This is a genomic window from Mycobacterium adipatum, from assembly GCF_001644575.1.
Classification (GTDB): Bacteria; Actinomycetota; Actinomycetes; order Mycobacteriales; family Mycobacteriaceae; genus Mycobacterium; species Mycobacterium adipatum.
Window position 1 is genome coordinate 5,251,597 of record NZ_CP015596.1, and the last position, 230,686, is coordinate 5,482,282.

211 protein-coding genes and 4 tRNA genes (2 of these 215 running past the window's edge) are annotated in these 230,686 nt (G+C 66.4%); 73 read left to right on the plus strand and 142 right to left on the minus strand.

What is annotated here, in order from left to right; all coding sequences use genetic code 11:
- Positions 1-193, plus strand: partial view of a response regulator gene (locus A7U43_RS24980; protein WP_068000319.1) — the 3' portion only. The gene continues 470 nt to the left of window position 1, outside the view; only the last 193 of its 663 coding nucleotides appear in the window; the start codon falls outside the window, past its left edge; it ends in the stop codon at positions 191-193.
- A complete protein-coding gene (locus A7U43_RS24985; RefSeq protein WP_068000322.1) occupies positions 190-1,401 on the plus strand; it encodes a GAF domain-containing sensor histidine kinase in 1,212 nt (403 codons plus the stop codon). The genes A7U43_RS24980 and A7U43_RS24985 overlap by 4 nt, the downstream gene beginning before the upstream one ends.
- A 21-nt stretch (positions 1,402-1,422) precedes the next feature.
- Here the strand turns inward: A7U43_RS24985 and A7U43_RS24990 are convergent, their stop codons facing one another.
- From A7U43_RS24990 to A7U43_RS25000, 3 genes are read right to left on the minus strand one after another with little or no spacing between them, the layout of a single operon-like run.
- Entirely contained in the window at positions 1,423-1,926 is a 504-nt protein-coding gene (locus A7U43_RS24990; protein ID WP_068000326.1) for a MarR family transcriptional regulator, read from the minus strand.
- Positions 1,927-1,984: 58 nt separating this feature from the next.
- Entirely contained in the window at positions 1,985-2,701 is a 717-nt protein-coding gene (locus A7U43_RS24995) for a zf-HC2 domain-containing protein (protein ID WP_068000328.1), read from the minus strand.
- Complete coding sequence (locus tag A7U43_RS25000) at positions 2,698-3,234, minus strand: sigma-70 family RNA polymerase sigma factor (protein WP_068000330.1); 537 nt, start codon at positions 3,232-3,234, stop codon at positions 2,698-2,700. The genes A7U43_RS24995 and A7U43_RS25000 overlap by 4 nt, the downstream gene beginning before the upstream one ends.
- 395 nt (positions 3,235-3,629) lie before the next feature.
- Between A7U43_RS25000 and A7U43_RS25005 the strand changes: the two genes are divergently transcribed.
- Positions 3,630-5,219: a GMC family oxidoreductase gene (locus A7U43_RS25005; RefSeq protein ID WP_068003735.1), complete on the plus strand. Its 1,590-nt coding sequence runs from the start codon at positions 3,630-3,632 to the stop codon at positions 5,217-5,219.
- Positions 5,220-5,229: 10 nt separating this feature from the next.
- A complete protein-coding gene (locus tag A7U43_RS25010; RefSeq protein ID WP_068003736.1) occupies positions 5,230-5,895 on the plus strand; it encodes a GntR family transcriptional regulator in 666 nt (221 codons plus the stop codon).
- 9 nt (positions 5,896-5,904) lie between these two features.
- Here the strand turns inward: A7U43_RS25010 and map are convergent, their stop codons facing one another.
- Genes map through secY form a run of 3 tightly spaced genes read right to left on the minus strand, consistent with a single transcriptional unit; the run spans position 5,905 to position 8,617 of the window.
- Complete coding sequence (map, locus tag A7U43_RS25015; RefSeq protein WP_068000332.1) at positions 5,905-6,699, minus strand: type I methionyl aminopeptidase; 795 nt, start codon at positions 6,697-6,699, stop codon at positions 5,905-5,907.
- 26 nt (positions 6,700-6,725) lie between these two features.
- Positions 6,726-7,271, minus strand: coding sequence for an adenylate kinase (locus A7U43_RS25020; protein WP_068000334.1), 546 nt, complete (start codon positions 7,269-7,271; stop codon positions 6,726-6,728).
- Between the two features lie 17 nt (positions 7,272-7,288).
- Positions 7,289-8,617, minus strand: a complete 1,329-nt coding sequence (secY, locus tag A7U43_RS25025; RefSeq protein ID WP_068000338.1) for a preprotein translocase subunit SecY — start codon at positions 8,615-8,617, stop codon at positions 7,289-7,291.
- 263 nt (positions 8,618-8,880) lie between these two features.
- Between secY and A7U43_RS25030 the strand changes: the two genes are divergently transcribed.
- Both A7U43_RS25030 and A7U43_RS25035 read left to right on the plus strand, forming a co-directional pair.
- Positions 8,881-9,795 (plus strand): class I SAM-dependent methyltransferase, encoded by a 915-nt coding sequence (locus A7U43_RS25030; RefSeq protein WP_068000341.1) that lies wholly within the window; start codon positions 8,881-8,883, stop codon positions 9,793-9,795.
- 107 nt (positions 9,796-9,902) lie between these two features.
- The gene (locus tag A7U43_RS25035) at positions 9,903-10,814 is read left to right on the plus strand and encodes a class I SAM-dependent methyltransferase (RefSeq protein ID WP_068000344.1); all 912 of its coding nucleotides are present in this window, start codon (positions 9,903-9,905) and stop codon (positions 10,812-10,814) included.
- Between the two features lie 7 nt (positions 10,815-10,821).
- On the opposite strand, the gene A7U43_RS25040 is transcribed toward A7U43_RS25035, so the two are convergent.
- The 26 genes from A7U43_RS25040 to A7U43_RS25165 form a co-directional block, all read right to left on the minus strand.
- Positions 10,822-12,186, minus strand: coding sequence for an MFS transporter (locus A7U43_RS25040; protein ID WP_068000347.1), 1,365 nt, complete (start codon positions 12,184-12,186; stop codon positions 10,822-10,824).
- A 118-nt stretch (positions 12,187-12,304) separates the two neighbouring features.
- On the minus strand, positions 12,305-12,661 hold the full coding sequence (locus A7U43_RS25045) for an STAS domain-containing protein (RefSeq protein ID WP_068000349.1): 357 nt from the start codon (positions 12,659-12,661) through the stop codon (positions 12,305-12,307).
- Positions 12,662-12,692: 31 nt separating this feature from the next.
- Complete coding sequence (locus A7U43_RS25050; protein WP_068000352.1) at positions 12,693-13,772, minus strand: glycosyltransferase; 1,080 nt, start codon at positions 13,770-13,772, stop codon at positions 12,693-12,695.
- Complete coding sequence (locus A7U43_RS25055) at positions 13,769-14,476, minus strand: glycosyltransferase family 2 protein (protein ID WP_068000355.1); 708 nt, start codon at positions 14,474-14,476, stop codon at positions 13,769-13,771. The genes A7U43_RS25050 and A7U43_RS25055 overlap by 4 nt, the downstream gene beginning before the upstream one ends.
- A complete protein-coding gene (locus A7U43_RS25060) occupies positions 14,473-15,834 on the minus strand; it encodes a bifunctional PIG-L family deacetylase/class I SAM-dependent methyltransferase (protein WP_068000356.1) in 1,362 nt (453 codons plus the stop codon). The genes A7U43_RS25055 and A7U43_RS25060 overlap by 4 nt, the downstream gene beginning before the upstream one ends.
- Positions 15,827-16,843 (minus strand): acyl-CoA dehydrogenase family protein, encoded by a 1,017-nt coding sequence (locus A7U43_RS25065; protein ID WP_082902308.1) that lies wholly within the window; start codon positions 16,841-16,843, stop codon positions 15,827-15,829. The genes A7U43_RS25060 and A7U43_RS25065 overlap by 8 nt, the downstream gene beginning before the upstream one ends.
- A 63-nt stretch (positions 16,844-16,906) precedes the next feature.
- Entirely contained in the window at positions 16,907-17,545 is a 639-nt protein-coding gene (locus tag A7U43_RS25070; protein ID WP_068000361.1) for a helix-turn-helix transcriptional regulator, read from the minus strand.
- Between the two features lie 84 nt (positions 17,546-17,629).
- Complete coding sequence (gene sppA / locus A7U43_RS25075; RefSeq protein WP_068000364.1) at positions 17,630-19,399, minus strand: signal peptide peptidase SppA; 1,770 nt, start codon at positions 19,397-19,399, stop codon at positions 17,630-17,632.
- Positions 19,400-19,595: 196 nt separating this feature from the next.
- Complete coding sequence (gene rplO, locus A7U43_RS25080) at positions 19,596-20,039, minus strand: 50S ribosomal protein L15 (RefSeq protein ID WP_068000366.1); 444 nt, start codon at positions 20,037-20,039, stop codon at positions 19,596-19,598.
- Between the two features lie 5 nt (positions 20,040-20,044).
- A complete protein-coding gene (gene rpmD, locus A7U43_RS25085) occupies positions 20,045-20,224 on the minus strand; it encodes a 50S ribosomal protein L30 (RefSeq protein ID WP_057167049.1) in 180 nt (59 codons plus the stop codon).
- Positions 20,225-20,226: 2 nt separating this feature from the next.
- On the minus strand, positions 20,227-20,892 hold the full coding sequence (gene rpsE / locus A7U43_RS25090) for a 30S ribosomal protein S5 (RefSeq protein ID WP_082902476.1): 666 nt from the start codon (positions 20,890-20,892) through the stop codon (positions 20,227-20,229).
- 25 nt (positions 20,893-20,917) lie between these two features.
- Positions 20,918-21,334, minus strand: coding sequence for a 50S ribosomal protein L18 (gene rplR, locus A7U43_RS25095; RefSeq protein WP_068000373.1), 417 nt, complete (start codon positions 21,332-21,334; stop codon positions 20,918-20,920).
- A gap of 2 nt (positions 21,335-21,336) precedes the next feature.
- Positions 21,337-21,876 (minus strand): 50S ribosomal protein L6, encoded by a 540-nt coding sequence (gene rplF, locus A7U43_RS25100; protein WP_068000376.1) that lies wholly within the window; start codon positions 21,874-21,876, stop codon positions 21,337-21,339.
- A 13-nt stretch (positions 21,877-21,889) separates the two neighbouring features.
- Positions 21,890-22,288 carry a 30S ribosomal protein S8 gene (rpsH, locus tag A7U43_RS25105; protein ID WP_068000379.1) on the minus strand — a complete coding sequence of 133 codons (399 nt, stop codon included), beginning with the start codon at positions 22,286-22,288 and terminating at the stop codon, positions 21,890-21,892.
- 88 nt (positions 22,289-22,376) lie between these two features.
- On the minus strand, positions 22,377-22,562 hold the full coding sequence (locus A7U43_RS25110) for a type Z 30S ribosomal protein S14 (protein WP_020109913.1): 186 nt from the start codon (positions 22,560-22,562) through the stop codon (positions 22,377-22,379).
- Between the two features lie 3 nt (positions 22,563-22,565).
- Positions 22,566-23,138: a 50S ribosomal protein L5 gene (gene rplE, locus A7U43_RS25115; RefSeq protein ID WP_068000382.1), complete on the minus strand. Its 573-nt coding sequence runs from the start codon at positions 23,136-23,138 to the stop codon at positions 22,566-22,568.
- A gap of 2 nt (positions 23,139-23,140) precedes the next feature.
- Positions 23,141-23,458, minus strand: coding sequence for a 50S ribosomal protein L24 (gene rplX, locus A7U43_RS25120; RefSeq protein WP_068000385.1), 318 nt, complete (start codon positions 23,456-23,458; stop codon positions 23,141-23,143).
- The gene (gene rplN, locus A7U43_RS25125; RefSeq protein WP_068000387.1) at positions 23,459-23,827 is read right to left on the minus strand and encodes a 50S ribosomal protein L14; all 369 of its coding nucleotides are present in this window, start codon (positions 23,825-23,827) and stop codon (positions 23,459-23,461) included. It lies immediately after the preceding gene.
- A 183-nt stretch (positions 23,828-24,010) separates the two neighbouring features.
- Entirely contained in the window at positions 24,011-24,436 is a 426-nt protein-coding gene (locus tag A7U43_RS25130) for a RidA family protein (protein WP_068003739.1), read from the minus strand.
- Positions 24,426-26,030, minus strand: coding sequence for a gamma-glutamyltransferase family protein (locus A7U43_RS25135; protein WP_068000389.1), 1,605 nt, complete (start codon positions 26,028-26,030; stop codon positions 24,426-24,428). Before A7U43_RS25135 ends, A7U43_RS25130 begins: the two co-directional genes overlap by 11 nt.
- Positions 26,030-26,386, minus strand: a complete 357-nt coding sequence (locus A7U43_RS25140) for a Rieske (2Fe-2S) protein (RefSeq protein ID WP_068000392.1) — start codon at positions 26,384-26,386, stop codon at positions 26,030-26,032. The genes A7U43_RS25135 and A7U43_RS25140 overlap by 1 nt, the downstream gene beginning before the upstream one ends.
- Before the next feature lie 37 nt (positions 26,387-26,423).
- A complete protein-coding gene (locus A7U43_RS25145; RefSeq protein WP_068000395.1) occupies positions 26,424-27,869 on the minus strand; it encodes an aldehyde dehydrogenase family protein in 1,446 nt (481 codons plus the stop codon).
- On the minus strand, positions 27,866-29,110 hold the full coding sequence (locus A7U43_RS25150; RefSeq protein WP_068000398.1) for an NAD(P)/FAD-dependent oxidoreductase: 1,245 nt from the start codon (positions 29,108-29,110) through the stop codon (positions 27,866-27,868). The genes A7U43_RS25145 and A7U43_RS25150 overlap by 4 nt, the downstream gene beginning before the upstream one ends.
- The gene (locus tag A7U43_RS25155) at positions 29,107-29,454 is read right to left on the minus strand and encodes a Rieske (2Fe-2S) protein (RefSeq protein WP_068000402.1); all 348 of its coding nucleotides are present in this window, start codon (positions 29,452-29,454) and stop codon (positions 29,107-29,109) included. The genes A7U43_RS25150 and A7U43_RS25155 overlap by 4 nt, the downstream gene beginning before the upstream one ends.
- Positions 29,455-29,518: 64 nt before the next feature.
- Entirely contained in the window at positions 29,519-30,238 is a 720-nt protein-coding gene (locus tag A7U43_RS25160) for a TenA family transcriptional regulator (protein ID WP_068000404.1), read from the minus strand.
- Between the two features lie 197 nt (positions 30,239-30,435).
- Positions 30,436-30,888, minus strand: coding sequence for a GlcG/HbpS family heme-binding protein (locus A7U43_RS25165; protein ID WP_068000407.1), 453 nt, complete (start codon positions 30,886-30,888; stop codon positions 30,436-30,438).
- A gap of 242 nt (positions 30,889-31,130) precedes the next feature.
- Here A7U43_RS25165 and A7U43_RS25170 point away from each other — a divergent pair, with 242 nt between their 5' ends.
- A complete protein-coding gene (locus A7U43_RS25170) occupies positions 31,131-32,801 on the plus strand; it encodes a PucR family transcriptional regulator (protein ID WP_068000410.1) in 1,671 nt (556 codons plus the stop codon).
- Positions 32,802-32,805: 4 nt separating this feature from the next.
- Here the strand turns inward: A7U43_RS25170 and A7U43_RS25175 are convergent, their stop codons facing one another.
- A complete protein-coding gene (locus A7U43_RS25175; RefSeq protein ID WP_068000412.1) occupies positions 32,806-34,200 on the minus strand; it encodes an MFS transporter in 1,395 nt (464 codons plus the stop codon).
- A gap of 374 nt (positions 34,201-34,574) precedes the next feature.
- Here A7U43_RS25175 and A7U43_RS25180 point away from each other — a divergent pair, with 374 nt between their 5' ends.
- Both A7U43_RS25180 and A7U43_RS25185 read left to right on the plus strand, forming a co-directional pair.
- Complete coding sequence (locus tag A7U43_RS25180) at positions 34,575-36,131, plus strand: hypothetical protein (protein WP_068000415.1); 1,557 nt, start codon at positions 34,575-34,577, stop codon at positions 36,129-36,131.
- On the plus strand, positions 36,131-36,829 hold the full coding sequence (locus A7U43_RS25185; protein WP_068000418.1) for a YoaK family protein: 699 nt from the start codon (positions 36,131-36,133) through the stop codon (positions 36,827-36,829). The genes A7U43_RS25180 and A7U43_RS25185 overlap by 1 nt, the downstream gene beginning before the upstream one ends.
- 22 nt (positions 36,830-36,851) lie before the next feature.
- Here A7U43_RS25185 and A7U43_RS25190 read toward each other — a convergent pair whose 3' ends face one another.
- The 17 genes from A7U43_RS25190 to rpsJ all read right to left on the minus strand — a co-directional run bounded on the left by A7U43_RS25190 (position 36,852) and on the right by rpsJ (position 52,426).
- On the minus strand, positions 36,852-37,490 hold the full coding sequence (locus A7U43_RS25190; protein ID WP_231963459.1) for a hypothetical protein: 639 nt from the start codon (positions 37,488-37,490) through the stop codon (positions 36,852-36,854).
- 92 nt (positions 37,491-37,582) lie between these two features.
- Positions 37,583-39,934: an arylsulfatase gene (locus tag A7U43_RS25195; protein WP_068000423.1), complete on the minus strand. Its 2,352-nt coding sequence runs from the start codon at positions 39,932-39,934 to the stop codon at positions 37,583-37,585.
- 101 nt (positions 39,935-40,035) lie between these two features.
- Positions 40,036-41,715 (minus strand): ArnT family glycosyltransferase, encoded by a 1,680-nt coding sequence (locus A7U43_RS25200; protein ID WP_068000426.1) that lies wholly within the window; start codon positions 41,713-41,715, stop codon positions 40,036-40,038.
- Positions 41,712-43,205, minus strand: a complete 1,494-nt coding sequence (locus tag A7U43_RS25205) for a glycosyltransferase (protein WP_231963460.1) — start codon at positions 43,203-43,205, stop codon at positions 41,712-41,714. The genes A7U43_RS25200 and A7U43_RS25205 overlap by 4 nt, the downstream gene beginning before the upstream one ends.
- Entirely contained in the window at positions 43,202-45,145 is a 1,944-nt protein-coding gene (locus tag A7U43_RS25210; protein WP_231963461.1) for a cellulose biosynthesis cyclic di-GMP-binding regulatory protein BcsB, read from the minus strand. The genes A7U43_RS25205 and A7U43_RS25210 overlap by 4 nt, the downstream gene beginning before the upstream one ends.
- Before the next feature lie 47 nt (positions 45,146-45,192).
- Positions 45,193-46,701, minus strand: coding sequence for a hypothetical protein (locus A7U43_RS25215; protein ID WP_068000428.1), 1,509 nt, complete (start codon positions 46,699-46,701; stop codon positions 45,193-45,195).
- A 371-nt stretch (positions 46,702-47,072) separates the two neighbouring features.
- Positions 47,073-47,369, minus strand: coding sequence for a 30S ribosomal protein S17 (gene rpsQ / locus A7U43_RS25220; RefSeq protein WP_068000431.1), 297 nt, complete (start codon positions 47,367-47,369; stop codon positions 47,073-47,075).
- Positions 47,370-47,371: 2 nt separating this feature from the next.
- On the minus strand, positions 47,372-47,605 hold the full coding sequence (gene rpmC, locus A7U43_RS25225; protein WP_057167024.1) for a 50S ribosomal protein L29: 234 nt from the start codon (positions 47,603-47,605) through the stop codon (positions 47,372-47,374).
- Positions 47,605-48,021 (minus strand): 50S ribosomal protein L16, encoded by a 417-nt coding sequence (rplP, locus tag A7U43_RS25230; protein ID WP_057167023.1) that lies wholly within the window; start codon positions 48,019-48,021, stop codon positions 47,605-47,607. The genes rpmC and rplP overlap by 1 nt, the downstream gene beginning before the upstream one ends.
- Position 48,022: 1 nt before the next feature.
- Positions 48,023-48,856 (minus strand): 30S ribosomal protein S3, encoded by an 834-nt coding sequence (gene rpsC / locus A7U43_RS25235; RefSeq protein ID WP_068000432.1) that lies wholly within the window; start codon positions 48,854-48,856, stop codon positions 48,023-48,025.
- A complete protein-coding gene (gene rplV / locus A7U43_RS25240) occupies positions 48,856-49,317 on the minus strand; it encodes a 50S ribosomal protein L22 (RefSeq protein WP_068000435.1) in 462 nt (153 codons plus the stop codon). Before rplV ends, rpsC begins: the two co-directional genes overlap by 1 nt.
- Positions 49,317-49,598 carry a 30S ribosomal protein S19 gene (gene rpsS, locus A7U43_RS25245; protein WP_025738376.1) on the minus strand — a complete coding sequence of 94 codons (282 nt, stop codon included), beginning with the start codon at positions 49,596-49,598 and terminating at the stop codon, positions 49,317-49,319. Before rpsS ends, rplV begins: the two co-directional genes overlap by 1 nt.
- Positions 49,599-49,610: 12 nt before the next feature.
- Positions 49,611-50,450, minus strand: coding sequence for a 50S ribosomal protein L2 (gene rplB, locus A7U43_RS25250; protein WP_068000438.1), 840 nt, complete (start codon positions 50,448-50,450; stop codon positions 49,611-49,613).
- Positions 50,451-50,480: 30 nt separating this feature from the next.
- Positions 50,481-50,783, minus strand: a complete 303-nt coding sequence (gene rplW / locus A7U43_RS25255) for a 50S ribosomal protein L23 (protein WP_068000441.1) — start codon at positions 50,781-50,783, stop codon at positions 50,481-50,483.
- On the minus strand, positions 50,783-51,430 hold the full coding sequence (gene rplD / locus A7U43_RS25260; protein ID WP_068000443.1) for a 50S ribosomal protein L4: 648 nt from the start codon (positions 51,428-51,430) through the stop codon (positions 50,783-50,785). Before rplD ends, rplW begins: the two co-directional genes overlap by 1 nt.
- Positions 51,430-52,107: a 50S ribosomal protein L3 gene (gene rplC, locus A7U43_RS25265; RefSeq protein WP_068000446.1), complete on the minus strand. Its 678-nt coding sequence runs from the start codon at positions 52,105-52,107 to the stop codon at positions 51,430-51,432. Before rplC ends, rplD begins: the two co-directional genes overlap by 1 nt.
- A 13-nt stretch (positions 52,108-52,120) precedes the next feature.
- Positions 52,121-52,426: a 30S ribosomal protein S10 gene (rpsJ, locus tag A7U43_RS25270; RefSeq protein ID WP_003883485.1), complete on the minus strand. Its 306-nt coding sequence runs from the start codon at positions 52,424-52,426 to the stop codon at positions 52,121-52,123.
- A gap of 459 nt (positions 52,427-52,885) precedes the next feature.
- Between rpsJ and A7U43_RS25275 the strand changes: the two genes are divergently transcribed.
- Entirely contained in the window at positions 52,886-53,362 is a 477-nt protein-coding gene (locus tag A7U43_RS25275; RefSeq protein ID WP_068003748.1) for a hotdog fold domain-containing protein, read from the plus strand.
- Here A7U43_RS25275 and A7U43_RS25280 read toward each other — a convergent pair.
- Positions 53,352-54,944, minus strand: a complete 1,593-nt coding sequence (locus A7U43_RS25280; RefSeq protein ID WP_082902309.1) for a carboxylesterase/lipase family protein — start codon at positions 54,942-54,944, stop codon at positions 53,352-53,354. The two genes, A7U43_RS25275 and A7U43_RS25280, sit on opposite strands and share 11 nt — an antisense overlap.
- 103 nt (positions 54,945-55,047) lie before the next feature.
- On the opposite strand from A7U43_RS25280, the gene A7U43_RS25285 reads away from it, so the two are divergent.
- Complete coding sequence (locus A7U43_RS25285) at positions 55,048-56,313, plus strand: cytochrome P450 (protein WP_068000452.1); 1,266 nt, start codon at positions 55,048-55,050, stop codon at positions 56,311-56,313.
- On the opposite strand, the gene A7U43_RS25290 is transcribed toward A7U43_RS25285, so the two are convergent.
- Positions 56,310-56,924 carry a TetR/AcrR family transcriptional regulator gene (locus A7U43_RS25290; protein ID WP_068000456.1) on the minus strand — a complete coding sequence of 205 codons (615 nt, stop codon included), beginning with the start codon at positions 56,922-56,924 and terminating at the stop codon, positions 56,310-56,312. The genes A7U43_RS25285 and A7U43_RS25290 overlap by 4 nt on opposite strands.
- A 92-nt stretch (positions 56,925-57,016) precedes the next feature.
- On the opposite strand from A7U43_RS25290, the gene A7U43_RS25295 reads away from it, so the two are divergent.
- Entirely contained in the window at positions 57,017-58,609 is a 1,593-nt protein-coding gene (locus A7U43_RS25295; RefSeq protein ID WP_068000459.1) for an MFS transporter, read from the plus strand.
- Here A7U43_RS25295 and mftG read toward each other — a convergent pair.
- From mftG to mftA, 7 genes are all read right to left on the minus strand, one after another.
- Entirely contained in the window at positions 58,606-59,979 is a 1,374-nt protein-coding gene (mftG, locus tag A7U43_RS25300; protein WP_068000462.1) for a mycofactocin dehydrogenase MftG, read from the minus strand. The two genes, A7U43_RS25295 and mftG, sit on opposite strands and share 4 nt — an antisense overlap.
- A gap of 11 nt (positions 59,980-59,990) precedes the next feature.
- On the minus strand, positions 59,991-61,403 hold the full coding sequence (mftF, locus tag A7U43_RS25305) for a mycofactocin biosynthesis glycosyltransferase MftF (protein WP_068000465.1): 1,413 nt from the start codon (positions 61,401-61,403) through the stop codon (positions 59,991-59,993).
- Positions 61,400-62,155, minus strand: a complete 756-nt coding sequence (gene mftE / locus A7U43_RS25310; protein ID WP_068000468.1) for a mycofactocin biosynthesis peptidyl-dipeptidase MftE — start codon at positions 62,153-62,155, stop codon at positions 61,400-61,402. The genes mftF and mftE overlap by 4 nt, the downstream gene beginning before the upstream one ends.
- 120 nt (positions 62,156-62,275) lie before the next feature.
- The gene (mftD, locus tag A7U43_RS25315) at positions 62,276-63,460 is read right to left on the minus strand and encodes a pre-mycofactocin synthase MftD (RefSeq protein WP_068000471.1); all 1,185 of its coding nucleotides are present in this window, start codon (positions 63,458-63,460) and stop codon (positions 62,276-62,278) included.
- A gap of 5 nt (positions 63,461-63,465) precedes the next feature.
- Positions 63,466-64,716 carry a mycofactocin radical SAM maturase gene (mftC, locus tag A7U43_RS25320; protein ID WP_418287660.1) on the minus strand — a complete coding sequence of 417 codons (1,251 nt, stop codon included), beginning with the start codon at positions 64,714-64,716 and terminating at the stop codon, positions 63,466-63,468.
- Entirely contained in the window at positions 64,713-65,033 is a 321-nt protein-coding gene (gene mftB / locus A7U43_RS25325) for a mycofactocin biosynthesis chaperone MftB (RefSeq protein ID WP_197499916.1), read from the minus strand. Before mftB ends, mftC begins: the two co-directional genes overlap by 4 nt.
- Complete coding sequence (gene mftA / locus A7U43_RS29310; protein ID WP_082902310.1) at positions 65,018-65,113, minus strand: mycofactocin precursor MftA; 96 nt, start codon at positions 65,111-65,113, stop codon at positions 65,018-65,020. Before mftA ends, mftB begins: the two co-directional genes overlap by 16 nt.
- 103 nt (positions 65,114-65,216) lie before the next feature.
- On the opposite strand from mftA, the gene mftR reads away from it, so the two are divergent.
- The 3 genes from mftR to A7U43_RS25345 are packed head-to-tail and all read left to right on the plus strand — an operon-like array spanning position 65,217 to position 67,661.
- Positions 65,217-65,807: a mycofactocin system transcriptional regulator gene (mftR, locus tag A7U43_RS25335; RefSeq protein ID WP_068000482.1), complete on the plus strand. Its 591-nt coding sequence runs from the start codon at positions 65,217-65,219 to the stop codon at positions 65,805-65,807.
- Between the two features lie 46 nt (positions 65,808-65,853).
- Entirely contained in the window at positions 65,854-66,378 is a 525-nt protein-coding gene (locus A7U43_RS25340) for an RNA polymerase sigma factor (protein ID WP_068000485.1), read from the plus strand.
- The gene (locus tag A7U43_RS25345; protein ID WP_231963462.1) at positions 66,375-67,661 is read left to right on the plus strand and encodes a VOC family protein; all 1,287 of its coding nucleotides are present in this window, start codon (positions 66,375-66,377) and stop codon (positions 67,659-67,661) included. Before A7U43_RS25340 ends, A7U43_RS25345 begins: the two co-directional genes overlap by 4 nt.
- A gap of 48 nt (positions 67,662-67,709) precedes the next feature.
- Here A7U43_RS25345 and A7U43_RS25350 read toward each other — a convergent pair whose 3' ends face one another.
- Positions 67,710-68,897, minus strand: coding sequence for an NAD(P)/FAD-dependent oxidoreductase (locus A7U43_RS25350; protein WP_068000488.1), 1,188 nt, complete (start codon positions 68,895-68,897; stop codon positions 67,710-67,712).
- 56 nt (positions 68,898-68,953) lie between these two features.
- The gene (locus A7U43_RS25355) at positions 68,954-69,391 is read right to left on the minus strand and encodes an Lrp/AsnC family transcriptional regulator (RefSeq protein ID WP_068003761.1); all 438 of its coding nucleotides are present in this window, start codon (positions 69,389-69,391) and stop codon (positions 68,954-68,956) included.
- A 122-nt stretch (positions 69,392-69,513) separates the two neighbouring features.
- On the opposite strand from A7U43_RS25355, the gene ddaH reads away from it, so the two are divergent.
- Positions 69,514-70,374, plus strand: a complete 861-nt coding sequence (gene ddaH / locus A7U43_RS25360) for a dimethylargininase (protein WP_068003764.1) — start codon at positions 69,514-69,516, stop codon at positions 70,372-70,374.
- A gap of 52 nt (positions 70,375-70,426) precedes the next feature.
- Complete coding sequence (rocD, locus tag A7U43_RS25365) at positions 70,427-71,647, plus strand: ornithine--oxo-acid transaminase (protein WP_068000490.1); 1,221 nt, start codon at positions 70,427-70,429, stop codon at positions 71,645-71,647.
- Here the strand turns inward: rocD and A7U43_RS25370 are convergent.
- The 4 genes from A7U43_RS25370 to A7U43_RS25385 form a co-directional block, all read right to left on the minus strand.
- A complete protein-coding gene (locus A7U43_RS25370) occupies positions 71,644-72,498 on the minus strand; it encodes a mycofactocin-coupled SDR family oxidoreductase (protein WP_068000493.1) in 855 nt (284 codons plus the stop codon). The two genes, rocD and A7U43_RS25370, sit on opposite strands and share 4 nt — an antisense overlap.
- 85 nt (positions 72,499-72,583) lie before the next feature.
- A complete protein-coding gene (gene arcA / locus A7U43_RS25375) occupies positions 72,584-73,834 on the minus strand; it encodes an arginine deiminase (RefSeq protein WP_068000495.1) in 1,251 nt (416 codons plus the stop codon).
- Positions 73,835-73,849: 15 nt separating this feature from the next.
- Positions 73,850-75,244, minus strand: coding sequence for a basic amino acid/polyamine antiporter (locus A7U43_RS25380; protein WP_231963732.1), 1,395 nt, complete (start codon positions 75,242-75,244; stop codon positions 73,850-73,852).
- Between the two features lie 143 nt (positions 75,245-75,387).
- Positions 75,388-76,233 (minus strand): SHOCT domain-containing protein, encoded by an 846-nt coding sequence (locus A7U43_RS25385; protein ID WP_068000501.1) that lies wholly within the window; start codon positions 76,231-76,233, stop codon positions 75,388-75,390.
- Between the two features lie 113 nt (positions 76,234-76,346).
- Here A7U43_RS25385 and A7U43_RS25390 point away from each other — a divergent pair, with 113 nt between their 5' ends.
- Positions 76,347-78,620: a sensor histidine kinase gene (locus A7U43_RS25390; RefSeq protein WP_068000503.1), complete on the plus strand. Its 2,274-nt coding sequence runs from the start codon at positions 76,347-76,349 to the stop codon at positions 78,618-78,620.
- A gap of 159 nt (positions 78,621-78,779) precedes the next feature.
- Positions 78,780-79,448: a LuxR C-terminal-related transcriptional regulator gene (locus A7U43_RS25395; protein ID WP_231963463.1), complete on the plus strand. Its 669-nt coding sequence runs from the start codon at positions 78,780-78,782 to the stop codon at positions 79,446-79,448.
- 148 nt (positions 79,449-79,596) lie between these two features.
- On the opposite strand, the gene tuf is transcribed toward A7U43_RS25395, so the two are convergent.
- The 7 genes from tuf to A7U43_RS25430 all read right to left on the minus strand — a co-directional run bounded on the left by tuf (position 79,597) and on the right by A7U43_RS25430 (position 85,970).
- A complete protein-coding gene (gene tuf / locus A7U43_RS25400; protein ID WP_068000509.1) occupies positions 79,597-80,787 on the minus strand; it encodes an elongation factor Tu in 1,191 nt (396 codons plus the stop codon).
- A gap of 85 nt (positions 80,788-80,872) precedes the next feature.
- Entirely contained in the window at positions 80,873-82,924 is a 2,052-nt protein-coding gene (fusA, locus tag A7U43_RS25405) for an elongation factor G (RefSeq protein WP_231963733.1), read from the minus strand.
- Positions 82,925-83,039: 115 nt separating this feature from the next.
- Positions 83,040-83,510, minus strand: coding sequence for a 30S ribosomal protein S7 (rpsG, locus tag A7U43_RS25410; RefSeq protein WP_018601866.1), 471 nt, complete (start codon positions 83,508-83,510; stop codon positions 83,040-83,042).
- Complete coding sequence (gene rpsL, locus A7U43_RS25415) at positions 83,510-83,884, minus strand: 30S ribosomal protein S12 (protein ID WP_057166991.1); 375 nt, start codon at positions 83,882-83,884, stop codon at positions 83,510-83,512. The genes rpsG and rpsL overlap by 1 nt, the downstream gene beginning before the upstream one ends.
- 355 nt (positions 83,885-84,239) lie before the next feature.
- Positions 84,240-84,806, minus strand: a complete 567-nt coding sequence (locus A7U43_RS25420; RefSeq protein WP_068000515.1) for a TetR/AcrR family transcriptional regulator — start codon at positions 84,804-84,806, stop codon at positions 84,240-84,242.
- A 53-nt stretch (positions 84,807-84,859) separates the two neighbouring features.
- Complete coding sequence (locus tag A7U43_RS25425; RefSeq protein WP_156526024.1) at positions 84,860-85,384, minus strand: DUF3558 domain-containing protein; 525 nt, start codon at positions 85,382-85,384, stop codon at positions 84,860-84,862.
- 13 nt (positions 85,385-85,397) lie between these two features.
- Entirely contained in the window at positions 85,398-85,970 is a 573-nt protein-coding gene (locus A7U43_RS25430; protein WP_068000517.1) for a DUF3558 family protein, read from the minus strand.
- Between the two features lie 107 nt (positions 85,971-86,077).
- Here A7U43_RS25430 and A7U43_RS25435 point away from each other — a divergent pair, with 107 nt between their 5' ends.
- The 3 genes from A7U43_RS25435 to A7U43_RS25445 are packed head-to-tail and all read left to right on the plus strand — an operon-like array spanning position 86,078 to position 87,560.
- A complete protein-coding gene (locus A7U43_RS25435; protein WP_231963734.1) occupies positions 86,078-86,458 on the plus strand; it encodes a DUF3060 domain-containing protein in 381 nt (126 codons plus the stop codon).
- A gap of 43 nt (positions 86,459-86,501) precedes the next feature.
- A complete protein-coding gene (locus tag A7U43_RS25440; RefSeq protein WP_068003768.1) occupies positions 86,502-87,134 on the plus strand; it encodes a M15 family metallopeptidase in 633 nt (210 codons plus the stop codon).
- 33 nt (positions 87,135-87,167) lie between these two features.
- Positions 87,168-87,560 (plus strand): DUF3060 domain-containing protein, encoded by a 393-nt coding sequence (locus tag A7U43_RS25445; protein WP_068000524.1) that lies wholly within the window; start codon positions 87,168-87,170, stop codon positions 87,558-87,560.
- On the opposite strand, the gene A7U43_RS25450 is transcribed toward A7U43_RS25445, so the two are convergent.
- Genes A7U43_RS25450 through A7U43_RS25465 form a run of 4 tightly spaced genes read right to left on the minus strand, consistent with a single transcriptional unit; the run spans position 87,557 to position 91,648 of the window.
- Complete coding sequence (locus A7U43_RS25450) at positions 87,557-88,270, minus strand: crotonase/enoyl-CoA hydratase family protein (RefSeq protein WP_231963735.1); 714 nt, start codon at positions 88,268-88,270, stop codon at positions 87,557-87,559. The two genes, A7U43_RS25445 and A7U43_RS25450, sit on opposite strands and share 4 nt — an antisense overlap.
- A 50-nt stretch (positions 88,271-88,320) precedes the next feature.
- Positions 88,321-89,034: a PaaX family transcriptional regulator C-terminal domain-containing protein gene (locus A7U43_RS25455; RefSeq protein ID WP_068000527.1), complete on the minus strand. Its 714-nt coding sequence runs from the start codon at positions 89,032-89,034 to the stop codon at positions 88,321-88,323.
- 3 nt (positions 89,035-89,037) lie between these two features.
- Entirely contained in the window at positions 89,038-89,994 is a 957-nt protein-coding gene (locus A7U43_RS25460; protein WP_068000531.1) for a crotonase/enoyl-CoA hydratase family protein, read from the minus strand.
- Positions 89,995-90,028: 34 nt separating this feature from the next.
- A complete protein-coding gene (locus A7U43_RS25465) occupies positions 90,029-91,648 on the minus strand; it encodes an acyl-CoA dehydrogenase family protein (protein WP_068000534.1) in 1,620 nt (539 codons plus the stop codon).
- A 62-nt stretch (positions 91,649-91,710) separates the two neighbouring features.
- On the opposite strand from A7U43_RS25465, the gene A7U43_RS25470 reads away from it, so the two are divergent.
- A complete protein-coding gene (locus A7U43_RS25470) occupies positions 91,711-92,046 on the plus strand; it encodes a cupin domain-containing protein (protein ID WP_068000535.1) in 336 nt (111 codons plus the stop codon).
- A gap of 8 nt (positions 92,047-92,054) precedes the next feature.
- Here the strand turns inward: A7U43_RS25470 and A7U43_RS25475 are convergent, their stop codons facing one another.
- The gene (locus A7U43_RS25475; RefSeq protein ID WP_068000536.1) at positions 92,055-93,110 is read right to left on the minus strand and encodes a phosphatase PAP2 family protein; all 1,056 of its coding nucleotides are present in this window, start codon (positions 93,108-93,110) and stop codon (positions 92,055-92,057) included.
- 60 nt (positions 93,111-93,170) lie between these two features.
- Positions 93,171-93,920, minus strand: a complete 750-nt coding sequence (locus A7U43_RS25480) for a deoxyribonuclease IV (protein WP_068000539.1) — start codon at positions 93,918-93,920, stop codon at positions 93,171-93,173.
- A gap of 77 nt (positions 93,921-93,997) precedes the next feature.
- Between A7U43_RS25480 and A7U43_RS29885 the strand changes: the two genes are divergently transcribed.
- Together A7U43_RS29885 and A7U43_RS25485 are read left to right on the plus strand one after the other, a co-directional pair.
- The gene (locus tag A7U43_RS29885) at positions 93,998-94,153 is read left to right on the plus strand and encodes a hypothetical protein (protein ID WP_156526025.1); all 156 of its coding nucleotides are present in this window, start codon (positions 93,998-94,000) and stop codon (positions 94,151-94,153) included.
- 235 nt (positions 94,154-94,388) lie between these two features.
- Positions 94,389-94,970 (plus strand): maleylpyruvate isomerase family mycothiol-dependent enzyme, encoded by a 582-nt coding sequence (locus A7U43_RS25485; RefSeq protein WP_068000542.1) that lies wholly within the window; start codon positions 94,389-94,391, stop codon positions 94,968-94,970.
- A 42-nt stretch (positions 94,971-95,012) separates the two neighbouring features.
- On the opposite strand, the gene A7U43_RS25490 is transcribed toward A7U43_RS25485, so the two are convergent.
- From A7U43_RS25490 to rplJ, 5 genes are all read right to left on the minus strand, one after another.
- Positions 95,013-98,966 carry a DNA-directed RNA polymerase subunit beta' gene (locus A7U43_RS25490; protein WP_068000543.1) on the minus strand — a complete coding sequence of 1,318 codons (3,954 nt, stop codon included), beginning with the start codon at positions 98,964-98,966 and terminating at the stop codon, positions 95,013-95,015.
- A 37-nt stretch (positions 98,967-99,003) separates the two neighbouring features.
- Positions 99,004-102,498, minus strand: a complete 3,495-nt coding sequence (gene rpoB / locus A7U43_RS25495; RefSeq protein ID WP_156526026.1) for a DNA-directed RNA polymerase subunit beta — start codon at positions 102,496-102,498, stop codon at positions 99,004-99,006.
- Between the two features lie 408 nt (positions 102,499-102,906).
- Positions 102,907-103,977 carry an ABC transporter ATP-binding protein gene (locus A7U43_RS25500; protein ID WP_068000549.1) on the minus strand — a complete coding sequence of 357 codons (1,071 nt, stop codon included), beginning with the start codon at positions 103,975-103,977 and terminating at the stop codon, positions 102,907-102,909.
- Between the two features lie 167 nt (positions 103,978-104,144).
- Positions 104,145-104,534, minus strand: coding sequence for a 50S ribosomal protein L7/L12 (gene rplL, locus A7U43_RS25505; RefSeq protein ID WP_068000552.1), 390 nt, complete (start codon positions 104,532-104,534; stop codon positions 104,145-104,147).
- A 39-nt stretch (positions 104,535-104,573) separates the two neighbouring features.
- Entirely contained in the window at positions 104,574-105,104 is a 531-nt protein-coding gene (gene rplJ / locus A7U43_RS25510; RefSeq protein WP_068000555.1) for a 50S ribosomal protein L10, read from the minus strand.
- Between the two features lie 315 nt (positions 105,105-105,419).
- Here rplJ and A7U43_RS25515 point away from each other — a divergent pair, with 315 nt between their 5' ends.
- A complete protein-coding gene (locus A7U43_RS25515; protein ID WP_068000558.1) occupies positions 105,420-106,766 on the plus strand; it encodes an NAD-dependent succinate-semialdehyde dehydrogenase in 1,347 nt (448 codons plus the stop codon).
- 1 nt (position 106,767) lies between these two features.
- On the opposite strand, the gene A7U43_RS25520 is transcribed toward A7U43_RS25515, so the two are convergent.
- From A7U43_RS25520 to A7U43_RS25535, 4 genes are all read right to left on the minus strand, one after another.
- On the minus strand, positions 106,768-107,649 hold the full coding sequence (locus A7U43_RS25520; RefSeq protein ID WP_068000561.1) for an ROK family protein: 882 nt from the start codon (positions 107,647-107,649) through the stop codon (positions 106,768-106,770).
- A gap of 2 nt (positions 107,650-107,651) precedes the next feature.
- Positions 107,652-108,218 (minus strand): DUF7158 domain-containing protein, encoded by a 567-nt coding sequence (locus A7U43_RS25525; protein ID WP_068000564.1) that lies wholly within the window; start codon positions 108,216-108,218, stop codon positions 107,652-107,654.
- Complete coding sequence (locus A7U43_RS25530; RefSeq protein ID WP_068000568.1) at positions 108,215-112,333, minus strand: glycoside hydrolase family 38 N-terminal domain-containing protein; 4,119 nt, start codon at positions 112,331-112,333, stop codon at positions 108,215-108,217. The genes A7U43_RS25525 and A7U43_RS25530 overlap by 4 nt, the downstream gene beginning before the upstream one ends.
- Before the next feature lie 98 nt (positions 112,334-112,431).
- Positions 112,432-113,388: a helix-turn-helix transcriptional regulator gene (locus A7U43_RS25535; protein ID WP_068000571.1), complete on the minus strand. Its 957-nt coding sequence runs from the start codon at positions 113,386-113,388 to the stop codon at positions 112,432-112,434.
- A 61-nt stretch (positions 113,389-113,449) separates the two neighbouring features.
- On the opposite strand from A7U43_RS25535, the gene A7U43_RS25540 reads away from it, so the two are divergent.
- Positions 113,450-113,980, plus strand: coding sequence for a DinB family protein (locus A7U43_RS25540; protein WP_068000575.1), 531 nt, complete (start codon positions 113,450-113,452; stop codon positions 113,978-113,980).
- A 1-nt stretch (position 113,981) separates the two neighbouring features.
- The gene (locus A7U43_RS25545; RefSeq protein WP_068000579.1) at positions 113,982-114,584 is read left to right on the plus strand and encodes a DinB family protein; all 603 of its coding nucleotides are present in this window, start codon (positions 113,982-113,984) and stop codon (positions 114,582-114,584) included.
- 69 nt (positions 114,585-114,653) lie between these two features.
- On the opposite strand, the gene A7U43_RS25550 is transcribed toward A7U43_RS25545, so the two are convergent.
- Together A7U43_RS25550 and A7U43_RS25555 are read right to left on the minus strand one after the other, a co-directional pair.
- Complete coding sequence (locus A7U43_RS25550; RefSeq protein ID WP_068000582.1) at positions 114,654-115,502, minus strand: hypothetical protein; 849 nt, start codon at positions 115,500-115,502, stop codon at positions 114,654-114,656.
- A gap of 119 nt (positions 115,503-115,621) precedes the next feature.
- Positions 115,622-116,215 (minus strand): TetR/AcrR family transcriptional regulator, encoded by a 594-nt coding sequence (locus A7U43_RS25555; protein ID WP_068000585.1) that lies wholly within the window; start codon positions 116,213-116,215, stop codon positions 115,622-115,624.
- 77 nt (positions 116,216-116,292) lie between these two features.
- Between A7U43_RS25555 and A7U43_RS25560 the strand changes: the two genes are divergently transcribed.
- Genes A7U43_RS25560 through A7U43_RS25570 form a run of 3 tightly spaced genes read left to right on the plus strand, consistent with a single transcriptional unit; the run spans position 116,293 to position 119,583 of the window.
- Entirely contained in the window at positions 116,293-117,282 is a 990-nt protein-coding gene (locus A7U43_RS25560) for an oxygenase MpaB family protein (protein ID WP_068000589.1), read from the plus strand.
- A gap of 55 nt (positions 117,283-117,337) precedes the next feature.
- Entirely contained in the window at positions 117,338-118,690 is a 1,353-nt protein-coding gene (locus A7U43_RS25565) for an ABC1 kinase family protein (protein WP_068000592.1), read from the plus strand.
- On the plus strand, positions 118,687-119,583 hold the full coding sequence (locus A7U43_RS25570; protein ID WP_068000595.1) for an alpha/beta fold hydrolase: 897 nt from the start codon (positions 118,687-118,689) through the stop codon (positions 119,581-119,583). The genes A7U43_RS25565 and A7U43_RS25570 overlap by 4 nt, the downstream gene beginning before the upstream one ends.
- A 5-nt stretch (positions 119,584-119,588) precedes the next feature.
- Here the strand turns inward: A7U43_RS25570 and A7U43_RS25575 are convergent, their stop codons facing one another.
- The 3 genes from A7U43_RS25575 to A7U43_RS25585 are packed head-to-tail and all read right to left on the minus strand — an operon-like array spanning position 119,589 to position 122,073.
- On the minus strand, positions 119,589-120,053 hold the full coding sequence (locus A7U43_RS25575) for a MarR family winged helix-turn-helix transcriptional regulator (protein WP_197499917.1): 465 nt from the start codon (positions 120,051-120,053) through the stop codon (positions 119,589-119,591).
- Positions 120,050-121,702 carry a SulP family inorganic anion transporter gene (locus A7U43_RS25580; RefSeq protein ID WP_231963465.1) on the minus strand — a complete coding sequence of 551 codons (1,653 nt, stop codon included), beginning with the start codon at positions 121,700-121,702 and terminating at the stop codon, positions 120,050-120,052. Before A7U43_RS25580 ends, A7U43_RS25575 begins: the two co-directional genes overlap by 4 nt.
- Positions 121,699-122,073: an ArsR/SmtB family transcription factor gene (locus A7U43_RS25585; protein WP_068000598.1), complete on the minus strand. Its 375-nt coding sequence runs from the start codon at positions 122,071-122,073 to the stop codon at positions 121,699-121,701. Before A7U43_RS25585 ends, A7U43_RS25580 begins: the two co-directional genes overlap by 4 nt.
- A 76-nt stretch (positions 122,074-122,149) precedes the next feature.
- On the opposite strand from A7U43_RS25585, the gene A7U43_RS25590 reads away from it, so the two are divergent.
- The 14 genes from A7U43_RS25590 to A7U43_RS25655 all read left to right on the plus strand — a co-directional run bounded on the left by A7U43_RS25590 (position 122,150) and on the right by A7U43_RS25655 (position 138,055).
- Positions 122,150-122,569 carry a DUF5313 domain-containing protein gene (locus A7U43_RS25590; RefSeq protein WP_068000600.1) on the plus strand — a complete coding sequence of 140 codons (420 nt, stop codon included), beginning with the start codon at positions 122,150-122,152 and terminating at the stop codon, positions 122,567-122,569.
- A gap of 90 nt (positions 122,570-122,659) precedes the next feature.
- Positions 122,660-123,532 carry a cyclopropane mycolic acid synthase family methyltransferase gene (locus tag A7U43_RS25595; RefSeq protein WP_068000602.1) on the plus strand — a complete coding sequence of 291 codons (873 nt, stop codon included), beginning with the start codon at positions 122,660-122,662 and terminating at the stop codon, positions 123,530-123,532.
- Positions 123,533-123,709: 177 nt separating this feature from the next.
- Positions 123,710-124,594, plus strand: a complete 885-nt coding sequence (locus A7U43_RS25600; RefSeq protein ID WP_068000605.1) for a cyclopropane mycolic acid synthase family methyltransferase — start codon at positions 123,710-123,712, stop codon at positions 124,592-124,594.
- Between the two features lie 48 nt (positions 124,595-124,642).
- Positions 124,643-125,563, plus strand: coding sequence for an endonuclease/exonuclease/phosphatase family protein (locus A7U43_RS25605; RefSeq protein WP_082902311.1), 921 nt, complete (start codon positions 124,643-124,645; stop codon positions 125,561-125,563).
- Positions 125,564-125,968: 405 nt separating this feature from the next.
- Positions 125,969-126,424, plus strand: coding sequence for a hypothetical protein (locus A7U43_RS25610; RefSeq protein WP_068000610.1), 456 nt, complete (start codon positions 125,969-125,971; stop codon positions 126,422-126,424).
- 566 nt (positions 126,425-126,990) lie between these two features.
- On the plus strand, positions 126,991-127,470 hold the full coding sequence (locus A7U43_RS25615) for a hypothetical protein (protein WP_082902312.1): 480 nt from the start codon (positions 126,991-126,993) through the stop codon (positions 127,468-127,470).
- Between the two features lie 84 nt (positions 127,471-127,554).
- Positions 127,555-129,375 carry a DUF4012 domain-containing protein gene (locus A7U43_RS25620; protein WP_418287662.1) on the plus strand — a complete coding sequence of 607 codons (1,821 nt, stop codon included), beginning with the start codon at positions 127,555-127,557 and terminating at the stop codon, positions 129,373-129,375.
- Between the two features lie 75 nt (positions 129,376-129,450).
- Positions 129,451-130,845: a tyrosine-protein kinase domain-containing protein gene (locus A7U43_RS25625; RefSeq protein WP_068000613.1), complete on the plus strand. Its 1,395-nt coding sequence runs from the start codon at positions 129,451-129,453 to the stop codon at positions 130,843-130,845.
- Between the two features lie 130 nt (positions 130,846-130,975).
- Positions 130,976-132,433, plus strand: a complete 1,458-nt coding sequence (gene rfaE2, locus A7U43_RS25630) for a D-glycero-beta-D-manno-heptose 1-phosphate adenylyltransferase (RefSeq protein WP_068000615.1) — start codon at positions 130,976-130,978, stop codon at positions 132,431-132,433.
- Positions 132,434-132,475: 42 nt separating this feature from the next.
- Positions 132,476-133,435 carry an ADP-glyceromanno-heptose 6-epimerase gene (rfaD, locus tag A7U43_RS25635; RefSeq protein WP_231963736.1) on the plus strand — a complete coding sequence of 320 codons (960 nt, stop codon included), beginning with the start codon at positions 132,476-132,478 and terminating at the stop codon, positions 133,433-133,435.
- A 24-nt stretch (positions 133,436-133,459) separates the two neighbouring features.
- Complete coding sequence (locus A7U43_RS25640; protein ID WP_068003782.1) at positions 133,460-134,665, plus strand: AGE family epimerase/isomerase; 1,206 nt, start codon at positions 133,460-133,462, stop codon at positions 134,663-134,665.
- On the plus strand, positions 134,658-135,179 hold the full coding sequence (locus tag A7U43_RS25645; protein ID WP_068000621.1) for a D-glycero-alpha-D-manno-heptose-1,7-bisphosphate 7-phosphatase: 522 nt from the start codon (positions 134,658-134,660) through the stop codon (positions 135,177-135,179). The genes A7U43_RS25640 and A7U43_RS25645 overlap by 8 nt, the downstream gene beginning before the upstream one ends.
- A 9-nt stretch (positions 135,180-135,188) precedes the next feature.
- Positions 135,189-136,214 carry a glycosyltransferase family 9 protein gene (locus A7U43_RS25650; RefSeq protein WP_197499918.1) on the plus strand — a complete coding sequence of 342 codons (1,026 nt, stop codon included), beginning with the start codon at positions 135,189-135,191 and terminating at the stop codon, positions 136,212-136,214.
- A gap of 620 nt (positions 136,215-136,834) precedes the next feature.
- The gene (locus A7U43_RS25655) at positions 136,835-138,055 is read left to right on the plus strand and encodes an oligosaccharide flippase family protein (protein WP_231963737.1); all 1,221 of its coding nucleotides are present in this window, start codon (positions 136,835-136,837) and stop codon (positions 138,053-138,055) included.
- Between the two features lie 261 nt (positions 138,056-138,316).
- Here A7U43_RS25655 and A7U43_RS25660 read toward each other — a convergent pair whose 3' ends face one another.
- Complete coding sequence (locus A7U43_RS25660) at positions 138,317-139,693, minus strand: O-antigen ligase family protein (protein WP_068000629.1); 1,377 nt, start codon at positions 139,691-139,693, stop codon at positions 138,317-138,319.
- Positions 139,694-140,505: 812 nt separating this feature from the next.
- On the opposite strand from A7U43_RS25660, the gene A7U43_RS25665 reads away from it, so the two are divergent.
- From A7U43_RS25665 to A7U43_RS29320, 3 genes are all read left to right on the plus strand, one after another.
- A complete protein-coding gene (locus tag A7U43_RS25665; RefSeq protein ID WP_082902315.1) occupies positions 140,506-141,348 on the plus strand; it encodes a class I SAM-dependent methyltransferase in 843 nt (280 codons plus the stop codon).
- Between the two features lie 668 nt (positions 141,349-142,016).
- Positions 142,017-142,487 (plus strand): glycosyltransferase, encoded by a 471-nt coding sequence (locus tag A7U43_RS30435; RefSeq protein ID WP_231963466.1) that lies wholly within the window; start codon positions 142,017-142,019, stop codon positions 142,485-142,487.
- Positions 142,484-143,608: a glycosyltransferase family 4 protein gene (locus A7U43_RS29320; protein ID WP_197499919.1), complete on the plus strand. Its 1,125-nt coding sequence runs from the start codon at positions 142,484-142,486 to the stop codon at positions 143,606-143,608. The genes A7U43_RS30435 and A7U43_RS29320 overlap by 4 nt, the downstream gene beginning before the upstream one ends.
- A 102-nt stretch (positions 143,609-143,710) precedes the next feature.
- On the opposite strand, the gene A7U43_RS25675 is transcribed toward A7U43_RS29320, so the two are convergent.
- The 3 genes from A7U43_RS25675 to A7U43_RS25685 form a co-directional block, all read right to left on the minus strand.
- A complete protein-coding gene (locus A7U43_RS25675; RefSeq protein ID WP_156526027.1) occupies positions 143,711-144,862 on the minus strand; it encodes a glycosyltransferase family 9 protein in 1,152 nt (383 codons plus the stop codon).
- A gap of 120 nt (positions 144,863-144,982) precedes the next feature.
- Positions 144,983-145,732 carry an FkbM family methyltransferase gene (locus A7U43_RS29890; protein ID WP_068000643.1) on the minus strand — a complete coding sequence of 250 codons (750 nt, stop codon included), beginning with the start codon at positions 145,730-145,732 and terminating at the stop codon, positions 144,983-144,985.
- 74 nt (positions 145,733-145,806) lie between these two features.
- Positions 145,807-147,030: a sugar transferase gene (locus tag A7U43_RS25685; RefSeq protein ID WP_231963467.1), complete on the minus strand. Its 1,224-nt coding sequence runs from the start codon at positions 147,028-147,030 to the stop codon at positions 145,807-145,809.
- A 1,135-nt stretch (positions 147,031-148,165) separates the two neighbouring features.
- Here A7U43_RS25685 and A7U43_RS25690 point away from each other — a divergent pair.
- The gene (locus tag A7U43_RS25690; protein WP_335582827.1) at positions 148,166-148,756 is read left to right on the plus strand and encodes an arsenate reductase/protein-tyrosine-phosphatase family protein; all 591 of its coding nucleotides are present in this window, start codon (positions 148,166-148,168) and stop codon (positions 148,754-148,756) included.
- A gap of 65 nt (positions 148,757-148,821) precedes the next feature.
- On the plus strand, positions 148,822-149,769 hold the full coding sequence (locus tag A7U43_RS25695; RefSeq protein ID WP_231963468.1) for an endonuclease/exonuclease/phosphatase family protein: 948 nt from the start codon (positions 148,822-148,824) through the stop codon (positions 149,767-149,769).
- 5 nt (positions 149,770-149,774) lie between these two features.
- Here the strand turns inward: A7U43_RS25695 and A7U43_RS25700 are convergent, their stop codons facing one another.
- The 15 genes from A7U43_RS25700 to A7U43_RS25770 form a co-directional block, all read right to left on the minus strand.
- Positions 149,775-151,289, minus strand: a complete 1,515-nt coding sequence (locus A7U43_RS25700) for a hypothetical protein (protein ID WP_231963469.1) — start codon at positions 151,287-151,289, stop codon at positions 149,775-149,777.
- 148 nt (positions 151,290-151,437) lie between these two features.
- On the minus strand, positions 151,438-152,154 hold the full coding sequence (gene rplA / locus A7U43_RS25705) for a 50S ribosomal protein L1 (protein WP_068000649.1): 717 nt from the start codon (positions 152,152-152,154) through the stop codon (positions 151,438-151,440).
- A gap of 69 nt (positions 152,155-152,223) precedes the next feature.
- Positions 152,224-152,652 carry a 50S ribosomal protein L11 gene (gene rplK / locus A7U43_RS25710; RefSeq protein ID WP_068000652.1) on the minus strand — a complete coding sequence of 143 codons (429 nt, stop codon included), beginning with the start codon at positions 152,650-152,652 and terminating at the stop codon, positions 152,224-152,226.
- A gap of 52 nt (positions 152,653-152,704) precedes the next feature.
- Positions 152,705-153,469, minus strand: a complete 765-nt coding sequence (gene nusG, locus A7U43_RS25715) for a transcription termination/antitermination protein NusG (protein WP_068000654.1) — start codon at positions 153,467-153,469, stop codon at positions 152,705-152,707.
- Positions 153,470-153,499: 30 nt separating this feature from the next.
- A complete protein-coding gene (gene secE, locus A7U43_RS25720; RefSeq protein ID WP_068000657.1) occupies positions 153,500-153,952 on the minus strand; it encodes a preprotein translocase subunit SecE in 453 nt (150 codons plus the stop codon).
- A gap of 68 nt (positions 153,953-154,020) precedes the next feature.
- Positions 154,021-154,093, minus strand: a tRNA-Trp gene (locus tag A7U43_RS25725).
- A 134-nt stretch (positions 154,094-154,227) separates the two neighbouring features.
- Positions 154,228-154,737, minus strand: a complete 510-nt coding sequence (gene hadC / locus A7U43_RS25730) for a (3R)-hydroxyacyl-ACP dehydratase subunit HadC (RefSeq protein ID WP_068000659.1) — start codon at positions 154,735-154,737, stop codon at positions 154,228-154,230.
- 1 nt (position 154,738) lies between these two features.
- Positions 154,739-155,167, minus strand: coding sequence for a (3R)-hydroxyacyl-ACP dehydratase subunit HadB (gene hadB, locus A7U43_RS25735; RefSeq protein WP_068000662.1), 429 nt, complete (start codon positions 155,165-155,167; stop codon positions 154,739-154,741).
- Positions 155,154-155,630 carry a (3R)-hydroxyacyl-ACP dehydratase subunit HadA gene (gene hadA / locus A7U43_RS25740; protein WP_068000665.1) on the minus strand — a complete coding sequence of 159 codons (477 nt, stop codon included), beginning with the start codon at positions 155,628-155,630 and terminating at the stop codon, positions 155,154-155,156. Before hadA ends, hadB begins: the two co-directional genes overlap by 14 nt.
- Before the next feature lie 10 nt (positions 155,631-155,640).
- Complete coding sequence (rpmG, locus tag A7U43_RS25745; RefSeq protein ID WP_023985310.1) at positions 155,641-155,808, minus strand: 50S ribosomal protein L33; 168 nt, start codon at positions 155,806-155,808, stop codon at positions 155,641-155,643.
- 27 nt (positions 155,809-155,835) lie between these two features.
- A tRNA-Met gene (locus A7U43_RS25750) sits at positions 155,836-155,909 on the minus strand.
- Between the two features lie 37 nt (positions 155,910-155,946).
- A tRNA-Thr gene (locus A7U43_RS25755) sits at positions 155,947-156,019 on the minus strand.
- Positions 156,020-156,271: 252 nt separating this feature from the next.
- Positions 156,272-157,114 carry a hypothetical protein gene (locus A7U43_RS25760; protein WP_068000668.1) on the minus strand — a complete coding sequence of 281 codons (843 nt, stop codon included), beginning with the start codon at positions 157,112-157,114 and terminating at the stop codon, positions 156,272-156,274.
- Between the two features lie 193 nt (positions 157,115-157,307).
- Positions 157,308-158,444: a globin domain-containing protein gene (locus A7U43_RS25765; protein WP_068000671.1), complete on the minus strand. Its 1,137-nt coding sequence runs from the start codon at positions 158,442-158,444 to the stop codon at positions 157,308-157,310.
- Entirely contained in the window at positions 158,441-158,890 is a 450-nt protein-coding gene (locus A7U43_RS25770; protein ID WP_068000674.1) for an RrF2 family transcriptional regulator, read from the minus strand. The genes A7U43_RS25765 and A7U43_RS25770 overlap by 4 nt, the downstream gene beginning before the upstream one ends.
- A gap of 129 nt (positions 158,891-159,019) precedes the next feature.
- On the opposite strand from A7U43_RS25770, the gene A7U43_RS25775 reads away from it, so the two are divergent.
- The 10 genes from A7U43_RS25775 (at position 159,020) to recD (ending at position 190,049) form a co-directional block, all read left to right on the plus strand.
- The gene (locus tag A7U43_RS25775; RefSeq protein ID WP_068000676.1) at positions 159,020-159,739 is read left to right on the plus strand and encodes an MBL fold metallo-hydrolase; all 720 of its coding nucleotides are present in this window, start codon (positions 159,020-159,022) and stop codon (positions 159,737-159,739) included.
- Positions 159,740-159,839: 100 nt separating this feature from the next.
- Positions 159,840-160,934 (plus strand): DUF4352 domain-containing protein, encoded by a 1,095-nt coding sequence (locus A7U43_RS25780; protein ID WP_068000679.1) that lies wholly within the window; start codon positions 159,840-159,842, stop codon positions 160,932-160,934.
- Between the two features lie 198 nt (positions 160,935-161,132).
- Entirely contained in the window at positions 161,133-161,999 is an 867-nt protein-coding gene (locus tag A7U43_RS25785) for a phospholipase effector Tle1 domain-containing protein (RefSeq protein WP_068000682.1), read from the plus strand.
- Positions 162,000-162,081: 82 nt separating this feature from the next.
- Positions 162,082-162,897 (plus strand): hypothetical protein, encoded by an 816-nt coding sequence (locus A7U43_RS25790; RefSeq protein WP_068000686.1) that lies wholly within the window; start codon positions 162,082-162,084, stop codon positions 162,895-162,897.
- Between the two features lie 31 nt (positions 162,898-162,928).
- Positions 162,929-163,642, plus strand: coding sequence for a crotonase/enoyl-CoA hydratase family protein (locus A7U43_RS25795; protein WP_068000689.1), 714 nt, complete (start codon positions 162,929-162,931; stop codon positions 163,640-163,642).
- 191 nt (positions 163,643-163,833) lie between these two features.
- Positions 163,834-164,589, plus strand: coding sequence for a DUF8017 domain-containing protein (locus A7U43_RS25800; RefSeq protein WP_156526030.1), 756 nt, complete (start codon positions 163,834-163,836; stop codon positions 164,587-164,589).
- Positions 164,590-164,849: 260 nt separating this feature from the next.
- Complete coding sequence (locus A7U43_RS29900) at positions 164,850-181,928, plus strand: tandem-95 repeat protein (protein ID WP_156526031.1); 17,079 nt, start codon at positions 164,850-164,852, stop codon at positions 181,926-181,928.
- An 87-nt stretch (positions 181,929-182,015) separates the two neighbouring features.
- A complete protein-coding gene (gene recC / locus A7U43_RS25815; protein ID WP_068003790.1) occupies positions 182,016-185,192 on the plus strand; it encodes an exodeoxyribonuclease V subunit gamma in 3,177 nt (1,058 codons plus the stop codon).
- Positions 185,189-188,452 (plus strand): exodeoxyribonuclease V subunit beta, encoded by a 3,264-nt coding sequence (gene recB, locus A7U43_RS25820; RefSeq protein ID WP_068000701.1) that lies wholly within the window; start codon positions 185,189-185,191, stop codon positions 188,450-188,452. The genes recC and recB overlap by 4 nt, the downstream gene beginning before the upstream one ends.
- Positions 188,445-190,049: an exodeoxyribonuclease V subunit alpha gene (gene recD / locus A7U43_RS25825; protein ID WP_068000704.1), complete on the plus strand. Its 1,605-nt coding sequence runs from the start codon at positions 188,445-188,447 to the stop codon at positions 190,047-190,049. Before recB ends, recD begins: the two co-directional genes overlap by 8 nt.
- On the opposite strand, the gene A7U43_RS30140 is transcribed toward recD, so the two are convergent.
- The 10 genes from A7U43_RS30140 to A7U43_RS25875 all read right to left on the minus strand — a co-directional run bounded on the left by A7U43_RS30140 (position 190,046) and on the right by A7U43_RS25875 (position 200,165).
- On the minus strand, positions 190,046-190,195 hold the full coding sequence (locus A7U43_RS30140; RefSeq protein ID WP_168141810.1) for a hypothetical protein: 150 nt from the start codon (positions 190,193-190,195) through the stop codon (positions 190,046-190,048). The genes recD and A7U43_RS30140 overlap by 4 nt on opposite strands.
- 271 nt (positions 190,196-190,466) lie before the next feature.
- A complete protein-coding gene (locus A7U43_RS25835; protein WP_068000710.1) occupies positions 190,467-190,877 on the minus strand; it encodes a MerR family transcriptional regulator in 411 nt (136 codons plus the stop codon).
- Positions 190,874-192,412 carry a SulP family inorganic anion transporter gene (locus A7U43_RS25840; RefSeq protein WP_068000713.1) on the minus strand — a complete coding sequence of 513 codons (1,539 nt, stop codon included), beginning with the start codon at positions 192,410-192,412 and terminating at the stop codon, positions 190,874-190,876. Before A7U43_RS25840 ends, A7U43_RS25835 begins: the two co-directional genes overlap by 4 nt.
- Before the next feature lie 161 nt (positions 192,413-192,573).
- Positions 192,574-193,458 carry a formylglycine-generating enzyme family protein gene (locus tag A7U43_RS25845; protein WP_068000716.1) on the minus strand — a complete coding sequence of 295 codons (885 nt, stop codon included), beginning with the start codon at positions 193,456-193,458 and terminating at the stop codon, positions 192,574-192,576.
- Positions 193,459-193,493: 35 nt separating this feature from the next.
- On the minus strand, positions 193,494-194,972 hold the full coding sequence (locus A7U43_RS25850; protein ID WP_068000719.1) for a glycoside hydrolase family 130 protein: 1,479 nt from the start codon (positions 194,970-194,972) through the stop codon (positions 193,494-193,496).
- A complete protein-coding gene (locus A7U43_RS25855; protein ID WP_068000722.1) occupies positions 194,969-195,985 on the minus strand; it encodes a glycosyltransferase in 1,017 nt (338 codons plus the stop codon). The genes A7U43_RS25850 and A7U43_RS25855 overlap by 4 nt, the downstream gene beginning before the upstream one ends.
- Entirely contained in the window at positions 195,973-197,160 is a 1,188-nt protein-coding gene (locus A7U43_RS25860; protein ID WP_068003793.1) for a glycosyltransferase, read from the minus strand. The genes A7U43_RS25855 and A7U43_RS25860 overlap by 13 nt, the downstream gene beginning before the upstream one ends.
- A 189-nt stretch (positions 197,161-197,349) precedes the next feature.
- Complete coding sequence (locus tag A7U43_RS25865) at positions 197,350-198,096, minus strand: GAF and ANTAR domain-containing protein (RefSeq protein ID WP_068000725.1); 747 nt, start codon at positions 198,094-198,096, stop codon at positions 197,350-197,352.
- A 51-nt stretch (positions 198,097-198,147) separates the two neighbouring features.
- Complete coding sequence (locus A7U43_RS25870; protein WP_068000728.1) at positions 198,148-198,876, minus strand: GAF and ANTAR domain-containing protein; 729 nt, start codon at positions 198,874-198,876, stop codon at positions 198,148-198,150.
- A gap of 200 nt (positions 198,877-199,076) precedes the next feature.
- Positions 199,077-200,165 (minus strand): fatty acid desaturase family protein, encoded by a 1,089-nt coding sequence (locus A7U43_RS25875; RefSeq protein ID WP_068000730.1) that lies wholly within the window; start codon positions 200,163-200,165, stop codon positions 199,077-199,079.
- Between the two features lie 122 nt (positions 200,166-200,287).
- Here A7U43_RS25875 and A7U43_RS25880 point away from each other — a divergent pair, with 122 nt between their 5' ends.
- Positions 200,288-201,175: an NYN domain-containing protein gene (locus A7U43_RS25880; protein WP_068003796.1), complete on the plus strand. Its 888-nt coding sequence runs from the start codon at positions 200,288-200,290 to the stop codon at positions 201,173-201,175.
- 222 nt (positions 201,176-201,397) lie between these two features.
- A complete protein-coding gene (locus A7U43_RS30565) occupies positions 201,398-201,529 on the plus strand; it encodes a hypothetical protein (protein ID WP_257747762.1) in 132 nt (43 codons plus the stop codon).
- A 12-nt stretch (positions 201,530-201,541) separates the two neighbouring features.
- Here the strand turns inward: A7U43_RS30565 and stpK7 are convergent, their stop codons facing one another.
- Positions 201,542-203,296 carry a serine/threonine protein kinase StpK7 gene (gene stpK7 / locus A7U43_RS25885; RefSeq protein WP_068000733.1) on the minus strand — a complete coding sequence of 585 codons (1,755 nt, stop codon included), beginning with the start codon at positions 203,294-203,296 and terminating at the stop codon, positions 201,542-201,544.
- Positions 203,297-203,382: 86 nt separating this feature from the next.
- Positions 203,383-204,807, minus strand: a complete 1,425-nt coding sequence (locus tag A7U43_RS25890; RefSeq protein WP_068000737.1) for a DUF4407 domain-containing protein — start codon at positions 204,805-204,807, stop codon at positions 203,383-203,385.
- Positions 204,808-204,945: 138 nt separating this feature from the next.
- Between A7U43_RS25890 and A7U43_RS25895 the strand changes: the two genes are divergently transcribed.
- The 4 genes from A7U43_RS25895 (at position 204,946) to A7U43_RS25910 (ending at position 209,361) form a co-directional block, all read left to right on the plus strand.
- Positions 204,946-207,309 (plus strand): lysylphosphatidylglycerol synthase transmembrane domain-containing protein, encoded by a 2,364-nt coding sequence (locus A7U43_RS25895; protein WP_068000742.1) that lies wholly within the window; start codon positions 204,946-204,948, stop codon positions 207,307-207,309.
- 70 nt (positions 207,310-207,379) lie between these two features.
- Complete coding sequence (locus A7U43_RS25900; protein WP_068000745.1) at positions 207,380-207,853, plus strand: TspO/MBR family protein; 474 nt, start codon at positions 207,380-207,382, stop codon at positions 207,851-207,853.
- 30 nt (positions 207,854-207,883) lie between these two features.
- The gene (locus tag A7U43_RS25905; protein WP_068000747.1) at positions 207,884-208,969 is read left to right on the plus strand and encodes a GGDEF domain-containing protein; all 1,086 of its coding nucleotides are present in this window, start codon (positions 207,884-207,886) and stop codon (positions 208,967-208,969) included.
- Between the two features lie 71 nt (positions 208,970-209,040).
- Positions 209,041-209,361 carry a hypothetical protein gene (locus tag A7U43_RS25910; RefSeq protein WP_156526032.1) on the plus strand — a complete coding sequence of 107 codons (321 nt, stop codon included), beginning with the start codon at positions 209,041-209,043 and terminating at the stop codon, positions 209,359-209,361.
- A gap of 67 nt (positions 209,362-209,428) precedes the next feature.
- On the opposite strand, the gene A7U43_RS25915 is transcribed toward A7U43_RS25910, so the two are convergent.
- Positions 209,429-209,794 carry a hypothetical protein gene (locus A7U43_RS25915; protein ID WP_068000750.1) on the minus strand — a complete coding sequence of 122 codons (366 nt, stop codon included), beginning with the start codon at positions 209,792-209,794 and terminating at the stop codon, positions 209,429-209,431.
- 308 nt (positions 209,795-210,102) lie between these two features.
- On the opposite strand from A7U43_RS25915, the gene A7U43_RS25920 reads away from it, so the two are divergent.
- Both A7U43_RS25920 and A7U43_RS25925 read left to right on the plus strand, forming a co-directional pair.
- Positions 210,103-210,492 carry a DUF6319 family protein gene (locus A7U43_RS25920; protein WP_068003801.1) on the plus strand — a complete coding sequence of 130 codons (390 nt, stop codon included), beginning with the start codon at positions 210,103-210,105 and terminating at the stop codon, positions 210,490-210,492.
- 161 nt (positions 210,493-210,653) lie between these two features.
- Positions 210,654-211,421 carry a cutinase family protein gene (locus A7U43_RS25925; RefSeq protein ID WP_068000753.1) on the plus strand — a complete coding sequence of 256 codons (768 nt, stop codon included), beginning with the start codon at positions 210,654-210,656 and terminating at the stop codon, positions 211,419-211,421.
- A 64-nt stretch (positions 211,422-211,485) separates the two neighbouring features.
- On the opposite strand, the gene A7U43_RS25930 is transcribed toward A7U43_RS25925, so the two are convergent.
- From A7U43_RS25930 to A7U43_RS29400, 12 genes are all read right to left on the minus strand, one after another.
- Complete coding sequence (locus tag A7U43_RS25930; RefSeq protein ID WP_068000756.1) at positions 211,486-212,856, minus strand: PE-PPE domain-containing protein; 1,371 nt, start codon at positions 212,854-212,856, stop codon at positions 211,486-211,488.
- A gap of 786 nt (positions 212,857-213,642) precedes the next feature.
- Entirely contained in the window at positions 213,643-214,608 is a 966-nt protein-coding gene (locus tag A7U43_RS25935; protein WP_197499920.1) for a VapC50 family PIN domain-containing toxin, read from the minus strand.
- Positions 214,609-214,650: 42 nt separating this feature from the next.
- Entirely contained in the window at positions 214,651-215,109 is a 459-nt protein-coding gene (locus A7U43_RS25940; RefSeq protein ID WP_068000762.1) for a helix-turn-helix domain-containing protein, read from the minus strand.
- Between the two features lie 711 nt (positions 215,110-215,820).
- Positions 215,821-216,609, minus strand: a complete 789-nt coding sequence (locus A7U43_RS25945) for a hypothetical protein (RefSeq protein WP_068000764.1) — start codon at positions 216,607-216,609, stop codon at positions 215,821-215,823.
- A 380-nt stretch (positions 216,610-216,989) separates the two neighbouring features.
- Complete coding sequence (locus tag A7U43_RS25950) at positions 216,990-217,841, minus strand: phage major capsid protein (protein WP_068000767.1); 852 nt, start codon at positions 217,839-217,841, stop codon at positions 216,990-216,992.
- Positions 217,842-218,009: 168 nt separating this feature from the next.
- The gene (locus tag A7U43_RS25955) at positions 218,010-218,480 is read right to left on the minus strand and encodes a hypothetical protein (protein WP_068000770.1); all 471 of its coding nucleotides are present in this window, start codon (positions 218,478-218,480) and stop codon (positions 218,010-218,012) included.
- Positions 218,473-218,889, minus strand: coding sequence for a hypothetical protein (locus A7U43_RS25960; protein ID WP_068000773.1), 417 nt, complete (start codon positions 218,887-218,889; stop codon positions 218,473-218,475). The genes A7U43_RS25955 and A7U43_RS25960 overlap by 8 nt, the downstream gene beginning before the upstream one ends.
- The gene (locus A7U43_RS25965) at positions 218,886-220,658 is read right to left on the minus strand and encodes a hypothetical protein (RefSeq protein WP_231963470.1); all 1,773 of its coding nucleotides are present in this window, start codon (positions 220,656-220,658) and stop codon (positions 218,886-218,888) included. The genes A7U43_RS25960 and A7U43_RS25965 overlap by 4 nt, the downstream gene beginning before the upstream one ends.
- On the minus strand, positions 220,655-221,362 hold the full coding sequence (locus A7U43_RS25970) for a bifunctional DNA primase/polymerase (protein ID WP_156526033.1): 708 nt from the start codon (positions 221,360-221,362) through the stop codon (positions 220,655-220,657). Before A7U43_RS25970 ends, A7U43_RS25965 begins: the two co-directional genes overlap by 4 nt.
- 56 nt (positions 221,363-221,418) lie before the next feature.
- Positions 221,419-221,901: a hypothetical protein gene (locus tag A7U43_RS25975; protein WP_156526034.1), complete on the minus strand. Its 483-nt coding sequence runs from the start codon at positions 221,899-221,901 to the stop codon at positions 221,419-221,421.
- A gap of 215 nt (positions 221,902-222,116) precedes the next feature.
- The gene (locus tag A7U43_RS25980) at positions 222,117-222,362 is read right to left on the minus strand and encodes a hypothetical protein (protein ID WP_231963471.1); all 246 of its coding nucleotides are present in this window, start codon (positions 222,360-222,362) and stop codon (positions 222,117-222,119) included.
- A 220-nt stretch (positions 222,363-222,582) separates the two neighbouring features.
- On the minus strand, positions 222,583-222,780 hold the full coding sequence (locus tag A7U43_RS29400; RefSeq protein WP_082902484.1) for a helix-turn-helix transcriptional regulator: 198 nt from the start codon (positions 222,778-222,780) through the stop codon (positions 222,583-222,585).
- A 90-nt stretch (positions 222,781-222,870) separates the two neighbouring features.
- On the opposite strand from A7U43_RS29400, the gene A7U43_RS25985 reads away from it, so the two are divergent.
- Both A7U43_RS25985 and A7U43_RS25990 read left to right on the plus strand, forming a co-directional pair.
- On the plus strand, positions 222,871-223,497 hold the full coding sequence (locus A7U43_RS25985; protein ID WP_068000785.1) for a helix-turn-helix domain-containing protein: 627 nt from the start codon (positions 222,871-222,873) through the stop codon (positions 223,495-223,497).
- Positions 223,481-224,716: a site-specific integrase gene (locus tag A7U43_RS25990; RefSeq protein ID WP_082902320.1), complete on the plus strand. Its 1,236-nt coding sequence runs from the start codon at positions 223,481-223,483 to the stop codon at positions 224,714-224,716. Before A7U43_RS25985 ends, A7U43_RS25990 begins: the two co-directional genes overlap by 17 nt.
- A gap of 6 nt (positions 224,717-224,722) precedes the next feature.
- Here A7U43_RS25990 and A7U43_RS25995 read toward each other — a convergent pair.
- Positions 224,723-224,805: transfer RNA gene (locus A7U43_RS25995), tRNA-Tyr, on the minus strand.
- Between the two features lie 76 nt (positions 224,806-224,881).
- Here A7U43_RS25995 and A7U43_RS26000 point away from each other — a divergent pair.
- Together A7U43_RS26000 and A7U43_RS26005 are read left to right on the plus strand one after the other, a co-directional pair.
- Positions 224,882-225,373 carry a YajQ family cyclic di-GMP-binding protein gene (locus A7U43_RS26000; RefSeq protein ID WP_068000792.1) on the plus strand — a complete coding sequence of 164 codons (492 nt, stop codon included), beginning with the start codon at positions 224,882-224,884 and terminating at the stop codon, positions 225,371-225,373.
- A gap of 65 nt (positions 225,374-225,438) precedes the next feature.
- Positions 225,439-226,464 (plus strand): NAD(P)H-dependent glycerol-3-phosphate dehydrogenase, encoded by a 1,026-nt coding sequence (locus tag A7U43_RS26005; RefSeq protein ID WP_068000795.1) that lies wholly within the window; start codon positions 225,439-225,441, stop codon positions 226,462-226,464.
- Positions 226,465-226,483: 19 nt separating this feature from the next.
- On the opposite strand, the gene A7U43_RS26010 is transcribed toward A7U43_RS26005, so the two are convergent.
- The 3 genes from A7U43_RS26010 to grcC1 all read right to left on the minus strand — a co-directional run bounded on the left by A7U43_RS26010 (position 226,484) and on the right by grcC1 (position 229,039).
- Entirely contained in the window at positions 226,484-227,020 is a 537-nt protein-coding gene (locus A7U43_RS26010; RefSeq protein ID WP_068000798.1) for a hypothetical protein, read from the minus strand.
- Positions 227,021-227,088: 68 nt separating this feature from the next.
- Positions 227,089-227,970, minus strand: a complete 882-nt coding sequence (gene htpX, locus A7U43_RS26015; RefSeq protein ID WP_068000800.1) for a zinc metalloprotease HtpX — start codon at positions 227,968-227,970, stop codon at positions 227,089-227,091.
- A gap of 61 nt (positions 227,971-228,031) precedes the next feature.
- A complete protein-coding gene (gene grcC1 / locus A7U43_RS26020; protein ID WP_068000804.1) occupies positions 228,032-229,039 on the minus strand; it encodes a nonaprenyl/(2E,6E)-farnesyl/geranylgeranyl diphosphat synthase in 1,008 nt (335 codons plus the stop codon).
- Between the two features lie 56 nt (positions 229,040-229,095).
- Between grcC1 and menJ the strand changes: the two genes are divergently transcribed.
- A complete protein-coding gene (menJ, locus tag A7U43_RS26025; RefSeq protein ID WP_068003806.1) occupies positions 229,096-230,310 on the plus strand; it encodes a menaquinone reductase in 1,215 nt (404 codons plus the stop codon).
- A gap of 7 nt (positions 230,311-230,317) precedes the next feature.
- Here menJ and ppnP read toward each other — a convergent pair whose 3' ends face one another.
- Both ppnP and A7U43_RS26035 read right to left on the minus strand, forming a co-directional pair.
- A complete protein-coding gene (gene ppnP / locus A7U43_RS26030) occupies positions 230,318-230,599 on the minus strand; it encodes a pyrimidine/purine nucleoside phosphorylase (RefSeq protein WP_068000806.1) in 282 nt (93 codons plus the stop codon).
- 65 nt (positions 230,600-230,664) lie between these two features.
- On the minus strand, positions 230,665-230,686 hold the 3' portion of the coding sequence (locus tag A7U43_RS26035; protein WP_068000809.1) for a CobW family GTP-binding protein. 926 nt of this gene lie beyond the right edge of the window; 22 of the gene's 948 nt are visible here — the last part of the coding sequence; the start codon falls outside the window, past its right edge; it ends in the stop codon at positions 230,665-230,667.

The following is a 230,686-nucleotide window of genomic DNA, read 5'->3' on the forward strand; positions in this document are numbered from 1 at the left end:
GGGGCTCACCCAGCGCGAGAGCGAGATCCTGTCCTACGTCGTCAACGGGCTGTCCAACCGCGGGATCGCCACCAAGCTGGTGATCGGCGACGAGACCGTCAAAACCCACCTGAGCTCCATCTACCGCAAGCTCGGCGTCAGCGACCGCACCGGTGCGGTGGCCACCGCGCTGCGGGAGGGGATCTACCGATGACCCCCGCCGAGAAGCCCCCGACCCGCCATAACGTCCTGACCGCCGATCGCGAGCTCGCGCTGCTACGCGAGCTGATCCAGGCGACCTCCAGCGGGCCGGGCGTGGAACCGCTGGCCGCGGCCGCCACCCGGATGATCACCGATGCCACCGCCACCGACGTGTGCTTCGTGCACGTTCTCGACGACACCGAACGCTCGCTGACGCTCACCGGAGCGACCCCACCGTTCGACAGCGAGGTCGGCAAGATCCGGCTGCCGCTGGGCAGCGGGATCTCCGGCTGGGTGGCCAGTAACCGGCAGCCGGTGGTGATCAGCCACGACAAGGAGTCCGACCCCCGCTACCTGCCGTTCGAGTCGCTGCGCGGCTCGGATTTCACCTCGATGGTGTCGGTGCCGATGGAGACCGACCCGGGCGGGCTGGTCGGGGTGCTCAACGTGCACACCGTGCACCGGCGCGAATTCACCGGCCGTGACGTCGAGCTGCTGCTGGTGATCGGGCGGTTGATCGCCGGTGCGCTGCACCAGGCGCGGCTGCACCGCCAGCTGGTGGCCCGTGAACGGGCGCACGAGAATTTCGTCGAGCAGGTCATCGAGGCGCAGGAGCTCGAACGGCGCCGGCTGGCCGGCGATATCCATGACGGCATCTCCCAGCGCCTCGTCACCCTGTCCTACTGGTTGGACGCGGCGACCCGGGCGGTCGCCGACGACCCGCCCGCCGCCGGGGACCAGCTCGCCAAGGCCCGCGAGCTGGTGGATCTGACACTGCAGGAGGCGCGCGCCGCGATCAGTGGGCTTCGCCCGCCCGTGCTCGACGATCTCGGCCTGGCGGGCGGCCTTGCCAGCCTGGCCCGTTCGATACCCGCACCCGCCATCGAGGTCGACCTCGCCCAGGACCGGCTACCCGATCACATCGAGCTGGCGCTGTACCGGATCGCCCAGGAGTGCCTGCAGAACGTGGTCAAACACGCCCAGGCCACGCACGCACGACTGACCTACGGTGTGCGAGACGCGACTGCGCGGCTGGAAATCACCGACGACGGTGTGGGATTCGATACCTTCGAGCACCCGCTGGGCGGCGACGAGATGGGCGGCTACGGGTTGCTGTCGATGGCCGAGCGGGCCGAGATCGTCGGCGGCAGGCTGCACATCCGGTCCCGGCCGGACACCGGAACCACGGTCACCGCCACCATCCCGCTGCCGTCGAACTAGCCGCTCCGACGGCGCGGCCGGTCAGAAATCACCGGCATGGTGGCGCAGGGTCTCGATCGAGGCCGCCAGCGATTTCGACTCTTCGGCGGAGATGCCGATATCGGCGAAGACGTCCCTGTTGAGTGTCTCGGTCGCGTCCTCGACGGTGGAGCGCCCCAGTTCGGTGAGCCGCACCAGGGTGGTGCGGCCGTCGGTGGGGTGCGGCACCCGCTCGACCAAACCGTCGCTCTCCAACCGCCGGATGGCATGCGTGACGCTGGTGACGTGCACCTGAAGTCGGTCCGAGGCCTTCGTGATGGGCAGTTCGCCGTTGCGGCTGAACGCCAGCAGGCGCAACAGCTCGAACCGGGAGAAACTCAGGTCATAGGGCCGCAGCGCGGTTTCCACCCGGGCCAGCAGGATCTGGTGCGCCCGCATCACCGAGGTCACGGCCACCATGCCGTCGGCGACCGCACCCCAGCCGGCGCGCTCCCAGTTCGCGCGCGCCAGGGTGATGGGGTCGCGTTTGCCGGCAGGTGTGGGCATGACCTTTCTTACCGCACCGGCTGTCCGTTTCGGTCATCGCAGCGCCGATGGCGCACCCTCACAGCTGCTTCTCCAGCAGCACCTTCCCGTCGTCGGCGGAAACCAGTTGCACGGCCGCGATTTCATTCGGCGCCATCGCGACGTTGCCGCTCGGTAGCGCGGTGGCACCGGACAGGCCCAGCCAGGTGGCCACCTGAGTGCGGGAGCCGTCGCGCCCGATGACCACCATGCCGAGATTCTGTGCGGCGGCGTCGCGTTGGCCCCAGTCTCCGTAGCTGCAGGCCATGTCGATGCGGGTGCCCCAGCTGTAACCGGACATCGCGATGCTGGCGTTGATCGGCGTCTCGTTGACCTTGCGCATCTCCGTCATGGCGACGGCCGGCGGCGAACCCTGTTGCAGACCCAGGGTTTCCGGACGCATGGCCACGACGAGTCCACACACCAGCAGCGCGGCGGCCACCCCGATCGCGGTGGTCGTCACCCACCGGGACCGGCGGCGCCGGGCGCGCACCGTGTCGAGGACCCGCCCACGCAGTTCGGGGCGCAGCGGTGGGTCCGACGGTGCATTGTCGAGCGCTTCCACCTCGCCGAGGTCGACCATCGCCAGCAACGCCGGCATCCCGGTCAACTCGGCGACGCCACCGCGGCAGCGCGCGCAGGTCTGCAGGTGTGCCTCGAATTCCCGTCGCTCCGCCGGTGACAACGCGCCCAGCACATAGCCGGCGTCCCAGGTGATGAAGGGGTCGCCCGTGGTCGACGGTTCGGTATCGGTCATCGGGTCACCCCCATTTCCTGCAGGTTGAGTTTCAGCGCCCGCATCGCGTAGTGCAGCCGCGACTTCACGGTGCCTTCGGCGATGCCGAGGTCGGCGGCGATCTGTGCGGTGCTCCAGCCCTGGTAGTAGGCCCGTCGGATCACCGCGCGGTGGTCCTCGGAGAGTTCGCTCAGCGCGGTGCTGATGAGAAGTCGGTCCAACGCGGTATCCACTTCGTCGGGGCCGGCAGCGGCGGTGCCTGCGGTGGCAGCGTCGGCGACCTTCTCCAGATCGGGGGTTCCCGCCTCCTTGCGGAACCGTGCACTCCGCCGCTCGTCGATCACCAGGTTACGCGCCACGGTGTACAGCCAGGCGCGAGCCGGGCGATCGGGATCCGCGCTCACCTCGGGATGGCGCCAGGCCCGCAACAGCGTCTCCTGCACCACATCTTCGGCGCGGGCGGCATCGCCGGTGAGCCGCAGGGCGTAGCGCCACAGCGCCTCTGCGTGCTCGTCGTACAGCATCCGCATCATCGCGGCCTCCGGATCGTCCACTCCCAACCTCCGTCTCTGACACGACGTGGGTGGCCGCCGAGTTCAACCTATCGCCGGTACCTGGGAGATTGCTCACAGTCGACACCGCTTGACCCTCCCCCTACGGGAGGCCCGACGCTGAACGCAACCGGCTCCCACCGCTGGATTCCACCAGTAATATGCAATATATTGCCGTTACCCCACTACTCGGAGACGATCGATGAACATCCGCACCGCTCTCATCACCTTGACCGAAGCGTCTTCTGCGGCCGCCCTGAGCGCCGGTTGCGCCGGCGCAGCAGCGGAGCCACCCAGGTCATCGCGGCAGCCAATCCGCTGCGCGGCCTCGCCGGCCATTCCTACGGCCGTTCGGTGATCAGCGAAGCCGCGGATGCCACCCGAAGCTGATGCGAAACATGGTGAACCGCAGCATCGATGACCCGGCACGAGAGTACGACTACATCGTCGTCGGGGCGGGTTCGGCAGGTTGCGTGGTGGCCAGCAGGCTCACCGAAGATCCGGACATCGACGTGCTGCTCCTGGAAGCGGGCCCGGCCGACTCCCATCCCGAGATCGCCGAGCCGCCGGCGTGGCCCGCGCTGTGGGGCAGCGCTGTCGATCACGGGTATCGCACTGTGGCACAGCCAGGCACCGGCGGGATCTCCCACAACTGGCCGCGCGGACGAACCCTCGGTGGCAGCAGCGCCATCAACGCCATGGTCTATCTGCGCGGACATCCGAACGATTTCGACCGCTGGGCCGACCGTGGTTGCACAGGATGGGATTACGAATCTGTCCTGCCGTATTTCCAGCGCATGGAATCGGCCCCGGGGCGCGACCCCCGCTACCGCGGTTCGACGGGGCCGATGTTGCCCGCCCCAGCGGCGCCCGAGGTGGCCAATCCCCTCTCGCAGGTGTTCCTCGACAGCGCCGCAGAAGCGGGCTTCGCGCTGACCGACGATTTCAACGGCGCCCATCCCGAAGGTGCCGGCTGGCATGATCTTTCGATATCCGGTGGTGTCCGACAGAGCGCCGCCGCGGCCTACCTGCACCCGGTGCGAGCCGGCCGCCCGAACCTGCACGTGGCCACCGAAGCGCGGGCACATCAACTGCTCTTCGACGGAAACCACTGTATCGGTGTGGAATTCGACCGTGCTGGCCAGCTCGTGAAAGTGCGGGCCCGCGCCGAGGTGGTGCTCAGTGCCGGCACGGTGGATACCCCTCGCCTGCTGCTGCTGTCCGGCATCGGCCCGGCCGGTGACCTCGCCACCGCAGAAGTCCCGGTGCGCCACGACCTGCCCGGTGTGGGTCGCAACCTGCACGACCATCCGCTCTGCGGCCTCGTCCACGAAGCGCTGCAACCGATCCCGGCGGGGCGCACCAATTTGGCGGAGACGTCGATGTTGTGGCGCAGCGACGAAGCGCTTGCCGGCCCGGATATGCAACTGATGTTCATTCACGTGCCCTTCCACCCACCACACCTGTCGGCGCCCGCGAACAGCTTCACGATCGGGTTCACCACGGTCCCCGAGGCGCGCGGCACCGTTCGGCTGGCCGGACCGGATCCGACGATGGCCCCGGTGATCGACCCGAACTACCTCGGCGTGGAGTCCGACAGGAAGCGGATGCTGCACGGGCTGACGGTGGCGCGCGAGATTGCGGCCGGCCGGGCGTTCGCGCCGTGGCGGGGCCGCGAAGTGCTGCCCGGTCCCGACGCCACCGACGACGCGGCGCTGCGCGCGTTCATCGCCCGCGCCACCGGTACGTACTACCACCCGGTCGGCAGCGCCGCGATGGGTACCGGCCCCGAGACCGTCGTCGACCCGGAACTCCGCGTACACGGACTCACCGGCCTGCGGGTGGCCGACGCCTCGGTCATGCCCAGCATCGTGTCGGTCAACACCAATGCGGCGACCATCATGATCGGCGAGAAGGCCGCCGATCTGATCCGCCACCGTAGTGCGACCGAGCGTGCACGAGCAGGTGCGCACCGGCACGCAAACTAAGATCCTGGGCATGCCGGTACCGGGTGAACAGGGCAGACACAAAAGGTCGCTGCTGCGCGAGCAGGCCTACCTGTCGCTGCGGGACGCCATCGTCAACGGCACGTTGGCGCCCGGGGAGAAACTCCGCGACCCGGAGCTGGAGAAATGGCTGGGCATCAGCCGGACACCGATCCGAGAGGCGATGGCGCGCCTGGAGACGGCCGGACTGGTGCACACCATGCCCGGACGGTCGACGGTCGTGTCGACCATAGACCGCAAGGCCGTCCTCGACGCGCAGGCCGTTGCCGCCGCCATGCACGCCCTCGCGGTGCGCATCGCGGTGCCGCTGATGGGCGAGGGCGAGTTCGCCGCCATGACGGAAGCCAACACGGAGTTCGCCGACGCGCTCACCGCGGGCGACCCCGCGGCGGCGCTACGGGCCGACGATCGGTTTCACCAGGTCGCCGTCGAGGCGAGTGCGAACCAGGTGATTCCGGTGGCGCTGGAATCGGTGACCCCGGTGCTCCGACGGCTCGAGTTCCTGCGCTTCTCGTCGCTGTCCGGACGTGAGTCGATCGAACAACACGACCGGATCATCGAACTCTGCCGGCGCGGAGACGCCGATGCGGCAGCGGCGGCCACACAGCAGAACTGGGAGACGCTCACCCTCCTGGCCGCCGACCAGGAGACGCTCTGACCCGGCGGGTCAGAGCGTCAGGATCCGCGGCCCGTCGGCGGTGACGGCCACGGTGTGCTCCCAATGCGCCGCGCGGGAGCCGTCGGTGGTGACCACGGTCCAGTCATCGGCGAGCACCTTGGTGTTCGCGGTCCCCAGGGTCAGCATCGGCTCGATCGCCAATACCGAGCCGATCTCCAGGTAGGGCCCCCGTCCCGGTGACCCCTCGTTCGGCAGGAACGGGTCCATGTGCATCTCGCGGCCGATGCCGTGCCCGCCGTAGCCCGCCACGATGCCGTACTTGCGGTCATCGCGGGACTCGGCGGCACGGGTGCCGACCTCGATCGCGTGGGAGACGTCGGTCAGCCGGTTGCCCGGCACCATCGCGGCGATCCCCGCCTCCATGGACGCCCGGGTGGCCTCGGAGAGCAGTTCGTCGGCCGGGATCAAGGCGCCGACCCCGAAGGTGATGGCGGAGTCACCGTGCCAGTCGTCGAGGATCGCACCGCAGTCGATGGATACCAGGTCACCGGCGACGAGCACCTCGGCGTCGGACGGGATGCCGTGCACGACGCGGTCGTTGACCGACGCACAGACGGTCGCCGGGAAGCCGTGGTAACCGAGAAAGGACGGGACGCCGCCGCCGTCGCGGATCACGGCTTCGGCGATCCGGTCGAGTTCACCGGTGGAGACACCCGGGGCGGCGGCCTGCCGGACGGCCTTCAACGCGGCGGCCACCAGCGCACCGGCGGCCGCCATGGCGTCGAGCTCACCGGGACTGCGCTGGGGGACGACCTTACGACGCAGGCCCGGCACGCTGATCACGAATGGCCGATCATGACGGGTCCCGACTACTGGCCGAGCGCCTGCAACGCCCGGGCGAACACCTCGTCCAGGGTGCCGACGGCTTCCACGGTCTTCAGTTCGCCGGCGTAGTAGTCCAGTAGCGGCGCGGTCTCGGCGTTGTACACCGCCATCCGGTTACGGATGACCTCTTCGGTATCGTCCGCGCGGCCGCGGCCCTTGAGCCGCTCGAGCAACTCGTCCTCGGACACCCGGAACTCCAGCACCGCGTCGAGCTTCAGGCCGCGCTTGGCCAGCATCTCCTTGAGCGCCTCGGCCTGCTCCACTGAGCGCGGATATCCGTCCAGGATGAAGCCGGAGGCCGCATCGTCATGGTCGATACGGTCGTCGACGAGCGCGTTGGTCAGGGTTGCGGGCACCAGGTCGCCGGCGTCCAGGTACTTCTTGGCTTCCACACCGAGCGGGGTGCCGGCGCCGATGTTGTGGCGGAACAGGTCACCGGTCGAGATCTGCGGGATGCCGAGCTGGGCGGCGAGCTTCTCCGCCTGGGTTCCTTTTCCGGCACCGGGAGGTCCGAGCAATACGATTCTCAATTTCGGCGAACCCTCTCTCACTTCAAGAAACCTTCGTAGTTGCGCTGCATCAGCTGGCTCTCGATCTGCTTCACGGTATCCAACCCCACGCCGATCATGATCAGCACCGCGACGCCGCCGAAGGGCAGGTTCTGCAGGGTAGCGCCACCGCTGCCGGCCTGCAGCACCACGTTCGGGAGCACCGCGATCACGCCCAGGTAGATCGAGCCCGGCAGGGTGATGCGGCTCAGCACGAAGCGCAGGTAATCCGCGGTCGGCTTGCCCGGGCGGATACCGGGGATGAACCCGCCGAACTTCTTCATCTCGTCGGCCCGTTCCTCCGGGTTGAACGTGATGGAGACGTAGAAATACGTGAAGAAGATGATCAGGCCGAAGTAGAAGGCGATGTGGACCGGGTCCGTCGGGTTGGACAGATGGTTGGCCACGAACGAACTCCACCAGCCGGTGCCCGGATTGTCGCGACCGCTGTCGATGAGCTGGGTGACCAGCTGCGGGATGTAGATCAGCGAGGACGCGAAGATCACCGGGATGACGCCGGCCTGGTTGACCTTCAGCGGGAGGTAGGTCGAGGTACCGCCGTACATGCGCCGGCCCACCATGCGCTTGGCGTATTGCACCGGGATGCGGCGCTGCCCCTGCTCGACGAACACCACGCCGACCAGCACGGCCAGCGCTCCGACGCAGACAAAGGTGAACACCATGCCGCCACGGGCATCCAGGATCGCCTTACCCTCGGCGGGGATGCGGGCCGCGATACCAGCGAAGATCAGCAGCGACATGCCGTTGCCGATTCCGCGCTCGGTGACCAGCTCGCCCATCCACATGACCAGGGCGGCGCCCGCGGTCATCACCAACACGATGACGATCAGGCCGAAGATCGACGAGTCGTCGATGATGTCCAGGCTGCAGCCCTGCATCAGGCCACCGTTGGCGGCCAGCGCCACGATGCTGGTGGCCTGCAGGATCGCCAGGGCGATCGACAGGTAACGGGTGTACTGGGTCATCTTGGCCTGCCCGGCCTGACCCTCCTTCTTCAGCTGCTCGAAGCGTGGGATGACCACGGTGAGCAGCTGCACGATGATGCTGGCCGTGATGTAGGGCATCACGCCGACCGCGAACACCGACAGCTGCAGCAGCGCGCCACCGGAGAACAGGTTGATCAGGGAGTAGATCTGCGCCGAGTCACCGCCGCTGACCTGCTCGATGCACTGCTGCACGTTCGGGTAGTTGACACCCGGCGACGGGATGGTCGCGCCGACGCGGTACAGAATGACCAACCCGAGGGTGAACAGGATCTTGCGCCTGAGGTCGGCAGTCCGCAGCGACGAGATGAAAGCCGAAAGCACTCTTCCTCCTGCGCAGCCGACTTCAATCGCGCGGCGTGCAAATGGGGCTGGGTTGATCCAGCGTTTGGTTAAGTCTCGCGCAATCTACCTGCAGGTTCACTGCCTGCAGAGTCGCGCGTCAAACAGTCTACGAGAGTAACAGCTCCAACCCGCACCGCCCTTGTCCGCAGCACCCAGTCGTTGACGCGGTCAAGGGCGAATCGAAGCGTACAGTCGAGGGTGTTCATTACATCAGCTAATTAAATTGTGCAGAGGAGACCACCATGGCCCGTACCGACGGAGACACCTGGGACCTGGCGTCCAGCGTGGGCGCCACCGCGACGATGGTGGCGGCGGCCCGCGCGATGGCGTCGGCGGCGCCCGAACCCGTGATCAACGACCCGTTCGCCGCTCCCCTGGTCCGGGCGGTGGGCGTGGACTTCTTCACCAAACTCGTCGACGGCACACTCACCGCGGCCGACCTCGGCGACGACCCACAGATGAACATCGCGCACTTCGCCAACGGAATGGCTGCGCGCACCCGCTTCTTCGACGACTTCTTCGTAGAAGCCGTGGCATCGGGTGTGCGGCAGGCCGTCATCCTGGCCGCCGGACTGGACTCCCGCGCCTACCGCCTCCAGTGGCCCGCCGGCACCGTGGTGTTCGAGATCGACCAAGCCGAGGTGATCGAGTTCAAGTCCCGGACGCTGACCGACCTGGGCGCGCAGCCCACCACGGACCGCCGCGCCGTCGCGGCCGATCTACGCGACGACTGGGTGAGCGCCCTGCGCGCGGCGGGCTTCGACCCGGCGGCGCCGACGGCATGGATCGCCGAAGGCCTGTTCGGCTACCTGCCGTCCGAGGCGCAGGATCGGCTACTCGACCAGATCACCACGAACAGCGCAGCCGGCAGCCGCGTCGCCGCCGAGGCCGTCCCCGGCACCGGCGACATCGACCAGGAAGCCCTCACCCAGCGGATGAAGACCGTGACCGACCGGTGGTCCTCGCACGGATTCGACCTGGACTTCAGTGAGCTCGTCTACCTCGGGGAGCGCACCGACGCCGGCACGCATCTGACCGAGCTCGGCTGGCAAACCTCCTCCATCCCGACCAATGATCTGCTGGAGAAGTACGGCCTGCCCCGGCTGGCAGACACCCAGCCCGTCGCGCAGGCCGAATACATCACCGCGGTGAAGTGAGGGCACGGTCCGGCCGCGACCGCAATGCTGGAAGACTCAAAAAATATCTGGCCGCGACGCGTGGGCCAACGAACCCACGGGAAGGTGAACCGAGATGAGGACGCCGCATGGCACGTTCTGAGGGTGACAGCTGGGACCTGGCCTCCAGTGTGGGCGCGACGGCCACCATGGTCGCGGTGGGGCGCGCCATCGCCAGCGCCGACGAGCACGGCTTGATCGACGACCCGTGGGCCGCACCCCTGGTCCGCGCGGTCGGCATCGAGGCGTTCACCATGATGGTCGACGGGAAGATCGACATCGCCGAGGTGGCCCCGGAGGCCGCCGCGCAGGTCAAGTCCAATATCGACGAGATGGCGGTCCGGACACGGTTCTTCGACGACTACTTCATCGCCGCCGGGGAATCCGGCATCCGCCAGGCGGTCATCCTGGCCGCCGGCCTGGACTCCCGCGCCTACCGGCTGCCGTGGGCCGACGGCACCGTGGTCTACGAGGTGGACCAGCCCGACGTGGTCGAGTTCAAGACCCGCACACTGGCCGATCTGGGCGCCTCCCCCACCGCCGAACGCCGGACCGTGCCCATCGACCTGCGCGAGGACTGGCCGACGGCGATGCGGGCGGCGGGCCTGGACCCGAACCGGCCCACGGCGTGGTGCGCCGAGGGGTTGCTGATCTATCTGCCGCCCGAGGCGCAGGACCGGCTGTTCGACAACATCCACGCCCTCAGCGCACCGGGCAGCACAGTCGCCACCGAATTCGTGCCCGGTCTCCGGGATTTCGATCCCGAGCAGGCGCGCGCATCGACGGACGCCTTCACCCGGCTCGGGCTCGACATGGACATGCCGTCGTTGATCTATCACGGTGAACGACAGTCCGCGGCGGACTATCTCGCGGGCAAGGGCTGGCAGATGACGGGCGTGCCGCGTACCGAATTGTTCGCCAGGTACGGCCTGCCCAGACCCGAATTCGGTGACCGGGACGTACTCGGCGAGATCGTCTATCTCAGCGGCACCTTGCCCTGATCAACGGCTAGGAATCTGCGTAGTCCAACTGACGGGGCGCCGCCGCGGTGCCCGGGGTCTCGGTTCCGGTGATCGGACACCGCGCGGTCTCCGGAATCCCGGCCAGCGCCACCGCTCCGATCGCACACGCGGCCATCATGTAATACGCAGGGACCAGGTTGCTTCCGGTGACACCGACCAGCCAATCGTTGACCGCCGGGGCGGTGCCCCCGAAGATCGAGGTGGACACGTTGTAGGCGATGGCGAATCCGGCGAAACGCACCTGGGTGGGGAACATCGCGGGGAAGGTGGCCGAGATCGTGGCCAGCTGCGGCACATAGAGCAGTCCGAGCACCGCGAATCCGAGGATGGCGCCGCCCACTCCAGTGCCCATCACCAGGAACATCGGGACACCGGCCACGAACAGTCCGATGAGCGAGAACCACCAGAGCGGCTTGCGGCCCAGCCGGTCTGAGAGCATTCCGGCGAACGGAACAAACACCATCATCGCGACCATGCCGATGATCGGCACCACCAGTGAGAGATTCGCCGACAGTCCGATGGACTGCTCCAGATAGGTGGGCATATACGTCAGCAGCGTGTAGTTGACCACGTTCAGTGCCACCACGAGGCCACCGAGCCGCAGGATCGGGCGCCAGTACCCGGCCACCAAATCCTTGAACTGCCTCGATGTGGTGTCGGCAGTGTCGTCGGACTCGGCGAGGTCTCGGAACACCGGTGTGTCCGCCAGCCGCGAACGCAGGTACACGCCGACCAGGCCGAGCGGTGCGGCGACCAGGAACGGTAACCGCCAGCCCCATTCACCCATCTGATCCTCGGTCAGCAACAGCGAACACCCGAGCATCAGGCAGGCGCCCAGGGAGAAGCCGGCCAGCGTGCCGAATTCCAGGAAACTCCCCAGAAATCCGCGCCTGCGCGACGGTGCATACTCGGCCATGAACGTCGCCGCGCCACCGTATTCGCCGCCGGTGGAAAATCCCTGGACCATGCGGAGCGCCACCATGAGAATCGGTGCCCAGGTACCGATTGCGGCGTAGGACGGAATCAGACCAACGCACAGCGTCGCACCCGCCATCAACAGGATGGTCAGTGCCAGAACCTGTTTTCGCCCGATCCGATCACCGAGCGGCCCCCAGACCAGGCCGCCGAGCGGGCGCACCAGGAAGGACACCGCGAATGTCATCAGCGCGAGCAGCGTTGCGCGCTGGGTGTCACCGGGGAAGATGGCCGCCGAAATGTACGTCACACCGTAGGCGTAGATGCCGTAGTCGAACCATTCGGTGGCATTGCCGATCGCCGAAGCCGCCACCGCCCGCTTGACGACCCCGGGAGGCGGCGCCTCATCGACATCCGCCCTGGAACCCAACGTCATGCCCGCCTCTCTGGTGACTGCCGCATGTGCGGTGCGCGCGCCAACACCTCACGCACCGCAACCCTGGTGGCGTGCCCGGCTCCACGCCGGGCTAAACATCGAGGGGCCGGGTCCGGTTTCAGTCGCGTAGCGCGGCCAGCGCCTCGCCGAGTTCGGCAAAGACACTCACCATATCGGCGATGCCGATCAGCTTGAGGTGCCGGCCGATCGCCGGCCCGTCCGCGACGATCGCCACCCGCACCGACGGCGCCAGGTCGATGTGCGCGGCGACGAGGACGCCCATCCCCGATGACGCAAGGAAGTCCACCGCAACGAGATCCACCACGATGGCCGCGGGTGCCGCCGCGGCCGCGGCGGCAATCGCCTCCTCCAACTGTGGTGCCGTGAGGGCATCGACGGTTCCGCGGACCGCGACCACGGCGGCACCGTCGATGCGGCGCACTTCGATGACGCAACGGGACGGCTGGCTGGTCATGGTCGCCTCGCCTCTGCAGCAGAGCGATCACTCATCGAGAAACCTCCAGTCCGTTTGTGCGCCGGGCCAGCATCAGCAACTGTTCGTAGCCGTCCACCGTCCGGTCGCTGCTCAACCGCATGCGCGCCGACGTCCCGATGCTGTCGCGGTCTTCCCGCAGCACCGAATCCAGCACGGCGGCCAGGCGCGTGGGTTCGTCGTCCCCGGCCGGGACCAGCCGGCCGCCGGGCAATGCGACGACCTCGGGCAGGCCACCGCGGCGCAGGCCCACCACGGGGGTCCCACACATCTGGGATTCCGCGGCCACCAGGCAGAAGGGCTCTTCCCAACGGGGTGTCACCAATGTCGCCGCACTGTGCCCGTAGAGCTCGGCAAGACCTTTGTCATCAAGTGCACCAACGTATTCCACCCGCGGCCCAAGGACTGGACGGATGACACGATCGAACCATTCCGGGTCACTGACCGGTCCGGCCAGCCGCAGTACTCGACCACAGCGGGCCGCGGCCGCGATGGCGATATCGGCACCCTTCTCCGGGGTGAGGCGTCCGGCCCAGGCCAGGTCGGTACCACCGGGGCCCACCGGGAAGGCCGCGGGATCGACACCGTTGTGGATGACCCGCACTCCGGTCAACGTCTCCCATTGGGCGCGCAGCGCCGCACTGACCGCCACCAATTGTGACGTCGGGCCGGCCAACCAGGCACCGATCTCCATCCACGGAAACGGCGGGGTGTGCAGTGTGGTGACCATCGGCACCCGCAGGGACGAACTCAACGCCAGCGGCAGCTGATGCAGACTCTGGTTGACAACGGCATCGATATCGGTGCGGTTCAGCAGATCTCGCACGACTGCCAGGTAGGCGACCTGGTCGTCGAGGAAATCCGGTTCGGGCAGGTTGGGGTCGCCGGAGGCGACCGTCGACAACTCCGGGGTGTCCGGCATGACATGCAGGTCATCGGCGAGCCCCGCGGCGGTGCCCGCACGTGCCCACAACTCCACGTGGTGTCCCCGGGCGCGCAGTCCCCTGGACAGGATCGCGGTGAAGCGTTCCTGTCCGCCGGCGTAGGGCTCGGCCACCGGGTTGCGTGACGGCCCGATCACGGCAATCCTCACTGCGCCGCCTCGGCGTCCAAATCGGCGATGTAGGAACCGAATCCGCCGCTCACCCGCGACTCACTGCGCCCCGACGTGAGCACGCTGGTCTGGTGGGTGGCGATCCAGCGCGGCGTGCTGTCGCGGATGCGGTCGACGAGGCCAACATCCTCCTGACTCTCGACGTCGGGAAAGCCCCCCGCGCGCAGGTAGACATCGGCGCGGAATCCGAGATTGGCGCCGTGCACATGGTCGTGTCCCTCGCTCAGATCGTGATCGCGCAGCCACCGCTGGTAGAGCTGCGGGCTGAGATCCGCGGGTGTCACGGTGCCGATCACCGCATCCTGGCCCGAGTCCGCGAACTCGACCTGTCTGCGCAGCCAGTCCCCCGGCACCACGGTGTCGGCATCGGTGCACGCGATCCACAGCGCGTCGGGCTCCACGCCCGCGCGGCGGGCCCTGCTGATCGCCGCCGCGACGCCCGAGCGGCGCACCGCGCCGATCCGGCCGGCGGCACTGGTGAGCACATGAACGTCGAAGGCGCCCACGATCTCTGCGGTGTCATCGGTGCAGCGGTTCAGCACCACGGTGACACCGCAGGAGACCCCAGGGGCTCCGGCGCGCAGCACGGACATGCTGCGTTGCAGGCTGTGCAGGCATGCCGGGATATGCGCCTGCTCATCACGGGCCGGCACCACCACCTCGGCATGACGAATGGGCGTCATGAGGCACCGCGGTATTCGCGGTAGACCGAGACGGGCTCGCCCCATACCTCCACCACCAGGTCGACATCGGTGTAGCGGGCCCGCAATGGCAGGTCCAACAGCGCGGCGGCCTGCGCGTGCACGGCGGCGCCGTCGAGCGGGATACCTGCGGTGCGACCACGCCAGTGCGCCAAAACGATCTCGCCGCGGGCGGTCAGCTGCCTGCGCACCCGGCGCAGTGTCGCGGTCAGCTCGAGGCCATCGAGAAAATATCCGATCTCGGAGAGGATGATGGCGTCGAACGTCTCCTCGGGCAGATCGTCGGGGACGGCCCCGCAGATCCACCGGACCGTGTCGGTCCGGTTCCTCGCGACGTCCAGCGCGCGTTCGCTCGCATCGATGGCCACCACGGTGTCGGCCCGGCCGGTCAACAGTTCCGAGAGTTGCCCAGTGGCACAGCCGACTTCCAGGATCCGCTGATAGCGTTCCCGTCCCAGGCAGGCCAGCACCAGCTCAAGTCGGCGCCGCTCGTAGGCGAAGTCGTCGAGGTGCCACGGATCCTGCTCCCCCGACACCATCATCGCGTCGAACGGTTCGGCGATGACAGCGCGTGCGCGCCCGGTCTGCACGGCCGCGTCGACGCGCTCGGCGAGATCGCTCGCCGCGGGCAGCAGGACCGTCTCGAAGGTCCGGTGGGCACGGTCGAGCACCGACGATCCGAGGATCGGCAGACCGTCGTCGGACTGCAGTTGGCTGGTGTAGCAGGCCAGCGCCGACCTCTTGGCGCTCAAACCCGGCAGCGACGGTGCCAGTGTCCGTAGCCGAGACCAGTCGATGTCTGCCGGAGTCGCCCAGTGCCACAACCAGATCGGATAGTTGAGCAGTACCGCCGACCGCTGCCGTGCCGCTGCCTCGGCGGCGCGGGCGGTGGCATCGTGATCGCAGTGACCGTCGCACTCCACCGGGGCGAACACCACGGTGCGCTCGTCGATCAATCCGGCCAGCCGCCGGCGCAGGTCATCGTGTGACGTCTCCAGTTCGCCGTCGGGCAGATCCCACCACAGTGTGGCGATCTGGCCGCCGAGCACCGCGATGGCGCGATCCCCTTCGATGCGGCGCGGGGTTGCCGCCGGACCATCTCCCCCGTGGGTGAGGAAGACCACGGTGACATCCGCGCCCGATGCACTCAGGTCTGCCAGTGTTGCTCCCAGCGACAGTGTTTCGTCATCGGGATGTGGCGCCACCACGAGGATGTGTGGGCACCGCGCGGTGATCGCCGCCAGATCGAGTCGCGGTACGGTGTCCCACTCCGCGTCGAGCAGCCAGGTGGGCTCGTCGGTCCCGCTGTCCCGGTGGGTGAACGGCCGGGCCTCAGTCATGGTCGTACCCCGCAGCGGCGGCCGCGAGCTCGCCGAGATGGGCCAGATCGCGTTGCCCGTGGTGCTGTCGCAGATACACGCCCAGGTCGGCCACCCGCCGGGCGTAGGGCTCCTCACCGACAAGTGGGCCGGGGCCGAGCAGGTGCCCCGCGGTGAGCATGACGTGTTCGCACACCCGGGCCACGGTGGCCCGTACCCGCTGCGCGAGCAACATCGGGTCGGCGGCGCCGGCGTCGATCGCCTCGGCGGCGTGGTCCAGACCGGTCGCCGCGCTGAACATGCCCTCGTCGACGCCCCCGAACTGCGCAAGCGCTATCGGGTCGGCAGCCCGTTCGGCCAGCCTGGACACCATGCGTTCGCGAAACGCCAGGGCGATGCCGTACCAGACGGCTGCCACACCTATCCCGCCCCACGCGAAACCCGGCCGCTGCACATACCAGCCAGGGTGCCCCAACGGCACGGCGGGCAGCTCCCGCACCTCGATGGGTCCGCTGGGTATACCGGCCAGACCACGCGAGACCCACCGGGTCGGCACCACGCTGACGTGTTCCGGGTCCAAGCGGACCGCGAATGCCTGCTGCCCCCGCCCGGCAACCTCGGCGGTGATCACCGCATGCGACAGCTGCCCGGCCAGGGAACACCAAGGCTTGGTCCCCGTCAACGTCCAGCCGTGCTGATCGCCGATCGCCGTCAGCCCCATTCCGGGTGCATGCGCGGCGTAGACGCCCCAGGTGGAGCCGCGGTCCGCACCGATCGCGGTGATCTCGGGGCCGACGCCGGCCTGCCGCAGGATCGCGTGCGCGTCCAGATGGGGTTCGACGACGCGGGCCAGCGACGCGTCGGCAAGGCCGAGGGTGGCAAGGGTGCTCAGATACTCGTGGGTGCGCCCGTCACCGGGCCGGTACTGCAGGTCGGACAGCTCGGTGGCGACGGCGAGCGCCGCGGAGACCTCGAAGCACCCACCCTCGGGCAGCCGTGACCGCAGTCGTTGATCGATGAGTGTCCGCACCCTGTTCAGTCAACGCCTCGGCCCGGCGGCGAACTACACCCTTAAGGGTGTGATCCCAGTGCCTCAGGGCCGTACCCGGGCCGTGTCGGGCCGGAAATCGTGTTCCAGGCCCCAGGCGACGGCCTGCGCGCGCCGGGTCACCCCGAGTTTGCGATAGGCCGAACGCACCACCGACTTCACCGTGTTGATCGACAGGTAGCAGATCTCGGCGATCTCGTTGTTCGTTCGCCCCTGGGTGATCAGCGCGAGGACCTCCGCTTCACGGGCCGAAAGGCCGGCGTGCCGACCGGGCCACGGCATGGGCATCGACATGCTGCCGTCGCCGCGTTCGACGAGCGTCTCGCCGGCGTGGATCCGCTCCAGGGAGTCGACCAGGCGGTCCACCGGCAACGACTTGGCAAGATAGCCGCTGACCCCGCCCGCCATCGAACGGTCGATCAGCAGCTGGTCAATATTCCAGGAGTACACCACAACTCGACCGATATGCGGTCGGTCGACGAGGTCGCTGACGTCGGTGCGGTCCCCTTGCGCGGCGGCGAACGTATCCCAGATCGCGATATCGACCGGGCTGTGCACATCGGTCCGTAGGTCGAGTTCGACGATGCGCAACCGGTCACGGTAGGGCTCGAGCAGTGCGGCCAGACCGGCGACGATCAGTTCGTAGTCGTTGACGATGGCCAGCCGCACGGGCACAGCGCTCATGGTGCCTGCCTTCCGTTCGACTCACCTGCACCGACCCGACCACGATAGACGCAAGCCCGATCGCCGGGGGGCGAGCAGCCGGCATCAGAACCTGAGGTCGCCCAGCCATAGTGCGTGAGCCCCGCCGATGGAGCGTTCCGCCTGGTCGAAGGCGCCCGCCACCGAACTGCTCAGCAGCGCGCCGAGCGCATGGGGCACCGACGCCGCGGCCGGCTGGGAGGACGCCTTGGGCCTCAGCATGTCGCGCACCGACGAACCCGGGTAGTTGACGATCCGGACGTCGGTTTCGGGCTCGAGGCCGGCGCGAACCTTTGCCCGGTCGATCGCCGTACGCAGCCCGCCGAGTTCGTCGACCAGTCCCCGTTCTCGGGCGTCCGCACCGGTCCACACCCGGCCCCGCGCCACCTCCTCGACCGCCGCCACCGCGAGGCCACGCCCGTCGGCGACCCGTTGGACGAAATCGGCGTAGAACAGGTCCGCCTCGGCCTCCACATGCGCCTGCTGCTGCGGGGTGAAACGCTCGTTGCTCGACCACGCGTCGGCATTCGCGTTGGTGCGCACCGAATCCGAGCCGACACCCAACTTGTCCTTGAGCTGACGGGACACCAGTTTGCCGGTCACGACGCCGATCGAGCCGGTGATGGTGCCGGCGTTGGCGACGATCTCGTCGGCCGCCATCGACACGTAGTATCCGCCGGACGCCGCCACCGCGCCCATCGATGCGATCACCGGTTTGCCGGCTTCGGTGGCCCGAACCACCTCCCGCCAAATGGTTTCCGAGCCGGTGACCGACCCGCCCGGACTGTTCACCCGCAACACGATGGCCGACACGTCGTCGTCGGCGACGGCTTCGCGCAGTGCCGCCGCGATGGTGTCACCACCGGCACTGGAGTTCCCGAACGGCAGCATCTGCGGGCCGCCCCGGCCACTGACGATCGGACCGTCGAGGGTCACCACGGCCACCGTCGGCTTGGTCTTGCGGCCCGGGATCGGCGGAGCAGGTTTGAAAGAGTTCGCCTTGGCGTACCGGGACAGGAACAGCCGTGGCGGCGCATCGTCGCCATCGGCTTGCGCCGGGGCGCCGGTGAGCTCGGCGATCCGCGCGTAGGCCTCGTCACGGAATCCGATGCGGTCGACCAGCTTTGCCGACACCGCGGCGTCCCGCAGCAGCGGCGCCTGGTCGGCGAGCGCGTCCACGGTGGCGGTGTCGAGATGACGGGACTCGGCGACCGCGTGCAGCACCTGCGCGTGCAGGCTGCCGATCAGCGCGGTGTCCGCTTCGCGGTGCGCGTCCGTATAGCTGTCCTGGGTGAAAAGGTTTGCCGCCGACTTGTATTCGCCGCGGGCCACGAACTGCGCCTCGATCCCCGCCTTGTCCAGGGCGCTGCGCAGGAACAGCGCGCTGGTGGCGAATCCGATCAGGCCGACCGTGCCCGAGGGCTGCATCCATACCTCACCGAAGGCCGAAGCCAGGTAGTAGGACAACGTTCCCGGGTAGGTCTCCGCCCAGGCCAGGGTGGGCTTGGCCGTGCCGAACAGCGCGATGGCGTCCCGCAACTCCTGCACCGGACCCGGCGCCGCGGCGGACAGCTGGATCCGCGCGATCAGCCCGGCGACCCGGTCGTCCTCGGCGGCGCGGTGCAGCGCGTCGACCGTTTGCCGCAGCGTCAACGGCTTCCCGCCGAGAGATATCAGCGCCAGCGGATCGAAGCCGAGCGACTCGGGCGGCGCGGACTGCAGGTCGAGCTCGAGCACACAGCCGTCGGGCACACCGTTGTGACGGGCGGTGTCGACCTTGCGGACCAAGGACTTCAGGTCGTCGGGACCGGGCAGGCTGGGGAGGAATCCGAACATCTTCCGAGCCTACCGGCGGCGACGGCCTGCGCCGGTGGTCGACTGAACCCAGGTAGGCGAACAGGCGCAGCGAGCGCCCTGGCGTCAGCCAACTCGACGCTCACCGGCATCTGGCTGAACTCACGGAGATGGACCCGCGCGGCCGGGCAACGCAAAAGGCCCCTGCCGAAGCAGGGGCCTTCGCGGTCAGAGACTTCTACAGCTCGGTGGCCGAACCGCCGGCGGCCGTGATGGCCTCGCGCGCGGAGCCGCTGAACTTGTTGGCCGTGACGTCGACCTTGACGGACAGCTTGCCGTCGCCGAGGACCTTCACCAGGGTGTTCTTGCGAACCAGACCCTTGCCCACCAGTTCGTCGACACCGACGGTGCCGCCCTGCGGGAACGCCTTGGCGATATCGCCGACGTTGACGACCTCGTAGGCCACCCGGAAGCGGTTCTTGAAGCCCTTGAGCTTCGGGAGCCGCATGTGGATCGGCATCTGGCCACCCTCGAACGTCGCGGGGACGTTCTTGCGGGCCTTGGTGCCCTTGGTGCCGCGACCCGCGGTCTTACCCTTGGAGCCTTCACCGCGGCCGACGCGGGTCTTCTTCGTCTTCGAGCCGGGGGCCGGCTTCAGGTCGTGCAGCTTGATGACACTCATGATTCCTAGACCTCCTCGACCGTGATGAGGTGATGCACGGTCTTGATCAGACCCCGGGTCTGAGCGTTGTCCTCACGGACGACGGACTGGCGGATCTTCCGCAGCCCCAGCGTGCGCAGGCTTTCGCGCTGCTTCCAGCGTGCGCCGATGGTCCCGCGCACCTGGGTGATCTTGAGTTCTGCCATGACTATGCCGACCCCTCACGCGCGGCACTGGCGGCCAGCGCCTCGCTTTCGCGCCGGGCCTTGAGCATGCCGGCCGGCGCCACATCCTCGATGGACAGGCCACGACGGGCCGCCACCTCTTCGGGCCGCTGGATCATCTTGAGTGCGGCGACGGTGGCGTGCACCACGTTGATCGCGTTATCGCTACCCAGCGACTTGGCCAGGACGTCGTGCACCCCGGCGCATTCGAGCACGGCGCGGCAAGCACCGCCGGCGATGACACCGGTACCGGGGCTGGCCGGACGCAGCATCACGACACCGGCCGCGGCCTCACCCTGGACCGGGTGCACGATGGTGCTGCCGATCAGCGGCACGCGGAAGAAGTTCTTGCGAGCTTCCTCGACGCCCTTGGCGATGGCGGCCGGAACTTCCTTGGCCTTGCCGTAGCCGACGCCGACCATGCCGTTGCCGTCACCGACGATGACCAGCGCGGTGAAGCTGAAGCGCCGACCACCCTTGACCACCTTGGAGACGCGGTTGATGGTGACGACGCGCTCGATGTAGTTGCTCTTCTCACCGCGGTCGTCGCCGCGGCCACGGCCGCCACGATCGTCACGGCCTCGGCCGCCGCGATCTCCGCGGCCGCCGCGATTGTCCTGCGCCGAACCGGCGCCAGCCTGGTCGGCCATCATGCAGTCCTCTCGTTGTCAGTCATCAGAATTTCAGCCCGCCCTCGCGCGCGGCATCGGCCAGCGCGGCGATCCGGCCGCCGTAGGTGTAGCCGCCACGGTCGAACACGACCGTCTCGACACCGGCTGCCTTGGCGCGCTCGGCGATCAGCTGACCGACCCGCACGCTCTGTGCCTTCTTGTCGCCGTCGACGGCACGCACATCGGGCTCGATGGACGAGGCCGCGGCGACGGTGACGCCGGCGAGATCGTCGATGAGCTGGACGTGGATGTGCCGGGACGACCGGTTGACCATCAGACGCGGGGCGTCGGCGGTGCCGGAGACCTTCTTGCGCAACCGGGCGTGCCGACGGATCCGCGCGACCCGACGGGTCTCGGAGATGTTCTGCCCCACCGGCTTGTGCTTCGCGCCGGCGGCTGCATCAGTTTTCGTGGAAGCCATGGTTACTTACCTGTCTTTCCGACCTTGCGGCGGATCTGCTCACCCTCGTACCGCACGCCCTTGCCCTTGTACGGGTCGGGGCGGCGCAGGCGGCGGATGACCGCGGCGATCTGGCCGACCTTCTGCTTGTCGATGCCCGTGATCGAGAACTTCGTGGGTGTCTCGACCGCGAACGTGATGCCCTCGGGCGCTTCGATGAGGACCGGGTGGCTGTAGCCGAGCGCGAACTCCAGGTTGGCACCCTTGAGCGCGACGCGGTAGCCGACGCCGAAGATCTCCATCTTGCGGGTGTAGCCCTCGGTGACACCGGTGACCAGGTTGGCCACCAGGGTGCGGGACAGCCCGTGCAGCGAGCGGCTGCGCCGCTCGTCGTCGGGGCGGGTCACCACGATGGCGCCATCGTCGTTGCGCGAGACCACGATCGGCTCGGCGACATCCAGGGTCAGGGTGCCCTTGGGCCCCTTGACCGACACGTTCTGGCCATCAATGGCCACATCGACCCCGGCAGGAACCAGGACCGGCTGCTTTCCAATACGCGACATGTTTTTCGTTCCCCTACCAGACGTAAGCGAGGACTTCGCCGCCCACGCCTTGTCGAGTTGCCTGGCGATCGGTGAGCAGACCGGAGGACGTGGAGATGATCGCCACGCCCAGGCCGCCGAGCACCCGAGGCAGATTGGTGGACTTTGCGTAGACCCGCAGACCGGGCTTGCTCACCCGGCGCAGGCCCGCGATGCTGCGCTCCCGGCTGGGGCCGTACTTCAGCTGCACCACAAGGGCTTTGCCCACGCGGGCATCCTCGGTGCGGTAATCGGAGATGTAGCCCTCTTTCTTGAGGATCTCGGCGATGTTCGCCTTGATCTTCGAGTGGGGCAGAGTCACCTCATCGTGGTACGCCGAGTTGGCGTTACGCAGACGCGTCAAGAAGTCTGCGATGGGATCGGTCATCGTCATGACAGCCGGTTCACCTTCCTTGCGGCGGTTCCCATGTGCTCATTGCTCACAGTGGGCCTTCCGAAATTTGTATTCGAATGAATGCTGGTTACCAGCTGGACTTCTGGACACCGGGCAGTTCGCCCGCGTGCGCCATTTCGCGCAGGCAGATCCGGCACAGGCCGAACTTGCGGAACACTGCGTGCGGACGACCGCACCGGTTGCACCGGGTGTATCCGCGCACCGCGAACTTCGGCTTCTTGTTGGCCTTGTTGACCAGAGCCTTCTTTGCCATTGCTCAGTTCTCCTTGAACGGAAAGCCGAGGGCCCGCAGCAGCACTCGTCCTTCGTCGTCGTTGGTCGCCGTGGTGACGACGGTGATGTCCATGCCGCGGGGGCGATCGATGGAATCCACGTCGATCTCGTGGAACACCGACTGCTCCGAGAGCCCGAAGGTGTAGTTACCGCTGCCGTCGAACTGCTTGGGGCTCAGGCCACGGAAGTCGCGGATACGGGGAAGCGCGATGGAGACCAGGCGGTCCAGGAACTCCCACATGCGGTCGCCGCGCAGTGTCACCCGGGCGCCGATCGGCATGCCTTCGCGCAGCTTGAACTGGGCGATGGACTTACGTGCCTTGCGGATTTCGGGCTTCTGACCGGTGATCAGGGCCAGGTCGTTGACCGCGCCGTTGATCAGCTTCGCGTCGCGGGCGGCGTCACCGACACCCATGTTGACGACGACCTTCACCACGCCGGGGATCTGCATCACGTTGGCGTAGTTGAACTCTTGGTTGAGCGCGTCCTTGATTTCCTCGCGGTAGCGCTGCTTGAGCCGCGGCTGCACCTTGGCGGCGTTTTCTACTGTGGTCATTCTCAGATGTCCTTGCCATTGCGCTTGGAGACCCGAACCTTCTTGCCCGACTCCTCGTCGACGCGGTAGCCGATGCGGGTGGGGTTGCCGTCGGAGTCGATGACCATCACGTTGGAGACGTGGATGGCCGCCTCCTGCGTGACGATGCCGCCGGAGGAGGCGCCGCGCTCGTTCTGCGACTGCGCGGTGTGCTTCTTGATCCGGTTCACGCCCTCGACGAGGACCTTCTCGCGGGACGGGTACGCCTCGATGACCTTGCCCTTGGCGCCCTTGTCCTTACCGGAGACCACGAGCACGGTGTCACCCTTGTGCACCTTCATTTACAGCACCTCCGGGGCGAGCGAAACGATCTTCATGAACTTCTTCTCACGCAGCTCGCGGCCCACCGGGCCGAAGATGCGGGTGCCGCGCGGATCGTTGTCCGCCTTGATGATGACGGCGGCGTTCTCGTCGAACTTGATGTAGCTGCCATCGGCACGGCGACGTTCCTTGACGGTGCGCACCACGACGGCCTTGACCACATCGCCACGCTTGACGTTGCCGCCCGGGATGGCTTCCTTGACGGTCGCCACGATGATGTCGCCGATGCCGGCATAGCGCCGCGACGAGCCACCGAGAACGCGGATGCACAAGATCTCCTTGGCACCCGTGTTGTCGGCGACCTTCAGCCGCGATTCCTGCTGAATCACTCGATCTCCTGACCTGGTTATGTGTGCACGGCAGATACCGACCTGACGTGCGCGGTCTTTGTCACCCCGAGAGCACGCAGGGTTTTCTCACATGAGAGAACCGAGGTCTGCCCCAGGCAACCCCTAGAGTCTAGGGGACGACCTGCGCAGAGCCAAATCCCAGCTCATCGGGGGCGGCACGGGTCAGACGACGGCGGCGCTGAGCTCCACTTCGACGGGCGCCCCGGACGGTAGGGCACAGACCCCGATCGCGCTGCGGGCGGGCAGCGCGGCGACGCCGAGTTCGGCCGCCAGCACGGCGGAGGCGCCGTCGGCGACCGCACTGAGCGCGGTGAATTCGGGCGTGCAGGCGATGAACACCGTCATCCGCAGGCAGCGCAACGTCCCAGGTCCCGGCATCGCCGCCCGGGCCGCGCCGAGCGCGTTGCGCGCCGCGAGCCCGGCCGCCGCGCGCGCCTCCTCGGCACTCAGGGTGGCCCCGACGACACCGGTGAAGACCAGCACACCGGCGCGTCGGGGCGTCATACCCGCGGTGTGGATGACGCCGTCGTGGCACACCGCGGGCACATAGTCGCCCTGCGGGGCGGGCACCGCCCAGTCAGTCGACACCGAGCGCCACACCCTCCTGGCGGGGGTCGGCGGCACCGCTGAGCACACCCCGCTCGTCGACGGAGATCAGCTGGGCGCTGCCGCCGGCACCGTGATCGGGTTGCACGACGAGGCGGTGCCCGAGAACGGCCAGTTCGTCGCGCACCGCAGCGGGCAGGGCGGCCTCGACGCGCAGTTCGTCGGGGGCGCCGACGACGTCGGCGTCCGAACCCGGGAAGACGGTGAACCGGGGTGCCGCCACCGCTTCGGCGGGATCACGGCCATGGTCGAGGAGGTGGGAGATCAGCTGCATGTTCCACTGCACCTGCCCGTCGCCGCCCGGGGTGTTGCCGACGTGCTTGAGCGCACCCGCGTCGTCGGTGACGATCCAGGCGTTGAGCGTGTGCAACGGTTTCCGGCGCGGTTTCACCTCGTTGGGATGCCCGGGTAACAGGTAGGCGCCTCGGCCGAGACGGTTGTTGAGCACCACCCCGGTGCCCGGCACCGTGAATTTCGCGCCGAAGGTGAACGCCAGCGAATGGATGAAGCTGACCGCCCGGCCGTCGGCATCCACCGCCACCGTCGAGGTGGTGTCACCCGCCGCGACCGCGATCGGGCCGCGGACTTCGGTGCGGGCGTCGAGATCGCGGCGTTGCGCGTCCAGGCGTTCGGCGGTCAGGATGTAGTCGGCACCGTCGCGACGATTATCGCTGCCGCACAATGCAAATCGGTCTACAAACGACAGTCGGGCGGCGCGGGCGAGCCGGTCGATGCCGGCCGCCGACAGCCAGTCGGCCGCAGCGAGGACGCCGTCGCACAGCGCCGCCTGCTGCAGCACCATCCAGCCCGGCGTCGGCAGCGGCGTCTGGTGCAGCACCGCGCCGGCGTAGCGCCCGGTGACGGCGCGCTCCGGGGTCACCTGCGCGCCCGCCGCCCATTCGTCGCCGCTGAACGGCGCGCCGCCGGCCTGCAACGCCGCCACGGCGCGTTCGGCGAACTCGCCGGTGTAGAAGCTCACCGGGTGCTGCGCCAAGGCACGGATGGTGGCCGCCAGCGCCGGTTGCGGCAGCCTGCGCCCCACCGCGGCGGCAACACCGTGCGGTGCATAGATCTCGGCAAGTCCGGGATCGGCGGCGACCGCGCGGGCCGCCTCACCGACATCACCGGCGGTGCGCGCCGAACAGGGCAGCCCCTGCTCGGCGATACGGGCGGCCGGTTCCCACAGCTCCGGCAGCGACCGGGTGGCCCCGCCGTCATGCAGTGCCGCCAGCGCGGCGGGAGCGCCGGGCACCGCGACGGCCAGCGGGCCATCCAGCGGTATCGCGGTAAGGCCTTGCCCGGCATAGAAATCCGGGGTACCCCCGTCGGGACCGAAACCGGATCCGTTGACGGTCCACACCCGCCCGTCGGGTTCGCGGACCACCGCGAAGGCGTCGCCGCCGATACCGCACTGGCCGGGCAACGTCAGCCAGGTCAGCCCGGCCATCGCCAGGGTCGCGTCGATGGCGTTACCCCCGTCGGCCAGCACCCGGGCACCGGCCAAACTGGCCGCCGGATGACTGCTGCTGACCATGCCGCCCGCCGACAGCGCCGGCGGCCGAGGCGCCGCGTTCATCACAGCCCCCGGCGGGCCCGGCGGGTCGGGCCCGCGGGCGCCTCCCCCGGCTCGACACCGACGAAGATCTCGCCGTCGCGTTCCTGGCACGGGAAGGTCTTGATGGGTTCGGTGGCCGGCGGGCTGATCGGTTCGCCGGTCTCCAGGTCGAACGCACTGCCATGACAGGAGCAGCCGATCCCGTCGTCGCGCAGCTTGCCCGAGGACAGCAGGCAGTCCAGATGGGTGCAGTAGTTCGACGTCGCGTAGGCCTTGCCGTTCAGCCGTGCCACGGCGAACTCGTGATCGCCGGAGTAGAACCGGCGGACTATCCCCTCGGGCACCTGCCCGGATCGCGCTACCCGAACGAATTCCATTGTTGCTCTCCGTGTTTCTGTGATGACCAAGGAAGGGTCAGGCGTCGAGATAGACGGTCTTCTCGGCCAGGTAGAACTCCATCATCGAGGCACCGGCCTGTTCCTTGAACGTCGCCGTCGATGATGCCTTGTACCCGCCGAACGGCGCATTCATCGCCATCCCGGTGGTCGGTTGATTGATCTTCACCAACCCAGTGCGCGACCGGCGGGCGAACGTCTGCGCGGTGGCCAGGTCCGAGGTGACGATGGCCGCGGACAGCCCGAACTCGGTGGCGTTGGCCAACTCGATCGCCTCCTCGAACGAGCCGGCACGCTGGAACGCCAGCAGCGGGCCGAACACTTCTTCGGTCACGATGCGCATCGTGGGGTCGGTGTCGGTGAACACCGCGGGTCGCACGAAGTGGCCGCCCGGGCCGCCGGCCACCTCCACGGTGGTGCCCCCGCAGCGCAGCCGCGCACCTTCGGCGACACCGGTGGCCACGTAGTGCGCGAACTTGTCGAGTTGCTGTGCGCTGGCCAGTGCCCCCATGTCGACACCGGCGTCGCAGCCGGGGCCGACCACCAATGCGTCGGTGCGTCGGATGACCCGCTCGACCAGGTCGTCGTGCACCGCGTCGGTCGCGATCACCCGGCTGGTGCCGGTGCAGGCCTGCCCGGACAATCCGAAGGCGCCCTTGACGATCAGGGCCGCCGCGCGGTCGAGGTCGGCGTCATCGGCGACGAGCACCGGGTTCTTGCCACCCATCTCCAACTGCACCCGCCGGTGCGGCCCGACCTGGGCATGGATCGCCCGACCGACCCCGGTGGAACCGGTGAACGTGACCGCGGCGATCCGCTCGTCGGCCGCCACCGCGGCGCCTGGGGCCCCGTCGCCCTGGACGAGCGCGATCACCGACGGCGGCAACCCGCCGGCCAGCAACGCCTCGACGAGACGTTGCCCCATCAGGGGGGTGATCTCGGACGGCTTGAACAGCACCGGGTTTCCGACCGCGAGAGCGGGGCCGAGCTTGCGCGAGGGGATGTTGAGCGGGAAGTTCCACGGGGTGATCGCCCCGACCACACCGACGGGTTCGCGCAGCGTGTACAGCAGGGTGTCCCCCACCGCCGGCAGCGTCACCCCGGCGCAGCGGGTCGCCTCGGCGGCGTAGTACCGCAGGTTGGCCGGTGTCCGACTGACCTCCATGGTGGCCTCGGCGACTGTCTTGCCCTCCTCGCGCACCAGCTCGGCGATCAGCTCGGGCGCGCGCTGCACCAGCTGGGCCGCAGCCGATTCCAGGATCGCCGCGCGGCGCTCGGGTGCGGTCGCCGCCCAACCGGGTGCGGCCTTCACCAGCCCGTCCACCGCGTTGGCGACGTCCTCGGGGCCCGACGCCGGGAAGTTCCCGATCACATCGGTGGGGTCGGCCGGATTGGTCCGGGTGAAGGTGTTTCCCGAGCGGGCGGGCACCCAGGCGCCGCCGATCAGGTTGAGTCCGGTGATCACCGCTGCACCTGCGTTTCTTCGTCGATGTCTGCGTACGCGAGGTCCCACAGGTCGATGTCCTCGTCGCACAGGGCCGCGATGTCGACATCGCGGCCCAGCAGTTCCCGCACCGCCATGATGTCCTCGCCGCGGTCGATGGCGAACGCGCCGCACACGGTGGAGCCCTCCAGATAGAAGCCGGTGAAGTCCAGCGCGCCGACATCGCCGCGGATCACCGGATCCCCGGTGGCCACGCCCACGAATTGGAGGTTGCGGCCGTGCTGATCCGACCAGAACCACGGCGCATCATCGGAGACGGTGTCGCGGCCCAGCATCGCGTTGGACACCGCGACGCCCTGCCTGCTGGCGTTGTCGAAGTGTTCCGAGCGAATGTGGCGGCCCGCCCGCGCTGAATATCGGCGGGCCACATCACCGGCGGCGTAGATGTTCGGGATGCTGCTGCGGCCCGACGCGTCCACCACGACGCCGTCGCGCACGTGCAGGCCGGAGGCCTCGGCGGCGGCGGTGTTCGGTGTGATGCCGATGCCGATCACGACGGCGTCGGCCTCGAAAGGCGTTGCGCTGCCCGATACCTCGATCACCACGCCGTCGCCGGTGGTCCGGATGCCGTCCAGCTGCACGCCGGTGCGCAGATCCACGCCGTTGTCGCGGTGCAGCCCGCTGACGGCCTGGCCCATCGCCGTTCCGAGGATGCGGGCCAGCGGCACCGGTACCGATTCGAACACGGTGACCGCCACCCCCGCCGCGGCCGCGGTGGCCGCGATCTCCAGACCGATGAAACCCGCGCCGACGATGGCCAGCCGCTTGCCCGGTACCAGCACCCGAGCCAGCGCCACGGCATCGTCGAGGGTGCGCAGGTAGTGCACCAGGTCCGGGCGCGGACCCTGCACCGCCACCCGGCGCGGACTGCCCCCGGTCGCGAAAAGCACTGCGTCGGCGGTGATGTCGACTCCGCTGTCCAGTGCCACGGTGCGGGTGCCGGGTTCCACCCGGGCCACGCTGGTTCCGGTGAGAATCTCTATGTCGTTGTCGGCGATCCAGCTGGGCCGCAGAATCCACAGGGCCGACTCGCTCTCGGTGCCCGCCAGAAATTCCTTGGACAGCGGCGGCCGCTGATAGGGCGCGTGGGGTTCGTCCCCGATGAGCACGATGCGGCCGTCGAAGCCCTGCCGGCGCAGGTTGCGGGCGGCGACGGCGGCGGCCTGGCCGGCGCCGACGGTGACGATGGTGCGCGGTGTCATGTCCGCGCCTCCTCTGCGGTGCGGGCCGGCACGGTTTCCGGCGCGAGGTTGACGTAGATGGTGCCGTCGTCGTCGACGCGCACCGGGTAGGTGGGCTGGCACCGATCCTGATCGGCCTCGTGGCCGGTCTCCAGGTCGAACTGCCATTGGTGGCCCGGGCAGATCACCTTGCCGTGCAGCAGCGTCCCCTTGAACAGCGAACGATCTTGGTGCACACAGAGATCGGCGAAGGCATACACCCGCCCTTCGGTCTGGAACAGCGCGATGGCCAGACCGTCGACCTCGACCCGCAGCTTGCGGCGTCTGCCCAGTTCTCGTGCGGTGGCGACCGCGGTCCACTCCATGATTCTCCTGTCCGATCCCGGCACGCCCGCGCGTGCGTGGCTGGCGAGGGCGCGCCGAGGTCTCTCAGACGCCGGCGGGCTCCAGCTCGGGTGCGACATAGGTGTCGTACAGACCCTTGGTGTAAGAGAACCGCATCTCCGCGCCCCAGCGCACCATCTGCAGGCAGCGCTGCTGCAGCGCCACGGTGTCGGCGTGGTCCAGCACGATCTGGTAGCCGCGTTCGCCGTGCACCACATCGGAGGTGATGTGCAGATCGAAGAACTCGATCTCGTCCTCGGTGAACTTGTAGACCTCGCGCAGCGGCACGATCTGCTTGGTGTAGATGCTGGGCACCTGCGATTCCAGACCCACCACCAGCGCGGCGGTGGCCACCACGAAGTGTTCGCGCTGCGACACCGCATAGCACCAGGACTGCAGGCCACGGGTGATGGCGTTCATGTTGTTCGGGTCCTCGATGCGTTCCTTGGTGGTGCCGCACGCCTCGCCGAACTTGATCAGCAGGTCGGTGTGCCGGATGTCGGCGAGCTCCTCCTCGTACATGTTCTGCAGCGTGAAATCCTTCGCGCCGGTGAACTCGTCGGGGGTGTTGGAGTAGATGTTGGCCAGGTAATCGGCGAACGGTCCGACGTAGTGAAAGTGGTTCTCCGCCCAGCGCGCGAAGTGGTGGCGCTCCAGCTGCCCCTCGGCCCACGCCTTGGAGAAGGATGCGTTCTTGGCCTCACGGCCCTTGATGGCGTTCTCGAGTTCGGCGCGGAACTCGTCCCGGCCCAGCAACTCAGTCATGGATTCGATCCCTTCGATCTGTTGATTTCGCGAAACCACCGACTTTGAAGGGTGTTTCGCATCTGATGGGGCTGCAAGACGCCGCTGCGCTGCGAAGTCGCCTGTGCACCAGCGACATTAACCTTCGACTCTGGGGTTGGGACATGGACAACATCACCTCCGATGCCCGTCACCCCGAGTCATGGTGCACACCGGCCTCAGTGCGTGCCGACCGCCGCGGTCAGCGCCTCGAACTCGGCGAGGATCGCCGCTCCGACCGCCTTGTCCTGTGCACCGTTACCACCGCTGATGCCGACCCCGCCGATGATCTGGCCGTTGAACACGAGCGGGAAGCCACCGACGAATACGGCGAACTTGCCGGGCAGCATATGGCTGATTCCGAAGGCCTCGTTGCCCGGCAACGCCGGCCCGTCGGGTGCCTCGTTGAACAGGTGGGTGGCCCGCTCGTGACCCGCGGCGGTGAACGCCTTGGCGATCGAGATGTCCACGCCCGTCAACCGGGCACCCGGAAGTCGGTGCAGAGCAAGGACATTGCCGCCGTCATCACAGATGCACAGGGTCTGCTTGACACCGATCTCCTCGGCCTTGGCGCGCCCGGCGGCGAGCAGCGGCAGGGCGTCGTCGAGGGTGATCCGGTAGATCTGGTGCATTCTGCTGACCTCCTGAGATTGTCGGCGCTGGCCGAATCCGGGTGTGACGGGCGATCTCGCCCGCCGGCGGTGTGCCTGGTGAATGTCTACCGGGGCGAGCGCACCTGCGCCTTGGTCACAATGTCGGCTTTATCGGACGCATCGTGGTCAAGGTGCACATAGTCTGTGGGCAGTCGAGAATGTGATGGTGTTGGTTCGAGCCCGCCACCTCGATGATCGCTTCGCACAGGGCAGGTGAGGACATGGCACCAGAGCACCCCCACGGGGACCGGATGACGGTCGCCGGTTTGCTGGACGAATCACTTATGTCCGGCGCCCGGGTGGTCGCCGGAGACGATCATCTGGGCCGCGAGTTGCATTGGGTGCTGCCCCTTTCCGAGGTGCTGTCCCGGCACGAGCCGCTCGACGGTGTGGCGGTCTACGCGCGCCCGGAGGCGCTGCTGGGCACCGCGGGCGCGCTGGCGGCGCTGGCCGCCCGCGGGGCGACGACGCTGGTAGTCGACGGTTCGGTGCCCGCCGATTTCCCGTCCGCCCTGCCGGCCGGTCTGGTGGTGGTCGAGACGGCATTTCCGGTCGGGTTCACCGCGTTGAACCGGCTGCTCGCCGAGCGGGCGCTGAGCCAGGAAGTGCACGTGATGCGGTACGCCACCCACGTGCACGCGTCCCTGGCGGGGCTGTTCCACCGTGGGGCCGGCCTGCAGATCTTGATCCGCGAGGTGTCCAACCTGGCCCGTAATCCGGCGCTGGCGCTCGACGCCCGCGGCCACATCGTGGCCCATAACGGTGTGTCCGCCGAGGCGGCGGGGGCCCTCACCGAGCTCATCGTGCCCAGGCTCACCGTCGACCTGCCGGCCGCGGCCCGGCTCTCCGGACACCACGACACCCGCGTCGAACATCTCACCGACCTGCACGCCAACACCTGGACGGTGATCTCCACCGCCATCCGGCTCGGCAAGGCGTTCGAGGGCTGGGTGGTCGTCCTGGTCCCGGGCGCCGAGCCCGGAGCCCATGATCTGGCGCGGCACAGGGTCGTCACCGAACAGGCGACGGCGATCATCGGTTCGGAGATGCTGCGACAGCACAGCGTCGACGAGGCCGAGGAACGCGCCCGCGGCGATTTCGTCCAGGCCCTGGTGCACGGACACTTCTCCAGCGAGCACGATATGCGCGCCCGGGCCGAGTACCACGATGTCGACATCGATTCGCAGTTCGGTGTTTTCGTCGCCCCGGGGGCGATACCGCACGGTGCGGACAATCCCGCGGCCAGCATGGTGCGGTTGGCCCGCTACGCCGCCAACGTGGCACCGGACCCGGCCGTGCGCTCGTATGTCACTGTGCTCGGCGATGTCCTGGTGGTGGTGCGGTCGCTGTGTGGTGCGGACGACGCCGCGCGGCGCCGCGAGATGGTGCATTACGCCGAGGCGATGGCCGGTGAGCTGGAGAACCGTCGCGGCGCAGCCGTCGCCGTGTGCTACAGCAGGCCGGTGACCGGCGCGCAGTCCGTCTCCGCCAGTTACCGAGAGGCCCGTATCGCACTGGGCATCGCGCGCAGACTGGGCCTCACCGGCGCGGTGGCGTACCAGGATCTGCGCAGTTTCACCGTGCTCGCCGAGATCGCCGAGACCGAGCAGAGCAAGGCCCTGGTCAACGACATACTGGGGCCGCTGCGCGGTACTCCGGATCTGCGCGATTTCCTGACCGGCTACCTGGCCAACGGCGGGAACGTCAATGCCACCGCCAGGGTGCTCAATGTGCACCGCAACACCATGCTGACCAAGTTGGATCGGGTGTCGCGGGCGATCGGGTTGGACGTGCGCGTGCCCGACAATCAGTTCACCGTCTGGTTGGCGATCCGGCTCGACCTGCTCAGTGAGGTGCACACCGCCGTCGACCGCGAGGCCAGCTTTCGCTGACCGGTCACCGTTGCGGTGTCGGGTCGGGCCCGATGAACGAGCCCGCCAGGCCGAGCACCGCGACACCGCAGACCATCGCGAACGCCAACGTGAAGCCGATGGTGGTGTCGAGGTCCAAGGCGATGGCGACCCACGCGGCTCCCATCGCCGACCCGCCGAAGCGCACCAGATTGAACAGCCCGAGCCCGGTGCCTTGGGCTCCCGCCGGCGAGCGAGTGGCCCCGGTGGCCGCCGGCGTCTGCACCAACGCCGTCCCGATCCCGATCAGCACCAGGATCGCGACGAAGCCGGCCAGGCCCCAACGCCTTTCGAGCAGATGCTGACCGACAGCCACCGCGAGCAGCGCCTGACCGAAGATCAGCAGCGACAGGCCCGTCCGCAGCACCCGGCGGGCACCGATCTTGTCGAGGTAACGTCCGACCAGCGGGCCGAGGATCACCATCGAGGCCGGGATCGCCAACAGCACCACGCCGGCCAGCGACCCGGTCCGGCCGCTGCCGACCAGGTAGAGGGGCACCGCGAGCAGCGTGGCGCCCAGGCTGAACATGAACGCGAACGCACCGAGGGTGCTGCGCACGAACCGGGCCTCCGCAACCAGTCGGACGTCCACGAAGGGTGTGGGCACCCGGAGGCAGTGCCGGACGAAGAAGACCAGGATCGCCACCGACACCACCACGGCGACGCCGACCGCGACCGAAAGTCCCTGGGCCGGGATGAGTGCCACCGCGAGGATGAGCAGCCCGGATCCCAGTGTCAGTGCGACGGCGCCGACGGTGTCGAAACGCATCCGGGTGCCCGGATGGCGGGGGATGTGGCGCAGCGTGCCCACGAACCCGGCCAGGGCGACCGGCACCAACGGCACGAAGACCCAGCGCCACCCCCAGCCGTCGGCGACAAAACCACCCATGGTGGGACCGATGGCCTGACCGATACCGTTCACCGAGGCCCACAGCCCCACCGCTCTGCCCCGGCGCTCCCCGGCGAACAGCCAGGTCAGCAGGCCGAGCACGGCCGGGCCCAACGCCGAGGCCGCCGCACCGCCCAGGCAGCGCCACAGGATCAGCAGTTCCAGCGACGGCGCGGTCGCCGCACCGACGGCGCATACCGCCGTCGCGAGCATCGACGCGCAGTACATCCGGCGCCGGCCGAATCGGTCGCCGATCCAGCCGACGAGCGGCATCGTCGCGGTGAACGTCATCAGAAAGCCGACCACCACGAACACGCCGCTGCCCAGCGGTGCGTCGAACTCGGCGAGGATCGCCGGCATGGGCACGTTCACGACGTTGTTGCTCACCGTGCCGACCAGGGTCCCGGAGAGCAGCGCGGCCAGCGCCAGCGGCGTGCCGGCTCCTTCGGGGACGGCCGGGCCCGCCGGCGCGCGGCTGTCTGTATCAGTCATGGCGGGGACTTCCGTGGCCGATCTGTGGAGTGGATGCGCGGGGATGCACGCACGTGCATCGGTCCAGTTACTGTCTCACTCCCCACGCGGCAGGGGTGACGTCCGGGTGAGTCAAGGCGCACAGCGACGTTGCCCGTATTCGGGCATCATGCACACCACGCTCCGGGTGTGCACAGGGTGACACCCCCCACCGGGCCGCGGATTTTAACGTCTGCGAAACACCGCGACATCAGGATGACAATGTCGGAACACGTTGCACAGGGGCGTGCGCACAGCGTTGTGCACAGTGTGCGTTGACCCGTCCGGGCAACGGGCCCAGCATTCCTGCATCAGACTGCACAGCCCACGAGCAGTTGTGAGTGAAAAGACCCTCAATGGACATACACCTGAGCGCGGCCCATTGGATCTACCTGGCCGGGATTGTCGTCATTCTCATCACGATGGCGCTCCGCAAGAACATCGTCGTGCCGGCGGTCATCGCGACTCTGCTTACCGCGTGGGTGTTTTCGGGCAGCATCGTGACCGGACTCTCGTCGATCTTCAATGCCAGCCTGGTCGCCGCCCAGGAGCTGTTCAACATCTTCCTCATCATCGCGTTCATCACCGCCATGCTGGGCGCGCTGCGTGAGATGGGTGCCGACAAACTGATGGTGACCCCGTTCCGGCGGGTGATGCGCGCGGGCACCAGCAGCTTCATCACCCTCGCGATCGTCACCTACGTCATCTCGCTGTTCTTCTGGCCCACGCCGGCCGTCCCACTGGTGGGCGCCGTGCTGATACCGGTGGCCATCCGCGCCGGCCTGAGCCCGCTGTCGGTGGGCATGGTGATCGCCATCGCCGGGCAGGGCATGGCGCTGTCGTCGGACTACATCATCAAGGTCGCGCCCGGTATCTCGGCGACCGCGGCCGGGGTCGACCCCGACGGTGTGGCCGACAAGGCGCTGGTGCTCTCGCTGATCACCGGTATCGCCGCGCTGCTCATCACCTACGTCATGCAGCGCAGGACATGGCGGAAGCCGTCGGCGGATCTGCTGGTCGCCTGGGAGAACAAGGCCGACAAGCTCGGCCTGCCCGAGGACGGACCGGGTTCCGGTGCCGGTGGTACCGGGTCGGCTCGCGACGGTGGCGACGGTCGCACCCCGGTGCCGACGGGCTCCGGTGGCACGTCGGCCACCGCAACGCTGGTGGCGGCGGACACGCTGACCGAGCCCGCCCCGTCGAACTCGTTGGCCGCGAAGATATTCGCCACCCTGGTGCCCGCCGCCTACCTCGCGTTCATCGTCTACCTGCTGCTCGGGAAATTCACCTCGCTGGTGCCGCCGCTGCAGGGTGGCGACGCGGCGGGCATCGTCGGCGGTATCGCGGCGATCCTGCTGTTCGCCGCCTGCCTGACCAACGACAAGCGCGACTGCCTGGAAAGCTCGTCCACCCACATCATCGACGGGCTGGTGTTCGCCTTCAAGGCGATGGGCGTCGTGTTGCCGATCGCCGGGTTCTTCTTCATCGGCAGTGGCGACTTCTCCGCACGCGTGCTCGGGATGGGAGCCGACGCCACCGGGCCGGCCTTCCTCTTCGACCTGATCAGTGCCGCAATGGCGCATGTGACGCCCAGCCCGTTCGTCCTCGGTTTCGGTGTGCTCTTCGTGGGAATCGTTGCCGGACTTGATGGTTCCGGATTCAGCGGTCTGCCGTTGACGGGCTCGCTGGCCGGCGCGCTCGGCCCCGCCGCCAACATGGATCCGGCCACCCTGGCCGCCATCGGCCAGATGGGCAACATCTGGTCCGGAGGCGGCACCCTGGTGGCCTGGTCCTCGCTGATCGCGGTCGCCGGCTTCGCTCGGGTCCCGGTGCTGACCCTGGCGCGCAAGTGCTTCCTGCCGGTGATGGCCGGTCTGGTGCTCTCCACGGTCTTCGCCATTCTCGTCTTCTGATGGCACTGACCGAGACCGAGGAGAAGCTGGCCCTGGCCGCGACCGTCACCCTCACCTTCGTCACCGGGGTCGTCGACGCGGTCGGCTTCCTGGCCCTGGACCGGGTGTTCACCGGCAACATGACCGGCAACATCGTCATCCTCGGCATGGGCGTGGCGGGTGCGGACGATCTGCCGGTGCTGGGTCCGGCGATCGCGCTGGCCGCGTTCACGGCGGCGGCTTTCGTCGCCGGACTGGTGTTGCGGGCCGGGGCCAAGGGCTGGCAACACCGGGTCACCGTGCTGCTCACGCTCGGCGCAGTGACGTTGGCCGCGCTGACCGCCGTCGCCGTCGTGGTGGGCGATCAGTCCGGGCCGGCCCTCCAGGTGATGATGGCCGCCGCGACGGCCGCGGTGATGGGTTCCCAAGCCATGGTCGCCCGGGCCGTCGGGGTCGCCGACATGACCACCGTCGTGGTGACCTCCACGCTGGCGTCACTGGCGGGCGAGACCTGGACCCGCCGCGGCGGCGGGGTGCTGCTCAACCGTCGATTCGGGGCCATCGCCGCGATCTTCGCCGGAGCAGTGGCCGGCGCCCTGCTGCTGCGCTGGCACATCGCGGTGCCCTTCGCCGTGGCGACCGCACTGACCTCAGCCGTCGCGGTGCTCGGCCACCTGCGGTTGTCGCGCACGCTGCTGATCGACGTGTCCGCGCGGTAGCCGCTGACCGCCGCAGCGGTCGTCACGGAATCCGGACCTCGAAATCTCCGGTCAATTCCCCTGCCGGCGCATCGAATCCGTCGGTATCGGCCGGCGCTTCGGTGTGCACCGACACCAGGTATTGACCGGTGTTGGTCCACACGTGCACGACACGGTCGACGAACTCGACTGACCCCTCGGGGGTGTCGGACACCGCGCCGAGCATCTTCTGCCCGCTGTAGCCGCACAATTCGGCGGGCAGCACGCTCAGCGAACTCTCCGCGGCCTCAGCGGTGAGAGCCTCGGCGTACTCGGCGAATGCGGCCTGCGGGTCCAGCGTGGTCGCCGCGATCCGCACCGTCGCCGACATCCCCGCCGGACCGGTGAACTCGGCGCCGATGTCACCGGCCCCACTCTGCATGGACCAGCCCTCGGGGACGGCGACCGTGACGACGGGCGCCTTCGCGTCGGCCACCTTGGCCACCATGCCGACCGCCGGGCGCGGCTCCGGCTCGCAGGTGACGGCGCCCGCGGGGACGGCCGTCGTGCTGGTCGGCACCACACCGAAATCCGGGTGCCCGGTAACGCCGGTCGCGGTGCCGGGGTCGGCCGGCGCGGTGGTCCTCGCCGTGGTCGTCTCTGTGGTCGTCGCTGTGGTGGCCGCAGTGACGCTGTCGGCCACCGGCGTTCCCTGCCCGGGCTTCGTGCACGACACCGCCGTCAGGACGGCACAGCACAGCATCACTGCGGTCGAGGTCCTCCCGCCGCCGTTCATCAGTCCCTCGCGAACGCCCGCGCGAGTTCGCGCTCGGCATCAGGGTACGCCGCACCCGACACATCGACCACGATGCGGCCGATCGTGCCGCCGGTGAACTCGAACGGCGCCCGGTAGGCAGTGGACACGGGTTGACCCGCGTTGCGTCCCACACTGACCCCGCCACCGGCCAGGCCGAACATCACCGGATGGGCCTTCACGTCCGCACGGGCGGCCACGGCGGCGCCGTCCACGTAGAGCGTGACATCGCCGACCGGGGTGTGGCTACCGTCCACGGTGCCGGTCCGCGCAAAGCCGACGCCGACCACATGCGCGCCGGTCGCCAGCGGTTCGGTGACGCCCACGTGTTGTTCTTCCTCGCCGAAGAAGTTGTATACGAACTGCAGCCGGCCCTCGTCGATGTAGAGCACGTAGCCACCGTGTCCGGCGCCCTGCTTGAACAACACGCCCCGCACGTCGTCGCTGTCGATGGTGACCTCGGCCAGCACCGAGAACGAGCGTCCCGCGATGTTGACGCAACCGCCGACCGCGACAGGAGCGGTGTGCGGATAGTAGACGTAGCTCGTCCGGTCACCGGCCAGCGACGGACGCCAGCGGGTGATCATCTCGAACACCCCGAGGTCGGACAGCGGTATCCCGTTGTACTTCTCGGCTTCCGAAAGCCACAACGCCTGCATCTCGGCGAGCTTGTCCGGGTGGTCTGCGGCCACATCGTGGCACTGGCTGCGGTCGGCGTCGAGGTGGAAGAGCTCCCAGCGGTCCTGGTCGAAATGCGACCATCCCGACGGAGCGGCGGGGTGCACAGCGCTGGCGAACCAGCCCCGATGCCAGATTCCCCTGGTCCCCAGCATCGTGTAGAACTGGGTCTCCTTTCCGGTCGGTGCGTCCGGATCATCAAGGGCCACTTTGAAACTGATGCCATCGAGCGGCTTCTGCGGAATGCCCTTCACGGTCGGGGGCGCGACGATGCCCAGCAGGTCGTACACGGTCGGGGTGATGTCGCAGACATTGACATAGTTGTCTCGGATCTCCCCATGCGCGGAAAGCCCTGCGGGCCAAGAGATGATCGCCGCGTCGGCAATGCCACCCTCATGCGAGGCGTACCGCTTGTAGAGCTTGTAAGGGGTGTTGAACGCCATCGCCCAGCCGATCGGGTAATGGCCGTAGGTGGTGGGGCCGCCCAGCTCGTCGAAGAAGCGCATGCTGTCCTCGACCGTGTCGATGTACCCGTTGAAGAACTTGCCTTCGTTGACCGAGCCGTTCGGCCCGCCCTCACCGCTTGCCCCGTTGTCGCTGATCACCACGATGATCGTGTTGTCCAGCTGGCCGGACTGCTCGAGATAGTCGAGAATGCGGCCGATCTGAGCGTCGGTATAGGACAGGAAGCCGGCGAACACCTCGGCCATGCGGGCGAACAGCTTCTTCTCTTCGTCGCTCAGCGAATCCCACGGACGCACGGTGTCCTGCTCGGGCCAGGGCTGTCCGTCCAGCCCCGTGACGTCGCCGTAGGGATTGACCGGTGACAGTTCGGTATCCGGCGGCACGATACCCATCCGCTTCTGGTTCTCCAGCACGATCTCCCGGTACCGCTCGTACCCCATGTCGAAGGTGCCGGCGTATTTGTCGGCCCACTCCTTGAACACGTGATGGGGCGCGTGTCCGGCGCCGGGGCAGACATAGGAGAACCACGGCTTGTCGGGGGCGATCATCGTCGAATCACGGATGAACTCGATTGCCCGGTCCGCGATGTCCTTGGAGAGGTGGTAGCCCTCCTCGGGGGTGGCGGGCGCCTCGACGGGATGCCCGTCGTAGATCAGCTCCGGGTACCACTGGTCGGTTTCGCCACCCATGAAGCCGTAGAACCGGTCGAAGCCACGGGACAACGGCCAATGCCTGCGGGTGGCAGCCAGATTGGACTCTTCCAGCGGTGTCAAATGCCACTTGCCCACGCACGAGGTGCTGTAGCCGTGCTCGGCCAGCACCTCCGAGATCAGCGCCGTTTCATTGGGGATCCGGCCGTTGATACCGGGGAAACCCTCGGTGAACTCTTCGACGATGGCCATCCCGACCGTGGTGGCGTTGCGGCCGGTCAGCAGCGCCGCGCGGGTCGGGGAACACAGCGCGGTGGTGTGGAACTGTGACAGCCGCACACCCTTGTCCGCGATGCGGCGCATCGCGGGCATCTCGACCAGCCCGCCGAAGCAGTCCCAGGTCGCGATGCCGATATCGTCCCAGACGAGGTAGAGCACATTGGGCGCGTCCGCGGGCGCGACGGGGGCGGCGTAGGGCCCCCAGTCAGGTTCGGAATCGCGGATGTCGAGCGCGATCTTGCCGTGGAATTCTGCGGCCATCGGACCTCCCGGTTTGGCGGACGCCCGGACATTACACCCGCTCGATGACCAGCACCCGCCGAATTGACGCCGACTTCACCGGCGCGCCGCTCCCTGGCCGCTCAGCCGGTCGTTTGGTCGACCCGGTACAGCCGCCAATCCGGCTGCCCATCACCGTCGTTGGGAATCTCCAATTCCAGTGTCGCGACCTCGGCCCCGGTCTCATACAGCGTCGGGTACCGCAGGTTCAGCGCATCGGAGGTCCCGCGCCCCGTCGGCGGAACCGACAACAGATAGCGGACACCGTGACCGCTCGGATCATTGAGGACCTCGGTGAAATCGGGATCGGACGGGATGACGAAGGTCTTCGGACGCGACGATGCGGCGATGATGCCGAACCCGTAGACGGTATCGGTGATCACCGAACTGTCGGGCAGGTCCAGGGTCTCCAGGTATGCGGCAATCCTGCGTTCGGTGCCGAAGGTCCGCGCGATGCGCTGTTCGGTCGCGGCGCGCTCGGACACATCGTCGGGGTCCGGTGCGAGCACCGCGACCAACCCGTACTCCTGTGGCGCGTAGTCGGGTTGGGTCATCCCGGCGACGGTGACCGGGATCCCGATGGCCAGCGTCGCGGCCACCGCGACATGGGTTGCCGGCGATCGTCGCACGGGGACGGCCGCGGCCCCCACCGGCGCGTACTTGCCGGGCCGCTTGGCGGGGGCCAGGGCGCCGTCGGGAACGCCCAGCAGTGCCAGGGTGGCCGCCATCGGTATCGCGATGATGAAAAACCGCAGGAATCCGAAGGTCGAACCTTGCGCGTAGCTGAGCGCCTGGAACGCGAGCACCGCCCCGAACATGCCGAGCGGAACGATCATCATCTGCCAGTTGGGCCGGCCCCACCGTTGCATGACGGTCCACAGTGCCAGCGGCAGCAACGTCGGCGCGAGGAGCATCATGCACGTCGCCGCAAAGCCGATCGCTTCGGTGGTACTGGGCGCCACCGCCCCTGACTGCTCCATGATCGCGGCATTGCCGTATTGAGAGGTGAACTGGGCGAACGCCTCTCCGGTGATCAACCATCCGGCCGCCGCCCAGCCCAGAAATGCGGCCACCCCCGGTCCGCTGACGATCAGCATGTCCATCAGCATCCGGCGCACCCGCGGCGCCGACCTGGCCCGCAGGTAGGTGGTCGCGCCGACGATCACGCCGGCCGCAGCGACGGTGGCCAACGCGTCATAGCGGGTGAGGTAGGCCAACCCCATGGCCACCCCACCCGCGGTGATCAGGTGGTGGACGTCATCGTCGACCATCCACAGCATGAGTCGGCGCACCGCCCAGACCATGAAGAACAGGAACGGCGCCTCACTCATCCCGTTGGATCCGTAGAAGACGATCATCGGGTTGAGAGCGAACAGCGCGGTGATCGTCAGCGAATACCCGCGCGGCAGGCCACGATCGGCACCCATGCTGTACAGCTGCACCGCGGCGCCGGACATGAACAGTGCCGACATGATCGTTCCGGAGAAGGCCCGCGCGGTGATGTCGGGCAGGAGCGGACTCAGCCACACGACGGGGATCTGCACCATCGCCGCGACCGGGGTGAAGATGAAGCCGAGCGCGGCCAGGTGCGGGTCCCGGCTGAACAACACCGCCTGGGTGGAGGCCACCCGTGACAGGGTGTCGCCCATGATGTAGCCGTGGCGGACCTGCAGCCACCAGCCGACGCCCAGGTACACCACGAGGCACACCACGAAGATGGTGAGCTTGTACCTGCGATCGGACCCGCCGAGCACCGCGGTCATTTCTGTGCGGCCGCCCGGTGGGCGGCGTCCTCGTCGGGCCTCTCGGCCAGACCGTGAAAGGTCTTCTCCCAGAACGAGGGCTGGCGGATCATCTGGTAGCAGCCCTTGGCCGCGGCCACGCTCATCATCAGCCAGAACAACCACACCGTCAGCGCGGCCAGCAGCAGGTCGGATCTGTCGTCCTCGCGCAGCGCGATCATGTTCATGTACATGACGGTGAAGTTGCCGATGATCATGGCGACCAGCGCCGGGAAGTAGATGAGGTCGGGAAACACCTCACCGACCACCGCGGGCTGCCCCAGAAACCACAGCACCGTGATGAACCAGAACAGCAGGTTGAGCACCGCGATGATCGGCGTCCCCGCCAGCACCAGGGTGAACCGGATGAAGCTGCGCAACCCGAGGGTCCGGTACAACTTCACCGGTCGGCGGATGTGCACCAACCAGGTCTGCAGATAGCCCTTGTACCAACGGGATCGCTGCCGTATCCAGTTGATCGGGTCGCTGTTGGCTTCCTCCAGCGTGTATGAGTCGATGACCGCGGTGCGGTAGCCGTTGGCGGCGATCCGAAGCCCGAGATCGGCGTCCTCGGTGACGTTGAACGGATCCCACGCGCCGATTCCCTGCAGCATCTGCCGGCGCAGATGATTGGAGGTGCCGCCCAGCGGGATCGGTGATGTACTGACCATCATCCCGGGCAGCAGATAGCCGAACCACAGCCCATATTCGGCGGTGAACCACGCGGTGAGCAGATTCTGGTGGCCGTTGTGGTACACGAGTTTGGCCTGCACACAGGCGACGTCGTCGGACAGGTCCCGAAAGGCCGCCACCACGCGACGCAGCTGCAGCGGCTCCGGCAGGTCCTCCGCGTCGAAGATGGTGACGATATCGCCGGTGGCGAAGTGCAGTCCGTAGTTGCACGCCTTGGGCTTGGTGCGTGGTTCGGCCGGTGGAACCAGCAAGATGGTGATGACATCGGATTCCCCGCACGCTTCGGCGGCATCGATGGTGACCTGGTCGTCGGCCTCCAACAGCAACAACACCTGCAACCGGTCGCGGGGATACTCCAGCGAGTCCATCGCGCCGATGAGGTCCGCCACCACCTCGGGTTCGTTGTAGGCCGGCACCAGGATGGTGTAGGCGGGCAGCTCGTCCTCGGGGATGGCCCTGGCGACATCGTCCGGGATCACGATGGGCCGCGAGGCCAACCCGCGGCGAAAGATGAGCACCCGGTCGCCCAGGGTGAGAAGGTATGCCAGCGTGCACAACCCGATCAGGGTGACCGCCGTCTCCATCGGCCGCCAGAACGCGAACGCGACGGCAATGGCCAACAGACTCAGCAGTACCGGCTTCTGCCATCCCAGCAGCGGTTTGGCGGCGGACTGCCGGGGATCGTCGTCGCGCAGACCGTTGATCGCCCGGTCCAACGCATACTGCTGCTGTTCGGGCGTGACGGTGTGCGCGTCGAGAATCTCCCAGGGGGTCCTCACGGCTGGTCCCGGGACCGCCTGCGCGCCACGACCAGCCCGGCACCCAGCAGCGCCACGGCCAGTGCGCCCGCACCGATGGCCAGGTACAGCGTCCGACGGTCCCCGCCCGGCACCTCGTCTGTGGCCGCCGCCGTCGTCGTCAACTGGATGGGTTCGCGGCCCTGCATCGAGACCACGACATTGCCGGTCAACCCCGACCACCGGCCGATATCGGAGTCCAGCCAGATGAGCAACCGGTCGAGTTCGGCCGGCGCACCGCTCGACGTCGCGACCAGCAGGGTGCGTCCGCCGCTGTAAAGCGTCTGCAGCGATCCGAAGCCGACGACCGGGTCGAGGGCAAGCGTGCTGGAATTGCCGCTGCCATCGACGTTCTCGACGGTGATCACCCCGTCGGCGTCGACGGTCACCGGCAGCGTGATGCTGGCGTCGTCCCAGCCCTGCGGGCTGACCACGATCGCCGGGTTTGCCGAGGCGATGGCATCGCCGCGGGACATCACGGCCGTGTCGAACGGTAATGCGCTCAGCCGCTGCAGCCCGGTGATGATCTGCACCGCGCGGCGCAGATTGTCCAGTCCGTCATCCATGCCGACCTCGATGCGCGGCATCAGCGCCTGGGGCAGGGATTGGAATCCGGCCGCCAGCGGCGGGCGGGCCAGTGTGGACTCGACGGCCGACTCGCCGTCGATGGTCAAGGTGATGGGCTGGAACTCACCGCACCGGCCGGTGTTGCCCGCCGCATCCACCGCGATGTCCAGGTTGGTGTAGCGCTCCAGCAGGCGCTGCGGAACATCGATCCACCGGTCGATCCGACCGCTGGGATCGGTCGCCCATCGGTCCACCATCTCACCGCCGACACCCACGGTCAGCTGCCCGGCGAGCCCGTCCGGCAGCGGGGTGTAGGACCCCTGCAGATGAACCCGGACATCCCGCACCGACCTGCCGATGCGGGTCTGATCCAGCGGCACGGTCACCCGCGGATTGACCAGATCGGTGGCATTCACGCCGGGCTGACCGAGTTTGCGGATGGTGGTGTGATCGCTGGGCAGCTGTGGGGTCGTCGACAGCGGACCCGCCACCGCACGGGACTGTACTGCCAAGCGCGACATATCACTGGACAGCAGCCGCGACTGGTTGGCCAGGTCCGCCGCCGACCCGGAGATCAACAGGGCCGGCACGGTATTGGGCCCCTGCAGGCTCACCCCTGGCGCGTCCCCCTCCCGGATCATGATCTGGCGCTCCAACGGAACTGGCGGGGGCAGCGCGCCGTCGACCGCGACGATGTCGACGGCCGGGCGCTGCGGCCCGTACCGCGCCACGGTGGCGGTGGCCAGCCGGACGGCGGCATCGGACTCGGCACGCGAGGGGTTCGGCGGGACGGCCAGCGTCAACCGCTGCAGCACCGGTGGCAGGAAGTCGGCGATGGTGGCCGGCGCAAGTTCCTGCCCGGAGTATCGGACCTCGGTGCCCACCAACCTCAGCGGGTTCGTCGCATCGAAGATGCAATACCCCTCGGGCAGCGAGAGATAACTCCGAAGCAGCACCGTCACCGCATTGTCGACCACTCGCGCGCCGGCAAGCGGGATGGTGATCGGCGCCTGATCCGCGGGCAACGGCACCCGCGCGATGATGCGATCATCCTGACTGACCTGCAGCGTGCCGCCCAGCGCGTTGATCGGAAGTGACACCGTGGCCACCAATTCCGCCGGTACCAGCCCGGGCTGCACCGGAATCGACAAGGTCTGCTGACCCTCGATACCGTACAGCGACACCGTCGAGTCGAGACCGATGGTGCGCAGGCTGAATGTCGGCGAATTGGCCAGCGACACAGCATCTTCGGGTTCGGCCACGGCAACCCCCGACAGGGCCGACGTCCCGAGCACCAGCGCCGCGGCCAGCAGCGGCAGGACCCGCGAGGCCACCTTGGAGAGCGGGTGGGCCACCTTTGTGACCGGAGCTGAGTTCACCTGAATCGCCATCCTGTTCTGCGTCATACGATCTGTGCGGCGATCAGAGCATGGGCAAAGATCGTCAACATCTGTTCGTCCTTGAACACCGGTACCCGCTGGTCCAGGACCGCGTTCCCGCGAAAGAGCAAGGTGGTCAAGGTGCGAAGGTTGGACGCCACGTTGGTCGACGGCGTCGGGAAGGGAGCGTCCGGATCGTGGTTGTCGACGGCGAAGATGGTCACCCGCTGCGCGATCGTGCTGTCCCCCCAGGCGAACTGCACTGAGTTCCACGTTACCAACAGGTTGTCATCGACCACCGACACCAGCCTCGCGGTCACGCCGCTACCGAGATCGACGTGGCGGGGGGCGCTGATCCGCGCACTGGTCAACCCGTACAGCACGCGCGCGGGATAGGTGTCGAACGAGAACGGCCGCCGACTCACGGTGCTGTCGACGACGACGGTGCGGGGCCGGGACAGTTTGTCCCAGCGCGGATCACCCGCATTGGCGAGCATGTATTGGCGCACCAGTACCGCCCCGTCCCCGTAAAGACGCCGCACCTGGGGGTAGGTGTGCCGTTGGGTGACGGTCCAGCCGCTCGGCACGTTCAGCGGGCGACCCTGCTCGAGCCGTTCGGGACTGCTCCTGCTGACCGGGGCGGTGCTGACCTGGGCCGGAAGACTGCACGACGCGAGGACCAGCGCAACCATCGCCACCAAGGGCACTCCCGACCAAACCTGTTTGGCGGCCAGCGGTTCCACTCGGCGGTCGAGCAGCCGCTTGGGCGCGCCACGACGTGACCGGAAGTACATCACCAGGCTCACGACACTGAGTGCCGTCACGGCGGGCACCTGCTGGTAGACCACCATGGGCGCATCCGGGGTGAGCTCGGTGATGGCGATCAGGACAGCGAATCCGACCACCCACGCTCCCAACGAACCGATGACACCGCGGCGGAACGTCCGCCCGACGGCGGTGCCGGTCCCGATCGCCGCGATCAGCAGGGTCGCCGCGCCGGCGGCGAACTTCCCGCCGCCCAACAACACCACGACCAGGAAATAGGGCAGTGGAAAGGCCAACACCACCATGGCCCACACCCAGGCGAACCGGATCACCGGCCGCAACCCGAACAGCACGATGCAGCAGCTCAGCACGAACAGACCGGCCGCCACCACATCCAGGCGCAGCACGTGGAAGTACAGCGCGTAGCGCTCCAGCAGGGCCGCCTGGATCAACACCGCCATCCCCAAACCCATGACCCCGACGATGATGTCGGTCTGCCGGTCGTGAATGGGAAGTTCGGTGCGGTTGCGTCGCGCCACGGCGATCGCCACCAGCGCCGTGATCAGCGGCACCGTCCAGATGTAGCCACCCAGGCCGCCCTCGCGGGTCGTGACGGCCAGGCTGGCGAACGTCTGATGGAACGCGAGCGCGGTCAGGGCGATGATCAGCAGCCAGCGGATCCCCACCCGCAGCACCGGATTGACGCCGTAATACCGCTCCAGGACAGACGGGGACCCCGGACCGTCGGCGTTCACTTCGGCAACCATGGCCGCTCAGACGGGTCGTGAGGTCACGAGCACCCAAGGCTGACCACGTCGGCGACATCGCCGGCACGGCCGCCGATCGTGCATCCCCGCCCCCCGCGTCATGTGCGCGATGCTAGGTCAATCGGCGCGCGAGCAAACAGATAATCTGTGATCCCACCTCGGTTGTGGCCCACCCACGCCTCGTGGGCAAATTGCACAGCACGGTTCCACAGGCGCCGTGAACCACGAGATGCGCACTGCCCCCGGCCTGCTGGCTAACCGCAGGATCCGACACGCCCGACCGCCGCCGGTGGGGTACCCACATGACACAAACCCCCGGCCCGCAGATGCGGTGCCGGGGGTTTGGGATGTCGAATCCCGAAGGATCGTCTCTACTTCGCCTTTTCCAGGATCTCGACCAGGCGCCAGCGCTTGGTCGCCGAGGTCGGGCGGGTCTCCATCAGCGAGACGCGGTCGCCGATACCGGCATCGCCGTTCTCGTCGTGCGCCTTGACCTTGGTGGTGGTGCGGATGATCTTGCCGTAGAGCGGGTGGCTCTTGCGGGACTCCAGCTCGACCACGATGGTCTTCTGCATCTTGTCGCTCACCACGTAGCCGATGGCCGTCTTGCGACGTCCACGCACCTTCTCGGTGGCCGGCGTGTGGTTGGGGCCTTTAGTGTCTGCCATGGTTACGAATCCTCACCAACGGGTCCGGAGGCCAGACCCAGTTCACGTTCACGCAGCACGGTGTACACCCGTGCAATCTCGTGGCGCACAACACGCAGGCGCCGGTTGTTGGTCAGCTGACCGGTCGCCATCTGGAAGCGCAGATTGAACAGCTCTTCCTTCGATTCGCGCAGGCGAGTGGTGAGCTCCTCCTCGGTGAGCTCACGCAGTTCGCCAGGCGTAACTCCCACTGCCATCAGAACTGCTCCTCTCGGGTCACGATGCGCGCCTTGATCGGCAACTTGTGGATTGCGCGGGTGAGAGCATCGCGGGCGATCTTCTCATCCGGGTAGCTGAGCTCGAACAGCACGCGGCCGGGCTTGACGTTGGCCACCCACCACTCGGGCGAACCCTTACCGGAGCCCATGCGGGTCTCGGCGGGCTTCTTGGTCAGCGGGCGGTCCGGGAAGATGTTGATCCACACCTTGCCGCCACGCTTGATGTGCCGGTTGATGGCAATACGCGCGGACTCGATCTGCCGGTTGGTGATGTAGGCGTGCTCCAGAGCCTGGATGCCGTAGTCACCGAAGCTCACCGAGGTGCCGCCGCTGGCGGTACCGCGCTGGCGCGGGTGGTGCTGCTTGCGGTGCTTGACCCTGCGGGGGATAAGCATTTCAGCTCCCTGAATTCTCTGGAGTGGTTTCCGCGGGTGCCTCGGCTGCTGCCGGGGTGCCCGCCGTGTCATCGCTGGCGGCCCGGCCGGCCTCGGTGCTCGTCGCGGTGGTGCCCGACGCGCCACTGCGGCGCGGGCGGGTGCCCGACGGACGGTCACGACGCGGACGGTCGGCGGCCGGCGCCGCGGCGGTCAGCTCACGCTTGCCACCGACGATGTCGCCCTTGTAGATCCAGACCTTCACGCCGATCCGGCCGAAGGTGGTCTTGGCCTCGTAGAGGCCGTAGTCGATGTCGGCACGCAGCGTGTGCAGCGGCACTCGACCTTCGCGGTAGAACTCCGAGCGGCTCATCTCAGCACCGCCGAGACGGCCCGAGCACTGCACCCGGATCCCCTTGACGTTCGGCTGGCGCATGGCCGACTGGATCGCCTTGCGCATCGCGCGGCGGAACGCCACACGGTTGGACAGCTGCTCGGCGACACCCTGGGCGACCAGCTGGGCAACGGCCTCGGGCTGCTTGACCTCGAGGATGTTGAGCTGGACCTGCTTGCCGGTCAGCTTCTCCAGGTCGGTGCGGATGCGGTCGGCTTCGGTGCCGCGGCGACCGATGACGATGCCGGGACGCGCGGTGTGGATGTCGACGCGTACCCGGTCACGAGTCCGTTCGATCTCCACGTCGGCGATACCGGCCCGCTCCAGGCCCGTGGCCAGCAGCTTGCGGATGGCGACGTCTTCCTTGACGTAGTCCGCGTACTGCTTGTCGGCGTACCAGCGGGACTTCCAGTCGGTGGTGATACCGAGGCGGAAGCCGTGCGGGTTGATTTTCTGGCCCACTACTCCGAGCCCTCCTTCGAATCGGTGGCCTTCGCAGCAGCAGCCTTACTGCCCTGTGCACGACGGGTACGCGCGGTCGAGGTCGATGCGCCACCCTTCTGCTTGGGCGGCCGGCTCTCGACGATCACGGTGATGTGGCTGGTGCGCTTGCGGATACGGAACGCACGCCCCTGGGCGCGCGGCCGGATGCGCTTGGCGGTCGGGCCACCGTCGGCGAAGATCGTCGCGACCACGAGGGTCGAGGGATCCAGGCCGTCGTTGTTCTGCGCGTTGGCGGCCGCACTGGCGATCACCTTGGCCACCGTGGTGCTGGCGTCCTGGGGGGCCCAGCGCAGGATGTCGAGCGCCTCGGCCACCGACTTGCCGCGCACCAGGTCGATGACCCGGCGCGCCTTGGTCGGCGAGAACGGCACGAACCGGGCGACCGCTGTCGCGGACGGATACTCAATTGCAGTAGTCATTACCGGCGCTTCGCTTTCCGGTCATCCTTGATGTGACCCTTGAACGTGCGGGTGGGGGCGAACTCGCCCAGCTTGTGACCGACCATGGCCTCGGTGACGAACACCGGCACGTGCTTACGACCGTCGTGGACGGCGAAGGTGTGGCCGATGAAGTCGGGGATGATGGTCGAACGACGCGACCAGGTCTTGATGACCTGCTTGCTGTTCTTCTCGTTCTGGACATCCACCTTCTTCAACAGGTGGTCGTCGACGAACGGGCCCTTCTTCAGGCTGCGTGGCATCGCTGGCTACTCCTAGCGCTTATTCTTGCCGGTGCGCCGGCGACGGACGATGAGTTTGTCGCTCGCCTTGTTGGGCTTGCGAGTGCGGCCCTCGGGCTTGCCCCACGGGCTCACCGGGTGACGGCCACCGGAGGTCTTACCCTCACCACCACCGTGCGGGTGGTCGACCGGGTTCATGACGACACCACGGACGGTGGGGCGCTTGCCCTTCCACCGCATACGGCCGGCCTTGCCCCAGTTGATGTTGGCTTGCTCGGCGTTGCCGACCTCGCCGACGGTGGCGCGGCAGCGCACGTCGACGCGGCGGATCTCACCCGAGGGCATACGCAGCGTGGCGTAGGCGCCTTCCTTACCGAGCAACTGGATGCTGACACCGGCCGAGCGGGCCAGCTTGGCGCCGCCGCCCGGACGCAGCTCCACGGCGTGGATGACGGTACCGGCCGGGATGTTGCGCAGCGGCAGGTTGTTACCCGGCTTGATGTCGGCGTTGGCGCCCGACTCCACGATGGTGCCCTGCTTGAGTCCCTGCGGCGCGATGATGTAGCGCTTCTCGCCGTCCAGGTAGTGCAGCAGCGCGATGTTCGCGGTGCGGTTGGGGTCGTACTCGATGTGCGCGACCTTGGCGTCGACACCGTCCTTGTCGTGGCGACGGAAGTCGATGAGCCGGTAGGCGCGCTTGTGACCGCCGCCCTTGTGCCGCGTGGTGATGCGACCGTGTGCGTTACGTCCACCCGTGCTGTGCAGCGGGCGGATCAGCGACTTCTCCGGAGTCGAACGAGTGATCTCGGCGAAATCGGAGACGCTCGAACCGCGACGACCCGGGGTCGTCGGCTTGTACTTGCGAATTGCCATTTCTTAGTTCCTGAGTCTCTCTGCCCGCCGTTAGGCCGGCGCTCCGAACAAGTCGATCGGCTTGCTGCCCGCGGCCAGGGTCACGATGGCGCGCTTGGTGCTCTTGCGCGTGCCGTAGCCGCTGCGGGTCCGCTTGCGCTTGCCGTTGCGGTTCAGCGTGTTCACCGAATCGACCTTGACGGAGAAGATCTTCTCGATCGCGATCTTGATCTGCGTCTTGTTCGAGTCCGGGTGCACGACGAACGTGTACACATTGTCCTCGATCAGCGAGTACGACTTCTCCGAGATGACCGGGGCCAGGATGATGTCGCGGGGGTCAGTGATCGTTGCCATCAGACCGACGCCTCCTGCTTCGTGTTGGAGCTGATGTAGGCATCCAGCGCCTCGACGCTGAAGATCACGTCGTCGGCGTGCAGCACGTCGTACGCGTTGAGCTGATCCGCCGGAAGAACATGAACGTTCGGCAGGTTGCGCACGCTCTTGGCGCCGACCTCATCGCTACGGCCGATGACGATCAGGATGTTCTTGTTGGTGGTCAGGCTCTCCAGGAACGACTTGGCCGCCTTGGTCGACGGGGTCTGCCCGCTGACCAGTTCGGTGATCGCATGGATGCGGTCGTTGCGCGCCCGGTCCGAGAGCGCCCCGCGGGTGGCGGCGGCGATCATCTTCTTGGGGGTGCGCTCGCTGTAGTCGCGCGGCTTGGGGCCGTGCACCACGCCACCACCGGTGAACTGCGGTGCGCGGGTCGAGCCCTGACGGGCGCGACCGGTGCCCTTCTGGCGGTACGGCTTCTTGCCACCACCGGAGACCTCGGCGCGCGTCTTGGCCGAGTGCGTGCCCTGCCGCTTGGCGGCGAGCTGCGCGGTCACGACCTGATGCAGCAGTGCGATGTTGGGTTCCACATCGAAGAGGGCAGCCGGCAGTTCGACAGAACCGTCCTTCTTGCCGTCCGGAGTGTGAACGTCAAGCTTGAGAGCCATTACTTCTCACCTCGTTTGATCGCGGTGCGGACCACGACGAGTCCACCGTTGCGCCCGGGGACGGCGCCCTTGATCAGCAGCACACCGTTCTCGGCATCGACCTTGTGCACCTTCAGGTTCTGGGTGGTGACGCGGTCACTACCCATCCGCCCCGACATGCGGGTGCCCTTGAAGACGCGGCCCGGGGTCGCACAGCCACCGATGGAGCCGGGGCGGCGGTGCACGGCCTGGGCGCCGTGGCTGGCGCCCTGGCCGGAGAACCCGTGGCGCTTCATGGTGCCGGCGAAGCCCTTGCCCTTGCTGGTGCCGGTCACGTCGACGTACGCGCCGTCGGCGAAGATCTCGGCGGTCAGCTCCTGGCCGACCTCGTAATCGGCGGCGGCGGCCTCGTTCTCGAGCCGGAGCTCAGCGAGGTGACGGCGCGGGTTCACACCGGCGGCGGCGTACTGGCCGGCAACCGGCTTGTTCACCTTGCGCGGGCTGATCTCGCCGTAAGCGAGCTGGACGGCGCTGTAGCCGTCGCGCTCCGGGGTGCGGATGCGCGTCACGACGTTCGGGCCGGCCTTGACGACCGTGACCGGGACGACCTTGTTGTTCTCGTCGAACACCTGCGTCATGCCCAGCTTGGTGCCCAAGATGCCACGGCGCGGAGCGCCGGACGTAGCACTGTTAGCCATTCTTCAGGGTCCTTTACTGGATGTTGACGTCGACGCTGGCCGGCAGATCGATGCGCATCAAGGCGTCAACGGTCTTCGGGGTGGGGTCGAGGATGTCGATAAGGCGCTTGTGGGTACGCATCTCGAAATGCTCCCGCGAGTCCTTGTACTTATGGGGGGACCGGATGACGCAGTACACGTTCTTCTCGGTCGGCAGCGGCACCGGGCCGACCACGCTTGCTCCCGTACGGGTGACCGTCTCGACGATCTTGCGCGCCGAGGCGTCAATCGCCTCGTGGTCGTAGGCCTTCAGCCTGATGCGGATCTTCTGTCCCGCCACGCTTTCCTACCTCACTATTAAGGGCTTCCGCGCTGAGGGCGCAGAAATACCTCTGGTCTTCGTGCGCTCCGCCGGCGGGTCTCCCCGCACGACAGCGCGCTGGCTATGCCGCCGCTGTTTACCTGTCTCTGGTTCACCGACCCCCGCGCTCGGGTGTGTCGCCCTTACGCACACTCTTTTGCGCAGATATTTCGTCGCAATCGAGGTGGGGACCGGGTGCGTCCGCGAAGGACGCTGGTCGGATGCCCGCGGCCGGGCGAACCCGGCTGAAGGCAACCCGAACAGTATGCCTCAGATCCCGGCGTCCTCCAAATCCGCATTTGAGCAGCTTGGAGCCCCGGCGAGCGGCGGTCGAGGTGCCCAAACTCCCCCGATGGCCCACCTCACGTCAGCCGGCCGCGGCGCCCTTCGCACCCAAGCGCACCGCGCGTCGATCTTACTCGTGAGTAAGGTATGTCCATGACCGAGAGTTCCACCTATCGCGCCTGGCAGCAGCTCTCTTCGAAACCGCTGGGCAGCCGACTGTTCTCGGCGGCCGCGATGATCCGGGTCCCGTACTTCGCATCCGTACTCCCCCACGTCCGGGTGATGGAACCCGGGCGCGCGGAGGTGGACATCCCGAAGTGGTTCTTCGTGTACAACCACCTGCACACCGTGCATGCCATCGCCTCGTGCAATGCGGCCGAGGTCGCGATGGGCATGGCCATGGAAGCCACCGTGCCGGGGACGCACCGCTGGATCCCCAAGGCGATGACGGTGCAGTACCTGGCCAAGGCCAGCACCGCACTGCGGGCACGTGCCGAGTTCACCCCGCCGGACTTCGCCGCGATCGCCGAGGGCACCGAGGTGGTGGTCGCGGTCGGCATCACCGACCGCGCCGGGGTGGAGGTGGTGCACGCCGACATCACCACCTGGGTGACACTGGTCAGCGGCTGAGGCCCGCCCAGAACTCGCACTGGTGCTGCGCGTCGAAATCATCGATGACCCGGTTCCCGTCCGGGCGCAGCGACATCCAGGGTGCCGCGCCGTCGAGCTGCGGCCAGTCCGCCGCCCCGGGCGCGCTGGGCGCACCGTCGGTCACGAACCGCGACCAGTAGTCGATCATCTGATTCGACAGTTGTTGCTGCGCCGGGTTCAGCGCCGGCGCGCCACCGACGTCGAACAGGTAGCGCAATTCCAGCGAATGACTGGCTCCGACGGGGAACGGCAGGGTGCGCATGGGTTCCGGCGTCGGCGGATGGGGATCGTCGAACTGGTAGGCATACACCCGGTTGGCGCCGGACAACTCGCCGGCCATCCGGGCGGCGACACAGGCGAAGACACCGTCGGTGACCGCCGCCGCGTAAGCCAGGGCCGCACTGCCCCCGTGCCGCTGCAACGGGTATCGCGCGGCCACCGCCGGCGCCTCGGGACCGAACGTGTTCTCCAGCAGGCCGGGATACTCCTCGGCCGCGTACTGCCGTCCCGCGCGCAGGTACTGCAGCGCCACGAACAACGTGAACTCGTCGCGGTTGGTGCCGATCAGGATGGGCACATCGGCGACCCGCCCGGCGCGCAGCGCCACCATGGGATCCTCGGGCAGAACCGCGCTGCCGTACACCGGCCCGCTGAGGGTGTCTTCTCCGATCCGGTCGTACCACACCGGTTTCTGCAGCTTGTGCACCGGCAAGGCGCGCAGGCAGGCGGCAGCCACCGCTGGGTCGCCGCAGCCCACCTCCCGCGCATAGTCCGCGCTGATCCGCTCGGCGGCCGGCAACGCCAACTGCGCCTGACACGGCCCGCTCTGGATGATCGCCGCCCGGAACAGGCCGGCGGACCCGGGCGCGACCAGGTGATCGCACACCGACATCGCACCGGCGGACTCACCGGCGATGGTCACCTTGTCCGGGTCGCCGCCGAACGCCGTGATGTTGTCGCGCACCCAACGCAGCGCCGCCTGCTGGTCCGCCAGACCGTAGTTGCCGACGGCGCCGGCCGGCCCCAGCGCAGGATGCGCCAGAAAGCCGAGCGCACCGAGACGGTAGTTGAGCGTGACGACGACGATATCGCCCCGGTCGACGAACCAGCGCGAGTCGTACATGCCGCCGTTGCCGTTGATGAACGCACCGCCATGGATCCAAACCATCACCGGCCGAAGCTCTTTCGCCGGCGGTGGAGTCCAGACGTTGAGGGTCAGGCAGTCCTCGTCGGTCTGCCTGCCCATCTCCAGGTCGCTGCCCTCGTCCTGGATGCAGCGCGGCCCCACCTTGGTGGCGTCGTGCACGCCCGACCAGGGCCGCACCGGTTGCGGAGGCTGCCAGCGCAGTGGCCCCACCGGCGGGGCCGCATAGGGAATGCCGGCAAAGTGGCGTTTGTCGAGGGTCGCCACCCCGCGCAGCAGGCCCGCGCTGGTCGCGACGACCGACGGGTCCGGCGGCAGCGCCGCAGGCCGCTCGGCATGACCACCGCAACCCACTGTGAGTACCCCGACGATCAGTAATGCCAGCGCGCAGCGCACGATTCGCGACAAGGGGGGCACACAGCGAGCCTACTGACGACGATTCCCGCATTCGCGGCCGCGCGGGCGGCGGCGTCGCCTAAACTGCGACTTGACACCCGTCAACGAAGAAGGAGCCGTGTGGATGAGCACTCCGACCAAGGACGACAGGGCCAGCCAGTACGCCAACGTCTTCGTCGAGCCGAAGGCCTACGCCGATGACGCGCGGCTGCACGAGGCGCTGACCTATCTGCGCGCCCACGAGCCGGTCGTGCGCGTCGAATCCAGGCTCTACCGCCCGTTCTGGGCGATCACCAAGCACGCCGACATCATGGCCATCGAGCGGGAGAACGACCTGTTCCTCAGCGAACCCCGTCCGCTGCTGGCCACCGCGGCCGCCGACGATCTGGCCAAACAGCAGCTGGAAGCGGGCATGGGGCTGCGCACGTTGATCCACATGGACGACCCGCACCACCGCAAGGTTCGCAAAATCGGCGCCGACTGGTTCCGCCCCAAGGCCATGCGCGATCTGAAGATCCGCGTCGACGAACTCGCCAAGCGGTACGTCGACCGGATGCGCGATATCGGGCCCGAGTGCGATTTCGTCACCGAGATCGCCGTGCATTTCCCGCTCTACGTCATCATGTCGCTGCTCGGCCTGCCCGAGGACGACTACGAGCGCATGCACATGCTCACCCAGGAGATGTTCGGCGGTGACGATGACGAGTACAAGCGCGACGGCGGATCGCTGGAGGATCAGCTGCAGGTGCTGCTCGACTTCTTCGCCTACTTCTCCCAGCTGACCGCGTCGCGCCGGGAGAACCCGACCGACGATCTCGCCTCGGCCATCGCCAACGGCCGCATCGACGGCGAGCCACTCAGCGATGTGGACACCGCGTCGTATTACGTGATCGTCGCCAGCGCCGGCCACGACACCACCAAGGACGCTATCTCCGGTGGGCTGCTCGCGCTGATCGAGAATCCCGATCAGCTTGAGCGGTTGCGCAAGGATCCGTCGTTGATGGGCACCGCCGTCGAGGAGATGATCCGCTGGGCGACACCGGTGAAGGAATTCATGCGGACCGCCGCCGCCGACACCGAGGTGCGCGGCGTGCGCATCGCCGAGGGCGAATCCGTCTATCTGGCTTACGTTTCCGGCAACCGCGACGAAGAAGTTTTCGATGAGCCGTTCCGCTTCGATGTCGGTCGTGACCCGAACAAGCATGTCGCGTTCGGGTACGGGGTGCACTTCTGCCTCGGCGCCGCGTTGGCCAGGATGGAGATGAACAGTTTGTTCTCCGAACTGATTCCGCGTCTGGAGTCGATCGAACTGACCGGCACGCCCGAACTGTCGGCGACGACATTCGTCGGCGGGCTCAAGCATCTGCCGATCAGGTACTCCGTGCGTTAGAGCCCGCGCGCCGCCAGGAAGCCGTCGACGGCCGCCCTGGCAACCTCGCGGTAGTCGAAATCGGTCAAGGTGCTGAGCTTGCCCAGCACGATGGGCCCGAGCAGCAGCGCCACCGCCTGCATCCGGTCGACCTCTCCGAACGCCGCGACGGCATCGGGGCTGTCGAAGATCGCGTCGAACGGCGCCGCATACTGCTCGGCCACCCGCTCCCGCAGGGTGCGCACCGCATCGCTCTCGATCTCGCGATCGCCCCTGCCCCACCAGGACGGGTCCAGTCCGCCGCCGAGCGCCAACCACGATGTCGCGGCCAGACTGATCGGCGCCTCGGCGACCAGGTCCGCGAAGCCGTCCAGCGCGGCGACCAACCGATCCCGCAGTGTGCCGTCCTGCGGCGGCAGCGGCGCCGGTGGAATCAGCGCGTAAAAGGCCGCGGCCAGCAGGTCATTCCCGCTCGGAAAGTGCCGATACAGCGTCGCGCGCGCCACATTGGAGGCGCGGACGACGGCATCCACCGTCACCGCGCTCGGCCCGCCGGCGCGCAACAACGCGGCAGCGGCCTCCAGCAAGCGGGCGCGGGATCGCGCCGGCCGCGGATCGGTACTCGCCGCCATCGCCAAACTCCCTTCCCCGCGCGGAACGAGACTGTTAGTCTCGAAACAAGACGGGCAGTACTAAAAATAACGTACCCGTCGAAAGAGGGGCAATGGTCGACACACTCGCCGAGTCGGAGCGGCCCACCGACCCGACCCTGGCCGGCCTCTCCGCGAGATCCCGCGCCTGGACCCTGCTCATCGCATGTCTCGGTGTGCTGCTGGTGATCTCGTCGATGGTCGCACTGAACACCGCACTCCCCGATCTCGCCGTGGCCACCTCGGCCACCCAGGCTCAACTCACCTGGATCGTCGACTGTTACACCCTGGTGCTCGCCTGTCTGTTGCTGCCGGCCGGCGCACTCGGCGACCGCTACGGCCGCCGCGGCGCACTGCTGTTCGGACTTGTCGTGTTCGCGGTGGCCTCGGTCGCCCCGGTGTTCTGGTCCGAGCCGCTACAACTGATCATCGGCCGCGCAGCCGCCGGGGTCGGTGCCGCGTTCGTGATGCCGGCGACGCTGTCACTGCTGACCACCGCCTATCCGAAGGACCAGCGCAACAAGGCCGTCGGCATCTGGGCCGGAGCCGCGGGCAGTGGCGCCGTGGTGGGGATGCTCGGATCGGGCGGGCTTCTTCACTTCTTCGAGTGGCAGTCCATCTTCTGGGCGTTCGCGGCCGCCGGCGCGCTGCTTTTCCTACTGACCCTCACCATCTCGACGTCCAAGGAGTCGGTGCCCCGGCCGCTGGACTGGATCGGCGCCGTCCTGATCGGCGGCGGCCTGGCGATTCTGGTTTTCGGCATCCTGGAGATCCCCACGCTCGGATGGTCCGACGGGTTGGTCATCGGATCCATGGTCGCCGGCGTCGGACTCTGCGTGGCGTTCGGCATCTTCGAACTCCGGCAACGCCATCCGCTGCTCGATGTCCGCCTGTTCTCCAACCCGACGTTCGCCACCGGCGCCGCGGCCATCACGGTGTTCTTTCTTGCCAACTTCGGCTTCTTCTACATCGTCATGCAGTACATGCAGCTGATCCTGGGCTACAGCCCCATCAAGACCGCATTCGCCGTTGCGCCGTTGATAGGCCCGGTACTGGTGCTTTCCACCACCGCGTTCTGGTTTCTGCCCCTGCTCGGACTACGCCTGGTGGTGTTCTCGGGCCTGGGGCTCATCTCGATCGGCTTCCTGATGATGGGCGGGATCGCCGTCGCCGACGGCTACAGTGCCATCGCATGGCCGATGCTCGTCATGAGCTTCGGTATCGGATTGCTCACCGCACCAATGACTTCGGCAATCATCAACACCGCGCCCGACGACAAGCAGGGCGTGGCCTCGGCGGTCAACGACACCACCCGCGAGGTCGGCGCCGCACTGGGCATCGCACTGGCCGGTTCCCTGCTGGCCGCACAGTACACCGACCTACTCGCACCGCGGTTACCCGAACAACTTCCCGAACCGGTCCGCCAGGCTGCTCTGGGATCGCTGGGCCAGGCCCTGGAGGTATCGGCGAAACTGGGCCCGCAGGGCGCGCAGATCGCCGAACTGAGCAAGGCCGCCTTCGTCGAGGCGATGAATTCCTCGACGTTCGGCCTCGCGGTCATCGTCGGCGTCAGCGCGGTGCTCATCGGCCTCTGGGCGCCCGGACGTGACGAACGCCAGCTTCGCCCGCTGCGCACTCTGCGCAGCACCGGCCGACACCGCGCCTAATCGACGACCAACCCGGCGGCCCGGTGCCCGATCATCGCGATCGTGGCATGCGGCCCGCGTGACGTCGCCGCCGGCATGATCGAGCCGTCGGCCACCCACAGCCCATCCAGACCCTGCACCCGACACCGCGGGTCCAGCACCGCACCCAGCGGCGCGGTACCGCACAGATGCTGTGTGGTGGACCAGTTCGCCTCGCGATCAACGATTCCGGCGATATCGCGAGCCAGGTCGGCGCCGCGACGTAGCGCCTCGACATCCTCGGTGACGCTGTCATAGTGATGTTCGATCACCGGCGCCACCGCGATATCCGGGGATGTCACCGTCAGCCGGCCGCGAGCCGCGGGACGCATCAGGGCCACCCCGATATGCGGCGGATCCGATGGCATCTCACCGGTCATCTGGGCGAAACCCGCTGTATACAAACGGATCTCCAAACCGTCGACCGACAACGCGGCCTCGATCGGGGTGCGCCCGGCGGCCGCGGGCCAGTCGACCGGTAGCACCCACTCCGGGTGATCGTGGAACCACGCACCCACCGGCAGATCCGCGAGCACCGGGATCCCGGCGGCACCGAGGACATCGGCGGGACCACACCCGGACACCATCAGCAGGTGCGCGGTGCCGATCGCCCCCGCGCACAGCACGATGCGGTCCGCGGCGTAGGACACCGGACCCGACGGCCCGAGCGCATCGACCCCCACCGCCCGGGTACCGCTGAACCGGACCCGCTGCACCCGGGTTGCCGGGTGCACGACCAGGTTCGGCCGCGCCAGCGCGGGCCCGAGGAAGGCGGCACCGGGACCGACCCTGGTGCCGCCGCGCACGTTGAGCGGCAGCGCACCCACACCGTCGGCCGGCCCACCCCCGTTCAGATCATCGACCCAGCGAAATCCTCTCGCCAAGACCGCGTCTACGAAAAGCCTTGTTCCCGCGCTGAACTCATGCGTTCTGCGGATCGGTATCGGCCCATGCTCGCCGTGCAGCGGCCCGCCGAAGTCCAGGTCCGTCTCGATCGCCCGGAAGTGTGGCAGTACGTCATCCCAGGACCAGCCGGGTATCCGCCAGCCCGCGAAGTCCGCGGGCACACCCCGGCAGAAGTAGCCGCCGTTGACCGCACCGGACCCACCGACCACCGCGCCGCGCACCAGGTCGACCTCGCGGCGGGGGGCATCGGTCAGCGTCGCCGGATACCGGATGACAACCGGACTACCGGGACCGATCGGCACCAGGTGCGCGTCCCCGACTCGCGGCGGCACCGCCCGCGGGCCCGTCTCCAGCACCGTGACCCTGCGCCCGGGATCGGATGAAAGACGTTCGGCAAGAATCGAACCAGCGCTGCCGGCGCCGACGATCAGGACATCGGACTGCAATGCGGTGCGCTTCAGGATCGGATCTGCGGCTTGAGCGCACCGACGTGGCGTTCGCGAACCACGCCCGTCCACAACCCCAGCCCATAAGCGATGTCGTCGAGACGTTTGAGCAGCAGATAGCTCAGCAGGCCCACACGGTGATTGTCCTCTGCGACCGAGTTGCGACGATTCGCCCAGTCGGCCAACCCGTCCACGACAGCCGCGGCGAGCACCACGTGCCGGCAGCGCCGGAACAACACCGCGGCCAGCACCGCCACTGGCCAGTAGTGCCGGCAGATGGCCGACGCGACCTGCAACGCGGCACCCCACAATCCGCCGGCCGCGACGGCGGCCACCTCCCTGGGTCCGGTCTCGACGGCTTCCAGCGTGGCCGAGATGCGTCTGCCGAAGAACACCGCGGCCACGGCGGCGAAAATGTAGCCAAGACCCGACCGGGTGGCCGCCAAGATCAGAAGTACCAGCATCCATCGCGAGAGCACCATCGGTGCCGTCTTGCCTGGATGCCGCACCGCGAGCGGAGCGGCGGACTGCCCATAGAAAGCCTTGCGCTGGAACCATTCCCGCAGCTGGGTGCGGTGGTCATGGCCGACCAAAGCAATGGGTTCATAACGCAGCCGGGCGCCGGCCTCGATGAACCTCCAGCACAGGTCGACGTCCTCGCCGGACGGCATGGTCTCGTCGAACCCGCCCACCTCGGTCAAGGCGCTGCGCCGGCAGATGATGGCGGCGCTGGGCACATAGGACACCGTGCCATAGGGCACCACCGGCGCCTCCCGCATGCCCAGGTCCAGCGAGGACCGCACGGCCTCGTACCGGGCCACCAGATTGTCCGGTTCGTTCAGGCTGACGATCCTGGGCGCCACCAGCGCCACGGCGGGATCGCAGAAGTGCCCCAGCAGCGCCTCCATCCAGCCGCGGCGTGGCACCACGTCGGAGTCCAGGAAGGCCACGAAGTCGGTACTGCAGGCACGCAGGCCGGTGTTGCGGGCCGCCGCGGGGCCGCGGCTGCGCTCATGTCGCAGCACCCGCACCTCGCAGCGCGCCCCGGCGAAGTCGGTGTCCTGCAGCGGCACCGCGGAGCCGTCGTCGACCACCACGACATTCATCCCGCGCAGCGCACGGACCAGTCGGCTTACGCCGAATACATTGTCGCGCACCGGGATAACCACGGTGACATCGTGGTGTGACGGACCACTCGGCGGCCGCGGATGCGCCACGGTCGCGTCCAGCAGGGTACGCGCCAGCTGCGCCGACAGTGCGTCATGCACCTCGAGGCGGCCGCCGTCGATCATCGTCTGAGCGACCGGGGCCAGCCGCAGCAAACGGGTGGGCGAGCCACCCAGCAAAGCCGAACCGGCACCGAGCACCTTCACTCGGCGGTCCACCTGGACGGCAAATCCGTCGGGCAGACGCGGCCCCGTCATATCAGCATCCCGTGCCCGTTCGCCGTCCAAGCCAGGAGTCTGCGGGCACACCCGTCGACCATATCGGCAAAGTACCGTTCTCCGTCGAGCACGGTGGCGGTCGTCGGATCGCCGAGCACTCCCAGCGCGCTGACCGCGGCGACGCCACCGGCACGCATCGCGGGCATCAGCTCGGCCAGCGGCGCGCTGTTTCCGGGCACCATCGCGTCGACGTGCACGACTTCCGGCGAAATATGTAGCAATACAGAAGTTTCGGTGTGCCCGGCATGCGCGTCAGCGCCGCGGACCAGACACGAGGTCCAGCCGACGTCACGGCCCTCGGTGCGCAGCAGACCCACCGCGGCGACCAGCGCCTCGACATTGCCGCCGTGGCCGTTGACGAAGACCAGCCGGGAGGCCCAGTTGCAGGCGGACCGACCGAACTCGACGAGCACCATCCGCAGCGCTTCGGTGCCGATCGAGACCGTGCCGGCGAAACCCTCGTGCTCGCCGCTGGCCCCGTAGCTCAGCGCGGGCGCCAGCAGCCAGCCGGCGCCGAGTCGGGCCGCCACCGCCCGCGCCACGGCCGTGGCGATGCGGGTATCGGTGTCCAGCGGCAGGTGCGGCCCGTGTTGTTCGGTGGAACCGAGCGGCACGATGAGCGTCGGGGATCCGCTGGAATCCTGGTTAGCCGGGGTGCTGAGCAGTCCACTCGACGTCAGATCGCCGAGCTCCCCGGGTGCGGCCACCCGGTGATGGTAGGCCGAATTCACCTGGTATGCACCAATTGTTGGCGCATGCGCTGCAATTGATTTCCGCGGCTGTCGCCCACTCGGCGGACAACAGGTCACGTCCGTCACGTCAGTCACGCCCGCATCAGGGCTACCCGCGCGTCAGGACGCCGGCACTCCGAGCGTGCGGGTGAAGCCCTCGGGGATCAGGATGTCCTCACGGGTCAGGTCGTGGATAGAGGACTTGCCCAGTCCCCGCAGCGCCGAGTCGATGCCTCCGGACAGGATGTCGAGCACGTTCTCCACGCCGGCCTGTCCGTTCGCCGCCAGACCCCACAGGTACGCCCGTCCGATCATGACGGCGCGGGCACCGAGCGCGACGGCCTTGACGACATCGCTGCCGCGGCGCACGCCGCCGTCCAGCAAAACTTCGACCTGATCGCCGACGGCGTCGGCAATCGCCGGCAGGCACCGGATCGCCGCCGGGGTGCCGTCCAGGTTGTTGCCGCCGTGGTTGGACACCGTGATCGCCGAAACACCGGCGTCCACAGCGCGTTTGGCGTCATCGACGCGGACCATGCCCTTCAGCAGGAACGGTCCGCCCCACTGCTCGCGCAACCAGGCCACATCCTCCCAGGTCGGCGGCGGGGTGCCCATCCACTGGCCGTAGGCCTCGAAGAACGTCGGCCCGGGCTCGCCGCGCCGGCCCTGGTTGGGAACCCGCAGGTCCGGTGCATGCAGCGTCTTGGCGAAGCTGTAGAACCAGCGCGGCTTGGTGATGACCTCCGGGGCCATCTTGACCATGGTCTTGAGGTCCATCCGTTCCGGGATCTTGGGGCTGCCCCAGTCCCGGCCGTGGCTGAAGCTCCAGTCGGTGGTCAAGATCAGGCCGACCGCACCGGCCTCGCGCGCCCGCACCATGCGGGCCAGGATCTCGTCCCGGCTGCCCAGCCAGTAGATCTGGAAGAAGATCTTGCCGTTGACGGCAGTCACTTCCTCCATCGGCTTGCTGGCGAACGAGGACAACCCCATTGCGGTGCCGCGCGCGGCCGCCGCCCGGGCCACGGCGACCTCGCCGTCCGGATCCACCGCCTGCACGCCGGTCGGAGAGATGACCACAGGCATCGAGATGTCCTGTCCCATCACCGTTGTCGCCATCTCACGTTTCTCGGTGGCACCGATGACATGCGGCGCGAAACCGAGTTGGGAGAACGCCTCGACGTTATCGGAGACCGACACCCCCTTCTCGCTCGCCGAGATCAGCGACGAGTAGGCGGAGCGGGGCAGCCGTTTCTTCGCGCGCTGTTGGGCGATGGCAACGGTCTCGAACCAGGTATCGCGAGCCATGATCTCTACACAGGACTTTCGTTACAGAACTTCTTGGGCGGGACGGTGAGGAGTTTGAGCGGTATGGGTGCTTTTCTCCCGCCGGCGCGGGAGTGATCGACACTGGAGCGAGGTTTGTCCCGCTCGGCGGCCAGGGCGGGTTCGCCATAGCCCTGCACGCACTCGGGATCCGGGCCGTCCATCGGCAGGCCGGTGAAGAACTTGGCCGCCATGCAGCCACCCCGGCACGAGTCGTAGTGTGCGCACCCACTGCAGGCGCCCGCGGACTGCGGTTCGCGCAGTTCCTGGAACAACGGCGAGCGCTGCCAGACGTTCTTGAAGCCGGTACCGAATCCGGTGTCCTCCAGGATGTTTCCGGCGTGGAACTTCTCGTGGATGGCGAATGGGCAGGCGTAGACGTCGCCGATCGGGTCGATCAGGCAGACCACCCGGCCCGCACCACACAGGTTCAGTCCGGCCAGCGCACCCGGCTCGCCCAGCCCGGACAGGTGGAAGAACGAGTCACCGGTGAGGACGCCCTCGCCGTGGGCGACCAGCCAGTCATAGAGCTGGACCTGCTGAGCCGGCGTCGGGTGCAGGTCGTCCCAGACATCGGCCCCACGCCCGGACGGCCGCAACCGGGTGATGCGCAGGGTGGCTCCGTAAGTGTCTGCCAGGGCCTTGAACTCGTCGAGTTGGTCCACGTTCTGGCGGGTCACGACCACCGAGATCTTGGCATCCTTGAAGCCGGCGTTCTTCAGGTTCTCCAGCGCGCGGATCGCCATCGCGAACGAGCCCGGACCGCGCACCTCGTCGTTGATCTCCGCCGTCGCACCGTCCAAGGAGATCTGCACGTCGACGTAGTCGCTGGCGGCGAGCTTGGCCGCGACCTCTTCGTTGATGCGAACCCCGTTGGTGGAGAACTTCACTCCCACGTGATGCTCGGTCGCGTAGTCGACGAGTTCCCAGAAGTCCGATCGGACCGTGGGTTCCCCGCCGCCGATGTTGACGTAGAACACCTGCATGCGTTCCAGCTCGTCGATGATGTCCTTGCACTGTTGGGTGCTCAGCTCACGCGGGTCGCGCTTTCCCGACGAGGAAAGGCAATGCACACAGGACAGGTTGCAGGCGTAGGTCAGTTCCCAGGTCAGGCAGATCGGGGCATCGAGCCCGCCCTCGAACTGCTCAACCAGTTTCGGGACTCTGGCGGGTGACTCCACGGGCACCAACGCCGGGGGCGGGCCGCTCCGCGCGGGCGCGCTATCGAGCACGGTCATGGGGTGTTCTCCTTGGCGACCAGCATGTTGGATTTCACCAGCACACCCAGCGCGTGTAGGTAGGGGCCTTGCGCGTCGTCGTCGATTCCGGCGGCGCGACAAGCGGATCGGATGTCGGGGTACTCGGGCAGGGAGTTGACCACCGCGACGATCGTCCGGTTCTTCAGGAAGGACAGCTTGCGGGTACCGAAGTGGTACAGCAGCGCTCCGAACGGCTCCGGCCGCACCGCCACCTGGTGGTGCAGCCGCCAGCCGCGATCGGGATCGAACGCCACTGCATCAGCAGTGGGTGCGGTCACGATCAGTAGACCCCGCACATGCCGTCGATCGAGACCTCTTCGACGAGGGACTCGGTGACGAGCTCGGTGTCGTTGTCAACCTGCTGGTTCTTGTCCATGGATGGCACCTTTCTGGCTGTAATGAGGTCACCCGGGTTCGAGCTTTTGTGACCTGGGTCGCAACAATATGGCATTGGGTGCAGAAATGGAAGGGGTGGTTTGATGGGCCAGGTGTCAGGACCTCGCGTCGGCCGGCGACCCTCCACCACCCAGGACCACATCACCTCGGTGGCACTCGACCTTTTCGCCAACCGGGGCTTCGACGAGGTGAGCGTCGACGATGTCGCCCGTGCCGCCGGGATCGCCCGCCGCACCCTGTTCCGCTACTACCCGTCCAAGAACGCCATCCCCTGGGGTGACTTCGATGCCCACCTCAACCTCATGCGCGAATTGCTCGCCGAGGGGGACCCGCAGGCCGATATCGCGACCGCGCTCCGGACGGCCCTGCTTGCGTTCAACCGTTTCGACGACGAGGAGCGCCACCGCCAACGGATGCGGTTGATCTTGGGAACCGATGCGCTGCAGGCGCATTCGATGACGATGTATGCCGGGTGGCGCACGGTGGTCGCGGAGTATGTGGCACGGCGGCGCGGCGAGAAGGCGGACAGCCTGGTACCCCAGACCGCCGCCTGGACACTGCTGGGCGTCGCGCTGACCGCCTACGAGCAATGGCTGGCCGGCGAAGCGGTCTCCCTGGAACAACTCCTCGGCGATTCCTTCGACGTGGTCGGCCGCGGTCTCACCCACCTGTGAAAAATGGGGGTGTCGGAGTTCGGCTTCGGGCGGCGACGATAAGGGTGTGAGCGTCGAATCGGGTCACCGCGATGCCCCTCGGGAGCTGTTGGAGCTCTACGACGAGGCACTGCCGGTGGTGTACGGGTACTTCACCCGGCGCTGCGGTGACCGCGCCACCGCCGAGGATCTGACCTCCGACACCTTCCTGGCGGCCATGGATGCGGCGCGCAAACCGGCACCGCCACCGATGACGGTGCCGTGGCTGATCGGGGTGGCCCGGCACAAACTCGCCGACCACTATCGGCGTAGGCACGCGCGCTTGAGCGTGCCGATGGCCGAACTGCCCGAAGCCGAGGATCCCGCCGACGACTGGGATGCCGAACTGGACCGCATCGTCGCCGAGGCGGTGCTCGCGCAGTTGCCCGAGCACCACCGCACCGTGCTGGCGCTGCGGTATCTCGACGACTGCACGGTCGGTGAATGCGCGGAATTGATCGGGCGCACCGTGCACGCCACCGAGACCCTGCTGGTGCGGGCCCGCCGCGCCTTCAGATCGCACTACCCGTCACCGGAAGGAGGGCCGTCGTGAACAACCACCGGGACATCAACAGCCAGGATCCCCTGGCCGTGCTGCACGGCGACGAACTCCCGGTGGCACCCGATCCGGCGTTCGCAGACCGGCTGCGCGCACGACTGGAATCGGCCCTCACCCTGCCCGCGAACACGTCAGGAGTTGTCATGAGCGGCACCGATACCGCTATCGCAGAACTGAATTCGACCACCACGAGCGCTCCCCCGCGACCCGCCGCGATCCCGTACCTGGCGGTGCCCGACGCGCAGGCCGCCATCGCCTGGTACGTCGAGGCGCTGGGGGCGACCGTCCTCGGCGAGCCGATCCTGATGGGCGACGGCCGGGTCGGTCATGCCGAACTCGCCATCGGCGACGGGGTACTCTACCTGGCCGATGAGTTCCCCGAGTTGGGCCTCAAAGCCCCTGCTCCGCAGTCTGTTTCGGTGAGCTTGATGCTGCCGGTCACCGACACCGACGCCGCACTGCAACGAGCCCGCGACCACGGGGCCACCGTGCTGCGCGACGTCTACGAGGACCACGGCTCACGGGGCGCCACCATCATCGACCCCGCCGGGCACCGCTGGATGCTCTCGGGCCCGATCACCGGCGCCCGGGTGCGAATCAAGCACGGCGACGTCGGCTACGTGTCGATCAACACCCCCGACGCAGCGCGGGCCGAGGCGTTCTACTCAGCCGTGCTCGGCTGGTCTTTCGACGGGCACCACGTCGCCGGATCCAGCCTGTCGATGGGCGTCCACGAGACCGCCGGCCCGGGCACCCTGTTCTGCTGCTACGCCGTCGACGATCTGGATGCCGCCCGCGAGGCCATCCTGGCCGGCGGCGGCTCCGTCGGCGAACCGCAGCGGCGCGAGTTCGGCACCGTCCTGGACGCCGTCGACCCGTCCGGCACCGCGTTCGCGGTGTACCGGGACACGGTGGGCACCGCACGGCCTGCACTCAACGGCACCGGTCCGGGCGAACTGTCCTACATCACCTACTTCGCCGAGGACTCCGCGGACTTCCGGGCGTTCTACTCCCGGGTGCTGCACTGGACGTTCGAACCCGGGCGGATCCACGACGGCTGGGCGGTGCAGAACGCGCACCCGATGGCCGGCATGGCCGGCGGGTCGCAGACCCCGGTGACCGTGCCGATGTGGACCGTCGAGGATGTCGACGCCGCCGCCGAACGGGTGCGGGCGGCCGGCGGAACCGTCATCGAGGAGCCGTCGACACAGTCCTACGGCAAGTCCGCGCTGTGCGCCGACGACCAGGGCGCCCGGTTCTACCTGGGCCAGCACTAGCGATTTGTGGAGTCTTAGCCGGAATGGTTCCGGCTAAGACTCCACAAATCACGAAGAAGCGGGCAGTACGTCGGCGATCGGGGCGCCGGCGGCGATCTTGCCGCGGGCTTTCATCACCCTGCCGGGCATGCCGCCGCCCACGACGGCGGTCACCACACCGTCGCGCTCGTAGTAGGCGAGGAACTTGCGACCGTCGTCCTCGACGATGTGCACCACATCGTCGGCCGCCGGTTCACCGAGGCATTGGATCTTGACGTCGTACTGGTCACTCCAGAAATACGGCACCGAGATCGCGGCGCTGCCCGGCTCCTGACCGAGAATCGCCGGCACCAGCACGCGGGCCTGCTCGGCGACATTGCTCCAGTGCTCGACGCGTACCTGGTGGCCCACCTCGGAACGCCAGGACGCCACATCGCCGATGGCCCAGACATGTTCGGCGCTGGTCCGGCCGGCGTCATCGCACACCACGCCGTTGTCCACCGCGATACCGCTGCCCTCGAGCCACCCGGTCACCGGATACGAACCGATACCGACCACCACGACATCGGCGTCCAACTCGGTGCCGTCGGAGAGCACCACCTTCTCCACCTTGCCGGTGCCGGCCACCGAGGCCACCCCGACGCCGCAGCGCACATCGACGCCCTCGGCCTCGTGCAGCCGGGTGACCAGCGCACCGATCTGCTCACCGAGCACCGAGGCCAGCGGGGTCGGCTGGGGTTCGACGATCACCACATCGACGCCGAGCTGACGCAGGCTGGCGGCCACCTCACATCCGATGAAGCCGGCACCGATGATGACCGCGCGCCGGGCGGTGGCGGCGTGCTCACGCAGCGCCGCGCTCTCGCCGATGGAGCGCAGCACCCGGATGCCCTCCAGATCGGGAAAGGAGGGGATCCGTTTGGGCGCAAGGCCGGTGGCGATGACCAGTTCGTCATATTCCAGCGCCGAGCCGTCGGCCAGGGTCAGCACCTTCGCCGCGGTGTCCACCGATTGCGCGGCCGCACCGAGACGCAGCGTGATGTTGCGCTCGTCGTAGAACTCCTGCGGCTTGAGCACCACATCGTGCTCGGGGTTGCGCAGAACTTCCTTGGACAGCGGCGGCCGGTCGTACGGCAGGTGCTGTTCGTCGCTGACGATGGTGATCGGTCCGGTGTATTCGGCGCGGCGCAATTGTTCGGCCGTGCGGGCTGCAGCCAGCCCACCACCGACAATGACGATGCCCCCATTGGTTGCCACGTGGAGTTTCTTACACGATGGCGCGCTTGTGTAGTCCACCACCCCGGCGGTACCGCTCAGGACCGGCTGCGCTCGATGATGTTCGAGAGCACCACGATGCTCTCGCTGCGCTCGATGTCGGCGCTGGCCCGGATGCGCTCCAGGGCGTCCTCCAGATGGCGCATATCGCGGGCCAGCACGTGCAGGATGGCATCGGCGGTGCCGGTCACCGTGGCCGCGCTGACCACTTCCGGAATGTCCACCCAGGCCTGGCGCAGCGCACTCGGTGCGATGGTGCCGTGGCAATAGACCTGCACATAAGCCTCCGTGGTCCAGCCCAGCGCGTTGCGATCCACCACCGCGGTGAATCCGCGGATGACGCCGCGCTCCAGCATCCGGTCGACCCGTCGTTTCACCGCGGGCGCCGACAGGTTCACCCGCTGCCCGATGTCGGCGAAGGTCGCGCGCGCGTCGTCGGTCAACTCGGCGAGGATGCGCTCATCGGTCTCGTCCACCGTCCACCACCTCTCGTTGAACAATGAATCGCCGCCTGGGCATCTGTAGCGCAATAAATCGATACTACAGACGCAATATACGGCGATTGATTGCTTCACCGATGCCGAATACCGTCATCATCATGACGGTCTCCGATCTCACCGCCGCCGTGACCACGCCCGTCCGCCGGGCCCGCACCCGCCACTTCGTGATGACGGCGCCGCACCACTTCGCCGTCGAATACGCCATCAACCCGTGGATGGACCCCAGCGTCCCCGTCGACGTGAATCACGCACTGCGCCAGTGGGAGGCACTGCGGGACACCTACACCCAGCTGGGCCACACCGTCGAGGCGGTGGACCCGGTCGCCGGACTGCCGGACATGGTCTACGCCGCCAACGGCGGGCTCATCGTCAACGACCGGGCCGTCGTCGCGAACTTCACCTTCGCCCAGCGCGCGGCCGAGGCCGACGCCTATGCCGCCTGGATGGCCGCGGCCGGTCATCGGCCCGAGCGCACCCACCACCACAACGAAGGGCAGGGGGATCTCCTGGTAGCCGGCTCGACGGTCTTGGCCGGCTACGGTTTTCGCACCGACCGGCGCGCGCACGACGAGGTGGCCGCGATCACCGGACTGCCGGTGATCAGCCTGGAGCTCATCGACCCGCGCTTCTACCACCTCGACACCGCGCTCACGGTGCTCAGCGACGGAGCCGAGGACGGCGAGGTCACCCTCGCCTACTACCCGCCGGCCTTCTCCGAGACCGCACTCACCCAACTGCGCGCGCTGTTTCCCACCGCCATCGAGGTGGCGACCGCCGACGCCTTCGTACTCGGCCTCAACGCGGTCTCCGACGGCCGGCACGTCATCCTGCCGGTCAACGCGACCGGATTCGCCGAGCAATTGCGCGAAGCCGGCTTCGAGCCGATCGGCGTGGACCTGTCCGAACTGCTCAAGGGCGGCGGGTCGATCAAATGCTGCACGCTGGAGGTGCACCCATGAGCGAGCGAACCATCGGCCCCGGGTGCGGGCGGCGAGTGTGCGAGGGGTCCGCGTGAGCATCGTGAGCGATATCAGCACCCGCACGAGCGCGGCGATCGCGCTCGATGACCGCTACACCGCCCACAACTACGCCCCGCTGCCGGTGGTCGCCGCCAGCGCCGAGGGCGCCTGGATCACCGACGTGGACGGCCGCCGCTACCTGGACTGCCTGGCCGCCTACTCTGCGGTGAACTTCGGTCATCGCAACCCGGTCATCACCGCCGCCGCCCACGCCCAACTCGATGCCGTCACGCTGGTGAGCCGCGCGTTCCACTCCGACCGTCTCGGTCCGTTCTGCCGGGCGTTGGCCGCGATGTGCGGTAAGGACATGGTGCTGCCGATGAACAGTGGCGCCGAGGCCGTCGAGAGTGCGATCAAGGTCGCCCGCAAATGGGGTTCCGACGTCAAGGGCGTTCCGGCCGGCCAGGCCAACATCATCGTGGCCCGCAACAACTTTCACGGCCGCACCACCACGATCATCAGCTTCTCCGATGACCAGACGGCCCGCGGTGGGTTCGGCCCGTTCACCCCCGGGTTCCGGGCGGTGCCCTTCGGCGATGCCGCCGCGCTGGCCGCGGCCATCGACGGGAACACCGTCGCCGTGCTGCTGGAACCGATCCAGGGCGAGGCCGGCATCATCGTGCCACCGGCGGACTTCCTGCCGCGGGTGCGCGCGCTGTGCACCGAGCACAACGTGCTGATGATCGCCGACGAGATCCAGTCCGGGCTGGCCCGGACCGGCCGCACCTTCGCCTGCGACCACTGGGATGTGGTGCCCGATATCTATCTGTTGGGCAAGGCACTCGGCGGTGGGGTCGTCCCCCTGTCTGCGGTCATCGCCAACCGCGACATCCTCGGTGTGCTGCACCCCGGCGAGCACGGCTCCACATTCGGCGGCAATCCGCTGGCCGCCGCCATCGGATCCACCGTTGTCGAGATCCTCAATACCGGCGAATACCAATCCCGCTCAACCGAACTCGGCGAGCATCTGCACCACCGGCTGGCCGGCGTCCCCGGCGTCACCGCGGTGCGCGGCAAGGGCCTGTGGGCGGGTGTCGACATCGACGCACAGGTCGGCACCGGCAAACAGGTGAGCCTGCGGTTGGCCGAACGCGGGGTGCTGGTGAAGGACACCCACGGTCAGACGCTCCGCTTCGCCCCGCCGCTGGTGATCACCAAGGACGAGATCGACTGGGCGATGGAGCGTTTCGCCGAAGCGATGACTATCGGCTAGTACTTCATGACGCCGCGGTCCACGGCGATCTGGCTGCCCGACAGGGTGGCGGACCCGTCGCCGGCCAGCCAGGCCACCACGTTGGAGACCTCTTCGGGCGCCATGAACGCGGCCAGTCCCTCGCTCTTGCCGTCGGTCACCCGGTGATACGGCATCGGCGCGAAGCTGTGCAGGAAACTCGGGTGCTTCCCGAAGAGCGCACCCATCGCCTCGGGCTCGATCATCGGGGTGTCGATGGAGTACGGATGGATGGAGTTCACCCGGATGCCGTACTCGCCGACCTCCAGTGCCAGCGAGTTGGTCAACGCGGTCAGGCCGTGTTTGGACGCGGCGTAATGCCCGTTGCCCGGTGTGGCTTTCATCCCGGCCGAGGAGCTGACGATGATGATCGATCCGCCGTTGCCCGCTTCGATCATCGCCGGCACGGTGGCCCGAATGGTGCGCCAGGTGCCGTTGAGGTTCACGTCGATCACGGTGTCCCACTGTTCGGGGGTGAGTTCCCAGACCCGGCCCCAGCTGAGCACACCCGCGTTGGCCACCACGATATCGAGCCGGCCGAATTGCTCCACAGCGTCGGCCACCAGCTGCTCCTGGGCTTCCAGGTCACGGATGTCCACCGCGCGGGCGAGCACCTTGCGCCCGGTGGCCTCCACCGCCCGCACCGTCTCGGCCAAGTCCTCGGCGGTGGCGGCAGGATAGGTCACCGAGCTCGAGACCGGCGCACAGATATCGGAGGCGATGATGTCGGCGCCCTCGTTGGCCAGCCGGATGGCGTGCGCCCGTCCCTGGCCGCGGGCGGCGCCGGTGATGAAGGCAACCCGGCCCTCGAGTGTCTCGCTTGCCGCCGTCATGAGCCGGTCCTTCCCAAATAACCCCATCGGTCCCGCGTCAGGCTAGCAGTAGAACTGAAACGTGTTCTAGTGATTGCGGCGGCAACTAGAAGACGACCGCGTCCCGGATGATGGGGCAGGTCATGCAGTGTCCGCCACCGCGTCCGCGGCCCAGTTCGGCGCCCACGATGGTGATGACCTCCACGCCGGCCTTCCGCAGCAACGAGTTGGTGTGGGTGTTGCGGTCGTAGGCGAAGACCACTCCGGGTTCGACCGCGACGAGGTTGTTGCCGCTGTCCCACTGCTGGCGCTCCGAGTCGTACTGGGTGCCGCCCGTCTCGACGATGCGCAACCGCGGCAGACCCAATGCGGCGGCCACCACTTCGGTGAACGGCTTGCCCTCCTCGATCACCTCGACGCCGGGATCTGAGTCGCTGGGCAACAGGGTGAACGACGCGATGTTGTCCACGATGTCGGGATAGATCGTCACCACATCGCGGTCGGCGAAGGTGAACACGGTGTCCAGGTGCATGGCGGCGCGGAGCTTCGGCATCCCGGCCACAATCACCTTCTCGGCACCGCCGTTGGCGAACAGTTCGGCGGCCACCTGGGTGATGGCCTGGCGTGATGTGCGCTCACTCATCCCGATGAGCACCACACCGTTACCGGGAATCAGTACGTCGCCGCCCTCGATGGTGGCCAGTCCCCACTGTTTCTCGGGATCGCCCCACCACACCGTCGATCCCACATAGTCCGGGTGGAACTCGTAGATCGCCTTCATCAACAGCGTCTCGTCCTGACGGGCCGGCCAGTACAGCGGATTCAGCGTCACCCCGCCGTAAATCCAGCAGGTGGTGTCCCGGGTATAGAGCGTGTTGGGCAATGGGGGCATCAGGTATTCGGCGACCCGGGTGTCCTCCCGGGTCAGCGCGCGGTACCCGGATTGGATGTCCGCGGGCAGGTCGAGGGTCGACATGCCACCGATGAGCAGCTCGGCCAGTCGACGCGGCTGCAGGGAATCCAGGAAGCCGCGGGTGTCCTCGACGAGGCCCAGACCCACCTCGTTGGCCGTGATCTTGCGGTCGAGCAACCAGTCCTTCGCCTCGGCGATCGCCATGGTCTCGGTGAGCAGGTCGTGCAGTTCGACGACCTCGACACCGCGTGCGCGCATCTTGTCCATGAAGTCCAGGTGGTCGCGTCGGGCGTTCTGCACCCACAGCACATCGTCGAAGAGCAAGTCGTCGCAGTTGGTCGGTGTCAGCCGTTCGTGGGCGAGGCCCGGCGCGCACACCAGCACCTTGCGCAGCGTGCCGACCTCGGAGTGCACCCCGTAGGCGTCAGACGGTTTGGTGGTCATAGCTGCTCAGTCCTCTCAGATCGTGATCGCGCCGGTGACCAGGGACACCACGCCGGCAACGGCACCGGCCACGATGACGGCGAACAACACGGCCTCGGCCGGGGTGAACACCCGCAGTCCGCGTTGGCGGCGGGCCATCCAGTACAGCAGCGCTCCGGGGGCGTAGAGGATGCACGACAACAGTAGGTGATCCCAGCCCGCCGCGTAGACCAGGAACAGCGTGTACAACGTGGCGACCGCCGAGACCACCATGTGGGGAATCAATGACGTTGCATCCGAATATGTCTCACGCGTGATCGTGAGCTTCAGGGCGTAACTTGCCGCGAGCAGGTACGGGATGAGCGCGAGCGCGGCGGTCAGATCGAGCATGAAATTCAGCGCATCGTCGGAGAACACCAGCAGGATCAGCAGCAACTGCACCAGTCCGGCGGCCATGATCAGGGCATTGACCGGCGCGCCGTTGGCGTTCTCGCGGGCCAAGAATCTCGGCATGTCCTCGGATCGGGCGGGCAGGAACAGGATCTCCGCGGCCATCAATGTCCACGCCAGATAGGCGCCCAGCACCGAGATGATGACCCCGACCCGGATGAGCACCGAACCCCACGGTCCGACAACGGATTCCAGCACCGCGGCCATCGAGGGCTGCGCGGCACCGGCCAGCTCGGACTGCGACATCACGCCGTAGGACGACAGCGTGACGAGCATAAACACCGACAGCACGGCCAAGAAGCCGACCACCGTGGCCCTGCCGACGTCCGCACGTCTCTTGGCGAACCGCGAATAGACGCTGGCGCCCTCGATTCCCATGAACACGAACACCGTGATCAGCATCGTGCCCTTGGCCTGATCGAAAAGCGCTGACCACGAGTAGTTCCCGTCACCGCCCCAAAAGTTCCCGGCAAATACATCGGCCTCGAACGCGATGATGACGATGACGACGAACATCAGGATCGGGATGATCTTGGCGAATGTCGCGATGCGGTTGATGATTGCCGCTTCCTTGACACCGCGCAGGATCAGATAGAAGAACAACCACACCCCGACCGACGACACGATCACGGCCAGGACGGTCGACCCGTCTCCCAGCGCCGGGAACAGGGCCGGGAACAGCGTGCCCAGCGTGGCCATGATGAGCACCCAGTACGACGTGTTGCCCGCGCACGCAGATGCCCAGAACCCGAACGCGGAATTGAACCCGACGTAATCACCGAAACCGGCTCGGGCGTAGGCGTAGATCCCGGCGTCCAGGTCGGGCTTGCGGGTCGCCAGCTGCTGGAATACGAAGGCCAGCATGAGCATCCCGGCACCGGCGATGGTCCAGGCGATCAGGGCACCCGCCACGCCGGTCTCCACGCCGAACCGACGCGGCAGCAGGAACACTCCGGAGCCGATCATCGAGCCGATGACCATGGCGGTCAGGGTCGGCAGGCTGACCTTGTTGTCCTTCGTCTCGGCTTCCGTCGCGGTCACGGCACCGCCCCTCCCCAGGACTTCGGTAGCTGAGCCGGACGCTACCGCAACCGGATCGGGGAGGCGGCCGTTATCGCCGTCGTCTAGAGCTCGGCGATGATCTGCTGGCGTTTGGCGGTGTATTCGTCATCGGAGATGGCCCCGGTGGCGCGCAGGGTCTCCAGCTCCTGCAAGCGTTGCGCGGTGCTGGGTTCGGGCACCGGCGGCGGGTATACCCCGACCGGTGGGGCCGGGTACGCGGCGGCCGGCTGAGCCGCCGGGGGCGCCTGGTGCGCCGCGGCCCGGCGGACCGCATCCTGCACCTGGGCCCGCACCGCGGGATTGTTGCGCAGATCGATCATGCGGTTCATGCCGATTCCGTTGTCCTTCATGATCCGCAGGATCTCCATCAACGGCTCGACCTGTCCGGACAGGTCGTAGGTCTTGTTGTCCGCGTCGATGGTGAACGTCGCCGGCATCTGACCGGTGATCAAAGCACTGCGTTCCCAGTCGATCTGGAACTGACCGGTGGCCGGATCGACGAGCACCGCCAGACGCCGCGACGTCAGCATCGCCAACCGGGTCACGTCGGCGATCACCCGGTCCTCGGCGTCGAAGGTGTTGATACCGGGACCGGAGATGCGCAGGTTGAGCTTCACCACCGGCCGCTCGTTGATCCGGGTGTTCGTCTCCGCCATCCCGGTGATCTGCGCCAGCGCCAGCACACCGTGCGCCTCGAGTTGCTCGGTCCTGACCTGCGCCTGCGCGCCATAGCCGGCGATCCCCAACGCGACCAGCACGTCGACGGCGGTCACCAGCAGACCGGTCCAGAACATCCACTTCATCAGCTCGCTCTGCCCGGTCGCGAAGTAGACGGCAAGGAAGATCGGCCCGACCAGGCCGCCGCACAGCAACACCATGAGCTGTGCCTTCACATAACGCCACACCATGGACCGCTCCTCGTCTCGACGCGCTCAGATAATGACACCCGTCGGCCCGGGGCGGTTTGGCAATGTCCGTCAATTGGCCGACGTTGACACTGACATTCGGTACATAATGTCCTGTGCTCGAGCGCGGCCACAACCCGGCGGTACATGTATCCGAACAGCAGGTGATCGCCCACGCTCAAGACCTCGCCGTCATCCTCCTGAACACCGTCACCCTGGTGGCGTCAATCAGTGCGCTGTTGCTGCCGAACACCCCGGAATCGAATATCGGCCTGGTGGCGCTGGCGCTGCTGGTGTGCTGGTCGGTCTACCGGTTGGCGACCCGGTCTCGGTCGACGACGTTCCAGGCGCTCGACTTCTGCTACGTCCTGGTGGTGTCGGCATCGGTGCCCGTATTCGGCACCGACCCGCATCTGCTCTACACCAACTCGGTACCCCAGGTCATCGCCGGCGTCGCCGTGATCACCGTCGCCATCGCTCAACCACCACGGGTCAGCTTCCCGGCCGCTCTGGCGATCACGGCGGCCTACACCGTGGGGTCCGCACAGGTGGTCGGCTGGGACCGGGTGCTGCACATCCCGATGCTCTACTACATGCTGGCCGTCGAGTGGGCCATCACGACGGTCCTGGTGCTGACCGCCCGGACGGTGGCCCGTCGCGTCGACCAGGCCCGCGCCGACAACCATGATGCCGCGCTGCGCGACGCGATCGCCGCGGCGGTGCGCGATCACGAACTCGAGCACATGGCGCTGGTGCACGACACCGCCGCCTCCACCCTGCATCTGGTCGGTGAGGGCGCCGAGGTGTCACCGGAACGCATCGCCGCACAGGCCAGTCGCGACCTCGCGCTGCTGGCCGGCGAACCGATCGGACTGGACACCGGATCGGCCACCGATATCGCCGCCGCGATCAGGGTGGAGGTCCAGCACTCGACGACTCCGATCGAGGTGACCGGGCTGCACCGCCTGGCGCTGGACGGCCGCACCGCCAATGCCGTCGTCGCCGTGGTGCGGGAGGCGATCAACAACGCCGATCGGCACGCCCGGGCGCAGCGCATCGTCATCGACATCTCACCGTCGACGGTGACCATCACCGACGATGGGGTCGGTTTCGATCCCCTCACCACCAGCCTCGGCCACGGCCTCGCGGAATCGATCGTCGGCCGGATGCGACGCGCCAACGGCACCGCCTCGGTGCGCTCCACCCCGGGGGAGGGCACCGTCGTCACCATCAACTGGCACCAGCTGCAGGGCGCACCCCCCGGCGGCCCGCACGTCGAGGACGTCGACCAGCTCACCGAGCGGATCTTCGTGCGATTCGGCCTGGGCATCGTGGCCTTTGCCTTTGTCCAGCTGGCGCTGGCGGTGCCCTACGCGGCGAACAGCACCGATCATCCCGTGGCGCAGTTCGTCCTCGGCGGGCTGGCGGCGCTGGTGGCGCTCGCCGGCATCCCGCGGGTGCTGGACCGGCAACCGAATCTCACCGTGCCCGCGCTGATCGTGATGGCGGCGATCATCTACGTGCAAGCCAATCTGCTACCGCACAACATGCTCGGCGGGCCGGCGCAATGGCCGCTGCTGGCGACCACCCTGTGCGTGCTGCCCTACCTGCTGCGGCTGCGGCCGGCACTGGCCGCAGGGGTGATGATCGCGTTCTGGCTGGGCACCGCCATCCTGAACTTCGTGGCCTATCCGGGCATGGCCACCGCCTACAACCTGGCGCTCTACACCGCCGGCATCTTCGTGGTGCAGCTCTTCGTGCTGGCCTTCCCGGTGATGCTGCGTAACGCCAACGCCACTGCCGCCGAGGAGATCCGGGACCGCTGGGCCAAAGATGCGCAACGGCGGATCAACGAGGCCTTGTACGACGACTACGTGCGGCGCACCGCCAAGCTGATCCGCGGGGTGTTCCCCTTGCTGCAGACGTTGAGCACCGGCACCATCGACGCCGATATCCGGTGGCGCGCCCGCATCGAATCACGCCGGCTGCGGCTGTACATCTTCCAGGCCCGCACCTTCGGGCACCCCCTGGTCGCCGAGCTGCGCCAGGCCATCGAGGATGCCGACGCGCGCGGGGTGGTGGTGTCGCTGAACGCCGACAACGACCTGCCGCGGCTGGACCGCGAGCAGCGTCGCCGGCTGCTGGCGCCCATCGAAGCCGCCCTGTCCCGCGCCACCGAGCACGCCCGGCTGGGCCTGACCGTGGTTCCCGGCGAACTGATCGCCAGCATCCTCTGCGATGACGGCGGGATGGGTGTCCAACCGCGGCCCGGCACCGTCGACGAGCCGCGCATCGAGGTGACCGAGATCGGCGGAACCGTGTGGATCAGCGTGCATCACGAGATGGCCGATACCGCCATTGACTCCGTGCCGCGCGCCGAGATCGCTTAAAATCTACCCCGGCGACAATTCTGTTAGCCAACATGTGAAGTTGGGGCTTCACATCGAGTTTGCTGGGGGTACAGTCTGTGTACTGGAATGCGCTGAGGTCCGGGTTTCTGGCCTCCTTGACGCCGGTTGGCCTGCATGACTAGGACCGTGAATCGCGGGGTGGGTAAAACGACGGAAGCCATCACGGTTGCACTGATCGACGATCACGATGTGATCCACGCCGGCGTCCGCGCCTGGTTTGCCGGCTGCACCCCGCCCATCGATCTGGTCGCCGACTACCCGAACCCCACCTCCTTCCTCGCCGACCACCCCGTGGGCGGCGAGGACATCGAGGTGGTCCTGTTCGATCTCCAGTACGACCGTTTTCAGCCCGAATTCGACACCCTGCGGCAGGTCTGCGAAGCCGGGCACCGGGTGATCGTCTACTCACACATGGCCACCGATGAGGTCATCCTGTCCAGTCTGGATGCCGGTGCCACCACGTTCCTGGCCAAGGGCGAGGACAAGCAGCATCTGTTCGACGCGGTGTATGCCGCCCACGCCAACACCCCGTATGTGGGCCCGCGGATGGCCAAGGCGTTGTTCAACGACCGCACCGTCGGGCGGCCCGGGCTGAGCACCCGGGAACGCGAGGTGCTGATCGCCTGGTTCCAGACGGAGAACAAGGAGTTCGTCGCCAAGCGGCTGTTCATCGAACCGTCGACGGTGCGCACCCACCTGCAGCGGGCCCGGGCGAAGTACGCCGCCGTCGGCAGGCCGGCACCCACCAAGGCCGCGCTGATCGCCCGCGCGGTGCAGGACGGCATCCTGAGCATCGAGGACCTCTAGCCCCCAAAGGCGCGGCGAAACTCGCGTACCGGTTGCTGTCTGCGTGCTTGCAGCAACCGGTACGCGAGTTTCGCACAGACGGGGTGTGGGCGAAAAGCAAAGCGGCGCCCACCCTTTCGGGTGAGCGCCGCTCTGGTGTGGAACAGACTTACTTGATGATCTTGGTAACCCGGCCGGCGCCGACGGTGCGTCCACCCTCACGGATGGCGAACCGCAGGCCCTCGTCCATGGCGACGGGCTGGATCAGCTTGACGGAGATGTCGGTGTTGTCACCGGGCATCACCATCTCGGTGCCCTCGGGCAGGGTCACAACGCCGGTCACGTCCGTGGTGCGGAAGTAGAACTGCGGACGGTAGTTGTTGAAGAACGGCGTGTGGCGGCCACCCTCGTCCTTGGACAGGATGTAGACGCTGCCCTCGAACTCGGTGTGCGGGGTGGTGGTGCCGGGCTTGACGACAACCTGGCCACGCTCGACATCTTCGCGCTTGATGCCACGAACCAGCAGACCGACGTTGTCACCGGCCTGGCCCTGATCGAGCAGCTTGCGGAACATCTCGACACCGGTGACCGTGGTCTTGGTGGTGGTCGGACGGATGCCGACGATCTCGACGTCCTCGTTCACGTTGATCACGCCACGCTCGACGCGACCGGTCACCACGGTGCCGCGGCCGGTGATGGTGAAGACGTCCTCGACGGGCATCAGGAACGGCTTGTCGGTCTCGCGGACCGGGTCCGGGATGGACTCGTCGACGGCTTCCATCAGCTTCTGGACGGACTCGACCCACTTCGGGTCACCCTCCAGCGCCTTGAGCGCCGAGACCTGAACGACCGGGGCGTCCTCGTCGAAGTCCTGCGCGGCCAGCAGCTCGCGGACCTCGAGCTCGACGAGCTCCAGCAGTTCTTCGTCGTCGACCATGTCCGACTTGTTCAGCGCGACCAGGATGTAGGGCACGCCGACCTGGCGGGCGAGCAGCACGTGCTCGCGGGTCTGCGGCATCGGACCGTCAGTGGCGGCGACCACCAGGATTGCGCCGTCCATCTGGGCGGCACCGGTGATCATGTTCTTGATGTAGTCAGCGTGACCGGGGGCGTCGACGTGCGCGTAGTGACGCTTCTCGGTCTGGTACTCCACGTGGGAGATGTTGATCGTGATACCGCGCTGACGCTCTTCGGGCGCATTGTCGATCTGGTCGAATGCGCGCGACTCGTTCAAATCGGGGTACTTGTCGTGCAGAACCTTGGTGATTGCTGCAGTCAGCGTGGTCTTGCCGTGGTCAACGTGACCGATGGTCCCGATGTTGACGTGCGGCTTCGTCCGCTCGAACTTCGCCTTCGCCACTGTGGTGTCCTCCTGGACTTGTTGGTGCTTTACGTAAAGCAGGTTGTGTTGATGTGTTCAGTTATGCGGTCTGCAAAGTACCGGACTACTGCCCGGTCGCCTTCGCGATGATCTCCTTCGACACGTTCGCCGGAACTTCGGCGTACGAGTCGAACACCATGGAGTAGTTAGCCCGGCCCTGGGTCTTCGACCGAAGGTCGCCGACGTAGCCGAACATCTCCGACAGCGGAACCTGCGCCTTGACGACGCGCGCACCGCTGCGCTCCTCCATGGCCTGGATCTGACCACGGCGGGAGTTCAGGTCGCCGATCACATCGCCCATGTAATCCTCGGGCGTGGTGACCTCGACGGCCATGATCGGTTCCAGGATCACCGGCTGCGCCTGCTGCGCCGCCTTCTTCATGACCTGCGAACCGGCCACCTTGAAGGCCATTTCCGACGAGTCGACGTCATGGTAGGCGCCGTCGAGCAGCGTGACCTTGACGTTCACCAGCGGGTAGCCGGCGAGCACGCCGTACTGCATGGCGTCCTGCGCACCGGCATCCACCGACGGGATGTACTCGCGCGGGATACGGCCACCGGTGACCTTGTTCTCGAACTCGTAGGTCGCACCGTCCTCGCCGACGAACGGCTCCAGGTTGATGATGACCTTGGCGAACTGGCCGGAGCCACCCGTCTGCTTCTTGTGGGTGAACTCGACGTTGTTCGCGGCGCGGCGAATGGTCTCGCGGTAGGCCACCTGCGGCTTGCCGACGTTGGCCTCGACCTTGAACTCGCGACGCATGCGGTCGACCAGGATGTCCAGGTGCAGCTCGCCCATGCCGCCGATGACGGTCTGGCCGGTGTCCTGATCCAGGTGCACCTTGAAGGTCGGGTCCTCTTCGGCCAGCTTCTGGATGGCCGTGCCCAGCTTCTCCTGGTCACTCTTGGTCTTGGGCTCGATGGCGACCTCGATGACCGGATCCGGGAAGGTCATCGACTCCAGCACGATCTGGTTGTTCGGATCGCTCAGGGTGTCACCGGTGGTGGTGTCCTTGAGGCCGATGACCGCGTAGATGTGGCCGGCACTGGCCGTGTCCACCGGGTTCTCCTTGTTGGAGTGCATCTGGAACAGCTTGCCCAGGCGCTCCTTCTTGCCCTTGGTCGAGTTGATGACCTGGGCACCGGAGTCGACCTTGCCCGAGTACACCCGGACGTAGGTCAGCTTGCCGAAGAACGGGTGGGTGGCGACCTTGAAGGCCAGCCCGGAGAACGGCTCGTCCGCGGAAGGCTTACGAGAGATGATCTCGTCTTCCTTGTTCGGGACATGTCCTTCGGCGGCCGGGACGTCCAGCGGGTTGGGCAGGTAGTCGATGACGGCGTCGAGCATGGGCTGCACGCCCTTGTTCTTGAACGCCGAACCGCACAGCACCGGGTAGGCCGCCGAGGTGATGGTCAGCTTGCGCAGACCGGCCTTGATCTCGTCGACCGTCAGCTCTTCGCCGCCCAGGTACTTCTCCATGAGCTCGTCGTCGGTCTCGGCGACGGCCTCGATCATGGCGGTGCGGTACTCCTCGGCCTTCTCCTGCAGATCGGCCGGGATGTCGACGGTCTCGTACTTCTCGCCGAGCTTGGTCTCGCCGCTCCACACCTTGGCCTTCATCTCGACCAGGTCGACGACGCCCTCGAAGTCACCTTCGGAGCCGATCGGCAGCTGGATCGGGATGACGTTGGCGCCCAGGCGATCCTTCATGGTCTGCACCGAGAAGTAGAAGTCCGCGCCCAGCTTGTCCATCTTGTTGACGAAGCAGATGCGCGGGACGTCGTACTTGTCGGCCTGACGCCAGACCTGCTCGGACTGCGGCTCGACACCTTCCTTGCCGTCGAAGACGGCGACGGCACCGTCGAGCACGCGCAGCGAACGCTCCACCTCGACGGTGAAGTCGACGTGGCCGGGGGTGTCGATGATGTTGATCTGGTTGTCGTTCCAGAAACAGGTGGTGGCGGCGGAGGTGATGGTGATACCCCGCTCCTGCTCCTGCTCCATCCAGTCCATCGTGGCGGCGCCGTCGTGCACCTCACCGATCTTGTAGCTGATACCGGTGTAGAAGAGGATGCGCTCGGTCGTCGTCGTCTTACCGGCGTCGATGTGCGCCATGATGCCGATGTTGCGGACCTTCGTGAGGTCGGTCAGCACGTCCTGTGCCACGGCTAAATTCCCACTCTTTCGCTTGCTTGGTTGCTGTCCGGTGTGCCGCCCCGAAGGGCATTCATCACCAGCGGTAGTGCGCGAAGGCCCGGTTAGCTTCGGCCATCTTGTGCGTGTCTTCGCGACGCTTCACAGCGGCACCGAGACCATTGCTGGCATCGAGGATCTCGTTGGCGAGGCGCTCGACCATGGTCTTTTCGCGGCGCGCCTTGGAGAAGCTGACCAGCCAGCGCAGGGCCAGCGTGGTCGAGCGGTCCGGACGGACCTCCACGGGCACCTGGTAGGTGGCGCCACCGACACGGCGGCTGCGCACCTCGAGGGCGGGCTTGACGTTGTCCAGCGCACGCTTGAGCGTCACGACGGGATCGGTGCCGGTCTTGTCACGGGCCTGCTCCAGCGCCCCGTAGACGATGCGCTCGGCCAGCGACTTCTTGCCGTCCAGCAGCACCTTGTTGACCAGCTGGGTGACCAGCTGCGACCCGTAGACCGGATCGTTGACCAACGGGCGCTTCGGCGCGGGACCCTTGCGAGGCATTAGCTCTTCTCCTTCTTCGCGCCGTAACGGCTGCGTGCCTGCTTGCGGTTCTTGACACCCTGGGTGTCCAGCGAGCCGCGGATGATCTTGTAGCGCACACCCGGAAGGTCCTTCACACGACCGCCGCGCACCAGCACCATCGAGTGCTCCTGCAGGTTGTGGCCTTCGCCCGGGATGTAGGCGGTGACCTCAACCCCGGTGGTCAGCTTCACGCGGGCGACCTTCCGAAGCGCCGAGTTCGGCTTCTTCGGGGTGGTGGTGTACACGCGAGTGCACACGCCGCGGCGCTGCGGGCTGCCCTTGAGGGCCGCGGTCTTGACCTTCGCGACCTTGTCGCGGCGACCCTTGCGGACCAGCTGGTTGATGGTTGGCATGTACCGGCTTTCTGTGTTGCTACTTCTACTTCTGGTGGTGGCTCGGTGTTACTCAGTCAAGCTTTTAGGTCTCTGTACTGCAGTTTTCGCCTGATCGCCTACCCCGCGACCGGGCGTGTCGCACGCGTCCGGCACCGAAACTTCCGATGCGTTCGAGGACACGAAGACACACGAATTCGCCCAGCCTGCAGCCACACGGCCAACTTTTCGCAGCCGCATGCGCCCCTGACAGCCAGGCACGAGGCTCCACGATACCAGGGGTGGGCGTGCCGAACCAAACCCGTCCGTGAGGGCCTTATCGCAGGTCAGACGCCACAGCTCCGCACAAGCGCCTACCGACAGGGTACAGACGGTGCTAACGACGCTCCATGCCGGCGGCCAACCTCAGCACCATGTCGGTGAACACCGCATCGGTATCGACGTCGTCCATCACCCCGGTCATTTCCAGCAATACGAACCCGTGCAGGGCGGACCAGAACTCCAGGGCCGCATAGAACGCGTTATCGCCGTCCAGTCCGTAGGACGCCAGGGCAGCCAGCACCGGGCCGGCGGCCTCCCGCGCGGCGGCGGTGTATTCCGGATCGTCACCGCCCAACGGCATCCGGGTGAACGCGGAGTAGCGGCCCGGATGGTGGTGGGCGTAGCTGCGGTAGGCGCTGGCCATGGTGACCACCGCATCGTCGCGGGTCCGGCCCTCCCCCACCGCGTGCAGCATGCCGATGATGTCCTGGATGACCCGCATCCGCACTGTTCGGCGCATGTCTTCGAGGCTTTGCACATGGTTGTACAGCGACGGGCCCTTGGTGCCCAGCTGGGTGGCCAGCGCGTTGATGGTCAGCGCATCCCAGCCCTCGCGGTCCAGGAAGGCCAACGCGGCGTTCACGATTGCGTCGCGGCTCAGTTTGGTCGCCCGCGCTGCCATTCGCCCGCCCTCCGGTCCGTCGTGATCCCCCGAAGCCGGGTTGACTAATGACTCTAGTTCACCCGGTCCTGGCTGAGTTTGGCCAGTTCGTCGGCGATCGCACACAGCGGGGGCAGCGTGGCGGGATTCATCGTCTGGATCGACCAGGTGATGACGTCGTTCCCCTTCGCCACATAGATGCTGCAGGCATTCGCGTCATAGGCCTTGAAGCCCTCGTTGCCGACCATCGAGAGCTCGCTGAGGGTGCGGCCGGCCTGCTTCTCCAGGTCACGCTCGACCGCCATATCGCTGCCCCGGTACCACCAGGTCGATATGCCCATCCCGGCCCCGAAGGTGCCGATCGCGGAACTCTCCTGCCAGAAGCAGCCGGTGTCGTTGACGAGCACCTTGGTGAACAGCGCGGGACCGGTCACCCGCGCGATATCGGCGTCGGTGATGCCGTGACAGTCACCACCGCGGAATCCGCCGCTGGGCTCCTGACGTCCGGCCGCCGGGGCCGCATGATCGGTCTCGCCGCTGCCGCAGCCGGTCAGTGCCGGCGCCATCGCCACGACCGCGGCACACGCGGTGATCATCATCGACCGGCGCACGTCACAGGTCCGATCGCAACGTCGCCGACAGCAGTTTCTGGGCGTCCAGGCAGGCGTCCACGCCGGGGTCACCGGATTTATCCCCGTCGCCGCGCACCTGGACCCACCAGCTGAGCACGCCGCCACCGGCGGCGGCGGTGGCCGCGCACGCCGAGCCGGTGATGTCCCGGCGGGCCAGGAAGGCGGTCCTGCGCTCGATGACGGTATCGCTGACCTCGGCGCCACGGTCCAGCGCGAGCGCGCGCTCGCGGCCCAGGTCCCCGCTGTCGAACCACGCGAAGGTCGCGTCGATCATGGCCTCGCCGCGGGGCAGCACGTACTGGCAGACCGCGCCGCTGTACGGGCGCACGACGTCGTCGGCGGCCAGGATGGACTGCACCGAGTCATCGGTCAGCAGTCCGCAGCGGTTGTCGTTGTAGCCGTAGCCGCGTTCGGCATCGGCATATCCATCGGCGCCGGCCGCGCGCACCGGCTGCGCGATGCCGCCGACCTGCTGCACGCAACCCGCGGCGGCCATCACGGTGGCTGCCACGGCAAGAGGCCGGAGAGTGGTCCGGAAGCCACGCGCACGCATCGGTGCACACGCTACCCAGCGACAACGCCGTCTGCGACCGGACGGCAAACCCGGCAAGCGGCGCCGCGGGCGGGTCGGGCACCGTAGTCTGTTGACCCATGGCGACCCTGAGTGTGCATAGTCGGAGCCGGTCCATCGCGGCGGGCGCGTTGGTCACCCCGCTGCTGCTGGCGAGTCTGGCCGCGCCCTCGGCGCAGGCCAAGAACGGCGACACCCACATCACCGGTCAGGGCGTCGTGCAGACGATCGACTGCAACAACGCCACGCTGCTGGTGAACGGGACCAGCAACACCATCAACGCCAAGGGCACCTGCTGGGCGGTGACCCTGCAGGGGTCGTCGAACATCGTCATCGCCGACAACATCATCAACGACGTCACCGTGTACGGCTATGACCAGACGGTGATCTACCACAACGGTGCCCCCGCGGTGATCGACCGCGGCCGGGAACTCGGCATGACCAACCGCATCAACTGGGCCCCGGCCTGACCCTGTGCGTCGGATCCTCGCACTGTTCGTGCTGCTGGGTGGAATGGGTGTCGCGGCAATGAATCCCGGTGCGATGACGGTGGCCGGCGGTGAGCCGTTGATCCCCCCGGTCTCGGCGGCGGCCCGGGCGGTCGGGTTCATCGACGTCCGCTCCGCGGTGCCCGATGCCGTGATCGACCTGCGTTATGCCACCGCGAACAACTTCGTCGGGACGCCGCTGTACCCGCCCGCCGCACGGTGCCTGATCCATGAATCACTGGCCGACGGGCTGGCCACCGCGGCCGCCCAACTGCGGACCCGGGGGCTGCGACTGGTGTTCTGGGACTGCTACCGCCCCCACGACGTGCAGGTGGCGATGTTCCAGGTGGTGTCCAACCCGGCCTGGGTGGCGCAGCCGGGGCCGTACTCGAAGAGCCACGAGTCGGGCCGATCGGTGGATGTCACCACCGCCGGGGCGACAGCGCTCTCCGAGATGGGTACCGGTTTCGACGATTTCACCGCGACCGCCAACGCCTACGCCACCGACGGGGTCAGCGCGGCCGCCCAACACAACCGGGCGGTGCTGCGCGAGGCCATGGCGGCCGGCGGGCTGAGCGTGTATTCCGGCGAATGGTGGCATTTCGACGGCCCCGGCGCCGCGGAGCGACGCCCCATCATCAACGTTCCGCTCACCTAGTCTGGGAACTGACCGGCTACGAATCGAGGAATCATGCGCACTCTTATCGCAGGAACCGTCGCCGCGATGGCGCTCGCGCTCACCGGATGCGGCGCGAGTGGGGATTCCGACGCCCCGACGGTCACCGCGGGTACCTCGGGCGCTCAGGTCGAGATCGGCAACACGATCAACTATGGGTCGTTCGGGACCACCGCCGATATCGACTGCGCGCAGGGCAAGGCGCTCAACGTCGGTGGATCCAACAACACGCTGACCATCAAGGGCACCTGCTCCAGCGTCAACATCGGCGGCGCCGACAACAAGGTGACGCTGGAGCGTGTCGAGACCGAGATCAGCGTGGTCGGTATCGACAACACCGTGGTCTACAAGGGCGGCGACCCGAAGGTCGAGGACCTCGGCAGCGGTAACAAGGTCGACAAGGGCTAGCTGTCGGCCCCGTGCCGGCCGGCGCCGTCGACGAAGCGTTTCGCGCCGGCCAGCAACTCCGTGGACACCTTGGCCAGGCTGCCGAACTCGAAATCCATTGCGTCCTGCTCGGTTTCACCCCACTGATGCAGTGCGGAAAGCCGGTCGGCACGCAGGCACAGTTGCGGTAGCGCGGCCAACTGGGCGGCCAACTCCTCGGCGGCCGCGCGGGCCTGGCCCTTGGGCACCAGCCGATTGGCCAGCCCGATCTGAAGGGCCTCCTGCGCGCCGACGGCCCGGCCGGTCAGGATCAGGTCCATCGCGCGACTGTGCCCGATCAGGCGCGGCAGGCGCACCGTGCCGCCGTCGATCAGCGGCACACCCCAGCGCCTGCAGAACACCCCGAACTCGGCGTCTTCCTCGACGACCCGCAGGTCACACCACAGCGCCAGTTCCAGGCCGCCGGCCACCGCGTAACCGCTGACCGCGGCGATCACCGGTTTGGACAGCACCATCCGGGTCGGTCCCATCGGCGCCGGGCCGCTGCGGTGGGTCTGGTTGCTGTCGGCGGTCCCCATGGCCTTGAGATCGGCTCCGGCGCAGAAGGTTCCATTGTCCCCGCACAGCACCGCGACCGATGCGCTGTCATCGTGCTCGAACTCGTCGAAGGCCGCATACAGCTGCGCGGCGGCCGGGCCGTTCACCGCGTTGCGGGCCGTCGGCCGGTTCATGATCACCGTGGTCACCGGGCCGTTTCGTTCGACCCGCACGCCGCCTTCGCTCACACTGCCTCCGCTTCGTTGTCGCGCCGCGCGACCAGTTCGGCGGCGAAATCCCGGTAGGCCAGCCGGAGCCGTTCACCGGGCCAACCCGCCGGGAGCAGTTCGGCCGGCAGCACCGGATCGGTCAGCAGATGGCGCACGATGGCGGCGGCCACCACGAAACGTCCGGGTACATCGGTGGCCTCGGCCATCTCGGCGAGCAACCGCTCGCCGGCACGAGCCCAGGCCGGCAGGTCCCACAGCTGGGCAACCAGCCCGGCGGGATCGGTGTCGCGGCTGCGCAGCACCCGCACCTTGGCCAGGACCTCGTCGGGCAGGTCCGCCCCGAGATTGTCCGGGCGCAGCCACGCCCCTTCGCGCAGCTCACCGAACCTGCTCTGCAGCAAGGTGTTCCGCAGCTCGGCGCGGGTGCGGGCATCGGCGCCCACGCTGGTGATCAGCAGCGTGGTCCACGTCCCGTCCCAGGGTTGCTCCCGCGGTTCGATCGCACTGTCCTGGCGGCGCTGCCGGGCCAGCAGTCGCTCCGAGAGCCGGTAACCGTCCGCCGAGCGCACCAGATCCCCGGCGCTCACCATGCGGGTCAACGCCACCCGAAGCGTGGACTCACGGATACCGAAATCCGCTGTCAACAGCACGAGTTCGGCCGCCGAGGCCCAGGCCGGGTGCGCGCCGAGCAGGACGCTCAACACCACCGAACGGGCCGTCAGACGCACCGGTCAGACTCCGGAGGCGCGGCGGCCATGGTCACCCAGTGGCTCGTCGCGGTGCCGGACGGCCTCCCGGAAGCCGTGCTCGACCGCGTCGGCGACGAACGCGTGACCTTCCGGGGTGTGCCGCGCGATACCGTCGAACACCGTGCTCACCATCCGACTGGTGGCCACGCCCTGCTGCAGCAGCGCGGTGTTGCAGGCCAGCTTGGCCATGATGAGCTGGTTCACCGGCATGGCGGCGATCCGCGCCACCAGACGCTCAGTGCGCTCGTCGAGATCCTGCGGTTCGGGCGCCTCCACGGCCAGCCCCCACTCCGCGGCCTGCGCTCCGGTCAGGCAATCCCCGGTCAGCAGAAGTCTTTTCGCGCGCTGATCACCCAGCCGGTGTGCCCACAGCCCGGCCGCCGGGACACCCCAGACCCGCATCGGCGGGTAACCGATCTTGGCGTCGGAGGCGGTGATGACCTGGTCGGCATGCAGCGCGATATCGGTGCCACCGGCGATGCAGTAGCCGTGGATCTTCACCACGGTCGGCTTGTCGCAGTGCATCAGGCTGGAGAAGCCGCGCACGAACCGGCTCATCATCTGATAGTCGATCATCGGATCCCACGGCTGATCGGGCCGGTGGTTGACCGCCTGGGTGCGGCCGTCGAGCACGGTGCCGCGGCGATCCGATCCCGCCGAGGAGCTCCCGTCGGCGTAGGCCCCCAGGTCGAAGCCCGCGCAGAAGCCCTCTCCGGCACCGGAAACTAGGATGACATGCACGCTCGGGTCGAGGTCGGCGCGCTCCACCAGCTCGGCCAACTCGACCGGGGTGTCGGCGATGATGGCGTTGCCCTTGTCTGGGCGGTTGAAGGTGATCCGCGCGATGCGGCCGGTCACCTCGTAAGTCATGGTGTTCAGCGTGTCCACGGGCTCCCCTCCTGCCGCGAGCAGACGCAAATGGCCGCTATATGGGGCCATTTGGCGGCCATTTGTGTCTGCTCGCGCCGGGATGTCATCCCTTCACCAAGGCGCGCTCGATGATCGGCGCCAGGTCCAGGCCGGTCGGCAGGGTGCCGAACGCGCCACCCCACTGCCCGCCGAGCCGGCTGGCCAGGAACGCCTCGGCGACCGCGGGATGGCCGTGGCGCACCAGCAGCGCGCCCTGCAGTGCCAACGAGATGTCCTCGGCGACCTGCCGTCCGCGGTACTCGATATCACCGAGGCTGCCCAGTGAGGTCTTCAGCGCGGCGACGTGCGCAGCCAGCCGCGGGTCCTGGGCCTGACCAAGTTCGTCGAAGAGCACCTCGATGCACTCCGGGCGGGTTGCCATGGCGCGCAACGTGTCCAGGGCGCTGACGTTGCCGGATCCCTCCCAGATGCCCATCAGCGGCGCCTCCCGGTAGAGCCGCGGCATGCCGGAGTCCTCGACATAACCGTTGCCGCCGAGGCACTCCATCGCCTCCGCGGCGTGCGGTGTCGCCCGTTTGCACACCCAGTACTTGGCCGCGGCGAGGCCGATCCGGCGCAGCAGCGACTCACGTTCGTCACCGCGCACCGCGCGATCGGTCGCCCCGGCCATCCGCATGGCCAGCATAGTCGCGGCCTCCGCCTCGACGGCGAGGTCGGCCAGCACATTGCGCATCAGCGGCTGGTCGATCAGGTACGCGCCGAACGCCTTTCGGTGCTGCGCATGGTGCACGGCGCGGCTCAGCCCGGTGCGCATGCTGGTGGCGCTGCCCAGCGTGCAGTCCAGCCGGGTGAGGTTGACCATCTCGATGATGGTCTTCACGCCGCGGCCCTCCTCGCCCACCAACCAGGCCGTCGCGCGAGAATATTCGACCTCGCTGGAGGCGTTGGCGTGGTTGCCGAGCTTGTCCTTGAGGCGCTGCAGCAGCATCTGGTTGCGGGTGCCGTCGGGCAGCACCCGCGGCAGGAAGAAGCAGCTCAACCCTCCCGGCGCCTGCGCGAGGACCAGGAACACATCGCACATCGGCGCCGAGGTGAACCACTTGTGCCCGGTCAGGGTGTAGCTCCCGTCGGCGTTGGGCACCGCCTCGGTGGTGCCCGCCCGGACATCGGAGCCGCCCTGTTTCTCGGTCATCGACATGCCGGCGGTGAGGCCGGCCTTGGTCGCGGGCACCGCGAGCACGGGGTCGTACACCCGGCTGGTGAGCAGCGGTTCGTAGACCGCCGCCAGTTCGGGGTTGCACCGCAGCGCGGGTACGACGGCGTAGGTCATGGAGATCGGGCAGATGTGCCCCGGTTCGGGTGTCCACACCGAGGTCTTGGCGGCGCGGACCACGTGGGAACCGGTGCGGTCATCGGCCCACGGGGCGCCGTGCAGACCGTGCGTGACGGCGACGTTCATCAGCTCGTGGTAGGCCGGGTCGAATTCGACCTCGTCGATGCGGTGTCCGTAGCGATCGTGGGTGTGCAGCACCGGACGGTGCCGGTCGGCGAGTTCACCCCAACGCTGCGCCCGTTCCGACCCGCTCAGGGCACCGAGTTCGGTGACCTCGTCGGCGCCCCAACCGCCACCCTCGCGCACCAGCGCCTCCATGAGCACCGGTGAGGCGGCCGGATTGTGGTCGAGCAGCGGGGGAACCTGATTGGTGACGACATGGGTGGCCATACCCCACTGTTACATTTTCTCGACAGCTGCACAAGATACGTAACACAGGGCATACTCGTGCGGTGCAGCCCAACACTGTCATCCGCGCCGCCGCACTGGCACTCACCCACGAACCGGTGCGCGCCGAACAGTCCGTGGCGGGTGATCCGAGCACGGCCGCCTCGACGCTCACCCACGTCGGCGGCCTGGAGGTCGGCGTGTGGGAGATGTCGGTCGGCACCATGACCGATGTCGAGGCCGACGAGGTGTTCGTCGTGCTCGCCGGGGCCGCCACCGTCGAGTTCGCCGACGGCACGCCGGCGCTGCAGCTGCGCCCCGGCGATATCGGACGGCTGGCCGCCGGCGCCGAGACCACCTGGACCGTCACCGAGACGCTGCGCAAGATCTACCTGACCTGAGCGGCGGGCTAAGTCCTGGCGGCCTTGCGCCGCTCGTAGGCGTGCCCGGCGTAGATCACCGCGGCGGCCAGCGCCCAGCCCAGCAGGATGTCGACGACATAGTGCTCGGCGGTGTACACCAGCGTGAAGGCCATGACCAGCGGGTAGGCCACCAGCACCGGGCGCCAGCCGCGGTTGAGCCGGGTCCACAGGAACGCGGCCAGTGCAGCCGACATCCCCGCGTGCAGCGACGGGATCGCCGCCACCAGGTTGACGCTGGCCTGGCCCTGGTCCAGCAGGGCGGTCGCGGTGTGCAGGTTCAGGTTGCCCCAGCCCCGTGTGACGATGCGCTCGATCCAGTCGTTGGCGCCGTCCCGCACGCTTTCCATCCCGCCGAGCACGCCACCGTCGGGGACACCGCGGGCGGACTTGAACATGCACCGCGGGCCCGACGGTCCGCCGGCGACGTCCTCGGGGGTGCAGCGCGCCGCCGCCCAGGGCGGCGCGGCGGGCACCAGCGCATAGATCACCAGGCCGGCGACGTTGAGCCCGACGAACAGCTTGACGAACCGCTTCCATTCCTCGCGGTCACGCAGCCAGAGCACTCCGGCGATGACGTACGGCAGGATGAAGAACGACATGTAGACGGTGCTGATGCCGACTTCCCACCACGGCGGCTGCGGCAGTTTCAGACGTTCCTGCAGCCAGACCGTCGGCATGGTGCCGGCGAACAGCCACCGGTCGGCTTCGGCCTGCCAGTGCCACAGCGTGGGGCGCCCGACCAGGTCGGCCGCGCCCCTGCTGAGGTCGTAGGCGATGAGCAGCACCGCGAACGGCAGCCAGTCACGGATCACATAGAACATCCGCCGGCCCTGGCCGATACTGGCCGCGATGAGTCCGGTGCTGATGTAGAGCAACACCAGTTCCCGGTTGAAGGCGAATCCGTCGGTGATCGTGCGCCACAGCACGACGGCCGCCCAGATGGTGACGGCGGCGTAGCGCAGATACCGCAGGCGCTGGGTGCGAGGACCGGGCGCCGTGACCGCACCCGCGACGATCGACTGTTCCTCGTCAATCGTCGCCACGAGAGGTGAGCCTAGTTCACCGTCCGGTCACCTGCCGTTTGCCGACGTCACGGTGTGGCCTCAGAGGTTGTCGCGCAGGAAGGCGATGTCGTCCTTGCGGCCCTCTTCCGAGGTCTCGCAGATCACCGGGGCGCCGGCGGCCTTGACCACCGCGACCAGCAGGTCGGGGTCGATCTGCCCGGTGCCGAAGTTGGCGTGCCGGTCCGCGCCGGAGCCCGCGGCGTCGCGGGAGTCGTTGCAGTGCACCAGGTCGATGCGGCCGGTGATGGACTTGATTCGGTCGACGGCGTCGATCAACGCCTCACCTGCCGCCCAGGCGTGGCAGGTGTCCAGGCAGAAGCCGATTCCCTTGTGCCCGATGTGGTCCCACAGTCGGGCGATGGTGTCGAAATGCCGCGCCATCGCGTGGTCACCGCCGGCGGTGTTCTCCAGGTAGACCGGCACATCGGTCTGCAGGTGGTCCAGCGCCTTCACCCAGCGCTCGAAACCGGCCTCCATGTCGTTGTCGTCGGCGTGTCCGCCGTGCACGATCACGGCGGTGGCACCGATATCGGCGGCCGCGTCGCAGGTGTCTTGCAGGATCTTGCGCGACGGGATGCGCACCCGGTTGTTCGCGGAGGCGACGTTGATCAGGTACGGCGCGTGCACGTACAGCGGCACGCTGGCGGCCTTGAGCGCCTCGGCGTCCTCACGCGGCTGGGGTTTCTTCCAGCTCTGCGGGTTCCCGAGGAAGAACTGGACCGCGTCGGCGCCTTCTGCGGCGGCCGCGGAGATCGGGTCTTCGGGGTTGACATGCGATCCGATGAGCACCCGGCCAGTCTAGGCGCGCCGGGTGACAGCCCGGCTATGGTGCAGAGCGGACAATCAAGATCGTTGAGAGGCGAGCAGTGGAACCCCAGGACAACCCGACGTTCGGTCAGAAGGTCAAGATGGGCGGGCAGGCCGCCGTCGCCTTGGCGCGCAACCCCAAGGCCTTGGTCGCGCTGGTGAAGTACCAACGCGAAATGCGCAAGCAGCGTCGTCAGGCAGACACGGCACGCTGATCGGACTCCGGCCGCCGCGTGCTCCCGCTCCGGGAGTCGCGGCGGCCAGGCGACCGGCGGATAGGTGCATAGGTGCGTGGGTTCAGCCAAGACCGCCACGGCCCCGACTCGGCTGCACACAGGTAGACGATCCGGGCCGAGCCCCTACCTGGATTCAGCCACGTCGACGTCCGGCCCACATTGACTGAAACCTGGTAGCCGATGACATCTGGGCCCGACGCGGGTCCAACCACACATGAGCAACGACGTCTGGCCGCTGGTGCACGCCGAGCGCGCGGCGCTGATCGCCGACCTCGAAGGCCTGCCCGAGGATCGGTGGGATCGGCCGTCGGGGTGCGCGCGGTGGACCGTGCACGATGTCGTGGCGCACCTGGTCGATGTCGCCGAGTCCACCCGGCTCGGCTTCGTCCGCGACATGATCAGCGCCGGTTTCGATTTCGACCGGCAGAACGACCGCGGCATCGCCCGCGCGCGGGGCGCGACCCCCGCCCAGACACTGCACCGCCTCAAGGCTGCGGCCACCCGCACCACGACGCCGCCGGCCCCGCGCGACTCCCGCATCGTCGAAGAGGTCGTGCACGGGGAGGACATCCGCCGTCCGCTCGGCATCACCCGTCACTACCCGCGCGAGGCCGTCGAACGCTCGCTGCGCTACCAGATTCGCACCTCGACGCGGTTCGGCGGGGCCGCAGAACTCGTCGCTGACGTCCGACTGGTCGCCACCGACCTGGACCTCGTATGCGGGGAGGGCCCCGAGATCCGCGACACCGCACTGGAACTGCTGATGGCCACTACCGGCCGAAAAGCGTTGCGCTGACACGAAAAAGCCCCCGCTCGAAAGCGGGGGCTTTTCCGTGAACTAGCGGTAGTCGCTGTATCCGTAGTCGTCCAGCGGCACCGCAGCACCGGTGCTCTGGCCGAAGTCCGGGCTGTAGTACTGATCCTCGTAGGACGGGATCGTGTACGCCGCAGCGCGGGCCTCTTCGGTCGGCTGCACCTGGATGTTGCGGTAGCGGTTGATACCGGTACCGGCCGGGATCAGCTTGCCGATGATCACGTTCTCCTTCAGACCCTGCAGCTTGTCGCTGCGGCAGTTGATCGCCGCATCGGTCAGCACGCGGGTGGTCTCCTGGAACGACGCCGCCGACAGCCACGAATCGGTGGCCAGCGATGCCTTCGTGATACCCATCAGCACCGGACGGCCGGCCGCGGGCTCGTTGCCCTCGGCGACGACCCGACGGTTCTCCGACTCGAACTCGCTGCGCTCGGTCAGCGATCCGGGCAGGAACTCCGTGGCGCCGGAATCGATGATCGTCACGCGGCGCAGCATCTGCCGCACGATGACCTCGATGTGCTTGTCGTGGATCGACACGCCCTGCGCCCGGTAGACCTCCTGGACCTCCTTGACGAGGTGGATCTGCACCTCGCGGGGGCCCTGGACACGCAGCACCTCGTGCGGATCGGCAGCACCTTCCATGAGCTGCTGGCCGACCTCGACGTGGTCACCGTCGGAGAGCAGACGCTCGGAACCATCGTCGTGCTTGAACACCTTCAGGCGCTGGCGACGGGTCAGCTTGTCGTAGACGACTTCCTCGCCACCATCGTCGGGGACGATGGTGATCTTGTAGAACTTGTCGGTCTCCTCCAGCTGCACCCGGCCGGTGACATCGGCGATCGGGGCACGGTTCTTCGGCACGCGGGCCTCGAACAGTTCCTGCACACGCGGCAGACCACCGACGATGTCGGCGCCACCGGTGACACCACCCTGGTGGAAGGTACGCATGGTCAGCTGCGTACCGGGCTCACCGATGGACTGCGCCGCGACGATACCGACGGCCTCGCCGATGTCGACGAGCTTGCCGGTGGCCATCGAGCGGCCGTAGCACATGGCGCAGACGCCGGTACCGGTGGTGCAGGTCAGCACGGAGCGGACCTTCACCTCGGTGATGCCGGCGGCCAGCAGCGCGTCGATGGCCGGGTCGCCCAGGTCATGTCCACGCGCGACGACGACGTTGCCGTTCGCGTCCACCGCGTCGGTGGCCAGCGTGCGGGCGTACGCCGAGGTCTCGATGTGCTGATCGCGGACCAGGCTGCCGTCATCCTGCTTCTCGGCGAGGGTGACGTTGATACCGCGTTCGGTCTCACAGTCGGTCTCACGCACGATGACGTCCTGGCTGACGTCCACCAGACGGCGGGTCAGGTAACCCGAGTCGGCGGTACGCAGCGCGGTGTCGGCCAGACCCTTACGGGCACCGTGGGTGTTGATGAAGTACTCCAGCACGGTCAGGCCCTCGCGGAACGAGGACTTGATCGGACGCGGGATGTACTCACCCTTCGGGTTGGTGACCAGACCCTTCATACCCGCGAGCGTGCGGGTCTGGGTCAGGTTGCCCGTGGCGCCGGACTTCACGATCGTGATGATCGGGTTGTCCTCGGGGTAGTACTCCTCCAGCGCCTTGCCGACCTCTTCGGTGGCCTGCTGCCAGATCTTCACCAGCTCGCCGTTGCGCTCGTCGTGGTTGAGCTTGCCGCGCTGGTACTGCTTCTCGATCGAGTCGGCTTCGCCCTCGTAGCGCTCCAGGATGTCCGCCTTCTGCGGCGGAACGAGCACGTCGGCCATCGAGACCGTGACACCCGAGCGGGTGGCCCAGTGGAAGCCGGCGTCCTTGAGCTTGTCGACGGTCTGCGCGACGACGATCATCGGGTACCGCTCGGCCAAATCGTTGATGATCGCGGCCTGCGCCTTCTTGAACATCTGCGCGTTGACGAACGGGTAGCCCTTGGGCAGCAGCTCGTTGAAGAGCACGCGGCCCAGCGTGGTGTCGGCGATCCAGGCGTCACCGAAGTTCCAGCCCTCGGGGAACAGCTGCGCCTCGATATCGGCCGGCGGACGCTGGTTGGTCAGCCGCACCTTGATCTTCGCGCGCACCGACAGCACACCGCGGTCCATCGCCATGATGGCCTCGGCCGGCGAGCTGTACACGCCGGTCTCCGGGGTGTCCTTGGCCGCCGGGGTGTACTCGCCGGTGTCACCGGAGATCTCGGTGGTCAGGAAGTACAGACCGGTCACCATGTCCAGACGCGGCATGGCCAGCGGACGGCCCGACGCGGGAGACAGGATGTTGTTCGACGACAGCATCAGGATGCGGGCCTCGGCCTGCGCCTCCGCGGACAGCGGAAGGTGCACGGCCATCTGGTCACCGTCGAAGTCGGCGTTGAACGCCTCACACACCAGCGGGTGCAGCTGGATGGCCTTGCCCTCCACCAGCTGCGGCTCGAAGGCCTGGATACCGAGGCGGTGCAGCGTGGGTGCCCGGTTCAGCAGCACCGGGTGCTCGGCGATGACCTCTTCGAGGACATCCCACACCTGGGGACGCTGACGTTCCACCATGCGCTTGGCGCTCTTGATGTTCTGCGCGTGGTTCAGGTCGACCAGACGCTTCATCACGAACGGCTTGAACAGCTCCAGAGCCATCAGCTTGGGCAGACCGCACTGGTGCAGCTTGAGCTGCGGGCCGACCACGATGACCGAACGGCCCGAGTAGTCGACGCGCTTACCGAGCAGGTTCTGACGGAACCGGCCCTGCTTGCCCTTGAGCAGATCGGACAGCGACTTGAGCGGACGGTTGCCCGGACCGGTCACCGGCCGGCCACGACGGCCGTTGTCGAACAGCGCGTCCACCGACTCCTGAAGCATGCGCTTCTCGTTGTTGACGATGATCTCGGGCGCACCCAGATCGATCAGACGCTTGAGCCGGTTGTTGCGGTTGATGACGCGGCGGTACAGGTCGTTGAGGTCCGAGGTGGCGAAGCGGCCACCGTCGAGCTGCACCATCGGGCGCAGCTCCGGCGGGATCACCGGAACGGCGTCGAGCACCATGCCCATCGGCGAGTTGCGGTTCATCTGGAACGCCGCGACGACCTTCAGCCGCTTCAGCGCGCGAAGCTTCTTCTGGCCCTTGCCGTTCTTGATGGTGTCGCGCAGGCTCTCGGCCTCGGCGTCGATGTCGAAGGTCTCGATGAGCTTCTTGATCGACTCGGCGCCCATGGCGCCCTCGAAGTACTCGCCGTAGCGGTCGATGAGCTCGCGGTAGAGCACCTCGTCCACGATGAGCTGCTTGGGGGCCAGCTTGGTGAAGGTGGTCCAGATCTCGTCGAGACGCTCCAGCTCACGGCCGGCGCGGTCGCGCAGCTGACGCATCTCGCGCTCGCCGCCGTCGCGCACCTTGCGGCGCACGTCGGACTTGGCACCGTCGCGCTCCAGCTCGGCCAGGTCGGCTTCGAGCTTCTGGGCCCGGGCCTCCAGGTCGGCGTCGCGCTGATCCTCGACGGCCTTCTTCTCGACGACCATCTCGGCTTCGAGGGTGGACAGCTCGTTGTGGCGCATCTCGGTGTCGACCGAGGTGATCACGTAGGCCGCGAAGTAGATGATCTTTTCCAGATCCTTCGGGGCCAGGTCCAGCAGGTAGCCCAACCGGCTCGGCACACCCTTGAAGTACCAGATGTGCGTGACGGGTGCGGCCAGCTCGATATGGCCCATCCGCTCACGGCGCACCTTGGCGCGGGTCACCTCGACGCCGCAGCGCTCACAGATGATGCCCTTGAAGCGGACGCGCTTGTACTTGCCGCAGTAGCACTCCCAGTCGCGAGTCGGTCCGAAGATCTTCTCGCAGAACAGGCCGTCCTTCTCTGGCTTGAGCGTGCGGTAGTTGATGGTCTCCGGCTTCTTGACCTCGCCGTAGGACCAGTTGCGGATGTCGTCCGCGGTCGCGAGACCGATGCGGAGTTCATCGAAGAAGTTGACGTCTAGCACGTAACTCCCTTTCCCCTTTCGGGACTAGAAATACTAATTAGGCCAGATCTTCGACAGAGGCAGATTCGTTGCGCGACAGGTTGATTCCGAGGTTGGCAGCTGCGCGCTCCAGGTCCTCGTCGTCGCCGTCTCGCATTTCGATTGCCGCGCCGTCCGAAGACAGCACCTCGACGTTCAGGCAGAGCGACTGCAGCTCCTTGAGAAGCACCTTGAACGACTCCGGGATACCGGGTTCGGGGATGTTCTCGCCCTTGACGATCGCCTCGTACACCTTGACGCGACCCACCGTGTCGTCGGACTTGATGGTGAGCAGCTCCTGCAGCGTGTAGGCCGCGCCGTAGGCCTGCATGGCCCAGCACTCCATCTCGCCGAACCGCTGACCACCGAACTGCGCCTTACCACCGAGCGGCTGCTGGGTGATCATCGAGTACGGACCGGTCGAGCGGGCGTGGATCTTGTCGTCCACCAGGTGGTGCAGCTTCAGGATGTACATGTAGCCGACCGTCACCGGGTACGGGAACGGCTCGCCGGACCGACCGTCGAACAGCTCGGCCTTACCCTGCGCGTTGACCATGACGTCGCCGTCGCGGTTGGGCAGCGTCGAGCCGAGCAGGCCCTCCAACTCCCCTTCCTGGGCACCGTCGAACACCGGGGTGGCCACGATGGAATCGGCCGGGGCGGACAGCATGCCCTCGGGCAGCTTGGCCGCCCATTCGGGTGAGCCTTCGATGTTCCAGCCGGCCTTGGCGACCCATCCGAGGTGGGTTTCCAGGATCTGGCCGATATTCATACGACGCGGCACACCGTGGGTGTTCAGGATGATGTCCACCGGGGTGCCGTCGGGCATGAACGGCATGTCCTCGACGGGCAGGATCTTGCCGATGACGCCCTTGTTGCCGTGGCGGCCGGCGAGCTTGTCACCGTCGGAGATCTTGCGCTTCTGGGCCACGTAGACGCGGACCAGTTCGTTGACGCCGGCGGGCAGCTCGTCGTCGTCCTCGCGACTGAACACGCGGATGCCGATGACCTTGCCGGACTCACCGTGGGGCACCTTGAGCGACGTGTCGCGGACCTCGCGGGCCTTCTCGCCGAAGATGGCACGCAGCAGACGCTCTTCCGGGGTCAGCTCGGTCTCGCCCTTCGGGGTGACCTTGCCGACCAGGATGTCGCCGTCGCGGACCTCGGCGCCGATGCGGATGATGCCGCGCTCGTCGAGATCGGCCAGCACCTCATCGGAGACGTTCGGGATGTCCCGGGTGATCTCCTCGGCGCCCAGCTTGGTGTCGCGGGCGTCGATCTCGTGCTCCTCGATGTGAATCGAGGTGAGCACGTCCTCTTCGACCAGTCGGTTGGAGAGGATGATCGCGTCTTCGTAGTTGTGGCCCTCCCACGGCATGACGGCGACGAGCAGGTTCTTGCCCAGCGCCATCTCACCGTTCTCGGTGCACGGACCGTCGGCGAGCACCTGGCCGGCCTCGACCCGCTGTCCGGTGTCCACGATCGGGCGCTGGTTGGCGCACGTGCCGTGGTTGGAGCGGGCGAACTTGCGCATCCGGTAGGTCTGGCGGGAGCCGTCGTCGGCCATCACGGTGATGTAGTCGGCCGAGACCTCTTCGATCACACCGGTCTTGTCGGCGACGACCACGTCACCGGCGTCGATCGCGGCGCGCAGCTCCATACCGGTGCCGACCAGCGGGGCCTCGCTACGCACCAGCGGAACCGCCTGGCGCTGCATGTTGGCACCCATCAGGGCACGGTTGGCGTCGTCGTGCTCGAGGAACGGGATCATCGCCGTCGCGACCGACACCATCTGGCGCGGCGAGACGTCCATGTAGTCCACGTCGGTGGCCGAGACGAATTCGACCTCGCCACCCTTACGACGGACCAGGATCTTTTCCTCGGTGAACCGGCCGGAACCGTCCAGCGGCGAGTTGGCCTGCGCCACGATGTGGCGGTCCTCCTCGTCGGCGGTCAGGTAGTCGATCTGGTCGGTGACGGCACCATCGACGACCTTGCGGTACGGCGTCTCGATGAAGCCGAACGGGTTCACCCGCGCGTACACCGACAGCGAACCGATCAGGCCGATGTTCGGGCCTTCCGGGGTCTCGATCGGGCACATCCGGCCGTAGTGGCTGGAGTGCACGTCGCGGACCTCCAGGCCGGCGCGCTCACGGGACAGACCGCCGGGGCCCAACGCCGACAGGCGGCGCTTGTGGGTCAGACCCGACAGCGGGTTGTTCTGGTCCATGAACTGCGACAGCTGGCTGGTCCCGAAGAACTCCTTGATCGCCGCCACGACGGGACGGATGTTGATCAGGGTCTGCGGGGTGATCGCCTCGACGTCCTGGGTGGTCATGCGCTCACGCACGACACGCTCCATGCGGGACAGGCCGACCCGGATCTGGTTCTGGATCAGCTCACCGACGGTGCGCAGACGACGGTTACCGAAGTGGTCGATGTCGTCGACCTCGACCGGGACCTCGACACCACCGGGGGCGGTCATGACCGTCTGGCCCTCGTGCAGGCGCACCAAGTACTCGATGGTCGCGACGACGTCCTCTTCGGTCAGCGTCGAGTTGGTGATCGGCTGGCCGGCGTTGAGGCCCAGCTTCTTGTTCACCTTGTAGCGGCCGACGCGGGCCAGGTCGTAGCGCTTCTCCTTGAAGAACAGGTTCTCCAGCAGGGTCTGCGCGGACTCCTTGGTCGGCGGCTCGCCCGGGCGCAGCTTCCGGTAGATGTCCAGCAGCGCCTCATCGGTGCCAGCGGTGTTGTCCTTCTCCAGCGTGCCCATCATGATCTCGGAGAAGCCGAAGCGCTCGGTGATCTGCTCGTTGGTCCAGCCGAGGGCCTTCAGCAGCACGGTGACCGGCTGGCGGCGCTTACGGTCGATGCGCACACCGACGGTGTCGCGCTTGTCGACGTCGAACTCCAGCCACGCGCCGCGGCCCGGGATGACCTTGACGCTGTGCAGGTCCTTCTCGGTGGCCTTGTCGATGGACGAGTCGAAGTACACGCCCGGCGAACGGACCAGCTGGCTCACCACGACACGCTCGGTGCCGTTGATGATGAAGGTGCCCTTCTCGGTCATCATCGGGAAGTCACCCATGAAGACCGTCTGGCTCTTGATCTCACCGGTGTTGTTGTTGATGAACTCGGCCGTGACGAACAGCGGGGCCGCGTACGTCATGTCCTTGTCTTTGCACTCGTCCACCGGCGCCTTGACCTCGTCGAAGCGCGGATCGGAGAAGCTCAGCGACATCGAGCCGGAGAAGTCCTCGATCGGGGACAGTTCGGCAAGTACCTCTTCCAGGCCGCCGACCGGGTTCACGTCGCCGCGGTCGATCGCCTTTGCACGCCACCGGTCCGAGCCGACCAGCCACTCGAACGAGTCGGTCTGAACGTCAAGGAGCCCCGGAACCTCGAGAGGCTCACGGAGCTTGGCGAAGGAAATTCGGTTCGGCGCCCCAGGTACGGAGCTATTAGTGGAATCTGACTTGCTCTGGCTCGAGACTGCCAAGATGCACCCTTCCAGCTATATCTGCATCGGTTCGGCTGGCTCTCAAGCCCGAATCTTCGACGAACCACGGCACGCGTCTAGCTCGCTGAGCAGGGCTCAGGCTAGGTCACGATGTCAGGTGCAGTGAAGGGTGGGCAGGATGCAGCCAGCGCAACGTCCGATACTAGCCCAAGACGGCGCAATCCTCAACCACCGCAAGTGGAGGGGGAACCGGGGCGCTGGCTGGCGACTCGATGGTGTTCAACCTCTCCTACATTGCTGAGGAACAGACTGGCCCGTTTGCCTGCTTCCGTCAAGAGATAAGGCCGTGTCGGCTGTGGATTTTCCGTCCACGAACCCCACGCGGGGGCCATCGGCGGGCGATGCCGACAGCAAAAAACCGCCCGGGCGCAAGCGCGGGCGGTTTTCTGTGGGTGAGCGGTGTTACTCCTTGGCGACGGGGATCGACGTGGTCGGGGTGTCGTCCTCGTGGTGCGGGCGCGCGACGTGGCCGGGCTCGTGCGCCGCGTACTTGTGGGTGCCCTCCAGGTCGTCGCGGATGGCCTCCTGGGCGGCCGGCGGCAGGGTGTGCAGGATCTCGCGCACCCGGGCCTGACGACGCCCCACGGCCTTGCGCTCGGGCATACCGGGAGTGGCCATCAGCTGCGGCGGCACACCCTCGATCTCCTCGACGCCACCGTCGTGCTGACCGGCGTCCATCATGGCCTGCTCGGCCGCGGCGGTGGCCTCGTCCTTCTCCTCCGACATACCGATCGGCCCGATACGACGACCGTTGAGGAACTGCTTGACCACCGGCTCCTCGGAAGTCAGCAACACCTCACGCGGGCCGAACATGACCAGCTTCTTGCGGAACAACATGCCGATGTTGTCGGGCACCGTGCGGGCGATGTTGATGTTGTGCGTCACGATCAGCACGGTCGCGTCGATCTGGGCGTTGATATCGATCAACAGCTGGGACAGATACGCGGTACGCACCGGATCCAGACCGGAGTCCGGCTCGTCGCACAGGATGATCTTCGGGTCCAGCACCAGCGCGCGGGCCAGGCCGGCGCGCTTGCGCATACCGCCGGAGATCTCACCGGGGAACTTGTGCCCGTCGTTGGGCATACCGACGAGCTCGAGCTTTTCCATCACGATGTTGCGGATCTCGGACTCGGACTTCTTGGTGTGCTCACGCAGCGGGAAGGCCGTGTTGTCGTAGATGTTCATCGAGCCGAACAGCGCACCGTCCTGGAACAGCACACCGAACAGGGTGCGGATCTCGTAGAGCTCCTTGGCCGAGCACTCCAGGATGTTGGTGCCGTCGATGACGATCGAGCCGCGCTCCGGGCGCAGCAGGCCGATCAGCGACTTCAGGAACACCGACTTACCAGTACCCGACGGGCCCAGCAACACGCTGACTTCACCCTCGGGAACCGTCAGCGTGACGTCTTCCCAGATCTTCGATGCACCGAACGATTTGCTCAGTCCAGTCACGTCGATTTGGACGCCCATACAGCTTCCTTCCGCTCACAGCACCGCCGCGCCACCTGCTGCACCCGCCTGTGGCTTGAGTCACTGTAACCTACACAGTTTTTCAGCAACGACGAACCGCACACTGAGCGCCTCCACAGACAGCTGTGGGCCGGGTCGAATTCGACCCGGCCCACAGTGTGTGCGAACTACTTGACGGTGACCGATGCGCCGGCGGCCTCGAGCTTGGCCTTGGCGTCGTCGGCGGCTTCCTTGTTGACCTTCTCCAGCAGCGGCTTGGGGGCGCTGTCGACGAGGTCCTTGGCCTCCTTGAGGCCCAGGCCGGAAACGATCTCGCGGACGACCTTGATGACGCCGATCTTCTTGTCGCCGGCACCCTCGAGGATGACGTCGAATTCGCTCTGCTCCTCGGCGGCCTCGGCGGGCGCGCCACCGGCGGCGGGGCCGGCGGCAACGGCGACCGGAGCGGCGGCGGTGACGTCGAAGGTCTCCTCGAACTGCTTCACGAACTCAGAGAGCTCGAGCAGGGTCATTTCCTTGAACGCGTCGAGCAGTTCGTCGGTGGACAGCTTTGCCATGGTGATTCCTTATCTCTTATGGGTGGTGGTGGTTCGGTATCAGGCGGCGTTGTCTTCGCCGGCCTTCTTCTCTTGCAGAGCTGCAGCCAGGCGGGCGATCTGCGACGCGGGCGCCACGAACAGCGCGGCGGCCTGGGACTGCTTCGCCTTCATCGCGCCGGCCAGCTTGGACAGCAGGACCTCACGCGACTCCAGATCGGCGATGCGCTCGACTTCGCCCACGGACAGCGCGCGGCCGTCCATGTAGCCGCCCTTGACGACCAACGCCTTGTTGTCCTTGGCGAACTTCTTGATCGCCTTGGCGGCGTCGACGGGCTCACCGCTGATGAACGCGATGGCGGTCGGACCGGTGAACAGGTCGTCGAGACCCTCCACGCCGGCCTCGGCCGCTGCACGCTTCACCAGGGTGTTCTTGGCGACGGTGTAGGTCACACCGTCACCCAGCGACCTGCGCAGCTCGGCAAGGTTGGACACCTTCAGGCCGCGGTACTCGGTGACGACGGTGGCCGTCGCCTCCTTGAACTTCTCGGCGATGTCGGCGACCGCGGTGGCCTTTTCAGCCTTGGCCATGCTTGCCTCCTCGTAATGGTTGGGACGTCCACCAACCACCCGGGCCCCGCATGGGCGGCAAAAAGTCTCGGAGAAAACACGAACGCCCCGACACAGACAGGTCGGGGCGCGCAAGAATGCTTCTACCTCGTCCTCCTGCGTGGGCCGCCCGGGTGAACCCGGGACCTTCAACCGATTGCTCGGTGACCGACGGTCTTTGGTGGAACCCGGAAAGGATAGCCTGCCGCGGCCCGATCGGCCAAAACGAGGCAGCGCGCGCGGAACCGCGTAGGTTCGACACTGACACCCATTGTCCGTGGTTAAGGAGCGAATTCGATGAGTCTGTACGCGGTAGTTGATCCGGCGACCGGCAACGTGGTGAAGGAATACCCCACCGCGACCGATGACCAGATCGAGGCGGCGGTATCGGCGGCGTCGACGGCCTTCAAGGAGTGGTCCAAGTCCACCACGGTCGCTCAACGTGCCGAGCTGATCCGCAAGGTGGCCGCGCTGCACAACGAGCGCAAGGACGAGCTGGCGGCGATCATCCAGCGCGAGATGGGCAAGCCGCTGGACCAGTCGGTCGGCGAGGTGGAGTTCAGCGCCTCGATCTACGAGTTCTACGCCGACAACGCCGAGAAGTTCCTCGCCGACGAGCCCATCGACCTGCTCGACGGGGAAGGCAGCGCGCTGATCCGGCGCAGCGCGGTCGGGGTGCTGCTGGGCATCATGCCGTGGAACTACCCCTACTACCAGGTGGCCCGTTTCGCCGGCCCGAACCTGGTGCTCGGCAACACCATCGTGCTCAAGCACGCCCCGCAATGCCCGGAGTCCGCCGCCGCGCTGGAGCAGATCTTCACCGACGCCGGCTATCCCGCGGGCGCCTACGTCAACATCTACGCGACCAACGAGCAGATCGCCGACCTCATCGCCGACCCGCGGATCCAGGGCGTATCGCTGACCGGGTCGGAACGTGCCGGTGCCGCGGTCGCCGAGATCGCCGGACGCAACCTGAAGAAGGTGGTCCTCGAACTCGGCGGTTCGGACCCGTTCATCCTGCTGTCCTCCGATGACCTGGACGCCACCGTGGATGCCGCGGTCGACGGACGGTTCGAGAACACCGGCCAGGCGTGCAACGCGGCGAAGCGCATCATCGTCGCCGAGGGCATCTACGACGAGTTCCTCGACAAGTTCACCAAGAAGGTGTTGGCCAAGGCCGACGGGCTGGCCCCGCTGTCCTCGGTGGCCGCCGCCGAGCGCCTCGAGGAGCAGGTCAAGCGGGTGGTCGCCGACGGTGCCACCCTCACCTCCGACGGCGAGCGCAACGGGGCGTTCTTCCCGCCCGGGGTGCTCACCGGTGTCTCCCCGGACGCGCCGTCGGCCAAGGAGGAACTGTTCGGCCCGGTGGCCACCGTCTACAAGGCGGCCGACGAGGACGCCGCCATCGAACTGGCCAACGACACCCCGTTCGGGCTGGGCTCCTACGTCTTCACCACCGACCCCGAACAGGCCAAGCGGGTCGCCGACAAGATCGAGGCGGGCATGGTGTTCGTCAACGCCGTCGGCGCCGAGGGCGCGGAACTGCCGTTCGGCGGCGTGAAGCGGTCCGGTTTCGGCCGCGAACTGGGCCGCTTCGGCATCGACGAGTTCGTCAATAAGAAGCTCATCCGCATCGCCGGGTGAGTCAGCGCACCAGGGCGGCGGCGCCGACCAGTCCGGCGTCGCCCCCGAGGTGGGCGGGCAGCACCCGCAGCTCCCGGATGAACGTCAACCCCGTGTAGCGGGTCAGCGCTTCACGCAGCGGTCCGAACAGTATGTCGCCGGCCTTGGCGACCCCACCGCCGATCACCACCAGATCCAGGTCGCACACCGCGGCCGTCGACGCGATCACCGCGGCCAGCGCCGTCGTCGCGCGGGCGAACGCGGCCAGCGCGATCTCGTCACCGGCTGCCGCGGCCGCCGCGAGTTCCTTGGCATCCGCACCGGTCCAGCCCTGCGACTGGGCCCACCGGGTCATCCGCGGGCCGGAGGCGATTGTCTCGACGCAGCCGTGACCACCGCAGACGCAGCGCTCCCCGTCGATATCGGCGACCATGTGCCCGATGTGCCCGGCGTTGCCGGTGCGCCCGTCGTAGGGGGCGCCGTCGAGCACCAGGCCGCCACCGATCCCGGTGGAAACCACCATGCCGAGCAGGAACTGTGCACCCCGGCCGGCGCCGCGCCAGTGTTCGCCGAGCGCCATGCACAGTCCGTCGCCGCCGAGGCGCACCGGCAGCCCGGTCAGCTCCGCCACCCGCGCGACGATCGGGAAGTCTTGCCACACCGCAATATTGACCGGACTGACGGTGCCCGCACCGAGGGCCACCGGGCCGGCCGAGGCGATCCCGACCGCGCGAGCCGGACCGGCCGACAGTGCCTGCCCGATCAGCTGCGCGGTCACCTGCCAGGCCGCCTCGGCGGAGTCGCGCGGGGTGGGCTGCTGGAAGCGCTGCAGCACGGCGCCGTCATCGTCGATCAGGCCGGCGGCGATCTTGGTGCCGCCGATGTCGAGTGCCAGGATGCTCATGCTCAGTGCCGGTGCGTGTTGTCGGGTTGGCGCGGATCGCCGGGATGTTCGTAACCGGGTGAGAGCACCACGAGTTCGGCGCAGCGCGCATCCAGCCAGCACCGGAACGCCCGGCGCCGCGCCGCGGCCGTGAGGTGGGCGGCGATCAGCGGCCGGGCCCGCGCGAAATCGAGGGCCTCGGACCGGCGCGCGGCGAATCTGGTGGGGTTGCGCCGGTGGTAGGCCACGATCTCGATATCGCTGACCTCGATCCCGGCGGTGACCCGCGCGTACGCCGCCCGGCCGGCGTCGGTGGCCAGCACCGCGGCGGCGATGCTGCCGATCTCCAGCCGGGCGGCCATATCCGGCAGCACCTCATCGATGCCCGGAATCCGTTCCGCATCATGGGTTTCCAGCGCCACCGCGCGCTCCGCGGTGACCAGCTGGGTCAGCCAGCGCCGCAGCTGGCGCCCTTCGCTGGTGCCCGGACGCGGCAGGGCTGATGCCCGATTGCCGGACCGCAGGATTCGTTCCCGCTCGTCGATTTCGGCAACGGTCACCACCTGGCCACCGACCAGTGCCGCGGTCATGTGACCACCACCGCCACCGCCGGCGAGTAGACCAGCGTGCCGGCGCACGCCACCCGCACCAGGGCCCACCACGTACCCGGCGACAGCCCGGGCGGTGGCGCGACCTCGAATTCGATCCGCGCGGTCCCGCCGGCGGGCACGTCGACGCCGGTTGCCGCCGGGCCCAACCACTCCCAGGTCCCCCACGGGCTGATCAGGTGGGCTTCGGCCGCCAGGTCGGCGCGGGCATCGGTGCCGACGGTGACACCGAGGCGGGCTGTCTGACCGGCGCGCACCCGCACCTCGGACGGGCCGGCCACCAGCCGCAGCAGTTCGGTGCCGCCGGTATCGCCCACCGCGACCGTGCAGACGTCCTCGACGACCTGGCGCCAGGACGGCGGCAGTCCGCCGCGCCCGTTCAGCGCGAGTTCGACCCGGATCGGGTACAGCCCCGACGGCTGACCGGCCGGCGCGGTGACGGTGACATCGGTGTCCAGATAGTCCCCGGGCGGCAACACGAAGGGCAGTTCCGGGGATTCGGCGTTCCAGCCGGGCGGGCAGACCAGCCTGACCCGGCCGTGCACGGCGGCGTCGGTGCAGTCGCTGGCCACCGTGAGCCGCAGCCGAACCTGTTCGCCGGGTTCGGTCTGCAGCTGATGCGGGTGCAGATGAGCGACCGCGGGCAGCCCGCCCAGTGGCGCGGGGCCGCGGTTGTGCAACCAGTACCGGGCGTAGAGCGGCTGGGCCGCTTCGGCTTCCGGACCCAGCGACTCGTTGTCGGCGTTGAGGATCTTCACCGCGTCCAGCTGGGTCAGCATGGTGGCGATCTGATAGCCGTGCAGGGTGAACCCGGCGCTGTGGTCGAGACGGCGCTCCAGCAGGTCAGCCGGGACCAGCGGGGCCACCGCACACAGGCCCGATCGGACCACGAATCGTGTTTCACGGCCGTGTGTTTCGACGATGCGCAGGGCCACCGCCGCGGGATCGACGGTGTCGACACTGCCCCCGGCGATCGGGTTGCCCGCGGCCTTGAGCGCTCCGAGTTGCACTCCCCCACCGGCGGAGTCGACGTCGAGCAGCGCACCGTGCGAGGGCAGTCCGTCGGTGCCGGCGCGCCGGTTCGGCACCGCCAGCAGCGGGTGTGAGAAGGCGGCACTGCGGCTGGGGATCTCGCTGTCACGCCAGTCGCCCTCGTCGGCGACGATGGCGTAGTCGAAGGTGTGCGTCCAGTGCTGCAGCTGAAATCCAGAGCCGTCGGGGGCGGTGCGTCTGGGCGGGTCGATCCAGGTGCCCGACGGCCATCCGGTGCAGGACCGCATCAGCGAGGTGTGCAGGGTGCCATCGGGTTCCACGGCGAAACCGGGCACGCCACGGTTGAGCAGCGCCACCGTGGCCGGTTCGAACGGTCCCAGCCGCCCGTCGGGGTCCTGGCGCACCGAAATCTCGGCGTCGCCGATCTCGTCGACGAGCGCATCGATGCCGCCGACGACGATGAGCACCGGCAGCGCCCGGGCTCCCTTCAGGTCGGCACCGGGCACCCATTCCTGGGCCAGTGAGGATTGGGCGGGCACCCAGACCCGCGCCGTCCCGGTGACGCCGACCTGGCGGTCCAGCTCCGCACGGTAGTCGGGTGCGCTGTCCAATACTGCTGCGGCGAAAGAATTCTCGTCCGGGTGGCCGATGACGATGCGGGCATCCGGCAGATTCGAGTCGACCGCGAGATCTCCGTAGCGCGGGTGCCCGGCGACGCTGCAGGTGGCGGTGACACCCGCGCGCACCAGCGCCACCATGAGTGCGCGCTCGTCGAATGCCGTTTCGGGGGTGACCACCTCGGCGACCGAGACCGCACGCACTCCCGCGCCGACCCGGATCCGCAGCGTCGAGGACAGCCCAAACCATCCGTAGGCCGGGTTGTCCAGCGTCCACGGGTGCACCGCCGAGTCCACGGCGTCACCGCCGCCCTGGGGATGCAGCAGCCCGAAACCCCGCCCGATGACGGCATCACCCACCTCGCTGACCGGCATGGCGCCGGGTATCGGGCACGGCCAGCGCAGCCGCAACAGCTTGTCCGAGCCGCTGAATTCGTCGATGGTGGTGCGGCATTCGACGCGGTCGATCCCGTCCCACAGGGTGAGGGTCTGGGTGTAGCGCAGCGTCTCGGCTATCCGACCGGTGATCACCAGCCGCTTTCCCAGCGGGCTGCGCCAGGCCTGCACCGTCGCGGGGAACCCCGAGGAGGCGATCACGGGCCCCCTGGGCAGCAGATGCCACGGCCCCTCACCGGCCTGCGGGTGGGCCGGGTATTCGTCGTAGACGGCCAGTTCGTTGCCGACCCGACCGGCGACGATGAGCTCTCGGCCGTCGGCGACCAGCGAGCTCACCCCGCCGCCGCGGGCCGGGTCGACGGTCAGCGTGTAGTGCGCGTTGGCGATGCTCGCACCGTCCATCTGCTGCCAGCGCGACCCGTCGGCGTCGTCGTCCCACTGGTAGCCCTGCCAGCCCAGCGAGCCGATATCGTCGACCCGCCACGTGACGGTGTGGTCCTCGATCAGCGTCGGCAGGGCGCGGCCGTTCATATCGCGCACCACACCGGTGAACGGTTCGTCCAGCGCGGCGGTCACCACATCGGTGCGGCCGTGCGCCAACGGATTCCACACCACGACAGCGGCGTCGACGGCTCCGGTGAGCAGCCGCAGCGCATTGTCACGGGTGCCGCGGCCGATCTCCCAGGCCTCACGCCACCCGGTCAGCAGGTCGAGGTACACCTGATCGGATTCCGATCCGGTGATGGCGTCGTGGTGGGCACCGTAGGCCAGCTGCACCCAGGCCTTGGCCAGCGCCGCCTGCGGATAGGTTGCGCCACCGAGCAACCCGGCGAACACGGCGAACCGCTCGGCCTCCAGTACCGCGTTCTCGGCGGCCCGGTTGGCCTGTTTGGTGTCGATATAGGAGACGTCCTTGCCGGTGTAGATCGGGTTCATGTCCCGGGTCTGCACCGATGCCCGCGTACCGCGGGCGTCCAGCTCGGCGCGCACCGCGGCGAAGAACTCGCGGGGCAGCGCGCAGACGAACCGCGGCCAGGTGTAGCGGCTGTTCCAGTCGCGGTGAATGTCGGTGACCCACTTGTTGGGTGGGGTGTAGTCGGTGCCGACGGGCAGCAGCACATTGCGGGTCAACGCCACCTTTTTCAGCTCGGCGAACAGTCGGTAGGTTTCGGCTTCCGCGTCGGCCAGCGTCGCCGCCGAGTCCATCCACCAGCCACCCGCGTAGTGCGCGGGCATGTAGTGGGTCAGCAGCCCGCGCCCCGACGGCGCCGTCCACTCGAATTCGCTGGCGAACTGCATGCGTTCGGGATCCCCGTGATCGGCCATCGGCCCCCACTGGTGGTGCGGCCCGCGCGCCCACGAGCTGGAGGTCAGCCCGGCGTCGGCGGCCATCCCGGGGAACTGCGGGTCGTGCCCGAAGACGTCGAGCTGCCAGGCGGTGGCCGGCTCACCGCCCAGCACGTCGCGCTGAAAGCCGATGCCGTGTACGAAGTTCCGGATCGCCGTCTCCGGGCTGGTCAGGTTGGTGTTGGGCTCGTTGTAGGTGCCACCCATGATCTCGATGCGGCCCTCGCCGATCAGCCGGCGCAGGTCGGCGCGTTCCTCGGGGTGGGTGTCCCAGAACGGTTTGAGGTAGTCGACCTCGGCGAGCACGAATTTGTAGTCGGGGTCGCGGCGGGCCATTTCCAGGTGCGCGGTGACCAGATCGAAGGCATTGGTCTGGCGGCAGGCCCCGGGGGGATCCTCGGTCCAGATGCTGGTGTAGGCGGCCTGGGTGTTCCACCACACCGGGTCGTAGTGGAAGTGGCTGATCATGTACATCGTCCAGCCGGGTTCGGCATCGGTGAACGTGAAGGCCGTGTTGCCGATGCGGGCCTCGCGTTGCCGACCGGGTTCGGAATCGGTGACGCTGATCGGCACTTCCACCGTGGTGGCGTCCGGGCGGGCGACGGCCTCACCTTCGATGCCGGTGCCCGTCACGCGCACCGGGGTGGGCGCCGCGCAATCGGTGTAGCTGATGCGGACCAGCTGCACCGGTGCGTCCGGTGGCCCGACGAACAGGTCCGTCGACTCGGCTCCCGTGACGCGCATCCTGGCACCCTACGTTCGGGCGCCTCCAGTTCTCGGCGAAACTCGCGTACCCGCCGTCCTTGAAGTCCCAACAGCGACGGGTACGCGAGTTTCGCCAGTCATCGGGCGCCTGCCCTGCGGAGCCGTTCCGCGGCGGTTCGCACCGCGTCGGCCACCTCGACCGGTTCGAGCACTTCGAACTCGCAGCCCGGCATGGCCAGGTAGAGCGCCATGATGGCGGGGTCGTCGGCGCCGGTGGTGAGGATGCAGGTGTCGGGTCCGTCCGCTTCGATCTGCACGGAGGCCGCCGAGAATGTCTGCGCCACAACATCGCGGGGAGCGTGGTAGCGCACCCGCGCCACGTAGCGGTACGGCGAGCTGGTGATGGCGCGCTGCACGTACTGCGCCGCGTCGGGGGCTTGTCGGGGGGTGAAGATGCTGCCCAGCGCCCGGACATCGGCCATCCGGTCCAGGCGCAGGCTGCGCCAGTCCTGCTTGTCCCGGTCGAACGTCAGCAGGTACCAGCGCCGCCCGGTGGTCACCAATTGGTAGGGCTCCAGCCGGCGGGCGGTGACGTTGCCCCGGATGTCGGTGTACCCGGCGTTGACGTGCTCGTGGTCGCGGCACGCCCGCGCCAGGGTCATCAGCACCTCGGGGTCCACCGGGACGTCGGTGTTGGTCGGGGTGAGCGTCACGGTGGTCTCGTGGACGGCGGCGACCTGCGAGCGCAACCGCGCCGGCATCACCTGGTCGAGTTTCGACAGCGCCCGCAGCGCCGACTCGCCGACGCCTGCCACGCTGCCGCCGGCGGCCAGCCGCAGGCAGACCGCCATGGCCACGGCTTCCTCGGGGTCGAGCAGCAGCGGGGGCAGTGCCGCGCCGGCACCGAGTTGATAGCCGCCGCCGTGCCCCGTGCTGGCGTGCACCGGATACCCCAGGTCACGCAGGCGCTCGACATCGCGACGCACGCTGCGGGTGGTCACTCCCAGACGCTCGGCCAGTTCCTCGGAGGTCCACACCCGCCGGGATTGCAGAAGTCCCAGCAGCTGCAGCACCCGTGCGGTGGTTTCCGACATGCCCACAGTCTGCCGAACTCTTAGGACAGAAGCTGTCCTAAATGGCTGTCAGGGTGAACGCATGAACACCGACCTCCTCGCCGACCAGTTGGACTTCCACTGGACGCATCAGCTGCGGCCCCGCCTCGACGGCCTGACCGATGACGAGTACTTCTGGCAGCCGGTCACCGACTGCTGGACCGTGCATCCCGACGGCCGCGTCGACTTCGTCTACCCCGAGCCCACGCCCACCCCGTTGACCACCATCGCCTGGCGGCTGGCGCACGTGATCGTCGGCGTCTTCGCCATGCGCAACCACTCGCATTTCGGCGGCCCGGCCGCGGACTACCAGAGCTGGACGTACGCCACCGATGCCGCGAGTGCGCTGGCCCAGCTGGACACCGAGTACCAGCGCTGGACCGCCGGCGTGCGTGCGCTCACCGAGGACGATCTGAACCGCCCGTGCGGACCGGCCGAGGGCCCGTACGCCGATGAACCGATGTCCGTGCTGGTGCTGCACATCAACCGTGAAGTGATCCATCACGGCGCCGAAATCGCCTTACTCCGAGATCTGTACACCCACAACCACATCAACAACGACCAGGAGAACTGACATGCCCGCAATGCCCCCACCGATCGCCGATGAGCGCGCCGGCCTCAAGGAGTACGTCGCCGCACAGCAGTACGCGTTCAAGGCCATCGCCTTCGGGCTCACCGATGAGCAGGCGCGTTCGGCCCCCTCGGTCAGCTCGCTGTCCATCGGCGGGTTGATCAAGCACGTCACCAACTGCCAGAAGGGCTGGATGGAGCGCGTCGCGGCGGCCCCCGAACTCACCGAGAGCGACAAGCGGCCGATGGAGGAGCAGGCGGGCGACTACGGCGACGAGTTCGTGATGCGCGACGACGAAACGCTGGCGCAGATCCTCGCCGCGTTCGACGCGCAGAACGCGGAGACCATCCGGTTGATCGAGACCTCGGATCTCGGTGCGGCCGTGCCGGTTCCGCCGGGTGTGCCGTGGTTCCCGAAGGACCTGCAAGCCTGGTCGGTGCGCTGGGTGATCTTCCACATCATCGAGGAGCTGGCGCGGCACGCCGGTCAGGGCGACATCATCCGGGAGAGCATCGACGGCGCGACGCTCTACGAACTGCTTGCCGGGTTGGAGGACTGGGAGCCCACCCCGTGGCTGACGCCGTGGGGTAAGGAAGCCGTCTCCTGATTTCCTGGCGAAACTCGCGTACCCGTCGCCAACTGACCCTTGCGAGCGACGGGTACGCGAGTTTCGCCGCTAGGGACGGCCATCCCAGCCGCGCGCGAGCAGCACCGCGCGGGCGTGCGCGACGATCTGCGCGCCGCGGTCTTCCTTGACGACGCGGATGAGGCTCCACTGCGCCCGTTGCAGTTCCCGACCGACCCACACATCACGGGCATACACCGTGCGATCGGTCAGATGCTGTTCCCCGTCATACTCGGCGCCGACCTTGTATTCCTCCCACACCATGTCGAGCCGCTTGATGTACCGACCTTCGGCGGTGTACACGACGAACTGCGTTGTCGGACTCGGCAATCCGGCGTCGACGAACAACATGCGCAGCCAGCTCTCCTGGGGAGATTCGGCACCTCCATCGACATGAGGGATAGCCTCCCGAAGGTCGACCAGGCCACGCGCGCGCGGGTGCACCTTGGTCAACAGCATGACGTCTTCGACCGCAAACGGTGCCGCATTCATCAGTGCGTCCATCCGCTTGATGGCGGGGATCCGCTTGAGTCGCCGGCCGAGATCGAACGCCGTGCGGGCGGGGGTGGTCACGGGGATGCCGCGCACGGTCATCACTTCATCCCTACCCAGCGTCTCCTCCCGTCCTTTCAGCCCGGGCTGCGGCCGGCACCGTCCGATCAGGTCGATGGTCACGTCGTCATCCACCCACTGCGCCCCGTGCAGGGCCGATGCCGCGGCGCCCGCGATCACGGCGCGCGGCACGGCCAGCCTGGCAGCAACGATCCTGTCGTGCAGGGTCGGCCGGCACCCCTTCGGAAGGTAGATCCCGCGGAACACCGGGGCGAAGCGGTGACGCAGTTGCCCCGCGGTCAGCGATCCGTCTGCCAGCGCGTCGGTGCCGCGGATGGGAATGGCCATGTCTTGTTGGACGCAGCAGCGTCGTCTGCGGATCCCCTCACGTGGCGAAACTCGCGTACCCGCAGTTCGCGAGGGTCAGTTGACGACGGGTACGCGAGTTTCGCCGCTTAGTGGGGCGGTCAGCGGAAGAAGGCCAGCGCGGCGTCGACCACGATGTCGAGGTCGGTGCCCAGCGTGCCGGACAGCCACTGCTGGGCCAGCTCGGCCATCGCGCCGGTGTACATCGCCGCGCCGATGCGGGTGGCCACGGGATCCGACCCCGGATGCAGCCGCGAGCCCTCCTCCAGCACCGCGGCGAGCAGCGCGTCCTGCAGGGCCGCCCGCCGCGCGGTCAGCACCGGGTTCGCCCGGGCGTCGGTGAACAACACCCGGCCCCGCCGCGGGTCGGCCGAACTGAAGCCCAGCACCGCCGCCATCCCGGCCCGGGTGCGCGCGGCGGGTGACTCCCCCACCGCGGCGATGCCGGCATCCACCTCGGCGGCGAGTTCGGCGGCCACCTTGTCGAACACCGCACCCAGGAGTTCGTCGGTGTCGGTGAAGCTCTCGTAGAAGTAGCGGGTGTTCAAGCCGCAGGCCCGGCAGACCGAGCGCACCGTCAGGGCCGCCTCGCCGCCGTCACCGAACAGCGCGTAGCCGGCGTCGACGAGCAGCCCGCGGCGTTCGGCGCGCCGGTCGTCCAGCGGCACGCCCGCCCACCGGGTCGGAGTCGACATCCACGCAGCCTACGTCTGGTCACATCCGTGACCAAACGGTAGTCTGGCTACAGATGTGACCAGAAAGGGGTTCCGGCGTGGACATGCCGCACCAGGTGCTTGGGCAGATGCTGCAGCGCAAGTTCGATCACGACATTCGCAGGCACTACTTTCGCGGCATGGAGTTCGCCGAGCCGGCCGGCGACCCGGGCTGGTTCGGCCCCGGCAGCGCCGTCTGGCACGTGCACTCGCACACCGAAGCGCTGATCTTCGGTCTGCAATGCGCGGCCTATATCGAGCGCCTCGACCCATCCATCTACTGGATGGGTATGCACCATTCGCGCCTGGTCAAACGGGACGAGCAGGGCAACGCGATCCCGGTCATCGACCCCAAGGGCGCCGCGGTGCGGCTCGGGCATTCCATCGCGTTCTTCATCGGCACCGCGTACGGCAATACCGAGACCGCCGAACGGGTTTCGCGGGCCGTGCGTTCGATGCACCACACCATCAAGGGCACCCGCCCCGACGGCGCGACCTATGACGCCGACGACCCCGACTGGCTGCGCTGGAACTACGCCACCGTGGTGTGGGGCATCGCGACGGCCCACGAGATCTACCACCCCAACCCGCTGCGAGGGAAGAAGCTGGACCGCTACTACGGCGAATTCGTCCGGGTCGGGCACGCGCTGGGCGGCACCGATCTGCCCGCCACCAAAGCCGAGACGCTGGAATGCCTGCACTCGTATCTGCCGCGGCTGGCGCTCACCCACGGGGCCGCGATGGCCACCGGATCGAATCTGCCGATGCCGCAGTCGGCGGTGGACTGGGCGATCCGCGACACGATGCCGAAATGGGCCAAGCAGCTGATCGGGCACACCGACCCCAATCCCATCGAGCGGGCGGCCCGGCGTGCGACGGTCTGGTCGATCATCAACGGGCTGCACACCGCGGCCGGCACCTCGATCGAGTTCCGCCAGGCCCAGGCCCGGGTTGCGGACGGCACCACCTGCGCGCACACCGAGCCGACATACGTGCTGGGTAGCGACCCGCAACTGGCTCGCGACGAGGTGGAGCACAGCTTCGCGTGACTGTGACCCCCGACACATTCTTGGGTGCTACCGCGGGTTTTGAGACACTGCAGGGATGAGTTCTTCGCCGAAGATCAAGCACCGCGAGCCCGCAAGGCTGGATCGGGTGCCATTGCCGGTCGAGGCCGCCCGTGTCGGCGCGACGGGCTGGCAGCTCACCCGCACCGGCGCCCGGGTGGCCACCAACCTGCTGAGCAAGGGATCGCTGCAGCAGAAGATCGCCAAGCAGATCCCGAAAACCTTCTCCGATCTGGGCCCCACCTATGTGAAGTTCGGGCAGATCATCGCATCCAGCCCGGGCGCCTTCGGTGAGCCGCTGAGCCGCGAGTTCCGCGGCCTGCTCGACCGGGTGCCACCGGCCGACCTGCAGTCGGTGCACAAGCTCTTCAAGGAGGAGCTCGGCGACACCCCGCAGAACCTGTTCAAGTCGTTCGACGAGAAGCCGTTCGCCTCGGCATCCATCGCCCAGGTGCATTACGCGACACTGCATTCCGGCGAGGAAGTGGTGGTCAAGATCCAGCGCCCGGGCATCCGCCGACGGGTGGCCGCGGATCTGCAGATCCTCAAGCGGGGGGCGCGCCTGGTCGAGTTCGCCAAGCTCGGGCAGCGGCTGTCCGCCCAGGACGTGGTCGCCGACTTCGCCGACAACCTGGCCGAGGAGCTGGACTTCCGGCTGGAGGCGCAGTCCATGGACGCCTGGGTGGCCCATATGCACGCCTCCCCGCTGGGCGCCAATATCCGTGTGCCCCAGGTGTATTGGGATCTCACCAGCGAGCGGGTGCTCACCATGGAACGCATCACCGGGGTGCGGGTCGACGATGTCGCCGCGATCCGCAAGAAGGGTTTCGACGGCGAGCAGTTGGTGAAGGCGTTGTTGTTCAGCGTGTTCGAGGGCGGTTTGCGGCACGGGCTGTTCCACGGTGACCTGCACGCCGGCAACCTCTACGTCGACGACGACGGCAAGATCGTGTTCTTCGATTTCGGCATCATGGGCCGTATCGACCCGCGCACGCGTTGGCTGCTGCGCGAGCTGGTGTACGCGCTGCTGGTGAAGAAGGACCACGCGGCCGCCGGCAAGATCGTCGTCATGATGGGCGCCGTGGGCACCGTCAAGCCCGAGGCGCAGGCGGCCAAGGATTTGGAGCGGTTCGCGACCCCGCTGACCATGTCCTCGCTGGGCGATATGAGTTACGCCGAGATCGGCAAGCAACTCTCCACCCTGGCTGACGCCTATGACGTCAAGCTGCCCCGTGAGCTGGTGCTGATCGGCAAGCAGTTCCTCTACGTCGAGCGGTACATGAAACTGCTGGCCCCGCGCTGGCAGATGATGAGCGACCCGCAACTGACCGGTTATTTCGCCAACTTCATGGTGGAGGTCAGCCGGGAGCACAAGGACGACGCCGAGTGAGGGTGCGCACCGGGACCGCCAAGTCCGGCGATCTGGACATCGCCTACGAGGACTTCGGCGACGAGGGCGATCCCGCGGTCCTGCTGATCATGGGTTTGGGCGCACAGCTTGTGTTGTGGCGCAAGGAATTCTGCGAGAAGTTGGTCAACCAGGGGTTGCGCGTCATCCGGTTCGACAACCGTGACGTCGGGCTGTCCTCGAAGCTGCCCGGCGCGCATAGCGGCGCACCGCTGGTCCCCCGGATGGCCCGCTCGCTCATCGGGGTGAAGAGCCCGGCCGCCTACACCCTGGAGGATATGGCCGACGATGCGGCGGCCCTGCTCGACCATCTCGGACTCGATCGCGCCCATATCGTCGGGGGCTCGATGGGCGGGATGATCGCTCAGGTTTTCGCCGCCCGGCACGCCGCCCGTACCCGTTCTCTCGGGGTGATCTTCTCCTCCAACAATCGGGCCCTGCTGCCGCCGCCGGGACCCAGACAGCTGCTGGCGCTGCTCCAGAAGCCCGCCGACACCAGCCGGGAAGCGGTGATCGCCAACACGATTCGGATGACGCGCATCATCGGCAGCCCCGGCTTCCCGGTGCCCGAGGACAAGGCGCGCGCCGACGCCATCGAGAGCTACGAGCGGTGCTACTGCCCGGCCGGCGTGGGCAGGCAGTTCGCGGCCATCCTGGGCAGCGGCAGCCTGCTGCCCTACAACCGTCAGACCAGTGCGCCGACGGTGGTCATCCACGGCAAGGCGGACAAGTTGATGCGCCCGTCCGGTGGCCGGGCGGTGGCGCGGGCCATTCCGGGTGCGCGGCTGGTGCTCTTCGACGGGATGGGCCACGAACTGCCCGAACCGCTGTGGGATGACATCATCGGCGAACTCAAATCCAACTTCTCGGCCTGAGCGCGTCAACCCGATCCGAGGTTGGCGGCGGCCACAGTGCTCAGCGCCACCGCACAGGTGCGCAGGGCCACCGTGGACACGTGCCCGCCGAAGAACTCGGCCACCACCACATCGACGATCGGTTGAGCCCTGCGCAGCACATCGCGACCGGTGTCGGTGAGCTCGGCCCACGTCGCCCGGCGGTCCTCCGGGACGGAAACGCGGCGCACCCAGCCGGAAGTCTCCATTCGCGCCACCAGCCTTGTCGTGCCGCTGCGCGAGATCATCAGTTCGGCAGCCAGCGAGCCCATCCGTAGCCGCCCGCCCCCGCGGTGCAACGCATCAAGCACTTCCCGCTCGGCGTAGACGATGCCTGCGCCGGCTCGCAGTTGATCGTTCAGCGCGGTGAACAGCAGTGAGTCGGCGCGGTACAGCGCACGCCATGCCGCCAACTGGTCCACGGTTGCCCGCAGGTTCGCACCGTTGCTCACCGACTATCACCGGCGGTGGCGTGCCGGCGCGCGTGCCGGACAGCCTCGTCGAGCGAGTCGATGAGGTGGTTCTCGTGGCGCAGCGATTCGATGATGCCGACGTTCGCGAGCAGGCTGCGGTGTTCGGGCTGGACCCCCTTGATGATGACGGTGATCCCCCGCGACTCCAGCTCCTCGGCGATGCAGCCCAGCGCGTGCGCCCCGGTGGCGTCGAGCATGCCCAGCTGGGACAGCCGAATGATCACCACCTTGGTCTCGGGATGGGAAGCATCGAGGATCTCGGCCGAAATGCGTTCAGCGGCACCGAAGAACATCGCACCATCGAGGCGCAGCAGCACAATGTGCTCATCGCCGGGCTGGTAGGGAGACGGCAGGTCCTCGCGCTGGACACCGCTGCGACGCGCCACGGCCGACAGAGCGAAGACCGCGGTCACCAGGATCCCGATCTCCACGGCCTGGATCAGGTCGAAACAGACGGTGACCACCGCGGTGACCGTGAACGCGGCGGCCGCCGGGCGGCTGGACCGGATGATCCTGACGATCAGCCGCCAGGAGATCATCCGGACCGCCGTCACCATCAGCACCGCGGCCAGGGCCGCCAGCGGGATCGCCCCGACCGGGCCGCTGACGAGGTAGACCACCCCCAGCAGCAGGATCGAATGGATGATCGCCGCCATCCGGGTGCGGGCGCCGGACCGGACGTTGACCGCCGTGCGCGCGATCGCGCCGGTGGCGGGCATCCCGCCGAAGAATCCCGAGGCCACCGAGGCCAGGCCCTGCCCGACGAGTTCCCGGTTGGGGTCATACCCGCCGGCCTCCGACATCGTGGCCGCGACCCGCGCCGAGAGCAGCGATTCGATGGCCGCCAGCGCCGCGACCGCGACGGCCGCCCCCAGCAGGGTTTCCATGGTGGCGAGGTCGGCCCGCGGCAGCACCGGGGTGGGCAACTGCGAGGGCAACACCCCGATGCGGGCCGTCGTCAGTCCCGCCACCGCCACCAGCACCGTGGCCGCCACCACCGCCGCCAGCGATGACGGGATCGCCGGGTGCAGACGCGGCAGGACCAGCATCGAGACGACCACGACGGCCACCACGGCGAGTGCGGGCCACAGCGTGGCGGCGTCGGCCTGCATCACCACGTGCGCCGCGGCGACCAGTGGACGCTGTCCCTCCGGGGTGGATTCGCCGATCGCGGCGGGTATCTGCTGCAGGAAGATGATGATCGCGATGCCGAGGGTGAAGCCCTCGATGACGGGCCACGGGATGAAGGTCACCGCACGGCCCAGACCGGTCACCCCGGCCACCACGACGATGACACCCGCCAACGCGGTCACCAGCGCGACACTGCCCACCCCGTGCTGGGCGACGATCGGTGCCAGGACGACGGCCATCGCGCCGGTCGGGCCGGACACCTGAACGTGTGAGCCGCCGAAGACTGCGGCCACCACGCCGGCGACCACCGCGGTCACCAGACCGGCGGCGGCCCCCACACCGGAGCTGATCCCGAAGGCCAGCGCCAGCGGAAGCGCGACGACGCCGACGGTGATGCCGGCCAGTGCATCCCGTCGCCAGGATCGCCGCAGCCCGGCGTAGTCGGCGCGGTTCGGCAGCAGCGGCAGCACCCGCTCGCGGAGGACGCGGCTGTTCACGGCGAGGTGCCGATGGGGGGTAGCGACTCGATGACGTCGAGCTGGTCACGCTGCGCGGAGAGCGTGTCGGTGAGGAAGATCCGGGCGATGACGAGCAGCTCGGCGAGTTTCGGATGGGCCAGCTCGTAGAACACCGCGTTGCCGGAGCGCTGGCCGCGGACTACGTGATGTCGCTTCAGGACGGCCAGGTGCTGCGAGAGCTGCGTCGGCTCGATATCGCTGTCGGCCAGGATGGCGCTCACCGGTGTCGGGGTGGCGCTGGTCGACAGTATTTCGAGCACCCGGATGCGCGCGGGGTGCGCCAGGGCCTTGAACAGATTGGCCTTGATCTCGTACAACGGCTGCTCAGGACCACCGGAGAAGCTGTCCATCGGCCGTCACCACCTTCACGATTTGATGGATTGCAATAATTCGCAATCCATCATACCAAGGGCTAGGCTCGCCGAAATGCGGACTCAGCGGACATCCCTCACCAGGCCTCGGGCCCTGCAGTACATCGGCTACTGCTACGGCAAGCGGCTACCCGATTCGATGCGCCCCTGGGTCGCCAATGACCTGGCCGGGCCCGGCGCGACCGTCCGCATGATGTGCCGCGTCGCGGTGCCGGCCATCGCGATCCTGGCGCCGATCTGGTTCATCCCGATGTCGCTCTACCTGCACGTGAGCATGACGTTGCCGATCTTCATCCCGTTCGTCTTCTTTTCGCACGCCCTCAACAAGGTGTGGCGCCGGCACATGCTGGCCAAGCACGGTCTCAACCCCTACCTCGTCGACGCGATCTCCCGGCAACGCAACGCGCACGTCCACCGGGCCTACGCCGAGCGCTACGGACCCCGATCTGGGCCGACGAGTAGCCACGACATCTGAGGCGCCGCCGGGCGGGCCGCGGCGTAGCATTCCCGCGTAAGACCGGTCACGCCCACCGGGGCGCGAACACGGTCGCCGTGGGGGGCACGCATGGCCGAACGCAAGAAGACACTGCAGCCGAACTTCACCGACGTGCAGGCGCATTACGACCTGTCCGACGAGTTTTTCGCGCTGTTCCTCGATCCCACCAGGACCTACAGCTGCGCCTACTTCGAGCGTGACGACATGTCCCTTGAGCAGGCCCAGCTGGCGAAGATCGATCTGTCGCTGGGCAAGCTGGGCCTACAACCGGGCATGACGCTGCTCGACGTCGGCTGCGGCTGGGGCGCGACGATGATGCGGGCGATCGAGAAGTACGACGTCAACGTCATCGGACTGACCCTGAGCGAGAACCAGAAGGCCTTCGTGGAGGGCGAGTTCGCCCGACCGGAGAGCCCCCGCGACAAGCGCATCCTGCTCAAGGGCTGGGAGGAGTTCGACGAGCCCGTCGACCGGATCGTCTCCATCGGGGCGTTCGAGCATTTCGGCTTCGAACGCTATGACGCCTTCTTCGCGATGGCGTACAACGCGCTGCCCGCGGACGGGGTGATGTTGCTGCACACCATCTGCGGCAAGAGATTCGACCAGCTCACCGCCGAGGGCATTCCGCTGACCTTCGAAGTCGCCCGGTTCGTCAAGTTCATCCTGACCGAGATCTTTCCGGGCGGACGGCTCCCCTCGATCGAGAAGGTCGAGGAGCACGCGGTTCCCGCCGGTTTCACCGTGACACGACGCCAGTCCCTGCGGTTCCACTACGCGCGCACGCTGGACCTCTGGGCCGAGGCGCTAGAGTCACATAAGTCCGAGGCCATCGCGATCCAGTCCGAAGAGGTATACGAGCGCTACATGCGATACCTCACCGGCTGCGCGAACGGCTTCCGGGTCGGCTACATCGACGTCAATCAGTTCACGATGAAGAAGTAGTTGCTCAAACAACTGAACGATCCATTCCGCGGTGGTCAAGACACGGCCTAAGCAGGGATTCAAGACACGCTGCGAGCGTCCCGAGTGACGGGGCTCACTGCAGGTAGGGTCTGCACCGAGCGGGCGCCCCAACCTGGTGGACGCTGCAGTGCACCATCGAGAAGGGCAATCGCTTCAATGTCTGATAACTCAACCGGCACTGCGGAAATGCGACCACACTTCGAAGACATCCAGGCGCACTACGACTTGTCGGATGACTTCTTCGGCGTATTCCAAGATCCGACCCGCAAGTACAGCTGCGCCTACTTCACCGGCCCCAAGGTGACGCTGTCCGAGGCCCAGATCGCCAACGTCGACCAGCACCTCGACCGGCTCAACCTCAAGCCCGGCATGACCCTGCTGGAGGTGGGCTGCGGTTGGGGCCTGACCCTGCAGCGTGCGATGGAGAAGTACGACGTCAACGTCATCGGGCTGACCCTGAGCAAGAACCAGCAGGCCTACTGCAACCAGTTGCTCGGCGGCATCGACTCGCAGCGCTCGTTCGACGTGCGCCTGGAGGGCTGGGAGCAGTTCTCCGGTTCGGTCGACGCGATCGTGTCGATCGAGGCATTCGAGCATTTCGGCTTCGAGCGCTACGACGCCTTCTTCTCGACCTGCTTCAACAGCCTGCCCTCGGGCGGCCGGATGACCATCCAGAGCAGCTGCGGCTACCACCCCAACGACCTGGCGGCCCGCGGTAAGAAGCTGACCTTCGAACTGGCACGGTTCGCCAAGTTCATGATCGACACGATCTTCCCCGGCGGCCGCATCCCCAGCACCCAGATGATGGTGGACCACGGCGTCAAGGCCGGCTTCACCGTCCCCGAGGTGCTCTCGCTGCGCAATCACTACATCAAGACCCTGGGCATCTGGGCCGCCCGCCTGGAACACAACAAGGATCAAGCGATCGCCGCGGCCGGCGAGCAGCACTACGACGACTACATGCGCTATCTGACGGGCTGCCAGTACTACTTCGTCGACGAGACGCTCGACGTCAGCCTGGTCACCTACGTCAAGCCGTAGCTTTCCCTTGCGCGACAGCGGGTTTCACCATCACGGTGAGGCCCGCTGATGCGTGTTCTGGGACTGTTGCTCCTCGCCGTCGCCGCGGCGGCCCTGGCCGCACGCTTCACACCGGCGAGCAACCGCTGGATACTGGCCGGCGCCGCCCTCTCGCCCTATCTGATGCTGGGCGCGCCGCTGGCAGTGTTGGCGTTCGGAGTGTCACGGCATTGGACGCTGGTATCGGTGGCCGCGGTGCTCACCGTCGTCGTGTTGGCGGTGCAGGCGCCGCGGTATATCGGGAGCCCGGCCCCCGATACCGGGGCGGCGCTGCGCTTCGTCTCGGCCAATCTGCTGCTCGGTGAGGCCGATCCGGCGGCGGTGACCGCGCTGGCGGCCGAGCACGCCGACATCCTCGCCGTGCAGGAGCTCACCCCGGAGCTCTCCGCGGCACTGTCGCGCGCGCTGGCGGCGGACTTCCCGTACTCGGCGCTGCGCCCCCGGGACCGCGCGGCGGGCGTGGGTCTGTGGAGCAGATATCCGATCACCGCCTCGGGTAGCGACGAGAGCTTCAGCCGCGGGTTGATCTATGCCCGGGTGCAGGTGCCGGGGGTCGACGCCGAGACGATCGTGCTGTCCACCCACATGCCGCCGCCGCGTTCGGCATTCGCGTCCTGGCGCACCGACATCACCCGCCTGGGCCCGGCGCTGCGCGAGCTGCCCGATGACGGCCCGATCGTGATCGGCGCTGACCTCAATGCCTCACCCGATGTCCGCGAGTTCCGCCAGCTGCTGACCGACGGTTATCGCGACGGCGCCGCCCAGGCCGGGGCCGGCCTGACCCGCACGCACCCGAGCAATGTGATCATCCCGCCGCTGCTGGCGGTGGACCACATCATCACCCGTGACGCCACGGTCACCTCGCTGCGCACGGTGGAGGTCGCCGGATCCGATCACCTGGCGCTGGTGGCGACAGTGGTGTTGGGCTGAGCGGCGACCGCCATGTGCAGCAACGCCGATGGCGGTGTGGCCGCACGGCTCGGACGCACACGCTGACCACGCGCACGCGCGCAGCCGCTCCCTCCATGGTTGACGTCGATCACCGCCTCGGCAGCCGTCGGACCTGCGCCATCGGTGAGCAGCGTCAAGCACAGCAAAATATTGCGCCAGCGATTCGGTTCGCTGGCGGCCCGCCAGCTAACACGAAAGACATGCACCGAACGACGATTCGGGCGAAATATCCGTGCCTTCGCAAGGACATGCACACCCCCGCCGGGGCTGGCCGCGCGCACTGCCCGCACCGCGTCACAAGTCTAAGAAAGCAGGCTTAACCTGCATGAAAACGGCGTCGGCCGGTAATCTCCTGCGCATCATTCGTCACACGGAGGGGAAACAATGTCGGCAATCGTCAAAAGGGTCAGTTCCGGTGTCGCCGCCGGCGTCATTTTCGCGGTAGCAACGGTGTCACCGATCACGGCCGCAAATGCCGACACCGGGATCGCCGTGGGCTCACTGGGCTCGCAGGTGGGCTCGGCCCAGTGCGTTCCCACTGCCACGACGTCCTGCGAACCGGTCGGCCTGCCGACTGCCGCGGCACTGGCCGCGGATCCGACCTTCCCCGACAGCCTCATTCAGAACGACTTCTGGTGGCTCGGCCGCGCGAACCCGAACGCGCCGCCGCGGGCCACCATTCTGGAGTTCACCCCGATGAGCCTGGTGCCCGGCTTCCTCAAGCCGGTCTACGGCTGGTTCACGGCGAAGTGGGATGTCGAGCTGTGCGTCTTCGGCCTCACCGCGACCGTCGGCCCGTACGGGACCACCACCGTGTCGATCGGCCGCGGCTGCAACTAGGCACGGTCGACACGCAGAACCGGTTGCCACACCTCATCTCGGTGCCCGCTGCGCACCACCACACTCACTGCACGGTAGAACGATGCCGTTGCCGAACATTCGGTGGTGCACATCGGCCGTGCCGCGCGGCCACCAGAGATCAATATGCAGCAACGTCAATAATGCGAGGCGCCGACGTCCGAGTCGACTGTGGCCCGTCAAAACTGGCTACGTCGGAGCCGCCCGGCGAGCCGAACCACGATATGCCGCTCGACCTCGACCGATCGGCGCAACGCACCCCCTTCCCGTGCACACGATGTCGATTTCAGTTACTTCTACGGCCCCATCGCGTCAATCCAAGAATCACCGCCCAGCAAACTCTGGCAAATCCTGTTCCGCGGCCTATTCGGACCCGATCAGAACCGTTTGCAATTGCAATTTTTTTGCGACAAACATCCCTGACGAGAATTCCGAAACGCAGCCGTCACATCGATCAAAGATGGCCTACGAGCTGCAGCGATTCTGTTGACAGCTCGCTCACAGCGTGCGATGCTTTAGCCAACTTCAGGTCCGGCCAAGGGGGACAAATGTCAGCTATCGCGCGCAAGATCAATATCGGCATAGCCGCGGGTGCGATGGCCGCCGCAGCAACTCTCACGCCGGTCAACGTCGCACACGCGCAGCCACTACCAGCCCCGACCAGCGCGTTGGGCGGAATGGCCGGCGGGCTCGATGACGAAGGATGCGTGACGATCACCGGAGCACCCTGTGCTTCTGCGTTCGTCTCCGCCGCGGCGGATGGCCCGTCAGCGGCAGCCACCCCCGGCAGCATTGTGCGGAGCATCTTCCAGAACGATCTGTGGTGGATCGGCCGGGCGAACCCGACACCCCCGCCGCGGGCCGACGTCCTCGTATTCACTCCGCTCAGCTTGATTCCCGGGTTTCTCAAGCCGGCGTACAGCTGGTTCACGCAGAACCTAAACTTCGAGGCATGCTTCCTTGGGGCGTCCGTGACAGTCGGACCGTACGGAACCACGACCGTAGCCGTCGGGCGAGGCTGCGCCTAGTTTTGACGAGCTGCACAGAATCCCATTCCATCGGCGCGGATCCGTTTCCTGGATCCGCGCCGAACTCTTCGGGAAGCGCGCTGAGTGCCGAAAACTGAATCCGTCGACGATGACGACCAGGACGGACGATTCGACAAGTTCGGCACCCGCCGGCACCGCCGCTCGATCCTCATCGGAAGCCTGATCGCGCTGGCGGTCGTCGTGGTCTTCGCTGGGTGGCTCGCCAAAAACGCACTCGACGCGAAGGATGGCCTCGAGCAAGCGGGCACCAACGCGCAACAAGCGAAAGAAGCCTTGCAGCAGGGCAATTCCGAGGGGGCCTCGAGTTCGGCCAAGGACGCCCAATTCCATGCACAGCAGGCCCGGGACGCAACGCACTCACTGCCATGGGTTGTCGCTTCGGCTATTCCCTGGCTCGGCAGCCCATTCGAGACAGGCCAGCAGATCTCCGAGGTCGTCCTCGGGCTTGCGAACAACGTCCTCGTGCCCGCCGCCGAAGCCGGAACTGCACTCTCACCAGACCGCCTCATCGACGGTAGCCGGGTGGATGTCCAACTCCTCCGCGCCGAAGAGCCCAAGCTCAGCGAGATCTCGGTGGCTGCGACACGCCTCAACGCCCAGGCACAAGGCATCTCCGACCCTCGTTACATTTCCACGCTCCGCGACGCCCGTGCACAGCTGCAAGAGCAAACGTCCGACATCACTGGGCTGCTGGAGAACACTGCACTGGCCGCCCGCCTGGCACCGGCAATGATGGGGGCCGACGGCCCACGTTCATATTTCATGGCGTTCCAGACCAATGCGGAGGCCCGTGGTACCGGTGGCCTGCTCGGCGGGTTCGGTGTCCTTCGCTTCGACAACGGGATCGGGACCGTGGACACCCTCGGCGCCAACACCGCGCTGGACAAGCCCTTCGCTCCCATCGACCTTGGCCCAGAGTTTGCCGAAACGTACGGTTACGCCAACCCTTTCGGGGATTTTCGAAACAGCAATTTGAGTTCGCATTTCCCCTACGCGGCCCAGATCTGGCGATCCATGTGGGCACAGCAGACCGGTATGAATGTCGACGGAGTTGTCGCTATCGACCCGTTCGCCCTCAGCTACATGTTGGGTGCGGTCGGCCCAGTCACGTTGGCCGACGGTGAACAGATCACCAAGGACAATGTCGTCGAACTGACCGAGTCCACCGCGTACAGCCGCTTCCCGAACGACCAGGCGGCGCGCAAACAGTACCTGCAGGACATTGCCAGCGCAGTCGTCAACAAAATGACGACATCGGTCGGCTCGCCACGGGCTTTGCTCGACGCACTCGGCAAGGCAGTCGGTGAGGGTCGTATCGCCGTGTGGAGCTCCGTGCCGGCCGAGCAGGAAATGTTGGAGCAGACGCCGCTCGCCCACATAGTTCCCGACGATTCCGCTCCGTACGCCGAGGTGGTCATCAACAACCTGGCCGGCAACAAGATGGACTACTACCTGGAACGCGAAATCGAGTACGTCGCCGACGGATGTGACGGCGAGACCAGGAACTCGACGGTGACCGTCAGGCTGAAGAACGCGGTGCCGGATGGACCGCTGCCGGAGTACGTGACCAGCGCGGGCGGGCTGAATCCGGATATCCCCGTTGAGCTACCGAATGGCTCCATGGTCACATCGGTGCGCCTCCTAGCAACCGCAGGTGCCAAGCTGGAGAGCGCGCTATCCAACGGCGAGAAGGTTGCGGTCGTTGCCGGCACGGAGCGAAACCACCCGACCTTCGAGATTCAGGTGGCCATACCGCCAGGACAGTCTGGAGATCTCACTTTCCGGCTTTCCGAACCAACGGTGGCGGGTGAAGCTCGTGTTGCCATTCAGCCCTTGGTCGACGCAGTCACTCCCGTAGTATCGGTTCCTCAATGCCTGGGTTAATCCCCAGTAGCACAGCACTTCACGTTGGCAGGGCGTTCATGCCCATAGGTTTGGGTTAGTAGTAAAGGGGCGGCGTTGAATCTCCAGGACTTCGTGAAACTGCTCCGCACCCGATGGGTCACAATCTGTGTGGTCGTGCTCGCGTCGGTCCTGGGAGCCGCGGTCCTGACCCTAATCACCACACCGCTCTATCAAGCGTCAACCCGCCTATTCGTGTCCACCGCAGCGGGCTCGTCGTTGTCCGAGACCTATCAAGGCAATCGCTTCTCACAGGAGCGTGTCGTGTCCTACGCGGAGTTGCTCTCCGGACGGACGCTTGCAGAGCGCACGATCGACAAGCTCGGGCTTGACATGACAGCTGAGGAGCTTCAAAGCAATCTCACGGCCAGCGCGAAGCCAGATACCGTGCTCATCAATGTCCACGTGGTCGACGCCTCACCGGTGAGGGCGCGCGATATCGCGAACACGCTGTCCGACGAGTTCGTCACCCTCGTACGCGAATTGGAAACCCAGGAAGACGGGACGAAGCCCGACTCGCGCGTCGTTGTGGAAGAGCGTGCAGCTATTCCGGAGTCGCCGGTTGCGCCTAAACCAATGCGTAACATTGCCGTTGGCCTCGGATTAGGGCTTCTAGTCGGTATCGGCCTGGCTGTCCTGCGCGATATGCTGGATAACACCGTCAAAACCCGCGAAACCGTGGAAGAGATCACAGGACACGGGCTTGTCGGCGCCGTGCCAATGGACAAAGAGCGCCGCAAGAATGTGGCGATCTCGTTCGATACCGATAACTCGGCTATCGCCGAGGCGTTTCGCAAACTTCGAACCAACTTGCAGTTCTTGGCGGTAGACAATCCGCCCCGCGTCATCGTGGTCACGAGTTCGATGCCGTCGGAGGCAAAGTCTACGACCGCGGTAAATCTTGCACTCGCGCTGGCCGAAGCAGACCACAATGTCGTGCTCATTGATGGAGACCTGCGACGCCCAACATTGCACAAGAAACTAGACCTGGTCGGCACGGTTGGTCTCAGTACAGTGATAAGTGGCGTTTCCTCGTTGTCCGAAGCCATGCAAAAGACGCGGTTCCCGAGGCTGACGGTTCTCACCTCCGGAGTTGTCCCACCTAACCCAAGCGAGCTACTCGCATCGCAGGCCGCCAAGACCTTGCTTTCGGAGCTGAAAGACGAGTTCGACTACGTCATCATTGACTCGACGCCGTTGCTTGCCGTCACAGATGCAGCGATCTTGGCTGCCGGCGCTGACGGCGTGCTGATGATGGTTCGCTTCGGACAGACCAAGCGAGATCAGCTCGCGCATGCCGTCAGCAATCTCGAGGATGTGGGCGCGCCCTTGCTCGGCGCGGTTCTCACGATCGTCCCGACCCGCGGAGGCGGCTCCTATAGCTATAACTACAGCTACTACGGAGAGGGCCCCGTCACGCGTCGGCCCTCACAGTCCACATCCGATGGCTGACAGCAAGGAACACGCCGATCACTGCCAAAGATGCGCTACCAAGCCACAATTGATGACTGGCTAAGTCAGCAGGTGACTACTACCGCCTCCTGCTAACCTGAGAGCTAATAGGCACCGCGGAGGGCAAGCGATGGAACGCGCAGTTATCGAATCGCTATCCGGCAGAACGATCGTTATCGTTGGCGACTTGATGCTTGATCGTTTCGTATACGGAATGATCGAGCGGATATCACCCGAAGCTCCTATCCCCGTTTTGAAAACTGGAGATGTAAAAGCGATGCTCGGCGGCGCCGGCAACGTCGCCCGGAACATCGCCGCACTCGACGGCAGAGCACTACTACTTGGAGCGGTCGGCGATGACGACGAAGGCGCGCATATTTCCGAAATCCTCTGCCCAGCAGTGGGGATCGAGGCACGCCTCGCCGTTTCTCGAAAGCACCCGACAACAGTCAAGACCCGCTTTGTTTGCGAAGGACAGCAAGTTCTACGCGTCGATCGAGAAGATGTTGGATTAGACCGCGAAGCACTAAGCGAGATCGAAACCGCATTTGGCAATGTACTCCATGGCGCAGACGCCATCATCTTGTCAGATTACGCAAAAGGTGTCTTGACACGCGACAGTATTCGCTCCCACATCGACGCTGCCAACGCTGCGGGCATCCCCGTGATAGTCGATCCCAAATCTCGGGATCTCACTATCTATCGCGATGCGGCTGTCATCACCCCCAACGCCCACGAGGCATCGATTGCAACCGGCCACGACTGCTCGACGAATGACGGCGTGGGCAGGGCTGCGGAAGCGATCCTCGCCGGTGGCAGTATCGGCGCAGTCTTGATCACGCGCGGCGCTCTGGGCATGACTCTGCTGGCGCCGGCAGCCGGAGTTGAAACACCTCTGCACATTCCAACACGAGCATCGTCGGTCTACGACGTGTCTGGCGCCGGCGACACCGTGATCGCGACCCTCGCACTAGCACTATCCGCCGGTGCGGCCATCACAGTTGCCGCGGAGATCGCTAACAGCGCAGCTCAGATCGTCGTCCGCAAGTCTGGTACCGCCGCCGTCAGCGCGGAAGAGCTACTTCAATCAATCGAAAGCGCCGAAAGGTCTTCCTTGACAACACGGGAGCGGGCCGTGGTCCAAGTCGCGCAATGGCGAAGCGAAGGACTCAAAGTTGGCTTCGCGAACGGCTGTTTCGACCTGGTACATCCTGGTCACGTTTCACTACTGCGTCGGGCGCGCGACGAATGCGACCGGCTCGTCGTGGCATTAAATACCGATGCCTCGGTCAAACGGCTCAAGGGTGAAAGCCGGCCAGTCCAAGACGAGGCCTCACGCGCCGAGGTCATTGGTTCACTGCGGAGCGTAGACCTGGTCACGCTATTCGATGAAGACACGCCCTTGGAGCTAATCAACATGTTGCGGCCGGATGTGCTGTTCAAAGGCGAAGACTACGAGGTTCACGAAGTGGTAGGCGGTGATATCGTCGAACAGTGGGGTGGCCGCGTATCGCTGATTCCGTTGAAGCAGGGGCATAGCACGACGAACATCATCACGCGGTCCGAACGTACTTCGTCAGGATCCTGAAAGAAGCCGACCATACACATTGTCACCGGCGGGGCCGGATTCATAGGGTCGAACGTAGCGGCCGCCCTCGATGAGCGCGGTGAAGATATTGCAATTGTCGACACGTTCGGCAGCGATGACCTCAAATGGCGCAATGTCGCTAAACGGCGAGTGCGCGAGTTGCTAACACCTGATCAGCTGCCGGCGTTTCTGGCGGGTAGTAATGGCGGCATCGATTCCATCATCCATATGGGCGCGATCTCTACAACGGTGGAGAAGGACGTCGACCTGATAATTCGGAATAACTTCCGCGGGTCGGTAGATCTCTGGAATTGGTGCGCCACACATGATGTTCCCTTCGTCTACGCTTCCTCTGCTGCGACATACGGCGACGGAAAGAACGGCTTCGCCGATGATTTTGATCAAGCTGCGCTTGCAACACTTCGCCCACTCAACCCTTATGGGTGGAGCAAGCATGTGTTCGATCGATGGGTCCACGCCGAGCAACGGGCAGGCCGCAGCCAGCCACCAAAGTGGGCTGGCCTCAAGTTCTTCAACGTGTACGGCCCAAATGAGTACCACAAAGGGGGCCAGAGAAGCGTCGCTGTTCAGCTGTTTGAGCAAATCAACAGCAGCGGTGTGGCACAACTGTTCAAGTCCGATAACCCGCAGTATGCCGACGGCGGTCAGGTCCGCGACTTCGTCTGGGTAGGTGATTGTGTATCCGTCGCGCTGTGGATGCTTGGGACCGATGAGGCACCTAATTCTGTGTACAACGTAGGTTCCGGAGTCGCTCGAACGTTCGAGGACAAAGCGCGAATTACCTTTGCTTTACTAGGGATACCCCCAAATATCGAGTTCATCGACCTCCCAGAGAGTCTTCGCGGCAAGTATCAGTACTTCACGCTTGCCGCGCTCGACAAACTGCGAGCCGCTGGGTACGACAGGCCTATGGCCTCCCTCGAAGAAGGTCTCGAAACCTACATCCAAAGCTACCTACTAAGGGAAGACATCTTTCGCTGACGGCAGATGGAAGAGGGGCGTCTGATGAGCGCGGCCAACGGAGCGAACAAGCACTACTTTTCGGCGCTCGAGACGGAGCATTCTGCCCTGATCCGCTGGCTTTTCGACAAGGCGCTGCCTCTGTGGTCAGACCGCGGCGTTGATGCCAATGCCGGCGGCTTCTACGAAGAGCTCGCACAGGATGGGAGCGTAATCAATGGTCCACGCCGAACACGGCTCGTAGCTCGCCAAATTTTCGTGTTTGCGACCGCAGCAGACATGGGCTGGCAAGACACGAGAACCGCTGACAACCTAGTCAACCACGGCCTCGACTTCCTATTGGGCAAGTGCTTGTCCGGTTCGGGTCCGGTATTTTCGGTAGTCTCCTCGAACGGCGCTCCACTGAAGCCCGACTTCGATCTCTACGACCATGCGTTCGCACTGTTTGCGTTGGGAAATGCTGCGAGGCTGGGACACCGGCGACAAGAGGTAATTGCAGCTGGCCGCACCATCAAAGGAGCGATGCTCGCAGGCTGGAAACACCCGGTTGCAGGCTTCGAAGAAGCGATACCTCCACGCGAGCCACTGAATTCGAACCCCCACATGCACCTGCTGGAGGCCTTCCTTGAATGGGAGCAAATGGGTGACAACGACGGATGGGCGGAGCTGTCCGATGAAATCGAAAGCTTGGCACTCAGTAGGTTCATTGACCCCGAGACCGGCGGTGTGCGAGAGCATTTCGACCACAACTGGTGTCCAGCGTCGGGAGAAAGTGGGCAGCTACTCGAACCGGGACACCAGTTCGAATGGTCCTGGTTGCTCTTGCGCTGGGCGGTCGCGCGAGGAAGGAGTGATACCTTCTCAACGGCCAGACGACTGGCAGAGGTCGGCGAGAAGTACGGCGTGAACGAGGCCACTAGGCTGGCAATCGATGGGATATGGGCAGACCTATCTGCCAGAGATCGGCGGTCTCGTCTGTGGCCCCAGACGGAGCGGATCAAATCGCACTTGGCCATGGCAGACCTGGCCGAAAATGAAGAGAGCAAGCAGATTTCCATCCTCCTGGCCGCAGAGGCAGCCCGAGGGTTGCGCCGGTACTTCGAGACCGACCTAGCCGGACTGTGGCATGAGACGCTTGACGAAATGGGTCGGCCCGTCTCGGCACCCGCAAAGGCTTCCAGCCTGTACCACATCACATGTGCGATTCGAGAGCTCGATAGTTACGTCCGGCAACACAGCAGCCATGGGTAAGTCGAGGCCTGCAGCTTTTCTGGACCGGGACGGGGTGATCAACGTTGACCGTGGCTTTGTGGGCCACCCGGACGACTTTTGCCTGGTTGACGGTGCAGCGGAAGCGATTTCGCTACTCAATCGCCGCGGGTACCTCGTCTTCGTCGTCACCAACCAATCCGGAATTGGACACGGCTACTACACGGAAGCGGACTTTGCAGCGCTCACCGTCCACATGAGTTCGCTTCTCGCGCAGAATAACGCGCACATCGATGACCTACGACATTGCCCATTCCACCCTGAAGCAAAGATCGATCGCTACCGTTCCGTACACCCTTGGCGAAAGCCTGCCCCTGGCATGATTCTTGATCTATTGAACTGTTGGGAGGTTGACGTGGAGTCGAGCTTCCTGATCGGCGACTCGGTTCGTGATGTCGAATCCGCGACGGCGGCGGGGATTGACGGCTATCTGTTCGGCGGCGGAAATCTCCTCCAGTTCGTGAAGTCGATTCTGAGTGAGATGGGGCAGGCATAACCAATGCACTTGGCGATCATTCAGACCTGGGGTCTCGGCGATCTCGTGATGACCACGCCGGTCATTGCTGAGTACCGGCGGCTTTACCCTGACTCGCGGCTCACAATCATTGTGCAAGGCCGCGCACAGGCCGCATTGCTGGACGGCTCACCCATGGTCGACCAAATCATCGAGATGCCGCCCAGAGAAAACTGGCCTGCCTATTTGCGATTCTTCTTCGCGCTGCGCCGCCAAAGAATCGATGTCGCGTTTCTGGGCACCCGTATCGACCCGAGCTGGCTTCTATGGTCGCTCAAGGTGTTGGCCGGGATACCGATACTAATCGGGGATGGCGAAAAGTCGCCTCACCTCTACAGCATTCGCGGGCGGATCGATCCATCGATTCACCGCGTGGACCGAATGCTGGAAACGTTCGCACTGTGGAGCGGACAAACGCCCACAGTTGCGAGCTTTCCCCTCCCCAGAGCGAAGGGGTTACAGGAAGCGCGTTCGCGTTTGGCGGAAGCAGGTCTGGGACCCGGTCGTTTCGTCGTGATCCACCCGGGATCTTCGGTGACGGCCGGTACCGATAAACGCATCCCAGTCGATGTCGCGCGGCGGATCGCGCAATCCGTTCTCGAACGGCGTCCTGATTTGTCTGTCGCGTTCATATTCGGTCCAGACGAGGTCGATTACATTCCCAGCTTCGCTGACTTGGACAACCGCCAGGTGATTCTGCATGGATTGTCACTCTCGGTTACCGTTGCGCTCATCTCCGAAGGAACCGGGTTCATCGGCAGTGATTCCGGCCTCGGCCACGTCGCCGCCGCTTTCGGCATTCCCACCATTACTGTGGTCGGACCGACCATAGCTAGCGAAACCGCACCTTACGGCGACAAGGCCAAAGTGGTCCGCCGTAACGAGCCGCTGGCATGTCAACCATGTTGGGGCACACCGCTATACGGACATTGCCCTTATGAAGTACGCTGTATGAACGAATTACCGGAAGCCGACATCGTAGAGATGACAGCGACCTGGGGTACTCGTGATCGCTAGCGCTCTCGGCGCTGGCTCTCTGAGCTCGTTCTGCACAGCCCAGTGTAAGGGCGATGAGTCCGCCGCCTCGGTATCGGATCGTCATGGACAATCAATCGGCGCCGCGACGGAATGCCGACTTGTGGAGTCGATGGCACTGGCGAGGGTCTCTCCGACCGCGCTTTTGCCGCTCGTCAACCTACGACCGTTCGTCAGTGGTCAGTGTCGCGACTCTGACTGCAGCCGCCTCGGAGTGGACACAACGCTATGACGTTCGATTCGTGTCCCTCCCGACAGACGGCTGCTCAGTTCACACAGATGCTGCAGGGCTCGGGGATACTCACCAACGTGCCTTTAACACTCGCCCAGACATCGCCGGCGTCCATCCAGGGTCCCGGTGCTTCAGTTCAGAGGGGTCGAGGATGGTACGAACGCTGCTTCGGCCTACGCATGTCGTTCTCGTGCCGACCGGCGCGACCGAGAGAGGACCTTCAATACGTTCTCGCTCCGGCTGAAGGGGTAAGGAGCACACCGACAGCCGGCGTCCACGCGCCCAACTGTCAAGTTGCGGAGTAGCGCCGATGTCGACGACGAGGGGGGTTGCGATCACCGCGGCTGGGACTGCAATTCCACCAGCAGTGATGCTGGTAACGCAGATCTTGCTTGCAAACAGCCTTGGCGTTATCGACCGTGGGACAGTGGCAGCGGCGACGGCACCGCTACTGCTCGCCGTCGCCCTCCTGACGCTGGGCCTGCCCGAATCGCTGACACACTTTGTGGCACAGGCCGGTGCGGGCCGACTCACCCGGCAATTCCTCATCAGCCTCATCGCGCTTGGGGTTTCAGGCACTATCGGAATGCTAGCGATCGTTGTCGTCGCACGACCGCTCAGCGCGGGCGACAATCATCTCGCCGGACTGATCGTCATTGCGTCGGCTGCACTTGTTCCGGCCCTATTGACAGCGGCGCTGCGCGGGGTGGCCTATGGCGCCCATCAGTGGTGGCTTGTCATGATCGAGCGAACTCTGAGCGCGGTTCTGCAGCTAAGTGCTGTTGGCGCACTGTTCATCAACGGTTGGCTCACGCCGACAACGGCCACCGTCGCCATCGCGACGACCACATTTGCCGGTGCCGTGGTCTACTTACTAGCACCTCGCTGGTGGACGGCGATTCGCGGCACGACCACATCGTCGCAGCCCACCCCGTCACTCCATCGTGTGGTGTCATACGCATGGCAGCTATGGGTGGGTTCGTCGGCCGGGGTCGTACTGTCTCGGCTCGACCAGGTGATGATGACGCCTCTCGCGGGCGTCGACCAGCTGGGGGTGTACGTGGTCGCAGTCAACGTAAGTAACGTCGCCCTGTTGTTCAACAGTGCAGTGTCTCAAGTGATGTTCGCCGTCGAGTCCGGCGCACCGAGCACCGCCCGCATCGGCCGCGCCGCGCGGATTTCCACGCTGGCTACTGCCCTGGTCGCAGTCACGCTCGCTGCCGCATCACCGTGGATGATTCCGTTGCTCTTCGGCCGCGAGTTCGCCCCAGCTGCTCCGATAGTTGCGGTCCTCCTGCTGTCAATTATGTTGGGAATTCCAGGCTCGGTTGCCGGTGCGGCCCTGAGCGCGCGCGGACGTCCTGGCCTCCGAAGCCTTGCCCTTACGATCGCCATGGTGCTGTATATCGTTGCGATGTTCCTGCTGGTTCCGCCATACGGTGCCCTCGGCGCCGCCTTCGCGATGCTTGCCGGAACGACCGCGCCTTATCTGTGTATCTACTGGCTACACAGGCACTGCGGAGTGCCGCTGGCCGAGTTCTATCAGTTCAGGGCATCCGACCTGGACGTGTTCCGAAGACGCTCGGACTAACTGCAAGCATTGAAACGAACTGTGCCTCGGCCCAGGCCAAGGTTCGAAGGATCAGGCGAACTAACCCTCCTAGTTCACATCGACATCGCGTGTCACCCGGGTGGATCCAAAACAGCCACCATCGTGGAGAAGCACTGCTGCGATCGCCTTATGGTGGCAAAGCGGTGACCGCACCGCAGTCGAACCTTTCGGGGTCGACCCGATTTCAGTAGCCACGCACCGCTTGTGAATACGACACCCGATGGAACTCACCGCGCGTTGTCAAGTTCGCACCGTTGGTCGCTCCTTGACCCTGCCGGGGTACCGACGCGCGGGAGTGGATGTCGTTGTGGTTGCGGTTGATCCGGGGGTGCGGTGGAGCGATGCAGGGGCCATCGCGTAGAGATACGCGAAGCTGAGCGCAAACAGGATCATGGATAGCGATTCACCGTACAACGCCGTATTCTCCCCCATGCTTTGGATGAACATCCAAGCGATCGCGCTTAGCGCTACTACGGCAGTGCGACAGTCACGCACCGTCGCCTGTGCGGCTGCAACACGAAGTCCGAGGAAAACAGAGACGACGATGAACACGATTGCGAGCACGAGTGCGACGATGCCTGAGTACGCCCACGTCGCAATAAGCACATTGTGCGGGGGGCGAATCTGCCCCTCAATTTTTCCGACGTATTCTGTCCAGCCGCCGAAACCCACGCCTAGGACCGGTGACTCCTTGAACATCTCCGCCGCACGCGTCCACAGACCACCGCGCCCGCTCAGCGCGTCGCCCGAGGCGGCGTAGAACGAGGGGGAAATCCACTCGACAATGGCGATCACGAGATAGAACGCGAGTGGCATCACGAACACGATCGCAAAACCAATCAGCGCGGCTGACCTCTTCAGCACGTAGGGCAAGAAGACAACTGCGATCACACTGCTGATTGCGAGGACCAAACCTGCCTTCGAGCCCGCGAAGACGCAGCTGACGGCTGATAAGGCCGCAGTGGCGTATAGCAACCGGCGCGAAGTTCGACGCGCCGCGACAAGTAACACCAGAGCGGCGATGCCGCCGAACAGCGACGCGATATTCCCGTTGACGAGCAGTCCACCGGCCTTCTCCGTATCCAGCACGTTGTTCGGGGCGTAGCTGTAAAGGTATTTGGCGGCCGGCCCAACTGTGTAGGTCGCCAACTCAGAACGAAGGAACTTCTCCTCCAGCGAAGGTTCCACCCGAAAGGCGATTGTCAGCAAGGACTGGATCGCTACCCCCGGCGTGGCCCACAGAACCACGGTGTCAAGCAGTCGCGGGTCCTCCCTGGCAACCACGATGACCTCGCGCAACCATAGGAGGAAAACCGCACCTCGCACAACGACGGTAATTCCATCGTCGTAGCCCGAGGGTAGAGCCCACAGTAACGACAATGCGACAGTCGATAGGAACAAGAACATGATGACAACCACTGCGCTGTCTGCCCGTACCCGGCCGCGCTCTAGGAAACCGGCCAGGCAAGTCACCAGTGTCCACAGAAAGGCTAGCGAAACTGGCGAACCCGGGATGTAGATCTGAGGGACGAGAAGGAGCGTTACCCCGATGAGCCGCAAGCGGTGTGGTAGCGCCAAGCTGGCTAGCAGGATGATGGTCGCGGCTACAAGGCCCATTCCCGCACCCCTCCCTCGGCGTTTTCCGGCCCCGGATCAAGGCTCGGCCAAATCGCTCCGTCCCGGGCGATTCTCGGATGCTACGCCTCCGCGTGAGATACGCCGGACTCTTCTGCAGGAAGGAGTCGAGCTGTCGCTCTTCGCGGAGCCCGTGAATCGGTCCACCGATCCCGGTGCCGACGCGACAGGCGTTGGGCGTATGCACGCTAGCCAAGGGGAAGTGAACGCGGCGTTTCGTTCCCGCACGAGACGATTGCCACCGCCTGCCGGCGCCTCGGGTGGACAGTTCATGCCCAGCCAGACCAGTGGGTCCCCAATTGATGCTCAGCATCGTCGAAAAAAGCTGGTGAAAGCGAGCTTTCGCTCACGCAGTGAGCACCTCTACTTGGTTCAGACACTGCGAGCAGACCACCGCCACCCACAAGACACGCGCCTGTTGGTTGCTGCACAGCCGAATCCTGAAACGCCTGCTCAGTATTCAGGCGGAACCAAAACCGGCCGCGCCTCGACGCGCTGGCCGGACTGGCCAACACATCCGTCTCCCCGCCCGCACTTGCGCGGGCCCTTGTGGACGCCACCGGCGATCGCCCACGCAGCTTGGCGGAATGCGGGCCTCGAAAGCCCGCGATAGTCCACGGGCTGAACTCCGCGGTCCCAACACGAACCGAAGCGGCTGACTGCGGAATGCGGGTCGTGACGTCTCGCACGCATTCGATGGCGCCATCGGCGGCCCACCAGGACTGACGCAGAATGCAGCAATCGTCGTTGGCTGTAACTCAGCGGCCTCAGGCGCGCTTCGATATTATCGGCCCATGAAAGTGTGGAAACGCACCGTCGTGCAAACGCCGGTTGTTGGTGCGGTAGTACTCCTTGCCTGGCGCGCAAAACTCGCCCTCAGCTATTACTACAGGCCACTCGCCGATCTTCTCCGCTGGCTTATTAAGTCGAATGAAACAACTAATTTCACCTATGATCTCGAAAGAACTAACCGGCGCTATTTAGCATCGATGCTCTCGGACGTTATGAAATGCGAATACTCAACCATAATCGGCTACTTGGATGAAGCAGATAGCGACGAGGCACTTAAGAGTCATATTGCGAACAGCATCGCTCAAAACTCGCTTGCTACATTCGCCGACCGCGAAGTGCGATTCGGAAGACGCCTGGGGTGGTATGCAGTAGTGCGGGCTATGAAACCGGAGGTCGTGATCGAGACCGGGGTCGACAAGGGCTTGGGCGCGTGCTTGTTGACGGCAGCGTTAATGCGGAATAGTGCGGAAGGGTACGAAGGGAGGTACTTAGGCACAGATATCGACCCGGACGCTGGATATTTACTATCGGGCAAGTACGCGGAGTTCGGCCAAGTGCTGTACGGAGACTCTATTGAGACTCTGACTGCGCTCGATTTAACAGTTGATGTCTTCGTCAATGACAGCGATCACTCCGCGGAGTACGAGGCCGCGGAGTACGAGGTCGTGGCACAGAAACTCTCTGGTCGGGCAGTGATTTTGGGAGATAACTGCCACGTCACGGATAAACTTCTTGAGTTCTCACTCAAACGAGGTCGACATTTCTTGTACTTTGGCGAAAGACCGGCCGATCACTGGTACCCAGGAGGGGGGATTGGCATCTCGTTCGTTGAGGACAATCAGTGAAGTTATCGATCAATGGGCGGTTTCTACTACAAGATGTCACCGGAGTTCAGCGCGTAGCTATAGATTTTGTTCGCGCATTGGATGAGTTAATCGTGACAGGCGAACTGCGGGACTTAGAAGTAACGCTCTGGTTGCCCCGTAAAGGACCCCTGGTCACGAACGTGCTCCTCAAGGCAATTAACATCCGCCGCGAAGGGCGACTGTCCGGCCACGCTTGGGAACAGATACAGTTACCGTACGTGGCCAGGGGCTCCGTTTTACTGTGTCTCGGAAATACAGCGCCCGTGGCGAGACTAGTTATACGTCGGAACGCAACATATACGATGGTTCACGACCTGGCGCACCGCTACTACCCATCCGCATATAGCCGCTCTTTTCGACTGTTTTACAACACGGTCATGCCGCTTGTGCTTGCTCGAGTCACTCATATTTTCACCGTTTCGGAGAGTGAAAAGGAGTCAATACTCCGCCAGTATCCACGAATTACGAACCCAAAGCGGATGACCGCGGCGCCGAACGGAGGCGGGGAAGCTGCGATTGGGGCACACATCTCTTCGGATCCGGCTTCTCTGCGAAGCGGCTCTACCGACGTACCGGCGGCGGACATAAGGCCGCGGATGTGCCTCTATGTCGGCTCTCTGACCAGACGTAAGAATAGCCACGGACTAATGGAAGCCGCCGTACAGTTGGCTGACAGATTAAACATAACATTCGTTTTTGTCGGATCGACTCCTGCAATTTTCGAAGACATGCCTGCAATTTCTGCGCAGACACATAGCCAGATCAGATGGGTCGGACAGGTAAACAACCCTCAACGTATCGAGGAGTTCTACCGACAAGCTAGGGTATTCGTATTTCCGTCTTTTTCCGAAAGTTCTGGCTTACCGCCAATTGAAGCGATGAGTTTCGGCGCACCCGTCGTGTGCAGCGACATTCCGAGCCTGCGCGAACGATGCGGCGATGCCGCAGTCTATTGCGACCCCTCGGACGTGACATCAATAGTTGAAAAGGTCACGACCCTGCTCACAGACGAATTACTATGGCACGAACTACAGAAAAAGGGACTCGCGCGTGCGACTCAGTTCACTTGGGAACAACAAGTGAGAACGGTTTTGACAGAAATGAAGAGGTCGTGGTGAATAGCCCCGTACCACGTGTTCGGATCATTCATGAGACGAACCCTGTTAAGTACTTTCCAGCGCTTTCTGCTTTGGAAGTCGAACAGCGAATTTCGATTGTTGGGAGACATCGATACAGCGTGGTGAAAGAGTGGCTACGATCTTGGCTGCGGGAGCGCAAGCCATTACGCTTACGCACCGCTACGTCGTTCGAGGATTTTCGGCTGCGCCTCCACCTTCTGAACATTCGGGGCGAAATAGTCGTACTTGCGTTTGCGCCGTGGGATTGGCGGATCGCGATATATGCTGTTCTTGCACGCAGGAATACTATTATCTACCAGACGTCGTGGCCATACTGGGAACAGCACAGGACTCCTCGACAGTACGGGCCACTGACTCCTCTTCTTCGCCGCTTCTGGCTTTCATTCCTTCGTAGAGACAATGTTCACGTCGTCGCGATACTTGACGCTACAAAGCTTGAGCTCCATGAACGCTATGGCATCTCCGCCGAGGTGGTTCCTCACGCCGTGCCGGACGGGTTCTTCACCGCAAGACGGGGGCTCGGTGCCGGCGCGATTGAGCCGCTTCGACTAATCTGTGTAGGAGAATTGTCCCGCAAAAAAGGCATCGAACAGCTGCTCCTACTCATGGAGTCGCTAATCGACGAACCTGTAGTCCTTACGCTTGTAGGTGACGGACCCCTTCGCGAACGTTGCATCGAGGCGGCCGCGATGAACCCGGCAATACGGTTTATTGGCCCCATTCAAGATCGAGCCGAAATGGCAAAGACAATGGCCGCCCATGATCTACTCGTCGTCCTATCGCAGCGCGACAGGACATGGGAGGAGCTATTCGGCATTGTGATCGCGGAGGCGATGGCCGCCGGACTCGGCGTCATAGCCAGCGACCATATCGGACCACGCTCCCTGCTCGGGGCCGCTGAACTCGGAAATCTGTTCGCAGACAACGATCTTGATGGAGTGGCAAGACTTGTTCGCAAACTCGCATTGGACCGCGATGAGCTGCAGCGCTTTCGTGCGGGGCACTCGAATCTCGCCGACGCGTTCCGATTGTCGAACGTTGCAGACCGCTGGGAAGGAGTAATCGCTCCGCTCACTGACGAAGCCCACAAGCTCGGATGAGACAGTCAGTAGGGCATGGCTCAGCGATCGCAATCCGTACGCGTCAGTCCAGCGAGTGCCGGCAGAATATCTCGTCCTCTAACAACTCTCGGCATACGAGGACTACGCATTCGCGCCGCAGTCATCGCCGTTTGTGAGAGGTGATCGCGCGGGAGAGGCCAGGTCTGCCAAAGCCTCCATAACCGCGTCGACCGACACGCCCTGCATACAGTCCAGCCGCTGCCCGGCGTACTCGAAACCCAGGTCCAAGTAGCCGGATTGCGGGAGGGTTGTGACGACGGAACGTGACCGGGGGCCGATCGGCCCCCACCGTTTAGGCGGAACTGGCCCCTCAAGGCTCACTGTCTTGGCGCCCAGAAGTGCCGCAAGATGCATTACACCGGTGTTCACCGACACCACGGCAAAACTGCGCGGGAGAAGGTCGGCGAGCTCGGATAAAGTGAACTTGCCGGCCAGGGCGACGTTACGTACGCCCAGACTGTCCAGCTTCTCGGTGAGCACGCGACTTCGATCAACGTCATCTGGCCCACCGCTGATCAGTATCTCGACGCCGTATTCGTCCTGAACCCGGCGCGCCAGCTCGATCCATCGATCAACTGGCCACTCCTTGACATGACCCATGTAGCCGCCCGAGAACGGGTGGAACACCACAAACGGTGCCGCCGGCATTCGGTCCGCGCCGAGCACCTCCGGAGATGGCAATGCAGGCGAAGCAAATGAACTCGCCCCGATGCTGGCTGCGAGTCGCTGGAAATTCTCGACCTGGTGAACATCACTTGAATGCTCCACCGCACGATCGAAAGCAAAATGGCGCGCCTGTCCTTTCACTCGAAAACCCACGCGAAAGTGGGCACCCGAGAGCGCGGTAATTAGGGCGTCGTAGCGCGGCCACGGTCCGCACTCCAGCAAGACGTCAAGTTGGAGACCCCGGAGAACGCGCAGTGCCATCAGCGGCGAGCGCACAGACACAACGGCATGCTCGTCAATCGCGTGTCGTAACAGTCCGGCAGCGGAGGCGTTGTCCGTCCCAGTAATAAGTACAATCTCTGCTTTTGGGAATTGCGTTCTTAAAGCGAGGAGAGTGCTCGTCAAGAGAAGCGTGTCGCCGATAGCGGCTGTCTTGAGAACGCCTAGGCGCTGCACTCGTGCCCATTCCGGCTCTTTCCGCTTCGGCAGCAACGAGAGAGCGGCCACCACCGGGATACCGATGTACCGGTCAAGTCTTCGGGCTGTGGATGAGGTTCGTCGGGCCACCGAGACAACCTAATTTTCCGGAATGAAGTACTGCGGAGGAAGTGACCCCGTCAAGGCTCCGTTAAACAATATGCTGCCCATCAGTCTCTTCCTGTGCAGGAATGTGTTCAGAGCCAATTGTCATCCTATGAAGCGGATCTCCGACGGCTCGTGGCTTGGCGCCGAAGGACGGTCCAGCTCGTGCGGCAACGTCACCGACTTGTAAGACACTGGGGCCTGCGGAGTGAAGGTGACCTCAAGCACGAGCGGAATTCCGGTGTCGCTGACCGGAGCAAATGTATTCCGATGCACATGCGCAACCCGTAGTGGGAGTTTCTCAACGAAGTCCTTCAACCGCTCTTCGTGGAGATCGACATTGTGTATCTCGATCATGAGCCCGCAGATGCGGTCCGCTTCGGCGAGAAGATCGCCCAGGAGGCGATACTCCCAGCCTTCGATGTCGATCTTGAGAAATACTCTTCCACTCGTATATTCGTTCAGAATATGCCGCAGGGTCACAAACCCTGGAGAACTGTCAAGTCCGACCATCGTCTTATAGTGACGGGTAGACCCACTAAAGAACCGATCGTATTCTCGCCAAGCCTTTAACTTATGTTTGACGTCTTTGCGAGACAAGATGGTCTTAACCAAACGCTTGCCGAGAATATTCCGGTCGATGGTGCCATCGAAAGCGTGGATCGGAACGTTGTTGCGCTTGAGGAAGTCCTCTTCGAAACTCCAGTCGTCATTCACACCGAGCGACACCAGTGCCTCTGCTTCGGCGACGTCGCGCGCATCGACAAGATAACCACCGTCACGATCGCGGCCCAGCCGAACGAGGTCGAATTGACCGCTTGGCTGGAGCCACTTGGGCAGATTCACAGTATTCATGACGTGACCTTGCTTCTGGAGATTGCTTGGGCGGCAACAACAATGGCAGCACTCCTAGGGCTTTCCTAGTCGGGTTACCGCTCGCGGTACAGCACAACCGCACGAAATGTCCGAATGATGATCTTGATGTCCAACCAGAGGGACCAGTTCTCGATGTAAAAGTTGTCGTATCGGCACCGGTCAGCGATAGATGTATCGCCCTTGAGCCCGCTCACCTGCGCAAATCCCGTGAGGCCCACCTGGACCCGATGGCGATGCGAGTAGCGGTCGAATTGTGTTGAGAACTGCTCGACGAAGTGGGGGCGTTCGGGCCGCGGCCCCACGACTGTCATATCACCGCGGACGATGTTCCACAGCTGCGGTAGTTCGTCAATTGACGTACGGCGCAGGAACTTCCCGACCGGCCCAACCCTGTTGTCGGAAGCGACGTTCCACTGTGTCTGCGACTCATTCTCGCTGGCAGGGCGCATTGAGCGGAACTTCAGCAGTTCGAACTGCTGCCCGTCACGCCCTACTCTGATCTGCCGGAAGATCACGCCGGGCCCACCTTCAAGCCGTACTGCCAGCGCCGCGGCCGCAAGTAAGGGCGAAAGTACAACCAAAGCCGCGACTGAAGCGAAGATGTCGAATGCGCGTTTCAATATTCGGGTCGGTCCCCGCAGGTTCGGATTACGAATACGCATTATTGGGATGGGGCCGACATGGTCGGCCATTCCGGTCAAGGTGTGAAAATGGTGCATCCGCGGCACTACTAGCAGTTCGGCGTTCAGACACACCTCCGTGCGCACGGCACCGATCAAGGCCTGTTCATCGAAAGAGCCGTCGGCAACGAGAATCGTGTCGGCGCCCATGGTAACGACAGCCATATCCAGATCGGCGAGGCGGCCGAGCCGTGGTACGAGCCGGCCGGCGGGACAATCCTCATCGTCGTCGACAAAGCCCTCGACTTGCAGCCCGTATTCATGGTGGTGGGCCAACGTCTTTACCAGCTCGGCAGATACAGTCCCTCCGCCGATCAAAATCGTCCGGTGCTTAGCAATGCCGAGTTTGCGCCCCCATGCACACAAGCGCGTCGTAAGCACTCGGCCGGCGACGACCAACGCAACCGACTGACACGCTGTTTCCAGAAAGATCAATACCTGAGATCTCTCGTACAAGTAGAGGACCACAGCAGCGACCGCGGCTACGGCGGCCAGCAGACGAGTGATGATCGTCGGAAGGTCGTCCAACACGCTGAGGTGAAGCGGAGCTACGTATCGCGCCCCTCCGGTAAGTAAAACGGTCGCCAGAATGGCCATTGTAAGAGTCGCGGACAATTGCAGAGGCCGCCATGCGAGCGGTGCGAGCATCAAGGCAAAATCTACGACCGGTACGACCATCCAAGCCCTGACCCGACTTAGCCATCGCACACCGAATCTGTAGTTGTCTACAGGACGCTCGATGCCGCAGTGGCCCGCCATGAGCTTTTGCGCCACCTCAATGGGCCCACTCGGGTGGGGCTCACGCACGATGTCGGCCGGATCATCGCTGGCCGGAAGGGGCTCGGTGGCGGAAGTCCCACGTTCCGGGGCCCGATGCCTCGGGGTTGGACCGGGATCGACGACGGTCATACGTTGTCCGCTCGCACAATCGAGGTAAAATTGACGGCCTCGTTAGCCAGCAAAAGGTGGCGACCCGCACCGATGTTGGGCCAGTCGACCCGATTCGAGCGTTGGACACTGCAGGCTGATCGGTCCATGCGGCTCACTTGCCTGGCCATAACGCCCCCCTGTCGCAATCTGACACTATTTTGCGGAGCGCTACGCAAATCGCAAGTCGAACGCATGATGCCCCGCACACCTGGGGGAGCACACGTGAAGCCCCCGGTTCATCCATTGAGCTGCATGTTAGTACGCAGGGCCCATGACGGACAGCGGAACAACCGACTTTTCCCAGAGTTAACCCAGATGCCCGACCCACATACTGTGTTCAGACTATGAAGCTGCTGCTCACAGGGGTGCTCGGCGCGCATCGAGAGGCCCCGAGTCGAATAGGATGATCCGTACTTCGAACCTGACTGCGGACCGCTGTTCGTGTCCTCGCGGGGCCATAGAATTGTTTGCTGTGATTTCGTTTCAGCGTGAGATTCCGTCCAGTTCGATCACCCATATCGCGCGGCCGTGAGGTTCGAGCAGGGCGGAGGCTTCGACACAGCCACATGCGAAGTAGTTCTTATAGCAAACTTCTCGGTCGCGGAGTGTGGCCTCCAACTGCTCCCGTCGGTGCCCCGCGCACGACACTCATGGCTTGCACTTGAACGGTGCGACGCCACCATCGGACGAACAGGAGCTCGGCTTGCGCCTTTGAACGACCTGGCCGCACCACCGGGCCCAATTTCGCTGTGGTTGCACCACAGTGCGATAGCTGGCGAACGGAGCGTCCCAGCGCCGATACTTGGTATGGCCCGCGTGCGCCGTCCAACAGTTCGGTCAGCACGAACGCCCCCTGCAATCCAAGGAGTTCATCCTGCACATCCTCTTCATCTGCACTGGGAATATCTGCCGGTCGCCCACAGCGGAACGCCTGACCGCGGCCTACGCAGCCCGCCTGAAACTGCAGAGCGTTACTGTGTCAAGCGCTGGAATCCGCGCCGTGGTCGGGCACCCTATGCACCCGGACGCGCAACCCGTTTTGGCAGGTTTGGGGGGTGACCCGGCCAACTTCGCTGCTGCACAGTTCACCCCAAAGATCGCTGAGCGCGCAGACTTAATCCTCACAATGACCAGAGCCCATCGCGAAAGTGTGTTGGAACGTGCGCCGCAAAAGTTGCATCGCACCTTCACTCTGAGCGAGGCTGCACAACTGGTCGACACCTTTAATGCGCGATGCGTTGCAGATCTCGCTAATCTGCGGGCGTTCCTCCACGCAACGCAGGTCGCGGATATTCCAGACCCGATCGGACAGAGCCCTGAGATTTTCGCAGCGGTCGGCGCTCAGATCGCCAAATTGCTACCCCCCGTACTCGAACTTTGCCGCCCCGAGTGATCCACGACGCGCGAGGCTCCCGACGCCGACCTCGTCGTGCTCCGCACATCTCGATTCCGGCATCGGTGGCGGTCGTCACACTGGTCTATGTCGTGGCCGCGCTGATCGCGCGCACCGTCCCCCTTGCTAACCTGCCGACACTGGTACTCGCGGCGAGCTTCCCCTACGTCCCGCTGGCCGCCCTGTGCGCGGCGATCCTCAGCGCGCTGTGCCGCCGGAAGCTGCTTGCCGCCGTGAGCGTCCTCCTTCTGACGATCTCGGTGGCCATTCAGGTGCCTTGGCAGGAGCTAAGCCGCACCTCCGGAAGCGGCGCGCCCAGCACCGAACTGCGGGTGCTCTCCTCGAACATCAGGAAGGGCGAGGCCCACACCGCGGCCTTCGTCGGGCTCGCCGTCGCCAGCGCCGACATCATCACCATGTCCGAACTGACCGCCGAGGCCGCGGCACGCTTCCGCGACGGCGGCCTGCGCAAGACGTTCCCCTACTCGATCCTCGTCCCCCGCCCCGGCGCCGGCGGCATGGGCCTGTGGAGCCGCTATCCGCTCACCGCTCTCACGCCGTCGAGGTACGGGAGCAATTTCATCGCCGCCCGGGTACGAGTGCCCGGTGTCCGAGACGACCCGTTGGTGGCAAGCGTGCACCTGGTCTCCCCGCTCGCCGGCGGCGCCAACACGTTCACTGAGTGGCACCGCCAAATCAGAGCCGCCCGCTCCGAATTCGCCGACTGGGCGCGCACCGCCGGCCCGGCCGCGGTGATCATCGCCGGCGACTTCAACGCCACGCCTGATATGCGCCAGTTTCGCGACCTGCTGGACGTCGGCTACCGCGACGCGGTCGCCCAGACCCGCGTGGGCTTCTCTCCTACCTACTCACCGCACCCGGCGATCCCGCCCGTCATCACCATCGACCATGTGCTGACCCGCAATTCGGTCGCCGAGTCCATCCGCACCGTCGACATCCCGGGCTCGGACCACCGCGCGCTGCTGGCCACCGTCGCGGTGCCGTCGCAGTAGAGCGGTCACGACAACGCCACGGCGAACTGCTCGGCGACCAAGGCCCGCGCGAACAGGGTCAGCAGCTCACCGTCCTTGAACGCCGGTTCCCGCGCATCGAGCACCGCGTTGCCCCGGACCAGCAGCGTGAACAGGGTCTGCAGCGTCGACGCCATCGTCGTGGAGGGCTCCGGGAACGGCGCCTCCGGCTCGTGATTGTCCACGGCGCTGAGGATCACCCGCTGCGCCAACCGCATGTCACCCCAGGTGAATTCCACCGCGTTCCACGTGACCAGCAGACGGTCATCCACCACCGACACCAGCTGGCCCGTCACCCCGTAACCGAGATCGAGCGGTCGGGGCGCACTCACCCGCGCCTGGTCCAAGTTGTACAGCACCCGGCTGGGGAACACGTTGAAGGTGGCCGGGCGCTCACTGACGATGCTGTCCACCACCACGGTGCGAGGACGTCCGAAGCGGTCGAATCGGATGTCGCCCTGCTGGGCGATCATCTGCTGGCGCACCACCACCGCTCCCCGTCCGTAGAAGCGGCTCACACCGCCGTACCGCTTGGGCGCCAGCGCATTCCACCCCGGCGGCGCGGCCAGCGGCTGCCCGAGGCGCAGGACGCCCGGCGCGCTGCGCCCGACGACACTGTCGATACCGGCTGCCGGCAATGGCTGAAAGGCGAGCACCACCGTCACCGCGAGAAACAGCGGTACCGCCGACCAGACCTGTTTGGCGGCCAGGGGAGCCACCTTGCGGTCGAACACCGTCTTCGGCTGCCCACGGCGGGCCTGCAGGTACATCACCACGCCCACCAGCGTGATCGCGGCGAGTACCGGGATCTCCTGGTACACCAGCACCGGCGCATCCGGCAGCGTGCGTGAGATCACGAACAGCAGTGCGAATCCGACGATCCAGGCCAAGATGCCACCGATCACCCCGCGCCGCACCGTCCGGCCGACCGCGATGCCGGCCCCGGCACCGGCTATCGCCAACGTCACCGCACCCGCGGCGACCTTCCCGCCGCCGAGCAGCACGACCAGCAGGTAATAGGGCAAGGAGAACACCATGAGCAGCAGTCCCCACACATGCCGGAAGCGGATCACCGGACGCAATCCGAACAGCACCACGGCCGAGGACACCACGAACAGCCACATCGCCAGCAGATCCAGCCGCAGCAAGTGGAAGTAGCCGACGAACCGCTCGATCAACACCGCCTTGATGAGGATCGCCAAGCCGAAACCCATTACGCCGACGATGATGTCGGTCTGCCGGTCGTGGATGGGCAGCTCGGTGCGGTCCCGGCGGGCCACCCCGATGGCGGCCAGGATCGCCGCCGCGGGCACCACCCACACATAGCCGCCGATCACCCCGAGTGAGGCGGTGTACGCGATGTCGACGATCGAGTCCCCGAAGGCCACGGCCGTGCCCGCCGCAATCAACACCCAACGCAGACTCAGCCGGACCGCGGGCGGCAGCTCGTAGTAGCGCTCCATCACCGATGTGGTGTGCTCGTCGATCACCGTTGACGCCACCGGAGCCCCCAGCTGTTCTGAGCGGACAGGCTGTGCCGGCCTGAGTGACACGAATGCTAGCCCCACGCCGGCGCGACCACACCCGCATCGAAAGCAAAATGCCCCCGCACCATCGGTGCAGGGGCATCAAGCTCAGCTCGGGTCCAGGCTAGGCCTGAGCCTCCTCGGTGAAGTTCCGGGTGACCGCCGGGTCGACCGGGATGCCCGGGCCGGTGGTCGTGGAGACGGTGACCTTCTTGACGTAGCGACCCTTGGACGACGACGGCTTGGCGCGCAGGATCTCATCCAGCGCGGCGCCGTAGTTCTCCGCCAGCGCCTTCTCGTCGAAGGAGGCCTTGCCGATCACGAAATGCAGGTTGGCCTGCTTGTCGACGCGGAAGTTGATCTTGCCGCCCTTGATGTCGTTGACGGCCTTGGTGACATCGGCGGTCACGGTGCCCGTCTTCGGGTTGGGCATCAGACCACGCGGGCCGAGCACACGCGCGATGCGGCCGACCTTGGCCATCTGGTCGGGGGTGGCGATCGCGGCGTCGAAGTCCAGGAAACCGCCCTGGATCTTCTCGATCAGGTCATCGCTGCCGACGATATCGGCGCCTGCGGCGACGGCCTGCTCGGCCTTCTCACCCACGGCGAACACCGCGACACGGGCCGTCTTACCGGTGCCGTGCGGCAGGTTGACGGTGCCGCGCACCATCTGGTCTGCCTTGCGCGGGTCCACGCCCAAGCGGATCGCCACCTCGACGGTCGCGTCCTGCTTCTTCGACGAGGTCTCCTTGGCCAGCCGTGCGGCCTGGAGCGGGGTGTAGAGATTGTCGCGATCCACCTTCTCGGCGGCTTCGCGGTAAGCCTTGCTGTTCTTGCTCATTGATGTCTCCAGTTCAGAGTTTGTGGTTGGCGAGCCGAAGCGGGCTCTCCCACAACTACGAGGTTGTGCTTATTCGACCGTGATGCCCATGGACCGAGCGGTGCCGGCGATGATCTTCGCGGCAGCGTCGATGTCGTTGGCGTTGAGATCTTCCTTCTTGGTCTCGGCGATCTCGCGCACCTGATCCCAGGTCACCTTGGCGACCTTGGTGGTGTGCGGGGTGCCGGAACCCTTCTGCACGCCTGCGGCCTTGAGCAGCAGCTTGGCGGCGGGCGGGGTCTTCAGGGCGAACGTGAAACTGCGATCCTCGTAGACACTGATCTCCACGGGGATGACGTTTCCGCGCTGCGACTCGGTCGCGGCGTTGTACGCCTTGCAGAACTCCATGATGTTGACGCCGTGCTGGCCGAGCGCCGGACCCACGGGCGGAGCAGGGTTGGCCTGCCCGGCCTGGATCTGGAGCTTGATCAACCCGACGACCTTCTTCTTCGGGGCCATGCTCTGGTTTTTCCTTCTCTCGATGGGCCCGGCCGATATCCGGGCCCGAAAACTAAATCTTGGCGACCTGCGTGAACGTCAGCTCGACCGGCGTCTCACGACCGAAGATCGACACCAGCACCTTGAGCTTCTGCTGCTCGGCGTTGACCTCGCTGATCGAGGCCGGCAGCGTCGCGAACGGGCCGTCCATGACGGTGACGGACTCGCCGACCTCGAAGTCGACCAAGATCTCGGGACGCTCCAGCGTCGCCTCGCTGGAAGCCGCGGCACCCGCGGTGCTCTTCGCGGGCTTCTTCGCTGCCGCCGGCGGCAGCAGGAACTTCACCACGTCGTCGAGGCTCAGCGGGGACGGCTTGGACGTCGCGCCGACGAACCCGGTGACACCCGGGGTGTTGCGCACCGCGCCCCACGACTCGTCGTTGAGATCCATGCGCACCAGGATGTAACCCGGCAGCACCTTGCGGTTGACCTGCTTGCGCTGGCCGTTCTTGATCTCGGTGACCTCTTCGGTGGGCACCTCGACCTGGAAGATGTAGTCGCCGACGTCGAGGTTCTGCACGCGGGTCTCGAGGTTGGCCTTCACCTTGTTCTCGTAACCGGCGTACGAGTGGATGACGTACCAGTTGCCCGGCCGGGTGCGCAGGTCCTTCTTCAGCGCGACGGCAGGATCCTCGTCCTCAGCCTCGACCTCGGCAGCCTCAGCCGCGGGAGCCTCGTCGGCTTCCGGAGTTGCGGCGGTTTCGTCGAGCACGTCGACGACGGCTTCACCCTCAGGCGTGTCGGCGTCGAAGTTATCGTCGCCGTCGAAGCTAGTCACGGTTGTCAGTCCTCTCTCATACTTCTCTGGTCAGCCGAAGATGATCGCCACGAGCTTGGCCAGCCCGAGGTCGACTCCACCGATCAGCGCGACCATGAAGGCCAGGAACACCAAGACCACGGTGGTGTAGGTGACCATCTGTTTGCGGTTCGGCCAGATGACCTTGCGCAGTTCGCCGACGACCTGCTTCAGGTAGGTCCAGACGAACAGGAACGGATTGACCCGTCCCTCACCCGTCTTCGCAGCCTTCGCCGTCTTCGTGCGTTTGGCCGGGGTGTCCTCGGATCCGGTGTCGTCTGCGTCGTCAGACCCAGAGTCCCCGGCCACCGCGACGGCGCCTCCGGCCGGTTCGGCTGCCGTGCGTCGCGACCGCTTCCCGGTGGGGCGCAACGGTCCGGCGGGAACAGCGGCGGGACCGCTCGTCTGGCCGTCCTCGGGCCCTTCGCCTGCCGAAGGCCCCAGAGGCGGTTGATCGTCGCTCACCGCATGCCTTTCGTCTGATTACGTGTGGTCACCTTCCAGTGTCCACACTTGTCGAGTATTCAGTTGAGCAGGGGCGACAGGACTTGAACCTGCAACCTGCGGTTTTGGAGACCGCTGCTCTGCCAATTGAGCTACGCCCCTTCGTTCGAGGCTTCACACAACTGCGCGCTCTCCGATCGGTCGATTTCCGAACCGACGGACAGCGCGCTGTAGTGGGAAAACCCCGAGGACCGAGTGTACATCGGCCCACATGCGAGTTACTAATCCCCTGCTGGCTACTCCCCCGCCGCGGCCCGGAGCACCTGGCCGGTCTCGCGGTCATAGCGCACCGACACCGAGTTATCGCCTTCGTGGCCCATCAGCGTGGTGAACGCCTCCATGATGACCCCGCCGTCATCGTCGGTGAGCACGTTGCGGGTCACCACGATGTCGGCGTTGAAGCGGTTCTCCACCGATTTGATCTCCAGCTCGGCGTGCAGCCGGTCGCCGACCTTGATCGGGCGGTGGTACACGAAGCGCTGGTCGACCTGGATGATCTGCATGGTCTCCATGCCGACGTCGACGTTGCGGAAGAAGTCCTGCTGCACCAGCAGCGCCACGATCGAGACGAACGTCGGGCCGGCGACCAGCGTGTCGTGGCCCAGTTCGGCGGCGGCCTCTTCGTGCAGCGACGCCGGGTCCGGCGACTTCACCGCGAGCGCGAACTGCTTGACCTGCTCGCGGCCCACCACGAAGACCTCGGGGTACTTGTAGACCATCCCGCGGATGTCGGCTTTCAGTGCCATGTCAGGCCAGCTTCGCGGTCGCGACGGCGCGGCCGAAGATCTTCTTGCCGCCAGTGGTGGCGGACAGCGCGATGGTCACCGACTTGGTCTCGGGATCGACCGACTTCACGCGGCCGTTGAACACGATCTCGGCGCCGACGCCGTCATTGGGCACCGGCACGACGGCGGTGAACCGGACGTTGTACTCGGTCACCGCGGCCGGGTCGCCGACCCAGGAGGTGACGTAGCCGCCACCGAGCCCCATGGTGAGCATGCCGTGCGCGATGGCGGTGTCCAGCCCGACCTGCTTGGCGATCTCGTCGTCCCAGTGGATCGGGTTCAGGTCACCGGACACACCGGCGTAGTTGACCAGGTCCTGCCGGGTCAGCGGGATCACCTTCTCCGGAAGGGTGTCGCCGACGCTTACCGAACTGAACTCACGCAGTGCCATCTGAAAAGCCCTCTTCTCCGTCGCCCGAACGGCCCGCGAGGGTCGTGTAGGCCTCCTGAACGACGTCACCGCTGTCGTTGGTGATGATGTTCTTGGTGACGACGATGTCCGTCCCGTGCGCCTGCCGGACCGACTCCACGTAGACGTCGCAATACAGCTTGTCCCCGGCCCGGATGGGGCGCTTGAACTTCAGCTCCTGATCGACCTGGACGATCTGAGCGTCGCGAATGCCGATATTCGCGTGGTCGAAGAATGCCAGCTGCGCCGTGTACCCGAAAATGCAGATGAACGTCAGCGGCGCCGGCAGGGAGCCATGTCCCAGCTCGGCGGCGACAGCCTCATCGAAATAAAACGCATCATCGTTCTTGACGGCGATGGCGTGCTCGCGAATCTTCTCGCGGCCCACCTCGTAGGCATCGGGGTAGCGGTAGTGCAACCCGACGATTTTCTCCGACAGAGTCACGACGTATGGGTTACCGCGACTCTTTGTGGGGCTGGTGGTGTCCGCAGTTCGGGCAGAACTTCTTGATCTCGAGGCGATCGGGATCGTTCCGCCGGTTCTTCTTGGTGATGTAGTTACGGTGCTTGCACACCTCGCAGGCCAAAGTGATCTTCGGCCGTACGTCGGTACTCGACGCCACGTCTCTTGCCTCTCGTTGTTCTGCCTGTAGCGGTGGGGAGGCTCGATCTCCCGACCTCACGATTATGAGTCGTGCGCTCTAACCAGCTGAGCTACACCGCCCCGATCGACGCGGCGGTGCTCCGCCGAGCGTCTACCGAGCCCCCTAACGGAATCGAACCGTTGACCTTTTCCTTACCATGGAAACGCTCTACCGACTGAGCTAAGGGGGCCTTGCACTTCCTTCGGCCGTAGGGCCTTAAAGAGGGTACATTCTCGCTGTTCCCGGCTCCAAAACGGCTGGTCTGTGGCTCGTTTTGGGGCTGTTCGGCAGTGGCCGCGGCACCCATCGCGCCCAGGTACGTCAGTTCAGTCAACCAGGCGGGGCCGCGCCACTCCCTGAAGTCATGTAGGAAAGTGGGCCGTCTGACCTACCTGACGTCAGCCAACGACGGTCATCCCCGGTCTTGGCTGAAACCACGTCCTCACGCGGCACGCCACCCCCGGCTGTACAGGGCCGCGGCGGTTCGCCCGACGGCGTCGGCGTCGGAGTCCTCGGCGATCACCCGGATGACGATCCACCGCAACGCCGCCAGATCGCGATTGACCTTCTGGTCGCGGACGTAGGTCACGCGATCGGTCTGGTGGTGTCCGCCGTCGTACTGCACGGCGATTTTGAGGTCTTCCCAGCCCATGTCCACCTTGGCGATGATGCGTCCCCGGGCGTCCCGGACGACGATCTGGGTGCCCGTCGGTCGCATACCTGCGTCCGACAACGCCAGCCGGAGCCGGGTCTCGCGGGGCGAGTCCGCGCCGGCGTCGACCAGACCGAGCGCCGTCCGCAGATCCGCTATCCCACGGGCATGGGGATAGCGCGCGAGCAACGGCAGCACGTCATCGACCGACACCTGTCCGCGATTGAGCAGGGCATCGATGCGGGCCACCGCCGCATCGCGCTCAAGATGCCGGCCGAGGTCGAAGATCGTGCGGGCACGCGTGGTGACTCTGATGCCGGCGACCGTCGTCACCTCATCTTCGGCCCACGCCTCGGCGCGCGCGATCAGCCCCTTCGGCGGATGCGTGTTGACCCACAGCATCTCGACCGGGACCTCGTCGTCGACCCACTTGGCGTAGTGCAGCGCCGACGCCGCGACGCCCGCAACCACTCCCCGCCGCCGCGACCACAACCACGCTCCGCACGCCCGATCCCGAATAGACGGGTTCAGCGGGCCGTAGACATCGGGGAACATCCGTCGATACCGCGTCCGCAACTCGTGCCGAGTCACGGTGCCTGCGGCCAACGCCGCACTGCCGATCAGAACCCCCATGCTCGGATGCTGGCACGTGCTGCCCGCGAAAACAGCCCCTGGACTGGGCTCCTGTGGATAACTGCCGACTACGTGGTTTCCGTCACGGGCGGGCAACGCTGTCGCGGCTGAGGCCAGGGAGGCGATCCGGCCTGCGGACCTACGTGGCTTCAGTCTTCTGACGCCGTTCGCCAGAAGACTGAAGCCACGTATCTCAGGACAGCAGCCAGTCGTTCGGGCTGAACAGCTCGCAGTGCACCCGGTCGACGCCGCGCTGCAGCAGTTGGTCGCGTACCGAGCGCACGAAGCCGTCGTTACCGCACAGGTAGACCTCGGCGTCGGCGGGGAATTCGACGTCCTCCAGCGACATCAGATCCTCGTACCAGAGCTGCAGCGTGGCATTGGGCATCTTGTCGACGAGTTCGCGCTGACGTTCCCGCAGCGGGTGGGTCTGCTCGCTGACATCGGCGTGCAGCACCTGGACGTGGGCGTCGGCCGGAAGCGTTTCCAGGATCCCGAGCATCGGGGTGATGCCGATACCGGCCGAGATCAGCACCAGTGGCGCGCCGGGCGCCGGGGTGGGCAGATCGCCGAACGGCACGGTCACATCGATCAGATCGCCGACCCGCAGGTTGTCCCGAATCCAGCACGACACCTCGCCGGCCGGCTTGACCGCGAACGTCAGCTCGCCGGAACCGGGCTTGTTGACCACGCTGTACTGGCGTAGCTGGCGGGCACCGTCGGGCAGCGTCACGCCCACCGAAACATATTGTCCTGCCGAGAAGTTCGCGTCGGAGGCGACGGTCACCAGGACCGCCCCGGACGGGTCGTCCACCCGGTGGGTGACCGGTGCCCGCCGGTAGACGTCACCGGGCGTCACGCCGGCCTCCTCGTAGAGCGCACGCTCCATGTCGATCAGGGTCTCGGCCATGATCCAGTAGACGCGGTCCCACGCCTCGGCGACCTCGGCGGTGACCGTGTCGGCGCCGAGCACCTCGACGATCGCCGCGAACAGGTGCTCGTGCACGATCGGGTACTGGTCGGCGGTGATGCCCAGCGAGGCGTGCTTGTGCCCGATCCGCGACAGCAACTCGGCCGGATGCGGCAGATCCGGGTTCACCAGGTGGGTCGCGAATGTCGCGATGGACGCGGCCAGCGCGCGCTGCTGAGCGCCCTGCGCTTGGTTGCCCCGGTTGAACAGGTTGCGCAGCAGCGACGGGTGCGCGTCGAAGAGTCGCCGGTAGAACTCCCGGGTGATCGCATCGATGTTCGCCCCGACCAGGGGCAGCGTGGCCGTGACGATCTCGGCGTGCGCGGGCTCCAGGTCCTGTGCGGGGGTGGTGATGGTCATCGGGTGATCCTTTCCAGTGGAACAGTCACGACCGGCAGCAAGCCGCTGCCGGCCAAGTCTTCGAGGGTGTGTTTGTCGAGTTCGCGATAGAAGGCCTCTTTGGCCTCGGCGAGTACGCGGCGCAGCCGGCACCCGGCGATCAGCGGGCAAGGGTTGGCACCGCCGTCACAGTCGATGACCTCGGCGTCGCCTTCGAGTCGGCGCACCAGCCAGCCCAGCGAGACCGTGCGGCCCGCGTCGGTCAGCGTCAACCCGCCGACCCGGCCCCGCCGCGCGTTCACCATGCCGAGGTCCACCAGCCGCGCCACCGCCTTGGCGATGTGATGCTCCGAGGCATCGGCGCCGACCGCGATGGTCCGGGTGGTGATGCGGCGTTCGGCCGCGTCGCCCGCGGCCAGCAGCATCATGGTGCGCAGCCCCAGATCGGTGAACCGGGTGAGTTGCATGGCTGCGACGCTAGTAATCCTGCATTTCAAATACCAGTTTTTGCGGCTGTGCCGTTAAACACGCGCTGACATGCGGTTTTTAGACCTGCGGTTATGGGCGGTACGACGCTTACCCATAAGGTGTTGCGCATGGCTTCCGACGCTGATCGCCTGTACTTCCGCCAGCTGCTGTCGGGCCGCGACTTCGCGGCCTCCGATCCGATCGCCCAGCAGATGCGCAACTTCGCCTATCTGATCGGTGACCGGGAGACCGGTGATGCCGTGGTGGTCGACCCGGCCTACGCCGCCGGCGAACTCGTCGACACACTGGAAGCCGACGGCATGCGGTTGTCCGGCGTGCTGGTCAGCCACCACCACCCTGACCACGTCGGCGGCACCATGATGGGCTTCACGCTGGCCGGGGTCGCCGAACTGCTGGAGCGCGTCAGTGTCCCGATTCACGTGAATGCGCTTGAGGCCGAATGGGTTTCGAACGTCACCGGGATCGCCATGAGCGATCTGACCGCACACGAGCACGGCGACAAGGTCGGCGTCGGCGATATCGACATCGAATTGCTGCACACCCCCGGCCACACACCGGGCAGCCAGTGCTTCTTGCTCGACGGGCGCCTCGTCGCCGGGGACACCTTGTTCCTGGAGGGTTGCGGACGCACCGATTTCCCGGGCGGCAACGTCGACGACATGTTCCGCAGCTTGCAGGCGCTGGCCACGCTGCCGGGCGATCCGACGGTCTTCCCAGGCCACTGGTACTCGACGGAACCGAGCGCAGCCCTGTCGGATGTGAAGCGCTCCAATTACGTCTATCGGGCCAGCAATCTCGACCAATGGCGCATGTTGATGGGCGGCTGAGCACGCCACTCGACCCGCAATACTCTCGCGGCGTACCAGTGCCTGGACTATTCTGCGAGGTCACAGCGCCCCGGGGCGCGCGTTAGGGAGGAAACCCCGCATGACGACACCGCCGACCACGGCCGGCTGGTACCCGGATCCCGACGGATCCGGTGGTCAACGCTATTGGGACGGCACGGCGTGGACCGATCAGGGTCCCGAGGCCGTCGACACCCCCGCCGCCGACGAGGAGACCTCGGCGTGGCCCGCGGAGCTGCCGCCGTGGCCGGAAGACATGGAGATGCCGTCCTGGGAGGACGCCGGAAAGCTCGACTCGGCCGAGGCGGATGAGCCGGCCCCCGCGGACGTCCCCGAGGCCACCCACGACGAACCCGAGCCCGAGCCCGTCTCCTCCGAAGAAACCGGCGCCGGCGCGGAGCAGGCCGCCGCCGAGGCAACGCCCGAGGCGCCCGAGCCCGAGATGACCGCGCCCGCCGTGACCACACCCGAGGTGATCGAGCCCGCCGTGACCGTGCCCGAGGTGACCGTGCCCGCGGTACCCGCGCCCGAGATGGCGATGCCCACCGAGCCGCCGCCCGCGGCGTTCGCGGCCGCCCCGGCACCCGCCAGCCCGCTCAAGGGCTATCTGATCGGCGTCGGAGCCCTCCTGGTCGTCCTGATCGGCGTGCTGGTGTGGGCATTCGCCTTCACCGATCCGGGCACCGCAACGACTGAGGCCACCGGGGCGGACGAGTCCTCCGAGGCCACTGGGACGACGGGTGCGGCAACGGATTCCGCCGCCCCGACCGAGAGCGCCGCCGCGGAGGTCACCGGCACCGATGGGCAGGTCGTCGACGGCGACGTCACGATCACGAGCAAGGGCGTCGAGATCACCCCGACGGTCGCGGCCGTCGACAACGAGATGTTGACCAAGACGGCGGCCGGCGAGTTCGTCGTCGTGCGCCTGACACTGCTCAACAACGGTGAGCTTCCGGCCACGTTCCTCGCCGACCAGCAGGTACTCACCGCCGGCGGGCAGATCTACAACACCGAGACCGAGAGCACCTTCTACCTCGGCGGCATCTCGGCGGTGCTGAACCCGGGCGAGCCCGTCGACGTGGCCGTCGCCTTTGATGTGCCGCCGGGCACGGCACCGGAGTCCGTGCAGGTGCACGGCGACCTGGGCAGCCCGGGCGCGGTTCTCCCACTTTCCTGAGCTGAGTTGCCCGCAAACAATTGACGCTGTCCGTCAATTGGTGGACAGACAACTGATTTCGCGACAAGATAGCCTTCTGACGCCGAATTTCGTTGGGTACTGATCCGTTTTCAGCGAGATTACGCCTTGGTAGCGCCAAGGCGGGTTGGCAGAATTGTTCGCTAGAACCGGATGATGTGGCATCGCAGGGGGTGGGCCGTGACGAACATCGTGTTGTGTTTCGACCACTCCGGCGAGAGCAATGCCACCGCCCTCTTCCGACGCGTCGACCAGGCCGGGCAGGTGGGTTGGCGGCAGTACACCAACAGTCGTCCCGAGGAGGCCCGGGCGTCGGTCGCCGCGGCCTACTCCCATCTGGTCGATCACTGGCAGCCCGGTGACGACGTCTTCGTCTTCGGCGCCGGCAGCGGTGCGGCGTGCGCGCAGGCCCTGGCCCGGCTACTCGGCACCATCGGCGTGCTGGACGGCGAATTGCGCAGCTACATGCTGGCCACCTATGCCCTGCCGCGCACCGCGCGCACGGCGCAGGAATGGCGCCATGTCACCGAGGTGGCCGCCGGTCTGGCCGAGCACGACGACATCACCCTGCCGGTGCGCTTCCTCGGCTTGTGGGACGCCACCCGCATCCGCGGCACCGCAGGGCCGGTCAACGTCGCCGCCGGCCGGCACGCGGTGGCCATCGACGGGGCACCGAACCTGCAGCGCGTCGACGGCGTCGATGAGGTGTGGTTCCGCGGATCGCATCGCGATATCGTGGCCAGCCCATTGACCCTGGACTGGATGCTCGACGGCGCCGAGCAGGCCGGGCTGCGGTTGGACCGCACGCCCTCGGCGCACGTCGAGGCCGAGAGTTCGGCGCTGAACGTGGGGTTGCGGCGGGTGCCGCAAGGTGCGGCAGTACACGCCAGCGTCCAGATGTATGTGCGGGCACATCCGCGGTACTGGCGCCGGCTGCCCGCACAGGTCGAATGGGCCGATCTGGACTGGCTGGACCGCGGCGAGCGACTGTTCGCGGGCACGGACAGCGTCCCCGTGCGGCCGCGGGCCCTCGCCACCGCTTCCTAGCTAAATCACGCGCTGCGGTTTACGCGATCACCAGCGAAGCGCTAATGTCCGAGGCGCAATCGGATGATCAGGTGAGGTCGCGGTGGAATGGTTTAGGGATCGGTGGGCCGATCTGAGCGGCCTCGGGTCGGCCGGATGGTTGACGATCGCGGTGTGGGCGGGGCTGGCGCTCGGAGTGGGCGCGTTGGTGTTCACCGCTCGTACGCTCAAAAAGAACCGCCAGCTCAAAAGCGATGAATTACGGCCGCACGTCGTGGTGTACATGGAACCGCACCCGTCGGATTGGCACGTCATCGAACTCGTGGTGCGCAACTTCGGGCAGTCCGCTGCACACAACATCAGGTTCGAATTCGTGCATCCGCTTACGGTCGGGCGGTACGAGGACGCCGGACCGGAGGGCCTGCCCGAGGTGGCCGAACTTCGTCTGCCCAGCGAACTCACTCAACTTGCCCCCGGGCAGGAGTGGCGAACTGTGTGGGATTCGGCGATCAGCCGCGAGGAGTTCGGCGGGCAGATCCGGGCCAGGTTCGAGGGCACCGTGCACTACGGGGACGCGCCCGCCGGCGGGAAGCGCCGGGAGTTCGACGCGGCGGTGGTGCTGGATTGGGCGACGCTACAGCCGGTACAGCGCCTCGAGCTGATGACGACCCACGATCTGGCCAAGCGGGAGAAGCAGAAGCTGGAGCTGCTGCGCAGCGTGCTCACCTATTTCCATTACGCCTCCAAGGAGACCCGGCCCGAGGTTTTCCGCGCCGAGATCGACCGGATGAACCGGGCGGTGCGCGAGACGCAGGATCGTTGGCGCACACGTCAGTCCGACGAGACCACGGAGCTGGACTTTCCCTGGATCCCGTCCGAGACGTCGAATGGACGGCACCACTCCAGCCCCGCCATCTGAATGGGGTGCCGGGCTCCGTAATATCCGGGCCATGACCGCCACCTACGCCGTTGACGAGGCCGTTGCGACCATCACGCTCGACGATGGCAAGGTCAATGCGCTCTCCCCGGCCATGCAGGCCGCCATCAACGCCGCGCTGGATCAGGCCGAGACCGACATCGCGGCCGGCACCGTCAAGGTCGTCGTGATCGCCGGGAACGATCGAGTGTTCAGCGGTGGATTCGACCTCAGCGTGTTCGCCTCCGGTGACGCCGACGCCGGCCACGCGATGCTCTCCGGCGGTTTCGAACTGGCGATCCGGGCGTTGACGTTCCCGGCACCGGTGGTGATGGCCGCGACCGGGCCGGCCATCGCGATGGGCTCTTTTCTGCTGCTGAGCGGTGACCATCGGGTGGGCTCGGAGCGGTCACGCTGCCAGGCCAACGAGGTCGCGATCGGCATGACGTTGCCGATCGCCGCGCTGGAGATCATGCGGGCGCGGCTGACCGCGCCGGCCTACTCACGCGCGGTGTCGGTGGCCGCGGTGTTCGCCGGGGACGCGGCGATCGCGGGCGGCTGGCTCGACGAGATCGTGGAGCGCGAGGCGGTGCTGACGCGCGCCCAGGCGGTGGCCGCGGAGTATGCCGCGACGTTGCACCTGAAGGCCCATGTGGCCAGCAAGCTCAAGGCCCGCTCGTCGGCCATCGCGGCGATTCAGGCCGGGATCGACGGGCTGGCGGCCGAATTCAAGATGTCGCTGAGCTGACGGCAGTTCGCGAACAAATTCAAGACTCTCGAGTCGGGGACCGATCGACGTTGAATAATCACCCACACACAAATTGGTGAGGCCCCGAACGCGACCGCACCGATGGAGAGGGCCCGTTGAACCACCCCACGCCAGGCTCCCGACCCCCCGGAGAACCGCCGCGGCAGCGCACGACGTTGCTGTGGGTCGCGTTGGCGATTGCAGTGGTCGTCATCGTGGTGCTGTCCGTCGTCGTCATCAAACAGTTCAGCAACGACACCACCGGGAGTCCCATCCCTTCGTCGACGGCAGCGTCGGCAACCGTCCCATCCGCACCCCCGCCGGTCTCGTCGAGCCCAGACGACGGCGTCGTCAGTTCCTCGATGACCTGCGACGGCTACACCGCATCCGTCGACGAGGGCTCCCAGCCGGGATGGCACGCGGCGATCAATCGGTTCGGCTTGGCCTATGCCGCCCCGCCGGATTGGACCGTCGCGGCATGCGGCGTCCGGTCGGGCTGGGCCAAGCCCTGCCCCGAAGGTCAGTGCGTCATACGGGAACTCGGCGCGGTGGCGACCGTCGCCAACCCCGCATGCCCCAAGCAGAACCTGGCGATGTCGGGTGTCGCCGGATCCAGGAACCCGGATATCAGGGCCGCCCTGGACGAGGAGTCGGCTCTGGTGGCACCGATCTATACCCAGGGCGACACGGTGCCGAATGTCGAGTTGGGCCCGGTTCGTGACTTCACCATCGGGACGCGTCCCGCGGTGCAGGTGGTGGCCACGGTCACCGGCATCGCCGCAGACGACTGCAACGGGCCGAACGCGCTGCACAGCATGGTCGTCACCACGGTGCCCAACGTGGAGGGATCCGTCGTCTTCTTGATCTCGTTGCGCGAGGGTGCCACCGCCTCCCCGAAGTCTGATGTCATCGACGGGATGGTCCAGACGCTGCGCAGCCCCGCCTGACGCAACCGCTTAGGTATGGCTTAGCAAATCTGATCGGCCCACACCGGCCGATCGTTGCCGCGCTGTTTCAGCAAGCACGAGCGGCTCTCTGCGATCCGGCCACAATTCCGCCACCGCGGACCGCAAACGGCCTTACTATCAGGTACGTCAATTTTGCTGGGCGCATGTCGTGAGGGTCCGATGGCTGGGCACTCGCCGGGGAAACGTGCCACTGCGAGGCGAGTGGTCCAACGAGGGGCCCTGAGCGGTGGGAGTGGACATTGGCATCTTCTGCACGACGCCGGGATGCGGGGCGCAATCGGGCCCGCCACCACAAGCACAAGAACCCCGCCCGAGCCCAAGCGACATACCCCACCTTCCGCCTGGACGCCCCGGCAGCCACGTCGACCGCCGACAACGGGAGCTACGGCAGATACATCGGCCGGGTCGGCGGGCTGGCTGTCGCGCTCGGCGTCGGTGCCGCCCTGACCACCGGGCTCGGCGCCGGGATCGCCCATGCCGGGCCCAGCACGACGAAGAACACCTCGCACGACTCGCCGACGACGCCGCGCACAAAGTCACCCAAAACGGCGAAGACGTCCCCCCGGACGGCGACAAGGCCTGCGGCGCCGACCGCCGACGATCCCCCGGATGCAGTCGACGAGACCGGACCGGACGCCACAACCGACACGCCCACGCAAGCTGACCTCGACGCGACGGTCGCCACCCCAGCGTCGACCGCGGACACATCGGCGCTCACTGCGGCGCCACCGTCGTCCGAACCCGACCGCGCATACTCCGATGTGTCGGCGCCCGACTCGACACCGGCCGATCCTGACGCCTCCGTGCTGCCCACCGGATCGACTCCGTCGGCCGCCATCTCACTGCCGTCCCCGACCGACGACACTGCGCCGGCACCACAAGGCACGGGCTTCGGGACCAACAGCAGCCCGGCGGGTGCCGGCACGCCATCGGCGGCGTCCCTCGCGCCGGTCGCGGCGGCCCCGGCCGCGAAGACGAGCGTCATGCAGGTGTTCGTCTCGACGCTCCTGTCGCCGTTCCTGGCCCCGGGGCCGGCCGCCCCCTGCCAGCCGCCTCTGATGTGGGCGATGTTGGCCTCCGTCGTCCGCGAGTTCCAGCGCACGTTCTTCAACAGGTCCCCCGTGGTGCTGCCGCAGGACGTAACCCTTGTCCTGGAGCCGGACGGAACCAGCAGTCCGACAGCGTTCAACGGCCATGACGGCGACGGTGACAAGCTCACCTACATCGTGCCGGCGCGCGGCGTCCCCGGCGGGCCCAGCCACGGATGGGTCACCGTCGACGAACTGACGGGCACGTTCACCTACACCCGTGACGGGAACTACACCGGTCCCGACCAATTCACGGTTACGGCCAGCGACGCGGGCAACGGCTTCCACATGCACGGATTGCTCGGGTTCCTGCGCCCAGCCTGGGGCCACACCGATACGACCACGATCACGATCGACGTCGTCGCCGCCGAAACACCGCCAACCGTCAACAACGACTTCTTCACCACCCCCGAAGACATCCCGGTGCTGGGCAGCGTGCTGAGCAATGACAGCGATCCCAACGACGAAACGCTCACCACCACACTGCTTTCCGAACCTTCTAATGGCAGCGTGACACTGGAACAGAACGGAGTGTTCAACTACACGCCGAATCCGGACTGGAATGGTGTGGACGGATTCACCTACCGCGCCTCCAACCGCATGGCCAGCGCAAGCGCATCCGTGTCGATCGTCGTCACCCCGGTCAACAAAGCGCCACAGACCAGCGACGATCTGTACACCACCACGGAGGACACGGCGATCTCCGGGAACGTGTTGAACAACGACACCGATACCGATGGCGACGCCATCACCGCCGGCCTCGTGATGCCCGCGAGTCACGGGAACGTCCAACTCAATGCCGACGGATCCTTCAGCTACACCCCTGGCGCCAACTTCCACGGCACGGACGGATTCTCCTACGTCGCGTCGGACGGATCACTATCCAGCGCACCGACACTCGTCACCATCACGGTCACACCGGTCAATGACGCCCCGGTCGCCCACAACGACAGCTACGCCGTCAATGAAGACAGCATCCTGACCGGCAGTGTGCTGCCGAACGACACCGACGCAGACGGAGATTCACTCGCCGTATCGCTGGGGGTGGGACCCGCCCACGGCAGTCTCACACTCAACCCCAACGGGTCGTTCTCCTACATACCGGCGGCCAACTACAACGGGACCGACAGCTTCACCTATACCGTGACCGACGGCGTGGCCACCAGCAATTCGGCCACCGCCACCATCACGGTCAACGCCGTCAACGACATCCCGGTAGCAAGTGATGCTTCGTTCAGTGTCAACGAGGACGGCAGCTACACGGGCACCGTGAGTGTCAACGACGTCGATGGCGATTCGGTGACCTCCGTGGTGGTCAATGGTCCCGCCCACGGAAGCCTGGCGTTCGACGGCAGTGGCGCGTTCGTGTACACGCCGGCAGCCAACTACACCGGTACAGACTCGTTCACCTACACCGCGACCGACGGTGTCGGCACCAGTTCTGTTGCCAGAGTCTCGATTACGGTGACACCGGTTAACGACACCCCCGTAGCGGTCAACGACACGTTCACCGCCAACGAGGACAGCATCCTGACCGGAAGCGTGCTCAGCAACGACACCGATGTCGACGGCAATACCCTCACGGCCACAACGGTTATCGGACCCAGCCACGGAACGCTTGTGCTGAACGCGGATGGCTCATTCAGCTACACGCCGGACGCCGACTACGCCGGGGCGGATTCGTTCGCCTACGTCGCCGACGACGGCACCGCGACAAGTTCGGTCGCCACCGTGTCCATCACCATCAGCCCCGTCAACGATGCACCCGTCGCCGGTGACGACATCTTCAGCATCAACGAGGACAGCTCGCTGACCGGGAACCTACTGGCCAATGACAGCGATGTGGACGGCGATTCGCTGACGGCGTCGCTGACCGAAGGCCCGGGGAACGGCACCCTGGAGTTCAATTCCGACGGCACCTTCACCTACACACCCTCTGCCAACTTCAACGGCGTGGATTGGTTCACCTACACCGTCTCGGACGGGGTGCTATCCAGCGCTCCGGCACTCGTGGTGGTGCTGGTCGACCCGGTCAACGATGTCCCGGCCGCCGGCAACGACAGCTATACCGTCAACGAAGACAGCACTCTTGCAGGCAATGTGCTGTCCAACGACAGCGACGCTGAATCCCTTTCGTTGACAGCAACATTGGTGTCGGGACCCACCCACGGCACCCTCACCCTGTATCCGAACGGCTCGTTCACCTATACCCCAGCGCCGAACTACAAGGGGACGGACTCCTTTACCTATACCGCATCCGACGGTACCGCCATCAGTTCAGTGGCAGTGGTGTCGATTTCGGTCGCCCCCGACAACAAGGTCCCGGTTGCGAACGCAGACAGCTACACCGGCAATGAGGACAGCGCTCTCGCCGGCAACGTGCTGGCCAACGACACCGATGCCGACGGCAACACGCTCACCGCGACACTGATCAGCGGGCCCGCACACGGATCGCTGGAGCTGAACGCCGACGGGACCTTCACCTACACCCCAGTGCTGAACTACAACGGGGCTGATTCGTTCACCTACACCGCGAGCGACGGCACCGCCACCAGCTCGGTGGCCACGGTGTCGATCACGGTCAGCGCGGTCAACGACACGCCGGTTGCGGTGGGTGATGCGGCCAGCACCGACGAGGACACCGTCCTCACCGGCAACGTTCTCTCGAACGATTCGGATGTCGACGGCAACACGCTGACCGCGAGCCTGGTCGATGGGCCCGCCAACGGCACCCTGACCCTCAACCCGGACGGAAGCTTCACCTACACACCGGATGCGGACTTCGACGGCGCCGACTCCTTCACCTACACCGCCACCGACGGCACCGCCACGAGCTCCGTTGCCACCGTCTCGATCACCGTCAACCCGGTCAACGATGCACCCGCCACCGTCGCCGATAGCTTCACTACCGACGAGGACACGGTGCTCACCGGCAACGTGTTGTCGAATGATACCGACAACGACGGCGACACGTTGGCCGCGACCCTGGTTGACGGGCCCGCCAACGGCACCCTCACCCTCAGCCCCGACGGCACCTTCACCTACACCCCGGACACCGACTTCAACGGCACCGACTCCTTCACCTACACCGCAGGCGACGGCACCACCACCAGTCCGGTGGCCACCGTCTCGATCACCGTCAACCCGGTCAACGATGCACCCACCACCGTCGCCGACAGCTTCACCACCGACGAAGACACCGACCTCACCGGCAACGTTCTCTCGAACGACACCGACATCGACGCAGACACATTGACCGCGACCCTGGTCGACGGCCCCGCCAACGGCACCCTCACCCTCAACCCCGACGGCACCTTCACCTACACACCGGACACCAACTTCAACGGCACCGACTCCTTCACCTACACCGCAGGCGACGGCACCGCGACGAGTTCCGTTGCCACGGTGTCGATCACCGTCAACCCGATCAACGATGCACCGGTTGCCGCGGGTGACACGGTCAGCACCAACGAAGACACCGTCCTCACCGGCAACGTCCTGACCAACGACTCCGATACAGACGGCGACACCCTCACCGCGACCCTGGTCGACGGCCCCACCAACGGCACCCTCACCCTCAACCCCGACGGCACCTTCACCTACACCCCGGACACCAACTTCAACGGCACCGACTCCTTCACCTACACCGCAGGCGACGGCACAGCGACCAGTTCTGTTGCCACGGTGTCGATCACCGTCAATGCTGTAAACGACGCCCCGGTCACCGTCGCCGATAGCTTCACCACCGACGAGGACACCGTCCTCACCGGAAACGTTCTCTCGAACGATTCGGACGTGGACGGCAACACGCTCACTGCGAGCCTGGTCGACGGACCCACCAACGGCACCTTGACGCTCAACCCGGACGGCAGCTTCACCTACACTCCGGATGCGGACTTCAACGGGTCTGACTCGTTCACCTACACCGCAGGCGACGGCACCGCGACCAGTCCGGTGGCGACGGTGTCGATCACGGTCAACCCGCTCAACGATGCACCGGTTACTGTCGCCGACAGCTTCACCACCGACGAGGACACCCCACTGACCGGCAACGTCCTCTCAAACGACACCGACAACGACGGTGACACCCTCACCGCCACCCTCGTCGACGGCCCCACCAACGGCACCCTCACCCTCAACCCCGACGGAAGCTTCACCTACACCCCGACGGCCAACTACAACGGGGCCGACAGCTTCACCTACACCGCAGGCGACGGCACCGCGACCAGTTCCGTTGCCACCGTCTCCATCACGGTCAACCCCGTCAACGACACCCCGGTCACCGTCGCCGACAACTTCACCACCGACGAAGACACCGTCCTCACCGGAAACGTGCTCACCAACGACTCGGACATCGACGGCAACACCCTCACCGCCACCCTCGTCGACGGCCCCACCAACGGCACCCTCACCCTCAACCCCGACGGATCCTTCACCTACACCCCAGACACCAACTACAACGGGGCCGACAGCTTCACCTACACCGCAAGCGACGGCACCGCGACCAGTTCCGTGGCCACCGTCTCCATCACGGTCAGCCCGATCAATGACACCCCGGTCGCCGCGGGTGACACGGTCAGCACCAACGAAGACACCGTCCTCACCGGCAACGTGCTGACCAACGACTCGGACGTCGACGGTGACACCCTCACCGCGACCCTGGTTGACGGCCCCGCCAACGGCACCCTGACGCTGAATGCCGACGGCTCGTTCACCTACACCCCGGATGCGGACTTCAACGGGGCCGACTCCTTCACCTACACCGCCACCGACGGCACCGCGACGAGTTCGGTGGCGACGGTGTCGATCACCGTCGACCCGGTCAACGATGCGCCAGTTGCGGCGGGTGACACGCTGAGCACCGACGAGGACACCGTCCTCGGCGGGAACGTGTTGTCGAACGACTCGGATGTCGACGGCGACACATTGACCGCGACCCTGGTTGACGGCCCCGCCAACGGCACCCTGACGCTGAATGCCGACGGCTCGTTCACCTACACCCCAAATACAGACTTCAACGGCGCCGATTCCTTCACCTATACCGCCGGCGACGGCACCGCAACGAGCTCCGTTGCCACAGTGTCGATCACGGTCAACCCGGTCAACGATTCACCCGCCACCATCAACGACAGCTTCACTACCGACGAAGACACCCCACTGAGCGGAAACGTTCTCTCGAACGATTCGGACGTGGACGGCAACACGCTCACCGCCACCCTCGTCGACGGACCCACCAACGGCACCCTGACGCTCAACGCTGACGGCAGCTTCACCTACACACCCACCGCCAACTTCAACGGCGCCGACTCCTTCACCTACACCGCCGGCGACGGCACCGCCACCAGTCCGGTGGCAACCGTCTCCATCACCGTCAGCCCAGTCAATGACACCCCGGTCACCGCGGATGACACGGTCTCCACCAACGAGGACACGACTCTCACCGGAAACGTTCTCTCAAACGACACCGACAACGACGGTGACACCCTCACCGCCACCCTCGTCGACGGACCCACCAACGGCACCCTGACCCTCAACCCGGACGGATCCTTCACCTACACACCCACCGCCAACTTCAACGGCGCCGAGTCCTTCACCTACACCGCCACCGACGGCACCGCCACCAGTCCGGTGGCCACCGTCTCCATCACCGTCAACCCGGTCAACGACACACCCGTCACTGTTGATGACTCGGTGAGCACCAACGAGGACACCGCCCTCACCGGCAACGTCCTCTCAAACGACTCCGATTCAGATGGCGACACGCTGACCGCGACCCTGGTTGACGGACCCGCCAACGGCACCCTCACCCTCAACCCGGACGGATCCTTCACCTACACCCCGGATGCGGACTTCAACGGGGCCGATTCGTTCACCTACACCGCGAGCGACGGCACGGCCACCAGTTCTGTTGCCACCGTGTCGATCACGGTCAGCGCGGCCAACGACACACCCGCCACCGTCGCCGACAGCTTCACCACCAATGAGGACACCGCCCTCACCGGAAACGTGCTGACCAACGACTCGGACGTGGATGGCGACAGCCTCACCGCGACCCTCGTCGACGGACCCACCAACGGCACCCTCATCCTCAACGCCGACGGCACCTTCACCTACACACCCACCGCCAACTTCAACGGCACCGACTCGTTCACCTACACCGCCACCGACGGCACCTCCACCAGTTCCGTTGCCACCGTCTCCATCACGGTCAACCCGGTCAACGATGCACCGGTTGCCGCGGGTGACGCGGTGAGCACCAACGAAGACACCCCACTGTCCGGCAACGTGCTGACCAACGACTCGGATGTCGACGGCGGCACATTGACCGCGACCCTGGTCGACGGACCCGCCAACGGCACCCTGTCGCTGAATGCCGACGGCACCTTCACCTACACCCCGGACACTGACTTCAGCGGTTCTGATTCCTTCACCTATACCGCAAGCGACGGAACCGCGACGAGTTCCGTTGCCACGGTGTCGATCACGGTCGATCCCGTCAATGATGCACCGGTTGCCGCGGGTGACACGGTGAGCACCAACGAAGACACCCCACTGTCCGGCAACGTCCTCTCGAACGACTCGGATGTCGACGGCGACAGCCTCACGGCCACCCTGGTTGACGGACCCGCCAACGGCACCCTGACCCTCAATCCGGACGGAAGCTTCACCTACACCCCGAACACCGACTTCAACGGCGCCGACTCGTTCACCTACACCGCCAGCGACGCCACCGCGACGAGCTCCGTGGCCACGGTGTCGATCACCATCGCTGCGGTCAACGACGCCCCGGTGGCGGTGGGTGACACGTTCACCACCGACGAAGACACCGTCCTCACCGGAAACGTTCTCTCCAACGACTCCGATACAGACGGCGACACCCTCACGGTGACTCTGGTCGATGGGCCGGCAAACGGCACCCTCACTCTGAACCCCGACGGGTCGTTCACCTACACACCCACCGCGAACTACAACGGCTCCGATTCGTTCACCTATACCGCCGGCGACGGCACAGCGACGAGTTCTGTTGCCACGGTGTCCATCACCGTCAATCCGGTCAACGATGCACCAGCCGCGGTGGGTGACGCGGTGAGCACCGACGAGGACACCGTCTTCACCGGCAACGTTCTCTCCAACGATTCGGATATCGACGGCGACACCCTCACCGCGACCCTGGTCGACGGCCCCACCAACGGCACCCTGACGCTCAATGCCGACGGATCGTTCACCTACACACCCACCGCCAACTTCAACGGGGCAGACTCCTTCACGTATACCGCCGGCGACGGCACCGCGACCAGTTCCGTGGCCACCGTCTCGATCACGGTCAACCCGGTCAACGATGCACCCGCCACCATCAACGACAGCTTCACTACCGACGAAGACGCCCCACTGAGCGGAAACGTTCTCTCGAACGATTCGGACGTGGACGGCAACACGCTCACCGCCACCGTGGTCGACGGACCCACCAACGGCACCCTCACCCTCAACCCCGACGGCACCTTCACCTACACCCCGGATGCGGACTTCAACGGGTCTGACTCGTTCACCTACACCGCCGGCGACGGCACCGCCACGAGTTCGGTTGCCACCGTGTCGATCACCGTCAACCCGGTCAACGACGCCCCGGTAGCAGTGAGTGACACGTTCACCACCGACGAAGACACCGTCCTCACCGGAAACGTTCTCTCCAACGACTCCGATACAGACGGCGACACCCTCACGGTGACTCTGGTCGACGGCCCCGCCAACGGCACCCTCACTCTGAACCCCGACGGGTCGTTCACCTACACACCCACCGCGAACTACAACGGCTCCGATTCGTTCACCTATACCGCCGGCGACGGCACAGCGACGAGTTCTGTTGCCACGGTGTCCATCACCGTCAATCCGGTCAACGATGCACCAGCCGCGGTGGGTGACGCGGTGAGCACCGACGAGGACACCGTCTTCACCGGCAACGTTCTCTCCAACGATTCGGATATCGACGGCGACACCCTCACCGCGACCCTGGTCGACGGCCCCACCAACGGCACCCTGACGCTCAATGCCGACGGATCGTTCACCTACACACCCACCGCCAACTTCAACGGGGCAGACTCCTTCACGTATACCGCCGGCGACGGCACCGCGACCAGTTCCGTGGCCACCGTCTCGATCACGGTCAACCCGGTCAACGATGCACCCGCCACCATCAACGACAGCTTCACTACCGACGAAGACGCCCCACTGAGCGGAAACGTTCTCTCGAACGATTCGGACGTGGACGGCAACACGCTCACCGCCACCGTGGTCGACGGACCCACCAACGGCACCCTCACCCTCAACCCCGACGGCACCTTCACCTACACCCCGGATGCGGACTTCAACGGGTCTGACTCGTTCACCTACACCGCCGGCGACGGCACCGCCACGAGTTCGGTTGCCACCGTGTCGATCACCGTCAACCCGGTCAACGACGCCCCGGTAGCAGTGAGTGACACGTTCACCACCGACGAAGACACCGTCCTCACCGGAAACGTTCTCTCCAACGACTCCGATACAGACGGCGACACCCTCACGGTGACTCTGGTCGACGGCCCCGCCAACGGCACCCTCACTCTGAACCCCGACGGGTCGTTCACCTACACGCCCACCGCGAACTACAACGGCTCCGATTCGTTCACCTATACCGCCGGCGACGGCACAGCGACGAGTTCTGTTGCCACGGTGTCCATCACCGTCAATCCGGTCAACGATGCACCAGCCGCGGTGGGTGACGCGGTGAGCACCGACGAGGACACCGTCTTCACCGGCAACGTTCTCTCCAACGATTCGGATATCGACGGCGACACCCTCACCGCGACCCTGGTCGACGGCCCCACCAACGGCACCCTGACGCTCAATGCCGACGGATCGTTCACCTACACACCCACCGCCAACTTCAACGGGGCAGACTCCTTCACGTATACCGCCGGCGACGGCACCGCGACCAGTTCCGTGGCCACCGTCTCGATCACGGTCAACCCGGTCGACGATGCACCCGCCACCATCAACGACAGCTTCACTACCGACGAAGACGCCCCACTGAGCGGAAACGTTCTCTCGAACGATTCGGACGTGGACGGCAACACGCTCACCGCCACCGTGGTCGACGGACCCACCAACGGCACCCTCACCCTGAATGCTGACGGCACCTTCACCTACACACCCGACACCAACTTCAACGGCACCGACAGCTTCACCTACACCGCAGGCGACGGCACCACGACGAGTTCGGTGGCGACGGTGTCGATCACCGTCGACCCGGTCAACGATGCGCCAATTGCGGTGGGTGATGCGGTGAGCACCGACGAGGACACCGTCCTCGCCGGGAACGTGTTGTCGAACGACTCGGATGTCGACGGCGACACATTGACCGCGACCCTGGTGGACGGGCCCACCAACGGCACCTTGACCCTCAACTCGGACGGCTCGTTCACCTACACCCCGGATGCGGACTTCAACGGGGCCGATTCGTTCACCTACACCGCCACCGACGGCACCGCCACGAGTTCTGTTGCTACGGTGTCGATCACGGTTAACCCGGTGAACGATGCACCCGTCACTGTTGATGACTCGGTGAGCACCAACGAGGACACCGTTCTCACCGGGAACGTGTTGTCGAACGACTCGGATGTCGACGGCGACACTTTGACCGCGACCCTGGTGGACGGCCCCACCCACGGCACCCTGACGCTGAATGCTGACGGCTCGTTCACCTACACCCCCGATGCGGACTTCAACGGCGCCGACTCCTTCACCTACACCGCCACCGACGGCACCGCCACGAGCTCCGTTGCCACGGTGTCAATCACGGTCAACCCAGTCAACGATGCACCGGTCGCCGCGGATGACACGTTCTCCACCGACGAGGACACCCCACTAAGCGGAAACGTCCTCTCAAACGACTCGGACGTGGACGCCGACACCCTCACCGCCACCCTGGTCGACGGCCCCGCCAACGGCACCCTGACCCTCAATGCCGACGGCTCGTTCACCTACACCCCCGATGCGGACTTCAACGGCGCCGACTCCTTCACCTACACCGCCACCGACGGCACCGCCACGAGCTCCGTTGCCACGGTGTCAATCACCGTCGACCCGGTCAACGATGCACCGGTCGCCGCGGATGACACGTTCAGCACCGATGAGGACACCCCACTAAACGGAAACGTCCTCTCAAACGACTCGGACGTGGACGCCGACACCCTCACCGCCACCCTGGTCGACGGCCCCGCCAACGGCACCCTGACCCTCAATGCCGACGGCTCGTTCACCTACACCCCCGATGCGGACTTCAACGGCGCCGACTCCTTCACCTACACCGCCACCGACGGCACCGCCACCAGTTCGGTTGCCACCGTCTCCATCACGGTCAACCCGGTCAACGACACCCCGGTCGCCGCGGGTGACACGTTCAGCACCAACGAAGACACCCCACTGTCCGGCAACGTGCTGACCAACGATTCGGACGTGGACGGCGACACATTGACCGCGGCCCTGGTCGATGGCCCCGCCAACGGCACCCTGACGCTGAATGCCGACGGCTCGTTCACCTACACCCCGGATGCGGACTTCAACGGGGCCGACTCCTTCACCTACACCGCCACCGACGGCACCGCGACGAGTTCGGTGGCCACGGTGTCGATCACCGTCAACCCGGTCAACGATGCGCCAGTTGCGGCGGGTGACACGCTGAGCACCGACGAGGACACCGTCCTCGGCGGGAACGTGTTGTCGAACGACTCGGATGTCGACGGCGACACCCTCACCGCCACCCTCGTCGACGGACCCACCCACGGCACCCTCACCCTCAACCCCGACGGAAGCTTCACCTACACACCGACGGCCAACTACAACGGGGCCGACAGCTTCACCTACACCGCCGCCGACGGCACCGCCACGAGTTCCGTGGCCACCGTCTCGATCACGGTCAACCCGGTCAACAACACACCCGTCACCGTCAATGACACGCTGAGCACCAACGAGGACACCGTCCTCACCGGCAACGTGCTGACCAACGACTCGGACACGGACGGCGATACCCTCACGGCAACAGTGGTTGACGGGCCTACCAACGGCACCCTCACCCTCAACCCGGACGGCACCTTCACCTACACCCCAGACACCAACTTCAACGGCGCCGACTCCTTCACCTACACCGCGGGAGACGGAACCGCCACCAGTTCCGTTGCCACCGTCTCCATCACGGTCAACCCGGTCAACGACACCCCGGTCGCCGCGGGTGACACGGTCAGCACCAACGAAGACACCCCACTGTCCGGCAACGTGCTGTCGAACGACACCGACATCGACGGTGACACCCTCACCGCCACCCTCGTCGACGGACCCACCAACGGCACCCTCACCCTCAATGCTGACGGCACCTTCACCTACACCCCGGATGCGGACTTCAACGGCGCCGACAGCTTCACCTACACCGCCACCGACGGCACCGCGACGAGTTCGGTTGCCACCGTCTCGATCACGGTCAACCCGGTCAACGACACACCCGTCACCGTCAATGACACGCTGAGCACCGACGAGGACACCGTCCTCACCGGCAACGTGCTGACCAACGACTCGGACACGGACGGCGATACCCTCACGGCAACAGTGGTTGACGGGCCTACCAACGGCACCCTCACCCTCAACCCGGACGGCACCTTCACCTACACCCCAGACACCAACTTCAACGGCGCCGACTCCTTCACCTACACCGCGGGAGACGGAACCGCCACCAGTTCCGTTGCCACCGTCTCCATCACGGTCAACCCGGTCAACGACACCCCGGTCGCCGCGGGTGACACGGTCAGCACCAACGAAGACACCCCACTGTCCGGCAACGTGCTGTCGAACGACACCGACATCGACGGTGACACCCTCACCGCCACCCTCGTCGACGGACCCACCAACGGCACCCTCACCCTCAATGCTGACGGCACCTTCACCTACACCCCGGATGCGGACTTCAACGGCGCCGACAGCTTCACCTACACCGCCACCGACGGCACCGCGACGAGTTCGGTTGCCACCGTCTCGATCACGGTCAACCCGGTCAACGACACACCCGTCACCGTCAATGACACGCTGAGCACCGACGAGGACACCGTCCTCACCGGCAACGTGCTGACCAACGACTCGGACACGGACGGCGATACCCTCACGGCAACAGTGGTTGACGGGCCTACCAACGGCACCCTCACCCTCAACCCGGACGGCTCGTTCACCTACACACCCGACACCAACTTCAACGGCACCGACAGCTTCACCTACACCGCCACCGACGGCACCGCGACGAGTTCTGTTGCCACGGTGTCGATCACCGTCGACCCGGTCAACGATGCGCCAGTTGCGGCGGGTGACACGGCCAGCACCGACGAGGACACCGTCCTCACCGGGAACGTGCTGACCAACGATTCCGATGTCGACGGCGACACCCTCACCGCCACCCTCGTCGACGGTCCGGCCAACGGCACCCTGACGCTCAATGCCGACGGCTCGTTCACCTACACCCCGGACACCAACTTCAACGGCACCGACTCCTTCACCTACACCGCAGGCGACGGCACCGCGACGAGTTCTGTTGCCACGGTGTCGATCACGGTCAATCCGGTCAACGATGCACCCGTCGCGGTCGGTGACGCGGTCACCACCGACGAGGACACCGTCCTCACCGGAAACGTGCTGACCAACGATTCCGACGTGGACGGCGACACCCTCACCGCCACCCTCGTCAACGGACCCGCCAACGGCACCCTGACGCTCAACCCGGACGGCAGCTTCACCTACACACCCACCGCCAACTTCAACGGCACCGACTCGTTCACCTACACCGCCACCGACGGCACCGCCACCAGCGACACGGCCACGGTGTCCATCACCGTCAACCCGGTCAACGACGCCCCCGTCGCCGTCGACGACTCCTTCAGCACCGACGAGGACAGCATCCTTACCGGCACGGTGCTGTCAAACGACACTGACACCGAATCGGACACACTCACAGCAACTTTGGTCGACGGACCCACCAACGGCACCCTCACCCTCAACGCCGACGGCACGTTCACCTACACCCCGACGGCCAACTACAACGGCACCGACTCCTTCACCTACACCGCCACCGACGGCACCGCGACGAGCAACACCGCCACCGTCACGATCACCGTCAACGCGGTCAACGACGCCCCCGTCGCCGAGGACGACTCGTTCACATTCGACGAGGACAACAGCTTGTCGGCGAGCGTGCTCTCCAATGACAGCGATATCGACGGCGATACCCTCACCACCACCCTCGTCGACGGACCGACAAACGGCACCCTGACGCTCAACGCGGATGGCACCTTCACCTACACCCCGGACGCCGACTACAACGGCACCGACAGCTTCACCTACACCGTCAGCGACGGAACCAGCACCAGTTCCGTTGCAGCCGTGTCGATCACCGTCGACCCGATCAACGATGCCCCCATCGCGAACAACGATTCGTATTCCATCGGCGAGGACAGCACCCTCACCGGCAACGTGTTGACCAACGACACCGACGCCGACGGCAACACCCTGACCGCAACCCTGGTCGATGGGCCCACCCACGGCACCCTCACCCTCAACGCGGATGGCAGCTTCACCTACACCCCGACCACCGACTACACGGGCATCGACAGCTTCAGCTATCGGACATCAGACGGATCTGAGACCAGCAATACCGCCCTGGTGACCATCGCGGTGACGGCCGTCAACGATGCTCCGATTGCCGCGGATGACTCGTTCAGCACCAACGAGGACACCCAGGTCAGCGGCAATGTACTCACCAATGACACCGATGCCGACGGCGACATCCTCACCGCAACACTGGTCAGCGGACCCACCCACGGCACCCTCACCCTCAATGCCGACGGCACCTTCACCTACACCCCGACCGCCAACTACAACGGCACCGACAGCTTCACCTACGCCGCCGGCGACGGCAGCGTGACCGACAACGCCCTGGTGACCATCTCGATCACGTCCGTCAACGACACTCCGGTCGCCGCCGGGGACACCTTGAGCATCAACGAGGACAGCATCCTGACGGGCAACGTGCTCAGCAATGACACCGACGCCGACGGCAACACCCTCACCGCAACCCTGGTCAGCGGACCCACCCACGGCACCCTCACCCTCAACACCGACGGCACCTTCACCTACACCCCCACCACCAACTACAACGGCACCGACAGCTTCACCTACACCGCCACCGACGGCACCGCCACCAGCAACACCGCCACCGTCTCCATCACCATCAACGCCGTCAACGACGCCCCCGTCGCCGTCTCCAACAGCTACACCACCAACGAAGACACCCAACTGACCGGCAATGTCCTGACCAATGACACTGACGCAGAAGGCAACACGTTGACCGCAACGCTGGCCACCGGACCCACCCACGGCACCCTCACCCTCAACACCGACGGCACCTTCACCTACACACCCACCACCAACTACAACGGCACCGACAGCTTCACCTACACCGCCACCGACGGCACCGCCACCAGCAACACCGCCACCGTCTCCATCACCATCAACGCCGTCAACGACGCCCCCGTCGCCGTCTCCAACAGCTACACCACCAACGAAGACACCCAACTGACCGGCAACGTGCTGACCAACGACACCGACGCCGACGGAAACACCCTCACCGCAACGCTGGTCACCGGACCCACCCACGGCACCCTGACCCTCAACACCGACGGCACCTTCACCTACACCCCGACGGCCAACTACACGGGCTCCGATGTCTTCACCTACAAGGCCAACGACGGCACCGTCAACAGCAACACCGCGGTGGTCAGCATCACCGTCACCCCGGTCAACGACACCCCGGTCGCGGTGAACGACACCTACTCCACCAACGAGGAATCCCCCCTCAACGGCAACGTCTTGAGCAATGACACCGACGCCGACGGCAACACCCTCACCGCCACCCTCGTCAGCGGACCGGCAAACGGCACCCTGACCCTCAACACCGACGGCACCTTCACCTACACACCCACCACCAACTACAACGGCACCGACAGCTTCACCTACACCGCGGGCGACGGCACCGCCACCAGCAACACCGCCACCGTCTCCATCACCGTCAACCCGGTGAACGACGCTCCGGTCGCCGCCAACGACTCCTACTCCACCAACGAAGATGTCCAGCTCGCCGGCAACGTGCTCAGCAATGACACCGACATCGACGGCAACACCCTCACCACCACCCTCGTCAGCGGGCCGGCAAACGGCACCCTGACCCTCAACACCGACGGCACCTTCACCTACACACCCACCACCAACTACAACGGCACCGACAGCTTCACCTACACCGCCACCGACGGCGCGATCACCAGTAACACCGCCACCGTGACGGTGACGGTCAACGCCGTCAACGACGCGCCGGTCGCCACCAACGATTCCTACAGCACCAACCAGGGCATCGCGCTGAACGGCAACGTCCTGAGCAACGACACCGACGCCGACGGCAACACGCTCACCGCGTCCGTGGTGGCCGGGCCTGCCCATGGGTCACTGACGCTGAATGCGAACGGCTCGTTCACCTACACGCCCGCCACGAACTACAACGGCACCGACAGCTTCACCTACGTAGCCAACGACGGTACGGCGAACAGCACCGTAGCCACCGTCAGCATCACGATCGTCGACAACGTCGCCCCGACGGCAGTCGACGTCCAGACCACCAACGGCGGCTCCGCCGGTTACTTGGACCAGGGTGACACCATCACCTACACCTTCAGCGAGGCGATCGATCCGACGACGATCCTGGCTGGATGGGATGGTTCGACGACGAACATCGTGGTGCGCGGGTACAACGGCACCCTCTTGAACGGCCTCAACGACTATCTGCAGATCTACGACTCGACCAACAGCACGATATTGCCGCTGGGCACGGTCTATCTCGGCCGCCAGGACTATCTCGCCAGCTTGAGTGGCAGCGCCCCCGTCACGTACGGCGCGACCGGAACGGCGTCCACAATGACACTGAGCGGCAACACACTCACCATCGTGCTCGGCACATATGAAGCCGACCCATTCGGCGTGTACCGACAGTTCGCTCTGGGAACCGGCGCGATGGTCTGGACGCCCTCGACGGGTACGAGACCGGAGGACCTGGCCGGGAACGTGATGACGACGACGTCGGCCACCGAGTCCGGCACCGCGGACAGGGACTTCTGACCACCCAGCAACGACTGAGACGGCCCACCGCGGTGTATGGGCCGGGAGCACCCGGCGCTGTCGTACCTGCCCACTACGCTGAGTTCGATGGCTCTGCACCTGCACCGCGCCGAGCGGACGGATCAGCTCGCCGACGGCCTGGGCGCGATGCTGGCCCAACCGCTGGCGGACCCGTTTGCGACCGAGCTGGTATTGGTGCCCGCCAAGGGGGTCGAGCGGTGGCTCAGCCAACGGCTGTCCAATCGGTTGGGCATCTGCGCCGGAGTGCAGTTCCGCAACCCCCGCTCCTTGATCGCCGAATTGACCGGCACCTCGACCACCGACCCGTGGGCCGCCGATGCGATGGTCTGGCCACTGCTTGCCGTCATCGACGAAAGCCTCGACGAACCCTGGTGCGCCACGCTCGCCGCCCACCTGGGCCACCACGCGGCCGGGGAGGAACGCGAACTCCGGCAGGGTCGCCGCTACGCCGTCGCCAGACGCCTCGCCGGTCTCTACGCCTCCTACGCACGGCAACGGCCGGCGCTGCTCACCGGCTGGGACGGGCTACCCGAGGACCTGTCCTGGCAGAAGCCGTTGTGGGACAAGTTGGTCGCGCGGATCGCCGCCCCGGCACCGCACGTTCGGCAGGACGAGACAGTGGCCCGGCTCCGGGACTCCCGCACCGACCTGCCGGAGCGGATCTCACTGTTCGGGCACACCCGGCTGCCCGCGACCGAGATCGAACTGCTGGCCGCACTGTCCAGCCACCACGATCTGCACCTGTGGCTGCCGCACCCCAGCCAGCCGCTCTGGCAAGCGCTGCGCGGCACCAAGAGAACCATCCCGCGCCGCGACGACACCAGTCACCGCCACGTCGGGCATCCGCTGCTGGCCACCCTCGGCCGCGACCTGCGTGAACTCCAGCGTGCGTTGCCCGAGCCGGAAACCGACGAATACCTCTCCTCTGCAACATATCCCGATACTCTGCTGGGTTGGCTACAATCCGACATCGCCGCCGACGCGGTACGCCCGGCCGGCCGGACTCTCCGGAGAACCGACCGTTCGGTGCAACTACACGCCTGCCACGGCCCGGCCCGCCAGATCGATGTGCTACGCGAAGTACTGCTGGGCCTGCTCGCCGACGACCCGACGCTGGAGCCCCGCGACATCCTGGTGATGTGCCCGGACATCGAGAGTTACGCGCCCCTGATCACCGCCGGGTTCGGCCTCGGTGAGGTGGTGCGCAACGCCCACCCCGCCCATCGGCTGCGGGTGCGGCTCGCCGATCGCGCTCTGGTGCAGACGAATCCGCTGCTGAGCGTGGCGGCGCAACTGCTGGCGCTCGCGGGCGGCCGCGCCGGGGCCAGCGAGGTCCTCGACATCGCCTCGACCGCGGCGGTGCGGGCCCGCTTCTCCTTCACCGATGACGACCTGGACGCCATCACCGGCTGGGTGCGCGAGGCCAACATCCGCTGGGGCTTCGACCAGCAGCACCGAGCCCCCTACGGCGTCGAGTTCCTCCACAACACCTGGCGCTTCGGCATCGACCGCGTGCTTGCCGGGGTCGCCATGTCCGACGACTCCCGCGCCTGGTTGGGCACCACACTGCCGCTCGACGATGTCAGCAGCAACCGAGTGGAACTGGCAGGCCGATTCGCCGATTTCGTCGAAAAACTCACCGACACCGTCGGAGCCCTGAGCGGCACTCATCCCCTGGCCGACTGGTTGGCAGCGCTCACCGACGGCATCGACGCCCTGGCGTTCGACGACGAGGAATGGCCGGCCGCCCAGCTGCGGCGCGAGTTCGCCGACATCGCCGAGAACTCGGGTGGAGCAACATCGACAGCATTGCGGCTCAGCGATATTCGCGCCCTGCTGGATCGCCACCTGGCCGGCCGGCCGACGCGCGCCAACTTTCGAACCGGCACGTTGACGGTCTGCACCATGGTGCCCATGCGATCGGTGCCGCATCGGGTGGTGTGCCTGGTCGGCCTGGACGACGGCGCGTTCCCCAGGCTCGGCGCCGTCGACGGTGACGACGTGCTGGCCCGAAACCCGATGACCGGCGAGCGCGATATCCGTTCCGAGGACCGCCAGTTGCTGCTCGACGCGATCGGCTCGGCCACCCAGACCTTGGTGATCACCTACACCGGCGCCAACGAGTACACCGGGCAGCCGCGGCCACCCGCGGTGCCGATCGCCGAGCTGATCGACACTCTGGCAGCCACCGTCACCGGCCCGCTCGATCACCTGGTGACACGACATCCTCTGCAGCCCTTTGATATCCAAAATGTGCAACCGGACGCACTGGTCCCCGACACACCGTTCACCTTCGACCGGACCGTGCTCGACACGGCACGGGCCATGGCCGGCCAACGCGCCCCCCAACCCGTGTTCGTATCCGGGCCACTACCGGCGCCGCCGACCGAGGATGTATCGCTGGCCGACCTCGTCGCGTTCTTCAAGAACCCGGTCAAGGGTTTCTTCCGCGCGCTGGACTACACCCTGCCATGGGATGTCGACGGGGTGTCCGACGTGATGCCGGTCGAGATCGACGCGTTACAGGAGTGGACTGTCGGCGACCGTATGCTCGGCGACATCCTGCGCGGAATGACCCCGCAGGACGCCCAGCAAGCCGAATGGCGGCGCGGCACACTGCCACCGGGCAAGCTGGGCTGGCGACGCGCCATCGAACTGCGCGACCAGGCCGCACTGCTGGCGGCCGAGGCGCTGCGTTACCGCCGGACCGACGGCCGGGCATTCGACGTGGACATCGACCTCGGCGCGGGACGGCGGCTGACCGGGACGGTCAACAATGTGTTCGGCGACCACCTGGTCGGCGTCCCGACATACTCAAAACTCGGTGGTCAGCACCTGCTGGCATCGTGGATTCCGTTGCTGGCGTTGACCGCTCAGCGCGGACAGCGGTGGTCGGCGGTGTGCATCGGCCGTCCCCCGCGCGGCACCACCCCGCGGGTACAGCGCCTCGACGGTCCCAACGACGCCGTCAGCCTGCTCGGTGATCTGGTGGCGATGTACGACGAGGGCCGCCGCCGCCCGCTGCCGCTGCCGATCAAGACCTCCTACGCCTGGGCCGGTGCGGTCCAGGCCGGTGACGACCCGGCGCAGGCGGCCAACTACCGCTGGCGCAATGAGCGCGACGACCCGGCGGTCGAACGGGTCTGGGGCCGCGACCCCGATCTGAGTGATCTCACCGGACTCGACGAGTACGCCCGACGGCTTTGGCTTCCACTGCTGCACGCCGAAGGCGGATCAGCGTGAGCGAACAGGTACGTACCTTCGACCTCACCGGCCCGCTGCCCGCGCCGGCCTCCACCACGGTGCTGGAGGCCAGTGCGGGCACCGGCAAGACCTTCGCGCTGGCCGGTCTGGTGACCCGGATGGTCGCCGAAGACCGCGCGACACTCGACGAGATGCTGCTGATCACCTTCGGCCGGGCCGCCAGCCAGGAACTGCGCGAACGGGTACGGGGCCAGATCGTCGACGCGCTCGCCGCCTTCGCCGATCCCTCGGCCGCGACCACCGACCTGCTGCGCCACCTGATCGCCGAGGACCGCGAGGCGCGCCAACAGCGGCTACGTGACGCGCTGGCAGGGTTCGACGGCGCCACCATCGCGACGACACACCAGTTCTGCCACATCGTGCTGAAATCGCTCGGCGTGGCCGGTGACAGCGACAGCGGCGTCACCCTGGTGGAAAGCCTCGACGAGTTGGTGGCCGAGATCGTCGACGACCTGTACCTGGCCCGATTCGGCAATGAGTCCGACGCACCCCGGCTGAGCTACCGCGACGCCCGCAAACTGGCGACCCAGGTGGTGCGCAACCCGGCGACTCAGCTCCGCCCGACCGATGCCGACCCGGACTCCCTCACCGCCGAATGCCTGAGCTTCGCACGGGATGTGCTGGAGGAGTTGGAGATCCGTAAGCGCCGCCGCGGCGTGCTGGGCTATGACGATCTGCTGACCCGGCTCGCCGATGCGCTGGCCGACCCCGATTCGGCGGCCCGGATCCGGATGCCGCAACGCTGGCCGGTGGTGATGGTCGACGAGTTCCAGGACACCGACCCGGTGCAGTGGCAGGTCATCGAGCGGGCGTTCGCCGGGCAGTCGACGCTGATCCTGATCGGCGATCCCAAACAGGCCATCTACGCCTTCCGCGGCGGCGATATCGACACCTACCTGCGGGCCGCCGAGACCGCAGGGGACAAGCAGACCCTCGGCATCAACTGGCGCAGCGACTCCGCCCTGGTGCAGCGGCTGCAGGTGGTGCTGGGTGGCGCGCAGCTCGGCGGGCCGGGAATCGTCGTGCACGACGTCACCGCGCATCATCAGGGTCACCGGCTGGCCGGCGCACCCCGCAATGATCCGTTCCGGTTGCGGGTGGTGACCCGCGGCGGCAAGGGCACCCGCACCATCGGCATCGATCGCCTGCGCGAGCACATCGGCCGCGACCTGGCCGCCGACATCGGTGCACTGCTCTCCGGCGGCGCCACCTTCGCCGGCCGCCCGTTGGAGGCCCGCGATATCGCCGTCATCGTGGAAACCCACAAGGACGCCCGGGCCTGCGACAGCGCACTCGCCGCGGCCGGTATCCCCGCGGTGTACACCGGGGACTCCAACGTGTTCGCCTCCACGGCCGCACAGGATTGGCTGTGTCTGCTGGAGGCGTTCGATCAGCCGCACCGCTCCGGCCTGGTCCGGGCCGCGGCATCGACGGTGTTCTTTCGACAGGACGCGGAAAGCCTTGCCGCCGGCGGTGACTCACTGACCGACCGGATCGCCGAGGAGCTGCGCAGCTGGGCCGGGCACGCCAGGGAACGCGGGGTGGCCGCGGTGCTGGAGTCCGCGCAGCTGGCCGGGATGGGCAAGGAGGTGCTGTCCTGGCAGGGAGGTGAACGTCTGATGACCGACCTGGCGCACGTCACACAGCTGCTGCAGGACACCGCGCACCGTCAGGGTTTCGGGCTGCCGGCGTTACGGGATTGGCTGCGCACCCAGACGACCGAGGAGACCGGGTCGGCGGAACGCAACCGGCGCCTGGACAGCGACGCCGCCGCGGTGCAGATCATGACGGTGTGGGTGTCCAAGGGGCTGCAGTATCCGATCGTGTACCTTCCGTTCGCCTTCAACCGGTATTCGCCGGACCCGAATCCGGTGCTCTACCACGACGACGGGGCCCGCTGCCTGTATGTGGGCGACCCGGATCCGGTGGTGCTGCGCACCGGTAAGGCGGAGGCGGCCGCCAACGACAGCCGGCTGACCTATGTGGCGATGACGCGCGCCTGTTCTCAGGTGGTGGCGTGGTGGGCGCCGTCGTGGGACGAACCCAACGGCGGGCTGTCCCGTCTGCTGCGGGGCCGCTCCCCCGGTGAGGCCGAGGTGCCGGCCGTATGCAGCCCGGCCAAAGTCTCCGATCTGGATGCGCTGGCCCGGCTGCGCGCATGGGAGGAGGCGGGCGGCCCGGTGCTGGAGGAATCATTAATCGAGCCGGTCGCCCCGGCACCGGCGGCACCCGCGCCCACCGCGTTGGCGGTGCGGCACTTCCACCGCGCCATCGACACGACCTGGCGCCGCACCTCCTATTCGGGTCTGCTGCGGGCGGCCGAGCAGGAGTCCTCAGTGTCCAGCGAGCCGGAGTCCACCGATCTCGACGATGAGGTGGCCGATATTCCTCTGGTGGCACCGGCAACCGGAGCGGACGTGCCCTCGCCGATGGCCGACCTGCCCTCCGGTGCGGCGTTCGGGTCACTGGTGCACGCGGTGTTGGAGACCGCCGATCCGTTCGCCGACGACCTGGCCGCCGAGCTGGCCGAGCAGGTGCGCCGCCACTCCGCGCGCTGGCCGGTGACGGTGACCCCCGAGGAGCTGGCGGCCGCGCTGGTTCCGATGCACGACACCGAGCTGGGCCCGCTGGCCCCCGGGGTCACCCTTCGTCAGATCGGGCTGGCAGACCGGTTGCGGGAGTTGGATTTCGAGTTTCCGATGGCCGGCGGCGACACCGCGGCCGCAGCGTTCGCGCGGCTGTCCGATGTGGGTGCGCTGCTGACCGAACACCTGAGCGCCGACGATCCGCTGGCCTCCTACGCGGACCGGCTGTCGGCCGGTGCGCTGGGCCGGCAACCGTTGCGGGGATACCTGTCCGGCTCGGTGGACGCGGTGCTGCGGATACGGGACGGTTCCGTCACGAAATATGTTGTCGTGGACTACAAGACCAACTGGCTGGGTATCGCCGATGCGCCGCTGACCGCCGCCGATTACGGCCGCGAACGCATGGTCGAGGCCATGCTGCACTCGGATTATCCACTGCAGGCGCTGCTCTACAGCGTCGTGCTGCACCGCTACCTGTCGTGGCGGCTGCCCGGCTACGACCCGCAGCACCACCTCGGCGGCGTGATGTATCTGTTCGTGCGCGGCATGTGCGGTGCGCTCACTCCGGTGCAGGACGGCCACCCCGCCGGGGTGTTCAGCTGGAACCCACCCCCCGCACTCACCATCGCGCTGTCGGGGCTGCTCGATGCCTGACCTCGACTTCGAGCCCGCCGATATCCAGGTGGCACAACGGTTGACGGCGCTCGCCGGGGAAACCTCGGAAGACGTGGCGTTGGCCGTGCGACTGGTGGTGCGGGCGCTGCGCGGCGGATCGGTCTGCGTGGATCTGCGGGCGACCGCGCCGGAGGTGGGATTGCAGGCCGACGAGTGGCTGGCCGCGTTGGCGGCGAGCCCACTCGCCCAGACACCGCCGGTGCTGCGGCTGCTCGGCGATCTGCTCTACCTGGACCGGTATTGGCGGGAGGAGCAGCAGGTGTGTGCCGACGCGCTGGCCTTGGTGGGCACCGTCCCGCCCGGGCAGGCCCCGGATGTGCTGCGATTGTTCGACGACGATTACGCCGAGCAGCGGGCCGCAGCCAATATGGCGCTGTCCCAAGGGCTCACCGTGCTGACCGGCGGGCCCGGCACCGGGAAGACGACGACCGTGGCGCGGCTGCTGGCCCTGCTGGCCGAGCAGGCGGCACTGGCGGGCCGGCCGTCCCCGCGGATCGCGCTGGCCGCGCCCACCGGGAAGGCGGCCGCCCGGTTGCAGGAGGCCGTACAGGCCGCCGTCGACGCACTCGACGCCCCGGACCGGTCACGACTGACCGGCCTGCGGGCCACCACGCTGCACCGACTGCTCGGATCGCGCCCGGACACCTCGTCGCGGTTCCGGCATCACCGCGGCAACCGGTTGCCCCACGATGTGATCGTCGTCGACGAGACGTCGATGGTCTCGTTGACCATGATGGCCCGACTGTTGGAAGCGGTGCGCCCGGATACCCGGCTGCTGCTGGTCGGCGATCCGGATCAGTTGGCATCGGTGGAAGCCGGTGCGGTGCTGGCGGATCTGGTGCAGGGACTCGGCGCATCACGGGTGGCCTCGCTGACGACCTCGCATCGGTTCGGCGCCGATATCGGCGAGCTGGCCGCGGCGGTGCGCGATGGCGATGCCGATGCCGCGCTGGCGGTGCTGGCGGCCGGCGGCGAGCACATCGAGTGGCTGCCCTCGGCCCAGTCGCTGCGCGATGTGCTGCTGCCGCATGCACTTCGGTTGTGGGAGGCGTGCACGCTGGGTGATGCCGGCACCGCGTTGCGGACACTGGCCGAACACCGGCTGCTCTGCGCGCACCGGCGGGAGGTGGCGCACTGGAATCGGCAGGTGGAGCGGTGGCTGACCGAGGCGACCGGCGAACCACTGTGGTCGACGTGGTATGCCGGACGCCCAGTCCTGGTGACCGCCAACGACTATGGGCTCAAGTTGTACAACGGTGACACCGGGGTGACGGTGGCATCTCCCGGCGGTTTACGGGTGGCACTCGGCACCACGAGCTTGACGCCGGGCCGGCTGGCTGAGGTGGACACCATGCATGCGATGACGATCCACAAGTCCCAAGGCAGCCAGACCGCCGAGGTGACGGTGGTGCTGCCACCGGAGGATTCCCGGCTGCTGACCAGGGAGTTGTTCTACACCGCGGTGACGCGGGCACAGCACCGCGTACGGGTGGTGGGGTCGGAGGCCGAGGTGCGCGCAGCGATCGACCGGCAGGCCGTGCGCGCCACCGGGCTCGGCCTGCGGTTGCAGAACTAGACCGTCTTGGCGGCGAACGCCGCGCTAGAGATGATGCCGATCGCCAGCGCGATCGTGCCGTAGCCCAGGATCGCGGCGGCCACGACGGCGGCGATGGAGCCGGCGCCCAGCAAGACCATCACTATGCCCAGAAGTACACCGCTCATGATCGCGCCCTTTCGTATGACTGCGGTCACAATGTAGCGCATTCCGTGCGCTGAATCACACTCAACTCGGCGACAATTTGGCCGCGATCACTTACGCGCGTTTGCGCAGCGCACAGGGTAGTTTGACGACGACCCGAGGGGATATTTTGTTAGCTTGGCACACTACCGATCGCTAGCTGGTGCAGTTAGGTGAGCTATCGATTCCGCGGTGCCCCGTGCGGGCGGCGACGACACGAGGATCGGGCTAGGGAGGCGGCGAGGCGCGGAAAGTTCAGGTCTTCTCCCCCGCGTCGGCGCGACCCAGAAGTCGGCCGAGCAGCCCGGTCAGTTCCTCGGCGTACGCGAGGTGCTTGCGCAGTTTCTCTGCGCTTTCCCGAACCTTGCTCTCGCACTCCTGCAGTTGCTGTGCCGCGGCCGCGCGCTGCTGTGCGGACGCCCCACCGTTGAGAGTGTCGAGTGAGTCCAACAGGTCTTTCATATCGGCGAGGGCGAAGCCCAACGGCTTCATCCGCCGGATCAGAAGCAGGCGCTCGATATCGGCCTCGGTGTAGAGCCGGAACCCTCCGGTAGATCGCGCCGACGGCGTCACCAGACCGACCTCGTCGTAGTGGCGCACCGTGGCAATGGACAACTCGGTGCGGGCGGCGACCTGACCGATCTGCAGATGCGCGTCGTCGCTCAATGCCCCGCACCCAGCGATCCGGACAGCCGGTCATGGCGGTCGGCGGAATCGGAGTTCAATCCCACGATGTCGACGCGCTTACCCCTGGCGTGGTACTTCGTCGTCACCGCGTCGAGTGCGGCGACGGTGGAAGCGTCCCAGATATGTGAGGCCGACATGTCGATCACGACATGCGCCGGGTCATCGGTGTAATTGAACTGGTACACAAGGTCGTTGCTGGAGGCGAAGAACAACTCACCGGTCACGCGGTACACGACGGTATCGGCGGTGCCGTCATGGTCGTCATCGGTTTCCTCGATTTTTTCGACGGTGACGAGGTGTGCCACCCGGCGCGCAAAGAGCACCATCGCGGTCAACGATCCGACGATGACGCCGTAGGCCAGGTTGTGCGTGGCAACGGTGACGACGACAGTGGCCAGCATGACCAGGGTTTCGCTACGGGGCGTGCGGCGCAAGGTTTTCGGCGCAATGCTGTGCCAGTCCATGGTGCCCACCGAGACCATGATCATCACCGCCACCAGCGCGGCCATCGGGATGAGTGCGACGATATCGCCCAGTCCGACCACCAGGACCAGCAAGAACAACCCGGCCAGGAACGTCGATATCCGGGTACGCGCCGACACCTTGACGTTGATCATGGTCTGGCCGATCATCGCGCAGCCGCCCATCCCGCCGAAGAATCCGGTGACGAGGTTGGCAACACCCTGACCCCAGCCTTCGCGGGTCTTGTTGCTGTGCGTATCGGTGATGTCGTCGACCAGTTTCGCCGTCATCAACGATTCGAGCAGGCCGACCAAAGCCATGGCCAGTGCGTAGGGCGCGATGATCGACAGGGTCTCCCACGTGAACGGAACGTCGGGAACGAACAGGGTCGGCAGGCTCGAGGGCAGCTCGCCCTCATCACCGACGTCGGGAATCTGTACGTGGAACACGATGGCCGCCGCGGTGAGCACCACGATGGCGACCAGGGGTGCGGGAATGGCGGTGGTCAACTTCGGCAGGAACACCATGATCAGCAGGCCGATGGCGACGAACGGGTAGACCAGCGCCGGTACGCCGAGCAGGTGCGGCAGCTGTGAGGCGAAGATCAGGATGGCCAGGGCGTTGACGAAGCCCACCATGACGCTGCGCGGGATGAACCGCATCAGCCGAGCCACCCCGAGCACGCTGAGCAGGATCTGGAACACACCCGCGAGCAGGACCGCCGCGACGAAGTAGTCGACCCCGTATTGACGGGCCAGCGGTGCGATGACCAGGGCGATCGCACCGGTGGCCGCCGAGATCATGGCGGGCCGGCCACCGACGATCGCGATGGTGACCGCCATCGTGAAGGAGGCGAACAGGCCGACCCGCGGGTCGACACCGGCGATGATGGAGAACGAGATGGCCTCGGGGATCAGGGCCAGTGCCACCACCAGGCCGGCCAGCACTTCGGTCTTGAGCCGCCTCGGCGACCGCAGCGCCGCCAGCACCGACGTGCTCGGATCACCCGCCTCCCGCACTGTAGGGGCTGGCGAACTCGGTTGTGAAGACACGGTTTTCCGTTCGAAGTCTCGGCACCACAGTGCCAGGCGATCTTGGGGCCGGCTGTCGCGTCGATGCGATACCTTCCGCGAAGGAGCCCATAGGCGTGGGGCGCGGCCGGAAAGAAACCCTACTCTCACCCTAGGTTAGAGTGCGAATCTCGTGTGCCACCTCACGTCAGAGCGTCGGCGACACAGCGAAACCCGATGTGGGTGGTCGAACTGTCCTGCGATTGCGGGGACCTGGCCGCCGGCCGGTAACGGTGGCAATACTCGGGTGCGCACAGATGCGAGCCGCCCTTGAGCACCTGGTTGACCGAGGGGTCGCCGCCGGGGGGCGGGCAGCACCCGGACACCTCCGGATGTGCGGTGTGGCGCGGGGCGTAGCGAGTGGACGTCCACTCCCACACGTTGCCGATCATGTCGAGCAGTCCGAAGCCATTGGGCGCAAAGGTGCCGACCGGTGAGGTGCCGACACAACCGAGGGCGCCGTCGTTGCGGTACGGAAACGCGCCCTGCCAGGTGTTGGCCATCAGCGCGCCGCCGGGACGGACGTCCTCGCCCCACGCGTAGGCCGTTGTCGCACCCGCGCGGGCGGCGTACTCCCACTGCTCCTCGGTCGGCAATCGTCGCCCGGCCCATGCCGCGTAGGCGGTGGCGTCGGGATAGGCGACCTGCACCACGGGGTGATCGGGCCGGTCCTCGAACGTCGAACCCGGCCCCGACGGGTGCCGCCACGTCGCGCCGGGCACCCAGGTCCACCACTGCCGCCAGTCCCGCAGGTTCACCGGTCCGGCGGTGGGCTGGAAGACCAGCGAACCCGGTATCAGCTCGTCGGCGGGGACCCCGGGGAACGCCGCCGGATCGAGTTGTTGCTCGGCGACGGTGACATGGTCGGTGGCGGCCACGAACTCGGCGAACTGGGCATTGGTGACCGGGTGCCGCTCGATCGCAAAGGGTGCCACGGTGACGTCGTGGACCGGCGCTTCCTCCGGGTAGAAATCACGCGATCCCATCCGGAAGGTGCCGCCGGGCAGAGCGACGAGGTCGGTGAGCATGCGGACAGACTATGCAGCGACGCACATCGCGGCGGTCAACCGGGATCCATCGCCGCCAGCAGCTCGGCCACCGGCACGGTCGCGATGCCGATCTGCGCATCGCCGATCCCGTATGGGAGGACGAGGACGCCTGCGTGCAGCAAACCGCCGCAGGAGTAGACGACGTTGGGCACGTAGCCGTCCTGTTCCTCGCGGGTGGGCGCCAACAGCGGCCGACGCAACCGTCCGATGATCCGGGTGGGGTCATCCAGGTCGAGCAGGATCGCCCCGATCCGGTACGTCCGCATCGGCCCTACCCCGTGTGTGAGCACCAGCCAGCCCGCCTCGGTTTCCAGCGGCGGTCCGCAATTGCCCAACTGCAGGGCCTCCCAGGCCTGGTGCGGGCGCTGGCACGGCGAGGTGGTCGTCCACACCGAAAGGTCATCGGTGTAGGCGACGGTGTTCGATTCCCGATCCGAGCGCGACAGTGCCGCATAGCGCCCGTCGACCCGGCGGGGGAATAGCGCCAGCCCCTTGTTGGCAGCCGCATCGCCCACCAGCGGCACGGAGGTGAAGGACCGAAAATCGCTGGTGGTCAACATCTGCTGACTGATGTGCGAACCGTTGTAGGCCGTATAGGTGGCGTGGTAGATCACCGATCCGTCGTCGTCGACGAACCGCACCAGCCGTGCATCCTCCATGCCGACGGCCTCGGCAGACATCGCCGGCCACAGCACCCGCTCGGAGAGCTCGGTGTCGGTGGCGAATTCGACGGTGTACGAACGGTCTGCGATCCCCCGGAACAGTTCGATGGTCTCGGGAACATGCACCCACGTCGCGCGGTGCCGGTACAGCCGTTCGAGTCGCTCATCGAGATCCCCCCGGGTGAAGCGGGCACCGAGCCCGGCGAGCACATAGTCCGTCGCCTCGCCCGCGTGCACACCGGACAGCTCGTGGCGGAACACCGAACCGTTCAGCAGTGCCGACGCCACCGAGCCCTCGGTGGCGAACGGTACCGGCTCATCGATGACCGCACTGCCCGCAGCGTCAACGGTTCCGGTGCGAAAACCGATGGATGACCGGTGGCCCTCGCCGATTCCGCGGACGCTCATCACAATTCGCAGGCTGCCCGGCTCGGTACCCGACTGATCGGGGTGGGCCACCATGCTCGGATTGCACAGCGCCGCCCCCTCGATTGCCACCTCGTTGGTGAATGTCGCCCCGAGCAGCAGCATGCGGTCCGCGGACAACGCGATACCGGGGTCCAGCCGGTCGGTGAGTTCACGTGCATGACTGCCGAACGTCACCACCAGATCGCGGTGGCGATCGGCAAAACGCGTCATCACATCGTCCACCGATGCCCGCACGTCATCCTCGTCAAGCGCCAGGATTCGGGCCAGCACCGCGCCGGCGCGAGACTCGACGGCCTCGAAGCCCTCTTGCCCCGGCACGAACAACCGGGCGATGACGCGAGACCGGTCGGCCGCCAGGCGCTGCCGACTCCGAGTGACCACCGCGTCCCGGGCGGCCGTCATTGCGGCACGCCGACGAACCGGCGAGCCTGCTGGAATGTGGACAGCAGGGCCAGCGTCGATTCCGCGCCCTGGTTGAGATTCACCCCATCTGGGTGCAGACCGTCGAATCCGCCGCCGGTCGCGGTGTCCCACATCACCGCACCGGCATCGTTGTCGCCCTGGAACCAGGCCGCTGCGGCGCGCACGGTGTCGGGCCACAGTGCGGCGGCGTCCACCATCGCGGCCCGGGCGCACGCGTCGGCCAGCGAGGACACCTCGATGGGTTGTTGGTCGAATCCCGGCCGCGGCTCGCCGGCCGCCCAGCCGCCGACCGGGGTCGGCGACAGGTGACCGTCGTTGGTCTCCTGTTCGATGAGCCATGCCAACAGCTCCAGCCCACGCTGGGATAGCGCCGCATCGTCGCGCGCACCGCCGGCGGCGATCATCGCCTCCGCAAGCACCGCGTTGGCGTAGCTGAGCCGCGGCTCCGGCCATGGCCATGCGCTGTGGCCGGTCGGAGCGGCCAGACCGGCCGCGTAATCGCCGATCAGCTTGCGGGCGGCGACGTTTCCGGGTTCGACGGCGAGCAGTTCGGCCGCGCCGATGGCGGCAAAGGCCATGGCCCGCGGCCAGGCTGAACGGCCGTGCGCGGCACGCTCGAACTGCACCACCGAAAGCCGACGGATGAGTCCGTTGTCACTATGCGCCGCGGCGGCACCCAGACCCCACAGGCACCTGCCCCAGCAGTCGTCGAACGCATACCCATCGGTCCAGCGCCCGGTGTGGTCCATTCGGTTGCGGCAACCGCCGAGATAGGCCTGCGCCTCGTCGAGGAACCGCACGGCGACCTTGGCCAGGCCGCGAACAGCATCACCGGCCTCGGGCTCACGGGTGGTGACCACCAGCACCCTGGCCATATCGTCGGTGCAATAGCCGTGCTCCCTGCGGGGCTGCGCGCCGCAGGCATGTTCAAAGGTGCCGTGGTGGTCGGACAGTGCCAGCAGGTGTTCGAAGCCGGGTTCTAGAACGCCCATGTCCGTTCCACCGGCCTAGCGATGATCCTTTGTGCCACAGCCTGATAAGACTTGGCGACCAGGGACCACGCCATCGTGGGGGCAAGCCTGCGCGCTTCGGCCGCCATGCCACCGGCCAGCCGGGGGTCCGACAGCACGGATCGCAGCGCCGCGGTCATCGCGTCGGGATCATCGTGAGCGACGATCAGTCCTGCGCCGCTGCCGAGCAGCTCCACCGCGTGCGGGAAAGCCGTCGCGACCACCGGGCGTCCGCTGGCGATCGCGTCCACCAGCACCCCGGAGGTGACCTGTTCGGTGGAGTCGTACGGCAGCACCACCAGGGCCGAGGTCTGCGCCAGCGCCGACAACGATGCGGTGCTGCGGTAGGCGCCGTCGAAGGACACCGAGCCCGCCACCCCAAGTCGCTGCGCCTGTTCGGCACGTGCCTCGCGGTAGGCCTCACCCTCGTGTGCCAGCACCTTCGGATGGGTACGGCCGGCGATGAGGTAACGGGGGCTGCCCCGCAACGTCTGCAGCGACGGCATCGCATCGATGACCCGCTCGATGCCTTTGCCGGGCCCCAGCAACCCCCAGGTCAACAGGGTTGGCCGACCCGCCCGCTTGCCGGCGGCGACGGTCGGGGTTGTCGATCCGTGCGGAATTGTGGAGATCTTGCCGCGCTCGACATCGAATACGGCACGCAGCACCGTGGCGGCCGACTCGGACATCACCACCACGGAATCGGCCAATCGCATCACCGACTCGAGCACCGACCGCTGATGCGCAGTCGGCCGCCTGGGAACGGTATGCAGTACGACGATCGACGGAATGGTCAGTCCGGCGAGGACGTCCACAACCTCTTGGCCGTCGGCTCCGCCGTAGATGCCGAACTCGTGCTGGATGACGGCCACATCGCTGCCGTTGAGCAATCCGGCGCAGGCGGCCACCGAGGCCTTGGAGCCGTTGACGAGTTCGCCGACGACGCGATTGCTGGGACCCGGCAGCCCGTCAGCCACCCGCACCACGTTGACCGTGGAGCCGTTGGCGGACAGAGTATCTGCCAGCGCCGCGGAGAAATTCGCCAGTCCGCATGGGGTGGGCGGGTAGGTGCTGAGCAGGCCGACGGACGGAGTGCGGCTACGGGGACGCTCCAGTACCGAGGTGCCCGAGAAGTGGAAGGTGGGTGTGCCGACAATAGTGGTCAAGGGTGATCCAAACAGACGGATAACGCCTGAGTGTCCGGCGCGAGCAGTCGCTCGACGAATTCAACGGCGGACGGCTGACTCATCCCGGACCGGCTGGGTTCCCAACTTCTCCCACGCTACACCTCGTGACCTGGATTCGACGGATCAGCTGCGGCGGGCAGGAGCGCAGCGACCGGGGGATCAACTGCGGCGGGCGCGTGCCCGGCGCACGGCCTCGTCGACGATGCGCTCGGCCACGGTGGCGAGTTTGCGATGTTCGGCCTGACTCATCGTGCGCAACTGGTCGAACGACTCACTGGTGCTGCGTCCGGTGCGCGATCGGATGATGCCGATCGCCTGGTCGATGACGGGCCTGGTCAGTAACGCCGTCTGCAGCTGATCGGTCAGCGTCAACGCGTCGGCGAGAATGCGCGCGTTGTGCACGGCGACCGCGGCAGGCTTTGCGAAAACCTCCCCGACCCGCGCGGCGTCCTCATCGAAACTGTCCTTGGCGCGGGCGTAGACGGTCATCGCACCGACCACCCGGCCCGAGACCATCAGCGGCAGCGCCAGTGCACTGTGCACGCCCAGTCGACCCGACCGCGGCCCGAACCGCGGCCAGGATTGTTCACCGCCCAATGATCCCGACCACACGGTGTGTGCGGTCTCCGCCGCGGTGACCCCCGGCCCCTCGTGCAGCATCCGGTATTGGATGTCGTCGACCTCGGAGACGAACGGCACGCTGGCTGCCGACGCGGTCACCGTCCGGTCCTCCGGCTCGCCGTGCATCAGCGCCACCCCGGCGCCGTCGGCGCCCGGTATCGCACGCACCGCCGACGCGGCCACCTCGGCGAGCACCTGTGGCAGACCGAGGCTGTCGGCCACCAGCCCAGCGAGCCGAGTCAGCCCGGCCTGCAGGTCGGCGGCGGTCGTGGCATTGTCGGTCATCTGCTGGTGACGCGTTTCGGTTGGCCCGCAGCATGTTCGGGCTGGAGGCGACTAATGGGAGCGACCGTCCAGGATATCGGTGGTGTCCGCACCGTCCACCACCGATCGGGCGATATCAGCCAGCCGCTGACGGGTGCTACGGGCATAACGGCGCAGCGCCGTGAACGCCGCATCCATGTCCAACATCCCCCGCTCAGCCAGCACCCCCTTGGCCTGTTCGATCACGGTCCTGGTGTTCAGCGCGGCCTGCAGCTGCTGGTTCACCAGCTCGGAACGGGTCATGATGCGTTGGTGCAGAATGCCGACCGTCGCCACGTCGGCGAGCGCTTGCCCCACCGCGACATCGGCGGGCGGCAACGGACCGACCTCGTGGCGAAACAGATTCAAAACCCCGATCCGTTCCTTGCGCAACCGCATGGGCAGTGCCGACATCGACCGGAATCCGTACTGTCCAGCGCGCTCGGCGAAGACCGGCCAACGTAGGGTCTCCACGCCCAGGTCGTCGACGAAGCCCGCCCTCCCCGACTGGTAGACCTCCAGGCAGGGCCCCGCGCCGGTTTCCAGTTCCCACAGCTCCAGCAGCCAGCTCTGCTCGTCGCTGGACGCGAACGCATGCAGGACACCGTCGGCGTCACCAAGCACGATGCCGGCGGCGGTCACTGGTAGCAGCGTCATACAGCTGTCGATGAGTTCATGGGCGAGCTCGACCGCGTCGTAGTCGGCGACGAGTGTGTCCGCTAAACCGACGAATGCGTTCGCGAGGCGTTCGTAGCGATCCATCGCACTTCCTTCCGCTCCCGATCTTCCCACGACGCCGCGGTGAGTCCCGTCCGAATCTCAATCGACGCCTCCACCGCGAAGGCCACCTCGGGATCAGCCGGTCATCTGAAGGCGGATGCGCGCAGCCGCGCAGCCGCATCGCGGACAGGCACGTCGAACTGATCGTCACCGCGTTGACGGCAGTGCGAAACCGTCGCCGGTTACCGCCGAACGGCCGCCCAGCCGCCGTCGGGCAATGCCAGCCGGAAGTTGGTGCGCACCGTCTGCAGGTACTGCCGCGGCAGTGAGCCGGTGGTGTAGGCGATGTTGTACTTCTCGCATAGTTCGCGTACCCGCACGCTGATCTGTGCGTAGCGGTTGCTCGGCAGGTCGGGAAACAGATGGTGCTCGATCTGATAGCACAGATTCCCGCTCGAAATCGCCAGCAGTGGACCGGCTTTGAAGTTCGCTGCACCGAGCATCTGGCGCAGATACCATTCGGCCCTGGTCTCGTTCTTGATCGACTCCGGGGTGAATTGTTGGACGCCGTCGGGGAAATGCCCGCAGAAGATCACCACATACGCCCACAGGTTGCGTAGCAGGTTCGCCACGGTATTGGCGGCCAATGTCCGGCGCCACCGGCGCAGGCTGAGCATGGGCCAGAGGACGTAGTCCTTGAGAACCTGGCGGCCCATCTTGGCCAGCATGGTCGCCGACACCGCCCGCTTGGCTTCCTCGGTGTCGGCCCGCTCCATGTCTGAGTGATACCCGTGCCGTGCGATACCCCATTCGAAGATGACGGCCAGCAAGAGGTTGCGCAGCGGCTGAAACAGGTGTTCGGGTTTCCATGGTTGATCACGGGTCACCCGGAGCACGCCGAAACCGAGGTCGTCGTCGACACCAAGCACGTTGCTGAAGACGTGATGGCGGTAGTTGTGCGAGTAGCGCCACTGCGACGAGGCACCCGCCATATCCCATTCCCAGGTGGTCGAGTGGATCTCCGGATCGTTCATCCAGTCCCACTGACCATGGCCGATATTGTGCCCGAGCTCCATGTTCTCAACGGATTTCGCGTAGGCCAGGGATGCGGTGCCGACCAGCCACGCCGCCTTCGAGCGACTCCCGACGATGAGCAGCCGCGCCGCCACATCGAGTGTCCGTTGGGCGATGATCACCCGGCGGATATAGGAGGCGTCACGCGCGCCCAACGATTCTTCGACATCACTGCGAATGAGATCCAACTCGGCGCCGAACGCCTCGATATCGGCTCGACTCAAGTTCGCGTAGGCCGCGGTATTACCTATTGCCACTGAAAATTCCCGGTCATCTGTCCATGGCGGCAGGGTCCGGGCCACCTCGATTGTCTTGGCTCCAGCCTAGGCGTACGCGTCGTTGCGCGCCACAGCGCGGTCCTATGGGCAAGACTGGCACCATGACGGACATCGCCGCCACCCGGGTCGCGGTCTATCTCGACTTCGACAATATTGTCATATCGCGATACGACCAGGTCAACGGGCGCAATTCATTTCAACGCGACAAGGCCAAAGGCTTGGAGTCCGCCCGGCTGGAGCGCGCCACCGTCGACGTGGGCGCGGTACTGGACTTCGCGTCCTCGTTCGGCACGCTGGTGCTCACCCGCGCCTACGCGGACTGGTCCGCCGACGTCAACGCCGGCTACCGCCAGCAACTGGTGGGACGGGCAGTGGACCTGGTGCAACTGTTCCCCGCCGCCGCCTACGGCAAGAACGGCGCCGATATCCGGCTGGCCGTCGACACCGTGGAGGACATGTTCCGGCTGCCCGATCTGACTCACGTGGTGATCGTGGCCGGTGATTCCGATTACATTCCGCTGGCCCAGCGGTGCAAGCGTCTCGGCCGTTACGTGGTGGGCATCGGGGTGGCCGGTTCCTCGAGCCGTGCGCTGGCCGCGGCGTGCGACGACTTCGTCATCTACGACGCGCTGCCGGGGGTGCCGGTGTTCGAGCCCGAACCCGCCGCCGAGCCGAAGAAGGCCACCCGCCGCTCCACCAAGAAGACCGACCCGACCGACGCGGAAACCGAGCCCGAATCGGAACCGGATCCGCAGCCGGCGGCGACCGCGTTGCTCATCCGTGCACTGCGGATCGGCCTGGAGAAGGATGACGTCGAGTGGTTGCACAACTCGGCGGTGAAGGCTCAGATGAAGCGGATGGATCCGTCGTTCAGCGAAAGATCGCTAGGTTTCAAGTCTTTCAGTGATTTCCTGCGTTCTCGTTCCGACGTGGTAGAGCTCGACGAGAGTTCGACGACGCGGCTGGTGCGGCTACGCAGCGCGGAGTGAGACCGGTTGGATCGAAACGCCCGCTGAGTCCCACCGGGACACGGCGCTCTCGAGATCGCGGTGCCGCCGCGCTGTTTCTTCCGCATCACCCAGACGAAATTCGCCGAATCGCAATGGAGTTCGCGGACTGCACCTTCCGGTGAACGCCGCGACCCGCTGATGTGAACGTGTATGGTCGGGGCACAGGGACCACAACAGGCCCCCCATTCGAAGGGGCCACCGATGGCCGACAAGTCGCCACGCCAGAGCATGACGAAGAAATCCGGCAAGTCGCTCAAGGAGAAACGCGCCGCCAAACGCGCCGATTCATCCACGCATACCACCGAGGACGTGCTGCACCCCAAGAAGCGCTGACCCGAAGGGCCGCTAGCGCGACGCCCCGTTGAGCTTCGGCGCCGTGATCATCCCGCGTTCCACACCCCACATGGTCGCAATGGTCTTGTACTCGCCGGTCTCGATGAGGTGCTCCAACGCGCGCAGCAGCGGGCCCGAGAGCTTCGAGCCCTTGGCGACCGGCCAGCCGTAGGGCGCCGAATCGAACACCTGACCCGCCGGCACCAGCGCACCGCCGCTGAGCTTGATGGCGAAACCGGTCACCGGTGAGTCCGCCGACATGGCATCGATCTCCCCGGCGATCAACGCGGCGGTGACATTGTCCTGCTGGCTGAACACCACCTTCTCGATCGGCGCCAGCCCGGCCGCCACGCACGCATCACTCTTGGCGGGGATCTCCACCGTCTCCTGAATAACGCTGTGCGCCACCCCGACCCGCAGTCCGCACGCCGCCGACGGGTCGATCGCCGAGCCGCGTTGCTGCGCCCACAGCGTGCCCGCCTCGAAGTAGGTGACGAAATCGACCAGCTTCTGGCGATCCAACGTGTCGGTGAACGAGGACATCCCGACGTCCAGCGTGCCGTCCTGCACCGCGGGGATGATGGCGTCGAACTCGCTCTCGCGGTACTCGGTGGCCAGCCCCATCGTTCGGGCGACCGCGTCCATCAGATCCACGTCGAACCCGACGATCTCACCCTCGGAGTTGGTGAATTCGTTGGGGGCATAGGGCACGTTGACCCCGATGACGAGCTTGCCGTCCGCGCGGACCTCCGCAGGCACACTCGCCGCGATCGCCGGCACCGCGCCCTCCGGGAAATCCTCCGTCGAGCGCGCGTCCCACCACTTCCAGGCGCCGACCGCGCCGGCGCCGACGAGCACCAACACCCCGGCCATCACCAGCGCCCGCCGCGGTAAACGGCGCCCACCGCCGGACCGCGCCGCGGTGTGCCGGCCCGACCCGGTGACCCGCACCGGCGCGGACAACGCGCGTCGGGCGGCCGCGGCCAGCTCGGCGCCGGTCTGGTAGCGCTTCTCCGGTTTCTTGGCCATGCCCTTGGCGATGACCTCGTCGAAGGCGGCCAGCCGCGGATTGGACTCCGACGGCTTGGGCGCGGGCGACACCATATGCCCGGCGATCTGCTGCTCCAGGCTGTCCGCCGGGTAGGGCCGCGCGCCGGTCAGACATTCATAGAGCACGCACGTCAACGCGTAGGTGTCGGCGCGGGCGTCGGCGAACCCGCCGTCGAAACGTTCCGGGGCCATATAGGCCAACGTGCCCAGCGTGCTGCCCGCCGTGGTCATCCCCGACTCACCGGCGGTGCGGGCCAGCCCGAAGTCGATCAGGTAGGCGAAGTTGGCCTTGGTGAGCAGGATGTTGGAGGGTTTGACGTCGCGGTGGATCAGCCCCAGCTGATGGGCGGCGTCCAGCGCCGAGGCCACCTGCTCGACGATCTGCACTGCGAAGTCCGGCTCGAGGGGCTTCTCGGTTTCGGCGAGCAGCGCGCCGAGCGTGCGGCCCTCGATGAGTCGCATATCCAGATACAGCCGGCCGTCGATCTCGCCATACCCGTGGATCGGCACCACATGCGGGTCGTTGACGCCGGCGGCGGCCTGCGATTCGCGGCGGAACCGCTGCTGGAACACGGCGTCCTGAGCCAGCTGCGGCGGCAACACCTTGACGGCGACGACGCGGTCGGTCTTGGTGTCGTAGGCCCGGTAAACCTCGCCCATACCGCCCCGGCCGATCAGCTCCTGGAGCTGATAGTGCCCGAAAGGTGTCGCGTCCACCGGTTTTCCTCTCGGCGCGGGCCCCCTGGCGTCGATATGTCGATCGAAGTTACATCACGCGTGGCAAAAATGTCATGACGAGACAGTTAAGCCGGCGGCAACTCGCGCCGGCCGGCGTCGTCCACGGGTCCCCGGTCGATCTCCCGATGATCGCCGGATTCGTCCAGCACGACACCCCGGCGCGACTCGATCCGCGGTCCGGACACCTCCACCCAGTCGCGTTCGGCCGTCACCTGCTGGGGTTGCTCGCCGCCCTCGGACTCCACGGTGACGCGGTGCGTGCGCCGCATCGTGAAGTGGAACTCCTCGGTCTCCTCGAACACCTGCCGGATCGGCTTCGTCGCGCTCTCGATGGCCCCCGCCACGATCGGCGGCACGAAGGGCCGGATGAACCGGACGGCGGCCCGGGTGACGTCGGGCAGGATCGGGACCCCGCCGCCGGAATGCGGCTCCACCTCCGTCCCGGGTTCCCTGCCGGTGGCGGCGGGTTCTCTGCTGGCGGCGACGGGCAGCGCGGCCGGCACCGGCTCGGCGTCCTCGGACGGCGCCAGCGCCTCGGGGTCCTCGGACGGCGCCAGCGCCTCGGCGACCCGGCGGCGCTGCCGCTCGGCGTCGATCGCGTTCTGCGCCTCGACAGCCATCCGGGCGCTGTGCAATTCCTGCTCGGCCCACAGCTCGTCGACCTGCGCCCGCACCTGCGCCCGTTTCACCGCGATCGCCGTGTCGGCCGCCGACTCGGCCTCGGATGTGGTGGCGCCCTGCCACCGCTTCATCAGCAGCGCCAAGATGGTCAACAGGACAAAGAACGCCGCGATCAGGGCCCGCAGCACCAGCGGGCCCGGATGGTCGAGGGTGTACGCGTTCATCCCCTGCCACCGGGCGCCCAGACCACCGGCCAGCGCGGCGTCGTGGGCCTGCGCCAGCGCCTGCTCCCGCGCGGCCACCTCGGCGTCCAGTGCCGCGGCCCGGCCGTCCCGGTCGGCGATCGCCGTGTCCAGGGCACGGTCGGCATCGCGCAGGAAATCGTCGGCGGTGCGCGCCCCGGGCCCGCTGCCGGGCAGTCCGGTGATCCGGGTCTGCGGGCAGTCCGCGGCCGGGTTCACCTCGCACCGCGCCACCACCAGCGCGTCATCGCGGCGCTGCTCGGCCCGCACCACCTCAGCGTCCACACCGGCCCGGGCTCCACGTGCCTGCTCGAGCGATGCGGTGGCCGCCTCGATCGCCGGCGCGGCCTGCCGCACCAGCTGCGCGTCGACGGGCCCGCTGAACACCACCACGGTGGCCAGCTCACCGAGCACCAACCCGACCGCGACCCCCACACCCAACCGGGCCGGCAGCGCCGAACGGCCGGCGGACACCGCATGTGCGACCACACCGGCCAACGCCCCGGCGACGATGCCACCCCCGAGAACCGCCGCCGTCGGCCAGGTCGTCGAGGCGGCCAGCGCCATCGAACAGACCACCGCCGCGATGGCCGCGAGCAGGACTTCTACCATTCGATCGGCACGCATTGAGGCTCCAAGGTGTTTGGTTCGGTGCTGTGCGCCATGCGGAATCCCTCACGCCGGCTGCGAATACCGGGATCATCTCACAGGCCCGTTGGTTGCGCTTCGCGCGCACAGGGTCCCGGCACGGTTACGTTGTTCCCCGTGCGAGTCGACGGGCGGGACATCAGTGTCACCGGCAGCCTGCTGCAACCGTTGACGCGGCGCACCAACGAGATCCTGCGGGTGGTGCTGTCGGCGGCGTTCCTCGCCGTCGTGATCACCAGCTCCCTGATCACCCGCAACGACTGGGTGGCGCTGGAGCGGTCGGTGTCCGAGATCATCGGTGTGCTCACCCCGACCCAGTCCAACCTGGTGTACCTGGCCTACGGCGTGGCGATCCTCGCGCTGCCGTTCGTGATTCTCGTCCAGCTGGTCATCGGCAGGCACTGGACGCTGCTGGCCGCCTACGCCGCCGCCGGTGTGCTGGCCGTGCTGGCGTTGTCGATCAGCGGCCGGGGTATCGCCGCGCCGCAATGGCATTTCGATCTGCGTGACCGCCTGGACACCCAGCTGTCGCAATTCCTCGACGATCCGCGCTGGATCGCGCTGCTGGCCGCGGTGCTGACCGTCTCCGGGCCGTGGCTGTCGCGTCGGCTGCGCCGGTACTGGTGGGCACTGCTGCTGGCGTTCGTGCCGATTCACCTGGTGGTCAGCGCGGTCGTGCCGGCCCGCTCCCTGCTCGGTCTGGCGGTGGGCTGGTTCGTGGGCGCGCTGGTCGTGTGGGTGGTGGGCACGCCCGCCCTGGAGGTCCCCCTCGACGGTGCGGTGCGGGCACTGACCCGGCGCGGTTTCGTGGTGTCGGCCCTTGCCGTCATCCGCCCGCCCGGGCCGGGCCCACTGGTACTCGCCGCGACCGGTCCGGAGACCACCGCCGTCGTCGAGTTGTACGGACCGAATCAGCGCAGCGGTGGCGCGCTGAGCCAGCTGTGGCGCAAGTTCCGGCTGCGCACCGACGAGACGGCGCCGCTGCAGGCCTCCATGCGCCGGGTCGTGGAGCACCGCGCCCTGATGGCCATCGCCATCGACGATCTCGGACTGTCCAACATCTCCTCGGTGACGGTGAGCGCACTGGACCGCGGCTGGACGCTGTATGCCCGCAAGCCGGCCCGCGGGACACCGTTGAGCGCGCACGCCGCCCCGGTGGCCGATGTCTGGCAGGCGTTGCACACCCTGCATCGGGGCCAGATCGCGCATGGCGACCTGTGCCGCGACGAGATCACCGTGCACGACGGGCAGGTGCAGTTCGGCGGATTCGACAACGCCGAGTACGGCGCCACCGACGCGCAACTGCAATCCGATATCGCCCAACTGTTGGTGACCACCTCGGCGATGTATGACCCCGCCTCCGCGGTATCCGCCGCGATCGACGCGTTCGGCCGCGAGACCGTGCTGACGGCGTCGCGCCGGCTCACCAAAACGGCTGTGCCCGCCCGCATCCGCGACTCGGTGACCGATGCCAAGGCCGTCATCGCGGCGGCCCGCGAACAGGTGCAGCACCAGACCGGCGCCGACAAGATCACCACCGAGACGATCACCCGCTTCACCCGGGTTCAACTCATCCAGTTGGTGCTGCTGGTGGCGCTGGTCTACGTGGCCTACCCGTTCATCAGCACGGTGCCCGCATTCTTCGACGAGCTGGGCAACGCCAACTGGTGGTGGGCCCTGCTCGGCCTGGCCGTCTCGGCGCTGCGCTACCTGGGCGCCGCGGGCGCGCTGTGGGCGTGCGCGGATGGTCTGGTGCGCTTCCGGCACCTGGCGATCATGCAGGTGGCCAACACGTTCGCGGCGACCACCACGCCCGCCGGGGTCGGTGGTCTCGCGCTGAGCACCCGGGTGCTGCAGAAGGGCGGGCTGTCCACCATGCGCGCCACCGCGGCCGTCGCCCTGCAGCAGAGCGTGCAGGTGATGGTGCACGTGCTGCTGCTCATCCTGTTCACTGCGATCGCAGGTACCTCGGCGAACCTGCAGCACTTCGTGCCCAGCGCGACCGTGCTGTACCTGGTGGCCGGTGTCGCGCTCGGCGTGGTCGGCGGGTTCCTCGCGGTCCCCAACCTGCGCCGCTGGCTGGCGTCGGCGGTGCGCCCGAAACTGCAGGAGGTCAAGACCGACCTGTGGGAGCTGTCCCGCGAACCCAAGCGGCTGGGGCTGATCGTGTTGGGCGCCGCCGGGACGACGCTGGGCTCGGCGCTGGCGTTGTGGGCAAGCATCGAGGCCTTCGGCGGGGACACCTCGTTCGTGACGGTGACGGTGGTGACGATGATCGGCGGCACGCTGGCCTCGGCGGCCCCGACCCCCGGCGGTGTCGGCGCCGTGGAGGCGGCGCTGATCGGCGGCCTGGCCGCGTTCGGTGTGCCGGCGGCGGTGGCGGTGCCCTCGGTGCTGCTGTACCGGGTACTGACCTGCTGGTTGCCGGTGTTCGTCGGCTGGCCGGTGATGCGCTGGCTGACGCGAAACGACATGATCTGACTTTCGTCGGCGGCGCCGTGTGCATACTCGTAAGGGACCCCGCCGTACCTTGACCTTCTGGAGCGTCCCTGTGCAGAGCCGCACCCTCGTCCCGACCGCATTGGCTGTCGCCGTCACGGCGGCCGCCGGCAGTATCGCCAGCAAACCCGCCGTCGAGTCGGATTGGTACGCGACACTGCGCAAGCCGCCGTATCAGCCACCGGCGCTGGCGTTCCCGATCGCGTGGACCTCGCTCTACACCGATATCGCGGTGGTGTCGGCGGCCACCCTCGACGAGGCCCCGCCGGCGGTCCGGCGCAGCTACATCCGGGCGCTGACCCTCAATCTGGTGCTCAACGGCAGCTGGTCGTGGCTGTTCTTCAACCGGCGCAAGTTGGGTGCCTCGGCGGTGGCGGCCGGTGTGCTCACCGCGAGCAGCGCCGACCTCACCCGTCGCGCCGCGGCGGTGCGCGGAGCCAAAGCGGCACCGCTGGGGCTCTACCCGCTCTGGTGCGCGTTCGCGACGGCGCTGTCCACCCATATCTGGGTGCTCAACCGTCGCTGAGCGCGCTCACCCACGCGAAGCGGTTTGCTCATGACCAGCCCCAGCCGTGCCAGCACCACGTTCCGGGACTGGTGGAACGATCCCGTCGATCACTACTGGGTGCTGAACTTCCTGCGCCCGCGCGGCTATCTGAGGCCGCTGCGCCTGCTCATCGGCATGGGTGGTGTGGTCATGGGCGTCGCGCTGGTGCTCGTCCAGTTCACCCCACTCACCGAGCCGGTGGCCCTGTCGCGCGCGATCGTGACGGCGCTGACCGTCGCCGCGTTCGCGTGGCCCGTCTACTGGTACTTCTTCCCGTGGCCCTCGGCACGCACCTCGATCACCCTGTTCATCCTCACCGATATCGGGATCGCGCTGGCCTGCGCCACCCACGGCGGCCCGCTGGCCGCGATGTCCACCACGTCGTTGTTCGCGGTCACCGGCATCTACATTGTGTTCTTCCACGGTCCCCGGGCCGCGGTGGTGCACCTGAGCATCGCCACCGTCACCGTGCTGGGCGTGGCGGTGTGGTTGGCGGCTTCCGGAGCACCCGCCGCGGTGCCGCTGGCCATCTGTAAGGCACTGGTCTCGCTGTTGGTCACCGTCGGCATCCTGCCGTTCGCCCAGTTCGGCTTCTGGCTCATCCGCAACAGTTCGGTGGAGTCACTCGTCGACGAGCTGACCACGCTGGCCAATCGGCGCGGCCTGCAGGACTATGTCTGGCGGCTGAAACCGCGGGCCGGCCAGCCACACCCGATCTGCGTGTTCGTCATCGATCTCGATCAGTTCAAGGGCATCAACGACCGGCACGGCCACGCCGTCGGCGACCAGGTCCTGGTGCAGACCGCCGCCCGGCTGCGCGACGCGTTGCCCCGGCGGGCGTTCATCGCGCGGACCGGTGGCGAGGAGTTCGTGGTGATCGCCCATCTGCCGGCCGGAGAGGCGACCGAGGTGGGCGAACGCCTGCGGGCCGCCGTCGCCGCGGGCGGGCCACCCACGGTGAGCGCCAGCGTCGGCGTGGTCTGCGGACAGCTGGACAGCGCCGACGACTTCGATCCGCTGCTGGAGCTGGCGGACGCGGCGATGTATGCGGCCAAACGCGATGGTGGGGACCGGTTGGCGGTCATCGAGCCGTAACAAAACGGCCATACCCACCGATGGTTTGAGATAGGTCGTCTATCGTGGCACGACACAACCAAGGGGTTTCAATGCTGAAAACGTGTGTAGTGGCCGGTGCCGCAACACTTCTGATGTCCGTGGTCGGCGCGCCGACGGCGGCCGCCGCACCGACGACCTGGCAGATGCCGTCGCTGGAGGGCATGAATCTGGCCGACGCCCAAGCCCTCTACGAGGAGACGGTCGGCCCGGACGGACCCTGGCTGGACCTCATCAACAAGGCCCCTGCCGCCTCCGGCGCGATCATCGCCCCGGTCATGTGGGAGGTGTGCCAGCAGGCACCCAAGGCCGGCGCCAAGATCGCCGCGAAGTCCTACACCGCGGTCGCGGTGAACCGTCCCGGGAAGTGCTAGTCCGCGGCTCCTGAGCGATGTTGATCGCCGCACCGGGCCCGATGATGCTCGGCGCGGCGATCCGCGTCTACTTGCAGGCGTTGGCGACCATGTCGTCCCAGGTGTTGCGGGCCGCGTCGAACTCGCGCACCACACCGAAGTCGACGTCGGCGGCGCTGGTGATCTTCTCGCCCGCTTCCGGTGACTGCTCGCATACCAGCCAGTCGGCCAGGCTCAGCTGCTTCTGCTTCATGCCCTTGATGTTGTGGGAGTGCATCTGCACCGGGACGCCTTGCGAGGCGGCGGTCACCGCATCCTCGGCTTCCTGCAGGTTCATCCCGTCGAGGCTCGGCATCACAAATCCGGACGCGGCCTGAGCCGGCGCGGCGAAGCCGATGACGGCGGGCAACAGCAAAGTTACCGCGCCGATGGCGAGAGAGTGCTTCTTCAACATGGTGTACCCCTGGGGTCGTAGCCGGTGTGCGAAATTTTCGGAGGCTGGGCGACGTTCACCGTTCTAGGCTTGGTCTGTCGCGGCTACCGCGCTGTAGGGCCGACGATGCGCACAGAGTCACATCCCCGGTTCTGTGCGTACCAGTGCAACGCGCTGTGAGGATTCTGGCTAACTGCTGTCACGCGGTACAGCGACCTCGCAGCGAGCTCACAGAAACGTCGGCACCGCCACCAGTCATCGAACGTGTGTTCTAATGGTGTCGGACCGCCGCCCGCGCCGTGCGGGCGTTGCCGACGAAGGAGTTCGCCGTGACGATGACACTGACCACTCCGGTCGCCGAGACGTTGACCGCCGCCACCGGCGATGCTGGGCAGCCTCGCGCCGAGGAAGCACCCAGCAAGCCCGCGGCCAGGAAGTCGGCCGGCCGCAAGGCCAAGACGATCGAACTGGTGCTCACGGTCACCGGTACCGCCGACGGCGAATGGCGGGCCGAACTCAAACAGGGCTCCAGCTACCTGGCTCGCGACCTCGCCGTCGCGGCTGCCGCCGTGTCCCGCGCGGCCCGGGAATTGCACCAGGATCTCGCCACCCCGATCGATTCGATCATCGAAGAGGCGCGGGTTCTGCAGGCCGCCAAGGTTTCTGCACTCGAAGCCGAGCTCGAGGCCGCTCGCAGGGTGCTCGCCGACCTGGACTGAGCTCGACGGCCTTCAACCGAAGTGCATCGTCGAGCATTCCGCCCGGGGCGGGTGAGATGGATCACTCGCGGTCCCCGGAATCGCCCCCCTCGATCACGGCTTGTAGCAGGTAACTGCCACCTCTGCACCGAAGCGATGGCACCACGGAAACGGGGAACCTGATGAGCACATCGCCACAGAGCTGGGCCAACAGAGCCGCACGATCGGCCATCTTCGCGGCGCTGGCGGTGTTCGCCGTCGTCGCCGGGCTGTTTGCCGGCCCGGCCGCGACGGCCAACGCCGCCGATGATTCCTGCGCGGATGTCGCGGTGGTGTTCGCCCGCGGCACCTTCGAGGGCCCCGGCGTGGGTGCCACCGGCCAGTCCTTCGTGGATGCGCTCACTGCGCGGCTGCCGGGACAGTCGGTCAGCGTGTACGGCGTGAACTATCCGGCGTCGCTGGACTTCGGGCGCGCCGTCGACGGTATTGCCGACGCCACCAACAAGATTCAGCAGATCGCTGCCGAGTGCCCCGACACCAAGATCGTGCTGGGTGGTTATTCGCAGGGCGCGGCCGTCGCCGGCTACAGCACCAGCGCCACCGTCCCCGCCGGGTTCGTGCTGCCCGCCGGCCTGTCCGGGCCGATGCCCGCGTCGGTGGCATCGCATGTCTCGGCCGTCGCGTTGTTCGGCACCCCGGACAACTGGGTCCTCAACGTCGCCGACCGCAGCGCCCCGCCGATCGTCATCGGCGACCAGTACGTCGGGAAGACCCTGCAGCTGTGCGCCGTGGGTGATCCGATCTGCTACCCAGGCGGGCTGGACCGGTCCGCGCACAGCTCCTATAAGAGCAACGGGATGACCGTGCAGGCAGCGGACTTCGTGGCCGCCCGGCTGGGTGCCGCGGCCCCCGCCGCGCCCGTCGTGCAGGCCGCCGCGCAGGTCGGCTGATCCCGGCGACATGAATCAGGCCCCCCTCCCGCGAGGGGGGCCTGATTGATTACTGCGTGCGCTTCTACTCGGAGTCGGTACCCGCGTCGTCGGCGGACGGCTTGGGAGACGATGCCGACGGCGAGGACGTACCGGCGACCGTGACGGATCGCGGGGAGACCTTCGCCGAACGCGGAGCGGTCAGCCGCACCCTCGGGGCGGGCGGCGCTTCCACTTCTTCTTCGACGACCTCGGACTGTTCTTCGACCGCCGCCGTCCCATCGACGGCTTCCGGTTCGTCGACCTGAACCTGCGCCGTCGCGAACCGGGCGTTCAGCGCGGGCGCGCCGTTGAGCTCCTCATCGCGGTCCTCCATGGCGTCGATGATCTCGGTGGTCGTATCCGGCGCGGTGACCACGGGAGGTTCGCCCGGCTCCTCGGGGTCGGGGTAATTGCCCGCCAGGATCTGGCTTGCCTTCTCGAAGCCCGCGGCGACGGCCTGCAGCTGCTGGAACAGTTTCTGGGGGGACGGCAGGAACCCGACCTTGCCCGTCTCGTACATGCCGGTGCTCTCGACCATCGGCTGCAGGATGGCCTGGAGCGCGTCGATGATGCGTTTGGGCGCACCGAGGATCTTGAGCGGCATCAGCAGCGGCATCACCGGGCTGTTGACCCGGACGGTGACGACATTGCCGTCGACGGTGACGATGTTCTCGGGATCCTCGAAATCGAAGTCCTGCAGCCGGGAGTGCTCGAAGATGAAACCGGCCGCGAGCTGAATCCAGCTCATCGGGTTGAACAGGTATTTCGGGAAATACGCGATCGGGTCGTACTCGCGGTTGATCCGCAGGTAGGTCCCGTCGGGCAGTTCGATGGCACCGCCGAGGACATCGGAGCCGAAGGTCGGCTCGTCCGGCCCGTAGCGGGCGAAGATCCCGGTTCCGGGAGTGTTGGAGTCACCGTAGAACACCCCGAACACACTGGACATGTCGTAGCCGGTGGCGGCCACCCGGGTCAGTGCCTCGGCGGCGACGCGACCACCGAAGGATCCGGTGTTGATGCCGCTGACGATGGTCGACGGATCCCGCGCCAGGATCAGCTCGGTGAGCCAGGTGGCGCCGGCATCCACGGACGCGGCGGTCACGGTGCCCGGGTAGCGCGTCGGGTCGTTGAGGACGGTGATGTCCTGGATGCGCCGCCAGATGCCGCCGTCCTGGGTGTCGAGCGCGCCGGGCGGGAACTGAACCCCGGCGCCCGGCACCGCGAAGAGCGCCAGCGCGGCCAGCGCGACGTCCTGGGCGGAGACGACCCGATGCTGCTGCACCACCGCGACCGGGTCCGGCCGGCTCTCCGGCTGGTCGACGTGGATCCCGCCGGCGATCAGCGCGGCCACTGCGGGCACCGCCACGACGCTGGCGGCTCGGCGGTGTTTCTTGGCGCGGTGACGTGCGCTCACGGCGGCTCCTCTTCAGGCTCGACTTGTCCCAGGCTCTGTCGTCGCTGAAAGGGACCAGGCGGGTTGAAGATTCGCGTGCCCCCGCGACGCCACGCCCAATCAGCCAGGTATTTTCGGTGTGACCCTACGGCACATGCCGGTGTTGTTCTCGACGGAGAAATTTGCCCAAGTTGCACGGTCCGGTTCGCTACCCCGAGATGGCGAGCCGCCCGTCCGCCGCGGTGCACACCCGCGCCCTCCGGTTGCTCGCCTGCACGACACAGAACATCGAGAGATATTCGCTTCGCAACACCACCCAGCCGAGGCACTGGTAACCGCAGTCGAGAAGCTGCCACTTTGAATCCCGGGCGCGACCAGCACAGCCGAGTTCCTCTCGGCACCGAGTGCATGTATCTGCGCCAGCACGCGCCCATAGCCACGACCGCAACCGGCTGTTGCCAGGACCGCTTGCACCGGGTCACGCCATGGCCGCAGTCGCCGGCCCACGAGTTAGCCGGGCCGTCCACAACTACGAGCTGGCCGCCCGGGCCGCCCGACACGCCCGTGGGCGGGTCGCGGTTGCTGCGCCCCACACGACCCGTTGTGGCGTGGCCGGAAATTCACCCGAACGACGGACGGCGAAACCGAGTGTGCACTAGAGCGATTGGGTGGTCCACGAACCACGGGCACAGCTCACGGCGCCGGTGGGACGCCGACCGGACCAAACCCGGCTCAATAGCGCTCGGTCGTTCTGCGGCGTAATCGCCGGCCGCGTGGATGCGTCGGCCCAGTCGTGACGGAGACGAGTCACTGCCCTCGAACTTCAGCCGCGGACGGAAAGCGACTCGGGCTCAATCCCCAGACCCGCCAGATTTCGTCAGCGCATCGGACAAGCGTCAGGATCTTCACGTCATCGATCGGGGCCGCTGCGAACGCAACAGCCGCCTGCTGGACGTTCGGCACGAACTTGACGTACGCGATGTCATGGTCGCCAGGGCACCTCTCGACGAACTGAGTCATGCCGTGGCCGCTCAGGATCTCTTCGGCCTGATTGAAGTCACCCCCCAACGACGGGTCCAGGGTCAGGTTGTACAGCGCGGTCAGGAATTCGGGCCTGCTACCAAGCGCCTGGCGCCACATGAACGCCGCCCCGCGCGGCTCGTCAGGTGTCGGTCCACCACGCGGGAAGAAGGCCTTCAAGACCTCCTCTTCTGCGCGCATCTCCAATGGCAGTGGATCGCCGGCCCGGTGACCGCTGTGACGCACCTCGGCCTGCATCGCCGAGCGGGCGAAAACGGGCACCGTCCGCTCGAGACCGAGGTAGTACTCGGTGACAGTGAATTGGGGGCGGGTGTAGGCCGCACGATGCTGCTGGAGACAGGTCACAACGACGGCCTCGGCGAGGTCCAGTTGGTCTTGAAGGAAGTCGTCCGGATGAACGACCTCAATGTCGTACCGCGCCAACGCTTCCGGCGGGAAGTCGCGAGTGTTCGCCGTGACAATGAGCGCGGCCCCACCCCGAACAGCTGCTGCCGCAACGTGGCAGTCCTTGGGATCGTTGGTCATCGCGGATACCAGATGCTCGAACCCGGTCACAGTCGCGTTGGGGAATGCTGACGCCATCTGCGCAATCCGATTGGCAGCCTTGCCGGGCTCGATCCCGAGCTTCACGACATTGCGTTCGACCTCGGCGAGCAGTTCGTCCGACCACAGCGGTTCGAATAGTTCAGCGTCGGCGAGGCGTAGTAGCAGGTCCGCGAGTTGGTAGGGCACCAGGACGCAAGCATCGAGAAGCACCCGAATTCGCGACACGGGTCAGCGCGCCTCACCGAACTCGCCGAGGCGACCGTATGCATCATCGGTGGCCGCCTCGGCGCTCATGGTGTCGAGTGTGACTCGCCGTTCGTGGCGGATACGCTGCTGATAGTCCAGAAGATCTGTGAGCTGCACCCGGCGATGCCGGCCCGGCTGTGCGTAGGGAATCTCGCCCGCCTCGAGCAGTTTCACCAGAGTCGGCCGCGAGACCCCGAGAAGATCGGCAGCTTCCTGCGTCGACAAGACGACACGTTGCGGCTCGAGAGTGACCGCTTGGCCTGCGACGAGCGCATGGGCTGCATGAAGCAACACATCACGCAGTTCCGAGGTCAGGGGAAATGACCGACCATCAGCTGTTTCGATAGCCAATGGCATCGCTGTTTTCAGGGCGGCGAGCAGCGCAGCCAGACCCCGGCCGGTGTCGGCAGGGAAGACAGTGTGTTCGGTGGTCGCAGTCACACCACCATGGTAAATCGAAAGAAACGAAAACGCACCAAGGGTCTGCAAAGCCTCTGCCAACCGACCGACTACCTCGCCCGTCGGCAACCCCGCGACAACTCCATCGACAAAAACACATCAGGCCCCCTCGAAAGGGGGCCTGACAGTGTGGCAGGTACAGGATTCGAACCTGTGTAGGCGTAAGCCGACGGATTTACAGTCCGTCACTCTTGGCGTTTGTTGATATTGGCAGTGTTGGTGCCGCTGAAAAGTAGCAGGTCAGCTCGTTGGCCCTGTTGACTAAAGATGACACTTCTCGAACACACTGCGGACGCACTGCGGACGGTGCGACGCTGGACGGCATGAGCGAGTTTCCTTACAACATGCAGGCGGCATCCCCAACACCTCGGCCCACGCCGCCGGGTCCGATGAAGGAGATGCCGCGGTCCGAGGACAGGCCAGCCACACGCGCCGACATCGCGGCAGTCGTAGTCGAGCTCCAAGCGATACGGGAGCTGCTTCAACGTCTGGCCGACCGACAATGAGTGCCTCTGCCGACCCCGCCGAACTACTGGTCGCGTAGCTTCGTCACAGCCCACCCACATTCTGGACAGGTTGGTACCACAACTCGAATCTCGATCTCAGGGTCGGGCACCCGCGCCTGCTGCACCGGCTCCAACACTCCCTGGTGGCAATTCGGGCAGGTTTCGCTATCGGCCATAGCCCCGGACGCTACGCCTGGGCCAGATGATTGGTAGCGCGATTCTCGTAGAGCTCTAGGGCGTCTTTCACCATCATCATGCTGCCGTACAACGACATGTTGAACCCCGATTCATCGAACTCGCTTGCGTTTCCGGTGTGCATTGCACCCCAGTGATAACCATGTGCGGCCGCCGATCCGGTTCGCCAAAGATGTCGGATCCCCTGTCCGACATCAGTGTGCTCATCCACAAGGCCCTGAAGGATTTCCACCATATTCAACGGTTCGGTCAGCACCGCGCCGCCTAGAAGCGCACGTGCATCCTCGGCCGCCATACCGTCCACCAGGTTCGCACCCCGTTCTTTGAGTGTCTCGATGTGTGCCTTGACCGATTCGACTGCCTTGTCTCGCTCTTCGACAAGATGGGCGGACATGTGATCCCCCGTGAACCCGGAGATAGCCTTCCGCTGCTCGACCTGATTCTTGAGCTCCATCCTGAGTGCCCGGACCTGCCGGCCTGCGCGGGTCCTCGGCGTCAGCAGCCACTGTGTGTGCGCCGCCGTGTACAGCGCAGTACGCAAAGCTGTCAGCGGCGCATAGATGCGAAACAGGCGGTCGCTCTCCATCGCATCCACAACCAACCCGAGATGATCGACCGCGGTCGCAATCCCGAACCGGGCGATAGCCGACACCTTCGGCTCAGCCTTGTCATCGCCCGCCAACGGACTCCCTGGAGCGGGAGGGTGTTCCGTTTGAATCCAGGGATCACCGACCGTGCGAACCCACTCGACAACCGCGCCGCGGCGCTCCGGATCACCCATCGCGCGATCTTAACGACGAACCACAGCAGCATTCGCAGGCTTACTTGTGCGCGCGGTAGGACTTCATCCGGCAGGCGTCCGAGCACCGCCGCCTGCGCCCAGCGATAAGGGGGCCGGCCCCACGTTCTGGACCCAAAGTATGTGCACCAAAAAAACCTGGGGGACCCGTACATACCAAAATCTGCAGCTTCGGCCCGTGGGGGAGACGGGCGGGGGGACGGGGTGGATGGGGGGCTATCTGCAGGTCAGGCCGCAGATATGACGCTGAGCGCGGGGTGGTGGGACCGCCGGCCGTGACCCCACGTCTGTGCCGGCGGTCCCACCGTTGTGGGGGCTGCGGGTGTCGGTACATCAGCCGACGACCCGCGCCTACTCCACGTCTAGCTGCCGGACTCGGCGGCGAGGCGAACGATGGACTGTTCGTGCGGGTATCCGAACGATGCGCGCAGGGTGGCCCGGATGCCGATGCGGTCGGACTCGAAGTAGCGGGACTCGTCGACACGAAGGTCGACGTCCTGGCGCACGACGACGAACACGCGGCTGCCGTCGATGGCCCAGACGATGCCGTTGCCGATGACGGTGTTGGGCACCGACCAGAGCGGGACGCCGAGGATCTGGCGGCGGGTCGGCAAGGTCGGGTCGGGCTGCAACAGCGGCTCGTTGGATCCGGTGGCCTTCTTGACTTTGGACAGGGCGAGCACGGTGTCGGCGTTGGCCACGAACGCGGTCACCATCGCGCCGACGTTCTCGGCCTTGCTGATGGCTTCGGAGAAGGCATCGACGTTGGTCAGCGGGACGCTGTCGGTGTCGACGAACTGATAGGCCATCAGCGATTCGAGGCCACTCGGCCCGTTGGCGACGGTGTCACCGAAGAACGCGGAGTCGATCTTGCGGGCGAGGTCGCGGGCGATGGACTGGCCGACGACTTCCTGGGCTTCCGGCGAGCTGTCGTTGGCCAGCTCGTTGGAGATGATCGACAGGGCGGCCAGCTTCTTGGGTGTCACGGTGATCTCGTCGACCCCGACATCGGATGGGGTGATGTCCGCGCCTTCGGCGGTCCAGGCGGCGGTGGCGTCGGATTCGATGACGGGGATGCGGAAGTCGTGTGAGCCGGTCGTGACGACGGTGGCGATCTGCATGGCGACGCTGGCCTTGGTGACGGGCTTTACGACGAGGTCGCCGACTTGTTCGGGGGTGAGGATTCCGGCGGCGCCGGTGGTGTAGAGAGCCATGGGTGTTGCCTTTCAGGCGGGCACGCGGATTTGGGCGTGCGGTGTAAAGGGATTCCGGTGTTGGGCCGTCTGGCCATCCGGTGTGCCCACCTGGGCGATGTCGTGACGTTGGGCGGTCCGGTCGTGGTCCGCAGTTCAGCGTCTGGGTTGATTCTACCTCTCGTGCAGCTAGTTTCGGTTGCCGCCGAGCAGTGTCGACCAGTTGGTGGCCTCGGACCCGCCCTCGATGGGCTGGTTTCCGGTGACTTCGGATGCGAGGGCGGCTGCTGTTGCGATGCGGGGGGCGTAGTGCGGTTTGGCGGTGAGTAGTTCGGTGAGTGCGGTGTTGACCTTGTCGAAGTCGATTGATCCGTTGTCGCCGATCAGTTGGTCGATGCTGGTGTGCTGCCACCAGTCGGCGGGGTCGGCGATGCGTCCGGCGATCTGGGTTTCGACGAGTTGGCGTTGCAGCTCGGCCACGGTGCCGGTGAGGGTTTCGTTTTCGGTGCGGGTGGCCTGGTACTTCTTGCGCCAGTTGCCGGCCTCGCGGGCGAGATCAGCGGCGTCGGTACGGGATTCCTCGGCGGGCGCGGTGGCGACCTCGGTGTCTGCACCGGGTTCGGCTGTCGAGTCTGCGGTGGGGTCGGCTTGTTCAGTCATTGCGGTTCTCCTCGTTCATCCAGATTGCGATGGCTCGTCGGATCTCGGCGAGCTGTTCGGGGTTATCGCGCAGGCCCAGGCCCAGCACGGCGTGTTCGGCGAGCGCGGCGAGCAGGTGTTGCGTGCGGCCATCCTGTTCGGCTTCCTCGGCGACGGGGCCGAAGATGCCGGGATCGCCTGTGGCCCAACCAGCCAGGAACGTGGTGGCCCGTCGCCAGTCACGTGGATCGGGGTTGGGGTCCTGGTCCGGAATGCGCCCGATGGCGGCCAGGAGCGCGGCGCCGAGCAGGGTGATGGGGCTGCCATGCCAGCGGTCCCAGATGTCGTTGATGTTGAAGCCGTCGCCGCTGCGGGCGTGGTTGATCGTCTCGGTCACCAGGACGGTGGCCTGGTCGAGTTCGGTGGTCATGCGGTCTCCTCGGTGTTGGTGATGATCCAGATTCGTTTGACGGTGCTGTCGCCCTCGGCGGGAACGGATTCGACGCGGGGGTCATTGAGGGCTGCGTGGCGTACGGCTGTCCAGGTGTATCCGGCGGCCACCGCTGCTGTCTTGAACGAGTCCTTGTCGATCTCGGTGGTGCCGGACGGGAGTCGGTCGATGTAGTTGGCGACCCACACGGTTGCGGGCCGGAAAGTGGTGGGCCGGTCGCCGGTGATGTCCCAAACGGAGGTGCGGGGGCCGCGCTTGATGACTTTCACGTCGGGGTGCTTGGACGCTGCGCTGCGTAACGCTTCGACCGGGTAGCCAGCGGCCTCCCCGGCGGCGTACACAGCAAACGATTCGGCGGTCTCGCGACCCTCGGCGAGCAGTATGGAGATGTGATTCTCGAGCCACTTCGGGGCGGACAGGGTCGGTTTGTGAATCTCGGTCGACCTGCGGGTATCCAGGTCTGTGACCGTTGCAGGGTGGTCACGGGTGACCGGAGGGGTCACCCCTTCTGAACTGGCTTTTTGGGGGGTGACCTGGTTGGTCACGGGTGACCCGATCCGGTATCTCACACTGTTGTGCTCACCCGACGTTGAAGTGACCAATCCGGCGTTCTCCAGCAAAGCTACAGCTTGGTCGAATAGCTCCCGCTTCTCACGTTTACCGAGGCGCCGACGCAGGTCCCCACCGGACTGCTCCCCATCGTTCTCCAGCATCCGCAGGATGCTTCGCTTGACCGTCTCCAGGCGGCTCTGGTCGTAGAATTCTTCACCCGTGGCGCGTGCTATCGCCTTGCTGCGGGCTCTTTCACGGGCGGCACGCCGGTCGTATTCCAGCACCGTGTTTCGGGTGTCGTCCGACTTGGCCATGATGAACTCCGAGAGCATCCAGTCTTTATCCGAGACGACGGATCGGTGATCGAGGATCGCCAAGTCCGCCGCGACTTTGAGCCGCGTCAGGGTGCGGTGACCGTCGATCGCGTCGCCGTCGCCCCGACCGTTGGCCAGTAGGCCCGCGCGGACGTACTCGTTGATCGCGTCTGGGCCGTACTGGATCAACGTCTTCTGGCCCGACAGCGCCCACGACGGCAGTTTCGTGTTCAGAACATCGTCGGGAATAGGTCCGGGCTCATCGGGCATATCGGGGTCGGTGACCGGTGCCCACAACAGCCGTTGCGGTGTCCCGCCTGTCACGTCGTCCATCAGCACGGCGGTGTGCCCGTACTGCGCGCTGATCGACATGGCCAGCCGGTAGGAATCAGCGGGCACTGATCGTGTGGTGACGGCGGATGCGCCCTTGCTGCCCAGCCGGTCGCCTGTCAGCGCGGCCTTGACGGCGGCTCTGGTGTTGTTGCCCTGCCCTGCATTGAGTGCTGCGAGGTGGTCGATCTCGGACACGGAGATGAGTGCTCGCGTGATCCGGTCCTCGGGGTTCTTCTGCTCCTTGAACAGTTCAGCGATTCCCTGTCCAGAACCAAGACCCTCTTCGTGGATGTCGGCGGGCCAGACGACGCGGCTGACTTTGTCGGTGACGCCCTTGCCGGCCCCGGACCGGCCGACGAACACGACGCCCTGGTTCAGGCTTGCAGGCGCTGGTGGTCCGGGCAGCATGACGCCGGGGCCGGTCGATGCTGACACGCGTAGCAGGACGGCGAAGAGTAGTCCCAGCGGGGCTACGTAGCTGGCGCGGGCCCACTGGTGAATCAGCTTGAGTTGGTCGGTCGCCGACCAGAATTCATCGTCATTGATCACGGGTTTGCGGCCTTTCGTTGACCGGACTGGATGGTCTGCTGTATTTCGTGGACACCGAGCCCGATCTCGTGCGCGGCGGCGGCGAGCGCTGAATAGACCGCTGCGGGAGCTGAATCTGCTGCTGCCCTTGCCGCCGCCCAGAACAGGGCTGCGTTCCTGCCGCCCTCCTGTGCCTCTTGCACGGTGCGGATCAGACCATCCCAGCGATCACCAGATGACGGTGTCGTAGTACGAGTCGGTGCCACGCAGGTGGGTTGGACGATCAGGGCCTGCAGGTGTTCGGGGAGATCCGCGATAGGGGCGTCACGGTGAATGCGGTACGGCTTCCCGGTGTCCGGGTGGATACTGCCGGGCGCAACCAGATACCCAGTACCGCCGGCCTTTACGTCGATCCCCGGGATGCCCTGGACCTTGCCTCGAACGGCACCGGAAATCCGGTAATAAAGGTGCCATCCGCCGCCGCCGGTCTGCACGCAAAGAGTCTCGTCCTCGGGACGCAAGTCGAGCGCTGAGACGTGGCCACCATGGCGCGGATCGACATCGAGTGCGATGACGCCGAGTTGGGTGACTCCCCAGTTGCAGCCTCGGAACTTCCGATGCCATGAAGCGATGACGTTGCGGTCGGTGGTGAAGTCCTGCACACCGTGCGCGGTGATGGGAACCTTGCCGGCCAGCGGGCCGACGCTGAACCCGTGGCCCAGCATGATGTCGAGGGGATTGCCCCCGCCGCGATCGGCGGGGGCACCCTTAGCGTCGTTGCTCACTTATCGGCCATCCCACGAAGCTTTTCGAGGAGTGCGCTGACCAGATCGGCGTCGAGCTTGTCGGTGTAGACCGATGCCTTGAGTAGCACCTTGGCGAGTTCTTCGCGGCGCTCGCGCAGCAGCTTTGCGTTGCGGTAGTGCAGGCAGTTGACGCAATCGCCGACGTCCCACCACATTCCGGTCTCAGGATCGAACGCCTCGTGGTTCAGCATCTCCTCGTCGGTCAGTTGCTCCGGGGCGTCGAACTCCGTGACGTCTCGGCCGTTCTCCCTGTACTGCTTGGGAACGGGCATCATGACTCCGCACATAGCGGGGAACATGTCTCTGCCAGCCTCCCTGGCCGTTCGCTCATCGTTCTTCCAGTACCGGTGATGCATGTACGGGTTCTGCGGGAACGCCTCGTGGTACTGGCGGCGGATCTCGGCCTGCTTTGCCTCGGAGAGACGTGGATTGGTCCAGCGGAGGCCGATCAGCTGCATCTGTTCGGCATGGTCGCGGAGAGTGTCCTGCTCGGGGTGGATCAATGCGTGGGTCGTGACTCGGCCACAATCAGCGCACTTGAGGTCACCGGTCTCCCGGTGCCAGTCGCGGTCGATCGGTCCAGCCATCCAGTAGTTCTCGGCCCGGTGATTGCGCGGGCGGCTGCACGTCCGAAGTGATCCGCAGACGCAACACAGTGCCTTCATCCGCGCGCTCATTGGGTCACCGCCTGGGAGTCGGTTTCCAGCGCGTCGGTGGCACGGTCGAGAGCGACGGCAGCCCGACGCAGATGACCGAGTGCGACCACAATGTCAGCGACGGCGAACAGCGGAGCCGACTCGGGCAGCTCGCGCAGGATCTCGTTCAGATCGTGTCGCAGCAGGTCCACCTTGTTGACCGCGACATCGATGCGCTGCGCGACAGTCTCGGGCGGGGTGTAACTTGCGCAGAACCCGCACACGGTTTGATCTGCTGTGACTGGGACAGTGCAGTGCTTGCACGACTCAGGGGTTATGGTGGTCATCAGAACTTCTCCTATCTAGCGGTTGGGGTGTTCGAACGGCCCTCGGCGGTGTTGGCGCACCGTGCGAGGGCATTTTTTGTGGGACGTAGATCCTCGGTGTGATCCGAATCGGGCACGAGGCCTAAGTCCGCGTGCTCCTGCTGCGGCAGATACCGCATCAGGCCGCACCGCCGCGACGGGTGGCCTTCTCCTGCTCCGCGATCCAACGCTCAACTTCGGACCGCCTGTAGACGACGCGCTTGCCGAGCGTGAATGACGCTGGACCGCTGTCGGTATGACGCCAATAACGGAGGGTTGCCGCCGGGATACCGGTGGTCCGCGAGACCTCTCCGGTAGACAAATACTCAGTTTCCATAATCACATCCTGTGTTGGTTGGTGCGTACACGATGTGAGCATACACGCGATGTGTTGGACGGCAAGCACATCGTGTGACACCCTGGTGTCGTGGTTGATGAAGCCGACTCCGGGTCTCGCGCGCGCAGCAGCGACCCTTTGGACATTCACTTTGCTCAGAACATGACGCGCCTGCGGGAAGCCAACGGCATGAGCCAAGCCGAACTGGTTCAGAAATTGCGCACCAATGGTTGGACGAATGTGCACCCGACCACCATCTCGCGCATAGAAAAAGGTGAACGACCCGTCCGCCTCAGCGAAGCTACGAGGATCGCACGCATTCTCGGACAAGACGTTTCGCTAATGATGAGGCGGCCGTCCCAGGCCGGAGTAGCTGACGAAGCCGAGAGGTATGCAGCGCTAGTCTGCGAGAGCTACAACCAGATCAGCGAAGGCGTTTTCACGCTGCTTAGACGTCGGTTCGTCTTCCGAAACCGATTGAACGAGCTAAAAGAGGTTGCCGAACGCGAAAACGATCCCGAGCTCGAGGAGCAATTCGAGGAGTTGGAGAACTACTTGGGCCTCAGGGTTGATAAAGCCGTGGAGACTGGTCGGCAGGGCTACAACGACACCCGGGTGACGATGACGGCCGATTTCCAGACCTTCTACGGCATTTCAGCCAACACCCTCAATCCAGAAGATATCGATCGGGCAGACATAGATGCTGCAGAGGCGTAATCGTCGTTCCGGTGTGGAGGACCGCTGGAACAAGACTGTCCGGTTACCGGACGGCTCAACGGAGACTGTTCAGTCTGCCGCCCACGGCAAAGGATTGCGCTGGCGTGCAAGGTATGTCGACGAGAACGGCAAGGAACACGCCAAAGGGTTTGGCCGGAAAGCTGATGCCCAGAATTGGTTGAACAAGCAGGTGTCGGATCAGGTCACAGGCACCTGGACCGACCCGGCACTGTCGGCCGTGACATTCGGGGAAATGGCCGACCGATGGATCGCTACGAAGGCAGTGCGGGCACCCAAGACTGTCGCCGGGTACCGGTCTTTGCTCGACACCATCGTCCTCCCCCACTGGAAAGACATCCCTCTCCGCGAGGTGAGGTTCGAGGATCTGCAGGTGTGGATCGCCAGCCTTTCTGTCGATGGCTCGGTGAGGTTCGAGGGCAAGGGCTTGAGCGCGTCAAGGGTGCGTCAGGCCCATCAGCTTGTCGGTGCGGTTCTCCGGTTCGCGGTGAAGGCCAAGCACCTGCCGGCCAATCCCGCCGAGGGCGTCGAACTGCCCAGCATCCCGGAGACGGAACAGCGGTACCTGACCCACGAGCAGTTGCACCGCGTTGCGGTGGCTGCCGGTCGGCACCGCACCCTGGTCCTGGTCCTCGGGTACTGCGGGCTGCGCTTCGGAGAGGCGGCTGCACTGAAGGTGTCCAACGTCGATACCGAGGCCGGACGCATCCGGGTTGCCCGGTCGGTGACCTATGTCCGTAAGCAGGGACAGTTGGAGGGGCCGACGAAGGGCAAGCAGTCCCGGACGGTGCCGGTGCCGGCGTTCCTGAACGCTCTGTTGAAGACGGAGATCAAGGGCCGCGCTCCCGACGAGCTACTGTTCCCGCCTACCCGCGGCGACAAGTGGCTGACCCTCGGCCAGGCCCGCTACTCATTCCAGAAGGCCACAGCGGCGGTGGACGGCTGCGCCGGGGTCAGGATGCATGACCTACGCCACACCTGCGCGGCCCTGGCGATCCGGTCAGGAGCCAACATCAAGGTGGTCCAGCGGCTTCTCGGACACAAGTCCGCAGTACTCACCCTCGACCGGTACGGGCACCTCTATCCGGACGATCTAGACGCCGTTGCAGCGGCTTTCGATGCGGCTGCTGGGACTGCTGCGGACGCTCTGCGGACGGCAGCTCCCCTGAAACCAGTCAGGCCCCCTCGAAAGGGGGCCTGACCAGTGTGGCAGGTACAGGATTCGAACCTGTGTAGGCGTTAGCCGACGGATTTACAGTCCGCTCCCATTGGCCGCTCGGGCAACCTGCCGGAATTTGGTGCGAGTAGCAGGGTACAACGAGGATGTACCGAAGACGAAAACGGCCAGCACCAACAGGAGGCTCCAGTGGCGGATTCCAGCTTCGACATCGTCAGCAAGGCAGATCGGCAAGAGGTCGACAATGCGCTCAACCAGGCGGCCAAGGAGCTGTCCACCCGGTTCGACTTCCGCGGCACCGACACCACCATCGAATGGCAGGGCGAGGAGGGCATCATCCTGGTCTCCTCCACCGAGGAGCGTGTCAAGGCCGCCGTCGACGTGTTCAAGGAGAAGTTGATCCGCCGCGACATCTCCATGAAGGCGTTCGAGGCCGGTGACCCACAGCCCTCGGGGAAGACCTACAAGATCATCGGCAGCATCAAACAGGGCATCGACAGCGAGAATGCCAAGAAGATCACCAAACTGATCCGCGACGAGGGCCCCAAGGGGGTCAAGGCGCAGATTCAGGGCGAGGAGATCCGGGTCAGCTCCAAAAAGCGTGACGACCTGCAGGCCGTGCAGGCCCTGTTGCGCGGCGCCGACCTCGAGGTGGCGCTGCAGTTCGTCAACTACCGGTAACGCAGTCCGCGAGCCAGTTCGGCAACTTGCGGTCGCGGGCACGATCGCGGCAATACGCTGACCCGATGGCACCTGCGCAACGCGAACCGAACGTCGTCGTCCTGGGCGGTGGGTCCTGGGGCACCACCGTCGCCACCATCTGTGCCCGGCGCACGCCGACCCTGCAATGGGTGCGATCCGAGGACACCGCCAAGGACATCAACGACAACCACCGCAACTCGCGCTATCTCGGCGACGAGGTCGTACTGCCCGACGGACTGCGGGCCACCACCGACTTCTCCGAAGCCGCACAGAGCGCCGATGTCATCGTGATGGGCGTCCCCTCGCACGGGTTCCGCGGTGTGCTCGAGGAGCTGGCCCGCGAGCTGCGCCCGTGGGTGCCGGTGGTGTCGCTGGTGAAGGGCCTGGAGCAGGGCACCAACCTGCGGATGAGCCAGGTCGTCGATGAGGTGCTGCCCGGGCATCCCGCCGGAATCCTGGCCGGGCCGAACATCGCCCGCGAGGTCGCCGAGGGCTACGCCGCTGCCGCGGTGCTCGCCATGCCCGACCAGCATCTGGCCGCCAACCTGGCAGACCTGTTCCGCACCAGGCGGTTTCGCACCTACACCTCCGACGATGTGGTGGGCGTGGAGATGGCCGGGGCGCTCAAGAACGTGTACGCCATCGCGGTCGGCATGGGCTATTCGTTGGGTATCGGGGAGAACACCCGGGCGATGGTGATGGCCCGCGCGGTCGCCGAGATGTCCAAGCTCGGCGTGGCCATGGGTGGGCATCGCGACACCTTCGGCGGCCTGGCCGGGATGGGTGACCTCATCGTCACCTGCACCTCACAGCGCAGCCGCAATCGTCACGTCGGCGAACAGCTGGGCTCGGGCAAGACCGTCGAGGAGATCATCGCGGCGATGAACCAGGTCGCCGAGGGCGTGAAGGCGTCCTCGGTCATCATGGATTTCGCCGAGCAGTACGGGATTCCGATGCCGATCGCCCGCGAGGTCGACGGCGTGATCAACCACGGCTGCACCGTCGAGGACGCCTACCGCGGGCTGATGTTGGAGAAGCCCGGCCACGAGGTGCACGGCGCGGGCTTCTGATCCGCGCGCCCGCCCGCTGTCAGTTGAAGTAGGGGTTGCGCCCCTCGGGACGGTCCAGCAACGGGTTGCTCGGGTTGAGGATGTAGCTGCCGGCCGGGCTGATCACGAAACCGGACTGGTCGAAGGAGTTCTGGCATGCGGTCACCACGCCGTCGGTGCCGCAGCTGACATTCTGGAAGCCGATGCGCGAGTTGGCGGGCAGCGGCTGGGCCGGCTGATCCCCGACGTAGATGGCATTGGCTGCGTTGGCGAAGCCGGGCGCTCCCACCTGACCACCGGACACCACGTTGGCGCCGTTGGGCGCCGCCGGGAACGGCCCGCTACAGCCGTAGCCGCCGGTGCCGCGGCTGATCACGCAGGTGATGTCGCCGGGCACGGTGAAGGCGTACATGGTGCCGTCGTTCACCGCGTACGCAGACGGCTTCACCAGCTCCCAGGCGTTGATGTTCGGGCCCGGCGGCGGCGGTGGTGGGGGCGCAGGCTCGGCCCCGGCGATCGCCGGGGCGCTCATGGCGGCGGCCGCCGCCATGACGGAGAACAGACCTCGCATACGCATGGCGACACCCTAGCCTGCGCGCCGGTCGCGGGCCACGTTTGCTGAGCGACCCCGCTGCGCGCGCTCGGTCAGTACTGGCCCGGCCCGCGGCCGGCCATGGCTTCCAGCCGCGCGATCCGGTCCTCCATCGGCGGATGGGTGGAGAAAAGCTTGCCGATCTTCTCCCCCGCCCGGAACGGGTTGGCGATCATCAGGTGCGCCTGGTCGGCCAGTTGCGGTTCGGGCGGCAGCGGCGCGGCCTGCACACCGTAGGCGATCTTGCGCAGCGCGCTGGCCAGCGCCAGCGGATCACCGGTCAGCTCCGCACCCGACTGGTCGGCCTGGTACTCGCGCGAACGCGACACCGCCAGTTTCACCACGGTGGCCGCGATCGGGCCCAGCAGCGAAACCAACAGCATGGCAAAGGGATTCGCTCCACCGTCACGATTACCGCCGAACATGGAGGCGAACATGGCGATATTGGCCAGGGCGGTGATCACCGACGCGAGGGCACCCGCCACGCACGAGATCAGGATGTCGCGGTTGTACACATGGGACAGCTCGTGGCCGAGCACCGCGCGCAGTTCCCGCTCGTCGAGAATTCCCAGGATGCCGGTGGTGCAGCACACCGCGGCATTACGCGGATTGCGTCCGGTGGCGAACGCGTTGGGCGCGGCGGTGTCGCTGATGTACAGCCGAGGCATCGGTTGACGCGCGGTGGTCGCGAGTTCGCGGACGATCCGGTACATCGCCGGTGCCTGCATCTCGGTGACGGGCTGGGCGTGCATCGCCCGCAACGCCATCTTGTCGCTGTTGAAGTACACGTACGCGTTCATGCCGACCGCGAACAACACCGACAACCACAGGATCGACGAATTGCCGAACAGTGAACCGATGAAAACGATGAGCGCGGACATGCAGACGAGCAGCACGAAGGTCTTCATCCGGTTGGCATGCGGGTGCCAGGTCATCAGAGTTCCTCCTACGAAAGGCTTCGCTGGTGTAACGCCGGTCGACCCCCGTAGGTTCCGGCTATCCGTGCCGGTTGACGGTGTAGTCCACCAACGTCGCCAACGCAGCGCGGCCCGGCCCCTCGGGCAGATTCGCCAGCTCCTCGCGTGCCCGCACCGCGTAGTCGCGCACCGTTTCCTTGGCGCGCGCCATCCCCGGAGAGCGGCGCAGCAAGGTCAGCGCCTCGGCGACCTCGGCATCGTCGGAGATGGGCTTGGCCAGCAGCACCCGCAGCCGGTCCGCGTCGTCGCCGGACTCACGCAAGGCGTACAGCACCGGCAGGGTGTGCACGCCTTCACGCAGGTCAGTGCCCGGAACCTTGCCGGATTCGTCGGGATCGCTGTCGATGTCGATGATGTCGTCGGAGATCTGGAACGCCGTCCCGACGATGCCGCCGAGACGGGACAACCGCTCGATCTGCTCCTCGCCGGCACCGGAGAAGGTGGCACCGAAACGCCCCGACGCCGAGATCAGGCAGGCCGTCTTCTCGTAGACCACCTTGAGGTAGTGCTCGATCTCATCGGTGCCCCCGGCCGCACCCCGGGTCTCCCGCATCTGACCGGTGACCAGCTGGGCGAATGTGTCCGCAATCACGCGCACCGCGTCCGGTCCGAGCCGGGACACCAGACGGGACGCCGTCGCGAACAGGTAGTCGCCGGCCAGGATCGCGATGTTGTTGCCCCACCGCGCGTTGGCGCTGTCCGCACCGCGGCGCACCTGGGCCTCGTCCATCACATCGTCGTGATAGAGCGTGGCCAGGTGCACCAGTTCGATCACAGCGCCCGCGATCGTGACGTCCTCATCCTCGGGGCGCGGCCCCAGCGAGCCCGACAGCACGGTGAATAGCGGCCGGAACCGCTTGCCGCCCGCCTTGAACAGATGCTGGACGGCCTCGGCCATCAACTCATCCGCCTTGCCCAGCTCGGTGGCCATCAGATCTTCGACGCGCGCCACTCCGTCGCGCACCTGCGCGGCGAATTCGGGATCCCCGAAGTCCACGCCCGCCACCACGCTCGCCGGTGTCCTCATGCGTCCAACATACTGTGAGGTGTCGGGGATACAGCGGGCAGGAGCGGAGCGACTTGATCAAGGCAGACGTCGTCGTCGTGGGCGCCGGGCCCGCCGGTTCCTCGGCGGCGGCGTGGGCGGCGCGCGCCGGCCGCGATGTGCTGGTCATCGACTCCGCGCAGTTTCCCAGGGACAAGGCCTGCGGCGACGGGCTGACCCCGCGGGCGGTCTCGGAGCTGCAACGCCTCGGCCTCGGCGACTGGCTGACCGGCCGGATCAGCCATCACGGCTTGCGGATGTCCGGGTTCGGCGCCGACGTGGAGATCCCCTGGCCCGGCCCCTCGTTCCCGCCGACCAGTAGCGCCGTCCCCCGCACCGAGCTCGACGACCGGATCCGCATGGTCGCCGCCGACGAAGGCGCGAAGATGATGCTCGGCACCAAAGTGGTTGACGGGCGTCACGACTCGTCCGGGCGGGTCTCGGAGTTGATCCTCGACGACGGCTCCACGGTCGGCGTGGGCGAACTGATCGTGGCCGACGGCGCGCGTTCCACACTGGGACGCGCGCTCGGGCGCAGCTGGCACCAGGAGACGGTGTACGGCGTGGCGGTGCGCGGCTACATCGCGAGCCCGCGCGCCAACGAGCCCTGGATCACCTCGCACCTCGAATTGCGTTCCCCGGAGGGCAAAGTGCTGCCCGGCTACGGCTGGATCTTCCCGTTGGGCAACGGCGAGGTGAACATCGGCGTCGGCGCACTGGCCACCGCGAAACGACCGTCGGACGCCGCACTACGGCCGCTGATGTCCTACTACTGCGATCTGCGCCGCGAGGAGTGGGGTTTCGAGGGCGGACCGCGAGCCGGGTTGTCCGCACTGCTGCCGATGGGTGGGGCGGTGTCGGGGGTGGCCGGACCGAACTGGATGTTGATCGGCGACGCCGCGGCGTGTGTGAACCCGCTCAACGGCGAGGGGATCGACTACGGCCTGGAGACCGGCCGCCTGGCCGCGCAACTACTGGGATCCGGCGACCTGAGGGCGGCGTGGCCGGCGGTGCTCACCGAGCACTACGCGCGCGGCTTCTCCGCGGCGCGACGACTGGCGCTGCTGCTGACATTGCCGCGGTTCCTGCCCGCGGTGGGCCCGGTGGCGATGCGCTCGCACTTCCTGATGAACGTGGCGGTGCGGATGATGGGCAACCTGGTCACCGACGAGGACGAGGACTGGATCGCCCGGGTGTGGCGCTCGGCCGGCCTGGCCTCGCGCAGGTTCGACGAACGCAAACCGTTCTGCTGATCCGCGCCTAGCGGTACTCGCACAGATAGGCCGTCTCGACCTCGACCCGTACCTTGAACGAGCTGTCGGCGGGAACAGTGAATTGTGTTCCCGCGGAATAGGTTTGCCAGTCATCCGCACCGGGCAACTGCACGGTCAGCGCACCGGACACCACGGTCATGATCTCCAGCTGCGAGGTGCCGAACTCATACTCCCCGACCGCCATGACGCCCACGGTCGCGGGTCCGTCGGCCGGGGCGAAGGCGATCGACGCGACGGCACCGTCGAAGTACTCATTGACTTTGAACATGCGCGAAGACTAGCGAGTGCCTGCCCGCGGATCGCGATGAGCCCGCCCAATCGGGATGGCCGGGGTCAGACCACGTACTTGTGCACG

What these genes read in the sequence shown, in the direction of transcription:
- A7U43_RS25135 (WP_068000389.1), bottom strand. Translation starts at nt 26,030, where the DNA reads ATGAACGCGGCGCCTCGGCCGCCGGCGCTGTCGGCGGGCGGCATGGTC.
- A7U43_RS25110 (WP_020109913.1), bottom strand. Translation starts at nt 22,562, where the DNA reads ATGGCAAAGAAGGCTCTGGTCAACAAGGCCAACAAGAAGCCGAAGTTC.
- A7U43_RS25180 (WP_068000415.1), top strand. Translation starts at nt 34,575, where the DNA reads ATGGACATACACCTGAGCGCGGCCCATTGGATCTACCTGGCCGGGATT.
- A7U43_RS25215 (WP_068000428.1), bottom strand. Translation starts at nt 46,701, where the DNA reads ATGGTTGCCGAAGTGAACGCCGACGGTCCGGGGTCCCCGTCTGTCCTG.
- rplE (WP_068000382.1), bottom strand. Translation starts at nt 23,138, where the DNA reads ATGACCACAGTAGAAAACGCCGCCAAGGTGCAGCCGCGGCTCAAGCAG.
- A7U43_RS25155 (WP_068000402.1), bottom strand. Translation starts at nt 29,454, where the DNA reads ATGGAGTGGACCGCGGTCGCCACCGCACGAGAACTGGGCAGACGCCGC.
- rplR (WP_068000373.1), bottom strand. Translation starts at nt 21,334, where the DNA reads ATGGCTTCCACGAAAACTGATGCAGCCGCCGGCGCGAAGCACAAGCCG.
- A7U43_RS25795 (WP_068000689.1), top strand. Translation starts at nt 162,929, where the DNA reads ATGACCGCCACCTACGCCGTTGACGAGGCCGTTGCGACCATCACGCTC.
- rpmD (WP_057167049.1), bottom strand. Translation starts at nt 20,224, where the DNA reads ATGGCAGAACTCAAGATCACCCAGGTGCGCGGGACCATCGGCGCACGC.
- A7U43_RS30435 (WP_231963466.1), top strand. Translation starts at nt 142,017, where the DNA reads ATGGAAGCCGCCGTACAGTTGGCTGACAGATTAAACATAACATTCGTT.
- mftR (WP_068000482.1), top strand. Translation starts at nt 65,217, where the DNA reads ATGGGCCAGGTGTCAGGACCTCGCGTCGGCCGGCGACCCTCCACCACC.
- A7U43_RS25535 (WP_068000571.1), bottom strand. Translation starts at nt 113,388, where the DNA reads ATGTCGGAAACCACCGCACGGGTGCTGCAGCTGCTGGGACTTCTGCAA.
- rplB (WP_068000438.1), bottom strand. Translation starts at nt 50,450, where the DNA reads ATGGCAATTCGCAAGTACAAGCCGACGACCCCGGGTCGTCGCGGTTCG.
- A7U43_RS25655 (WP_231963737.1), top strand. Translation starts at nt 136,835, where the DNA reads ATGCTGGTAACGCAGATCTTGCTTGCAAACAGCCTTGGCGTTATCGAC.
- A7U43_RS25275 (WP_068003748.1), top strand. Translation starts at nt 52,886, where the DNA reads ATGACCGAGAGTTCCACCTATCGCGCCTGGCAGCAGCTCTCTTCGAAA.
- A7U43_RS25970 (WP_156526033.1), bottom strand. Translation starts at nt 221,362, where the DNA reads ATGCTGGGCCACGGGTTCAGCGTCGGCCCGCTGGCCGGCAAGGTTCCC.
- A7U43_RS25370 (WP_068000493.1), bottom strand. Translation starts at nt 72,498, where the DNA reads ATGACGGCGGCAAGCGAGACACTCGAGGGCCGGGTTGCCTTCATCACC.
- A7U43_RS25780 (WP_068000679.1), top strand. Translation starts at nt 159,840, where the DNA reads ATGACGACACCGCCGACCACGGCCGGCTGGTACCCGGATCCCGACGGA.
- A7U43_RS25140 (WP_068000392.1), bottom strand. Translation starts at nt 26,386, where the DNA reads ATGGAATTCGTTCGGGTAGCGCGATCCGGGCAGGTGCCCGAGGGGATA.
- recC (WP_068003790.1), top strand. Translation starts at nt 182,016, where the DNA reads ATGGCTCTGCACCTGCACCGCGCCGAGCGGACGGATCAGCTCGCCGAC.
- A7U43_RS25665 (WP_082902315.1), top strand. Translation starts at nt 140,506, where the DNA reads ATGAAAGTGTGGAAACGCACCGTCGTGCAAACGCCGGTTGTTGGTGCG.
- A7U43_RS25290 (WP_068000456.1), bottom strand. Translation starts at nt 56,924, where the DNA reads ATGGCGGCGAGTACCGATCCGCGGCCGGCGCGATCCCGCGCCCGCTTG.
- A7U43_RS25595 (WP_068000602.1), top strand. Translation starts at nt 122,660, where the DNA reads ATGGCCGAACGCAAGAAGACACTGCAGCCGAACTTCACCGACGTGCAG.
- A7U43_RS25950 (WP_068000767.1), bottom strand. Translation starts at nt 217,841, where the DNA reads ATGGCTCTCTACACCACCGGCGCCGCCGGAATCCTCACCCCCGAACAA.
- A7U43_RS25060 (WP_068000356.1), bottom strand. Translation starts at nt 15,834, where the DNA reads ATGACTGAGGCCCGGCCGTTCACCCACCGGGACAGCGGGACCGACGAG.
- A7U43_RS24985 (WP_068000322.1), top strand. Translation starts at nt 190, where the DNA reads ATGACCCCCGCCGAGAAGCCCCCGACCCGCCATAACGTCCTGACCGCC.
- A7U43_RS25615 (WP_082902312.1), top strand. Translation starts at nt 126,991, where the DNA reads ATGTCAGCTATCGCGCGCAAGATCAATATCGGCATAGCCGCGGGTGCG.
- A7U43_RS25010 (WP_068003736.1), top strand. Translation starts at nt 5,230, where the DNA reads ATGCCGGTACCGGGTGAACAGGGCAGACACAAAAGGTCGCTGCTGCGC.
- hadB (WP_068000662.1), bottom strand. Translation starts at nt 155,167, where the DNA reads ATGGCACTGCGTGAGTTCAGTTCGGTAAGCGTCGGCGACACCCTTCCG.
- A7U43_RS25590 (WP_068000600.1), top strand. Translation starts at nt 122,150, where the DNA reads ATGCGGACTCAGCGGACATCCCTCACCAGGCCTCGGGCCCTGCAGTAC.
- A7U43_RS25430 (WP_068000517.1), bottom strand. Translation starts at nt 85,970, where the DNA reads ATGCGTGCGCGTGGCTTCCGGACCACTCTCCGGCCTCTTGCCGTGGCA.
- A7U43_RS25605 (WP_082902311.1), top strand. Translation starts at nt 124,643, where the DNA reads ATGCGTGTTCTGGGACTGTTGCTCCTCGCCGTCGCCGCGGCGGCCCTG.
- htpX (WP_068000800.1), bottom strand. Translation starts at nt 227,970, where the DNA reads ATGACCTGGCACCCGCATGCCAACCGGATGAAGACCTTCGTGCTGCTC.
- A7U43_RS25530 (WP_068000568.1), bottom strand. Translation starts at nt 112,333, where the DNA reads ATGCGCGTCACGGGAGCCGAGTCGACGGACCTGTTCGTCGGGCCACCG.
- A7U43_RS25460 (WP_068000531.1), bottom strand. Translation starts at nt 89,994, where the DNA reads ATGGCCCCATATAGCGGCCATTTGCGTCTGCTCGCGGCAGGAGGGGAG.
- A7U43_RS29400 (WP_082902484.1), bottom strand. Translation starts at nt 222,780, where the DNA reads ATGGAAACTGAGTATTTGTCTACCGGAGAGGTCTCGCGGACCACCGGT.
- A7U43_RS25285 (WP_068000452.1), top strand. Translation starts at nt 55,048, where the DNA reads ATGAGCACTCCGACCAAGGACGACAGGGCCAGCCAGTACGCCAACGTC.
- A7U43_RS25195 (WP_068000423.1), bottom strand. Translation starts at nt 39,934, where the DNA reads ATGGCCGCAGAATTCCACGGCAAGATCGCGCTCGACATCCGCGATTCC.
- rplJ (WP_068000555.1), bottom strand. Translation starts at nt 105,104, where the DNA reads ATGGCCAAGGCTGAAAAGGCCACCGCGGTCGCCGACATCGCCGAGAAG.
- A7U43_RS25035 (WP_068000344.1), top strand. Translation starts at nt 9,903, where the DNA reads ATGGCACGTTCTGAGGGTGACAGCTGGGACCTGGCCTCCAGTGTGGGC.
- A7U43_RS25870 (WP_068000728.1), bottom strand. Translation starts at nt 198,876, where the DNA reads ATGGATCGCTACGAACGCCTCGCGAACGCATTCGTCGGTTTAGCGGAC.
- A7U43_RS25890 (WP_068000737.1), bottom strand. Translation starts at nt 204,807, where the DNA reads ATGCGTGCCGATCGAATGGTAGAAGTCCTGCTCGCGGCCATCGCGGCG.
- A7U43_RS25555 (WP_068000585.1), bottom strand. Translation starts at nt 116,215, where the DNA reads ATGTCGACTCCGACCCGGTGGGCGGGCGTGCCGCTGGACGACCGGCGC.
- A7U43_RS25055 (WP_068000355.1), bottom strand. Translation starts at nt 14,476, where the DNA reads ATGACGCCCATTCGTCATGCCGAGGTGGTGGTGCCGGCCCGTGATGAG.
- A7U43_RS25150 (WP_068000398.1), bottom strand. Translation starts at nt 29,110, where the DNA reads ATGACACCGCGCACCATCGTCACCGTCGGCGCCGGCCAGGCCGCCGCC.
- A7U43_RS25295 (WP_068000459.1), top strand. Translation starts at nt 57,017, where the DNA reads ATGGTCGACACACTCGCCGAGTCGGAGCGGCCCACCGACCCGACCCTG.
- rplL (WP_068000552.1), bottom strand. Translation starts at nt 104,534, where the DNA reads ATGGCAAAGCTGTCCACCGACGAACTGCTCGACGCGTTCAAGGAAATG.
- rpsQ (WP_068000431.1), bottom strand. Translation starts at nt 47,369, where the DNA reads ATGGCAGACACTAAAGGCCCCAACCACACGCCGGCCACCGAGAAGGTG.
- rfaE2 (WP_068000615.1), top strand. Translation starts at nt 130,976, where the DNA reads ATGGAACGCGCAGTTATCGAATCGCTATCCGGCAGAACGATCGTTATC.
- rplK (WP_068000652.1), bottom strand. Translation starts at nt 152,652, where the DNA reads ATGGCCCCGAAGAAGAAGGTCGTCGGGTTGATCAAGCTCCAGATCCAG.
- A7U43_RS25160 (WP_068000404.1), bottom strand. Translation starts at nt 30,238, where the DNA reads ATGACTGAGTTGCTGGGCCGGGACGAGTTCCGCGCCGAACTCGAGAAC.
- A7U43_RS25005 (WP_068003735.1), top strand. Translation starts at nt 3,630, where the DNA reads ATGGTGAACCGCAGCATCGATGACCCGGCACGAGAGTACGACTACATC.
- A7U43_RS25770 (WP_068000674.1), bottom strand. Translation starts at nt 158,890, where the DNA reads ATGCAACTCACCCGGTTCACCGATCTGGGGCTGCGCACCATGATGCTG.
- rpmC (WP_057167024.1), bottom strand. Translation starts at nt 47,605, where the DNA reads ATGGCAGTGGGAGTTACGCCTGGCGAACTGCGTGAGCTCACCGAGGAG.
- A7U43_RS25550 (WP_068000582.1), bottom strand. Translation starts at nt 115,502, where the DNA reads ATGGCCATTCCCATCCGCGGCACCGACGCGCTGGCAGACGGATCGCTG.
- rpsH (WP_068000379.1), bottom strand. Translation starts at nt 22,288, where the DNA reads ATGACGATGACCGATCCCATCGCAGACTTCTTGACGCGTCTGCGTAAC.
- A7U43_RS25070 (WP_068000361.1), bottom strand. Translation starts at nt 17,545, where the DNA reads ATGAGCGCTGTGCCCGTGCGGCTGGCCATCGTCAACGACTACGAACTG.
- A7U43_RS25465 (WP_068000534.1), bottom strand. Translation starts at nt 91,648, where the DNA reads ATGGCCACCCATGTCGTCACCAATCAGGTTCCCCCGCTGCTCGACCAC.
- rplX (WP_068000385.1), bottom strand. Translation starts at nt 23,458, where the DNA reads ATGAAGGTGCACAAGGGTGACACCGTGCTCGTGGTCTCCGGTAAGGAC.
- rplC (WP_068000446.1), bottom strand. Translation starts at nt 52,107, where the DNA reads ATGGCTAACAGTGCTACGTCCGGCGCTCCGCGCCGTGGCATCTTGGGC.
- rpsE (WP_082902476.1), bottom strand. Translation starts at nt 20,892, where the DNA reads ATGGCCGACCAGGCTGGCGCCGGTTCGGCGCAGGACAATCGCGGCGGC.
- A7U43_RS25185 (WP_068000418.1), top strand. Translation starts at nt 36,131, where the DNA reads ATGGCACTGACCGAGACCGAGGAGAAGCTGGCCCTGGCCGCGACCGTC.
- rpsS (WP_025738376.1), bottom strand. Translation starts at nt 49,598, where the DNA reads ATGCCACGCAGCCTGAAGAAGGGCCCGTTCGTCGACGACCACCTGTTG.
- A7U43_RS25845 (WP_068000716.1), bottom strand. Translation starts at nt 193,458, where the DNA reads ATGCTCACCGACCTCGTCGCTCTGCCCGGCGGCACCTTCCGGATGGGA.
- A7U43_RS25765 (WP_068000671.1), bottom strand. Translation starts at nt 158,444, where the DNA reads ATGACCATCACCACCCCCGCACAGGACCTGGAGCCCGCGCACGCCGAG.
- A7U43_RS25165 (WP_068000407.1), bottom strand. Translation starts at nt 30,888, where the DNA reads ATGCACCAGATCTACCGGATCACCCTCGACGACGCCCTGCCGCTGCTC.
- A7U43_RS25960 (WP_068000773.1), bottom strand. Translation starts at nt 218,889, where the DNA reads ATGACCACCGAACTCGACCAGGCCACCGTCCTGGTGACCGAGACGATC.
- rplW (WP_068000441.1), bottom strand. Translation starts at nt 50,783, where the DNA reads ATGGCAACGATCACTGACCCCCGCGACATCATCCTGGCCCCGGTCATC.
- A7U43_RS25855 (WP_068000722.1), bottom strand. Translation starts at nt 195,985, where the DNA reads ATGGGCGTTCTAGAACCCGGCTTCGAACACCTGCTGGCACTGTCCGAC.
- A7U43_RS25955 (WP_068000770.1), bottom strand. Translation starts at nt 218,480, where the DNA reads ATGACTGAACAAGCCGACCCCACCGCAGACTCGACAGCCGAACCCGGT.
- mftC (WP_418287660.1), bottom strand. Translation starts at nt 64,716, where the DNA reads ATGACCGTGCTCGATAGCGCGCCCGCGCGGAGCGGCCCGCCCCCGGCG.
- A7U43_RS25880 (WP_068003796.1), top strand. Translation starts at nt 200,288, where the DNA reads ATGACGGACATCGCCGCCACCCGGGTCGCGGTCTATCTCGACTTCGAC.
- A7U43_RS25385 (WP_068000501.1), bottom strand. Translation starts at nt 76,233, where the DNA reads ATGGTGTGGCGTTATGTGAAGGCACAGCTCATGGTGTTGCTGTGCGGC.
- A7U43_RS29890 (WP_068000643.1), bottom strand. Translation starts at nt 145,732, where the DNA reads ATGAATACTGTGAATCTGCCCAAGTGGCTCCAGCCAAGCGGTCAATTC.
- A7U43_RS25045 (WP_068000349.1), bottom strand. Translation starts at nt 12,661, where the DNA reads ATGACCAGCCAGCCGTCCCGTTGCGTCATCGAAGTGCGCCGCATCGAC.
- A7U43_RS25450 (WP_231963735.1), bottom strand. Translation starts at nt 88,270, where the DNA reads ATGAACCGGCCGACGGCCCGCAACGCGGTGAACGGCCCGGCCGCCGCG.
- A7U43_RS25685 (WP_231963467.1), bottom strand. Translation starts at nt 147,030, where the DNA reads ATGGCCATTCTGGCGACCGTTTTACTTACCGGAGGGGCGCGATACGTA.
- A7U43_RS25380 (WP_231963732.1), bottom strand. Translation starts at nt 75,244, where the DNA reads ATGGTCATCGGCTCGATGATCGGCTCCGGAGTGTTCCTGCTGCCGCGT.
- rplF (WP_068000376.1), bottom strand. Translation starts at nt 21,876, where the DNA reads ATGTCGCGTATTGGAAAGCAGCCGGTCCTGGTTCCTGCCGGGGTCGAT.
- rpsG (WP_018601866.1), bottom strand. Translation starts at nt 83,510, where the DNA reads ATGCCTCGCAAGGGTCCCGCGCCGAAGCGCCCGTTGGTCAACGATCCG.
- A7U43_RS25540 (WP_068000575.1), top strand. Translation starts at nt 113,450, where the DNA reads ATGAACACCGACCTCCTCGCCGACCAGTTGGACTTCCACTGGACGCAT.
- A7U43_RS25440 (WP_068003768.1), top strand. Translation starts at nt 86,502, where the DNA reads ATGGGTGTCGCGGCAATGAATCCCGGTGCGATGACGGTGGCCGGCGGT.
- A7U43_RS25915 (WP_068000750.1), bottom strand. Translation starts at nt 209,794, where the DNA reads ATGTTGAAGAAGCACTCTCTCGCCATCGGCGCGGTAACTTTGCTGTTG.
- A7U43_RS25760 (WP_068000668.1), bottom strand. Translation starts at nt 157,114, where the DNA reads ATGGGGGTTCTGATCGGCAGTGCGGCGTTGGCCGCAGGCACCGTGACT.
- A7U43_RS25850 (WP_068000719.1), bottom strand. Translation starts at nt 194,972, where the DNA reads ATGACGGCCGCCCGGGACGCGGTGGTCACTCGGAGTCGGCAGCGCCTG.
- A7U43_RS25865 (WP_068000725.1), bottom strand. Translation starts at nt 198,096, where the DNA reads ATGACCGACAATGCCACGACCGCCGCCGACCTGCAGGCCGGGCTGACT.
- A7U43_RS25485 (WP_068000542.1), top strand. Translation starts at nt 94,389, where the DNA reads ATGAGCAACGACGTCTGGCCGCTGGTGCACGCCGAGCGCGCGGCGCTG.
- hadC (WP_068000659.1), bottom strand. Translation starts at nt 154,737, where the DNA reads ATGGCACTGAAAGCCGACATCCGCGGGATGGTCTACAAGTACCCCGAG.
- A7U43_RS25640 (WP_068003782.1), top strand. Translation starts at nt 133,460, where the DNA reads ATGAGCGCGGCCAACGGAGCGAACAAGCACTACTTTTCGGCGCTCGAG.
- A7U43_RS25925 (WP_068000753.1), top strand. Translation starts at nt 210,654, where the DNA reads ATGAGCACATCGCCACAGAGCTGGGCCAACAGAGCCGCACGATCGGCC.
- A7U43_RS25525 (WP_068000564.1), bottom strand. Translation starts at nt 108,218, where the DNA reads ATGACCGCGGCACTGGTCGGTGGCCAGGTGGTGACCGTTGCCGAAATC.
- A7U43_RS26010 (WP_068000798.1), bottom strand. Translation starts at nt 227,020, where the DNA reads ATGCGTATGCGAGGTCTGTTCTCCGTCATGGCGGCGGCCGCCGCCATG.
- ppnP (WP_068000806.1), bottom strand. Translation starts at nt 230,599, where the DNA reads ATGTTCAAAGTCAATGAGTACTTCGACGGTGCCGTCGCGTCGATCGCC.
- rplD (WP_068000443.1), bottom strand. Translation starts at nt 51,430, where the DNA reads ATGGCTCTCAAGCTTGACGTTCACACTCCGGACGGCAAGAAGGACGGT.
- A7U43_RS25600 (WP_068000605.1), top strand. Translation starts at nt 123,710, where the DNA reads ATGTCTGATAACTCAACCGGCACTGCGGAAATGCGACCACACTTCGAA.
- A7U43_RS26005 (WP_068000795.1), top strand. Translation starts at nt 225,439, where the DNA reads ATGGCACCTGCGCAACGCGAACCGAACGTCGTCGTCCTGGGCGGTGGG.
- A7U43_RS25975 (WP_156526034.1), bottom strand. Translation starts at nt 221,901, where the DNA reads ATGCAGCTGATCGGCCTCCGCTGGACCAATCCACGTCTCTCCGAGGCA.
- A7U43_RS25660 (WP_068000629.1), bottom strand. Translation starts at nt 139,693, where the DNA reads ATGGGCCTTGTAGCCGCGACCATCATCCTGCTAGCCAGCTTGGCGCTA.
- A7U43_RS25200 (WP_068000426.1), bottom strand. Translation starts at nt 41,715, where the DNA reads ATGACCGCGGTGCTCGGCGGGTCCGATCGCAGGTACAAGCTCACCATC.
- A7U43_RS25545 (WP_068000579.1), top strand. Translation starts at nt 113,982, where the DNA reads ATGCCCGCAATGCCCCCACCGATCGCCGATGAGCGCGCCGGCCTCAAG.
- recD (WP_068000704.1), top strand. Translation starts at nt 188,445, where the DNA reads ATGCCTGACCTCGACTTCGAGCCCGCCGATATCCAGGTGGCACAACGG.
- rplA (WP_068000649.1), bottom strand. Translation starts at nt 152,154, where the DNA reads ATGAGCAAGAACAGCAAGGCTTACCGCGAAGCCGCCGAGAAGGTGGAT.
- ddaH (WP_068003764.1), top strand. Translation starts at nt 69,514, where the DNA reads ATGACGGTCTCCGATCTCACCGCCGCCGTGACCACGCCCGTCCGCCGG.
- A7U43_RS24990 (WP_068000326.1), bottom strand. Translation starts at nt 1,926, where the DNA reads ATGCCCACACCTGCCGGCAAACGCGACCCCATCACCCTGGCGCGCGCG.
- grcC1 (WP_068000804.1), bottom strand. Translation starts at nt 229,039, where the DNA reads ATGAGGACACCGGCGAGCGTGGTGGCGGGCGTGGACTTCGGGGATCCC.
- A7U43_RS25610 (WP_068000610.1), top strand. Translation starts at nt 125,969, where the DNA reads ATGTCGGCAATCGTCAAAAGGGTCAGTTCCGGTGTCGCCGCCGGCGTC.
- arcA (WP_068000495.1), bottom strand. Translation starts at nt 73,834, where the DNA reads ATGACCACCAAACCGTCTGACGCCTACGGGGTGCACTCCGAGGTCGGC.
- A7U43_RS25775 (WP_068000676.1), top strand. Translation starts at nt 159,020, where the DNA reads ATGGCTTCCGACGCTGATCGCCTGTACTTCCGCCAGCTGCTGTCGGGC.
- A7U43_RS25425 (WP_156526024.1), bottom strand. Translation starts at nt 85,384, where the DNA reads ATGATGATCACCGCGTGTGCCGCGGTCGTGGCGATGGCGCCGGCACTG.
- mftA (WP_082902310.1), bottom strand. Translation starts at nt 65,113, where the DNA reads ATGGACAAGAACCAGCAGGTTGACAACGACACCGAGCTCGTCACCGAG.
- sppA (WP_068000364.1), bottom strand. Translation starts at nt 19,399, where the DNA reads ATGTTCGGATTCCTCCCCAGCCTGCCCGGTCCCGACGACCTGAAGTCC.
- rplO (WP_068000366.1), bottom strand. Translation starts at nt 20,039, where the DNA reads ATGAGTGTCATCAAGCTGCACGACCTGAAGCCGGCCCCCGGCTCGAAG.
- A7U43_RS30565 (WP_257747762.1), top strand. Translation starts at nt 201,398, where the DNA reads ATGGCCGACAAGTCGCCACGCCAGAGCATGACGAAGAAATCCGGCAAG.
- A7U43_RS25520 (WP_068000561.1), bottom strand. Translation starts at nt 107,649, where the DNA reads ATGAGCATCCTGGCACTCGACATCGGCGGCACCAAGATCGCCGCCGGC.
- A7U43_RS30140 (WP_168141810.1), bottom strand. Translation starts at nt 190,195, where the DNA reads ATGAGCGGTGTACTTCTGGGCATAGTGATGGTCTTGCTGGGCGCCGGC.
- A7U43_RS25565 (WP_068000592.1), top strand. Translation starts at nt 117,338, where the DNA reads ATGAGTTCTTCGCCGAAGATCAAGCACCGCGAGCCCGCAAGGCTGGAT.
- rplV (WP_068000435.1), bottom strand. Translation starts at nt 49,317, where the DNA reads ATGACTACTGCAATTGAGTATCCGTCCGCGACAGCGGTCGCCCGGTTC.
- A7U43_RS25990 (WP_082902320.1), top strand. Translation starts at nt 223,481, where the DNA reads ATGCTGCAGAGGCGTAATCGTCGTTCCGGTGTGGAGGACCGCTGGAAC.
- rpsL (WP_057166991.1), bottom strand. Translation starts at nt 83,884, where the DNA reads ATGCCAACCATCAACCAGCTGGTCCGCAAGGGTCGCCGCGACAAGGTC.
- A7U43_RS25175 (WP_068000412.1), bottom strand. Translation starts at nt 34,200, where the DNA reads ATGACTGATACAGACAGCCGCGCGCCGGCGGGCCCGGCCGTCCCCGAA.
- A7U43_RS25585 (WP_068000598.1), bottom strand. Translation starts at nt 122,073, where the DNA reads ATGGACAGCTTCTCCGGTGGTCCTGAGCAGCCGTTGTACGAGATCAAG.
- A7U43_RS24995 (WP_068000328.1), bottom strand. Translation starts at nt 2,701, where the DNA reads ATGACCGATACCGAACCGTCGACCACGGGCGACCCCTTCATCACCTGG.
- A7U43_RS25445 (WP_068000524.1), top strand. Translation starts at nt 87,168, where the DNA reads ATGCGCACTCTTATCGCAGGAACCGTCGCCGCGATGGCGCTCGCGCTC.
- fusA (WP_231963733.1), bottom strand. Translation starts at nt 82,924, where the DNA reads ATGGCGCACATCGACGCCGGTAAGACGACGACGACCGAGCGCATCCTC.
- A7U43_RS25905 (WP_068000747.1), top strand. Translation starts at nt 207,884, where the DNA reads ATGACCAGCCCCAGCCGTGCCAGCACCACGTTCCGGGACTGGTGGAAC.
- A7U43_RS25945 (WP_068000764.1), bottom strand. Translation starts at nt 216,609, where the DNA reads ATGGGTGATCCGGAGCGCCGCGGCGCGGTTGTCGAGTGGGTTCGCACG.
- A7U43_RS25515 (WP_068000558.1), top strand. Translation starts at nt 105,420, where the DNA reads ATGAGTCTGTACGCGGTAGTTGATCCGGCGACCGGCAACGTGGTGAAG.
- mftD (WP_068000471.1), bottom strand. Translation starts at nt 63,460, where the DNA reads ATGGCTCGCGATACCTGGTTCGAGACCGTTGCCATCGCCCAACAGCGC.
- A7U43_RS25030 (WP_068000341.1), top strand. Translation starts at nt 8,881, where the DNA reads ATGGCCCGTACCGACGGAGACACCTGGGACCTGGCGTCCAGCGTGGGC.
- A7U43_RS25420 (WP_068000515.1), bottom strand. Translation starts at nt 84,806, where the DNA reads ATGGCAGCGCGGGCGACCAAACTGAGCCGCGACGCAATCGTGAACGCC.
- rplP (WP_057167023.1), bottom strand. Translation starts at nt 48,021, where the DNA reads ATGCTTATCCCCCGCAGGGTCAAGCACCGCAAGCAGCACCACCCGCGC.
- A7U43_RS25645 (WP_068000621.1), top strand. Translation starts at nt 134,658, where the DNA reads ATGGGTAAGTCGAGGCCTGCAGCTTTTCTGGACCGGGACGGGGTGATC.
- A7U43_RS25910 (WP_156526032.1), top strand. Translation starts at nt 209,041, where the DNA reads ATGCTGAAAACGTGTGTAGTGGCCGGTGCCGCAACACTTCTGATGTCC.
- A7U43_RS25170 (WP_068000410.1), top strand. Translation starts at nt 31,131, where the DNA reads ATGGCACCAGAGCACCCCCACGGGGACCGGATGACGGTCGCCGGTTTG.
- A7U43_RS25040 (WP_068000347.1), bottom strand. Translation starts at nt 12,186, where the DNA reads ATGACGTTGGGTTCCAGGGCGGATGTCGATGAGGCGCCGCCTCCCGGG.
- A7U43_RS25500 (WP_068000549.1), bottom strand. Translation starts at nt 103,977, where the DNA reads ATGGGCGTCCAAATCGACGTGACTGGACTGAGCAAATCGTTCGGTGCA.
- mftF (WP_068000465.1), bottom strand. Translation starts at nt 61,403, where the DNA reads ATGACGGGGCCGCGTCTGCCCGACGGATTTGCCGTCCAGGTGGACCGC.